Source organism: Paracoccaceae bacterium, assembly GCA_012103375.1.
Lineage (GTDB): Bacteria > Pseudomonadota > Alphaproteobacteria > Rhodobacterales > Rhodobacteraceae > WLWX01.
Genome location: WLWX01000001.1, coordinates 2,274,992 through 2,502,185, shown reverse-complemented (window position 1 = coordinate 2,502,185; position 227,194 = coordinate 2,274,992). Strand labels below are relative to the sequence as shown.

The 227,194-nt window shown below is 60.7% G+C and carries 226 protein-coding genes, 5 tRNA genes and 12 pseudogenes (2 of these 243 cut by a window edge); 112 read left to right on the top strand and 131 right to left on the bottom strand.

The genetic code is table 11. The features are described 5' to 3' along the window. The 3 genes from GKR99_12795 to dusA all read left to right on the top strand — a co-directional run. On the top strand, positions 1-1,052 hold the 3' portion of the coding sequence (locus GKR99_12795; protein ID NKB28377.1) for an ABC transporter permease subunit. 13 nt of this gene lie to the left of the window's left edge; 1,052 of the gene's 1,065 nt are visible here — the last part of the coding sequence; the start codon falls outside the window, past its left edge; it ends in the stop codon at positions 1,050-1,052. An 11-nt stretch (positions 1,053-1,063) separates the two neighbouring features. After that, the gene (locus GKR99_12790; protein NKB28376.1) at positions 1,064-2,128 is read left to right on the top strand and encodes an ATP-binding cassette domain-containing protein; all 1,065 of its coding nucleotides are present in this window, start codon (positions 1,064-1,066) and stop codon (positions 2,126-2,128) included. 227 nt (positions 2,129-2,355) lie between these two features. Continuing rightward, a complete protein-coding gene (gene dusA, locus GKR99_12785) occupies positions 2,356-3,369 on the top strand; it encodes a tRNA dihydrouridine(20/20a) synthase DusA (protein NKB28375.1) in 1,014 nt (337 codons plus the stop codon). 27 nt (positions 3,370-3,396) lie between these two features. On the opposite strand, the gene GKR99_12780 is transcribed toward dusA, so the two are convergent. The 6 genes from GKR99_12780 to GKR99_12755 form a co-directional block, all read right to left on the bottom strand. Further along, a complete protein-coding gene (locus GKR99_12780; protein NKB28374.1) occupies positions 3,397-4,557 on the bottom strand; it encodes an MFS transporter in 1,161 nt (386 codons plus the stop codon). 38 nt (positions 4,558-4,595) lie between these two features. Beyond that, positions 4,596-5,159 carry a hypothetical protein gene (locus GKR99_12775; GenBank protein ID NKB28373.1) on the bottom strand — a complete coding sequence of 188 codons (564 nt, stop codon included), beginning with the start codon at positions 5,157-5,159 and terminating at the stop codon, positions 4,596-4,598. After that, a complete protein-coding gene (locus GKR99_12770; protein NKB28372.1) occupies positions 5,156-5,647 on the bottom strand; it encodes a metal-dependent hydrolase in 492 nt (163 codons plus the stop codon). The genes GKR99_12775 and GKR99_12770 overlap by 4 nt, the downstream gene beginning before the upstream one ends. Before the next feature lie 165 nt (positions 5,648-5,812). Continuing rightward, complete coding sequence (locus GKR99_12765) at positions 5,813-6,475, bottom strand: thioredoxin domain-containing protein (GenBank protein NKB28371.1); 663 nt, start codon at positions 6,473-6,475, stop codon at positions 5,813-5,815. Then, on the bottom strand, positions 6,468-7,958 hold the full coding sequence (locus tag GKR99_12760; protein NKB28370.1) for an AMP-binding protein: 1,491 nt from the start codon (positions 7,956-7,958) through the stop codon (positions 6,468-6,470). Before GKR99_12760 ends, GKR99_12765 begins: the two co-directional genes overlap by 8 nt. 201 nt (positions 7,959-8,159) lie before the next feature. Next, the gene (locus tag GKR99_12755; protein NKB28369.1) at positions 8,160-9,971 is read right to left on the bottom strand and encodes an ABC transporter substrate-binding protein; all 1,812 of its coding nucleotides are present in this window, start codon (positions 9,969-9,971) and stop codon (positions 8,160-8,162) included. 292 nt (positions 9,972-10,263) lie between these two features. Here GKR99_12755 and GKR99_12750 point away from each other — a divergent pair, with 292 nt between their 5' ends. After that, the gene (locus GKR99_12750; protein NKB28368.1) at positions 10,264-11,037 is read left to right on the top strand and encodes a 3-hydroxybutyrate dehydrogenase; all 774 of its coding nucleotides are present in this window, start codon (positions 10,264-10,266) and stop codon (positions 11,035-11,037) included. Positions 11,038-11,422: 385 nt separating this feature from the next. On the opposite strand, the gene GKR99_12745 is transcribed toward GKR99_12750, so the two are convergent. Both GKR99_12745 and GKR99_12740 read right to left on the bottom strand, forming a co-directional pair. Next, the gene (locus tag GKR99_12745) at positions 11,423-12,115 is read right to left on the bottom strand and encodes a DUF502 domain-containing protein (GenBank protein ID NKB28367.1); all 693 of its coding nucleotides are present in this window, start codon (positions 12,113-12,115) and stop codon (positions 11,423-11,425) included. A 118-nt stretch (positions 12,116-12,233) separates the two neighbouring features. Beyond that, complete coding sequence (locus GKR99_12740) at positions 12,234-13,052, bottom strand: hypothetical protein (protein ID NKB28366.1); 819 nt, start codon at positions 13,050-13,052, stop codon at positions 12,234-12,236. Between the two features lie 186 nt (positions 13,053-13,238). Here GKR99_12740 and GKR99_12735 point away from each other — a divergent pair. Then, a pseudogene (locus GKR99_12735) lies at positions 13,239-14,197 on the top strand (IS630 family transposase). 12 nt (positions 14,198-14,209) lie between these two features. On the opposite strand, the gene GKR99_12730 reads toward GKR99_12735, so the two are convergent. The 5 genes from GKR99_12730 to GKR99_12710 all read right to left on the bottom strand — a co-directional run bounded on the left by GKR99_12730 (position 14,210) and on the right by GKR99_12710 (position 18,597). Further along, entirely contained in the window at positions 14,210-14,950 is a 741-nt protein-coding gene (locus GKR99_12730) for a hypothetical protein (GenBank protein NKB28365.1), read from the bottom strand. Positions 14,951-15,150: 200 nt separating this feature from the next. Then, positions 15,151-16,062 (bottom strand): pseudouridine-5-phosphate glycosidase, encoded by a 912-nt coding sequence (locus GKR99_12725; protein ID NKB28364.1) that lies wholly within the window; start codon positions 16,060-16,062, stop codon positions 15,151-15,153. Continuing rightward, positions 16,059-16,970: a kinase gene (locus GKR99_12720; GenBank protein ID NKB28363.1), complete on the bottom strand. Its 912-nt coding sequence runs from the start codon at positions 16,968-16,970 to the stop codon at positions 16,059-16,061. The genes GKR99_12725 and GKR99_12720 overlap by 4 nt, the downstream gene beginning before the upstream one ends. 669 nt (positions 16,971-17,639) lie before the next feature. Next, positions 17,640-18,047: a TetR family transcriptional regulator gene (locus GKR99_12715; GenBank protein NKB28362.1), complete on the bottom strand. Its 408-nt coding sequence runs from the start codon at positions 18,045-18,047 to the stop codon at positions 17,640-17,642. Beyond that, positions 17,980-18,597 (bottom strand): TetR family transcriptional regulator, encoded by a 618-nt coding sequence (locus tag GKR99_12710; GenBank protein NKB28361.1) that lies wholly within the window; start codon positions 18,595-18,597, stop codon positions 17,980-17,982. The genes GKR99_12715 and GKR99_12710 overlap by 68 nt, the downstream gene beginning before the upstream one ends. A 188-nt stretch (positions 18,598-18,785) precedes the next feature. Between GKR99_12710 and GKR99_12705 the strand changes: the two genes are divergently transcribed. After that, positions 18,786-19,118, top strand: coding sequence for a hypothetical protein (locus GKR99_12705; GenBank protein NKB28360.1), 333 nt, complete (start codon positions 18,786-18,788; stop codon positions 19,116-19,118). Between the two features lie 31 nt (positions 19,119-19,149). Here the strand turns inward: GKR99_12705 and GKR99_12700 are convergent, their stop codons facing one another. Further along, a complete protein-coding gene (locus tag GKR99_12700; GenBank protein ID NKB28359.1) occupies positions 19,150-20,535 on the bottom strand; it encodes an IS1182 family transposase in 1,386 nt (461 codons plus the stop codon). A gap of 50 nt (positions 20,536-20,585) precedes the next feature. On the opposite strand from GKR99_12700, the gene GKR99_12695 reads away from it, so the two are divergent. The 7 genes from GKR99_12695 (at position 20,586) to GKR99_12665 (ending at position 26,208) form a co-directional block, all read left to right on the top strand. Further along, complete coding sequence (locus GKR99_12695) at positions 20,586-21,281, top strand: homocysteine S-methyltransferase (protein NKB28358.1); 696 nt, start codon at positions 20,586-20,588, stop codon at positions 21,279-21,281. A gap of 152 nt (positions 21,282-21,433) precedes the next feature. Continuing rightward, positions 21,434-22,000 (top strand): hypothetical protein, encoded by a 567-nt coding sequence (locus tag GKR99_12690; GenBank protein ID NKB28357.1) that lies wholly within the window; start codon positions 21,434-21,436, stop codon positions 21,998-22,000. A 57-nt stretch (positions 22,001-22,057) separates the two neighbouring features. Further along, the gene (locus GKR99_12685; protein ID NKB28356.1) at positions 22,058-22,618 is read left to right on the top strand and encodes a GNAT family N-acetyltransferase; all 561 of its coding nucleotides are present in this window, start codon (positions 22,058-22,060) and stop codon (positions 22,616-22,618) included. An 86-nt stretch (positions 22,619-22,704) separates the two neighbouring features. Then, on the top strand, positions 22,705-23,379 hold the full coding sequence (locus tag GKR99_12680) for a TIGR02453 family protein (protein ID NKB28355.1): 675 nt from the start codon (positions 22,705-22,707) through the stop codon (positions 23,377-23,379). Between the two features lie 303 nt (positions 23,380-23,682). After that, positions 23,683-24,564 (top strand): 30S ribosomal protein S2, encoded by an 882-nt coding sequence (gene rpsB, locus GKR99_12675; protein ID NKB28354.1) that lies wholly within the window; start codon positions 23,683-23,685, stop codon positions 24,562-24,564. A gap of 82 nt (positions 24,565-24,646) precedes the next feature. Beyond that, complete coding sequence (locus GKR99_12670; GenBank protein NKB28353.1) at positions 24,647-25,525, top strand: elongation factor Ts; 879 nt, start codon at positions 24,647-24,649, stop codon at positions 25,523-25,525. 245 nt (positions 25,526-25,770) lie between these two features. After that, complete coding sequence (locus GKR99_12665) at positions 25,771-26,208, top strand: hypothetical protein (protein ID NKB28352.1); 438 nt, start codon at positions 25,771-25,773, stop codon at positions 26,206-26,208. A 114-nt stretch (positions 26,209-26,322) separates the two neighbouring features. Here GKR99_12665 and maiA read toward each other — a convergent pair whose 3' ends face one another. The 5 genes from maiA to GKR99_12640 are packed head-to-tail and all read right to left on the bottom strand — an operon-like array spanning position 26,323 to position 31,297. Further along, positions 26,323-26,958, bottom strand: coding sequence for a maleylacetoacetate isomerase (maiA, locus tag GKR99_12660; protein NKB28351.1), 636 nt, complete (start codon positions 26,956-26,958; stop codon positions 26,323-26,325). Continuing rightward, positions 26,951-27,139, bottom strand: coding sequence for a DUF2783 domain-containing protein (locus GKR99_12655; GenBank protein ID NKB28350.1), 189 nt, complete (start codon positions 27,137-27,139; stop codon positions 26,951-26,953). Before GKR99_12655 ends, maiA begins: the two co-directional genes overlap by 8 nt. Then, the gene (locus GKR99_12650; protein ID NKB28349.1) at positions 27,136-28,686 is read right to left on the bottom strand and encodes an FAD-dependent oxidoreductase; all 1,551 of its coding nucleotides are present in this window, start codon (positions 28,684-28,686) and stop codon (positions 27,136-27,138) included. The genes GKR99_12655 and GKR99_12650 overlap by 4 nt, the downstream gene beginning before the upstream one ends. After that, positions 28,686-29,939 (bottom strand): fumarylacetoacetase, encoded by a 1,254-nt coding sequence (gene fahA, locus GKR99_12645; protein NKB28348.1) that lies wholly within the window; start codon positions 29,937-29,939, stop codon positions 28,686-28,688. The genes GKR99_12650 and fahA overlap by 1 nt, the downstream gene beginning before the upstream one ends. Continuing rightward, positions 29,936-31,297: a homogentisate 1,2-dioxygenase gene (locus GKR99_12640; GenBank protein NKB28347.1), complete on the bottom strand. Its 1,362-nt coding sequence runs from the start codon at positions 31,295-31,297 to the stop codon at positions 29,936-29,938. Before GKR99_12640 ends, fahA begins: the two co-directional genes overlap by 4 nt. 66 nt (positions 31,298-31,363) lie before the next feature. Here GKR99_12640 and GKR99_12635 point away from each other — a divergent pair, with 66 nt between their 5' ends. The 6 genes and pseudogenes from GKR99_12635 (at position 31,364) to GKR99_12610 (ending at position 35,487) form a co-directional block, all read left to right on the top strand. After that, positions 31,364-31,798, top strand: a complete 435-nt coding sequence (locus GKR99_12635; protein ID NKB28346.1) for a MarR family transcriptional regulator — start codon at positions 31,364-31,366, stop codon at positions 31,796-31,798. A 132-nt stretch (positions 31,799-31,930) separates the two neighbouring features. Further along, positions 31,931-32,311 carry a hypothetical protein gene (locus GKR99_12630; GenBank protein ID NKB28345.1) on the top strand — a complete coding sequence of 127 codons (381 nt, stop codon included), beginning with the start codon at positions 31,931-31,933 and terminating at the stop codon, positions 32,309-32,311. 198 nt (positions 32,312-32,509) lie between these two features. Next, entirely contained in the window at positions 32,510-32,854 is a 345-nt protein-coding gene (locus GKR99_12625) for a hypothetical protein (GenBank protein ID NKB28344.1), read from the top strand. A gap of 475 nt (positions 32,855-33,329) precedes the next feature. Further along, on the top strand, positions 33,330-33,971 hold the full coding sequence (locus tag GKR99_12620; GenBank protein NKB28343.1) for a hypothetical protein: 642 nt from the start codon (positions 33,330-33,332) through the stop codon (positions 33,969-33,971). A gap of 86 nt (positions 33,972-34,057) precedes the next feature. After that, positions 34,058-34,231: a hypothetical protein gene (locus GKR99_12615; GenBank protein ID NKB28342.1), complete on the top strand. Its 174-nt coding sequence runs from the start codon at positions 34,058-34,060 to the stop codon at positions 34,229-34,231. A 297-nt stretch (positions 34,232-34,528) separates the two neighbouring features. Continuing rightward, positions 34,529-35,487: pseudogene (locus tag GKR99_12610) on the top strand (IS630 family transposase). A 951-nt stretch (positions 35,488-36,438) separates the two neighbouring features. On the opposite strand, the gene GKR99_12605 reads toward GKR99_12610, so the two are convergent. The 3 genes from GKR99_12605 to GKR99_12595 are packed head-to-tail and all read right to left on the bottom strand — an operon-like array spanning position 36,439 to position 39,265. Further along, positions 36,439-37,467 carry an alginate lyase gene (locus GKR99_12605; GenBank protein NKB28341.1) on the bottom strand — a complete coding sequence of 343 codons (1,029 nt, stop codon included), beginning with the start codon at positions 37,465-37,467 and terminating at the stop codon, positions 36,439-36,441. Next, positions 37,464-38,402: a hypothetical protein gene (locus GKR99_12600; protein NKB28340.1), complete on the bottom strand. Its 939-nt coding sequence runs from the start codon at positions 38,400-38,402 to the stop codon at positions 37,464-37,466. The genes GKR99_12605 and GKR99_12600 overlap by 4 nt, the downstream gene beginning before the upstream one ends. Before the next feature lie 17 nt (positions 38,403-38,419). Further along, positions 38,420-39,265, bottom strand: coding sequence for an IS3 family transposase (locus tag GKR99_12595; protein NKB28339.1), 846 nt, complete (start codon positions 39,263-39,265; stop codon positions 38,420-38,422). Between GKR99_12595 and GKR99_12590 the strand changes: the two genes are divergently transcribed. Then, positions 39,248-39,535 (top strand): transposase, encoded by a 288-nt coding sequence (locus GKR99_12590; protein ID NKB28338.1) that lies wholly within the window; start codon positions 39,248-39,250, stop codon positions 39,533-39,535. The genes GKR99_12595 and GKR99_12590 overlap by 18 nt on opposite strands. Further along, positions 39,481-40,377 (top strand): IS3 family transposase, encoded by an 897-nt coding sequence (locus tag GKR99_12585; GenBank protein NKB28337.1) that lies wholly within the window; start codon positions 39,481-39,483, stop codon positions 40,375-40,377. The genes GKR99_12590 and GKR99_12585 overlap by 55 nt, the downstream gene beginning before the upstream one ends. Before the next feature lie 67 nt (positions 40,378-40,444). On the opposite strand, the gene GKR99_12580 is transcribed toward GKR99_12585, so the two are convergent. The 15 genes from GKR99_12580 to GKR99_12510 all read right to left on the bottom strand — a co-directional run bounded on the left by GKR99_12580 (position 40,445) and on the right by GKR99_12510 (position 56,976). Beyond that, positions 40,445-40,732 (bottom strand): transposase, encoded by a 288-nt coding sequence (locus GKR99_12580; GenBank protein NKB28336.1) that lies wholly within the window; start codon positions 40,730-40,732, stop codon positions 40,445-40,447. A gap of 39 nt (positions 40,733-40,771) precedes the next feature. Further along, complete coding sequence (locus tag GKR99_12575) at positions 40,772-42,583, bottom strand: hypothetical protein (protein NKB28335.1); 1,812 nt, start codon at positions 42,581-42,583, stop codon at positions 40,772-40,774. 12 nt (positions 42,584-42,595) lie between these two features. Continuing rightward, positions 42,596-43,258, bottom strand: coding sequence for a hypothetical protein (locus tag GKR99_12570; protein ID NKB28334.1), 663 nt, complete (start codon positions 43,256-43,258; stop codon positions 42,596-42,598). Continuing rightward, positions 43,255-43,503: a hypothetical protein gene (locus GKR99_12565; GenBank protein ID NKB28333.1), complete on the bottom strand. Its 249-nt coding sequence runs from the start codon at positions 43,501-43,503 to the stop codon at positions 43,255-43,257. The genes GKR99_12570 and GKR99_12565 overlap by 4 nt, the downstream gene beginning before the upstream one ends. A 270-nt stretch (positions 43,504-43,773) precedes the next feature. Then, positions 43,774-44,808, bottom strand: coding sequence for a hypothetical protein (locus GKR99_12560; protein ID NKB28332.1), 1,035 nt, complete (start codon positions 44,806-44,808; stop codon positions 43,774-43,776). After that, positions 44,805-45,560, bottom strand: coding sequence for a hypothetical protein (locus GKR99_12555; GenBank protein NKB28331.1), 756 nt, complete (start codon positions 45,558-45,560; stop codon positions 44,805-44,807). Before GKR99_12555 ends, GKR99_12560 begins: the two co-directional genes overlap by 4 nt. 1 nt (position 45,561) lies before the next feature. Beyond that, positions 45,562-46,629 carry a hypothetical protein gene (locus GKR99_12550; GenBank protein ID NKB28330.1) on the bottom strand — a complete coding sequence of 356 codons (1,068 nt, stop codon included), beginning with the start codon at positions 46,627-46,629 and terminating at the stop codon, positions 45,562-45,564. A 10-nt stretch (positions 46,630-46,639) separates the two neighbouring features. Next, on the bottom strand, positions 46,640-48,055 hold the full coding sequence (locus tag GKR99_12545; protein NKB28329.1) for a membrane-bound O-acyltransferase family protein: 1,416 nt from the start codon (positions 48,053-48,055) through the stop codon (positions 46,640-46,642). Beyond that, positions 48,055-49,563 carry a hypothetical protein gene (locus GKR99_12540; protein NKB28328.1) on the bottom strand — a complete coding sequence of 503 codons (1,509 nt, stop codon included), beginning with the start codon at positions 49,561-49,563 and terminating at the stop codon, positions 48,055-48,057. Before GKR99_12540 ends, GKR99_12545 begins: the two co-directional genes overlap by 1 nt. After that, complete coding sequence (locus GKR99_12535) at positions 49,523-51,028, bottom strand: mannose-1-phosphate guanylyltransferase/mannose-6-phosphate isomerase (protein NKB28327.1); 1,506 nt, start codon at positions 51,026-51,028, stop codon at positions 49,523-49,525. The genes GKR99_12540 and GKR99_12535 overlap by 41 nt, the downstream gene beginning before the upstream one ends. Then, a complete protein-coding gene (locus tag GKR99_12530; GenBank protein ID NKB28326.1) occupies positions 50,959-52,065 on the bottom strand; it encodes a hypothetical protein in 1,107 nt (368 codons plus the stop codon). Before GKR99_12530 ends, GKR99_12535 begins: the two co-directional genes overlap by 70 nt. Positions 52,066-52,087: 22 nt before the next feature. Continuing rightward, positions 52,088-53,518, bottom strand: a complete 1,431-nt coding sequence (locus tag GKR99_12525) for a glycosyltransferase (protein ID NKB28325.1) — start codon at positions 53,516-53,518, stop codon at positions 52,088-52,090. 41 nt (positions 53,519-53,559) lie between these two features. Next, positions 53,560-54,879: a nucleotide sugar dehydrogenase gene (locus GKR99_12520; protein ID NKB28324.1), complete on the bottom strand. Its 1,320-nt coding sequence runs from the start codon at positions 54,877-54,879 to the stop codon at positions 53,560-53,562. Positions 54,880-55,160: 281 nt separating this feature from the next. Continuing rightward, positions 55,161-56,119, bottom strand: a protein-coding gene (locus GKR99_12515) for an IS630 family transposase (protein ID NKB28323.1) whose coding sequence is annotated in 2 segments (ribosomal slippage) — positions 55,161-55,775 and positions 55,778-56,119 — 957 coding nt in all. Because the reading frame shifts where the segments join, the coding sequence is not laid out codon by codon here. A 338-nt stretch (positions 56,120-56,457) separates the two neighbouring features. Continuing rightward, positions 56,458-56,976, bottom strand: coding sequence for a hypothetical protein (locus GKR99_12510; GenBank protein NKB28322.1), 519 nt, complete (start codon positions 56,974-56,976; stop codon positions 56,458-56,460). Positions 56,977-57,165: 189 nt separating this feature from the next. Between GKR99_12510 and GKR99_12505 the strand changes: the two genes are divergently transcribed. After that, positions 57,166-57,468 carry a hypothetical protein gene (locus GKR99_12505; GenBank protein ID NKB28321.1) on the top strand — a complete coding sequence of 101 codons (303 nt, stop codon included), beginning with the start codon at positions 57,166-57,168 and terminating at the stop codon, positions 57,466-57,468. Here the strand turns inward: GKR99_12505 and GKR99_12500 are convergent. Both GKR99_12500 and GKR99_12495 read right to left on the bottom strand, forming a co-directional pair. Continuing rightward, complete coding sequence (locus tag GKR99_12500; GenBank protein ID NKB28320.1) at positions 57,423-57,905, bottom strand: low molecular weight phosphotyrosine protein phosphatase; 483 nt, start codon at positions 57,903-57,905, stop codon at positions 57,423-57,425. The genes GKR99_12505 and GKR99_12500 overlap by 46 nt on opposite strands. After that, positions 57,902-58,327 carry a hypothetical protein gene (locus tag GKR99_12495; GenBank protein NKB28319.1) on the bottom strand — a complete coding sequence of 142 codons (426 nt, stop codon included), beginning with the start codon at positions 58,325-58,327 and terminating at the stop codon, positions 57,902-57,904. Before GKR99_12495 ends, GKR99_12500 begins: the two co-directional genes overlap by 4 nt. Before the next feature lie 168 nt (positions 58,328-58,495). On the opposite strand from GKR99_12495, the gene GKR99_12490 reads away from it, so the two are divergent. From GKR99_12490 to GKR99_12455, 8 genes and pseudogenes are all read left to right on the top strand, one after another. Continuing rightward, entirely contained in the window at positions 58,496-59,404 is a 909-nt protein-coding gene (locus tag GKR99_12490; protein NKB28318.1) for a hypothetical protein, read from the top strand. 298 nt (positions 59,405-59,702) lie between these two features. After that, entirely contained in the window at positions 59,703-60,887 is a 1,185-nt protein-coding gene (locus GKR99_12485) for an acetylornithine/succinylornithine family transaminase (protein NKB28317.1), read from the top strand. Further along, a complete protein-coding gene (locus GKR99_12480) occupies positions 60,817-61,380 on the top strand; it encodes a GNAT family N-acetyltransferase (GenBank protein NKB28316.1) in 564 nt (187 codons plus the stop codon). Before GKR99_12485 ends, GKR99_12480 begins: the two co-directional genes overlap by 71 nt. Before the next feature lie 113 nt (positions 61,381-61,493). Continuing rightward, the gene (gene argF, locus GKR99_12475; GenBank protein NKB28315.1) at positions 61,494-62,420 is read left to right on the top strand and encodes an ornithine carbamoyltransferase; all 927 of its coding nucleotides are present in this window, start codon (positions 61,494-61,496) and stop codon (positions 62,418-62,420) included. 122 nt (positions 62,421-62,542) lie between these two features. Then, positions 62,543-63,133 (top strand): hypothetical protein, encoded by a 591-nt coding sequence (locus GKR99_12470; protein NKB28314.1) that lies wholly within the window; start codon positions 62,543-62,545, stop codon positions 63,131-63,133. Positions 63,134-63,251: 118 nt separating this feature from the next. Beyond that, complete coding sequence (locus tag GKR99_12465) at positions 63,252-63,539, top strand: transposase (protein NKB28313.1); 288 nt, start codon at positions 63,252-63,254, stop codon at positions 63,537-63,539. Continuing rightward, complete coding sequence (locus GKR99_12460; GenBank protein ID NKB28312.1) at positions 63,485-64,381, top strand: IS3 family transposase; 897 nt, start codon at positions 63,485-63,487, stop codon at positions 64,379-64,381. Before GKR99_12465 ends, GKR99_12460 begins: the two co-directional genes overlap by 55 nt. A gap of 125 nt (positions 64,382-64,506) precedes the next feature. Then, positions 64,507-65,465, top strand: a pseudogene (locus GKR99_12455) (IS630 family transposase). 12 nt (positions 65,466-65,477) lie between these two features. Here the strand turns inward: GKR99_12455 and GKR99_12450 are convergent. Then, positions 65,478-66,146 carry a hypothetical protein gene (locus tag GKR99_12450; GenBank protein ID NKB28311.1) on the bottom strand — a complete coding sequence of 223 codons (669 nt, stop codon included), beginning with the start codon at positions 66,144-66,146 and terminating at the stop codon, positions 65,478-65,480. 181 nt (positions 66,147-66,327) lie between these two features. Between GKR99_12450 and GKR99_12445 the strand changes: the two are divergent. Then, positions 66,328-67,286, top strand: a pseudogene (locus GKR99_12445) (IS630 family transposase). Between the two features lie 120 nt (positions 67,287-67,406). Here the strand turns inward: GKR99_12445 and phoB are convergent. The 7 genes from phoB to GKR99_12410 all read right to left on the bottom strand — a co-directional run bounded on the left by phoB (position 67,407) and on the right by GKR99_12410 (position 75,010). Next, positions 67,407-68,078 carry a phosphate regulon transcriptional regulatory protein PhoB gene (gene phoB, locus GKR99_12440; protein NKB28310.1) on the bottom strand — a complete coding sequence of 224 codons (672 nt, stop codon included), beginning with the start codon at positions 68,076-68,078 and terminating at the stop codon, positions 67,407-67,409. After that, positions 68,078-68,794: a phosphate signaling complex protein PhoU gene (gene phoU, locus GKR99_12435; GenBank protein NKB28309.1), complete on the bottom strand. Its 717-nt coding sequence runs from the start codon at positions 68,792-68,794 to the stop codon at positions 68,078-68,080. The genes phoB and phoU overlap by 1 nt, the downstream gene beginning before the upstream one ends. 9 nt (positions 68,795-68,803) lie before the next feature. Beyond that, entirely contained in the window at positions 68,804-69,616 is an 813-nt protein-coding gene (locus GKR99_12430) for a phosphate ABC transporter ATP-binding protein (GenBank protein NKB28308.1), read from the bottom strand. A gap of 12 nt (positions 69,617-69,628) precedes the next feature. Then, positions 69,629-71,392 (bottom strand): phosphate ABC transporter permease PstA, encoded by a 1,764-nt coding sequence (gene pstA / locus GKR99_12425; GenBank protein ID NKB28307.1) that lies wholly within the window; start codon positions 71,390-71,392, stop codon positions 69,629-69,631. Further along, complete coding sequence (gene pstC, locus GKR99_12420) at positions 71,385-72,761, bottom strand: phosphate ABC transporter permease subunit PstC (protein NKB28306.1); 1,377 nt, start codon at positions 72,759-72,761, stop codon at positions 71,385-71,387. Before pstC ends, pstA begins: the two co-directional genes overlap by 8 nt. A 61-nt stretch (positions 72,762-72,822) precedes the next feature. After that, positions 72,823-73,809 carry a phosphate ABC transporter substrate-binding protein gene (locus tag GKR99_12415; protein ID NKB28305.1) on the bottom strand — a complete coding sequence of 329 codons (987 nt, stop codon included), beginning with the start codon at positions 73,807-73,809 and terminating at the stop codon, positions 72,823-72,825. 133 nt (positions 73,810-73,942) lie between these two features. Then, complete coding sequence (locus tag GKR99_12410; GenBank protein ID NKB28304.1) at positions 73,943-75,010, bottom strand: two-component sensor histidine kinase; 1,068 nt, start codon at positions 75,008-75,010, stop codon at positions 73,943-73,945. A gap of 212 nt (positions 75,011-75,222) precedes the next feature. Between GKR99_12410 and GKR99_12405 the strand changes: the two genes are divergently transcribed. After that, positions 75,223-75,624 (top strand): hypothetical protein, encoded by a 402-nt coding sequence (locus GKR99_12405; GenBank protein NKB28303.1) that lies wholly within the window; start codon positions 75,223-75,225, stop codon positions 75,622-75,624. Between the two features lie 255 nt (positions 75,625-75,879). On the opposite strand, the pseudogene GKR99_12400 reads toward GKR99_12405, so the two are convergent. The 4 genes and pseudogenes from GKR99_12400 to GKR99_12385 form a co-directional block, all read right to left on the bottom strand. Beyond that, positions 75,880-76,744, bottom strand: a pseudogene (locus GKR99_12400) (hypothetical protein). A gap of 3 nt (positions 76,745-76,747) precedes the next feature. Continuing rightward, positions 76,748-77,266, bottom strand: a complete 519-nt coding sequence (locus GKR99_12395; GenBank protein NKB28302.1) for a gamma carbonic anhydrase family protein — start codon at positions 77,264-77,266, stop codon at positions 76,748-76,750. Continuing rightward, a complete protein-coding gene (locus tag GKR99_12390; GenBank protein NKB28301.1) occupies positions 77,263-77,901 on the bottom strand; it encodes a guanylate kinase in 639 nt (212 codons plus the stop codon). Before GKR99_12390 ends, GKR99_12395 begins: the two co-directional genes overlap by 4 nt. 4 nt (positions 77,902-77,905) lie before the next feature. After that, positions 77,906-78,799 carry a YicC family protein gene (locus GKR99_12385; protein NKB28300.1) on the bottom strand — a complete coding sequence of 298 codons (894 nt, stop codon included), beginning with the start codon at positions 78,797-78,799 and terminating at the stop codon, positions 77,906-77,908. 110 nt (positions 78,800-78,909) lie between these two features. Between GKR99_12385 and GKR99_12380 the strand changes: the two genes are divergently transcribed. Then, entirely contained in the window at positions 78,910-79,665 is a 756-nt protein-coding gene (locus GKR99_12380) for a PAS domain-containing protein (GenBank protein ID NKB28299.1), read from the top strand. A 91-nt stretch (positions 79,666-79,756) separates the two neighbouring features. Here the strand turns inward: GKR99_12380 and GKR99_12375 are convergent, their stop codons facing one another. Further along, positions 79,757-81,124: a 3-deoxy-7-phosphoheptulonate synthase class II gene (locus GKR99_12375; protein ID NKB28298.1), complete on the bottom strand. Its 1,368-nt coding sequence runs from the start codon at positions 81,122-81,124 to the stop codon at positions 79,757-79,759. Between the two features lie 77 nt (positions 81,125-81,201). Here GKR99_12375 and GKR99_12370 point away from each other — a divergent pair, with 77 nt between their 5' ends. Beyond that, positions 81,202-82,278, top strand: coding sequence for a helix-turn-helix domain-containing protein (locus GKR99_12370; protein NKB28297.1), 1,077 nt, complete (start codon positions 81,202-81,204; stop codon positions 82,276-82,278). 13 nt (positions 82,279-82,291) lie between these two features. Here GKR99_12370 and GKR99_12365 read toward each other — a convergent pair whose 3' ends face one another. Next, positions 82,292-82,792: a hypothetical protein gene (locus tag GKR99_12365; protein ID NKB28296.1), complete on the bottom strand. Its 501-nt coding sequence runs from the start codon at positions 82,790-82,792 to the stop codon at positions 82,292-82,294. A 234-nt stretch (positions 82,793-83,026) separates the two neighbouring features. Here GKR99_12365 and GKR99_12360 point away from each other — a divergent pair, with 234 nt between their 5' ends. From GKR99_12360 to GKR99_12330, 7 genes are all read left to right on the top strand, one after another. Continuing rightward, positions 83,027-83,806: an ATP-binding cassette domain-containing protein gene (locus tag GKR99_12360; protein ID NKB28295.1), complete on the top strand. Its 780-nt coding sequence runs from the start codon at positions 83,027-83,029 to the stop codon at positions 83,804-83,806. Next, positions 83,803-84,204, top strand: coding sequence for a hypothetical protein (locus tag GKR99_12355; protein NKB28294.1), 402 nt, complete (start codon positions 83,803-83,805; stop codon positions 84,202-84,204). The genes GKR99_12360 and GKR99_12355 overlap by 4 nt, the downstream gene beginning before the upstream one ends. Next, the gene (locus GKR99_12350) at positions 84,201-84,947 is read left to right on the top strand and encodes an ATP-binding cassette domain-containing protein (GenBank protein ID NKB28293.1); all 747 of its coding nucleotides are present in this window, start codon (positions 84,201-84,203) and stop codon (positions 84,945-84,947) included. Before GKR99_12355 ends, GKR99_12350 begins: the two co-directional genes overlap by 4 nt. Positions 84,948-85,030: 83 nt before the next feature. Next, on the top strand, positions 85,031-85,507 hold the full coding sequence (locus GKR99_12345) for a hypothetical protein (protein ID NKB28292.1): 477 nt from the start codon (positions 85,031-85,033) through the stop codon (positions 85,505-85,507). Beyond that, entirely contained in the window at positions 85,504-86,517 is a 1,014-nt protein-coding gene (locus GKR99_12340; GenBank protein NKB28291.1) for a branched-chain amino acid ABC transporter permease, read from the top strand. Before GKR99_12345 ends, GKR99_12340 begins: the two co-directional genes overlap by 4 nt. Beyond that, positions 86,514-87,821, top strand: a complete 1,308-nt coding sequence (locus GKR99_12335) for a branched-chain amino acid ABC transporter permease (GenBank protein NKB28290.1) — start codon at positions 86,514-86,516, stop codon at positions 87,819-87,821. The genes GKR99_12340 and GKR99_12335 overlap by 4 nt, the downstream gene beginning before the upstream one ends. Next, positions 87,818-88,447, top strand: a complete 630-nt coding sequence (locus GKR99_12330) for an NTP transferase domain-containing protein (GenBank protein ID NKB28289.1) — start codon at positions 87,818-87,820, stop codon at positions 88,445-88,447. The genes GKR99_12335 and GKR99_12330 overlap by 4 nt, the downstream gene beginning before the upstream one ends. A gap of 53 nt (positions 88,448-88,500) precedes the next feature. On the opposite strand, the gene GKR99_12325 is transcribed toward GKR99_12330, so the two are convergent. The 5 genes from GKR99_12325 to modA form a co-directional block, all read right to left on the bottom strand. Further along, on the bottom strand, positions 88,501-89,289 hold the full coding sequence (locus GKR99_12325; protein ID NKB28288.1) for a hypothetical protein: 789 nt from the start codon (positions 89,287-89,289) through the stop codon (positions 88,501-88,503). Positions 89,290-89,354: 65 nt separating this feature from the next. Next, the gene (locus tag GKR99_12320; GenBank protein ID NKB28287.1) at positions 89,355-89,525 is read right to left on the bottom strand and encodes a hypothetical protein; all 171 of its coding nucleotides are present in this window, start codon (positions 89,523-89,525) and stop codon (positions 89,355-89,357) included. A 60-nt stretch (positions 89,526-89,585) separates the two neighbouring features. Continuing rightward, positions 89,586-90,578: an ATP-binding cassette domain-containing protein gene (locus GKR99_12315; protein NKB28286.1), complete on the bottom strand. Its 993-nt coding sequence runs from the start codon at positions 90,576-90,578 to the stop codon at positions 89,586-89,588. Then, the gene (modB, locus tag GKR99_12310; protein NKB28285.1) at positions 90,571-91,236 is read right to left on the bottom strand and encodes a molybdate ABC transporter permease subunit; all 666 of its coding nucleotides are present in this window, start codon (positions 91,234-91,236) and stop codon (positions 90,571-90,573) included. The genes GKR99_12315 and modB overlap by 8 nt, the downstream gene beginning before the upstream one ends. Continuing rightward, the gene (gene modA / locus GKR99_12305) at positions 91,233-92,096 is read right to left on the bottom strand and encodes a molybdate ABC transporter substrate-binding protein (GenBank protein NKB28284.1); all 864 of its coding nucleotides are present in this window, start codon (positions 92,094-92,096) and stop codon (positions 91,233-91,235) included. The genes modB and modA overlap by 4 nt, the downstream gene beginning before the upstream one ends. Between modA and GKR99_12300 the strand changes: the two genes are divergently transcribed. Then, positions 92,095-92,883, top strand: a complete 789-nt coding sequence (locus tag GKR99_12300) for an inositol monophosphatase (GenBank protein NKB28283.1) — start codon at positions 92,095-92,097, stop codon at positions 92,881-92,883. The two genes, modA and GKR99_12300, sit on opposite strands and share 2 nt — an antisense overlap. A gap of 23 nt (positions 92,884-92,906) precedes the next feature. Here GKR99_12300 and GKR99_12295 read toward each other — a convergent pair whose 3' ends face one another. The 3 genes from GKR99_12295 to GKR99_12285 form a co-directional block, all read right to left on the bottom strand. Continuing rightward, positions 92,907-93,932, bottom strand: a complete 1,026-nt coding sequence (locus GKR99_12295) for a substrate-binding domain-containing protein (protein NKB28282.1) — start codon at positions 93,930-93,932, stop codon at positions 92,907-92,909. A gap of 214 nt (positions 93,933-94,146) precedes the next feature. Beyond that, positions 94,147-94,232, bottom strand: a tRNA-Leu gene (locus GKR99_12290). A 480-nt stretch (positions 94,233-94,712) separates the two neighbouring features. After that, positions 94,713-95,519, bottom strand: coding sequence for a hypothetical protein (locus GKR99_12285; GenBank protein ID NKB28281.1), 807 nt, complete (start codon positions 95,517-95,519; stop codon positions 94,713-94,715). 84 nt (positions 95,520-95,603) lie between these two features. Between GKR99_12285 and GKR99_12280 the strand changes: the two genes are divergently transcribed. The 7 genes from GKR99_12280 (at position 95,604) to GKR99_12250 (ending at position 103,883) form a co-directional block, all read left to right on the top strand. Next, on the top strand, positions 95,604-96,182 hold the full coding sequence (locus tag GKR99_12280) for a DedA family protein (GenBank protein ID NKB28280.1): 579 nt from the start codon (positions 95,604-95,606) through the stop codon (positions 96,180-96,182). Positions 96,183-96,189: 7 nt separating this feature from the next. Continuing rightward, a complete protein-coding gene (locus GKR99_12275) occupies positions 96,190-96,651 on the top strand; it encodes a disulfide bond formation protein B (protein NKB28279.1) in 462 nt (153 codons plus the stop codon). A gap of 205 nt (positions 96,652-96,856) precedes the next feature. After that, positions 96,857-99,595, top strand: coding sequence for a DNA gyrase subunit A (gene gyrA, locus GKR99_12270; GenBank protein ID NKB28278.1), 2,739 nt, complete (start codon positions 96,857-96,859; stop codon positions 99,593-99,595). A gap of 381 nt (positions 99,596-99,976) precedes the next feature. Beyond that, the gene (locus GKR99_12265) at positions 99,977-100,954 is read left to right on the top strand and encodes a hypothetical protein (GenBank protein ID NKB28277.1); all 978 of its coding nucleotides are present in this window, start codon (positions 99,977-99,979) and stop codon (positions 100,952-100,954) included. A gap of 88 nt (positions 100,955-101,042) precedes the next feature. Further along, positions 101,043-102,401 carry a methylenetetrahydrofolate--tRNA-(uracil(54)-C(5))-methyltransferase (FADH(2)-oxidizing) TrmFO gene (locus GKR99_12260; GenBank protein NKB28276.1) on the top strand — a complete coding sequence of 453 codons (1,359 nt, stop codon included), beginning with the start codon at positions 101,043-101,045 and terminating at the stop codon, positions 102,399-102,401. A gap of 20 nt (positions 102,402-102,421) precedes the next feature. Then, on the top strand, positions 102,422-103,033 hold the full coding sequence (locus tag GKR99_12255) for a methyltransferase domain-containing protein (protein NKB28275.1): 612 nt from the start codon (positions 102,422-102,424) through the stop codon (positions 103,031-103,033). Further along, positions 103,020-103,883 carry a tRNA glutamyl-Q(34) synthetase GluQRS gene (locus GKR99_12250; GenBank protein NKB28274.1) on the top strand — a complete coding sequence of 288 codons (864 nt, stop codon included), beginning with the start codon at positions 103,020-103,022 and terminating at the stop codon, positions 103,881-103,883. Before GKR99_12255 ends, GKR99_12250 begins: the two co-directional genes overlap by 14 nt. Here GKR99_12250 and hisI read toward each other — a convergent pair. Next, positions 103,880-104,224: a phosphoribosyl-AMP cyclohydrolase gene (hisI, locus tag GKR99_12245; protein NKB28273.1), complete on the bottom strand. Its 345-nt coding sequence runs from the start codon at positions 104,222-104,224 to the stop codon at positions 103,880-103,882. The two genes, GKR99_12250 and hisI, sit on opposite strands and share 4 nt — an antisense overlap. Before the next feature lie 68 nt (positions 104,225-104,292). Here hisI and GKR99_12240 point away from each other — a divergent pair, with 68 nt between their 5' ends. Continuing rightward, positions 104,293-104,745: an iron-sulfur cluster assembly scaffold protein gene (locus GKR99_12240; GenBank protein NKB28272.1), complete on the top strand. Its 453-nt coding sequence runs from the start codon at positions 104,293-104,295 to the stop codon at positions 104,743-104,745. 381 nt (positions 104,746-105,126) lie between these two features. Here GKR99_12240 and recG read toward each other — a convergent pair whose 3' ends face one another. The 5 genes from recG to GKR99_12215 form a co-directional block, all read right to left on the bottom strand. Continuing rightward, complete coding sequence (recG, locus tag GKR99_12235) at positions 105,127-107,217, bottom strand: ATP-dependent DNA helicase RecG (GenBank protein ID NKB28271.1); 2,091 nt, start codon at positions 107,215-107,217, stop codon at positions 105,127-105,129. Continuing rightward, a complete protein-coding gene (gene ligA, locus GKR99_12230; protein NKB28270.1) occupies positions 107,214-109,328 on the bottom strand; it encodes an NAD-dependent DNA ligase LigA in 2,115 nt (704 codons plus the stop codon). Before ligA ends, recG begins: the two co-directional genes overlap by 4 nt. A gap of 54 nt (positions 109,329-109,382) precedes the next feature. Further along, entirely contained in the window at positions 109,383-110,540 is a 1,158-nt protein-coding gene (rnd, locus tag GKR99_12225; GenBank protein NKB28269.1) for a ribonuclease D, read from the bottom strand. 61 nt (positions 110,541-110,601) lie between these two features. After that, positions 110,602-111,171: a phosphoribosylglycinamide formyltransferase gene (locus GKR99_12220; protein ID NKB28268.1), complete on the bottom strand. Its 570-nt coding sequence runs from the start codon at positions 111,169-111,171 to the stop codon at positions 110,602-110,604. Between the two features lie 14 nt (positions 111,172-111,185). Next, on the bottom strand, positions 111,186-112,226 hold the full coding sequence (locus GKR99_12215; GenBank protein ID NKB28267.1) for a phosphoribosylformylglycinamidine cyclo-ligase: 1,041 nt from the start codon (positions 112,224-112,226) through the stop codon (positions 111,186-111,188). A gap of 150 nt (positions 112,227-112,376) precedes the next feature. On the opposite strand from GKR99_12215, the gene GKR99_12210 reads away from it, so the two are divergent. Continuing rightward, the gene (locus GKR99_12210; GenBank protein ID NKB28266.1) at positions 112,377-112,829 is read left to right on the top strand and encodes an aldehyde-activating protein; all 453 of its coding nucleotides are present in this window, start codon (positions 112,377-112,379) and stop codon (positions 112,827-112,829) included. Positions 112,830-113,297: 468 nt separating this feature from the next. Beyond that, positions 113,298-113,374, top strand: a tRNA-Ile gene (locus GKR99_12205). A 136-nt stretch (positions 113,375-113,510) separates the two neighbouring features. On the opposite strand, the gene GKR99_12200 is transcribed toward GKR99_12205, so the two are convergent. Together GKR99_12200 and GKR99_12195 are read right to left on the bottom strand one after the other, a co-directional pair. Beyond that, complete coding sequence (locus GKR99_12200; GenBank protein ID NKB28265.1) at positions 113,511-114,053, bottom strand: hypothetical protein; 543 nt, start codon at positions 114,051-114,053, stop codon at positions 113,511-113,513. Next, entirely contained in the window at positions 114,050-114,301 is a 252-nt protein-coding gene (locus tag GKR99_12195) for a hypothetical protein (protein NKB28264.1), read from the bottom strand. Before GKR99_12195 ends, GKR99_12200 begins: the two co-directional genes overlap by 4 nt. Before the next feature lie 241 nt (positions 114,302-114,542). On the opposite strand from GKR99_12195, the gene GKR99_12190 reads away from it, so the two are divergent. Continuing rightward, positions 114,543-115,751 carry an osmotically inducible protein C gene (locus GKR99_12190; protein NKB28263.1) on the top strand — a complete coding sequence of 403 codons (1,209 nt, stop codon included), beginning with the start codon at positions 114,543-114,545 and terminating at the stop codon, positions 115,749-115,751. A 289-nt stretch (positions 115,752-116,040) separates the two neighbouring features. On the opposite strand, the gene GKR99_12185 is transcribed toward GKR99_12190, so the two are convergent. From GKR99_12185 to GKR99_12175, 3 genes are all read right to left on the bottom strand, one after another. Beyond that, complete coding sequence (locus GKR99_12185) at positions 116,041-116,628, bottom strand: biotin transporter BioY (protein NKB28262.1); 588 nt, start codon at positions 116,626-116,628, stop codon at positions 116,041-116,043. Positions 116,629-116,700: 72 nt separating this feature from the next. After that, positions 116,701-117,105 (bottom strand): trigger factor, encoded by a 405-nt coding sequence (locus GKR99_12180; GenBank protein ID NKB28261.1) that lies wholly within the window; start codon positions 117,103-117,105, stop codon positions 116,701-116,703. Next, positions 117,102-117,365 carry a hypothetical protein gene (locus tag GKR99_12175; GenBank protein ID NKB28260.1) on the bottom strand — a complete coding sequence of 88 codons (264 nt, stop codon included), beginning with the start codon at positions 117,363-117,365 and terminating at the stop codon, positions 117,102-117,104. The genes GKR99_12180 and GKR99_12175 overlap by 4 nt, the downstream gene beginning before the upstream one ends. A 141-nt stretch (positions 117,366-117,506) precedes the next feature. Between GKR99_12175 and GKR99_12170 the strand changes: the two genes are divergently transcribed. From GKR99_12170 to GKR99_12150, 5 genes are all read left to right on the top strand, one after another. Next, positions 117,507-118,823: an adenylosuccinate lyase gene (locus GKR99_12170; protein NKB28259.1), complete on the top strand. Its 1,317-nt coding sequence runs from the start codon at positions 117,507-117,509 to the stop codon at positions 118,821-118,823. A gap of 65 nt (positions 118,824-118,888) precedes the next feature. Beyond that, positions 118,889-119,059, top strand: a complete 171-nt coding sequence (locus tag GKR99_12165; GenBank protein ID NKB28258.1) for a hypothetical protein — start codon at positions 118,889-118,891, stop codon at positions 119,057-119,059. Positions 119,060-119,063: 4 nt separating this feature from the next. Beyond that, complete coding sequence (locus GKR99_12160) at positions 119,064-119,594, top strand: hypothetical protein (protein ID NKB28257.1); 531 nt, start codon at positions 119,064-119,066, stop codon at positions 119,592-119,594. Between the two features lie 48 nt (positions 119,595-119,642). Further along, complete coding sequence (hisF, locus tag GKR99_12155) at positions 119,643-120,404, top strand: imidazole glycerol phosphate synthase subunit HisF (GenBank protein ID NKB28256.1); 762 nt, start codon at positions 119,643-119,645, stop codon at positions 120,402-120,404. Beyond that, positions 120,401-120,712: a phosphoribosyl-ATP diphosphatase gene (locus tag GKR99_12150; protein ID NKB28255.1), complete on the top strand. Its 312-nt coding sequence runs from the start codon at positions 120,401-120,403 to the stop codon at positions 120,710-120,712. Before hisF ends, GKR99_12150 begins: the two co-directional genes overlap by 4 nt. 62 nt (positions 120,713-120,774) lie before the next feature. Here the strand turns inward: GKR99_12150 and GKR99_12145 are convergent, their stop codons facing one another. The 3 genes from GKR99_12145 to rlmB form a co-directional block, all read right to left on the bottom strand. Continuing rightward, positions 120,775-121,248: a CoA-binding protein gene (locus GKR99_12145; GenBank protein ID NKB28254.1), complete on the bottom strand. Its 474-nt coding sequence runs from the start codon at positions 121,246-121,248 to the stop codon at positions 120,775-120,777. Positions 121,249-121,433: 185 nt separating this feature from the next. Next, entirely contained in the window at positions 121,434-121,892 is a 459-nt protein-coding gene (locus GKR99_12140) for a YHS domain-containing protein (GenBank protein NKB28253.1), read from the bottom strand. Between the two features lie 402 nt (positions 121,893-122,294). Further along, positions 122,295-123,077 (bottom strand): 23S rRNA (guanosine(2251)-2'-O)-methyltransferase RlmB, encoded by a 783-nt coding sequence (rlmB, locus tag GKR99_12135; protein ID NKB28252.1) that lies wholly within the window; start codon positions 123,075-123,077, stop codon positions 122,295-122,297. 144 nt (positions 123,078-123,221) lie between these two features. Here rlmB and GKR99_12130 point away from each other — a divergent pair. Then, positions 123,222-123,305: transfer RNA gene (locus tag GKR99_12130), tRNA-Tyr, on the top strand. Positions 123,306-123,395: 90 nt separating this feature from the next. Here the strand turns inward: GKR99_12130 and GKR99_12125 are convergent. The 3 genes and pseudogenes from GKR99_12125 to GKR99_12115 form a co-directional block, all read right to left on the bottom strand. Next, positions 123,396-124,238: a helix-turn-helix domain-containing protein gene (locus GKR99_12125; protein ID NKB28251.1), complete on the bottom strand. Its 843-nt coding sequence runs from the start codon at positions 124,236-124,238 to the stop codon at positions 123,396-123,398. After that, positions 124,235-124,609 (bottom strand): transposase, encoded by a 375-nt coding sequence (locus GKR99_12120; GenBank protein NKB28250.1) that lies wholly within the window; start codon positions 124,607-124,609, stop codon positions 124,235-124,237. Before GKR99_12120 ends, GKR99_12125 begins: the two co-directional genes overlap by 4 nt. Positions 124,610-124,693: 84 nt before the next feature. After that, positions 124,694-124,876, bottom strand: a pseudogene (locus GKR99_12115) (relaxase). A gap of 154 nt (positions 124,877-125,030) precedes the next feature. Here GKR99_12115 and GKR99_12110 point away from each other — a divergent pair. Further along, positions 125,031-125,585: pseudogene (locus tag GKR99_12110) on the top strand (LysR family transcriptional regulator). Between the two features lie 13 nt (positions 125,586-125,598). Here the strand turns inward: GKR99_12110 and GKR99_12105 are convergent. Further along, a protein-coding gene (locus GKR99_12105) for an IS630 family transposase (GenBank protein NKB28249.1) occupies positions 125,599-126,557 on the bottom strand; the annotation gives its coding sequence in 2 pieces (ribosomal slippage) (positions 125,599-126,213 and positions 126,216-126,557; 957 coding nt in all). Between the two features lie 80 nt (positions 126,558-126,637). On the opposite strand from GKR99_12105, the pseudogene GKR99_12100 reads away from it, so the two are divergent. After that, positions 126,638-126,835: pseudogene (locus GKR99_12100) on the top strand (LysR family transcriptional regulator). Between the two features lie 192 nt (positions 126,836-127,027). Next, a pseudogene (locus GKR99_12095) lies at positions 127,028-127,360 on the top strand (resolvase). Here GKR99_12095 and GKR99_12090 read toward each other — a convergent pair. Then, positions 127,353-127,427: transfer RNA gene (locus GKR99_12090), tRNA-Thr, on the bottom strand. The pseudogene GKR99_12095 and the gene GKR99_12090 sit on opposite strands and share 8 nt — an antisense overlap. Before the next feature lie 89 nt (positions 127,428-127,516). Next, positions 127,517-128,380 (bottom strand): hypothetical protein, encoded by an 864-nt coding sequence (locus tag GKR99_12085; GenBank protein ID NKB28248.1) that lies wholly within the window; start codon positions 128,378-128,380, stop codon positions 127,517-127,519. 460 nt (positions 128,381-128,840) lie between these two features. Between GKR99_12085 and murA the strand changes: the two genes are divergently transcribed. The 12 genes from murA to GKR99_12025 all read left to right on the top strand — a co-directional run bounded on the left by murA (position 128,841) and on the right by GKR99_12025 (position 136,772). Beyond that, positions 128,841-130,106 carry a UDP-N-acetylglucosamine 1-carboxyvinyltransferase gene (gene murA, locus GKR99_12080; protein ID NKB28247.1) on the top strand — a complete coding sequence of 422 codons (1,266 nt, stop codon included), beginning with the start codon at positions 128,841-128,843 and terminating at the stop codon, positions 130,104-130,106. Continuing rightward, on the top strand, positions 130,103-130,564 hold the full coding sequence (locus GKR99_12075) for a DUF2948 family protein (GenBank protein NKB28246.1): 462 nt from the start codon (positions 130,103-130,105) through the stop codon (positions 130,562-130,564). The genes murA and GKR99_12075 overlap by 4 nt, the downstream gene beginning before the upstream one ends. 5 nt (positions 130,565-130,569) lie before the next feature. Further along, positions 130,570-131,880 (top strand): histidinol dehydrogenase, encoded by a 1,311-nt coding sequence (gene hisD, locus GKR99_12070; GenBank protein ID NKB28245.1) that lies wholly within the window; start codon positions 130,570-130,572, stop codon positions 131,878-131,880. Next, positions 131,877-132,350: a UPF0262 family protein gene (locus GKR99_12065; GenBank protein ID NKB28244.1), complete on the top strand. Its 474-nt coding sequence runs from the start codon at positions 131,877-131,879 to the stop codon at positions 132,348-132,350. The genes hisD and GKR99_12065 overlap by 4 nt, the downstream gene beginning before the upstream one ends. 79 nt (positions 132,351-132,429) lie before the next feature. Next, entirely contained in the window at positions 132,430-132,834 is a 405-nt protein-coding gene (locus GKR99_12060) for a low molecular weight phosphatase family protein (GenBank protein ID NKB28243.1), read from the top strand. A gap of 288 nt (positions 132,835-133,122) precedes the next feature. Beyond that, entirely contained in the window at positions 133,123-133,341 is a 219-nt protein-coding gene (gene infA, locus GKR99_12055) for a translation initiation factor IF-1 (protein NKB28242.1), read from the top strand. 10 nt (positions 133,342-133,351) lie between these two features. Beyond that, the gene (gene maf, locus GKR99_12050; protein NKB28241.1) at positions 133,352-133,924 is read left to right on the top strand and encodes a septum formation protein Maf; all 573 of its coding nucleotides are present in this window, start codon (positions 133,352-133,354) and stop codon (positions 133,922-133,924) included. Next, a complete protein-coding gene (locus tag GKR99_12045; GenBank protein ID NKB28240.1) occupies positions 133,921-134,964 on the top strand; it encodes a ribonuclease G in 1,044 nt (347 codons plus the stop codon). The genes maf and GKR99_12045 overlap by 4 nt, the downstream gene beginning before the upstream one ends. Beyond that, a complete protein-coding gene (gene yacG, locus GKR99_12040) occupies positions 134,961-135,155 on the top strand; it encodes a DNA gyrase inhibitor YacG (GenBank protein NKB28239.1) in 195 nt (64 codons plus the stop codon). Before GKR99_12045 ends, yacG begins: the two co-directional genes overlap by 4 nt. An 82-nt stretch (positions 135,156-135,237) precedes the next feature. Then, positions 135,238-135,312 (top strand) — tRNA-Phe (locus GKR99_12035). A gap of 196 nt (positions 135,313-135,508) precedes the next feature. Continuing rightward, the gene (locus tag GKR99_12030) at positions 135,509-135,688 is read left to right on the top strand and encodes a hypothetical protein (GenBank protein NKB28238.1); all 180 of its coding nucleotides are present in this window, start codon (positions 135,509-135,511) and stop codon (positions 135,686-135,688) included. 129 nt (positions 135,689-135,817) lie between these two features. Next, positions 135,818-136,772 (top strand): IS630 family transposase gene (locus GKR99_12025; protein ID NKB28237.1). Its coding sequence is split into 2 segments (ribosomal slippage): positions 135,818-136,168 and positions 136,170-136,772, totalling 954 coding nucleotides; the frame shifts between segments, so codons are not numbered across the junction. A 241-nt stretch (positions 136,773-137,013) separates the two neighbouring features. On the opposite strand, the pseudogene GKR99_12020 reads toward GKR99_12025, so the two are convergent. After that, positions 137,014-138,041: pseudogene (locus GKR99_12020) on the bottom strand (substrate-binding domain-containing protein). A 175-nt stretch (positions 138,042-138,216) separates the two neighbouring features. Here GKR99_12020 and GKR99_12015 point away from each other — a divergent pair. Continuing rightward, complete coding sequence (locus GKR99_12015; protein ID NKB28236.1) at positions 138,217-139,350, top strand: sterol desaturase family protein; 1,134 nt, start codon at positions 138,217-138,219, stop codon at positions 139,348-139,350. 360 nt (positions 139,351-139,710) lie between these two features. On the opposite strand, the gene GKR99_12010 is transcribed toward GKR99_12015, so the two are convergent. The 5 genes and pseudogenes from GKR99_12010 to GKR99_11990 all read right to left on the bottom strand — a co-directional run bounded on the left by GKR99_12010 (position 139,711) and on the right by GKR99_11990 (position 144,087). After that, positions 139,711-140,055 carry a hypothetical protein gene (locus GKR99_12010; protein NKB28235.1) on the bottom strand — a complete coding sequence of 115 codons (345 nt, stop codon included), beginning with the start codon at positions 140,053-140,055 and terminating at the stop codon, positions 139,711-139,713. Between the two features lie 183 nt (positions 140,056-140,238). Further along, on the bottom strand, positions 140,239-140,544 hold the full coding sequence (locus tag GKR99_12005) for a DNA-3-methyladenine glycosylase I (GenBank protein ID NKB28234.1): 306 nt from the start codon (positions 140,542-140,544) through the stop codon (positions 140,239-140,241). 3 nt (positions 140,545-140,547) lie between these two features. Then, the gene (locus GKR99_12000; protein NKB28233.1) at positions 140,548-140,835 is read right to left on the bottom strand and encodes a hypothetical protein; all 288 of its coding nucleotides are present in this window, start codon (positions 140,833-140,835) and stop codon (positions 140,548-140,550) included. Positions 140,836-140,840: 5 nt separating this feature from the next. Next, complete coding sequence (locus GKR99_11995) at positions 140,841-141,422, bottom strand: TetR family transcriptional regulator (protein NKB28232.1); 582 nt, start codon at positions 141,420-141,422, stop codon at positions 140,841-140,843. Between the two features lie 234 nt (positions 141,423-141,656). Then, positions 141,657-144,087: pseudogene (locus GKR99_11990) on the bottom strand (FAD-dependent oxidoreductase). Between the two features lie 185 nt (positions 144,088-144,272). On the opposite strand from GKR99_11990, the gene GKR99_11985 reads away from it, so the two are divergent. Next, the gene (locus GKR99_11985; protein ID NKB28231.1) at positions 144,273-145,784 is read left to right on the top strand and encodes a trimethylamine methyltransferase; all 1,512 of its coding nucleotides are present in this window, start codon (positions 144,273-144,275) and stop codon (positions 145,782-145,784) included. Between the two features lie 15 nt (positions 145,785-145,799). On the opposite strand, the gene GKR99_11980 is transcribed toward GKR99_11985, so the two are convergent. Continuing rightward, positions 145,800-146,585, bottom strand: a complete 786-nt coding sequence (locus tag GKR99_11980; GenBank protein NKB28230.1) for a LysR family transcriptional regulator — start codon at positions 146,583-146,585, stop codon at positions 145,800-145,802. Between the two features lie 153 nt (positions 146,586-146,738). On the opposite strand from GKR99_11980, the gene GKR99_11975 reads away from it, so the two are divergent. From GKR99_11975 to GKR99_11960, 4 genes are all read left to right on the top strand, one after another. After that, positions 146,739-147,689, top strand: coding sequence for an amino acid-binding protein (locus tag GKR99_11975; GenBank protein NKB28229.1), 951 nt, complete (start codon positions 146,739-146,741; stop codon positions 147,687-147,689). Positions 147,690-147,768: 79 nt separating this feature from the next. Then, positions 147,769-148,806 carry a betaine/proline/choline family ABC transporter ATP-binding protein gene (locus GKR99_11970; GenBank protein ID NKB28228.1) on the top strand — a complete coding sequence of 346 codons (1,038 nt, stop codon included), beginning with the start codon at positions 147,769-147,771 and terminating at the stop codon, positions 148,804-148,806. Continuing rightward, positions 148,799-150,388, top strand: coding sequence for an ABC transporter permease subunit (locus tag GKR99_11965; protein NKB28227.1), 1,590 nt, complete (start codon positions 148,799-148,801; stop codon positions 150,386-150,388). The genes GKR99_11970 and GKR99_11965 overlap by 8 nt, the downstream gene beginning before the upstream one ends. 48 nt (positions 150,389-150,436) lie before the next feature. Beyond that, positions 150,437-151,414, top strand: a complete 978-nt coding sequence (locus GKR99_11960) for an agmatinase (GenBank protein NKB28226.1) — start codon at positions 150,437-150,439, stop codon at positions 151,412-151,414. Between the two features lie 106 nt (positions 151,415-151,520). On the opposite strand, the gene GKR99_11955 is transcribed toward GKR99_11960, so the two are convergent. From GKR99_11955 to GKR99_11915, 9 genes are all read right to left on the bottom strand, one after another. Beyond that, positions 151,521-151,727, bottom strand: coding sequence for a hypothetical protein (locus GKR99_11955; GenBank protein ID NKB28225.1), 207 nt, complete (start codon positions 151,725-151,727; stop codon positions 151,521-151,523). Next, positions 151,718-152,116 (bottom strand): CBS domain-containing protein, encoded by a 399-nt coding sequence (locus GKR99_11950; GenBank protein NKB28224.1) that lies wholly within the window; start codon positions 152,114-152,116, stop codon positions 151,718-151,720. The genes GKR99_11955 and GKR99_11950 overlap by 10 nt, the downstream gene beginning before the upstream one ends. A gap of 176 nt (positions 152,117-152,292) precedes the next feature. After that, the gene (locus tag GKR99_11945; protein ID NKB28223.1) at positions 152,293-153,312 is read right to left on the bottom strand and encodes an FAD:protein FMN transferase; all 1,020 of its coding nucleotides are present in this window, start codon (positions 153,310-153,312) and stop codon (positions 152,293-152,295) included. Then, on the bottom strand, positions 153,260-154,480 hold the full coding sequence (locus tag GKR99_11940; GenBank protein ID NKB28222.1) for an NADH:ubiquinone reductase (Na(+)-transporting) subunit F: 1,221 nt from the start codon (positions 154,478-154,480) through the stop codon (positions 153,260-153,262). The genes GKR99_11945 and GKR99_11940 overlap by 53 nt, the downstream gene beginning before the upstream one ends. After that, positions 154,477-155,076, bottom strand: a complete 600-nt coding sequence (nqrE, locus tag GKR99_11935; protein NKB28221.1) for an NADH:ubiquinone reductase (Na(+)-transporting) subunit E — start codon at positions 155,074-155,076, stop codon at positions 154,477-154,479. The genes GKR99_11940 and nqrE overlap by 4 nt, the downstream gene beginning before the upstream one ends. Next, positions 155,073-155,726 carry an NADH:ubiquinone reductase (Na(+)-transporting) subunit D gene (locus tag GKR99_11930; GenBank protein NKB28220.1) on the bottom strand — a complete coding sequence of 218 codons (654 nt, stop codon included), beginning with the start codon at positions 155,724-155,726 and terminating at the stop codon, positions 155,073-155,075. The genes nqrE and GKR99_11930 overlap by 4 nt, the downstream gene beginning before the upstream one ends. 1 nt (position 155,727) lies before the next feature. Next, positions 155,728-156,528: an NADH:ubiquinone reductase (Na(+)-transporting) subunit C gene (nqrC, locus tag GKR99_11925; protein ID NKB28219.1), complete on the bottom strand. Its 801-nt coding sequence runs from the start codon at positions 156,526-156,528 to the stop codon at positions 155,728-155,730. After that, positions 156,521-157,450 (bottom strand): hypothetical protein, encoded by a 930-nt coding sequence (locus GKR99_11920; GenBank protein NKB28218.1) that lies wholly within the window; start codon positions 157,448-157,450, stop codon positions 156,521-156,523. The genes nqrC and GKR99_11920 overlap by 8 nt, the downstream gene beginning before the upstream one ends. Continuing rightward, positions 157,309-158,232: a hypothetical protein gene (locus tag GKR99_11915; protein ID NKB28217.1), complete on the bottom strand. Its 924-nt coding sequence runs from the start codon at positions 158,230-158,232 to the stop codon at positions 157,309-157,311. The genes GKR99_11920 and GKR99_11915 overlap by 142 nt, the downstream gene beginning before the upstream one ends. Before the next feature lie 495 nt (positions 158,233-158,727). Between GKR99_11915 and GKR99_11910 the strand changes: the two genes are divergently transcribed. Continuing rightward, on the top strand, positions 158,728-159,798 hold the full coding sequence (locus tag GKR99_11910) for a polyheme membrane-associated cytochrome C (GenBank protein ID NKB28216.1): 1,071 nt from the start codon (positions 158,728-158,730) through the stop codon (positions 159,796-159,798). A gap of 13 nt (positions 159,799-159,811) precedes the next feature. Here the strand turns inward: GKR99_11910 and GKR99_11905 are convergent, their stop codons facing one another. Continuing rightward, positions 159,812-160,984, bottom strand: a complete 1,173-nt coding sequence (locus GKR99_11905; protein NKB28215.1) for a cation:proton antiporter — start codon at positions 160,982-160,984, stop codon at positions 159,812-159,814. 184 nt (positions 160,985-161,168) lie between these two features. Here GKR99_11905 and GKR99_11900 point away from each other — a divergent pair, with 184 nt between their 5' ends. Next, a complete protein-coding gene (locus tag GKR99_11900) occupies positions 161,169-162,686 on the top strand; it encodes an AAA family ATPase (GenBank protein NKB28214.1) in 1,518 nt (505 codons plus the stop codon). Between the two features lie 34 nt (positions 162,687-162,720). Here the strand turns inward: GKR99_11900 and hflB are convergent, their stop codons facing one another. The 4 genes from hflB to GKR99_11880 form a co-directional block, all read right to left on the bottom strand. Continuing rightward, on the bottom strand, positions 162,721-164,607 hold the full coding sequence (gene hflB, locus GKR99_11895) for an ATP-dependent zinc metalloprotease FtsH (protein ID NKB28213.1): 1,887 nt from the start codon (positions 164,605-164,607) through the stop codon (positions 162,721-162,723). 142 nt (positions 164,608-164,749) lie between these two features. After that, entirely contained in the window at positions 164,750-165,187 is a 438-nt protein-coding gene (locus GKR99_11890) for a hypothetical protein (GenBank protein ID NKB28212.1), read from the bottom strand. 79 nt (positions 165,188-165,266) lie between these two features. Further along, on the bottom strand, positions 165,267-166,508 hold the full coding sequence (locus GKR99_11885; GenBank protein ID NKB28211.1) for an amino acid permease: 1,242 nt from the start codon (positions 166,506-166,508) through the stop codon (positions 165,267-165,269). Continuing rightward, positions 166,505-166,822, bottom strand: coding sequence for a TraR/DksA family transcriptional regulator (locus tag GKR99_11880; protein ID NKB28210.1), 318 nt, complete (start codon positions 166,820-166,822; stop codon positions 166,505-166,507). Before GKR99_11880 ends, GKR99_11885 begins: the two co-directional genes overlap by 4 nt. Before the next feature lie 170 nt (positions 166,823-166,992). On the opposite strand from GKR99_11880, the gene GKR99_11875 reads away from it, so the two are divergent. Beyond that, positions 166,993-169,338, top strand: coding sequence for a heavy metal translocating P-type ATPase (locus GKR99_11875; GenBank protein ID NKB28209.1), 2,346 nt, complete (start codon positions 166,993-166,995; stop codon positions 169,336-169,338). An 8-nt stretch (positions 169,339-169,346) separates the two neighbouring features. Here GKR99_11875 and GKR99_11870 read toward each other — a convergent pair whose 3' ends face one another. Continuing rightward, a complete protein-coding gene (locus GKR99_11870) occupies positions 169,347-170,324 on the bottom strand; it encodes a hexose kinase (protein ID NKB28208.1) in 978 nt (325 codons plus the stop codon). A gap of 96 nt (positions 170,325-170,420) precedes the next feature. Here GKR99_11870 and GKR99_11865 point away from each other — a divergent pair, with 96 nt between their 5' ends. Next, complete coding sequence (locus GKR99_11865; protein ID NKB28207.1) at positions 170,421-170,927, top strand: hypothetical protein; 507 nt, start codon at positions 170,421-170,423, stop codon at positions 170,925-170,927. A gap of 93 nt (positions 170,928-171,020) precedes the next feature. Here GKR99_11865 and GKR99_11860 read toward each other — a convergent pair. The 7 genes and pseudogenes from GKR99_11860 to GKR99_11830 form a co-directional block, all read right to left on the bottom strand. Next, positions 171,021-171,746, bottom strand: a pseudogene (locus GKR99_11860) (ZIP family metal transporter). A gap of 64 nt (positions 171,747-171,810) precedes the next feature. Beyond that, positions 171,811-173,076: an ABC transporter permease gene (locus tag GKR99_11855; protein NKB28206.1), complete on the bottom strand. Its 1,266-nt coding sequence runs from the start codon at positions 173,074-173,076 to the stop codon at positions 171,811-171,813. Beyond that, positions 172,713-174,077 (bottom strand): hypothetical protein, encoded by a 1,365-nt coding sequence (locus GKR99_11850; protein ID NKB28205.1) that lies wholly within the window; start codon positions 174,075-174,077, stop codon positions 172,713-172,715. The genes GKR99_11855 and GKR99_11850 overlap by 364 nt, the downstream gene beginning before the upstream one ends. Then, positions 174,074-175,600, bottom strand: coding sequence for an ATP-binding cassette domain-containing protein (locus GKR99_11845; protein NKB28204.1), 1,527 nt, complete (start codon positions 175,598-175,600; stop codon positions 174,074-174,076). The genes GKR99_11850 and GKR99_11845 overlap by 4 nt, the downstream gene beginning before the upstream one ends. Positions 175,601-175,622: 22 nt before the next feature. Beyond that, entirely contained in the window at positions 175,623-176,651 is a 1,029-nt protein-coding gene (locus GKR99_11840; GenBank protein ID NKB28203.1) for a BMP family ABC transporter substrate-binding protein, read from the bottom strand. A gap of 138 nt (positions 176,652-176,789) precedes the next feature. After that, positions 176,790-177,002 (bottom strand): DUF2892 domain-containing protein, encoded by a 213-nt coding sequence (locus tag GKR99_11835; GenBank protein ID NKB28202.1) that lies wholly within the window; start codon positions 177,000-177,002, stop codon positions 176,790-176,792. 15 nt (positions 177,003-177,017) lie between these two features. Continuing rightward, positions 177,018-177,509 carry a hypothetical protein gene (locus GKR99_11830; GenBank protein NKB28201.1) on the bottom strand — a complete coding sequence of 164 codons (492 nt, stop codon included), beginning with the start codon at positions 177,507-177,509 and terminating at the stop codon, positions 177,018-177,020. Between the two features lie 164 nt (positions 177,510-177,673). Here GKR99_11830 and GKR99_11825 point away from each other — a divergent pair, with 164 nt between their 5' ends. From GKR99_11825 to GKR99_11815, 3 genes are read left to right on the top strand one after another with little or no spacing between them, the layout of a single operon-like run. Beyond that, entirely contained in the window at positions 177,674-178,381 is a 708-nt protein-coding gene (locus GKR99_11825; protein NKB28200.1) for an ATP-binding cassette domain-containing protein, read from the top strand. A gap of 5 nt (positions 178,382-178,386) precedes the next feature. Then, the gene (locus GKR99_11820; protein ID NKB28199.1) at positions 178,387-180,750 is read left to right on the top strand and encodes an FtsX-like permease family protein; all 2,364 of its coding nucleotides are present in this window, start codon (positions 178,387-178,389) and stop codon (positions 180,748-180,750) included. 4 nt (positions 180,751-180,754) lie between these two features. Then, complete coding sequence (locus tag GKR99_11815) at positions 180,755-181,966, top strand: HlyD family efflux transporter periplasmic adaptor subunit (GenBank protein NKB28198.1); 1,212 nt, start codon at positions 180,755-180,757, stop codon at positions 181,964-181,966. A 19-nt stretch (positions 181,967-181,985) separates the two neighbouring features. Here the strand turns inward: GKR99_11815 and GKR99_11810 are convergent, their stop codons facing one another. Further along, the gene (locus GKR99_11810; protein ID NKB28197.1) at positions 181,986-182,327 is read right to left on the bottom strand and encodes a hypothetical protein; all 342 of its coding nucleotides are present in this window, start codon (positions 182,325-182,327) and stop codon (positions 181,986-181,988) included. Positions 182,328-182,452: 125 nt separating this feature from the next. Between GKR99_11810 and GKR99_11805 the strand changes: the two genes are divergently transcribed. After that, the gene (locus GKR99_11805) at positions 182,453-183,169 is read left to right on the top strand and encodes a hypothetical protein (protein NKB28196.1); all 717 of its coding nucleotides are present in this window, start codon (positions 182,453-182,455) and stop codon (positions 183,167-183,169) included. Positions 183,170-183,320: 151 nt separating this feature from the next. On the opposite strand, the gene GKR99_11800 is transcribed toward GKR99_11805, so the two are convergent. Genes GKR99_11800 through GKR99_11790 form a run of 3 tightly spaced genes read right to left on the bottom strand, consistent with a single transcriptional unit; the run spans position 183,321 to position 185,378 of the window. Then, positions 183,321-183,698, bottom strand: coding sequence for a DUF3775 domain-containing protein (locus GKR99_11800; protein NKB28195.1), 378 nt, complete (start codon positions 183,696-183,698; stop codon positions 183,321-183,323). A 43-nt stretch (positions 183,699-183,741) separates the two neighbouring features. Beyond that, positions 183,742-184,173, bottom strand: coding sequence for a DUF2267 domain-containing protein (locus tag GKR99_11795; GenBank protein NKB28194.1), 432 nt, complete (start codon positions 184,171-184,173; stop codon positions 183,742-183,744). 14 nt (positions 184,174-184,187) lie between these two features. Further along, on the bottom strand, positions 184,188-185,378 hold the full coding sequence (locus GKR99_11790; protein NKB28193.1) for a hypothetical protein: 1,191 nt from the start codon (positions 185,376-185,378) through the stop codon (positions 184,188-184,190). A 153-nt stretch (positions 185,379-185,531) separates the two neighbouring features. Here GKR99_11790 and GKR99_11785 point away from each other — a divergent pair, with 153 nt between their 5' ends. After that, a complete protein-coding gene (locus GKR99_11785; GenBank protein ID NKB28192.1) occupies positions 185,532-186,020 on the top strand; it encodes an Hsp20 family protein in 489 nt (162 codons plus the stop codon). A 284-nt stretch (positions 186,021-186,304) separates the two neighbouring features. On the opposite strand, the gene GKR99_11780 is transcribed toward GKR99_11785, so the two are convergent. Then, positions 186,305-186,685, bottom strand: a complete 381-nt coding sequence (locus GKR99_11780; protein NKB28191.1) for a hypothetical protein — start codon at positions 186,683-186,685, stop codon at positions 186,305-186,307. A gap of 140 nt (positions 186,686-186,825) precedes the next feature. On the opposite strand from GKR99_11780, the gene ppsA reads away from it, so the two are divergent. Then, on the top strand, positions 186,826-189,201 hold the full coding sequence (gene ppsA / locus GKR99_11775; GenBank protein ID NKB28190.1) for a phosphoenolpyruvate synthase: 2,376 nt from the start codon (positions 186,826-186,828) through the stop codon (positions 189,199-189,201). Between the two features lie 246 nt (positions 189,202-189,447). Next, complete coding sequence (locus GKR99_11770) at positions 189,448-191,499, top strand: hypothetical protein (protein NKB28189.1); 2,052 nt, start codon at positions 189,448-189,450, stop codon at positions 191,497-191,499. A gap of 126 nt (positions 191,500-191,625) precedes the next feature. Here the strand turns inward: GKR99_11770 and GKR99_11765 are convergent, their stop codons facing one another. Both GKR99_11765 and GKR99_11760 read right to left on the bottom strand, forming a co-directional pair. Further along, positions 191,626-192,066, bottom strand: coding sequence for a TrgA family protein (locus tag GKR99_11765; protein ID NKB28188.1), 441 nt, complete (start codon positions 192,064-192,066; stop codon positions 191,626-191,628). 164 nt (positions 192,067-192,230) lie between these two features. Further along, positions 192,231-192,950, bottom strand: a complete 720-nt coding sequence (locus tag GKR99_11760; protein NKB28187.1) for a thioredoxin domain-containing protein — start codon at positions 192,948-192,950, stop codon at positions 192,231-192,233. 479 nt (positions 192,951-193,429) lie between these two features. Here GKR99_11760 and GKR99_11755 point away from each other — a divergent pair, with 479 nt between their 5' ends. Next, entirely contained in the window at positions 193,430-193,996 is a 567-nt protein-coding gene (locus GKR99_11755) for a L,D-transpeptidase family protein (protein ID NKB28186.1), read from the top strand. A 163-nt stretch (positions 193,997-194,159) separates the two neighbouring features. On the opposite strand, the gene GKR99_11750 is transcribed toward GKR99_11755, so the two are convergent. Both GKR99_11750 and uraH read right to left on the bottom strand, forming a co-directional pair. Then, positions 194,160-195,401, bottom strand: a complete 1,242-nt coding sequence (locus GKR99_11750) for a cysteine desulfurase (protein ID NKB28185.1) — start codon at positions 195,399-195,401, stop codon at positions 194,160-194,162. 412 nt (positions 195,402-195,813) lie between these two features. Then, positions 195,814-196,167, bottom strand: coding sequence for a hydroxyisourate hydrolase (gene uraH / locus GKR99_11745; protein NKB28184.1), 354 nt, complete (start codon positions 196,165-196,167; stop codon positions 195,814-195,816). 58 nt (positions 196,168-196,225) lie between these two features. On the opposite strand from uraH, the gene puuE reads away from it, so the two are divergent. The 3 genes from puuE to GKR99_11730 all read left to right on the top strand — a co-directional run bounded on the left by puuE (position 196,226) and on the right by GKR99_11730 (position 199,564). Beyond that, on the top strand, positions 196,226-197,647 hold the full coding sequence (puuE, locus tag GKR99_11740; protein NKB28183.1) for an allantoinase PuuE: 1,422 nt from the start codon (positions 196,226-196,228) through the stop codon (positions 197,645-197,647). Beyond that, the gene (locus GKR99_11735; protein ID NKB28182.1) at positions 197,644-198,123 is read left to right on the top strand and encodes an ureidoglycolate lyase; all 480 of its coding nucleotides are present in this window, start codon (positions 197,644-197,646) and stop codon (positions 198,121-198,123) included. The genes puuE and GKR99_11735 overlap by 4 nt, the downstream gene beginning before the upstream one ends. A 91-nt stretch (positions 198,124-198,214) precedes the next feature. Continuing rightward, entirely contained in the window at positions 198,215-199,564 is a 1,350-nt protein-coding gene (locus GKR99_11730) for a purine permease (GenBank protein ID NKB28181.1), read from the top strand. Between the two features lie 207 nt (positions 199,565-199,771). On the opposite strand, the gene GKR99_11725 is transcribed toward GKR99_11730, so the two are convergent. From GKR99_11725 to GKR99_11715, 3 genes are all read right to left on the bottom strand, one after another. After that, positions 199,772-201,142 (bottom strand): transposase, encoded by a 1,371-nt coding sequence (locus tag GKR99_11725; protein ID NKB28180.1) that lies wholly within the window; start codon positions 201,140-201,142, stop codon positions 199,772-199,774. A gap of 289 nt (positions 201,143-201,431) precedes the next feature. After that, positions 201,432-202,013: a DUF924 family protein gene (locus GKR99_11720; protein ID NKB28179.1), complete on the bottom strand. Its 582-nt coding sequence runs from the start codon at positions 202,011-202,013 to the stop codon at positions 201,432-201,434. 63 nt (positions 202,014-202,076) lie between these two features. Next, the gene (locus tag GKR99_11715) at positions 202,077-203,363 is read right to left on the bottom strand and encodes an MFS transporter (protein NKB28178.1); all 1,287 of its coding nucleotides are present in this window, start codon (positions 203,361-203,363) and stop codon (positions 202,077-202,079) included. 20 nt (positions 203,364-203,383) lie between these two features. Between GKR99_11715 and GKR99_11710 the strand changes: the two genes are divergently transcribed. Further along, positions 203,384-203,599, top strand: a complete 216-nt coding sequence (locus GKR99_11710) for a hypothetical protein (GenBank protein ID NKB28177.1) — start codon at positions 203,384-203,386, stop codon at positions 203,597-203,599. 166 nt (positions 203,600-203,765) lie between these two features. Here the strand turns inward: GKR99_11710 and GKR99_11705 are convergent, their stop codons facing one another. After that, the gene (locus GKR99_11705) at positions 203,766-204,932 is read right to left on the bottom strand and encodes an amidohydrolase (GenBank protein NKB28176.1); all 1,167 of its coding nucleotides are present in this window, start codon (positions 204,930-204,932) and stop codon (positions 203,766-203,768) included. A 305-nt stretch (positions 204,933-205,237) separates the two neighbouring features. Continuing rightward, positions 205,238-206,401 carry an acetylornithine deacetylase gene (argE, locus tag GKR99_11700; GenBank protein ID NKB28175.1) on the bottom strand — a complete coding sequence of 388 codons (1,164 nt, stop codon included), beginning with the start codon at positions 206,399-206,401 and terminating at the stop codon, positions 205,238-205,240. Between the two features lie 195 nt (positions 206,402-206,596). Here argE and GKR99_11695 point away from each other — a divergent pair, with 195 nt between their 5' ends. The 8 genes from GKR99_11695 to GKR99_11660 all read left to right on the top strand — a co-directional run bounded on the left by GKR99_11695 (position 206,597) and on the right by GKR99_11660 (position 215,933). Continuing rightward, positions 206,597-207,601 (top strand): ATP-binding cassette domain-containing protein, encoded by a 1,005-nt coding sequence (locus tag GKR99_11695; protein NKB28174.1) that lies wholly within the window; start codon positions 206,597-206,599, stop codon positions 207,599-207,601. Next, entirely contained in the window at positions 207,594-208,661 is a 1,068-nt protein-coding gene (locus GKR99_11690; protein ID NKB28173.1) for an ATP-binding cassette domain-containing protein, read from the top strand. Before GKR99_11695 ends, GKR99_11690 begins: the two co-directional genes overlap by 8 nt. Continuing rightward, positions 208,658-210,373 carry a peptide ABC transporter substrate-binding protein gene (locus tag GKR99_11685; GenBank protein NKB28172.1) on the top strand — a complete coding sequence of 572 codons (1,716 nt, stop codon included), beginning with the start codon at positions 208,658-208,660 and terminating at the stop codon, positions 210,371-210,373. The genes GKR99_11690 and GKR99_11685 overlap by 4 nt, the downstream gene beginning before the upstream one ends. A gap of 81 nt (positions 210,374-210,454) precedes the next feature. Then, positions 210,455-211,462, top strand: a complete 1,008-nt coding sequence (locus GKR99_11680; protein ID NKB28171.1) for an ABC transporter permease subunit — start codon at positions 210,455-210,457, stop codon at positions 211,460-211,462. Continuing rightward, on the top strand, positions 211,455-212,489 hold the full coding sequence (locus tag GKR99_11675) for an ABC transporter permease subunit (protein NKB28170.1): 1,035 nt from the start codon (positions 211,455-211,457) through the stop codon (positions 212,487-212,489). Before GKR99_11680 ends, GKR99_11675 begins: the two co-directional genes overlap by 8 nt. Positions 212,490-212,647: 158 nt before the next feature. Continuing rightward, a complete protein-coding gene (gene guaA, locus GKR99_11670; protein NKB28169.1) occupies positions 212,648-214,210 on the top strand; it encodes a glutamine-hydrolyzing GMP synthase in 1,563 nt (520 codons plus the stop codon). 9 nt (positions 214,211-214,219) lie between these two features. Continuing rightward, positions 214,220-215,098 (top strand): EamA family transporter, encoded by an 879-nt coding sequence (locus tag GKR99_11665; protein ID NKB28168.1) that lies wholly within the window; start codon positions 214,220-214,222, stop codon positions 215,096-215,098. Positions 215,099-215,204: 106 nt separating this feature from the next. Continuing rightward, positions 215,205-215,933, top strand: coding sequence for a hypothetical protein (locus GKR99_11660; GenBank protein NKB28167.1), 729 nt, complete (start codon positions 215,205-215,207; stop codon positions 215,931-215,933). Here the strand turns inward: GKR99_11660 and GKR99_11655 are convergent. Next, positions 215,905-216,863 (bottom strand): IS630 family transposase gene (locus GKR99_11655; protein ID NKB28166.1). Its coding sequence is split into 2 segments (ribosomal slippage): positions 215,905-216,519 and positions 216,522-216,863, totalling 957 coding nucleotides; the frame shifts between segments, so codons are not numbered across the junction. The genes GKR99_11660 and GKR99_11655 overlap by 29 nt on opposite strands. On the opposite strand from GKR99_11655, the gene GKR99_11650 reads away from it, so the two are divergent. The 5 genes from GKR99_11650 to grxD all read left to right on the top strand — a co-directional run bounded on the left by GKR99_11650 (position 216,862) and on the right by grxD (position 220,932). Next, entirely contained in the window at positions 216,862-217,272 is a 411-nt protein-coding gene (locus GKR99_11650; protein NKB28165.1) for a hypothetical protein, read from the top strand. The two genes, GKR99_11655 and GKR99_11650, sit on opposite strands and share 2 nt — an antisense overlap. Positions 217,273-217,427: 155 nt before the next feature. Further along, on the top strand, positions 217,428-219,587 hold the full coding sequence (gene purL, locus GKR99_11645) for a phosphoribosylformylglycinamidine synthase subunit PurL (GenBank protein ID NKB28164.1): 2,160 nt from the start codon (positions 217,428-217,430) through the stop codon (positions 219,585-219,587). Further along, positions 219,587-220,081, top strand: a complete 495-nt coding sequence (locus tag GKR99_11640; protein ID NKB28163.1) for a GNAT family N-acetyltransferase — start codon at positions 219,587-219,589, stop codon at positions 220,079-220,081. Before purL ends, GKR99_11640 begins: the two co-directional genes overlap by 1 nt. A 26-nt stretch (positions 220,082-220,107) precedes the next feature. Next, positions 220,108-220,350, top strand: a complete 243-nt coding sequence (locus tag GKR99_11635) for a BolA/IbaG family iron-sulfur metabolism protein (GenBank protein NKB28162.1) — start codon at positions 220,108-220,110, stop codon at positions 220,348-220,350. A 222-nt stretch (positions 220,351-220,572) separates the two neighbouring features. Next, positions 220,573-220,932 carry a Grx4 family monothiol glutaredoxin gene (grxD, locus tag GKR99_11630; GenBank protein NKB28161.1) on the top strand — a complete coding sequence of 120 codons (360 nt, stop codon included), beginning with the start codon at positions 220,573-220,575 and terminating at the stop codon, positions 220,930-220,932. A gap of 241 nt (positions 220,933-221,173) precedes the next feature. Here the strand turns inward: grxD and zapA are convergent, their stop codons facing one another. Together zapA and GKR99_11620 are read right to left on the bottom strand one after the other, a co-directional pair. Then, the gene (gene zapA, locus GKR99_11625) at positions 221,174-221,569 is read right to left on the bottom strand and encodes a cell division protein ZapA (GenBank protein ID NKB28160.1); all 396 of its coding nucleotides are present in this window, start codon (positions 221,567-221,569) and stop codon (positions 221,174-221,176) included. Next, positions 221,569-222,609, bottom strand: coding sequence for a hypothetical protein (locus GKR99_11620; protein NKB28159.1), 1,041 nt, complete (start codon positions 222,607-222,609; stop codon positions 221,569-221,571). Before GKR99_11620 ends, zapA begins: the two co-directional genes overlap by 1 nt. Positions 222,610-222,810: 201 nt before the next feature. Here GKR99_11620 and tkt point away from each other — a divergent pair, with 201 nt between their 5' ends. Beyond that, the gene (gene tkt / locus GKR99_11615; protein NKB28158.1) at positions 222,811-224,826 is read left to right on the top strand and encodes a transketolase; all 2,016 of its coding nucleotides are present in this window, start codon (positions 222,811-222,813) and stop codon (positions 224,824-224,826) included. Between the two features lie 81 nt (positions 224,827-224,907). On the opposite strand, the gene GKR99_11610 is transcribed toward tkt, so the two are convergent. The 4 genes from GKR99_11610 to GKR99_11595 all read right to left on the bottom strand — a co-directional run bounded on the left by GKR99_11610 (position 224,908) and on the right by GKR99_11595 (position 226,572). Further along, positions 224,908-225,237 (bottom strand): hypothetical protein, encoded by a 330-nt coding sequence (locus GKR99_11610; GenBank protein NKB28157.1) that lies wholly within the window; start codon positions 225,235-225,237, stop codon positions 224,908-224,910. Positions 225,238-225,312: 75 nt separating this feature from the next. Beyond that, complete coding sequence (locus tag GKR99_11605; GenBank protein NKB28156.1) at positions 225,313-225,669, bottom strand: DoxX family membrane protein; 357 nt, start codon at positions 225,667-225,669, stop codon at positions 225,313-225,315. Positions 225,670-225,800: 131 nt separating this feature from the next. Next, on the bottom strand, positions 225,801-226,133 hold the full coding sequence (locus GKR99_11600) for a hypothetical protein (protein ID NKB28155.1): 333 nt from the start codon (positions 226,131-226,133) through the stop codon (positions 225,801-225,803). A 136-nt stretch (positions 226,134-226,269) separates the two neighbouring features. After that, entirely contained in the window at positions 226,270-226,572 is a 303-nt protein-coding gene (locus GKR99_11595) for a hypothetical protein (GenBank protein NKB28154.1), read from the bottom strand. 153 nt (positions 226,573-226,725) lie between these two features. On the opposite strand from GKR99_11595, the gene GKR99_11590 reads away from it, so the two are divergent. Together GKR99_11590 and gap are read left to right on the top strand one after the other, a co-directional pair. Then, positions 226,726-226,866 carry a glyceraldehyde-3-phosphate dehydrogenase gene (locus GKR99_11590; protein NKB28153.1) on the top strand — a complete coding sequence of 47 codons (141 nt, stop codon included), beginning with the start codon at positions 226,726-226,728 and terminating at the stop codon, positions 226,864-226,866. 66 nt (positions 226,867-226,932) lie between these two features. Then, positions 226,933-227,194: the beginning of a type I glyceraldehyde-3-phosphate dehydrogenase gene (gene gap, locus GKR99_11585; protein ID NKB28152.1), read on the top strand. Its footprint extends 740 nt past the window's final position; only the first 262 of its 1,002 coding nucleotides appear in the window; its start codon is at positions 226,933-226,935; its stop codon lies beyond the right edge, outside the window.

Here is a 227,194-nt window from a genome sequence, read left to right as displayed (position 1 = left end):
ATTTTATCTTTGATTGGCTGGGCCTGAGGGACTGGTGCGGTGCCCGCGACACCGGTAGCGCCCCCATGACCATGGCAGAGCTGCTGGCAGGGGGCAAAAAGACCACCGTTGATGCCGGTGCGGGCCTCAGCCTTGGTGATGTTTGGAATGTTCCGCCGCCCTCTTTGGACAATCTGAACGAGGCTTGCCCGGCCATAGCGCGCACCCGTGACATGACCGAAGCGGTGGAATACGGCTTTATCGCGGGCAAAGACCCGCTGAATGTCGTTTTGGACCCAATGACTCAGCCGCTAAGCTGGCTTCTTGATGGTGCGCTGGCCCTGGCCGAGGCGACGCCTTGGTGGGTCACAATCATAGTGCTGTCGCTGGTGGTGTTCTGGGCGTCTCGGTCCTGGCGTCTTGTGTCCCGTGTGGCTGCAATTCTGTTTTTTCTGACCATCATCGATCACTTCGATTTTGCCATGCAGACCTTGTCGATAATCTTTGTCTGCGCCGCGCTGTGCGTTCTGTTTGGTGTGCCGATTGGCATTGCCATGTCGCGCAATGACAGGTTGCAAAAGATCATCATCCCGATCCTGGATATGCTGCAAACGCTGCCGACATTTGTGTATCTGATCCCGCTGATTTTCCTGTTCTCGGTCACAGAATCCAAGCTCTATGGGATTGCGATCATTCTTTACGCAATCGTGCCCGTCATTCGCCTGACTGATTTGGGCATTCGATTGGTTGACCGCGAAGTGATCGAGGCCGCAGACGCCTTCGGCATGACAAAGCGGCAAAAACTCTTCGGGGTGCAGATCCCGCTTGCCCTGCCCAACATCATGGCAGGTGTGAACCAAACGATCATGATGGCCCTTGCATTGGTCGTCATCGCATCGCTCGTGTCTGCGCCGGGTCTTGGTGTTCTGGTCCTTCGCGGCATTCGGAATTTGGAACTTGGGGTTGGTCTGGTCGCCGGTATGGGCATCGTCCTGATTGCGATCATGCTGGATCGCGTCACCAAAGAAGCCCTGGCGCGTGTGAATGCAGCCAACTCCGTTCAGCGACACTAAAGGACCGGGCGATGACCAAAGAGGCGAGCATCTCCGTCCGGGAGCTTTACAAGATTTTCGGGGCAAACCCGCAGCAAGCACTGGACCATGTCCGCGCTGGCATGGGAAAGACCGAGCTTATGGCCAGGCACAAGCAGGTTCTTGGCCTCAGGAATATCAACGTCGATATGCAGGGCAGTGAAATCACCGTAATCATGGGGCTTTCCGGGTCCGGAAAGTCGACACTGATCCGCCATTTCAATCGCTTGATCGAACCGACCGCGGGCGAAATCATAATCGATGGCGAAAATGTACTGGCCTATGACGAAGACCGCCTTCGCAAGATGCGCCGAACCCGCATGTCGATGGTCTTCCAGCACTTCGCGCTATTGCCGCACCGCTCGGTTCTGGACAACGCCGGCATGGCTCAGGCTGTGCGTGGAGTTGGCAAAAGTGACTACGAAAAAGACGCGGCAACCTGGCTGGACCGCGTCGGTCTGGGCGGGCAAGGTCATCAGTTTCCACACCAGTTGTCGGGCGGAATGCAACAGCGTGTTGGTATCGCGCGGGCGCTGACGTCAAATGCGCCGATCATGTTGATGGATGAGGCGTTTTCCGCACTCGACCCGCTTATTCGCACGGATATGCAGAACCTTCTTCTGGAACTTCAGACAGAGCTGCACAAAACCATCGTCTTCATCAGTCACGATCTGGATGAGGCGATGAAACTGGCCGATCATCTTGTTATCTTGAAAGACGGGGCGGTGGTCCTGCAAGGGGAGCCTCAGGAAATCCTGCTGCATCCCAACGATCCCTACATCGTGGACTTCATCAGTGACATAAATCGCGCCCGCGTGCTGCGCGCCCGATCCGTCATGCGGACCGGCGATGCCGAAGACCTGGGCGAGGTCAGCGGGCAAGTTGACGCCGACGCAACGCTGGAATCCGTCCTGTCAAAGTCCGGGGGCAACACCAAAGCGGTGTATCAGGTGATGAAGGGGGACACGCAGATCGGCCATTTGACGATGTCTGACCTGGTGGTGGCCCTGGTGCCAACCGACGCCTCAAAAGACGGCATCAGAACCACCGCGACATAGGCCCAAGGTCTGACCTGATCCCCTCGGTTTGCGCGCATCCGGTTTAACTCCGCCAAAGTTAAGGCCCTCCGTTGAGCGGATTGCGTTTTCCCACACTGTCAGGCCAGCCCACTGCGGCCTGAACAGGGCGAATGAAACCCTCGGATGACTGGACTGCGCCAATTCCTGTGCAGTATGTGTGCAAAATGGTCCCGAAAACCGGATCGCGGACCGTCGGAGAATTAGTGATGCCCTACAACGCAGCCGCTGAGGCGTCCCGCTTATCCGTCGCCCCGATGATGGATTGGACCGACAGCCATTGCCGTCTGTTCCATCGCCAGATGACGAAGCAGGCGTTGCTATATACCGAGATGATCACCTCGGCAGCGCTGATCCGGGGTGGGGCGCGGCATCTGCTTGACCATGAACCGGCCGAACACCCGGTCGCAATCCAACTCGGCGGGTCCGATCCGGGGGAATTGGCCGAGGCGACGGCATTAGCCGCTGCGGCGGGGTATGGCGAGGTGAACGTGAACATCGGCTGCCCGTCGGACCGGGTGCAATCGGGTTGTTTTGGTGCCGTCCTGATGGAACAGCCCGCACTGGTTGTGCGCTGCGTGCGTGCCATGGCCGAGGCGTCAGATGCCGAGGTGACGGTCAAATGCCGCATCGGCGTGGATGATCAGGATCCGGGTCAGGTGCTTCCGGATTTCCTGATGCGCATGCGCGATGCGGGCGTGCGGCGGGTGGCCGTTCATGCGCGCAAGGCCTGGTTGCAGGGCCTGTCGCCCAAGCAGAACCGGGTTGTGCCGCCGCTGGACTATCCGCTGGTGCTGGCGATGGCCGCGCGGTTTTCAGATCTGGAATTGACGATCAACGGCGGCATCACCTCGCTGGCGCAGGCGCGGGCGTTCCTTGACCAAGGCATGGCGGGGGTCATGATCGGGCGCGCGGCATATCACACCCCTGCGGATGTCCTGCTGGACGCGGATCGCGCGATCTTTGGCAGTACGACGCCTTCCCCGACGCGGCTGACGGTTGCCAATGGGATGCGCCCGCATATCTCGGCCCATCTGGCCGCTGGCGGTCGCTTGCATTCGATCACGCGGCATATGTTGGGGCTGTTCCACGGGATCCCCGGCGCGCGCGGTTGGCGGCGCACCCTGTCCGAAGGCGCAGCCCGCCCGGATGCGGGGCTGGAGGTGTTGGATGAAGCGCTCGACAATATCGCGCGTGCAACAGCCGACACCGCTGCCGCCTAAGCATTTGGCGCACAGGCAGCCCTGCGATCAGGCGCGCTCCTTCGGAACGGCCCTCATCAGGACCAGCGCCGCAACGGCATAGGCAAGCACCCCGGCGGCCACCGGCATCGGCGACCCGCTGAACGCCAGGCCCAGCGGAACCGCCATCAGGCTGCCCACGATGGTCGAGGTCGCCGACACAACCGACGCAGCCATGCCCGCGATATGCCCCATCGGCTCCATCGCCAACGCGTTCAGATTGCCGATGGTCAGCCCGGCCTGAAAGAAAATCCCGGTAATCCACAACAGCGTCAGCCAGAAGTACAGCAAGTTATCCAGCGGCAAAAGGATCGTGGCCAGAACCATCACGGCGCTGACGGCGATCTGCCCCGCCAGCGTTGCGCGCACCAGCCAGCGCATGCCCAATCGCCCGACAAACCGCGCGTTCAGGAACGCACCGCTGCCCGCCAACAGTGCAATCGCGCCGAAATACAGCGGGAACTGCGCGTTCAGCCCGAAAGTAATGTCGAATATCGGCTGCGCGCTGACCAAAATCGCAAACAGCATAGCAAAACACAGCGCCTGAACCCCTGTGGTCGCCATGACCTGCCGGTTACGAAGAACCTCGACCAACGCATGCCTCAGACGACCAGGTCGAAACGGCACCCGGTTTTCCGGCAAACGGGTTTCGGCCTGGCGAAGCCCCAGCCAAATCGCCGATATTGACGAGAAGACAACGAAAGCGACGAAGATCCCGCGCCACCCGGTGAACGCGATGATGCCGGCACCAATTGTCGGTGCGATTGCCGGAACAAGCGTGAATACGATCATCACGAAACTGATCAGCCGCGCCATATCCCGCCCGGAATACAGGTCGCGCACCATCGCCATTGCCGCAACCCGTGGACCCGCCGCGCCAAGACCCTGCAAGGCGCGGGCGGCAAACATCATCTCTAACCCCTCGGCCCGCCACGCCAGCAACGCCGCCACGATATAGATCGCCGTCCCGGTCAGCATGACAGTCTTGCGCCCGAAGGCATCCGAAAGCGGCCCGGCCACCAGCGTCCCGGCCCCCAGGCCAATTACAAAACTGATGATGATGCCCTGCGCGACGTTCGGCGCGTGCGGCGTAAGCTCGACCGCAATCTCGGGCAGCGCGGGCAGCATCGAGTCGATCGAAAACGCCACCGTCGCGGCCAGCATCGCCATCAATGCGACGAATTCAGCATAGGGCAGGCGGTGGCGTGTCACGATTGCGGGCGTCCAGAAATCGGGGCCAGACCGACCCGCTTGGCGTAATTTGAAAATTCGGGATCGCGGCGCGCCCAGAAGCGGTCCTCGACCACAGCGGCATAGAGCAATGCGCCCGTGCCCACAACCACCACCACCCAGCCAAGCGCGCTGCCCGCGAACAAGGCGATCCCGATCAGCGTTGCGATCTGGCCCAGATACTGCGGATGCCGCCGCCGCGCATATGCGCCCCGGGTCACCAGCCCGACATTCCAACCGCTGGGGCCCTTCAGCCCCAGCGCGGCAATGCCCTGTGACTGGATCACCGATCCCCAGGTCGACAGGCCGCCGCCCAATGTCCAGCGGATCCACGTCGGCAAGGCCAGCACGTTCCAATCCGCCGCGCAGACCCGGATCAACCCGACATAGATCAAAGCCGTCAGCCCCCAGGCCCAGATCGCCGTGATCCAGCCACCGTGATGCGGCGGCCAAAGGCGGCGGTTTGGGTAACGTTCGGACCAGAACAGGATTGCCACCCAGATCAGCGACGCACCGATGCCAAGCGTCAACCCGCTGCTCATCCGCCTGACGCAGCCCTGGCACGACGCGCGCCCAGGATCAAAGCGATGGCCGCAAACCAAATGGCAAGCTCAATCGCAAAGGTCCAATGCAGAAGAAATGACAGAATCCAATGGGGGTACGCCGCCGGAACTGTCACGAATTGATAGAGTTGAGGATCGAATGGCCAGGCCCAGGCGACGGATCCGGCGATGGTATCAAGCACCAGATGCAGCAGGATACCGGCAAAAAACGCATAAGCCGCGGGCAACCAGTCAGGGCGCAACGTCCGAAGTATCGGCAGAACAACTGCCGCCACGATCAACCAGAACCCGGGAATATGCACCCAATAGTGGTGATGATGAAACGCGCGATCATCAACGAAATAGAACCAGATCAAGTCAAAATCCGGCAGGATCGACGCGAAGATAAGCGCCCGGAACGGACCGCGGGCCTCCACCCGGCCCAACCGCGCCGCCACATACCCCGCCGGAAGATGCGCCGTAATCATCTGCCCGCCCGCACTTCCGACACCCCGCCACCAACCCGACCCAAACCCCTCATCGCAAACACAAAACGCACCCCATCATTGACCCAAAAATATCCCGGGGAGGTCTGGAGGGGCTGGCCCCTCCAGCCTTTCCAATCATCCACCGACCAGCGGATCGAACGATACTCAAGCCGCAGGGTCATCACCCGACGCCTCGGATGCTTGCTTTGCAATATCCTCGATCACCCGCGCCCAAAGGTCCGGCGGCTGCGCGCCCGGCAACACGTGCTGATTGGCCACGATGAATGTTGGCACCCCGGTCACGCCCTTCTTGCGCGCATGCGCATCGCGGGCGCGGATGTCGTCAAGGTCCGCATCGCTGTCCAACAGGCGCTCGGTCATGGCGCGGTCCATGCCGATCGCCTCGGTGATATCCAACAGGATGGCGCGATCACCGATGTCCTTGCCTTCCGCAAAATAGGCGCGGAACAGCGCGGCGACAGCGGCCGTTTGCCGACCTTCCAGCCCCGACCAGTGGATCAGACGATGCGCATCGATGGTGTTGGGCGTGCGCTGCATCGCGGCAAAGTCAATCTCCAGGCCCGCCGCCTTCGCCGCCTCTTCGATCCGGGAATAGACCTTCACGGCATTCTCCTTGCCGCCGAACTTTGTCTCCAGATAGTCTCGCCGGTCCATGCCACCCTCGGGCATGTCCGGGTTCAGCTGGAAGGGATGCCATTCAATCGTGAAGGGGTGATCCGGGTGCGCCTGAATCGCGGCATCCAGATTGGCCTTGCCGATATAGCACCAGGGGCAGATCGGATCAGATAGGATGTCGAGCTTAACCATTCTCGGCCTCATATTGGTCGCGCAGCGCGCGGCGCAGCAGCTTGTTGTTGGCCCCGCGCGGCAGGGCATCCATATGCACCCAGATGCGCGGACATTTATAGCGCGCCAGACGTGCAGCGGCATGAGCGGTCAGAGTGGCCTCGTCCAGCGGCGAAGTCGAGACATAGAATGCCCCGATCAGCGTCGTGTCCGGCTTGGGCCGCAGGGCGACGGCGGCGGCCTCGGCAATCTCGGGGTGGGTGGTCAGGGCGGCCTCAACCTCCAGCGGGCTGACGCGGAAACCGCCGGCGTTCAGCATGTCGTCAGCGCGGCCCAGATAGGTCACCGCGCCGCAATCGTCCATCGCGCCCATGTCCCCGGTTTCGAACCAGTCGCCACTCAATGCATCGTCGCCAAGATATCCCAGCATCAGCCCCGGATCGTCGCGGTGAATGGCGATGGTCCCGGGGGTGTCGGGCGGGGCAGGCTGCCCATCCCTCAGGATAGCCACCCGCCGCCCGTGCTGCGCAAACCCCAACGTGCCGGGCGGGGCCGGATGCGTCGGGCTTCCCGAGATGAAGGTCGAACATTCGGACATGCCGAACGCCTCATGCACCGCGGTTCCCGTCGCGGTCTGCCACTGCGCGCGTGTCGCATCGGGCAGCTTTTCGCCCGCACTTAGCCCGTGACGCAGGGCGGGCAGGGGCGGGACAGCTGCGCGCAACATTTGGCGATAGACACCCGGTGCGGCAGCAAAGATCGTCGCGCGGTGGCTGGCCAGCAGATCAGGCAGCGCCGTGGCGGGGGTTCCGGGCGCCGGGATCAACGCGGTCGCCCCCGCCGCCCAGGGGTCCAGCAGACCGGTGCCCAGCGTATAGGTCCAGTTGAACGCGCCCGCATGCAACAGCCGGTCGTCACCGCGCAGCCCATACCAGCCATCCCACATCATCCGACGCGCCCAGATCGCGCGATGCGCATGCACCACACCCCGCGCCTGCCCGCCTGTGCCCGAGGTATAGACGATATAGGCCGGACGCTCCGGTTCGCCCGTCTCCGGGTCCAGCGGCTTAGAGGACGCCATGGCGCGCAGATCACCAAGCGGCAGAACCGGGCAAGGCAGCGGCTCCGGCAAGGCAACACCAGGCGCCGACAGGATCAGGGCCGGGCGCAGATCCTGCGCGATTTCGGAAACCTCGGGCACTGTCAGCGCGGCTGAGGTTGGCACCGGCACCAATCCCGCCGCAATCGCGGCCAGATAAGCCACCGGGAAATCCACCGTATTGTCCAGCCGCAACAACACCCGCGCCCCGCGCGGTGCGCCGAGCGAAGCGAGGCCCCCGGCAGATCCAAGAATCGTGCGCTGCAGTCTGCCGTAATCCCAGCGTTCCGTGGTATCGCCAAGCAGCTCCAACGCGATCCTGTCGTCGGGCGCACCCGATCCGGCAAGGACATAGGCGGCCAGGTTGAATGGTGCCGGGCAGGGAAAGGTTGGGTTCACGGCCATGTGGCTCGGCTAAGCCCGGGGTGGGTGAAATGCAAGTTCACGCCGGGGTTTGTTCCACAATCTAGCCGGACTCCGAACGGGCCTGTTGAAGTGCTATCCGGGCAAGCGCCTGCCCGGCGCCTTTCAGGCTTGATTCCGGGCAGAAGCGAACATTTCAATCGTCATTTCAGGCAACACGTGTGGTTAGTGGCCCGCCGGGTATTACTCCTCAAACCACCACACATCCGGCATGAAGCCGATCCAGTCGCCGTAGATCTGTGTGGTCTCGGGCTTTCTCAGCTCTTTCACATGGGCCAGCCGCGACACCGGCGAATGCCAGAACGGGATCACATAGCGTCCGCTGGTCAGCACCCGGTCCAGCGCGCGGGTTGCGGAGACGAAATCATCCTGGCTGGGCGCGGCGAGGATTGCATTGATCATCGCTTCCGCCGCCGGTGACTTCATTCCCATCCAGTTGCGCGACCCATCTTCATCCGCCGCCTTGGCCGACCAATAGAAATTCTGCTCGTTCCCCGGGCTCAGCGACAAGGATCGCCGGTAGACCGCCATGTCAAAATCGAACGCGTTGGTCCGCTCACGCAGTTGCGCCGCATCGATGGCCGTGACCGTCGGGGTAATCCCCAACCGCTCCAGGCCCGAGACATAAAGATCAGTGATCTGCTGGTGCGAGGTTGTGCCCTGGTTCAACAGGATGTCGAAGGTAAATGCCTCACCGTTGGCATTGGCCATGACGCCGTCCTGAACGGTCCAGCCAGCTTGCTCCATCAGATCAAGTGCGGCGCGGATGCCCGCCCGGTTACGCTCGGTACCGTCACCTTCGGGTGGGGCATAACCCTCCAGCGCGCCGGGAAGCAGTTCATCTGCGAAGGGTTCCAGCAATTCCCGCACGCGCCCCTCCGCTGGGCCGGTATCCATGCCCAACACCGAGTTTGAGAAGTATGAGGTGATGCGCGGCTGCTCGGCGCCGTTCAGCGTCTGGTTGATGAATTCGAAGTTGAATGCATGGGTCAGCGCCTGACGCACCCGCCAGTCGGCGAACACCGGGTTGCGGGTGTTCATTACGAAGCCCCAGATGCCGGTCGGGCGCTGGTGCGCAATCTCGGACTGGACAACATCGCCCGATTGCACCGCCGGGAAATTGTACTGTTCGGCCCATTTGGCGGCGCTGCCTTCGCGGAACATCGTGGTGACGCCGCCCTTGAACGCCTCAAACGCAACGTCGCCGTCACCGAAATACTCATAGCGGATTTCGTCGAGGTTATGTTGCCCGCGCTGGCCGGGAACATCGGCGCCCCAATAATCCGGGTTCCGCACCAGAGAGATGAAGCGCGTCGGTTCGAACTCTCCGATCATGTAGGGGCCGGACCCGACGGGGATCAGATCAACGCCGCTTTCTGTGAAATCGCGCCCTTCGAACTGCGCCTTTTGCAGGATCGGGCGCAGGCCCATGATCAGCGGCAGTTCCCGGTCATCAACATCGTCGTTGAAGGTGAACCGCACACCACGCTCGCCGACCTTTTCGGCGCTGGCGATCTTGGCCCAGGAATTCCGGTATCGCCCGCTGCCCTCGGTCCCGAGTTTCTCAAAACTCCAGATCACATCCTCGGCCGTCACCGGATTGCCATCCGAGAACACGGCTTCCGGGCGCAGGTGGAATTCGACCCAGGTGCGTTCGGGGTTCGTCTCGATCGTTTCGGCCAGCAACCCGTAAAGGGTGAAGGGTTCGTCCCAACTGCGCACCATCAGCGATTCGAAGGCATAGGCGCGGATGCCGTAGGGCGCGCGGCCTTTTTCGATATAGGGGTTCAGGGAATCAAACGCGCCGGATTCGCCCAACACGATTCGCCCGCCCTTGGGCGCGTCGGGGTTCACATATGGAAAGGCGGTGAAATCGGTACCCTGTGCCGGCTGGCCGTACATGGCGATACCGTGTTGTGGTTCGGCGCTGGCACCGCCGACAAGGCAGGCCGCGAGGAGACTGCCGACGAATGCGCGAATAAGGGGCGAGGTCATAGCGATGCGAATCCTGTTCATGGCGGGTTGGCTTGACCCACAGCCTAGGGGTGGCGCGCGGGTGATTCAAACTTTTCCCTTGGCCACGACCACACTTAGGCGTATAAGCACCTTACTGCTCGATAGGTTTCTTGCCTGTATGAAACCTGCCTCAATAACTTAGCGCCCGCCTTGTGCGGGCGTTTTTTTGTGCGTCGGTCTGGCGCGCAAGCGGGCCGAAATTCGCCGGTTTCATGCGCTGAGCAGCAGCGATAAAGTGCCGCCAAATTCACCATTGTTAAAGGGATCGGGCATGAGTCTGGCAGGCAAGACGGCGGTTATCACCGGATCGAATTCAGGGATCGGGCTGGGGATTGCGCATGAAATGGCGAAGGCCGGGGCGGATGTTGTCCTGAACTCGTTCACCGACCGGGATGAGGATCACGCGCTTGCCGAATCACTGTCGCGTGAGCATGGAATCACTGCGCGATATATCGCCGCCGACCTGTCGGACGGGGATGCCGCCCGGCGATTGATCGCCGATGCGGGCGTCTGTGACATCCTGGTGAACAATGCGGGCCTACAACATGTGGCCCCTGTGGCCGAGTTCCCCCCCGAGAAGTGGGATCAGATCATCTCGATCATGCTGAACGCCCCGTTTCACACAACAGCCGTTGCGCTGCCGATGATGCGCGAGGCGGGTTGGGGCAGGGTGATCAACATCGCCTCGGCCCACGGGCTTCGGGCGTCACCCTTCAAATCGGCCTATGTGACGGCAAAACATGGTGTGGTGGGGATGACCAAAGTGGTCGCGCTGGAAACCGCTGAGGAGGCGATTACCGCCAACGCCATCTGCCCCGGCTATGTGCTGACCCCACTGATCGAGGCGCAAATCCCCGAGACGATGAAAGAATACGGGATGGACCGCGAGACGGCGTTGCGCGACGTCATTCTGAAGCGCCAGCCCAGCCATGAATTCACCACCATCGAACAAGTTGGGGGAATCGCTGTCTTCCTGTGCACAGAATCGGCTGCCCAGATCACCGGCACGACCATCAGTTCCGATGGCGGCTGGACGGCGATGTAGCGGTTGTGGGGGTCATTTGGGCCGGGGCTGTGACCTATCTGCCACGGATGGCGGCACATAGGTTGGCGCGTGCCACGGGGCGACTGCGCCTTTTACGCACGCACGAAAGCGCCTGACCGAAACACCTGATCCGCCACCTCGTTCAGGCGGCCAGAGTTTCAGCTGATTGTGTTGAAAAACTCCGTTTTAGGGCCTGAACGATGATTTTTCTTTCCATGCAGCCCGATCCTAAATTTTTGGCGCGGGGGTCGGCCCAAATCGCCTACATGCGCTCACGCGCAGCCATGCGCTGTCTCGTGGTCAAAGCTTTCCGACTATTTCGCTTCATAGGTTTTCGCAAGAAATCCGCGACGCTCTGATTTCGGAGTTTTTCAACACAATCGGCTCAGCCCGTGCCCTCATCCGGCGGCACCGTCGGATCCTTGCCGTTGGGATAGACCAGCCCGGCCGAGATCACGAGTTTCGCCGCATCCTCGACCGACATCTCCAGCAAGATCACGTCGACTATCGGCACGAACAGCAGGAAACCGGACGTCGGGTTCGGCGTGGTCGGCAGGAAGACCGAAACGATATCGCCCTGATTGATGCCTGACCGGATCTCTCCCTTGCCAGAGGTTGACACGAAGGCAATCGCCCAGATGCCTTTCCTTGGGTATTCAACCAGACAGGCCTTGTCGAAACTGGTGTCGGTCTGCGCAAAAACCGTTTCGGCGATCTGCTTCAACCCGTTGTAGATCGAACGGACGACAGGCACCCCGTCAACCAGGCTTTCCGCCCAACGCAGAATCCCACGCCCGATGACGCCCTTGGCGATCCAGCCCACCAGTATCGTGAAAATCAGGAAGATGATCACGCCGATGCCGCGCAAATCGAAGCCGACGTATTGGTTCGGCTGCCACTGGCGCGGCACGAACGGAAGCACAACGCCGTCGATCCAGCCCACAACCGTCCAGATCAGCCAGAACGTCAGGCTGATCGGCGCGATGACCACCAGACCCGTCAGAAAGCTGGCGCGAAAGCCTGCGAACAGGCCGCGCCGCTTCCGCTCAGGCGGTTCGGGGGAAATGGGTGACGTCATCACGGCTCCGCAGTGGTATCATGCTTGATTTAGTATGAGACGGGGCAAACAACAACGCGCCATATTGAGAATTGGCGTTTCATCCGCTGTCGAGCGCACCGCCCGTGCGCCGGATACCTCAGTAAGAACAGTCCAGTTCCGCCCCCAGATTTTCCCAACCCAGCTGCCCCTCGACCCATTTGGACCCGGTCCAGCGCTTGCGGAATGCGCGCCGCGTCGTGCCGGTGCAGAACAGGTGGATTTCGGGGTCAGAGTTGATCTGCCCCGGTATCGCAAGCGCAGTTGGGCTGTCGATCGCTTCACCACCCAGGTTTTCCCATTCCGCCGTCCAGGTGCCGTTTTCCCGGATCTTTCGGAAGATCCGCCGGCTTGTCCCGCGAACAAACAGATGCAGGCGGCCATCAAACCCGTCGATCAGGCAGGGATCACCCAGAACCTCGCGCCCCAGTTCCTGCCAGTCCTGCTCCAGATTGCCGGTCTTCAGGTCGACAATCGCGTGGTACAATATCGCCAGATAGTCGTTGTTGAGGTAATTGGTGCGGATCACCAGATGCGCCTTGCCGTCCACTATCCGCACCACAGGCGGCGAAGACGTCGAATGCATACCAACGGTCATCCAGTCTGTGTTTCCAGGCTGCCAGACCGTGCCATCGTGATACTTCAACAGCGGCTCGCCTTTGGGGCTGGCGGCCGCGATTGCCACATAGTCTCCGGCGCTGTCGGCCGTGATGCGCCCGATGACCGGACCTCCCAGAAGATCCCAACCCGAAGCGGCGGTGTCCCAGCTTAGATCCGGATTCTGGATCTTGTAGAACGCGCGCCCGCTTGTGCCCCGCACAAAGGCCCAGATACGTCCCTGCCGCCAGATCACCGTTGGAGTCGTGGTGATTGTCCCGCCCAGGGACTGCCAATCAGACCACTTGCCATCCCGGAACAAGGCCGCAACTGGCGCGTGATCGTCTCGGCGGCGTGCGACGGTCGCAATTGTCCCGTTCGAGGCGCTGCGATAAGCAATCCCCGGCGCGCCCGAAATCGTGCCCTAAAGCGTTTCGTCTTGAACCTGAATCGCGAGGGATTCCCTTGAGACCTGATCTGTGATTCATCCTGTTTGGGAGGATGGATCATGTCAGCACCTTTGCCATCTGCGCTTCGGATACGGTTTCAGAGATACATTGAAGAAGGGTTGAGCGGGCGCGCGGCGGCGTTGCGGTTGAAGCTGTCGCCTGCCACAGGCGCGCGGTGGGCGCGTCAGGTGAGGATGAAGGGTCATGCGGAACCTGCCCGGCAGGGACCGCCGCGCGGCAAGGGAAAGCTGGCTCCGCATCGGGAATTCTTTGAGGAGTTGATCGCACAAGACCCTGACATCACGCTCTTTGAGTTGCGTAATGCGCTGGCCGATGCAGAGGGTGTGCGGGTGCATCACTCCTCCATCGCCAACCTTCTGTCCCGGCTCGGCTTCACGTACAAAAAAAGTCGCTGGTCGCAACCGAGCGCCGCCGCGCCAAGGTAAGGCAGCAACGGGCCGACTGGTTCAGATACCGCTCGCCAGCCATTGCGACCTTTCCTGAGCGCGTTGTCTTTATTGACGAAACCGCAGTGAAGACAAACCTCACGCGCCTACGCGGCAGAGCCAAGCGCGGTAAGCGCCTGACGATGGATGCGCCCTTCGGAAGCTGGGGAACCCAAACCTTGATCGCGGGCCTGACCCAAGGCGCGCTGATCGCACCTTGGGTCATCAAGGGAGCGATAGATGGCCCCGCCTTCGCGGCCTACATCCGCGAAGTGCTGGTCCCCGAGATCAACCCCGGCACTGTCGTCATTCTCGACAACCTGGCAACCCACCGGAATAAGGAGGCGACGCAGGCTTTACGCAATCACGGCTGCTGGTTCCTTTACCTGCCACCGTACTCGCCCGACCTGAATCCCATCGAGCAGGCCTTCTCTAAACTGAAAGCCCATTTGCGACGGATCGGGGCCAGGTCCTTTACCCAGGTCTTCGAAGCAATCGGAGCAATCTGCGATCTCTACGACCCAGTAGAATGCTGGAACTACTTTAAGGCCGCCGGATATGTCTCAGGTTAATGTCGAAACGCTTTAAAGCGCCGTGTCAAAATCATCTGCCACGTTCCAGGCGTTTCCGTCCCAGGTTTTCGACAGCATCTTTTGGTGCAGCCCGCGCGACAAAAGCGTATAGCGGCCATCGTTCCAATAAGTCGCCTGAACGGCGCCCTGATATGGATAGAAGTCGCCAATGTCGGACCGATCCCGCCATGACAACACCGGAGTGTTCCCGATCGAGAATCCGTCATTGGTCCAGTCCGCCGGAATTTCGTAGATCATGATCGAGTCGCGGTCGAACCGCCCGACTGACTTGCCACTCCAACCATGTCGGTCGAAAATATTTCGTTCGACATCGAAGCGTGACATGCCGAATTCGGCCTCGGCGAAGGCGTAAACAACTTCGCGATTCCAGTCGATCGTCAGGCCCGGGTGCTGGTGTTCGTGGTGCAGCCCAAGCGCATGCCCGAATTCATGCGCAATCACGTCCGGGCCTGGGCGGAACCCGCGATAATGCATCGAGGCAACCCCGAAGAAAGTCGGCAGGTCAGCGTCCGTGCCAATTACGGATGAATTCTTTTTGTGGTCGAATATGATCCTGATCTCTGAAGGCCCGTCTGACACCTTCTCGAAATGGATATTCGCATATTTCGACCATGCCCGGGCAGCGACCAGAACGCGATCCTGCTGGGCGGCGGTCCCATTCGTGAACGAGACCCGCAAGACACTGCCGACGCGCCAGAATTTGCCGTACTCACCGATCAGCGCCTGATGCAGAAAAACGGGTCGGTATCAGGCATATCAAATCTCGTGGTTTGCGTCGCTGAACCGCAGCGTAGCGAGCCGACTGTGCTGTGTCCCGCCGTTACGCGGTATTCATTTGCGCATTGGTGTAAAAAATACGTTCCGCAACAGACGCTTACCTGTCAACGGGGAGAGATCAGGTCTGGACTATGTTCTTTCGCCAGCTTAAGCGTCTAAATCGCCGCCAGTTCCTTGGCGATGCCAGCGGCCAGCCGGGCGTTGTTGAGGACCAGCGCGATATTCGCCGTCAGAGAGCGGCCTTGCGTCAGCGTAAAAATCCGGTCCAGCAGAAACGGCGTGACGGCTTTGGCGGCGATGCCTTCGGCGGCTGCATCGGCCAGCGCCTGTTCGATCACCGGCATGATCTGGTCGCGGGCGATCTCATCCGCCGGGGGTATCGGATTGGTGACCAGCTGCCCACCCGGCAGGCCCATGGCCGCTCGCATCCGGTGCGCGGCGGCAATCTGCGCGGCGCTGTCCATCCGCAGCGGCGCGGTCAGCCCCGCGTCCCGCGACCAGAAGGCCGGCAGGGCCGCCTGTTGATACGCAATGACCGGCACGCCGAGTGTCTCCAGAACCTCGAGCGTTTTTGGCAAATCCAGGATTGCCTTCGCACCTGCACAGACCACAGTCACCGGCGTCTCGGACAGCTCGCGCAGGTCTGCTGAGATATCGAACGACTGTTCAGCCCCGCGGTGCACCCCGCCGACACCGCCAGTCGCAAACACCTCGATCCCGGCCAGCCGGGCCGCGATCATCGTTGCGGCCACGGTGGTTGCCCCGGTGCCGCCAGTGGCAAGGCACGCGGCGAAATCGGCGCGGGACAGTTTCGCGACATCCTTGGCCTGCGCCAGCGCCACAAGCTGATCGTCGGTGATCCCGACATGCAATGCCCCGTCGATCACAGCCATCGTGGCAGGAACCGCACCATGGGCGCGCACTTCGGTCTCGACCGCGCGTGCAGTGTCAACGTTTTGCGGCCAGGGCATGCCGTGGGTGATGATCGTGCTTTCCAGCGCGACCAGCGGCGAACAGGCGGCGCGTGCAGCTTCGACCTCGGGGGAATAGCGGATGGTTGGGGTCACAGTGGGGTTTCTCCGGATACGTAATCAGCAGCGATGCGCAGTGCGCGGTCCAGGGCGTCTTGGGCGTTTGCGCCGCGACGTTCGGCAACGATATGGGCGGCCATGAAGGTATCGCCTGCGCCAGTAACACGCGTGACCATGACCTGCCGCGGGCGGGCGGTAGCACTTGCGCCATCGCTTTGGGCGAATGTCGCCGGATCGCCCCCGGCGGTGACCACGACACGCTGCGCACCGCGTGCGATCAGGGCCGCGGCGGCACCCTCGGACCCGTCAAAATCTGTGTGGCACAGCAACCCGGCCTCTTCCAGGTTCACGTAGAGTGTGGCGCGCGGGTGCTTCAGCAGCGGTTGCAGCCGTTCCACTTTCCCCGGAGAGGCAGGCGCAATGCGCAAATCAGCCGCGGCAAACAGCGGGCTTTCGGCAATCCGGGCCAGCAGATCCTCGGTCAGGTTTCCATCCAGCGCAATCGGGCCGGGGTAGGGGGCGTCTGCACCTCCCAACCGCCCGTCTGACAGGGGCCGCAGGATCTTGTCGCCCGCTGCCTCTAGCGAGTGTGCATCGGCGACCGCCGCAATCAGCCCGTTCGCGCCCTCAACCGCCATATAGCGATCCGTGGGCAGGTCGTCCGAGAGATAGGCAAATTCCGTCACCAGCCCCATGCGCTGACATTGCCCGATCAGCTCGGTCCCCTCAGCGTCGCGCCCCACGGCTGTCATCAGGACACGGCGCATCCCCTGTCGTGCCAGTTGCATCGCAATATTCAGCGCCACACCGCCCGGCAGCCGGGTAATTCGCCCCGGGCGATCTGCGCCCACGGTCATATGACTGGCCGAACGCCCGATGATGTCCCACAGGACAGAACCAATGCACAGAATGTCGGGCGGGTTTGTGATGGGGCTGTCTGTCATGTCCCCGCTTATCGGCTGGGGCAGGGCGAGGTGCAAGACGGGCGTTGCACCAATGGTCAGGGCGCGCGCCGGACCACTGATCCGGCATGTCTGGTTTGAATGATGGTCTGTCTGACAAGGATGGGGCTGTAAGAACAGTGAGACCGAAACGCTATAGGAATTGCCTGCGCCCGGTGCGCGCCAAAGGCGCAGGGCGCACGCCGGACCGGCCCCACCGGTCAGGCGTCGGTTTGAGGTGGTCACATCCCGGTTAGTTGACGGCTAACACCTCCCCATAAATCATGCCTATCCCCGTTGCAGCGCCAGTCCGCCGGTCCGGCGCGCGCCCGGCTAAAGTCGGGCGACGATGACAGGCTGCGTATCCGTCGAACCAGCTGTGCCGAATTATTCGGTCCCGACCTAACCACGCCCAGCCGCGAACATCAGCTTTATGACCGAGCGATACATCCCGATCTGTGCCGCGATCAACTCTGGCGCCTGATGCGCTTTGGACAGGATGATACCCCCGTCGATACATACGCCCAGCATATCGGCCAGATCGTCAAGATCGACCTGCGTGTTCGGCGGATAGACCTCTGCGATCTCATCGAGAATGTGGCGGAACCGGCGGCGCCAGCTTTCTGAGGATCGGCGCGTCAGGCTGTGAACCCGGGCTTCATACAGACGCTCCTAATAGACCGTCATCGCCACCAGACACCCCGGATGCACATCGGGCAGGTCGGTAAAGACATCCTGCAACATCTTCAGACCGATCAGAAACGCGTGCAACGGATCATCGCTGAGGTGACGCGCCTCTGCGAAAATACGGTCGAAGACGGCGTTATTCTCGTCCATGAACATATGCATCAGACCTTCGGCCAATGCGGTCTTGTCGGCGAAGTGATAAAAGACACCACTGCGCGAGACACCCGCCTGTTCGGCGACCCGGTTGATGGTGGTGCGGTCAAACCCCTCGCTCAGCACCATCTGCATGGCGTGCTTCAGGATCTCTATGCGGGTGTCCATCGCCTCAGTTCGCGCCGGGGCTGAACAGCAACTTAATATAGGAACGGAACAGCATGATCTGGCGCACCACATGGGTCGGATCGCCGAATATTTTGTTGAGGATGATCCCCCCCTCGGACACGCCGGTGACCATGTCTGCCAGATCGTCAAGGTCGACCGCATCGCGCGGCGGGTATTGTTCGACGATCTCCTCAAGATAGCCCTTGAAACGCGCGCGCCAGGCGGTTGCGCCATCCTTGTTGCGCTGTCGCACGCCGGCATCGAACAACCGATCCTGATACGCCGCCGTTGCCACCAGACAACCGGGATGGCCGCCGGGGATATCCTCCAACAGCTCGGCCAGCAGCTTCAGGCCGATCAGAAACACCTGCAACGGATCATCGCTAAGCTCGCGCGCGCGCCCGAACAGATTGTCGAACAGGCTGTCTTCCTCATCAATGTAGCGTTCGATCAACGCCTGCGCCAAAGCGTTCTTGTCGGGGAAATGATAAAAGAACCCACCTTTCGAGATCTCGGCCTCGGCCACAATCTCCTCGATCGAGGTGGCGTCGAATCCCTTGGCCAGAACCGCCGATTGGGCGATATCCAGAATCCGGGTGCGGGTGTTTGATATGCGCGCCATGTGGCTGATTTACTGTACCACGAGTCCAGTTTCCAGCCTGACAAGCCCGGGCGGCAAAGGCCCGCCGTCGTGAAACCCCAACAATTTATGAACGATACCGGCCGACCCCCGACTGTACCACAGGGCGACTGTTCCGGTCGGCCCGAATTCTGGCATGCATTGCCGCATCAATTCATCGGAGATACCTCATGAAAACCTCAACTACGATTGACGCGCTGAAATCCACCACCCGCCCCTGGCTGACAGACGGCGGCTTTGAAACCACGATGCTGTTCATCGAAGGGTTCGACCTGCCCAGCTTTGCGGCCATCGTCCTTCTGGACAATGCCCAGGCTCGGCTGAAAATGACCGCTTATTTCGACCGTTTTCTGACCATGGCTGCGGACGCCGGGACTGGCTTTGTGCTGGACACCAACACCTGGCGCGGGGCGCCGCATTGGGGCGCGGAACTGGGTCGCAGCGAAGCTGACATGCTGCGCCGATTCTGTGGAAAAACAACGTGTTGCGGGCGCAGAAAGTAGCGATTTGAACATAGCGCGAGCGCCTTTCTGATCAGGCTTTGCGCGTTTGCTGCGGTGCAGGAAAGATCTTTGCCAGTTTGCGAAGGTTTTGGGCAGTGGCGGCGAGCAGGAATTCGTCATTTGCGCCGCATGGTCCACGTAATCGGAGCCGTCCCAGGCCGAGAATGCGCTTGAGGTGGGCAAAGAGCATTTCGACCTTCTTCCGGAGCTTCACCGAGATCTTGTATTGCGGCGTTTTGGCGATTGCGCGGGCGATGTCGCGAGCGTCCTCATGTTCCTCACGGGTGATCTTACGGGCGTCGGCATTCGGGCAGCACTTCGGCTTGGAAGGACAGGATTGGCAGGTGTGCTTCAGCGCTTGGTACTTGGCCACGCCCTTGCCGGTTGGGCCGCGATTGGGGTCGGAGTAGTTTCGGCGGAACTGCTTCAGAGCCTCGCCTTCCGGGCAGATGTATTGATTGTTCTCGGCATCCCATTCGAAGTCAGCTCGGGACCAGGTGCCATCGGTGCGCCCGGCTTTGTCGAAGACCGGGATGTGCGGTGCGATCTTTTCACCCACCAGCCATCCGAGCATGGGTCCCGATCCGTAGGCGGTGTCGGCGATCAGCCGTTCGGGATGAAGATCGAAGCGCTCTTTGGCCCGCTTCAGCATCGTCTTGGTTGACCCCACCTCGGCTTGACGGATCGACCGTGTCGCTTCCACGTCGACGATGACACCATGATCGGTATCGATGAGATAGTTGTCGGAGTAGGCAAAAAATGCGGGACCCTTACGCGCCGCCGTCCACTGGCTGGCTGGGTCGGAATAGGACGTGAACTTTGGCTCGACCGGTGTCGCTGCTCCGAATGCGGCCTCATCCAGAGTGTCGAGATACTCGCGGACCGCGCGGGGTGCAGCGTCTGCATCGATCCGCGCAATGTCCCATTCTTCCTTTGGCGCAGAGTACTGCTTGTTGGCATCCGCCTCGATCAAGCTGGCATCGACGGCCAGGCGCTGACCGCTGACGAGACCTTCGGCGATGCATCGCGCGACCGTGGTCTCGAAGAGATGGCGCAGCAGCTCACTCTCGCGGAACCGACCATGCCGGTTCTTTGAAAAGGTCGAGTGATCCGGCACCCGATCGGCCAGGTCGAGCCGACAAAACCACCTGTACGCGAGGTTCAAGTGTACCTCTTCACAGAGCCGCCGCTCGGACCGGATGCCGAAGCAGTAACCGACGATCAGCATCCGGATCAGCAGTTCAGGATCGATCGAAGGACGACCGGTGTGGCTGTAGAAATCGGCAAGATGGGCGCGGATGCTGCTCAGATCGACGAAACGATCAATCGATCGCAGCAGGTGATCTTGCGGGACATGGTCTTCCAGCGAGAACTCATAGAACAGCGCCGCCTGTGCTTCCTGCCTCGGTCCCATCATGGCTGATCCTCCCGCTTGTTGAGAGGATTGAATCAGCGCCATAGCCCTCGATCAAGCAGGAGTTTTTCAACAAAATTCGCCTGAACCGGGACGCCGTGGCCTTTGCCGCGCAGACGCGCGACAAATGGGCCGCACGCGTGCCCAATATCGCCATCAACGGCTGCATTGGCCCGGCAGGCGACGGCTATGCACCCGACACCATGCTGACGCCCGAGGCGGCCCAGCTGATCCACGCTCCGCAAATCAACCAGCTTGCGAAATCGGGCGCGGACTTCATCGGCGCGCTGACCATCACCCACACCGGCGAAGGCATCGGTATTGTGCGTGCCGCACAGGCCGCCGGGATGCCGGTCGTGATCTCTTACACGGTGGAAACCGACGGGCGTTTACCCTCGGGTGAAAAACTGGCCGAGGCGATTGAACGCACGGATGATGAAACCGGCAATGCACCGATCTATTACATGATCAACTGTGCCCACCCGGATCACTTCCGCGACGCGCTGACCAAGGGCGAGGGCTGGGTGAACCGCATCGGCGGCCTGCGGGCCAATGCCTCGCGCCTGTCGCACGCAGAACTGGACGTCTGTGTGGAACTGGACGACGGCAACCCGACCGAGTTCGGGGACCTGCACGCCGAACTGGCGACCATGCTGCCCAACCTGCGGGTGATCGGCGGTTGCTGCGGATCGGATGCGCGTCACGTCGGATGCGTCAGCCACCACCTGCACAAGCGTCAGGCCGCCTGAGGTCGGCTGACCCACGACTGACGCGAAACCAGACGCGCGGCCCGAACCCCAGTCGGCCTTTGGCCGAACGGGCCGCACGAACCGGGCCGGGTGTCCCCAGACATCCGGCCCACCCCAAAACGACCAAACCCCTAAAACAAAACGGAAAACCCATGAAACTGTTGCAGCTTGCGGCGCCAATCCTGGCGACCGCCCTATCAACCGCTGCCTTCGCAGCCCCGGCCATCAGCACCTTCGAGGTGGCCGAGGATCACACCCGCTTTGCCTTTGCACCCGCCCCGGTGTTCGACGACGGCATGCCCGCCCACGGCAACCCGTTTGTCACGCAGGGCTATATCTATCCTGCAGGGACCCTGTCCGAAGGCGTCAGCGGCACGCTGGAAGATGGCAGCCCGGCGTTCCCCGACAAGGTGCTGGGCACCTGGACCTGCGATGGCTGGTTTGTCGGTGACGGCGCGCATGCCGAAACCGGCGCATGGCTTATCAGCCGTCAGGTCTATGACTTTGGCGACGGGGGGCTGTTCATCTCGCAAGGGCCGGAACTCGTCGATCAGGGCGTTGCCGTTGCCCGCGCAATCACCGGCGCAACCGGCAACTTCATGGACCATGACGGTGTGCTGCATCAGACTCTGATCGGGTTCAACGAGCATATGGGTGCGCAAGCAACGATGGAGATCGCCGTGATCGCCGGCACAGCCGCGGACTCGAAGGACTACTGAGCAATCGCCGGGCGCGCGCGCCGCGCCCGGCACTTACGCCGAACACAGGAGGCAATAATGCCGACAATACGCCCAGCCACCCGCGCCGACGCCCCGCATCTGGCCCAGCTTGTGAATATCGCGGGCGAGGGGATGCCCCTGACCATCTGGTCCGGCATGACCGGACCGGGCGGTGATGTCTGGAAAACCGGGGCCGCGCGCGCGGCCCGTGATGACGGCGGGTTCTCCTGGCGCAATGCGCTGATTGCCGAAGTAGATGGCCACGTGGCCGCAGCGCTGGTGGCTTATGTCACCCAACCCGAACCGTTGGACGACGATACCCCGGCGATGTTCCGCCCGCTGATCGAGTTAGAGAACCTCGCGCCCGGCACACTCTATATCAACGTTCTGGCGACCTACCCGGCGTTTCGCGGCATCGGGTTGGGCACAGCGCTGATGGCTGCTGCCGGGCAACGTTGTGCCGGGAAGGCCCAAAGCCTGATCGCCGCCAGCGGCAACACAAGGGAAAGGGCGCTTTATCAACGGCTGGGGTTTCATGACGTTGCGCGAAGGCCCGCCGTGGCCACGGACGGCTGGACCACCGCGCATGGTGCGTGGATTCTGATGCGGCGGGACTGACATCTGCTGACACATTCTGTCAGGAGGGGTCCTTTGCGAACCGCGGTGCGCGTGCGAAGATCGCCCCCTCAGTTCGGAGGCACCCCATGACCGGATTCACACCAGACACATTCGCCTTTCTGGCAGACCTGCAAGCCAACAACACCCGCGACTGGTTCGAAGATAACCGCGACAGGTATGAAGCGCACTGGCGCGCCCCTGCGCTGGATTTCATTGCCGCACAGGCGGACCCGATGTCGAAGCTGACGCCGAAATTGAAGGCAGAACCGAAGCTGAACGGTTCGCTAAGGCGCATCAACCGCGACACAAGGTTTTCAAAGGACAAGACCCCCTATAGCCCCAGCCTGCACATGATATTCTGGGCCGGGGATCACCCGGACCGGTCTGCGGGCATGCATTTTGTGTTGCACCCGGACTCGGTTGGATACGGGGCTGGGCGCTGGGGCTTCGATGGGGCCACTCTGACAAGCTATCGCAACCGCATCGTCAAAAAGGCCGATGGCGACGAGTTGATCGCCGCGTTGGATCAGGCGGCCACCGTTGGCTGCACGACGGATGATCCGGCATTGGCGCGGGTTCCGAAGGGGTTCGAAGCGGAAGGCCGCCGCGCCGAGCTGCTGCGCCACAAGGGCATGGTTGCCCGCACCATGGGCGACGGCGCGGACCCCTCCGTCATTCAGGGGGCAGGGGCCACCGACTGGGCGATGGATGTCACGCGCGCCCTGATGCCATTGATTGGCTGGGTACACGAGTTACCCTGATCCGGGGCAGGGCCACCCGATTGAATATCGGACGGTTCGTGGCCGCGGGCAATGGCCAGAGGTCGCTGCCACTCAGGACCTCGCCAAAAGAATATCTGTGATGATTATCTAGAAGCATAAGAAGGCGAATTCTGTGCCGTCATGCCCGTACCGCAAGGGCTTGCAATCCCCCGGGGGTCGGTCTAAACGCCGCCTCACATCACAGGCGGGGTTGGGCCGATGGGGGAGACATCCCCAAAGGTCCGCCGGTTGGGCGCAAGTCTCAAAACCCCCGCCGAGGTAGAAACCGGAAAGGATATTGGCATGGGCCTCCCTGATTTTTCCATGCGTCAGCTTCTTGAAGCTGGCGTTCACTTTGGACACCAGACGCAGCGCTGGAACCCCCGCATGGGCGAGTTCATTTACGGCGACCGCAACGGCATCCACATCCTCGACCTGACGCAAACCGTTCCGCTTCTGGACACCGCGCTGAACGTGGTACGTGACACGGTCGCCAAGGGCGGGCGCGTTCTGTTCGTCGGTACCAAGCGTCAGGCACAGCGCCCGGTCGCAGAAGCGGCTGAGAAATGCGCGCAATACTATATGAACCACCGCTGGCTGGGTGGCACGCTGACCAACTGGAAAACCGTTTCCCAGTCGATCGCGCGCCTCAAGTCCTATGACGAGCAAATGGCCGAAGGCGTTGAAGGCCTCACCAAGCGTGAGCGTCTGGGCATGGAGCGTGAGCAGGCGAAACTGCAAGCCTCGCTGGGTGGCATTCGCGAAATGGGCGGCGTGCCGGACCTGTTGTTCGTGATCGACGTGAACAAAGAAGACCTGGCCGTTCTGGAAGCCAAGAAGCTGGGCATCCCGGTGATTGCGGTGGTCGATACCAACTGTTCGCCCGATGGCGTGGATCACATCATTCCGGGCAACGACGACGCAGCCCGCGCTATCGCGCTTTACTGCGATCTGGTGGCCCGCGCCGCCCTTGACGGGATGAGCGCGCAATTGGGTGCCGCAGGCGTTGACGTTGGTGCGTTGGAAGACGCCGCCATGGAAGAAGCGGCTGCAGAAGACGCGGCGGCGGCTGACAATGCGGCGGCGGCTGAAGCCCCGGCAGAAGAAGCCCCCGCTGCGGAAGCTTCCGGCGAAGACGCCCCCAAGGCCGAAGACGCCCCCGCCGAGGCAGACGCCAAGGCCTGATCGGCCCAACGGCCCGGCTGACAATTTCGGGTGCGCAAACGCGCACCCGACCGCTTTTGATTTTTAACAGGAGGATGATCCCATGGCGATCACTGCTGCACAGGTAAAAGAACTCCGCGACAGCACAGGCGCGGGCATGATGGACGCCAAGAAGGCGCTGACCGAAAATGACGGGGACATGGACGCCGCCGTTGACTGGCTGCGCACCAAGGGCCTGGCCAAGGCGGCCAAGAAATCGGGCCGCACCGCAGCCGAAGGGCTGGTCGCGGTCAAAACCGACGGCGGCACCGGCGTCGCGGTCGAGGTGAACTCGGAAACCGACTTCGTGGCCAAGAACGCTGAGTTTCAGCAGATGGTCGGCACCATCGCTGGGCTGGCCATGAACGTGGACTCGGTCGAAGCGCTCTCCGGAACCGACGTCGGCAACGGCAAACCGGTGTCCGAGATGATCACCGACAAGATCGCCACCATCGGCGAAAACCTCAGCCTGCGTCGGATGCAGAAGATCGGCGGCGGCAAAGTCGTCAGCTATGTCCACAACGCGGCCACCGGCGGCATGGGCGGGATCGGTGTCCTTGTGGCCTTCGACGGCGACGACACCGGCGTGGCACGCCAGATCGCGATGCATGTTGCTGCCGCCAACCCGGCAGCCCTGGATGAGGCGGCACTGGACGCAGATTTCGTTGCCCGCGAACGCCAGGTCCTGACCGAGCAGGCCCGTGAAAGCGGCAAGCCCGAAGCAGTAATCGAAAAGATGATCGACGGGCGGATGAAGAAATTCTACGCCGAGAACACGCTTCTGGGGCAGGCGTTCGTTGTGAACCCTGACCTGACGGTCGAGGCTGCCGCCAAAGACGCCGGTATCACCGTCACCGGCTTCGTCCGCATGGTCGTTGGCGAAGGGATCGAGAAAGAAGCCGATGATTTCGCGGCCGAAGTTGCCGCTCTGAACAAGGGCTGAAGACGCGAAAAAATCTCAGAGGAAAGGCGCGGCCCGAAAGGTTCCGCGCCTTTTTTTTCGCACCCAACACCTCTTCTCGTTGAAAATATCCTCAGGGGTCTGGGGCAGAATGCCCCAGCCACCGCCCCCGGCAAGGATCCTTGGGATTTCATATCCCAAGGCCCCGGCCTGAAGTTTTTTGAACCATCCCGCCGCCCGCTCCGACGTACAGGCAATCGAAACCTGAAACTTACCGGAGCCACCCAATGTCCCGCATCCTCTCTCTCGTCGTTGCCGCTGCAATTTCATCAGCGACCGCCCCCACCGCACAGGCCGGGTTCGACCTGATCCCCGGCAATGGCGCCTCGAACTCCAAAGTCGTCTTCGTCAACACCGAACTGACGCCGGTTGCGACCGGTGACGGCACCTGCAAGGTGGTCGCCAAGACGGTTGTGCGCACCAGCAAGCCAAACACCTGGCTGAAATATGTCGTGGTCGACAGCTATGGCCATAAAAGCGCTGTGAAAACGGCCAAGACCGAAGGCAACAAGATCGCCATTCTGACCGACCATTGGGAGATTCCGAACGCCCCGGGCCTAGATGTCGGTTGGGTTCAGATCGCCGGCACCGCGCCGATCTTCATCTCGGACCGTGAAGTCTACAAGATGAACTGCATGACACCCATCGAGGGCATCAAAGGCTGAACGCGCATAAGCGGCAGGCAGGCGGCGCGCACCCATCGGGGGCCGCGTCGTTTGCTGTTTGCGTGATAAGGAAGAATGCCTCCGGCGGGGATATTTATGGGTCAATGATGGCTATCAGGGGCTCGCAGCCTCTGGCGCTGCAGCGGCGAAAGCCGGGTGTCGGGCGCAGGCGTTCCGCGCAGCCTGGATACGTGAGAGGGCGGTGGTATCGATGCCCCACCGGTCGGCGTTATATAGCTGTGGGATCAGGCAGATATCGGCCAATGTTGGTGTGTTGCCGCAACAATAGGGGGTTTGTTCGAAGGCACTTAACAGGCTTTCGAACGCGGCCAGTCCCGGCGTGATGCCCTCGGTCATCCAATGCCGTTTGGCAGCATCCTGATCATCCGCACCCCGACAGGCGCGGTTGGCCACGCTGAGGTTGCAGACCGGGTGAATATCGATCGCGATGATCATTGCCGCCGCGCGTATTCTGGCCCGGGTTTCTGCATCACCCGGAAGCGCCTTCAAGCCGCGTACCTCAGCAAGATATTCGATTGTCGCCAATGATTGAGTGAGGCGAATGCCGTCGATGTCCAGAACCGGCACCAGGCCTTGCGGATTGCGGCCAAGATGCTCGGGCGACTTGTGCTCGGCGCGGGTCAGATCCACCGGAATACGGCGATACGCGATGCCCGCAAGGTTCAGGGCAATGCGAACCCGGTACGCCGCCGAGCTGCGCGCGTAATCGTATAGGATGACATCACTCATCCATCGTCGCAGCTTCCGCGATCACCGAAATGACCCGATCCGCATTGCCCACCTCGTTTGCAAGCATCAGAACCAGACGCGCGTTCAGCGCCGCGCTTTCGGCATCGGATCGGTCGGTATGGGCATCCATCAGCGCCTGGTAAACATCGTCACTGCGCGCACCCAGGGGGGCATTGGTCATGTCATCGCTCCTTCAGCGCGGGCCAGGGCCTGGGTAATCTGCGCCGGTTTCGGGTCGCGAAAAGCGGCGGCAACATGCCCGTCGGGGCGCAGCAGATAGGTCAAGCCGTCGCCGTAACGCGTGATTGATGTCGGGTCGGTTGCGTGAATGCTGCGCAGGTTACCCAGCGTGACGGGGCGCGCGCCGCCGACGCTTAGCCGGGTGAATTCGCCCTGCGCCGCCTCGATCAGCCAGCCGCCTTGGTGGGGCGCATCAACCATCGCGGCACCCGGATGCACCGGGGCCTCGCCCGGTGTGGTCAGCGCGCTGTCGAGTGTGCACGGCAGCGACAAGCGGCCTGCGTTGATCAGGCGGCGCGCGAATGGATGGGATTTGGCAAGGCGCAAAACCTCGTTGCGGAAAGTGGCCTCGGTTGCGGATTTCGGGGTCATGAAGTTGGTCGTGCGGGCCGAGTTCAAGATATTCTCATCCGCGGCCTGCACCCGTTCGGTGTTGTAGCTTTCGATCAGCGCCGGATTGCCACCGTTCAGGACGGCCGCCAGCTTCCATCCCAGGTTGTCGACATCCTGAATGCCGCCATTGCCGCCACGCGCGCCGAACGGGCTGACCACATGGGCGCTGTCGCCGACGAATATCACGCGGCCATGGACGAACCGGTCCAGCCTGGCACAGCGGAACCGATAGATGCTTTTCCAGTCGAGCGTGAACGGCACATCACCGACCACGGCGCGGATGCGGGGCAAGACTTTGTCGTCGGCCAGTTCCGCCTTCACGTCGGCGTCCGGGCCCAGTTGCAGATCAATGCGATAGATGTTGTCGGGCTGCTTGTGCAGCAGCGCCGACTGACCGTTGTGGAAATCCGGTTCGAACCAGAACCAGCGTTCGGGCGCGTCGGTTTCAAACGGTGATTGCGCCATTTCGACGTCGACGATCAGGAAGTTCTCATCGAATTCCTGCCCGACAAAAGGCAGATCCACGCGCCGCCGCGTGGGTGAGGGCGCCCCGTCACATGCAAGGGCATAGGCAGCCTCAATTTCATATTCTCCATCAGGGGTTTCGATGCATAACTTTACGTGATCAGTCAGGTCTTGATGATCCGTCACCTTGTTCAGGAATCGCAGGTCGATCAGATCTGGAAATTCGCCCGCGCGTTCGACCAGATATTGTTCGACGTAATATTGCTGAAGATTGATGAAGGCGGGATATTTGTGCCCTGATTCCGGCAGCAAATCGAACTCATAAACCTGCCTGCGCCCATGAAACACGCGCCCCACCTGCCAGGTCACGCCCTTGGCCAGCATGCGTTCCCCCACGCCAAGGCGGTCGAAAATCTCGAGCGTGCGTTTGGCCCAGCAGATCGCGCGCGACCCGACCGAGATGACGTTGTTATCGTCCAGCACGACCGAGGGCACCCCCCGTGTCGCAAGATCAATCGCCATGGCCAGACCAATCGGTCCGGCCCCGATGATGGCGACCTGATGCCGGGGTTCGGGCCCCGACAATCCGGGCGGCAGCGTGAATTCAAATTCTGGGTAGTCGTAGCGCATCAGCCCTCAAACTCCACGGCGGGCAATATCGTGCCGGAGCAATCGCCAAAGCCAATGCGGAACCCATCGCCCTGCGCATGCCCGCGCAGCGACAGCGTGTCGCCGTCTTCGATGAAGGTACGGGTTTCGTCGCCCAGCGTGATCGGGTTTTGGCCGCCCCAGGTCACCTCCAGCAGCGATCCGAAACTGTCCGGGGTTGTCCCCGAAATCGTCCCGGACCCCAGCAGATCGCCCACGTTCATCGCACAGCCAGACGACGCGTGATGCGCCAGTTGCTGCGCGGCGGAATAATACATCGTGGCATAGTTCGTGCGGCTGATCACCTGCGGCTGGCCGCCTTCGGTCTGTATTGTGACAGATAAATCAATATCATACAGCATCGGCGCCGTTTCGCGCAGATGCGGCAGAAGTGGTGTTTCACGCTGGGGCGTGGGTGTGCGAAACGGTTCCAACGCGGCGGCGGTGACAATCCAGGGGCTGATCGAGGTTGCAAATGCCTTGGCCTGAAACGGGCCGAGCGGCTGATACTCCCACGCCTGAATATCGCGCGCCGACCAGTCGTTCAGCAGGACATAGCCAAAGATCATCGCAGCCGCCTGGGCCACGGTGACGGGCTGTCCCATGCGGTTGGGCGTGCCAACGATGGCACCCATTTCCAGTTCGATATCCAGGCGGCGGCTGGGGCCGAAAACCGGCATGTCTTCACCGGCCGGTTTCCTTTGCCCAAGCGGGCGGTGAATATCCGTTCCGCTGACCACCACTGTCGAGGCACGTCCGTTATACCCGATCGGGATATGCAGCCAGTTCGGGGGCAGGGCGTTTTCGGCACCCCGAAACATCGTGCCGACATTGGTGGCATGGTTCCGGCTGGCGTAGAAATCCGTGAACTCGCTAACCGCGAAGGGCATCGCCAGCCGGGCGCCATGGCACGGCACCAGATAGCTTTCCAATTCCGGCTGCATTGCAGAGCCGGTGGAAAGCGCAGCGATCAGAAATGCCCGGAAGTTCGCCCAGACATCCGGCCCTAACCCCATGAAATCATTCCATAATCCATCAACGAAGATCAGGACCTCGGGCAGTTCCAGAAGCCAATCCGCCTCCAGCGCGGAAACGTCCAGAATGCAATCGCCAATGGCCACGCCGCAGCGCAGGTCGCCCTGGGCGCTGACGAAGGACCCATAGGGCAGATTGTTCAGCGGAAACGGGCCGTCGGGATCATTCGCGCCGGGCACCCAACTTTCGATCAAACTCATTTGGGGTCCTTTGTGCCGTCAAATTTCTTGCCAAGCCCCGCCCAGCAATCCACATAATCGTCCTGCATGGGGGCACCTTTCGCTGCAAATTCAGTGAGATGTTGTGGAAACCTCGTCTCGAACATGAAGGACATGGTATTGGCCAGGAAGGCGGGTTCCATCGGCTCGTTCGAGGCTTTTTCAAATGCCGGTCCGTCCGGGCCGTGGGGCAGCATCATATTGTGCAACGACATGCCGCCCGGAACGAAGCCTTCGGGCTTGGCATCATAGATTCCGTGAATGTTTCCCATAAGTTCCGACATGATGTTCTTGTGATACCACGGCGGGCGGAACGTATCCTCGGCCACCATCCAGCGGTCGCGGAACAGCACGAAGTCGATGTTCGCGGTCCCCTCTACGCCAGAGGGTGCCGTCAGAACGGTGAAAATCGACGGATCCGGGTGATCGAACAGGATCGCCCCGACCGGGCTGAAGGTCTTCAGATCGTATTTGCAGGGCGCGTAGTTGCCATGCCACGCCACAACATCCAGCGGAGAATGCCCGATCTGTGTCTCGTGAAATTGCCCGCACCATTTGATGACCACGCGGGATGGGGCGTCGCAGTCCTCGAACGCGGCCACTGGCGTTTTGAAGTCGCGGGGATTTGCAAGGCAGTTAGCCCCAATCGGGCCACGGTTCGGCAGATCAAACTTCGCGCCATAGTTTTCGCAAACGAAGCCACGTGCCGGCCCGTCGACCAGTTCGACCCGAAACAGCATGCCACGGGGCAGCACTGCAATTTCCTGCGGGTCCAGATCGATGACACCCATTTCCGTGCAGAACCGTAAACGTCCTTCCTGAGGAACGATCAGTAACTCACTATCAGTGCTATAGAAATACTCATCCACCATCGACGCGTTGATCAGATAGATATGCGCCGCCATGCCGACCTGGGTGTTCACATCCCCCGCAGTGGTCATCGTGCGCATTCCGGTCAGGAACGTCAGCTTTTCGTCCGAATGAGGCACCGGATCCCAGCGATATTGGCCCAGCGAGGCTGCATCAGGGTCCACATGCGGCGCGGTCGCCCAATACGGCAGATCGATACGCGAAAACCGCCCCACATGACGCACCGATGGGCGGATGCGGTAACACCAGGTCCGCTCATTCTCGCCCCTTGGGGCGGTGAATGGCGTACCGGACAGTTGTTCTGCGTAAAGCCCATAGGCGCATTTTTGCGGCGAATTTCGTCCCTGCGGCAGGGCGCCCGGCAAAGCCTCGGTCTCGAAATCATTGCCGAAACCCGGCATATAACCGGGCAGGGTGCCTGCATGGTGCGGGGCAATTGTCAGGGCAGGGGCGTCAGGTTGATCTTTCATCGGATCCTCCGGGGTTTGCCCCGTCCTAATAGTTGCGTTTGTAACTAACAAGCGCTACCTGACCCTATGGACGATTTCGATTTACAGAATTTCCTGCCTTATCTGCTGAACCAGGCGGCCGAGGCGACAAGTCGCGAGTTTCAGCAATACTACCGCGACCGGTATGACCTGTTGCGCACGGATTGGCGGGTGCTGTTCCATCTGGGGCGTTACGGGGCGATGACGGCAAGCGACGTCGGCGCCCGCGCCAATGTTCACAAAACCAAAATCAGCCGCGCCGTTCAACGGTTGGAGGGTAAACGGATGCTGCTGCGCGCCCAGGACACGGCAGACCGGCGGCGCGAAACACTGACGTTGTCGCCGCTTGGGCAAAGGGCTTTTGCCGATCTGGAACGGCAGGCCCGGGATTACGATGCGCGGTTGCTTACCGGCCTAAGCGGCGAGGATGGCGAGAAGCTGCGCAGGCAGCTTCGTGCACTGGCAGCACAGAAAACAAGCTAATTTCCGCACAAATCATGCCCCTACGTCAGCGCGTTTTGCACAAAAACCTTTGAACCTTAACAATCGTTAACACGACTAATTTTCCGTGGGCGCGGGTCAACCGCGCATAGTTCAAGGAAAAGGAGAGTTCCCATGAATAAATTTGCAGCAGTCGCATTGGCCGCCATGATATCAACACCAGGCGCGTCCATTGCTCAATCTTTCGACGTCCCGTTCAACGGCAATTTCGGCCGATTCCACTATTGGTGTGCCGTCGGCCAGGAGGTGATCAGAAACGGGTTTCCCGTGACGACGATGATCTACCGGACGTCACCGATGCACAGGTCCGCCGGGCAGGGCATGTCCTTCACGCTCGACGGCGGCAGCACCGGTCCCTGGAACGCGTTCCCGGCATATGCTGCGGCGAACATGTGCCATGAGGGCAACGGACAGAACGACGAAGAGCGGCGCGAATATGGCGACGATTACGAAGGTGGAGGTTTCCTCAACACGATAATCTCTATCTTCGACTGATAAATACGCTTCGTCCAGTAACTTAATGAAATGGCTCGGGTAACTCCCCGGGCCATTTCTCGTTTGATTGGCGGTTTCATGCCCGGGTGGCGGCAATTCGCCGAATCTGAACCCTCGGTGAACCCAATCCGTTCATGGCCGACTTACAGGCAGGCAAGGCACAAACGCCTTTCGCCAAAACCCAAACGGAGAAGACCAATGACCCGACTTACTCTTGCTTTTCTGGCTGCATTGGCAGCAACGACCGGCACCGCAAGTGCTGCTACGCTGGTTGGCAACACAATTGACGTGGAGTTCAACCACAATTTCGCGCGCGTCGACTATTGGTGCGCCGCAGGCGCCGCCGTCATCAGCGCCGGCGAACCCGTTGACACAATGATCTATCGGACGTCACCCGCGCATCGCTCTGCCGGTGAAGGCATGTCGTTTTCGCTGGATGGCAATATTCAAGGCCCATGGAACAGTTTCACGGCACATCGGGCCGCAAACATGTGCGGTGGTACATCTGGTGCAGCGCCATTCCGTCGGCTTGTTGATTTCTGATTGGCTGCTCAGAAACCTCCTGCGTCTGAATGGGTGCAGGAGGTTCGTTTCTTAACGGATACACTTCACTATTGTTAACATAATACTGATTATGCGATAATGGAGCCATCAAGAGGAGCACACTACCCTTAAGTGCGACTTCTGATGTGCCGCAGATTGATAATCTCTCGGGAGTTATGGCGAATTTGATCACCCGGCTCATGGGTGGACGCCTGCGCAGATCGGCAACTGGACGATCATCGAAGGCGCCAAGCAGCGAGTCTGCCAGGAGACGAATTAGCACTACATCTACTCCACCCTGGCAGAAAGGCACCGTCGAAAACGCCAACGGTAGAGCGCGAAGATGGTTGCCGAGTTGCGCTCCGTCGGCGGTCTCTCTTCGAAGTGTAATTACCCTAGGGATTTCACCTATTCCCATCGTACCGTCTGTTTCTTAGGGCGTATAACCACTTTGTTCGGCCTATAGGAGCCTCCGATGTTCGAGATCGTTTCGCCAACCATTTTGTTTGGGTTTTGCACCATATGGCTGGCTGCCGCGATGACTCCTGGCGCCAATGTTGCCTTCACCGTCTCCATCTCAAGTCGGTATGGATTTCGTGCAGGGCTCGCCTGTGCAGCCGGTTTCGTGACTGGCATCGTTGTTTACGCCCTTATTGTAGCCTTCGGGCTGGGCTTAATATCACAGTGGTTTGGTCAATTTCTAGCGATCATGCGCTGGGTCGGCGTGGCCTACTTGATCTGGCTTGCACTCAGGATCTGGAACGCGCCGGGAGCAGGTTCAACCGCAAGGAATGTCCCAAAACCGAGTTTTTGGCGGATTTTGACTCAAGGTGTACTGATTTCTCTTACGAACCCCAAAGCGATGATCTTTGTTGCGGTGGTCGTTCCTCAAGCAGTGGATGTTTCGCGCCCAGCGATGCCGCAATTGTTGGTTCTGGTAATCGCCGCGTCCGCAATGTCGTTTATTGCGCACAGCATTTATTCGACGCTTGGCTACCTGCTTGGTCGCGCAGTTCCATCCGAAAAGGCCGGAGTTTGGGTCAACCGTTTGATCGCATCGATTCTGATCGTCGGCGCGGTAGGCTTGTCGGTTGCGACCTTGCCGCAGAACTTGTGAAGGCGCCCATTGACCGCTGCTTAACCACCAACGAGGCATGGCTGATCGTTTCATGCCTTTATTTAGGCGGTCCTATTCGAGGTTCCTTGACCTCGATTGCGACCTTTCTTTGCTCCGTTACTGGAAACCATATTCTGGCTGATTGTGTTGAAAAACTCCGAAATCAGAGCGTCGCGGATTTCTTGCGAAAACCTATGAAGCGAAATAGTCGGAAAGCTTTGACCACGAGACAGCGCATGGCTGCGCGTGAGCGCATGTAGGCGATTTGGGCCGACCCCCGCGCCAAAAATTTAGGATCGGGCTGCATGGAAAGAAAAATCATCGTTCAGGCCCTAAAACGGAGTTTTTCAACACAATCGGCTGCTTCCGGACCTCGGATGCATCGCCGCAACTTTGCTCTTCGCGCAATCCATCTGCGCTCACGACCCTGAATGGAGATCCAGATCTTTCCTTTGATGCCAAAAGGTGTTGGCCTAAAGCGTTTCGGCTTGAACCTGAATCGCGAGGGATTCCCTTGAGACCTGATCTGTGATTCATCCTGTTTGGGAGGATGGATCATGTCAGCACCTTTGCCATCTGCGCTTCGGATACGGTTTCAGAGATACATTGAAGAAGGGTTGAGCGGGCGCGCGGCGGCGTTGCGGTTGAAGCTGTCGCCTGCCACAGGCGCGCGGTGGGCGCGTCAGGTGAGGATGAAGGGTCATGCGGAACCTGCCCGGCAGGGACCGCCGCGCGGCAAGGGAAAGCTGGCTCCGCATCGGGAATTCTTTGAGGAGTTGATCGCACAAGACCCTGACATCACGCTCTTTGAGTTGCGTAATGCGCTGGCCGATGCAGAGGGTGTGCGGGTGCATCACTCCTCCATCGCCAACCTTCTGTCCCGGCTCGGCTTCACGTACAAAAAAAGTCGCTGGTCGCAACCGAGCGCCGCCGCGCCAAGGTAAGGCAGCAACGGGCCGACTGGTTCAGATACCGCTCGCCAGCCATTGCGACCTTTCCTGAGCGCGTTGTCTTTATTGACGAAACCGCAGTGAAGACAAACCTCACGCGCCTACGCGGCAGAGCCAAGCGCGGTAAGCGCCTGACGATGGATGCGCCCTTCGGAAGCTGGGGAACCCAAACCTTGATCGCGGGCCTGACCCAAGGCGCGCTGATCGCACCTTGGGTCATCAAGGGAGCGATAGATGGCCCCGCCTTCGCGGCCTACATCCGCGAAGTGCTGGTCCCCGAGATCAACCCCGGCACTGTCGTCATTCTCGACAACCTGGCAACCCACCGGAATAAGGAGGCGACGCAGGCTTTACGCAATCACGGCTGCTGGTTCCTTTACCTGCCACCGTACTCGCCCGACCTGAATCCCATCGAGCAGGCCTTCTCTAAACTGAAAGCCCATTTGCGACGGATCGGGGCCAGGTCCTTTACCCAGGTCTTCGAAGCAATCGGAGCAATCTGCGATCTCTACGACCCAGTAGAATGCTGGAACTACTTTAAGGCCGCCGGATATGTCTCAGGTTAATGTCGAAACGCTTTAGTTAATGTATTCTTCTTTGGGCGAACACGGAGTAGTTCTCCTTCTAATGCTCGGATTTCATCCCTGTAGTCTCCTAAAAGGAGCACATTTCCTATTGACGACATTCCTGTAGGTAGTGAAGCTTCAGCTTCGATGTCCCGGTCCGACTGCGCGACGCTTGCATAGGCGTAAAAGAAAAAAATCAAAGTAAGAAAATGGCGAAAAATACTACTCAAGGAAGCCCCCATCAATACACGAACAATTCAAATAGGTCATAAGCTCTTAACTATAAAGTGGTCTCGAAAACAGCCCGGACGAAATTTCTATTTCTTTGGACTCTTTAGTTAACAAGTAGAAGCCGCAAAGTCACGAGAAATGTTGTCAAGCCATGATGATCAGTAACACTATCTCAGATTTCGTGTAGCTCGAATAATTGCTACTGAGCCGATTGTGTTGAAAAACTCCGAAATCAGAGCGTCGCGGATTTCTTGCGAAAACCTATGAAGCGAAATAGTCGGAAAGCTTTGACCACGAGACAGCGCATGGCTGCGCGTGAGCGCATGTAGGCGATTTGGGCCGACCCCCGCGCCAAAAATTTAGGATCGGGCTGCATGGAAAGAAAAATCATCGTTCAGGCCCTAAAACGGAGTTTTTCAACACAATCGGCCAAAGGCATTCTGTCGCAGCTGGGTAACGAAACGACGTTAGAGCGGACCATCGCAAACCTCGCAACAATTGAAACATTGGGCTCTTTTGACACCTTCGCCGCCATTGGCCTAAAGGATCGCTTCCCCTGCCCCGCAAAGGCAGCCAAAGCTGCGATCAGTGAAATATTCGCCCTTGTCAGCTATCGTTACCGTCGACGCATTTGGCGACACTTCTGCTTTGCTCACCCAGTGGCATGTCTGGAAGATAACAACGACACCCCTCAATCCACAAACGCCGCCCCAGATGGCGTCACCCCTTTGCACCCCACAGCAGCGTTTGCAGGCCGCCGAGTTTTGAATGGCCGAGGGTGTCGAAATCTGACACCAGGCGGCGCAGGTCCGGGTTTTCGATGAACGACAAATAGGCCACCGCCCAGGCGACTTCGAAGGCGCGCAGAGTCTCGTCACCCGTGGAATAGCTTTGCAGCGCACCCGCGTGGGTCGTCACCAGATCCGGATTGTCGATGGCGGCTACGGTGAAATCCACGGCGCGTGGTATCGCGCGTTCGCAAGCCTCGAACAGTTCAAACCCCGCGTCGTGCAGCAAGGCGGCCGTCACCACCAGAGGGCCGATTGCATGCAACTGATAATGCAGCGCCAGCGGTCCGCGTTCCATTTCGCGCGGCAGGCTGCCGTCGGGTGCTGCATCGCAGGCCACGCGCAGCGCCGACCAGGCGGCCCAATGTTGCAGATCCTCGGCCCCCAGCGTCAGCCCGATCCGCGCAACGGCGACTGCGGCCCAGGCGCGCAGGTTGTTGCGGCTGGCCTTGGGCGGTGCATCGCGATCCCAATAAGCGATCATCTGGTCGGCCCGGCGCCGCAACCAGGCATCGATTGCGCCTCTCTGCGCATCATCGCTTAGCATCGAGCGGACCGAGGCATAGGCAAACGCCATCCCGGCGATGCGGCTGGGCGACGACATATGCGCATTGGGCGTTTCCAGCGCGCTAAGGGCATCCGCCTGCGCCCATTCCGCCAGCGCATCACCGACACAAGCCGCATGCGCAGACGCCTCAGCCGGTTCTTTCAACGCCATGTTAGAGGCTTTCGCCAGGGCCGAGATGAAGGCGTCGACAGGATTCAGCGCCGCATTGACGCCCGCGTTGCTGGCCGGGTCGATGTCTGATCGTGTGCGGCTGTCATCGGTATAGCGGCTGCCGTGGTCCAGCGACACGACCGGTTCGGGGATCACGAAACATTCGACCGACGCAATCGCCGGGCTGGCGCAGAGGCATGCGCCAAGGGCGGCGATGGTCAGGCCCCCTGCCCGCGTGTTCATTGCGTCACCTCGGGGCGCAGCGCCAGCGACTGCGTCAGCATCTGCGCGGTTTCGTCGCCAGCGTCGGCGGCGCGGGCCAGCCAGGTCTGGGCTTCTTCGCGCGACGGGTCGGTTCCGATCCCGAAGGCCAGCGCCTGCGCCAAATCCACCATCGCAGGCACATCGCCCAGCTCTGCGGCCCGTGCAAACCATTCGGTCGAAGCGGCCACATCGGTTGCCGATCCCGCATCCGTCCGCATGATCCACGCCAGTTCGCGCATCGCCACCGGATGCCCGGTAAGCGCCGACTTTTCATACAGCGCGCGCACGTCGATCTGTTCGGCGGCCAGCATCCTGATTTCCGGTTCTTCCAGCGCCAGCCGCGCCAATGCGTGCGGCACATCGGGCAGGTTTGATTTCACGATCAGCTCGACAAACAGGTCCGCTGCGCGGCCCGCGTCAAAGCCCGCGCCGCGTGAATTGGCATAGACATTCAGCAATCGGCTGATCGAGGTCAGGTTCCCGCCCGCATGCGCCGTTTCATAATGCGCCATCGCAGCCTCGGCATCGCCCGGTGCGCCGTGGCGGCGCAGATGGTCGCCGATCAGCACGTTGCGCCAGCCGTTGTCCTCTCCCAAAATCTTGGCGACCTCGATCCAGCGATAGAAATCGTCATTGTGCCCAATCTCGCCCAGTACCGAGGCATAGTGGATCGCCTGTTTGAAGTCGCAATCCATGACGGCGATGATCCGGCGCTTGTAGTCCTTAATCTTTGCTGCGTCCTCAAGGTGGCGCAATGCCAGGGTCAGCGCCCAGAAATCACCGCGCGCCTCGATTATCTCTCGGTGCAGTTCGAATACGTCCTTTGCGGTGCCAAGGCCGGTTGGGTCGGCGCGGTGGAGCAAGGCGATGGCTTCGCCCCTGCCCCGTCCGGCCAGCGGCATCAGCAGTTCCAATGCCTCGGCCCGGTTGTCTAGCCCCCAAGTTCTGGGCCATTTCTGATTAGAGTTTCTGGCATTGGTGGTCGCATGTTCAGAGCCTGGTGCGGACGTGTGTGGTTGTACTGCTTAAGCCAATGATTGATGACGATCTGTGCCTGTTTCGTTGTTGTGAACCATTCAGCGTTGAGGATCTCGTGCCGGAGAGTGCCGTTGAACCTCTCGTTGTATCCGTTTTCCCAAGGGGACCCCGGATAGATTCTAATTGGTCGAACACCAACGCGAACCAACCACTCCTGCATCGCCTTGGCTACGAACTCTGGGCCGTTGTCGGAGCGGATATACTCCGGCGTGCCATGGCAGAGGAGCAGCGGATATAGCGCCTCCAGAACATCTTCGGCGCCCATCCTGCTGCGAACTTCCACGGCCAGGGCCTGCCGGGTGTACTCATCCAGAACGGTCAGCATCTTGTAGCTCCGGCCATTGCTGAGCTTGTCGTGAACGAAGTCGATGCTCCAGATGTGGTTCGGATGCGTCGGCCTGAGGCGAATGATCGAGCTGTCCTTGTGATAAAGCCGTCTGCGCTTCCTGTGCCGCTGCGGGAGTTGCAGTCCTTCTTCCTGCCAGAGACGCTCAACCTTCTTATGATTGACCCGCCAGCCCTCGATGCGCAGGAGTTCCGAAACTTTACGATAGCCGTAGCGCCCATATTGCTTGGCCAGGCGGATCAAAGCGAGCCGTAGAGCATCATCGTCTTTTGGCGCGGGTCGATATTGCAGAGAGTTTCGCGCCAGACCGACGACCCGGCTGTCCTTCCCCCCTAAAACTGGGCCACTACATTGGTCTTGAGAGGGGAATATGTAATGGCACGGAAACGGCATTCGGACGAAGATGTATTGAAGCTGCTGCGTGAGATTGAGCTGAAGCTGACGGGAGGAAGTGACGTTGCATCGGCGTGTCGTAGCGTCGGCATCAGCGATGCGACATATTACAACTGGCGGAAACGGTTTGGTGGTATGGGACGGTCGCAGTTGTCGGAGATGCGCAGCCTGGAAAAGGAGAATGGGCGTCTCAAGAAGATCGTCGCTGAGCTTGAATTGGACAAGCTGATCCTCAAAGAAAGCCTGAACTACTTAAAGCCCAGGGCCTGACGACTGGGGAGCTCCGTCAGGCCGTTATTCATACGCGCCAAAAGCTCGCGACCTCGGAGCGGAGGACCTGCCGGGTCGTCGGTCTGGCGCGAAACTCTCTGCAATATCGACCCGCGCCAAAAGACGATGATGCTCTACGGCTCGCTTTGATCCGCCTGGCCAAGCAATATGGGCGCTACGGCTATCGTAAAGTTTCGGAACTCCTGCGCATCGAGGGCTGGCGGGTCAATCATAAGAAGGTTGAGCGTCTCTGGCAGGAAGAAGGACTGCAACTCCCGCAGCGGCACAGGAAGCGCAGACGGCTTTATCACAAGGACAGCTCGATCATTCGCCTCAGGCCGACGCATCCGAACCACATCTGGAGCATCGACTTCGTTCACGACAAGCTCAGCAATGGCCGGAGCTACAAGATGCTGACCGTTCTGGATGAGTACACCCGGCAGGCCCTGGCCGTGGAAGTTCGCAGCAGGATGGGCGCCGAAGATGTTCTGGAGGCGCTATATCCGCTGCTCCTCTGCCATGGCACGCCGGAGTATATCCGCTCCGACAACGGCCCAGAGTTCGTAGCCAAGGCGATGCAGGAGTGGTTGGTTCGCGTTGGTGTTCGACCAATTAGAATCTATCCGGGGTCCCCTTGGGAAAACGGATACAACGAGAGGTTCAACGGCACTCTCCGGCACGAGATCCTCAACGCTGAATGGTTCACAACAACGAAACAGGCACAGATCGTCATCAATCATTGGCTTAAGCAGTACAACCACACACGTCCGCACCAGGCTCTGAACATGCGACCACCAATGCCAGAAACTCTAATCAGAAATGGCCCAGAACTTGGGGGCTAGACACTCCGCTCCGAGGTCGCGAGCTTTTGGCGCGTATGAATAACGGCCTGACGGAGCTCCCCAGTCGTCAGGCCCTGGGCTTTAAGTAGTTCAGGCTTTCTTTGAGGATCAGCTTGTCCAATTCAAGCTCAGCGACGATCTTCTTGAGACGCCCATTCTCCTTTTCCAGGCTGCGCATCTCCGACAACTGCGACCGTCCCATACCACCAAACCGTTTCCGCCAGTTGTAATATGTCGCATCGCTGATGCCGACGCTACGACACGCCGATGCAACGTCACTTCCTCCCGTCAGCTTCAGCTCAATCTCACGCAGCAGCTTCAATACATCTTCGTCCGAATGCCGTTTCCGTGCCATTACATATTCCCCTCTCAAGACCAATGTAGTGGCCCAGTTTTAGGGGGGAAGGACACGGTCCTCCAGCGTGACATCGGGCCCGGACAGCAGAACATCGGCCAGGTACAGCCCCGCCTCGTGTTCGCCGCCCGCCAATGCGTCCCGGTAATACCGCACGGCGCGGGCGCGTTCTTCGGGCGATAGGGCCAGCTTAAGCAGCAGATTGCCACGTGACTGCAACACCCGGTCATAGCGGTCCGCGTAGGCATCCCAGAACGCAACCTGAGTTTCTTCGGCGCCATTGCGTTCTAGCAGCTCCATGAACGAAGCCAGCGCGGTCGGGCGACCATAAAGTGCCTGGGTCTGAAGGATTGCGAAAGTCAGTTCGTCGGTATCTTCGGCCAGATCGGCCATCTCCTCGGGCTTGAACGACAGGGTCTGGGTGCCTGTCGCGGCCTCGATCCCACGCCAGTATTCAGCCTCGACCAGGTTCGGACCGCTGGGGGCCTTGCAGATTGCAAAGCGGCGCAGATCGGCCATCGGGTCGATCATGCCCAGTTGGCTAATCGTATAGATCAGGTCGTCAACGATCCGATAGAAATCGGCGTCCGTTTCTGCGTGGCGCATGCGGATCGCGGACAGCGCCTGGATCGCCTCCCCCTCCTCCAGGGCGGCGGCGCGTTCCAGCAGACGCTCGGCCTCGGCCTCACCAGCCCAACGGCCATCACGTTCCAGCACATTCTGCGCCAGCTTGGTATAGGTCCAGCCCGGCGCGTCAGGCAGTTCGGCCAGCGCCTCAAGCGTTTCGATCAGTTGCGGATGCAGGGCGGGATCAATCTTGCTTTGCTGTTCCAGAAACAGCGACAAGCGGATCAGCCCGGCGCGTTCTGACCCGTCAGCCGCGCGTTGATACAGCGCCAGCGCATGATCCATATCCTGGTCGAGCAATGCGCCAACCTCGTACAAACGACCCAAGGCCAGTTCCGCATAAGGCAGGCCTCCGTCAGCGGCCAAACTCAGGTATTTCAGCAGAACGTCGTTGTCCTTGGCGACCTCTTCCGATCGCATGTGGTATTCGGCCACATTCCAGGCCGCATTCGCATCGCCCAGATCAGCGGCAAAGCGGAACCATTTTTCCGACAGGTCATAGTTCTGCGTGACAATGTCACCATTGCGGAATTCGCGCGCGATCCGCGTGACACGGTCGCAAATCATTGGGTTCAATTGCCCGACCAGCGCGCCAAAGGCCATTGTGATCGCCAGATCAGGCGGCAGATCCCAGCCATCCGGCGCGGCCCCCGCCAGGCTGCGGCGGGACAATTCCAGCAAAGCGTCGGCATTACCGCTGTAGCCTGCGGCGATCATCAATTCCAACCCGCGTTCTTCGTCGCGATCAATTCCGATGCCATCAATCAGATATCCCGCAACCAATGCCTGCAACCGAGGCGAGGTTGACAGATCCGCCTGCATCAATTGTTCGACAAGACGCTGATTGCGTATCTGGTCCAGCCGCCCGCTTGCCACCAGCAGATCAATCATGGCGACGATCTTCGTCGATTCCGAAAAATGCGGATCAATTGTCGGCAGCAATTCGATCATCTGTTCAATGGTGTCCGACCAGGCGCGTGCGTCGATCTCCCGCAATCGGCGAATATCCCGTTTGATCAATTCGGGCGCGCGATCCGGCAAGGATTTTCCATCCCACTTTGACCATTCCGCAATGATCATCTGATCGCCGGAGCGGGTCACGCAGATCGGATCGACATCCAGGATCGGCGGATCGAACACGATATCCGAAGTCGCCGCATTGCCGGATTGCGGCGCGGCCAATAACACCGACAACGCAAGTGCGGCTGCCGTAATCCTGTGCATGTGGTGGCTCATCTACTGTCTCCGAATATTCCGCCGCGCCATTGCGTCAATTGACGTAACGATTGTCCGTGACCGAGGCGGAATAACTCCCCCCGCCCCGCTGAAGATGATGGTGATCCCGGCGCGCCGCTTTAAATCGACGGCATCAACCTGTGCCAACATTTCGTCACCCGACTGCATCTGAAAATCGAGCGTCAATGGCGCCTTCAAGGCAACCGTTGCGGCAGAGTTCGTGGATACCGCGGGGATTGCGACGGCGTTCGCCTGGGGCACGAACAGATCCACAGCCTCCACATCTGAAAGGTTGTAAAACGTCACATCGGCCTGCGCGGGATTGCCGGTCAGATCATCCTCGATCAGCGATCCGGTCCCGTCCGGCCCGACAAGATAGGTATAGAATGTGGCGGGTTCGACCATCTCGGCGACTTCGGTTCCGGCGGCGACGATCTTGACCTCTCCGGGGTCGGTCACGACGTATGGGGTGATCCCGTCTTCGACATCGCGGAACGCCACCGATTGCACCACGGCGACGGTTTCACCCGTCGCAATCACGCGCACGAAGGCGGCGTTTGGGTCTGCCACATCCTCATAAAGACCGCCATCCTGGGTCAGACCGGGGGTCGCCAGAAACAGGAGTGCTGTGGCGCACGGCAGGGTGAATTTCGCAGATTTCATGACGGATCGTCCTTTGTTGTTCGACAGATAGACAGGCTGGCAACATCGCTGACGGGGCGGTCAAACGTGACCTGAACCTCGGCAATGTCATCAGACCAGAGCGACAGAAGTGGTTGATAGAAACGGCCCGTGGCGCGCAGCCGGTCGCCCCGCTGCATGACGGCGCGGCGCCGCACGCCCGAGGATTGGACGAAGCTGAATTCGGCCCGGCGCGCACCGTCCTGACCCAGATTGGCAAAGATCACATCCTCTGGACGAAGCCGGATATCCGCCAGTTCGGCCCGCAGTGTCGTGCCGCCGTCCGACGTCGTGACAAGCGGTTGGTCACACCGGCCCGAGGCTGCGGCAATCAGCTGATTGTGTTGAAAAACTCCGTTTTAGGGCCTGAACGATGATTTTTCTTTCCATGCAGCCCGATCCTAAATTTTTGGCGCGGGGGTCGGCCCAAATCGCCTACATGCGCTCACGCGCAGCCATGCGCTGTCTCGTGGTCAAAGCTTTCCGACTATTTCGCTTCATAGGTTTTCGCAAGAAATCCGCGACGCTCTGATTTCGGAGTTTTTCAACACAATCAGCTCTTCAATATGGCCCGGGCCGTATTGCGCGAGGTTATTATAGATCGGGTTTTCCCAGATCAGGAATTGCGGGCGGCTCTCGGCGAATTCGGTCGACGTCAGATAGGATGTAATGGCACCGAATTGATTACCGCCAGTGATTGCGTAGTTGACGATGTTCAGGCCCGAGTATTCCGAAAGGAAGCCAGCGAAATTATTGATATCGGAATCCGAAAAAGATGTCCCGACCAACACCGCCTGGGGCGCGGCTTGATCTGATCCGAATATATCCAGTGATTGCGAATCTCCATCCGTTTGCGCCGCCACTTCCCGGGTCAGGAAAGACATTGTCGCAACTGGCGGCAATTCATCGCGACAGAAAACCTGCAACGCACGCCGCATGCCGGAAAACGCAACCTCGCGCCCCCGTTCGATGGTCTCGAAATTCTTCGGGGTGGTGTTCGCGTAATTCGGATCGGCCACAATTGTTTTGGCAATTTCTTCTGCTGCCAGCCTTGCACCTTCGGGCGTCCAGTGGAAATCCGCACGAAAGAACGGAGGATTGTCGGCCCCTGCCCCCTGCAGGGCCGTTTGGATATCGGGCGCGGCGACGCCACGCGAGCGAAGGCGCGCGATGATATCCTGATAAACCGCACCGGCCGAATTAACGTCATAGCTGTATTCAGCCGACCGCGGCGGCAGGTAATCCGGCATCGCCTGACTTTTGGACGGGATGGTGACGTAAATTAATGTCGTCCCCCCCGCGGCCAATTCACGGGACAGACGTTGCAGCTGATCTGCAACCTGATCGGTCAGCGGATGCTGCATGCGCAGATCGGCGAAAGTGCGAAAGAAGAACCCGTCCCGCCCTTCGATCGACGGCATCGTGTTGGAAAACTCATGCCCGCTGCATGCAAAATTGCTGGCACTGGCCGCGCAGGCGCTTAGCGTCAGGCCGATAAGCGGGGCAATTGCCCGGGTGCAAAATCGGTTCATGCCTGCTCCTCCTCTTCTATCTTGGGTGTTGTCTGGGCGAGCGTGGCAGGCGCCGGTCCAAGGCTGCGCAACAGGTTTTCGGCAGTTACCCGGGCGGCCAAATCATCGCTGGCGACGGCAATTCCCAGATACTTTCGCGCCGCCGGGAACCCCTGTTCGCGATCCTCGCCGTCCAGCAGGAAATGCGTCGCCAGTTTCAGGGCCGCCCCGGCATTCTGATTGTTGGCGGCGATGGTCAGATAGCGCCGCGATTCCGCCGGATCTTGGCCAAACGGCTGGCCACCCTCATAGAATTCAGCCATAATCAGCGCCATCTGCGTGTCGCTTTGTGCGCGTGTATTCAATGCGTTACGGGCAATGGCCAAGGTCTGTTCCGAAAACGTGACGTCATCGCGGCGCAGGAACTTCGTTATGGGCAGATAGGCATAATCCAGCCCGTCATTCGCCGCCTGTACGAAGTATCGCAACGCCGCCTCATCACCTCGCCCGCTCAGCCTGCCGGCATAATTATAGGCCGCAAGCCCGTCGCCCGACCCTGCGAGTTTCACCAGATCCGCATCGCTCACATCCGCACGCGCGACCATGCGGGCGCGGATGTCTTTCAGTTCCAGTGCCAGCGCTTCTTCGGGTGTAACCACCTCCGCCACCGGGGCGGTTTCTATCTTCTGACCGGTGATCTGGCCGAATATATTCGTGCCCGCACAGCCCGGTAATGTCAGGGATAAAATTGTAAGCAACAGAATGCGCCGCATATCAGACATCCCTCTGCGCGTCGTGGGATTGCCAAAGATCCGGGTCGGACAAATAGCGTACCGGGAATTCCCAAATCACATAGCGTGGTGCGGATGCGGCCAATTCGGGGCTGTTCAAATAGGCGCGCATTGGCGCAACCGGCCCCTGCCCTTCGGTCGCCAGATTGAGCACATCACGCGACAACAACAGTTTCAAGGCCTCGGCAAAACTCCAATCCGTATTCGCGCTGTAGGAGGTTCCGATCAGGACTGTATCAATACTGTCCGCACCGAAAATGCTGATATTGGCATCCGGTTTGGACACCGCGTCAAACGGAATAATAACCTCGGGCCGCAATCCCACAATCGGGGCCAATACGTCCGAAGTCACGAATGAAACCAAATCGCCGGTCAAAGTTTTTTCGACTTGTGCGCGTCTGAAATAATCGGCGTCGCCCTGTGGGATCAGCTCGGCGTTCGCAATTGCCCTTGCAACTGCTGTGGCCCCGAACGGCGTCCAATGCGTGTCAGTAGAAAGGAAGGTCTGCTGAGTGGAATTCCCTTGAAGTAATACCGGACGGATATCGATGTGCGCAATGGCTTGACGATCCAACGCGGCCAGAAAGCCATCATAAACGCCGCGAATTTCCGGGGATAGATCGCCGCTGAACCTGCTGTACACGTCCAGCTTGCCCGGAACCGGCACCAGGATCAGCTGCGTGCCGTGTTGCCTAAGGCGCTGACCAATCGTGTTTATTTCTGCCGCTGCGGTGTCAAGATCGCCCCCGAAAGGCCCGGCTTCTTCTTGTGTGAACAACCAGCCATTGTCACCGGTGATGACGCCGCTGCGCCCCTCACCAATCAGCACATAGCGTGCCGCGCCAATTAACCCGACCGAGATTTCGCGGTGCGGCAGGCTATCCACATATGCGGTGTCAATTTCGCTGGCGACGCGCCCTTTCAGGAACGCCACCTGATCAAGATCGACCCGAAGATCTCCGGTTTGCAGGAAATTGATATTCGCAATCAGCGAATAGCCAAGGAATGTTGCGGGCAATAAAAACCGACAGAGTTTCAGAAACCTTTGCATCGCGCCGCCCCTAGAACTGGAAATACAGAAATGGCGAGAAATTCTGCTCGGCCAGTTTCATGATGGTGAATGTCGCAATCCCGGTTATTGCGACAGACGGCACCAACGTATTGGCAAGCGTCAGTGTGCCATCCGGCGCAATCTGGCTGCGTGCAGGTGGATGAACCCACGACTCTGCGATGACGACCAATATGCCGATGCCAACAAACAGCAGGCTTTCACGCGTTATCTGCATTGCGATTTCCACCGGAATGCCGCCGCCATTGAAACCCAGCATTCCGGAATAAACGCCGAACGCAATTCCAAGCGTTTCCGCACGGAACACAACCCAGCCGATCAGCACGACCAGCAAAGTCGAGATCAGCGCCATTGCACCGCTGCCCTTGTCGCGGCCCGTCGCACGCTCCAACGCCAGCCATCCACCGTGCCATGCACCCCAGACCAGAAACGTCCAATTCGCCCCGTGCCAGAACCCGCCCAGCAGCATCACGGTCATCAGGTTCACATAGGTCCGCGTGGTGCCCAGCCGGTTGCCGCCCAGCGGGATGTAAAGGTAGTCGCGCAGCCAGACTGACAGGCTGATATGCCAGCGCCGCCAGAACTCGGTGATCGAGCGGCTGATGTAGGGGCGGTTGAAGTTCTCGGTGAACCTGAACCCCATCATCATGCCAAGGCCGATGGCCATGTCGGAATAGCCCGAGAAATCGAAGTAAAGCTGTAGCATATAGGCAACCGCGCCAATCCAGGCCAAAGGCATAGACGGATCGGTGGTTGAGAATGCCAGGTCCGCCAAAGGTGCGACGGCATCCGCCAGGATCACTTTCTTGGCCAGCCCGATGGCAAAGCGCCTCGCCCCGTCAGTGAACATCTGCGCAGAATGGGTCCGCGCCTCGAACTGGTGGGCCAGATCCTTGAACCGCAGGATCGGCCCGGCGATCAGCTGCGGGAACAGCGCGATGAACGCAGCGAAATCAAGGAAGCTAACCGTCGCTTTGACGTCTTTTCGATAGACATCGACGAGATAGCTAATCGACTGAAAGACATAGAACGAAATGCCGATGGGCAGGATCAACCGCCAGTGGATGCCAAGGCCGCTCGCGTCGGTTCCAACCAGTGCGGCAAGGCTGTCGACAAAGAAATTGAGGTATTTGAAGACGCCCAGCACCGCCAGGCACCCGGCGACCCCGATCCCACAATAAAGCCGCGCCCGCGGCCCGTCCAGATTGCGGCGGATCAGCAGCCCGCAGCCATAAGTCCACAAAGTCGTCAGGATCAGCAGGCCCAGGAAATCCACGCGCCACCAGCCGTAGAAGGTGTAAGACCCCAGCAGGATCGTCGCCGATTTCCACCGCGTTGGCGTCAGGTAGTACAGCGCCAGGAACAGCGGCAGGAACAGGAACAGAAAGCTTTCAGAGGAAAAGACCATCAGACGCCCCCGCATTCCGGTTGCGCGGCAAAATCCGCCGGGGCGATAAGATAGCCATCCTGCCCGCCCTGCTGGCGCGCCGTCAGATAGCCGACCGTGTGAACGCCCAGATCGCCTGAGAACAGGCGCGGGTATTGCGCCTCCAGCCGGTTGCCGGTCATCTGCAACCGCCCGGCGGTGGCGCCGCGAACCCTTTCTCCGTTATCGGCGATCAGATTGCGGGTTACGTCTGTCTGCCAGCCGGCTTCCTGCCCGGCAATGCTCAGGCCGGCGGCGCGGTTGAAGGCGATGATATTGTCAACCAGCGTTGCGTTCACCACCCGGTCCAGCCCGATACCGGGGCCGCCGTTGGCGACGATCAGGTTGCCGGATATGGCAATGCAGGCACCGCGCTGAATGCGCATGGCCCCGGCGCCGTTCAACGCAATCGTATTGTCGGCAAAGGTCAGATCGGCGCTGTTTCGGTCGATCAGCGCGCCTGAATTTGCGCCTTGTGCCAACAGGTTACCAGCGACGAGCGCGCCGGTGGAATTCGCCGTGATCCGCAGCGCCTGAAGCCCGCGCGTCCCGGTGATCCGGTTGTCGGCAATCACCGGGCTCTGCGCCTCGGCCACGAACAACCCGACGCCACGACTGCCAAGGATACGGTTGCCGATCACCTGGCTGTTGCTGGTGCGGATCAGGCTGACCGGCCCGGAATCGCGGATCGTCGTATCGCGAATGGAGGAGGCACTCTGCGTGCGAAACAGCCCGCCGTTGACGACGCTCAACCCGCTGTAAGGCCCAGCATCTGCCGATCCAAGGCCGTGCATCTGGGCCCCCGTCACCTGCATACTGCCGGTTCCGGCGGTCAGGACGAAGGGGCGAAAGGCGTCCGGCGCATCCACCCACGGATCACTCGCCCAGATCCGGGCGGCGCCGATGCGCATCCGCCCGAAATTCAGCAAAAACGCACCACTTTCCGAGGTCATCTGAACCTCGGCCCCGTCGGGCAGGATCAGCTCGGCATCTTCCCAGACGATCAACGGGCGGGTCAGGGTGACGTGATTGCCATCTGCAAGGATACCCGGCGCACCCGCTGCATCGGCCATCGCGACAACCTGATCCAGTGTCGCCGACCCGGCGCGCAGGATCACCGCGTCAGTCTGGCCGTTTTGCGCCGCGATCACCGCCAATTGCTGGTTTGCGCCCGCATAGATCGCCAGTTTTGCCAGCGCGACCCGCAGGTTCAGGGATGAAACCTGGGGTGTTCCGGCAAGCGGCACCATTTTGGCCACACCCGCAGCCGGGCGTTTCGGCGCATCCAGGCCGAACACGGTGCGCATCTCGCCCAGCCGCTGCGCCAGCACCTCTGGCCTTTCGTCAGCCATCGCAACCAACCCGGCCCGCGCCGCGCCCAGATCAGGCCCGGCCACCGCCGCCGCGCCGGACAGCATCAGCGCCAGCGGCACCCAAAGGGCGCGCGCTTTACGCATGCGCCAACACCGGCCCGGTTGGAACCACGCCATTCAGAATCGTCAGCAGGATCGCCTGAAACGGCTGGGTCGAGGCGTTGCGCAATGGCAGGCACAGATCGGCGGCCACGCTGATCGTATCCCCGGATGAGATCGATTTTTCCGCCCCACCCTCTTGATACGCGCCCTGCCCCGAGATCACCGCCAGCAGGCTTGGCCCCTCTCCGGTGCCATTCAGCATCATCGTCGCGTCGGGGCGCACCGTGACCATCTTCATCCGATACTCATCGGCCGAGGACAGCGCCTCGATACTGCCCCAGCTTAGATCGCGCAGCTTGTGTGTGGTCACCTCGCAGCGATTTTGATCCTTCAGCCGGTCAACGATGGATTTCACCATCTGCGCGTTCTGCTGATTGGTCACCAGAACCGCATCCGGCGTGTCCACAACGATCACATCCTCCATCCCCACCACAGCCACCAGACGATCATCGCCATGGATCAGAGAGTTCTTCGTGTTGAGCGAAATCACATCGCCATTGGTGACATTCCCATCACCACATTTGTCCGAGATTGCATGGACCGAGGTCCAGGCCCCGACGTCGTTCCAGTCGATATGACAGACCGGCGCCAGCGCCACGGCGTCCGAGCGTTCAAAGACCAGCCGCTCGGTCGGTTCGGCGCGGGCTTGGGTGAATGTGGCTTCGTCCAGAAGAATGTGATCGTCGCACTGTTCAGCTGATGAAACCGCACGAGAGACGGCGACAAAGCTCTCAGGCTCAAGGCGCGCAAACTCTCCGATCAGGGTGTCGGCGCGGAACAGGCTGATGCCCGACGCCCAATATGCACCCCCGGCGGACAGCAGGGCCTCGGCCTCGGACAAGGGGGGTTTTTCGACGAATTGCAACACCCGGTGCAGACCGGGATAGACATCAAAACTGCCCCCGTCGGTGATATAGCCATAGCCGGTTTCGGCATAACGCGGCATGATCCCGAAGGTGATGATCCGCCCGTCGTCGGCTGCCTGCGACATCGCCGTGACCGTGCTGTTCAGATCGCCCTTGATGACGTGATCTGAAGGCAGCACCAGAAGTTGCGCTTCGGGATCATGCCTGATCACACTCAGCGCGGCGGCCAGAACCGCCGGGCCGGTATTGCGCCCCACGGGTTCGGCAATCACATGGCCGTCGATCTGAAGCTGCTCCAACTGGCGCCGCACAATCGTGACATGACGCGCGCTGGTCACCACGATGGGCGCACAGAACTGTGCCCCACGATGGCGCTGGATCGTCGCCTGAAAGTAACTCAGGCTGTCCTTGCCCGCCGTGGGCTGAAACTGCTTGGGCTGTTCGACCCGGCTGAGCGGCCACAGGCGCGACCCCATGCCGCCGCACAGTACCAGCGGATAGATCCGGGGCCGGTCATTGGCCGCGACCCGCGGCAGATCGCCGATCATGTGGCGGCCCCCGTGCGCATCCGGTGCACCAGACCTGCAACCGCCTGGAACGGCGCAAAAATCCATGGCGCCGGTTTATGGATCCGAAGCCGGACGACCTGCCCGACCTGATCGGGATCAAGGGTGGTGTCAGGCGTCAGCGTCACCGGGATCAGGGCTTTGTCGCCCTCGCCCGCCACATCATGCTGCTGGTTCGTGTCCAGCATTGCGCGCAGCGAGTCGCCGTTGGCCAACGTCAATTCGATATGATGCGCAGCGGCCAGATCATACAGCAGTTCCGGCGGGACATTGGCCCCGACCGCGATGTCTTCCACATCCTGCGCCAGATACAACACCGGCTCCCCCGCCAACACGGTCGAACCCTTTTCGACCCCCGCGAGGGTCGCCGCACAATCGCACGGCATCGCAATGCTCAGCGTCTCGCCCGAGGTTGCGCGGATCGCAAAAGCAATCTCTCCGGCGGCGGCGGCGGCGGCGAGGTTGAGGTAGTCGATCTGCCCGGAGCTGACTGCGCGCAACGTCTCGCCCGATTGCATCACATAGGCCGGGGTCGGCACCGCGATGGAATAGGCGCGTTGATACAGCAGGCTGGTCGCCCCGATGACCAGCGCGACGCTGGCCGCGATGGTGGCGGCGGTGCCCAGTTGCTTGTGCTTTCGCGCCGCCGCCGGGTTCGCGGCCGAGGCGGGCTTGTCACCGCTGCCCGCCGTCGACGCCACACCAATCGTGCCCCCAAGCGAGATCAGATCGCCCGCGACATAAGAATTCAGGATATGGCGCAGCTGCGGCAGATGCTCTCCCGTTGGGTCCGCGAACGCGATCCGCACCTTGCCCTGGCCCCCGTCCGCCTCGCTGACCGTGGCATTGACCAGAAGGCCGACGCTGAAGCCCGAAAACGCGAAAGCCAGTTTGACCAACCGGCTTTCCCCGGCAAGCTGGGGATCCAGCAGGCCGGTGGCAAAGGCCTCGACCAGTGATATCCCGGTGCCCTGAAACCTGCGCCCGTCAACATCCGCCGTGAATGGAATGTCGAACATCGGGTGGTCATTCGCGGCCCCCAGATCGGGCGGCTGCTGCGCGGCGGTTGATGTGGATTTGTCCATTCTTTTGTCCCTCGATTGGTCGTCACAGAATGCCGGTGAGAAAGAAGATCCCGAAGGTCAGCCAGCCAAGCGCCAGGCAATGCGCAAACAGCGACGATGCCCCGCGCATGCGCGCCCCGATCGCGGTCGCAAAGCCGCCGGAACGCCCGCCTGACTGGCGCGTCCAACGCTGGCGATCCAGGCGGAACAGCACATAGCTTTTGACGCTGGCCCCGACGATCTGACCGAAATACAGCAGGAACGGATAGGTGATCGGAAAGCCGCCGCCACGGAACAGCGACAGCACCGCGCAGAACACATAGCGGGTGAACATCACCCAGGCCGCATAGGCCGGCAGCACCCAGGGTTCGATGAACAGTGCCGTCAGCAGAACACCAATCGGCCCGGCCAGCGTGGTCCAGATCGCCAGTCGCTGATCCATCAGCGACCACCAGGTGAAATAGCCGATATCGCGCGCCGGAAGCGCCAATGCCCGCCCGTTGGTGCGCAGCATGTTGCCAAACCAGCGGATCATCAGGGTGACGGCGCTGTCCACGAACCCGGGCCGCGGCTGAGTCTCCATCGAGACCGAGGCGACATCGGGCAGGTACACCATCCGATAGCCCGCGCGCAGCAGCCAGAACCAGGTTGACTTGTCGTCTCCGGTCAGGAAATCGACGCGACCCAAACGCCAATGTTCGATGAAATCGTGCTGGATCAGGCGGATGAAGTCCGGCGTGGTCGCCAGATCGGCGCGGAAGACGGACATCCGGCCCGTCAGGGTCAAGACGCGCTCGGACAAGCCCATCGACAACATCATCATCTGCCGCTGGGTGAAGCGCAGCGCGAACCAGTCGCGGAACATCGGGGCGTTCGCAATCTCGACCCGCTCGTCCGTGGTCAGTGCGCCGACGCGCGGGTCGGTGAAGAACGGGGCAGTGCGCGCCACGATGTCCTCTGGCACACAGCTGTCGCCATCGACGAAAATCACCACGTCGCGGCGCGACGGCGATTGGCGCAAAATCAGGCGGAGCGAACGTGCCAGCGCATCGCGCTTACCCGTCCCCGGTATCTGATCCAGGATCAGCGTCACCCCCGACCCGTCCATCGGCATCGTGTCGAATATCCGCTGGATCAGCCGCGCATCTGCCGTTTCGACCACCGAGGCAACAATGGTCGCCCCACCGGGAGAGTTCAGCGCCGCCTGAAATATCGACCGATAGACGCGGCGCGTTGTTTCCGCCTCGATCTTATAACTGGTGGTCAGGAAATAGGCATGCGCCGGATGGGTCCGCGCGTTATATGCCCCCTCGGCCCGGGCGCGGCGGCGCGGATAGACCATGTTCAGAAACAACGCCGCGCGCAGAAAATTCGTCGCAGCCCAGCCATAGCGCCAGATACCAATCACCCCGACCACCACCAGCACACCCTGCGCATTGCCAAGTGCCGAATGCGGCAGGCTGAACGCCAGCATCGCACAGACCGCCAGATAGGCCGCATGTTGGGCGACTGTGATCACCAGCAGATCCCCTGGTACTGGCCATTGCTGGTCAGATTGGGGTCCAGCCGCGCCAGATCGATCAGCTTGCGACTGCCAATCGCGGCATTGAGGGGCGCCAGCGTTTCCGAGTATCTATTGCCGACCAACAGAATTTCAGAACGGTCAATCAGCCCTTCAATTGTCGGTTCCAACCGGCTTTGCAGATCGGGGACAAAATCGTTCCCACGCCCCGCCGCCGCCTGATCTTTGGCATAGGCGGAATTCACGAAGGGGTCATAAACCCGCACGTCAATTCCACGCCCAATCAGCCGCGATGCCAATTCCGCCAACGGACTTTCACGCAGGTCATCGGTGCCCGGTTTGAAACTGATCCCAACCATTCCGACAGTTGCGGCATCGGTCATTTCCACCATGGCCTCGGCACGTTCAATCTGGGCACGGTTTGCCTCGATCACGGCGTCCAGCATGGGCGATGCGACGTCCTTGGCCCGCGCCACCTGGCGCAATGCGCGCACGTCCTTGGGCAGGCATGAGCCGCCAAAGGCAAAGCCAGGGCGCATGAAATGGGATGAGATATTGACCTTCTGATCCGAACACAGAATACCCATGACCAATTGCCCATCCAACCCATTGGCCTTTGCGATATTTCCAATCTCATTGGCGAAAGTAACCTTGACCGCACGCCAGGAATTAGAGGTGTATTTCACCATTTCTGCCGTGCGCAGATCGACTTTGTGAATTTGGCACGGAAGATCGGAATTAAGGTCTGACAGCAGTTTTTGGGTACGTTCTTCCAATGCACCAAAAACAATCAGCCCCGGATCATAATAATCCGCGATTGCTGTGCTTTCGCGCAAAAACTCGGGGTAATAGCCGACACCGAAATCAAGACCCGCGATCAGATCAGATGCGGCCTCCAACGTTGGAATGCAGATCTGCTCCATCGTTCCCGGCACAATTGTGGACCGGACAATAACCGAATGATACTCGGATTTATCGCGAATGGCATTGCCGATATCGTCACAAACTGCGGTGACGTATTTCAATCCCACTGAACCATCCGGTTCACTGGGTGTTCCGACGCAAATAAACGAAGCCTCGGTGTCCATAACCGCCTGCTTCGCATCGGTGGTTGCCTTCAACCGACCGTTTTCAACCGTTTCCGAAATCAGTTCATCAAGCCCATTTTCCACAATCGGAGACAGGCAATTATTCAGCGCCTGAACCCGAAAGGGATCAATATCCACCGCAATAACGTCGTGCCCGTCACGCGCCAGGCATGCCGCTGAAACCACGCCGACGTAGCCAATTCCAAAAACCGATATTTTCGCCATCCCGCAAATGTCCCGCTTTTATTTTTCCGGATCACGAGTTGCGCCCGGTTGTTGCAGAACGGTAATGTTTTCGCGACCAGACTTGGAAGTCAGAATTACCCGCAGGCGGTGTAGGGGATCGGTACAGAGCTGTCAGCAAAACTGGCGATTACGTCGCATTTCAACTGAATTTCGGGATATGTTGTAGGGTTTTTCAGAGAAGTTGATCGCCCTATGCGGGTGTTTTACGCCGATTGGATTTGTGCAATTCGGCGAATTGTCGCCGCTAAAGCGTTTCGACATTAACCTGAGACATATCCGGCGGCCTTAAAGTAGTTCCAGCATTCTACTGGGTCGTAGAGATCGCAGATTGCTCCGATTGCTTCGAAGACCTGGGTAAAGGACCTGGCCCCGATCCGTCGCAAATGGGCTTTCAGTTTAGAGAAGGCCTGCTCGATGGGATTCAGGTCGGGCGAGTACGGTGGCAGGTAAAGGAACCAGCAGCCGTGATTGCGTAAAGCCTGCGTCGCCTCCTTATTCCGGTGGGTTGCCAGGTTGTCGAGAATGACGACAGTGCCGGGGTTGATCTCGGGGACCAGCACTTCGCGGATGTAGGCCGCGAAGGCGGGGCCATCTATCGCTCCCTTGATGACCCAAGGTGCGATCAGCGCGCCTTGGGTCAGGCCCGCGATCAAGGTTTGGGTTCCCCAGCTTCCGAAGGGCGCATCCATCGTCAGGCGCTTACCGCGCTTGGCTCTGCCGCGTAGGCGCGTGAGGTTTGTCTTCACTGCGGTTTCGTCAATAAAGACAACGCGCTCAGGAAAGGTCGCAATGGCTGGCGAGCGGTATCTGAACCAGTCGGCCCGTTGCTGCCTTACCTTGGCGCGGCGGCGCTCGGTTGCGACCAGCGACTTTTTTTGTACGTGAAGCCGAGCCGGGACAGAAGGTTGGCGATGGAGGAGTGATGCACCCGCACACCCTCTGCATCGGCCAGCGCATTACGCAACTCAAAGAGCGTGATGTCAGGGTCTTGTGCGATCAACTCCTCAAAGAATTCCCGATGCGGAGCCAGCTTTCCCTTGCCGCGCGGCGGTCCCTGCCGGGCAGGTTCCGCATGACCCTTCATCCTCACCTGACGCGCCCACCGCGCGCCTGTGGCAGGCGACAGCTTCAACCGCAACGCCGCCGCGCGCCCGCTCAACCCTTCTTCAATGTATCTCTGAAACCGTATCCGAAGCGCAGATGGCAAAGGTGCTGACATGATCCATCCTCCCAAACAGGATGAATCACAGATCAGGTCTCAAGGGAATCCCTCGCGATTCAGGTTCAAGCCGAAACGCTTTAGTCGTCAACTATCCCGGATCTGCCCACCTCGAACCGACGCCAGACCGGTGGGGCCGGTCCGGCGTGCGCCCTGCGCCTGCGGCGCGCTCCGGGCGCAACCCATCCCTGTAGCGATTCAGATAATCTGAATTGTGCTTTGATTTGGTTCCAATTCAAAAGGCGTCATGAATTTGAGCATCGCAACCACCTGCGTAGTATGAGGCTGCAAATCGTAAACGCCTTGCCATCGTAGGGCGGGGCTCACCCCACCACCCTCTACCCCCGCAGCACCGCCGTCACCGCGCCCAGCATTGCGCCGCCGATTGCGCCCAAACCCAGCCGCATGGCGATATGCGCGGTGCCCTCGGTCGGGCCGACCAGTGCCTCGCCCAGGTTCAGGGCCACCATGGCGAGGATCCAGCCGAGGGTGCTGCGCAGGATCCAGTCCGGCGCGTTGGGCTTTGCGCCCGGCCATTGCAGCACCCCGATTGCGGCGCCGATGGCGGCCCCGAAGATGGCGGCGTCACGGGCCTGGGACAGTAGCGTTGCAGTGCCGAGGATGTCTGTCGACCGCAGGGTCACCGTCCACAGCCAGCCCAGCGCCAGGACCAGCATCGTGGCCAGCACCCACAGCAAGCCTCGGCGTGGCCGCAGCGCCCACCACAGGCCGACCCAGATCGCGATCATCGTGTCGGCGGCCCCGGCCTGCCATGTCAGGCGGAAGATCGCGGGGACCGACGCGTTGGCGATGGCCAGTCCGGCGGCATTGGCGGCAATCCATCCTGGCGTATTCATCAGCGGTCCCTTTTCGTTGCGCGGCCAGTCAGGACGCAGCGGGGGGCGATTGTCCATGGGGGCGGCGGGGTGATCACCAAGCTATGATCGCTGCAACCGGGGATTGTTGTCGCAGCAAGGTGAATTGCGCGCGCCGATCAATCCTGCCATACAGCGCCCCGGATGTGCGCCGGTTTGGCTGAGAGTACGATGCGACCCCTTCTGATCCTGTCTTCTTTTCTGATCCTGGCCCCCACCCTCAGCACTGCTGAGGCTGTGCGCCGCGCCTGTCTTGCGTCCGAACGGCAGGCGGCCGCGCCACGTCTGTGCAAGTGCATCCAGATCGCCGCGGATGCCACCCTTGACCCATCAGGCCAAGCACTGGCCGCCAGTTTCTTTGCGGACCCGCATCGCGCGCAGGAAATCCGGCAATCGAAGCAGCGTGGCCATGGTGAATTCTGGGAGCGCTACAAGGAATTCTCGGCCCTGGCCAAGGCGTTCTGCGCCAGCTGATCCAGAAGTCCGGTGGCGGCGCCCTCGATCAGGTTCAGCGCCTGCTGATAATCGCCGGTGTAATAGGGGTCAGGCACGTCGACGCGGCCCGTTCCGGCCACGAAGTCCAGCATCAGGCAGACGGGTGTGGTGCAATCCGTCGGGCGCAGGGTTTCGATCCGCGCCGCATTGTCCCGATCCATGGCGATGATCAGGTCGAATTCGAAGAAATCACCGGCGGTGAACTGGCGGGCGCTGAGGGAACTCAGGTCAACGCCCCGCTGCGCCGCCGCAGCGACGGCGGGCGGATGGGGCGGCGCCCCGATATGCCAGTCACTGGTTCCGGCGCTGTCCACGTCGATCTTCTGGCCGCGCCGGGCCGCAAGCGCACGCGCAACTCCTTCGGCCGTGGGCGAGCGGCAGATATTGCCCAGGCAGACAAACAGGATCCGGTTCAGCGCAACACCCCGCGGACCGCCATGCGGCGGGCATAGACGGCCAGAAACGCACCGACCAGCAGGATCGCAGCCGAGAAGATGGCCGCTTCGGGACCCATTAGATCACTCATCGAGACATCGGCCAGCAAGAAATTGTGCACGGCAGTGGCGACGATGCAGAACAGCGAAATCCAGAACAGCAGCACGGCAAGGCGGGATCTGAATACCAACAACAGAGAGCCCGCAACAGCGAACCAGACCGCGATGGCCCAGCAGGCCACGACCCAGGTGGGGAAGGTATTGAAGTAGTCCAACTGCTCGGGCGTGAAATTGGACATATAGGGGGTCCAACGCAATTGTGTCGCGGAATAGTCGAACGCGCCCATGGCGTTCCAGAGCAGTGACAGGATTGCGATAAGCCAGAAATGCCAAGGGGTTTTCATGGGGGCTCCTTTTCAGCGGCAAGGTCTGATGGCTGGCAGTCTAACACGTGGCTGATTGTTGGCCAAACCACCGCTGTCCGTTGCACCGGCGCGCGCACCCTCAGGGCCTGTGGGCTTGACGTGGGGGCATCGGTCGTGCTCGGCTAATATTTTCACTCGGAGGATTTCATGAAGCGCCTGGCCATTGTTATGTCGCTGCTGATTGCCCTGGGAACCGGTGCGCCGGGCCGCGCCGATGCACAGATTTACGTGTTCACCAATGATTGCGACGGTTCGGTCCTGGCCGCGCGATTGGCCGCAATTTTTTCGGGGGAAATTCTGGGACGGCGTCAGGTAAATGATATTCTGTTCAGGCCGGTATCCTCGGCTCCCAACCGCGTCCTGGAAGCGGGCGAAGCGTCTCGCATGACCTTTGAAGTGCACCCGCTTTGCTCCAAAGAATCGCTCGGCGGTGATTTTTGCAGCGCCGTGCAGCCTTATGACATGAGCCTGCGTCACATGGTCGGCAATCGCTTCCCCGAGGCATTGCACAGCGGCACAGAACAGCGAAAAACCCGCGTCGGAGAACAGCTGTGCTCGGTTTCGCGGAACATAACATTCCAGTTTCGTGCGCCGGTCCTCGAAAAAGACCGGGCCAACCCGGGTCCGATAATGGTCACTGCCGGGCTGTGCCCGCCGAATGCAAAGCTGGATTGCGAGGTGCACCGCGTACGTGTCGCGCCTAGAGACCCGAATGCGGGCTGGGAAGTCGCGCGCCTTTGGCAGGTGACACAGCGCATCCGGGCCAAACAGGCATTTACGCTCAGCACCAGTGTCGTGAACAATTCCAGTACGGCGTCGTGGCCCGGTGCAGAGGTGACGATTTGGCTGTACCCGCCCGCAAGCAACACTCCTTCGAGGTTATCGCGCATTGCGCTGCCCCGCATTCAAAGCGGACAGGCGCATGGGATGCACGTGAACCTGCCAGGCAACAGATCCGGGCGACATCTCTATCAGGCCTGCTTCAGTGGCACGCCCAATGCGTCGCACGCAGACTCGCTTTGTGGTCCGCGCACCCGGATTGAAATCAAACCCTGATGCGTTCTTAGGCTTTCAATCAGCAAATTGCCAATTTCGAATACGATTTCTGATCCCCGGCCACTCAAACTCAACGCGAAGCGCAAATAGCCACGCCGGCCCCTCTTGCAATATTCGCCGGAGGTGATACCCAACTCCGCCATGACAACGCGCACCAAATACCGACGCCTCCGACGCTGAGGCCGAAGCGGACCAGACGCGTCCGATCCTGCGCATTTGCGCTTCTCCTATCTGTTGATTTGACTTCGCCCCTCTGCCGCTGGCACGATTTGAGGGCGTCCTGCCGAGGAATACTATCATGATCCCGTCAATCCTGCCGACCTACAACCGCGCCAACCTCAGCTTCGAAAAAGGCGAAGGCGCCTGGCTGATCGCGGCGGACGGGACGCGATATCTGGATCTTGGCGCCGGGATTGCGGTGACCGCGCTGGGCCATGCGCATCCGGCGCTGGTCAAGGCGCTGACGGATCAGGCGGGGGCGTTGTGGCATACCTCGAACCTCTATCAGATCCCCGAGCAGCAGAAGCTGGCGGATCAACTGGTCGAGGCGACCTTTGCCGACACGGCGTTCTTCACGAATTCAGGGACCGAGGCGGCAGAACTGGCCGTCAAGATGGCGCGGAAATACTGGGCGGCAAAGGGAGATCCGGACCGGGTTGAGATCATCGCTTTTGGCGGGGCGTTCCATGGGCGTTCAACGGCGGCGATATCTGCTGCCGGGTCGGCGAAGATGACCGATGGGTTCGGCCCGATGCTGCCCGGTTTCACGCATCTGCCGTTCGGGGACCACGACGCATTGCGCGCGGCGATCAGCGACCGCACGGCGGCGGTGATTGTGGAACCGGTGCTGGGCGAAGGCGGCATCAAGGTGCTGCCCGATGCCTGCCTGAAAGGCTTGCGTGACCTGTGTGACGAAACCGGCGCGCTGATGATCCTGGACGAAGTGCAATGCGGCATGGGCCGCACCGGGCGGCTGTTTGCCCATGAATGGGCGGGGGTCAGCCCTGATATCATGATGGTGGCCAAGGGCCTGGGTGGGGGGTTCCCGATCGGGGCCCTGCTGGCGACCGAAAACGCCGCACAGGGCATGGTCGCAGGCACCCACGGGTCGACCTATGGCGGCAACCCGCTTGGCTGTGCGGTCGCAAGTGCGGTGATGGACATCGTCGCGGATGAGGATTTCCTGGCCGAGGTGCGGCGCAAATCCGGCCTGCTGCGCCAGAAGCTGGAAGGGCTGGTCGCCGCCCACCCTTCGGTCTTTGCCGCTGTGCGCGGGACCGGCCTGATGCTGGGGCTGGAATGCGTCGCGCCGAACACGGACGTGGTTCAGGCCGGATACGGCGCGCATGTCCTGACGGTTCCGGCAGCCGAGAATGTGATCCGCCTGCTGCCCGCGCTGACGATCAGTGACGATGAAATCGCCGAGGCGGTCTTGCGCCTCGACTCCGCCGCGACAACACTGGCAGGTGCCGATGCTGCGTGAATACCGCTTTCAACGCGCCAAGCGCGACGATCTGGACATGCTGGAGCACTGGCTGAGTGAGCCGCATCTGGCCGGTTGGTGGGGTGACACGGATCGTGAGATCGTGCTGATCGATGAAGAGATTGACGGCGGCCCGACGGATATGCGGATTGTCTGGACGACGGGGCCGAATGCCGCGCCATTCGCCTTTGTGCAGGATTATCCGGTTCAGGCCTATGATGCGCCGCAATACGCCGATGCGCCCCACGCGGCGCGCGCACTCGACACCTTTCTGGGCGATCCGGCCTATCTGGGTCAGGGCCACGCCAAAGCCTATCTGCGCCAGCGCGCGCGCGAGTTGATTGCCGGCGGCGCGGGCGGCGTTTTCGTTGATCCTGATCCGCGCAATAAACGCGCCATCGCCGCCTATTCTGCCGCCGGGTTCCGACGTGTCAAAACCGTCCCTTGCGAAGACGGCGATCCGGTTCTGGTGATGGAATACTGCCCGCATTAGACGCGAACCCTCTTCCTGCATCTTCTTGTCCCAAATATCCTCGGGGGGGGATTTGGCCGTCAGGCCAAGGGGGGCAGACAGCCCCCGCCACCGAGCAACGAAAGAACACAGCCATGCCTGACTTCCTCGACATCCACAAAACCGCACCTGACGCGCTGCGGGGCATCATCGACCAGGCAGCGGCGATGAAAACCGCGCGCGCGGCCCGTCCCAAGGGCACCCTTGACGACGACCAGCCGCTGGCCGGGCAGATGGTCGCGCTGATCTTCGAAAAGCCTTCGACCAGAACACGGGTCAGTTTTGATGTCGGTGTGCGGCAGATGGGCGGGCAGGTGCTGGTGCTGAACGGCTCGGAAATCCAGCTTGGTCATGGCGAAAGCATCGCTGACACCGCGCGGGTTCTGTCCCGCTTTGTCGATCTGATCATGATCCGCACGTTTGAGGAATGCAAACTGCTGGAATTGGCCGAACACGCCACCGTGCCGGTCATCAACGGGCTGACGGATCGCACGCATCCCTGCCAGATCATGGCCGACATTCAAACGTTCGAGGAACATCGCGGCCCGATCCGGGGCAAGAAGGTGGTCTGGGCCGGGGATGGCAACAATGTCTGCGCCAGTTTCCTGCATGCCGCCGGGCGCTTCGGGTTCGACCTGACCTTCACCGGCCCGGAGACCCTGGATCCGGACCCCGCATTTGTCGAACAGGCCCGCGGCGAAGGCGCGACGGTGACCATCGAACGCAACGCGGCGCGTGCCGTCGCAGGGGCCGATCTGGTGGTGGCTGACACCTGGGTCTCAATGCATGACGCGCCCAATGTGGCCGAGCGGCGGCACAACCAGCTGTCGCCCTACCGTGTTGACGAAGCCTTGATGGCCGCCGCGGGGCCGCAGGCCCTGTTCATGCACTGTCTGCCCGCCCACCGCGGCGACGAGGTCACCGACGCGGTGATGGACGGCCCCCAATCGGTGATATTTGACGAGGCGGAAAACCGCCTGCATGCGCAGAAAGCGATTATGCGTTGGTGTCTGGGGGTTTGAGGTTTGCGACCGGCGCAGCCGCCAGGCGCGCCGTTTGCACCGGCCCGGATCAATGCGCTTTTTCTTGCCTTGTGGGCGCGCGCCGTTAATCATAGGGCGGGGCGGGATTTTCAGGTGAGCAGATGGCCGAAAGTGTAACGAGTGTTCCCGACAATACGGGTGCGTCAAGGGTAGCAATTCTGGCCGGGGTCATCTCGGGCGCAGTTGGCACGGCGCTGTTTCAGGCGCTTTTGCCGCTGACCGGTGCCAGCAGTATTCTTGAAATCCTGATCATGGTGATCCCGGTCGGCGTCGTCTTCGGGGTGACAATGGCCTGGCTGGGGCGGCGTTATGGCGGGTTCGGGCCGGTCTGGGCATCACTGATGATCCTGGCCGCTCCGCTGATTTATTACATGGCCGTGATGCTGGCCGCGCAGGTCTATAGCCTGGCGAATGATTTCGGGGTGCGCAACGCCTCGGTCGCGTTGGCGCTTGCGGGGGCCTGTGCCGGGGCTGCGGCGCTGTTGCTGGTAACGATGCTGCGCCGCAGGCGGGTGTTGGCCGGGGCCGCCATGGTGGTCGTGATCTCGGCCATTGCCGGTGCGCTGGCGCTGGTGTTCGGGTTCTCTGATCAAGGCGGCAGCGTGATCGGCTATTTCATCATCCACGTGGTCTGGCGGGCCGCGTTTCTAAGCACGTTCCTGTTCACCCTGACGTCAAGCGAGCAGCGTTGATGTAACTGTCACCGCCCGGAGGGTGCTCGCGGCAAGCCGCGTGATCTCTCGCACGCTCGCCCCTGTCCTTCCCCCCTAAAACTGGGCCACTACATTGGTCTTGAGAGGGGAATATGTAATGGCACGGAAACGGCATTCGGACGAAGATGTATTGAAGCTGCTGCGTGAGATTGAGCTGAAGCTGACGGGAGGAAGTGACGTTGCATCGGCGTGTCGTAGCGTCGGCATCAGCGATGCGACATATTACAACTGGCGGAAACGGTTTGGTGGTATGGGACGGTCGCAGTTGTCGGAGATGCGCAGCCTGGAAAAGGAGAATGGGCGTCTCAAGAAGATCGTCGCTGAGCTTGAATTGGACAAGCTGATCCTCAAAGAAAGCCTGAACTACTTAAAGCCCAGGGCCTGACGACTGGGGAGCTCCGTCAGGCCGTTATTCATACGCGCCAAAAGCTCGCGACCTCGGAGCGGAGGACCTGCCGGGTCGTCGGTCTGGCGCGAAACTCTCTGCAATATCGACCCGCGCCAAAAGACGATGATGCTCTACGGCTCGCTTTGATCCGCCTGGCCAAGCAATATGGGCGCTACGGCTATCGTAAAGTTTCGGAACTCCTGCGCATCGAGGGCTGGCGGGTCAATCATAAGAAGGTTGAGCGTCTCTGGCAGGAAGAAGGACTGCAACTCCCGCAGCGGCACAGGAAGCGCAGACGGCTTTATCACAAGGACAGCTCGATCATTCGCCTCAGGCCGACGCATCCGAACCACATCTGGAGCATCGACTTCGTTCACGACAAGCTCAGCAATGGCCGGAGCTACAAGATGCTGACCGTTCTGGATGAGTACACCCGGCAGGCCCTGGCCGTGGAAGTTCGCAGCAGGATGGGCGCCGAAGATGTTCTGGAGGCGCTATATCCGCTGCTCCTCTGCCATGGCACGCCGGAGTATATCCGCTCCGACAACGGCCCAGAGTTCGTAGCCAAGGCGATGCAGGAGTGGTTGGTTCGCGTTGGTGTTCGACCAATTAGAATCTATCCGGGGTCCCCTTGGGAAAACGGATACAACGAGAGGTTCAACGGCACTCTCCGGCACGAGATCCTCAACGCTGAATGGTTCACAACAACGAAACAGGCACAGATCGTCATCAATCATTGGCTTAAGCAGTACAACCACACACGTCCGCACCAGGCTCTGAACATGCGACCACCAATGCCAGAAACTCTAATCAGAAATGGCCCAGAACTTGGGGGCTAGACACCCCCCCTCAGACGTCATAGATTTGTCCAATTGCAGGCCTAAAGCGTTTCGGCTTGAACCTGAATCGCGAGGGATTCCCTTGAGACCTGATCTGTGATTCATCCTGTTTGGGAGGATGGATCATGTCAGCACCTTTGCCATCTGCGCTTCGGATACGGTTTCAGAGATACATTGAAGAAGGGTTGAGCGGGCGCGCGGCGGCGTTGCGGTTGAAGCTGTCGCCTGCCACAGGCGCGCGGTGGGCGCGTCAGGTGAGGATGAAGGGTCATGCGGAACCTGCCCGGCAGGGACCGCCGCGCGGCAAGGGAAAGCTGGCTCCGCATCGGGAATTCTTTGAGGAGTTGATCGCACAAGACCCTGACATCACGCTCTTTGAGTTGCGTAATGCGCTGGCCGATGCAGAGGGTGTGCGGGTGCATCACTCCTCCATCGCCAACCTTCTGTCCCGGCTCGGCTTCACGTACAAAAAAAGTCGCTGGTCGCCACCGAGCGCCGCCGCGCCAAGGTAAGGCAGCAACGGGCCGACTGGTTCAGATACCGCTCGCCAGCCATTGCGACCTTTCCTGAGCGCGTTGTCTTTATTGACGAAACCGCAGTGAAGACAAACCTCACGCGCCTACGCGGCAGAGCCAAGCGCGGTAAGCGCCTGACGATGGATGCGCCCTTCGGAAGCTGGGGAACCCAAACCTTGATCGCGGGCCTGACCCAAGGCGCGCTGATCGCACCTTGGGTCATCAAGGGAGCGATAGATGGCCCCGCCTTCGCGGCCTACATCCGCGAAGTGCTGGTCCCCGAGATCAACCCCGGCACTGTCGTCATTCTCGACAACCTGGCAACCCACCGGAATAAGGAGGCGACGCAGGCTTTACGCAATCACGGCTGCTGGTTCCTTTACCTGCCACCGTACTCGCCCGACCTGAATCCCATCGAGCAGGCCTTCTCTAAACTGAAAGCCCATTTGCGACGGATCGGGGCCAGGTCCTTTACCCAGGTCTTCGAAGCAATCGGAGCAATCTGCGATCTCTACGACCCAGTAGAATGCTGGAACTACTTTAAGGCCGCCGGATATGTCTCAGGTTAATGTCGAAACGCTTTAATGCTGCAACTGCATCCAACCGTGCTTGATTGCATATTGAACAATTTCCTGGCGGCTTCCCAAATTCAATTTTGACGCACCGCGCGATTTATAAGTATCGACAGTTTTCGCGCTAAGATTCATTTCGCTGGCAATTTCTTTCAGCGTTTTTCCATGCGCCACCAATTTCAAAACATATAATTCCCGATTGGACAACGTGCCGTCAGACTCGGTGCGTTTGGCGTCCTTCGCACCCGACATCGCAACCGCATATGCGTCATCCAGATAGACGCCGCCATTTGCAATAACCAGAATGGCCCGCCGCATGGTTTCGATATTTGTGGTCTTTGGCAGAAAGCCGCGAAATCCGGCCTTGAAACAGGCGCGGGCCAATTCGATGGATGTGCTGGCGGAATATCCGATCAGGGTCACGCCCTCATGACCAAATGTCAGGCGCGATACCAGATCACTGGCAAGCAATTCAACCTGTTCAGGGTCAATAACGATGACGTCCGGCCTCTCGGCGCGTTGCAGCCCAAGTTCGGCCGTCGTAATCGCACTACGTGACGTGGCCACAAGATCACTGTCCTCGGACAGCAACCTGCAAAGCCCAACGCCCAGAATCGGGTTCCGGTCCAGAACCAGAACTTCCAGCGGTTTTGAGCTGTCCCACCCCAGTATCACCATTTATGTCCCTCGCCGTGTTTTGACCGGCAAGTCAACAAAGCATGGTCCTGCCATGTTTTCCCTGATCCCGCCGCGACACACACTGTCAACGCAGTCCCTAAAGCGTTTCGTCTTGAACCTGAATCGCGAGGGATTCCCTTGAGACCTGATCTGTGATTCATCCTGTTTGGGAGGATGGATCATGTCAGCACCTTTGCCATCTGCGCTTCGGATACGGTTTCAGAGATACATTGAAGAAGGGTTGAGCGGGCGCGCGGCGGCGTTGCGGTTGAAGCTGTCGCCTGCCACAGGCGCGCGGTGGGCGCGTCAGGTGAGGATGAAGGGTCATGCGGAACCTGCCCGGCAGGGACCGCCGCGCGGCAAGGGAAAGCTGGCTCCGCATCGGGAATTCTTTGAGGAGTTGATCGCACAAGACCCTGACATCACGCTCTTTGAGTTGCGTAATGCGCTGGCCGATGCAGAGGGTGTGCGGGTGCATCACTCCTCCATCGCCAACCTTCTGTCCCGGCTCGGCTTCACGTACAAAAAAAGTCGCTGGTCGCAACCGAGCGCCGCCGCGCCAAGGTAAGGCAGCAACGGGCCGACTGGTTCAGATACCGCTCGCCAGCCATTGCGACCTTTCCTGAGCGCGTTGTCTTTATTGACGAAACCGCAGTGAAGACAAACCTCACGCGCCTACGCGGCAGAGCCAAGCGCGGTAAGCGCCTGACGATGGATGCGCCCTTCGGAAGCTGGGGAACCCAAACCTTGATCGCGGGCCTGACCCAAGGCGCGCTGATCGCACCTTGGGTCATCAAGGGAGCGATAGATGGCCCCGCCTTCGCGGCCTACATCCGCGAAGTGCTGGTCCCCGAGATCAACCCCGGCACTGTCGTCATTCTCGACAACCTGGCAACCCACCGGAATAAGGAGGCGACGCAGGCTTTACGCAATCACGGCTGCTGGTTCCTTTACCTGCCACCGTACTCGCCCGACCTGAATCCCATCGAGCAGGCCTTCTCTAAACTGAAAGCCCATTTGCGACGGATCGGGGCCAGGTCCTTTACCCAGGTCTTCGAAGCAATCGGAGCAATCTGCGATCTCTACGACCCAGTAGAATGCTGGAACTACTTTAAGGCCGCCGGATATGTCTCAGGTTAATGTCGAAACGCTTTAGCGGATCATGTGGCGGAACGTTTGATTGCTGGAAACGATCCCGGATGTTCGGCGGTATTTTGCGAGTTACGTGGAACAGGCTGTGCGATTATCGGCCAGATCGCACTAGCCCAACGCATACCCGGCACCGCGCACCGTGCGGATCAGATCGGGGCCACCAAGGGCTTTTCGCAATCGACCGACATGCACGTCAACGGTTCGCGTATCCAGATCCGTGTCGCGATCCCAGACCCGCGATAGCAAATGCTCACGGCTCCAGACTCGGCCGGGGCGTTCCAGAAAGGTGGCCAGCAGACGGAACTCGGTCGGGCCCAATTGAACGACGGTGCCTCCACGGGTCACGCGGTGGGTTTCGGAATCCATGACTACGTCTTCAAATTGCAGCCGTTCACCGACCGAGGCGGGTCGAACCCGGCGCAATTGCGTGCGCACCCGCGCCATCAATTCTAACACCGAATAGGGTTTGATGACATAATCATCCGCCCCGGTTTCCAACCCCCTGACGCGGTCAACCTCCTCAGCACGCGCCGACAGCATGATGATCGGGATCGCGCGGGTTTCGACACTTGATTTCAGGCGGCGGCAGATTTCGATCCCTGACACACCCGGCAGCATCCAATCCAGCACGATGATATCGGGCGCCCCCTCGGCAACCAGCAGCAGCGCCTCGTCCCCGTCGGGGGCCTGGTCCACCGCGTACCCCTCGGCCGCCAGGTTATAGGCCAGGACTTCGCGCTGCGCCGGTTCATCTTCAACCAGCAGAACGCGCGCCGCCATCAGCCCAGCTCACTTTCTGCGACATAGGGTGTTTTGTCGCTTTTGGGCCGGGACTCATCTGGCATCGAGCCGGTCACCAGATAAATCACCTGATCCGCGATCGAGGTTACGTGATCGCCCATCCTTTCGATGTTCTTGGCGATGAAATGCATGTGGATGCAGGCGGTGATCGTGCGCGGGTCTTCCATCATGTGGGTCAGAAACTCGCGGAACAGCCCGTTATACATGTTGTCCACGTCCTCATCGCGCTGCCGCACACTTTCGGCCAGCGCAATGTCGCGACGGACATAACTGTCGAGCGCATCTTTCAGCATCAACTCCACCTCGCGCGCCATCCGGCGCAGGCTGGCGGCGGAATCATCGACGGGGGGCATCTGCACCAGCACGCTGGTCCGCTTGGCCAGGTTCTTGGCATAGTCGCCGCAGCGTTCCAGATTGCCCGAGATCTTCATCACCGTCAGCACCGTGCGCAGATCGCTTGCCGCGGGTGCGCGCAGCGCAATCAGCCGCGCCGCTTCTGTGTTGATCTGTTCTTCCAGCGCATCAATCGCCTTGTCGGCAGCCTTGATGGTGGCAGCGCGATCCTCATCCCCGTCTTCCAACGCGCGGCTGGCGCCGTGAATCGCGGCCTCGACCAGGCCACCCATCTTCATAACCAGCGCCTGAATCCCCTCAAGGTCACGGTCAAAGGCATTCGATATATGCGTGTCATTCATGTCCGTCCCCTACCCGATCCGTCCGGTGATATAGTTTTCCGTCCGCGGGTCTTGCGGATTGGTGAAAATCCGGTCGGTGTCATCATACTCCACCAGATTGCCCAGATGGAAATAGGCCGTCTTCTGACTGACCCGCGCCGCCTGCTGCATCGAGTGCGTCACGATGATGACCGCGAAATTCGCTCGTAACTCACTGATCAGGTTCTCGATCATCTCGGTCGCGATCGGGTCCAGCGCGCTGCAGGGTTCATCCATCAACAGAACCTCAGGCTCGGTCGCAACGGCCCGTGCGATGCACAGTCGCTGCTGCTGACCGCCCGACAACCCGGTGCCCGGCGCATGCAGGCGGTCCTTGACCTCATCCCAGATCGCGCCACGGCGCAGAGATTTTTCCACGATCACATCCAGATCGGCCTTGGTCTTGGCCAGCCCGTGGATCCGGGGGCCATAGGCGACGTTGTCATAAATCGACTTCGGAAACGGGTTCGGCTTTTGAAACACCATCCCGACACGGGCGCGCAGCTGCACCGGATCGACATCGCGGGCATAGATGTCGTGACCGTCAATCAGGATCGTGCCTTCCATCCGGGCGATATCAATCGTGTCGTTCATCCGGTTGATACAGCGCAGGAACGTTGACTTGCCACAGCCTGACGGGCCGATGAAGGCCGTCACGGTGTGATCCTCGATCTCGACGTTCACATCCTTGATGGCGTGGTTGTCGCCATAATAGACCTGCACGTCGCTGGCCGAAATCTTCGGCGGTTTGGTCATTTCAGCAGCCTCAGTCACCGGGCGCTCCATCATCGTTACATCATTCATATCAGACCTTTCTTACCAGCGCCGCTCGAACCGTTTGCGCAGGAAAACCGCCAGAGCGTTCATCACGATCAGGAAGACCAGCAGCACGCAGATCGCCAGCGCGGTTCGGGATTCAAACGCACGTTCGGGGAAGTCGGCCCAGCGGAACACCTGCACCGGCAGAACGGTGGCGTTATCGGTGACGCCGTCGGGCACGTCGACGATGAAGGCCACCATGCCGATCATGATCAACGGCGCGGTTTCGCCAAGCGCGCGCGCCATGCCGATGATCGCGCCGGTCAGGATGCCGGGCATCGACAGCGGCAGCACATGGTGAAACGCCACCTGCAGGCGCGAGGCACCGACCCCCAGGGCCGCTTCGCGGATCGATGGCGGCACGGCAGCGATTGACACGCGCGAGGCGATGATGATCGTCGGCAGGGTCATCAGCGCCAGCACAATCCCCCCCGCCATCGGGGCCGAGCGTGGCACACCGAAAAAGCCAATGATGACCGCCAGCCCAAGCAGGCCGAAGATGATCGACGGCACGGCGGCCAGATTGTTGATGTTCACCTCGATCAAAGCCGTCAGGCGGTTCTTGGGGGCAAATTCCTCAAGATAGATCGCGCTGAGGACGCCAATCGGGAACGCCAGCGCAAAGGTCACCAGCATGGTCCAGAACGATCCGACCGCCGCGCCCCAGATGCCGGCAAGTTCCGGTTCGCGGCTGTCTGATGCCGTGAAAAAGCGCGTGTTGAACACTGTTTCCAGTTCACCAGCATCGCGCAGATCCTCGGCCCAGACGATCTGAGTGTCGGTCAGTTTGCGGTTCGCCTCGGGCGTTTCGTTGATCAGCAGTGACCAGTCCGAAACTTCCCCGGTCGGTGCGACCAGGATATCCGCGCTCACGCGGTCGCGCGCAACTTCGGTCAGTTTGAACCAGCCACCACCGGCCCGGATCAGGGCCGAGGCGTTGTTTTCACCCAACGGTTCAGAGCCTTCGGTGCTGTCCGCGCGCGCCAGCAAGGCGTCCGCTTCGGCCAGCAGCCCGTCCCGCTTGGCGGTCCGCGCTTCAACCTGCTTGAGCGCGCGCGTCTTCGCGCCCTCATTCTCGGCAGCTTCAGCACGGTGCGCAAATTCTTCGACGCCGTTGTTTTGCAGGTTGGCCTGATGGCGCAGTTCGTCGGATTGCGTCCGCAGCGATGATCGCGCCTGCGCCAGAAGGCTTGCAAAATCATCGGCGTCCGAGGTCAGGACCGCCGTGTCATCGTCAACCGCAAGGCTGAGAGTTCCGTCCACCTGCCGGCTGTCCAGCCCGCCGAACGCCCCTTTGAGGTACAGGTCCAACGTGTCCGACGCCAGCATCCGAACCGGCAAGGTCTGCCCGATCATCGACGGGTTTGCCGCTGCCTGATCGGCCAGTTCAAAACTCGCCCCGACCGAGAGCAATTCGTTCAATGCCCGGCGTTCGGTGCGGCCCGTTGCATTGGGAAAGCGCGTGCGCAGGGCATCACGGGTCAGGCCATTGAAATCGGCGCGCCGGATGATGTTGGGGTCGCCCGTGCCATCCGGATCAATAACCTCGGCCGACAATTCGACGGGCAGCGTGACATAGGTTTCGCGCAATGCCTCACTGGCGCTGAGGACGACCGAGCCCATCAGCGCGATCAGCGACAGCCCGGCGAACACCAGCGCCGCGATCCCATAGGCGCGCAGGCGCAACTCGGCGCGGTGGCGGCGTTTCAGGCGGGCGGGATCGGACCCGGCAAACCCGTTGGAAGCGACAGCGTCAGTCATATTGTTCCCGATATTTGCGCACCACACGCTGCGCGATGATGTTCATGCCCAGCGTCATGCAGAACAGTGAAAAGCCAAGCGCGAATGCGGGACCAGCGGCCACCGTCGCTTCGGTATCGCCGGTGATCAGCATGACGATCTGCACGGTTACTGTTGTAACCGCCTCTAACGGGTTCACCGTCAGGTTCGCGCCCTGCCCGGCGGCCATGACGACGATCATCGTCTCACCCACCGCGCGGCTGATCCCCAGCAGAACCGCCGACACAATGCCGGGCAGCGCTGCGGGCAGCACCACCTGGCGCACAGTCTCGGCCTTTGTCGCGCCAAGCGCATAGGATCCGTCGCGCAGCGACTGGGGCACCGCGTTGATCACGTCGTCCGACAACGAACTGATGAACGGAATAATCATAATCCCCATCACGATCCCCGCCGCCAGCGCACTTTCCGAAGCAATGTCGATCCCTGTCGCTTCCCCGATCCGCCGCAGCCACGGGGCAACGGTGATGGCGGCGAAGAAGCCATAGACCACCGTTGGAATCCCGGCGAGGATTTCCAGCATCGGTTTCGCCGTCGCCCGCAATCGCGGTTCGGCAAAATCCGACAGGTAGATTGCCGAGAACAGCCCAACAGGCACCGCCACCAGCATTGCAATCAACGTGATCAGCAGGGTTCCGATAAACAGCGGCAGCGCGCCGACACGATCCGGGTCGATGACGCCATCATGAATGCCGGACAGCGGGGTCCAGTTTGCCCCGAACAGAAACTTGTCGATCCGCCAATCGAGGTTGGCGAAGAAGCCCAGCGTCTCGGAAATCAGGCTCAGCACGATGCCGATTGTGGTCACGATGGCCACTGCGGCAGCGGCCATCAGGACATAGGTGATCAGCCGTTCAGACCGGTTGCGCGCCCGGAACGGCTTGGCGATCTGGCGATAGATGTTCCATCCTGCGAGCATCGACAGAACCAGCGCCAATACAACTGTCGTGCGCACCCGGAGGGTTTCCTGGGCGACAACGGCGGCCGCAACCTCGGTGCGCAAATCACCGCTGCGGCTGGTGATCCCGCCTGATGCCAGGGCACGGGCATCCGACAACACTAACTCTCGTTCGATGGCGTTCAGCTCTGGCGCGCGGTCGCTGATCAACCCGGCAAGGGTCGCATTTTCAACCGCAACCCACAGCGTGATCCCCAGGATCAGCACCCCCCATCCGGCGATCAACACCCACATCGCGGCCAACGATCCGTGCTGCGAGGGGCGCGAATGCAACTGCGCGGGCGTGTCGCCGCCAATCATCACGGCGCGGCGCCGACTGACCAGAAATGCCAGCGCTGCAATGGCGAACACGGCAAGGAACGTGGTGGCGATCATGGTTGGCTATCCAAACAAGGGTCAGCGGGGCCAGACGTGGCCCCGCCGGTTCATTCTGGTCTTACTTCAGATCATCAAGGCTCAGCGGGCTCAGCCCCTCGACTGCTGCCTTGATCGCGTCGTGCTGATCTTCCGGTGCCGGGATCAGGCCAAAATCGACCAGATACCCGTCCTCGCCGGTGGCGGCGTCCGAAAGAAACTCGGTCGCGTATTCCTGGATGCCCGGCACAACGTCCACATGGGCGTTCTTGATATAGAAGAACAGCGAACGCGACACCGGATAGGCCCCGTCGGCGATATTGTCGAACGTCGGCTCGACCCCGTCAACAATCGCCCCTTTCAGGGCGTCAGCGTTCTGATCAAGGAACGAAAAGCCGAAGACGCCAAGCGCACCGGGGTTCGCCTCCAGCTTGCTGACGATAAGGTTGTCATTCTCACCCGCATCAACCCAGACACCGTCCTGCCGGATCGAGATCCCCTCGCATTCAATGAACGCGCCTTCGCAGCCTTCGTGCATCACCAATTCTTCGAAGGCGTCGCGCGTGCCAGATGACGGTGGCGGACCCAGAACTTCGATCTTCACCGGCGGCAGGCCGGGATCAACCTCGTCCCAGGTCATCGGCTTGTCGCCCTGTTCGGCCAGCGCCAAAACCAGCATCTCGCGCGTCAGTTCGAAGGTTTCACCATCTTTCGCGTTTGCAACGACAATCCCGTCAAAGCCGATCATCGCCTCGGTGACTTCGGTGACGCCATTGTCCATGCACAGCTTCAGCTCGCTTTCCTTGATGCGGCGCGACGAATTGGTGATGTCGGGGTGTTGGGTGCCGACACCGGCACAAAACAGCTTGAGGCCCCCGCCCGACCCGGTGCTTTCCACAACCGGCGTCGCGAAATCGGTCGAGCGCCCGAATTGTTCGGCCACAGCGGTCGAGAACGGGAATACGGTCGATGATCCGACGATGCGGATTTCATCGCGTGACTGGGCAAAGGCACCCGTCGCTGCGACAGCAAGGCTCAGCGCGGTTACGGTCAGTTTGGTGAATGTCATCACAAGTCTCCTGAATTCGGTTCAGGTGCGAAGCAGTCCGCACCCTGCGGCCTGCCTATGCCCGGTTGGCAATGGTTTTGTGACGCTTGTGTAACAGCCGCATGACAGGCGACAACGGACGCGTGAAAATCCGCTAACGCGCTGGCAGTATTATGGAAAATCTGCTGCCTTCACCCGGCGTACTGGCAACCCCTAACCGGCCGCGATGGCGATTCACGATGTGTTTTGCGATGGCCAGCCCCAGCCCCGTGCCACCCACTGCGCGAGAGCGATGCGAATCGACGCGATAAAACCGCTCCGTCAATCGCGCCAGATGATGCGCCTCGATCCCCTCACCCTGATCGGTCACGTCGACCCGCTGAACCGGGCATTGCAAACGCGGGTCACTGTCACTGACAGACAAAGTGACCGAGATCACCCCGCCGTTCCGACCGTTCTTCGCCCCGTTTTTCGCCACGTCCTTGCGCCCGTATTTGATCGCGTTCTCGATCAGGTTCGACAGCACCTGCGCCAGTTGATCGGCGTCGCCGGGGATATCGTCCAACCCGCGCTGTTCTTGGATTTCGATTGTCACCCCATACCCGTCGGCCACCGGGGTCATGGCCTGCACGGATGTGGCAACCAAAGCCCCCAACGGGACCCGTCCGTCCGGGCGGCGACGTTCGTCCCGCTCAACCCGGCTAAGGGACAGCAGATCCTGCGTCAGCCGATCCATTCGCCCCGCCTCACGGGCCATGATCTCCAAGAACGTGTCGCGCGCCGTCGGATCGTTCCGCGCCGGTCCCTGCAGCGTTTCGATGAACCCCAGCAAAGCGGTCAGCGGTGTCTTTAATTCATGGCTGACATTGGCCACAAATTCCCGGCGCATGGTATCGGCATCAGCTTGCGAGGTTTCGTCAAGAAAGCTGACGATTACGACTTCGTCCGACAGCGCCGCCTTGCTGATCATTGCGCGCCATTGCATTTCGACGCCATGATCACTGCTGACGAAGGGGGCTTCTTGCCCGCCCGCGCCTGATTGCGCCGCCTCGATCGCCACGATGATTGCGGGCTGGCGCAGGGCCGTTGCAAAGTGCCGCCCCGTCATGTCATTGCCCAGAAGATCAGCGGCCCGCGTGTTCGCCGCACAGATCCGCCCCGACGGATCAATGGCCAGAACCGGGATCGGCAATGCCGCCAGAGTCGCCCTTAGATCATTCATCCTGCCGCTCTTCCCGTCCGGGGCTACCGCCGACCGCTGCGAAACTTTCATCACATATTGTGGCTATTGTTAACCAAATCCTTGCCACGTCGATGTCACAGTTCAAGCTTAGAACGGATTGCGAAACGGATCGCGCATCCTATTATTGCATTGGTCGGTAAGAGTTCGTGTCGGCGTTGTGTTTTACGCCCCCAGTTAAGGGACTGCTGCTAATGGCCGAAGGGCTGAACAATCGGGCACACCTTCGGGTAGTTGCGTCCACCGACCAGAAGCCGAATGTGCTGGCCGTCGGCGACGTCGACGCATGGCGCGAAGGCGGCAATGCTCTGCCCACCGGCAACCGTATGGCCTTTGTCGAGTTCGTCGAAATTTCGCGCGAACTGATTGAGACGATGGAGCCTGAATTGGTCGCTTCGCCCTTATTGGCAAAGGGATTCGACTGCATCGACCTGGCCCAGGCCCTGTACATGAGCGGGTTTCGCGGACAATTCCGGGCGATGGCACGCGTGCTTCCAGATCCGGCGATCGTGCGCAATGAAATCCGCACCATGTGTCCCGGACTGGACTTCGACATCCTTGAAATGCCGACAGAACAAAAGCTGCGCGCGATCTGAATTGCAACTGTGCCAAGGGGCTTTATATGCGCCAGCCCGTCGGCGTGCAGAGGTTCTGACATCAATGCTGCGCGAATCCCCCCGGATAGAGTGTGGTTAATGATTCGCTGCCGTTTGGCCTTTTTGCCGCTAACGTCACGCTGAATTATGGCGATATCGCCACATTTTCCGCCGATCGAACGGCGGTTTTCCGCTGAATTCTCAGATAGTTTCGCGGCATGGCTAAGACAAGGGATGACGCGGGCGGTCGGGCCATCATTCCCGAACCAAGGCCGCTGCCGCAACGGCATCGCGGAACCGCGCGATCAGCGCTTCAGCATCTTCGCACCCCACAGAAACGCGGAAGAACCCCTCGCCCATTCCCAGTGCCGCACGTTCCTCAGCCGTCATCTTGCGGTGTGAGGATGTGGCCGCATGGCTAAGCGTTGTGCCGATGTCCCCAAGGGTCGGGGCAAAATTGATCCCCTCGGCCGCACGCACCAAGGCATTCGCCGCCGCCCTGCCCCCGGCAACCTCGAAACTGACCATATACGACCCGCGCCCGCCCAACATCGCGATGGCCCGGTTGTGGTCCGGGTGGTCGCGCCGCGTCGGATAGAGCACCCGCGTCACGCCACGCATCCCGGTCAATTCATCGGCCAGCAGCGCCGCCGTCGCCTCGGCCCGGTCATATCGCAGCTCAAAGCTCATCAACCCGCGCTCGGCCAGCCAGCAATCAAACGGGCTGGGTGACAGGCCCCAGGTCGTCGCGGCGTCATACAGACGTTCGCGCAACGCCATCGCGCGCGGCGACATAACCCAGCATCGCATCCGAATGCCCGGCCAGCAGCTTGGTGACCGAGTGGATGACGATATCCGCGCCGTGATCAAACGGCCGAAACGCGCGCGGCGTGGGAAAGGTATTGTCGATGGCCAGAAGCAGCCCGTTTTCGCGGCACAGTGCCGCGATGCCGGCAATATCGGCCACGCGCAGCGTCGGGTTCGACACCGTCTCGACCAGGATCATCCGGGATTCAGGCCGGATCGCCATCGCGACCGAGGGTTGCAGCGGCGTCACGACCGGGCGGCTGGAGCTTTGTGGCCATGCGGGTCGACGTGTAAGTTCCGGTTTATCTGTCATGGGTTACCCGACCACCTTCATGCCATCCCTGAACCGCGCGGATTTGTCCTGATACCCTTTGGCAGACGACAGGTTCATCGCGGAGTAATCAAAGCTGCGCACCACCTTGCCCGGTGCGCCCAGCACCAGTGAATTTGGTGGAACCTCGGTCCCTTCGGTCACCAACGCCCCCGCCCCGATCAGAGAGCCCGCGCCAATCACCGCGCCATTCATCACCGTCGCGCCCATGCCGACCAGCACCAGATCGCCCAGCGTACAGCCATGCAGGATCACCCCGTGACCGACCGTGCAATTCGCCCCGATGGTCAGCGGAAATCCCGGGTCGGTGTGAAAGATGCACCCCTCCTGAACGTTCGATCCCGGCCCCACCACGATGGGTTCGTTGTCGCCGCGCAGGGTTGAACCGAACCATATGGATGCCCCGGCATGAACACGCACATTGCCGATGACATTCGCATCCGGCGCAATCCAGGTATTGCCTTCAATATGCGGTGTAACCCCTTCAAAAGAATAGAGTGTCACTGCCGATCCTCAAATTCCGCCTGCAACGCGCGGACATGATCGACCAGCCCCGGCTGCTGGCTGCGGCGCATGCGTTCGCTGGTGACAATGTTGATCAGGCGCGCCTCGGTCGCGGCCAGATCATCGTTCACCAACACATAATCATAGGCGTCCCAATGGCTGATCTCGTCCCAGCTTTTTAGCATCCGCCGTTCGATGGTTTCTGCGGTGTCCTGCCCGCGCGATTCCAGCCGGTTTTTCAGTTCCGAGATTGAGGGCGGCAGCAGAAAAATCGACAGCACGTGTTTGTTCAGATCCGAGCCGTTGATCTGCTGTGCACCCTGCCAGTCGATGTCGAACAACACGTCCTGCCCGTCATTGATCGCCGCTTCAACTGGCGCTTTAGGAGAGCCATAGAAGTTACCGAAAACATGAGCATATTCCAGCATCTCACCATCATTCACCATGCCTTTGAACGCAGATTCATCGACAAAGTGGTAATCTGTGCCGTCAACCTCACCCGCGCGCGCCGCGCGGGTCGTAGCACTTACGGAGAACCGGATCGTGGCATCCCAGTTGCGCAACCGCCGCGCCAGTGTGGATTTTCCCGCGCCAGAGGGCGAAGAAAGGATGATCAGAAGGCCGCGTCGGTCCATGGGGTCACTCCAGGTTCTGCACCTGCTCGCGCATCTGGTCTATGACCCACTTCAGGTCAAGCCCGGTGGCGGTTAGCGCGGCGGATTGTGCCTTGGAACACAGGGTGTTTGCCTCTCGATTGAACTCCTGAATCAGGAAGTCCAGCTTGCGCCCAACCGGCCCCTGCCCGCCCAGCAGATCGCGCCCGGCAGTAACATGGGCCCGAAGGCGGTCGATTTCTTCGGTGATGTCGGATTTTACGGCCAGAAGGGCGATTTCCTGCGTCAGACGGGCTTCATCCAGACCATCGGCGGCCTCCATCACCCGCGCCACATTGGCGCGCAGCCGGTCGGCCGCAGATTCGGTGCGTTCAGCCGCCTGCTTCGCGGCCTGTTTCACCAGTGTTTCAACCGAAGCCAACTGTCCGTCCAGCACCCCGACCAGGGCTGCACCTTCGCTGGCGCGGGCTGCGTTAAACGCCGACAGCAAGTCCGGCAGGGCCGCCAAAAGCGCGGATTTTAGTGCCGGCACATCGCCGTCACGTTCGCCGCCAACCTCCTGCACGCCGCGCAGCGCCAGAATATCGGCGGCGGTGGCGGGCTTCAGGGTCATGCCCCGGTCCATGGCGGCGGTTTCTACCGCCTCAATCTGGCGCAATGCACGGTCCAGCCCGTCGGGCGAAATCGCCGCATCGTCGCTGCCGACCTCTCTCGTGACCCGAAGGCTCAGGCTGACAGAGCCGCGCGCAATCGCCTTCTGCAACGTGCTACGCAGCGCCGGTTCCAGCCCTTCGATCCAGTCCGGAATGCGCAGCCGCAGATCAAGGCCGCGCCCGTTGACGGACCGCAGTTCCCAACTCCAATGCCAATCGTCCTGTTGCCCTGTTGCGGCGGCAAAACCGGTCATCGAATGCGTCATGCCATTAACCTTCGTTTCCTTTTTGGCGGACGCAGGGCGCCGGTCGTGGTATTAACGTTTGAGTAATCTTTCTGCGGCAATCGTTAACAGACCGTTTCCAGCGTCACAACGTGCCCCGGATGCAGTGGGTGAAGGTGTCGAATGGGCAACATGTTGCGGGAAGTTTTTGCCAGCGCGCGGGTGACGAGATGAGCGATCCACAGATGTCAGGGCGTGCGCCCATCAAGATGGTCGAGGCTTATTGGGAAGGTCTGCGCAATGGCCGCCTGATGCCCAACCGGGGCGAGGTTCTGGCCCGTGGTCTGGGTGCGGCCATGGACAACGCGTTCATTCTGGAACGTCTGATCAACGGGTTCGCCCGCCTGCGTGTTGCGGGCATGCGTCTGAATGATCTCAAAGGCATGGAAACCCGCAGCATGCCAATCTCGGCGTTTTTCGACAAACGCGATTACGTCAGCCTGTCAGAATCGCTCGAAGCGGTCTTCGCAGAACCCGCCATCGTACATCTGACATTGCACGCCCCGACCACGTCCGAGGCACCGGCCCTGCACGGCGCAATGGTACTGATGCCGCTGCGCAGTGATCTGGGGGATGTGACGCGGGCACTTGGCTGTCTGGTGTTTGACGGAATGATCGGCAAGCCGCCGCGTGATTTTCGCATTGTGGCCGAAGAACGCCGGACCCTTACCGGATTTGCCGATACATCCGCCGCACCAATTGCCGTGCCCCGCCGCGACACCCCGCCCGCCGTATCCGGATTTGCCGAAGACAGCGCGCCCTTCGCACCCAGATCGCCGACCCCGCCCCGCAGGGCCGGGCGGCCGCATCTGCGGCTTGTGGTATCGGACGATGACAAGGCCGACTGAAACGCCGGTGGGCCGCGCCAGACGGCGCAGGCCCGCTTTATTGCGACGCGCGCGTCGTCAGCCCGGACCGGAGTGCGACCACGAACCGACGTCAGACCGCTTCGGCACGGCGCGGCGTGCGGCGCTCTGACAGCGCTTCAGCCACCAGAAACGCCAGTTCCAGCGATTGCGAGGCGTTCAGACGCGGATCGCAGGCGGTGTGATAACGATCCGACAGATCTTCATCCGTCACAGCGCGCACGCCTCCGGTGCATTCGGTCACGTCCTGGCCCGTCATCTCGAAATGCACACCGCCGGGGATGCTGCCTTCGGCGTTGTGGATCTCGAAAAATTCGCGCACCTCGCGCAGGACCGACTCGAACGGGCGGGTCTTGTACCCAGTCGAGGATTTGATCGTGTTGCCGTGCATCGGATCGCAGGACCACAGGACGTTGAAGCCTTCTTCTTCGACCGCGCGGATCAGTTTGGGCAGGTGGTCGCCCACGCTGCCTGCGCCAAAGCGGTTGATCAGGGTGATCCGGCCCGCCTCATTCTCGGGGTTGAGGATCGAGATCAGCGATTTCAGGTCATCGGTGCTGATCGAGGGGCCGCATTTGAAGCCGATGGGGTTCTGCACACCGCGCGCGAATTCGACATGCGCACCGTCCGGCTGCCGCGTCCGATCGCCGATCCAGATCATGTGCCCGGACCCGGCCAGCCACTTGCCGGTGGTGGAATCCACGCGGGCCAGCGCCTCTTCGTATTCCAGCAACAGCGCTTCGTGGCTGGTGTAGAAATCGACGGTCGACAGTTCATGCGTGGTTTCCGCCGTCATGCCAGCAGCGGAAATGAAATCCAGCGTGTCCTGAATGCGGTTTGCGATGTCGCGGTATTTCTCGGCCTCGTCGCGGTCGGTAAACCCAAGCGTCCAGGAATGCACGTGATGCACATCCGCGTAACCGCCGGTCGAAAACGCCCGGATCAGGTTCAGCGAGGCGGCAGCCTGGGTATAGGCCTGCAACATTTTCGCCGGGTTCGGGATCCGCGCTTCGGCGGTGAAGGGCAGATCGTTGATGATGTCACCGCGGAACGAGGGCAGCTCCACACCATCCACAACCTCGGTCGGCGCACTTCGCGGCTTGGCGAATTGTCCGGCGACCCGGCCAACCTTCACCACGGGCACTTTGGCCCCGTAGGTCAGCACCATGGCCATTTGAAGCATGACTTTAAACGTGTCGCGTAAATTATCGGCCGAGAACTCGGAAAAGCTTTCGGCGCAATCGCCACCTTGCAGCAAAAACGCCTCGCCACGCGACGCTTTGGCCAGATCGGATTTCAGGCGGCGCGCCTCACCCGCGAAGACCAGCGGAGGGTATTTGCCAAGCTGCGCCTCGACCGCATTCAGGGCCGCGGCGTCGGTATACTCGGGCATCTGAACCCTGGGCTTGCTGCGCCATCCGGTTTTCTGCCACTCGGCCATATCGTCTCTCCGTGCTTCAGGGGTCAAAATCGACCGATGCGTTATAACGCCGGATGCTGCGGTTGCAAATGTGCAAAATGCGTCAGCATGCCTTGTTAAAGGTTCCGAATCCTGTTTCGGTTCCGTGCGGAAAATTGCGCAGCAGGTGCCCGGTGAACGACAAGCTGGAAACAACGGTCGAAGTTGACGAGGCCAAACAGCGCCGGTTTGTCTTTGTGTTGCTGGATAATTTCACCCTGCTTTGCTTTTCCGCCGCCATCGAAAGCCTGCGGATCGCCAATCGGATGTCCGGCCAACAATTGTATTCCTGGAGCATCATGGCCGAGGATGGCGATGTCGTGCGCTGCTCTGCCGGTACCGCGTTTCATCCCGACAGTGACCTGCTGGAAACCGGGCGCGATGACACGATCCTGATCTGCGGCGGCATTGATGTCGCCCGCGCGACGACAAAACGCGTGATCGGCTGGTTGCGCCGCGAAGCCCGGCGCGGCCCTGTGATTGGCGGCCTGTGCACCGCCGGGTTCACGCTGGCCAAGGCGGGGCTTCTGGATGGCAAGAAGGCGACCATTCACTGGGAAAATCAGGACAGTTTTGTCGAGGAATTCGAGGATGTTACCCTGACCAAATCGGTCTTCGTCGTCGACGGCAACCGGATCACCACGGCAGGCGGCACCAGTTCCATCGACCTGATGCTGAAGCTGATCGCCGATGACCACGGTGAGCCCCTGGCCGGGGCAGTGGCCGATCAGTTGATCTATTCCTCGATCCGAACCGATCAGGACACACAGCGGTTAAGCGTACCAACCCGCATCGGTGTGCGGCACCCAAAACTCAGCACCGTGATCCAGATCATGGAAAACAACATTGAAGAACCGATCAGCCCGTCGATACTGGCCAAAGACGTCTCGATGAGCACGCGCCAGCTGGAGCGTCTGTTCCGGCGTTACCTCAACCGGTCACCGAAGCGGTATTACATGGAGCTCAGGCTGCAAAAGGCGCGCAATCTGCTGATGCAGACGGATATGTCGGTGATCAATGTCGCGCTTGCCTGCGGTTTTGCCAGCCCTTCGCATTTCTCAAAATGCTACCGGGCGCATTACAACACGACCCCTTACCGCGAAAGAGGCGCGCAGGCTGCGCGCCTCTCGGTTTGAATAAAAGCGGCGTTTACGACCCGCTTTTCAGGTTCAGCCGACGCGGCGGCGTAACGCTGTTGGGCTTGACCCGCATCCGGTAGCGCTTGCAGTTGTCACGCTCATTGCTTTCAGCGACATGATCGCCCGCATCAACACAGACCGTGAAGATGTAGTTGCCCGAATCCCAGGTCAGCCCGGCGTAGAACGGGAAGGTGTGCGACTTCTTGCTGTTTCCCGGAACCGGTCCGAACTTGATGACCGCCTTGTTCGGATAGGCGGGGTTTTCGTAAGGCGCGATCTGGGCGGGCGTCGGATCGGCACAACCGCCGCCGCCGACTTTCTGACAATGAACCGTGGCAAGGGATCGCCCGGCATCGCCGCCACCGACGTTCTTGACCGTGACCTTGCCGGTCTTGGTGCTGAATGCGGGCTTCAGGTTGGGCTGCCCGGCGGCCTGGGCAAGGGGTGCCATGGCGGTCAGGGCCGTCGCGGCAATCGCCAGCGTCATTGTGATGGATTTCAGGGTCGTCATGATTGGTCGCTCCGATGTGTATCTGGTTTTGATGTGCATGCGTCGTGACACCAGCGGCCAGGGTTCAAAAAAAACGCCGGACTTCGCGCGATTGTGTCGCCAAGGGCGGGTGTTTTTCGCGATACCATGGCAACACAGCGTGCCGGATGGCTGTAAAATAGCACAAAACGCGCGCTCAGTCGTTGCGCCGCGCGCGGATATTTTGCACATGATGATAAAAGGGGGAGCGGCCGCATGATCGAAGTCCATGACATTCACAAGCACTTTGGCGGCTTTCACGCCGTCGATGGCGCGACGCTGACGATTGATCAGGGCTCGATCACCGGGCTGATCGGGCCCAATGGCGCAGGCAAGACCACCCTGTTCAACGTGATCGCCGGGAACCTGCCCCCCACGAGTGGGCGGGTGACGATGGATGGCGAAGATATCACCGGCCTGCCGCCACACACGCTGTTCCAAAAGGGCCTGCTGCGCACGTTCCAGATCGCGCATGAATTCGGCTCGATGACGGTGCGCGAAAACCTGATGATGGTGCCGGGTGATCAGTCGGGTGAGCATATTTTGAATTCGTGGCTGCGGCGCGGCCAGATTGCCGAAGAAGAACGCGCGCTGGCCAAAAAAGCGGACGAAGTGCTGGAGTTTCTGACCATCTCGCACCTCGCCGATGAACGCGCTGGTAACCTAAGCGGCGGGCAGAAGAAGCTGCTGGAACTGGGCCGCACCATGATGGTCGACGCCAAGATCGTGTTTCTGGATGAGGTTGGCGCGGGTGTGAACCGCACCCTGCTCAACACCATCGGCGACGCGATCATCCGGCTCAACAAGGAACGCGGCTATACCTTCGTTGTGATCGAGCATGACATGGATTTCATCGGCCGCCTGTGCGACCCGGTGATCTGCATGGCCGAGGGCAAGGTGCTGGCCGAAGGCACGCTGGACGAAATCAAGGCCAACGAACACGTGATCGAGGCCTATCTGGGCACCGGCCTGAAGAACAAGGAGGCAGTTGCATGAGGCTGGCCGCTGCCCCCCTCCTTCTGGCGCTTGCCGGGCCGGGGTTTGCGCAGGACGCGCCGCTGATGACCTGTCAGATGGTGGATGCACAACGCAACCTCGTAACGTTTGACGTAACCTCGACAGGTGGCCTGTCGCTGGTTCTGAAATTCCTCGAATCCGGCCAGGTTTTCACAGCCATGGTCGAAACCGGCCATGCCGAGATGCCCGGCGCCGTGGCGATCATCAGCAACCCCAGCCCCACCGGCGAAGTGCTGATCGGGCAGCTGCGCCTCGATGGGGCGCTGGGGATGATCTATGCCAATCCGACAGATGCCAACCGCACACGCTATCTGGGCAATTGCGATGGGTATCAGGCGGCGTTTGCGTTGTGGAATGAAACCTTGGGTGAAGAATGAATAACACGGCGCAACCGGTTGAGAATGCATCGACCGAGCCTTTTTTGATCGGGGATCAGATGACCGGCGGCTATGGCACCGGGGCGGATATCCTGCATGACTGCACGGTGGCCGTGAACCCCGGAGAGATTGCCGTGATCGTCGGCCCGAACGGGGCTGGCAAGTCGACCGCGATGAAGGCGGTGTTCGGGATGCTGAACCTGCGGCAAGGCGCGGTGCGGATCGGGGGTGAGGATATCACCCATCTGACCCCGCAGGCACGTGTCGCCAAGGGCATGGCCTTCGTGCCGCAGACCAGCAACATCTTCACCTCGCTGACGGTGGAAGAGAACCTGGAAATGGGCGCCTTCCTGCGCCGCGACGATATCCGCAAGACGATCGAGCAGGTCTATGACCTGTTCCCGATCCTGCGCGACAAACGCCGTCAGGCGGCTGGAGAGCTGTCCGGTGGGCAGCGCCAACAGGTCGCCGTGGGTCGCGCCCTGATGACCCAGCCGCAGGTTCTGATGCTGGACGAACCGACCGCCGGGGTCAGCCCGATTGTCATGGATGAGCTCTTTGACAGGATTATCGAGGTTGCGCGCACCGGAATCTCGATCCTGATGGTGGAACAGAACGCGCGCCAGGCGCTGGCAATTGCCGACAAAGGTTATGTGCTGGTGCAGGGTAGCAACGCGTTTACCGACACCGGCAAGGCGCTGCTGGCCAATGACGAAGTCCGGCGGAGTTTCCTAGGCGGATGAGGATCTCGCACGCTCTTTTCGCCCGGAATCAAGCCCGAAGGGCGCCGGGTGAGCGCCTGTCTGCCCCCCGGGCAGGCGCTTTCGTGAGCGGTCTCATCCTTGAGAGGTCAGAGTTATTGCTACTCTATAAATTGCCTGTCACCTATGTCCCGCTGCCTACCCCCGGTCGGGCGCTCGCCCGGCTCATGCTACTCCTCGCCCTTCTCCCCACCGCAACCCTCGCCGAGGGTCGCGACGATCCGTTCCTGCGCTGCGCTTTTGAGCAAGGCCGCCAGGTCATCCTGTCCGAGCGTGGCGATGATTTTGTCTGGACCGAAGACGGCAAGGGCACCGTTGCCGCCTTCCTGCGCCGTGCCGACGGCGACCCGCTGGCGACGCTTTATACCTATCTGCCTGATCGCGGGCCGCAGACCCTAACGCTCGACCTCGACGCGATGGCGGCTGCCGGTGGCAACCTGCCCCCGGTCGGCACCGCGATGATCGTAACCCCTGCCCTCGACAGTTCCGGGCGCCTGACACCAATCGTCCAGTACGGGCGCTGTGTGGAGTTCATTGGATGACAGACTTTCTGAATGCCCTGGTCGTGCTGGGGAATTTCGTGATCGTGCCGGGGATCGCTTATGGCAGCCAGCTGGCGCTGGGCGCGCTGGGGGTGACGCTGATCTATGGCATCCTCAGATTCTCGAACTTCGCGCATGGCGACACGATGGCCTTCGGGGCGATGTCGACAATCCTTGTGACCTGGGCGCTTCAGGGTGCGGGCGTGTCCTTCGGACCGCTGCCCACGGCCCTGCTGGCCCTGCCCTTCGGTATCGCGATGACGATGCTGCTACTGCTGTTCACCGACCGAACCATCTATCGCTTTTACCGCGCGCAGAAGGCCGCGCCAGTGATCCTTGTGATCGTCTCGATGGGTGTGATGTTCATAATGAACGGCCTCGTCCGCTTCGTGATCGGCCCCGATGATCAGAACTTCCTGGACGGCGAGCGCTTCATCATCAGCGCGCGCGAGTTCAAAGCGATGACGGGCCTGGCCGAGGGGTTGTCCATCAAAACCACCCAAGGCATCACGCTGGTCACCGCAGTGTTCGTAGTCATCGCCCTGTTCTGGTTCCTGAACCGCACCCGCACCGGCAAATCGATGCGGGCGTTTTCGGACAACGAAGATCTGGCCCTGTTGAGTGGTATCAACCCCGAACGGGTCGTGATGATCACCTGGATGCTTGTTGCGACACTGGCGACGATTGCGGGCGTGCTCTACGGCCTCGATAAATCTTTCAAGCCTTTCACCTATTTCCAGCTTCTGCTGCCGATCTTCGCCTCGGCTATTGTCGGCGGACTGGGCAACCCGTTGGGCGCGATTGCCGGGGGGTTCATCATCGCTTTTGCCGAAGTGACGGTGACCTATCCGCTGAAAAAGGTGCTTGGCTATCTGCTGCCGGACTCGCTGGCGCCCGACAGCCTGGTTCAGCTGCTGTCCACCGACTATAAATTCGCGGTCAGTTTCGTGCTGCTGATCATTGTGCTGCTGTTCCGGCCGACCGGACTGTTCAAGGGGCAAGCTGTATGAGCGGGCGTATTCATCCAGTCATCCTGTTCGGGATTGTCGCCGGTCTGATGATCGCCACCGGCTTTATCCAAAGCTGGAACACGGCCCTGCTGATCCTGAACTTCGGCCTGATCTCGGCAATCATGGCGCTGGGGGTGAATATCCAGTGGGGATACGCCGGGCTGTTCAACGTCGGGGTCATGGGGTTTGTGGCCCTTGGCGGGTTGGGCGCGGTGCTGGTGTCGATGCCCCCCACGAATGAGGCTTGGGCCGCAGGCGGTGTTCGCGTCATCATCGGTCTGCTGGCCGGGGCGGCAACCATTGCGCTGGCCGCGTTCACCCAGAAACGGCTGACAGGCCGCGCCCGCGTGTTTGCGATCCTTGCGGTGCTGGTCGGTGGTTTCATCGTCTATCGCGCCATCTTTGACCCCGCGGTCGAGGCGATCGAAGACGTCAACCCGGCGGCGACCGGATACCTCGGCGGGCTGGGCTTGCCGATTATCGTCGCCTGGCCCATCGGCGGGCTGCTGGCGGCAGGGGCCGCGTGGATCATCGGCAAGACGGCTTTGGGGCTACGCTCGGACTACCTCGCCATTGCGACGCTGGGCATTGCCGAGATCATCATCGCCGTACTGAAGAACGAAGATTGGCTGAGCCGGGGCGTCAAGAACGTCATCGGCATGCCGCGCCCCTATCCGGTGCCATATGAAGTTGATCTGCAAAAATCCGAAAGCTTCCTGGCCCTCGCGCAGGACTGGGGCCTTGATCCGATCACGGCCTCGTCGATCACCGTCAAGCTGGGGTATTCGCTGCTGTTCACGGTCGTTCTGCTGGCGCTGATCTGGCTGACGCAGGCGGCGCTGAACTCTCCCTGGGGGCGGATGATGCGGGCGATCCGCGATAATGAGGTTTCGGCCGAGGCGATGGGCAAGGACGTCACCGCGCGCCATTTGCAGGTATTTATCCTGGGCTCCGCGATTTGCGGGTTGGCGGGGGCGATGATGACCTCGCTCGATGGTCAGCTGACGCCGGGGGCCTATCAGCCGCTGCGATTTACCTTCCTGGTCTGGGTCATGGTGATTGTCGGCGGGTCCGGCAACAACTGGGGCGCGGTGCTGGGCGGTTTCCTGATCTGGTTCCTCTGGGTGCAGGTCGAACCCATCGGGCTGACCGTGATGAGCGGGATAACCAGCCTGTTGCCCGAAGGATCCGCGCTGGGCGAACGCCTTATCGAAAGTGCGGCGCATATGCGGCTGCTGACGATGGGTGTGATCCTGCTGGTCGTTCTGCGCTTCAGCCCGCGCGGTCTGATCCCCGAAAAATGACCGGCGCGCCGGGAAAGGTCTTTATCCTGATCCCGGCGGCGGGCGCCTCGACCCGAATGCGTGGGCGCGACAAGCTGCTTGAAGACATTGACGGAGCGGCGCTGTTGGCGCGTCAGGCGCGTGTCGCCTTGTCGGCGGGCGCATGCGTGGGCGTCACCTATGATCCAGCGGGTTCACCCAGGCGGATGGAGGTGCTGGCGAAACTGGCGGATCCGCGCCTGATGACCATTCCGGTCCCTGATGCCGCCAGCGGCATGTCCGCCTCGCTGGCGCGGGGAACTGCGGCGGCGATGACACTTGGAGATGGGGCCGCACTGACCGGGATCATGGTGCTGCCTGCGGATATGCCCCTGATTGACGGGGCGGATATCGGCGCAGTCATCCAGGCATTCTTGCGCGCGCCGGGCCGTATTGCGCGGGGCATGGGCGCAGATGGCAGCCCCGGACATCCGGTGATTTTCCCGCGCCTCTGCTTTGATGGCCTGAGAACCCTTGTCGGGGATACCGGCGCGCGCGCGTTGTTGCAGGGCGAAGACATAACCCCCGTCCCCTTGCCGGGCGCGCACGCAACGCTGGACCTCGACACGCCCGAGGCATGGGAGGCATGGCGCGCCGGTCGTGGCTGAGTGCGCGGCGTTGGTTGAGAAGCCGAGGCCTTGGACCCGCGCAGAGCGTCCGCTTACAGCAGCGTCGCAGCCTCTGACGCGTTGAGGGTTGGCAGCGACATGACAAATGCGGCCTGACCGGCTGCAAACTGCAGGCGCGGACAGGTCGCCAGCAAATCGCGGCGCTGGTCATCACACAGGCCGTTCAGCTGCGGATCTATGGGGCTAAAGCTGTCCACCCAGATGCCGCCGATGTTCAAAACCTCACGCGCGGCGCGCATCAGATGGACCATTGGCTGATCGGCAACAAGGGCGCGGTCCACGCCGTCCAGATGCAGCAGATTGCGCGCAGCAACCAGAATGCGCCGGTGGCCCAGCAGCGCTTCGCACTGCGGGCAATCTATCAGCAACTTCTGATCCGGTGCCACGACCACGGGCCGGGTTGGTCGGTCATTGCCAAGGGCATTGCCCACGATGCGAACCGGTGTTGCGTCGTCGCCCGGCTGTGTTGCGGGACTGGCGCGCATGCTGGTCCAGACCAGCGGCTGCAACCCATTGTCCAGCGTCTGCACCAGATCACCGGGCTTCAGTTCACGCGCCGGTCGCGCGCCTTTGTCTGTTTCGACAAGCGTGGCGTCCGCGACGCTGGAAAACTCCACAAAGCGGCGCAGGCCAAGCACGTTGACACCCGGAATGGCCCGGATCGGAACAACCTGAGTCTGTGGCGCCCCGACGGACCCGACGTTGCGCGCAATCGGTTCGAAGGATCGGTCAATTTCAGGATGTTCGGCAAGTGGCGCGCCAGACTGCGAAGACCCTTGCGGGTGTTCCAAATGGGCGTCGGCTTGGGCGTCGGCGGACATGCGTGAATTCCAATACTCGTTAAACCTGCAACTGCACGCACATCGCGCAACATCTTGTGGGTCTATTAGCCCACTGCGACCAAACCGTGAAATAAAAATGGACCAACCACGGCAAAAAGTGGAAAAATCGATAAAAATTCAATCCAAATTTGTACCAATTTGATGCGCATCGCCTTCGGGCGGGTAACAAATGCATCGGCAAGTGACGTGAACGTCACGCTGATTCGCGCGGGCATCTTGCGGCGCTGAAGGCGCTACAGCAAAATCATGACGCATTCGCGCGCCTCAACAGGGTATCAATCGCCCGCCCGAAGCCAGAATTTTCGCACCGACAGCCACCGGCGATCACCCGGCGCGGGTGGCGCTGTTTTCAGCATTCCTCTGACCGGTACGGTCACCATCTGCCCGCCTGCATGCAGCGTGATCTGGTCGGGGGAGACCTCGTCGACCGTAGCGCAAATGCTGAACTTGGCCGAGCTTCTGCCCGGATCACGCTCGGAAACGAACAGGTCGTCGGGCGCAACAGCCAGGGCGACAGGTGCGTTCGCATCCGTGCCCGGCGGGGCCGGGATTTCAACGTCGCCCAGTTGCAGAATGACCCGGTCATCGCGCGCCTTTGCCTGCGCTGTCAGCACCACGGGCGCGGCCTGCCAACCCGTGCTGCCGCCACCGGCAAACGCCAGGGTGCGATCGGCCAACGCCGACACTTCGGACCGGGAATGGCTGACGTAAATCGCAGGGATCGCCAGCGCGCGAACAGCCTCGGCAATTACCCGCAGGGTTGTGTCACGCAGATCGGCGTCCAACCCGCTGAGCGGTTCATCCAACAACAGCAGCCTTGGCGCCGCCGACAGGGCGCGCGCCACCGCGACCCGGCGCGCCTCTCCTCCCGACAGCCGGTCAATCCGGCGACCCAACAGCGGCGTGATCTGAAGTGCTTCGGCCACGCGGGCAACCTGATCAGAAGCAACACCGCGCCGCCGCGCCCCAAAGGCAAGGTTGCCCGCAACGTCCAGATGCGGAAACAGCCGCGCATCCTGAAAGACCACGCCGACCCGCCGGGCGTGGGCGGGACGATGGGTCGTCGCGTCCTGCCAGACCTCGCCCGCAAAACGCAGGGCTCCGGTGGCCCCCGGTTCAAGCCCGGCAAGGACGCGCAGGAAGGTGGTTTTGCCGCTTCCCGATGGCCCCATCACGGCAGTGATCCCCTGCAACGGCACCTGTTCGCGCAGGGCAAACCGGAAATCCGGCAGGTCCAACGCCACGTCGATGTCCAGCACCCTATCCAAGCCGCCCTGCCCCGCGCCGGTTCAGCGCATAGACCCCGATCAGCACGATCAGCGAGAATACCAGCAGCCCCAGCGACAACCGATGCGCCGTCGCCCAGTCCAAAGTCTCGACCGCGGTAAACACCTCGATTGAAACGGTGCGCGTGCGCCCCGGAATATTGCCGCCCACCATCAGAACGACGCCGAATTCGCCGATCGTGTGGGCAAAACTCAGCACAGCTGCCGTCAGCACGCCACGCCGCGACAGCGGTAAGACCACGTTTCGGAACACGTCACCGCGCGTTGCGCCCAGCGTCGCCGCAGCCTCGGTCATCTGCCGGTCAACGGATTGAAACGCCGCCTGCATCGGCTGCACGGCGAACGGCAGGGAATAGATCACAGACGCGACCACCAGCCCCGCGAAGGAAAATGCCAGCGTGCTGCCGGTCACCTGAACCCAGGCCGCCCCCAACGGAGTGTCCGGGGACATCAGCACCAGCAGATAGAACCCCAGCACGGTCGGCGGCAGCACCAGCGGCAACGCGGTCACCGCCTCGACAACCGGGCGCAGACGATTGCGGGTTGTGGCCAGCCACCAGGCCAGCGGCATCGACAGGATCAGCAGCAACACGGTCGTCACCGCGGCAAGTTGCAGCGTCAGGAAGATTGCGCCGCTCATCGCCCGTCCGCCGGTAGGTGATAGCCTGCGGCCTCGATAACTTTGGCGGCGTCAGGTCCGACGATCCAGTCAAAAAAGGCCCGCGCCCCAACCGTATCGCGCAGCAAGGCGGCCGATTGCAGCAGAACTGCGCCACTGTCCGGCGCCTCAACAAATGCAAATCGGGGGTCTTGGTCCAGCGCGTCGCGCACCTGCGCCAGCGCAAGAAGGCCGTATTCCACATTCCCGGTCGCCAGAAAGGCTGCCACCTGCCCGACGCTGTCACCGGTGATCAGCGCGGTCGGTGTCAGCGCCTGGGCCTGCAACGCCGCCATCGCCGCCGCGCCGTATGGGGCAAGATCGGGGTTCGCCAACGCCAGCGGGGCGTTGGACGCGTCGGCCAACGCTGCGGCCCAGGTGTCCGGCATGCCGACCGGCCCGGCCAGCACCAGCCGCCCGACGGCATAGGGGCCGACCTGGACCGCCCTGCCCGATGCCAGCAGCGCCTGAGGCCGCGCGGTATCTGCGGACAGGAACACGTCAAACGGCGCACCCGCGTCGATCTGCGCGGCCAGCCGCCCGGTCGAACCGCCGACCAACAGCAATCGGTGCGCCGAAGTGCCCTCGAACTGCTGCGCCAACGCCTTGGCCGTGGTCAGGAAATTGGCGGCAACGGCCACCGTAACCTCGGCCGCGTCGGCGGCGCGCAGCGGAAGGGCCAGCAGATGGCATAGAAGGATCAGGCGGCCTAGCATGGGCGCGTATCGAACGCTGCAACGCGGCGAATTGCAAGCCGTCCCAGGCATCTGGCAACGGGAATTTGACTGTCGGCAAAAAGGATGCGTCTGTGTCACGGAATACCGCCAGGAAAGATGCCACATGTCCGACCCAATCACCGAACGGCTGAACGTTGCCAAGGATATCTGCCAGCGCAGCGGCGAAACGGCACTCGCCTATTTTCGCGCCCTGGGTGAGCTTACGATAGAGCGCAAAGGCCATCAGGATCTGGTGTCCGAGGCGGATCGGAATGTCGAGCTGGAGATCCGCGCCGCCCTTGCCGCCGCCTTTCCAGGTGACACCATCGTGGGCGAAGAACACGCGCCGACGCCGGGCACGTCGGGATACACCTGGGTCATTGACCCGATTGACGGCACCGCCAACTTTGTGGCCGGAATTCCGGTCTGGACCGTGGTTCTTGCCTGCGTGCATCAGGGCCGAACTGAGGTTGGCGTTGTCCATGACCCTGTCCATGCCGAGATGTTCTGGGCAAAGCGCGGCGGCGGCGCCTTCTGCAACGCCGCACCCCTGCGGGTCGCCACATCCGAAGGGTTTCACGACGGGACCATTGGCGTGGGCTATTCAGGGCGGTCCAAACCCGGTGCCATCCACGCATTGATCCGCGAAATTGATGCGCGCGGCGGGTTGTTCTATCGCAACGCATCGGGGGCCGCATCCCTGGCCATGGTGGCCGCCGGGCGGCTGCTGGCCTATGCCGAAGATCACATGAACGCCTGGGATTACCTGGCAGGGCAACTTCTGGTGCACGAGGCGGGCGGCCGTGTCGAAGAACAGGACGCCGACGCTGCAATCGTCAACGGCGGACGCGTCATCGCCGCCACCCCGGTGATCTGGGACGAGTTGCTGGGTATCTGCGACGCCGCATTCTGAGCGCCCGTCAGGCGTCAGCCGCCCTACACGCCCGAACCTGGCTCCCCCGGCCCCGATATCGGGCGCAACGTGCCACGTTCAATCAGGCGGCACTGGAACAGTTGCGATTTGGGGGCCTGATCCGGGTCTTCAATCATTGCAACGATCAATTCGATACTGGTTTTGATAATCTGTTCGACCGGCTGAAAAATCGTTGTCAGGTTGATGTTTTCCCAGCCCGCCATTTCCATATCGTTCAGACCGATCAACCCGATGTCGCCCGGAACACTCAGCCCGGCACTTTCAATCGCACTCATCGCGCCGATGGCCAGCACATCGTCGCCGCAAAAATAAGCCTCGGCGGGGCCTTCCGCGACCAGGCGGGTCATCTCGGCGCGACCGGCGCGGAAGGAATAGGCCTCCGCATAGCTGATCGAGACGTCGACACCCGGCGCGTTGCGCAATACCTCCATGAACCCTTCGGCACGGTCTTGGGTCGAGGTTGCATCCTTCGGCCCCCCCATCAGGCCGATCCGCCGGTAACCGCGATCCAGAAGCGCCTGCGCGGCCAACTGCCCGCCCTGCCGGTTGTCGATCCCGACCACATGCACCTGCGGCGCATCCGTATAGCGACCGAACGAATGCACAATCGGCGCGTCGGACTTGCGAAACGCCTCGGCAAAGGCCGGTGGCAGGGTCGAGGACGCAAGCACCACCCCATCGACCGAATATTGCTGCAACATCTGTGCCGATTTTTCCGGTTCGGTTGAACTCGACAGGTTCACCAGCAGCGGCCGCAAACCGCGATCCTGCAACGACCGGGTGAACAGGTCGAAAACCTCCAGGAAGATCGGGTTGTGAAAGTTGTCACTGACCAATCCGATCAGCTTGGTGCGCCGGGTCGTCAGGCTGCTTGCCAGAAAGTTGGGCCGATACCCCAGGCTGCTTGCAGCACGCTCGACCTTGGAACGTGTCTTGGTGGAAACCGACGCGCCCTCGGTAAAGGTGCGTGACACTGCCGAGCGCGAAACGCCCGCCTTTTCGGCCACATCCTTCAACGTTACTGCCACCTGGCCCTACCCGTGATTGCCGGGGCGCCAATGATGCGCCGATGCGGTATGCTACGCGCTGCGCGGGCACAGGTGCAACCGGTTGCACAGGGTAAGGAGCTTTCCGCCCACAATGCCCGGCCCGGTTTTGCGTTGAATCGCCAGTTCGGCGGAGCGACGGCTGCCCATCGCAAGGCTTTGAGGGTCGTCGTCGCATTTCTTCGTTATACGACTTTGGTGCCCGAGGAGAGACTCGAACTCTCACGATGTTGCCATCGGGGGATTTTGAATCCCCTGCGTCTACCATTCCGCCACTCGGGCGCACCGGCGCCGGGTCTATCGCTGTGTTTCTGGCGCGTCAACGGCATCTGTTCGCAACCATTGCATGTGTGATCCGCAGCTCTTTCCCGTCTGAATATGTGCCAGTGGCGTGACACCGCGAAAAAGCTGGAAACGATACCTTGCGTGATGACCCAACGTCCGGTTAACAACCGTTAACGAATTGGAATGGAATATACATCATGAAGAAAACCTACACCAAACCCGCCGCGATCAAAGCGCAGAATCTTTCGGCATTGACGGCCGACAAAATCTCGATCCGCAGACGTATCCCGACCTGAACGGTCGGTCACACGGCATCTTTTTGATGCTGCGTTGCTGATACAGACCGAAGGTTCCGGCGCACCACAAAAGCCAACCACATGAAGAAAGCCCGCCTGACTCTAGGCGGGCCTTTTTTTGGCCAATCGGCCACCGACCTCAGCCCGCGAAGGTGTCGCAATCGCGCATCTGGCCGCTGACTTAGCCGGTCTTGAACCACCGCATACGCTGTTGCGAGGTTCCATGCGTAAACGTATGCGGCTGCACCGTGCGCCCGGCATTGCGCTGCAGCGTGTCGTCGCCAATCTGGCGGGCGGCATTCACCGCCTCTGCAATGTCGCCGGGTTCGATGGACCCGAAGGTGCGTTCTGCCTGGCGCGCCCAGATCCCGGCATAGCAATCGGCCTGCAACTCTACCCGGACCGAAATCGCATTGCTTTCGCGCTCGCTGACCTGCTGGCGCCGCGCATTCGCCTGCCCCAGCGTGCCGACAACATTCTGCACGTGGTGCGCAACCTCGTGGGCGACAACATAGGCGGCGGCGAAATCGCCCTTTGCGCCCAGCCGTTGTTCCATCGTGGTGAAAAAATCGGTATCCAAATAGATCTGATTATCGCCGGGGCAGTAAAACGGCCCTGACGCGGCCGAGGCCCCACCGCACGCACTTTGGGTCGCGCCTTTGAACAGAACCAGCTTTGGCTCCACATAGTCGCCATCGGCCTGCTGGCGAAAGACCTCGCGCCAGATCTCCTCCGTATCGGCCAGCGTGACCGAAACAAATTGGGCCGCGCGTTCGTCAGCTTCGGTCACCTCAACCGGCTGGCCGTTGCCCTGCCCACCACCGATCGCGCCGTCCTGCAACAAAGGCGTCACGTCGATGCCAAGGAAATACCCGACCGCAACGATGGCCAGAACGCCGATCACCGGCAACCCCGCCGCGCGCCCCGCGCCACCGGCACGCCGTCTGTCTACAATATTCCGGCTTCCACGCCGCCCTCGCCATTTCATCGCATTACACCCCTTACTGTTCGCCCGCGCCTTGACCTTGTCCCGGCACCTGCGCATTGAGGCATAAATCGAGGGGCAAGGGCAATGATCCGCAGGCTTTATGATCGCACAATGGCGCTGGCTGACGGCCCGCATGCACTGTGGGCGCTGGCGATTGTGGCGTTCGTGGAAAGCAGCGTCTTTCCGATTCCGCCAGACGTGCTGATGATCCCGATGATCCTGGCGCGGCCCTCACGGGCCTGGCTGATCGCGCTGGTGGCGCTGGTCGCCTCGGTTCTGGGGGGGCTGCTTGGCTATGCCATTGGCGCGCTGGCGTTCGAGGGGATTGGCCAGCCGATACTAGAGGCATTGGGCAAGGGCCACGCGGCCGAGGAATTCAACGCCACCTTCAACGAATGGGGCGCATGGGCGGTGCTGATCGCTGGTGTCACGCCGTTCCCCTATAAGGTCATCACCATCATGTCGGGCTGGACCGGCCTGTCGATCCCGGTGTTCATTGTCGCCAGCATCGTCGCCCGGGGGTTGCGCTTCTTCGTGGTCGCCGCCTTGCTGTGGAAATTCGGCGCACCCATTCGTGATCTGATCGAACGCCGCCTGGGCCTGTTCTTCACCGCCTTCGTGGCGCTATTATTGGGCGGATTTCTGGTGCTGAGGTTCCTCTGAGGTGTTCATGACACGGCGCAATCTGATTCTTCTGGCCACGCTCGGCTCCGCCGCACTTCTGGGCGGGGCATTTGTGTTTCAGGCAATGGGCTATGCGCCCTGCAAGATGTGCTATTGGCAGCGCTGGCCCCACGGTGTTGCCATCGGCGCAGGCGCGCTGGCCCTGCTGACCGGCTGGGCACTGTGGATCGCCGCAGGCGCGCTGGCCGCGCTGGTGACCGGTGCCATCGGCGTTTATCATGCCGGTGTCGAGCTGAAATTCTGGCCCGGCCCCAGCAGTTGCAGCGGTGGGGACACCGGCCTTGCAGGGCTGTCCGGCGCTGACCTGCTGAACACGGACGTCAACGACAAGGTCGTCATGTGTGATGAGGTCAGCTGGGCCTTCGTGGGCATTTCGATGGCAGGATGGAACGCGATCTTCAGCTTTGGACTGGTGGTCGTCTGGTTGATGGCCTTGCGGCGGAGTTAATACACAAGCCGGGCACGTGCCTGTCTGCCCCACGGACAGGCGCTTGCACGGTGCCCTTCAGGCTAAAGAACTGGCTGAAAAAACCCTGATTCGCCCAACCCGCGCCAAGCCAAAAATCCTGGCGCACACCGTTGCCCCCACATGCGCCCAGTGATAGGGTCGCACCAACAAGATATAGCGGCCAAAGGCCCAGCAGGCGCACAGCATGACCGACACTCCCGAACCCCCTGAAATGGACGAGGATTCCTCGGCTCCGGGGCCCAAGCACGACGGCCCGACCATCTCGATCTCTGACGAGATGACGACCTCTTTCCTCGATTATGCCATGTCGGTGATTATTTCCCGTGCAATCCCGGACTTGCGCGACGGACTTAAACCAGTACATCGCCGTATCCTGTTCGCGATGCACGAAACCGGCAATACGCACGACAAAAGCTATCGCAAATCGGCCCGGCCGGTGGGCGACACCATGGGCAAATACCACCCCCACGGGGATGGCGCGATCTATGACGCGCTGGTGCGGATGGCACAGCCATTTTCCATGTCGCTTCCACTACTGGACGGGCAAGGCAACTTCGGTTCGATGGACGGCGATAACCCGGCCGCCATGCGCTATACCGAAGTGCGGATGGACAAGCCTGCGGCCAGCCTGCTGGCGGACATCGAAAAAGACACCGTCGATTATCAGGACAACTACGACGGCAAAGACCGCGAACCCTCGGTCCTGCCGGCACGCTTTCCGAACATGCTGGTCAATGGCGCGGGCGGCATCGCCGTCGGCATGGCCACCAACATCCCGCCCCACAACCTGGGCGAGGTCATCGACGCCTGCCTGGCGCTGATCGAAGACGCGGACCTGACCAGCGAACAGCTGATGCAATACGTCCCGGCCCCCGATTTCCCGACCGGCGGCACCATTCTGGGCCGTGCAGGCGCGCGCAAAGCCTATATCGAAGGGCGCGGCAGCGTCATCATCCGCGCCAAAACCCGGATCGAGCAGATCCGCAAGGACCGCGAAGCGATCATCGTTGATGAGATCCCGTATCAGGTCAACAAAGCCACCATGATCGAGAAAATCGCCGAACTGGTGCGTGACAAAAAACTGGAAGGTATCAGCCACATACAGGACGAAAGTGATCGTGTGGGTGTGCGTGTTGTGATCGAGTTGAAGCGCGACGCCACTGCCGACGTGGTACTGAACCAGCTGTATCGGAACACCAACCTGCAAACCTCTTTCGGCTGCAACATGCTGGCCCTGAACGGCGGTCGGCCCGAACAGCTGACCCTGCGCGATTTCCTGACCTATTTCCTGGCTTTCCGGGAAGAGGTTGTCGCCCGCCGCACCGCGTTCGAATTGCGCAAAGCGCGCGAGCGTAGCCACATCCTGTGCGGTCTGGCGGTCGCCGTGTCGAATGTGGACGAGGTTGTCGCCACCATCCGCTCCAGCGCCGACGCGCCCGAGGCCCGCCAGCGTCTGATGGAACGCGCCTGGCCCGCCGCCGACATCGCCGACTACATCCGGCTGATCGACGATCCTAGCCACACGATGAACGACGACGGGACCTACAATCTGTCGGAAACGCAGGCGCGCGCCATCCTGGATTTGCGCCTGCAACGCCTGACCCAGATCGGCGTCAAGGAAGTTACGGACGAACTTGAACAACTGGCCGCAAGCATAAAGGATTATTTGGCAATCCTGCGATCCCGCGACCGGATTATGGAGATCATCGCGACCGAGCTGACCGAGGTTCGCGACGCCTTCGCCGTCCCCCGGCGGACCGAGATTGTGGATTGGTCCGGCGACGTGATGGACGAAGACCTGATCGAGCGTGAGGATATGGTCGTCACCGTCACCGCGGGCGGCTATATCAAGCGCACGGCATTGGCCGATTTCCGCGCGCAGCGTCGGGGCGGCAAGGGCCTCAGCTCGATGGCGACCAAGGACGATGACGTGGTCACCACCCTGTTCGTCGCCAACACCCATACGCCGCTGCTGTTCTTCACCACCGGCGGCATGGTTTACAAGCTGAAAACCTGGCAACTTCCAGTGGGTTCCAGGACGACACGTGGGCGTGACATCAAGAACGTCATCGAAGGCATTGCAAAAGAAACATCTATTGCCGCCATTATGCCGGTCGATCGACCCGAAGACGAATGGGACCAGCTGCAAATCGTCTTTGCCACCAGCGAAGGTGATGTACGCCGCAACGCGCTGAGCGATTTCACCAACGTTATGCGCAACGGCAAGATCGCCATGAAACTGCCCGAGGGCATCAGCCTGGTGAACGCCCGCATCGCGACCGAGGATGACGACGTGCTGCTGCTGACCGCGCTCGGCCGCGCGATCCGCTTCCCGACCACCGCTGTCCGCGTCTTCAAGGGCCGCGACAGTACCGGCGTGCGCGGCATCAAACTGGCCAAAGGCGACGAGGTTGTTTCGATGGCGGTCATCCGTCACTATGAGGCAACACCGGCCGACCGCGCCGCCAACCTCAAGATGCGCCGCGCCGTGGCGGGTGTAACCGAGGAACCCGAGGCCGACGACGAAGAAACTGTCGAGGCCGGGGACTTCACCCAGGAACAATATGCACGGATGTCGGCTGCGGAAGACCTGCTTTTAACCATCACCTCAAAAGGGTCCGGTAAACTATCGTCCAGCCACGATTATCCCGTGCGCGGTCGCGGCGGACAGGGCGTTATGGCGATGGACAAGGCCATGCGCGGCGGCCCGCTGGTCGCAGGCTTCCCGGTCGAAGCTGGCGACCAGATCATGCTGGCCACATCCACCGGCCAATCCATCCGCGTCCCGGTCGACGGCATCAGCTTCCGCTCGCGCAGCGCCGGGGGCGTCAAGGTCTTCGACACCGCCAAGGGTGAGCACGTCGTCTCGGTCGCATGGATCGCCGATCAGGGTGAGGATGAAGGTGAAGAAGGTGACGCCTGACCCCTAACAGCAGGTCACGCAAAATCTGCAATAGTGCGGGATTAAGGACCACCTGATCAAGTTCGCGGATCCGGGGGGCATCCGCATTCTGATAAATGGCGGTCCAGAACCGCGCCGATCTGGCCGTTTCGGGCCGGGCGCGACGGTCTGCGCTTTCTGGGTCGAACACGGCTATTCGGCCCACTGAATTAGCATTCTAAGCGTTGATGCGGGCGGCAATGGCGACCGAAGACACGCAAAGGTTGATAAATCGTTGCCTTCCGGCAACAGATGTCAGCCTTGTCACCAAAACCCGCCTTCGCGAAATTGACCCGTGGTAAATTCATGATAGTTTTTTGGGTAATTCGAAATCTCGCCGTGAATGCGGCACCAAAATAATCCATGAAGGAACCCAAATTGCGTTTCACCCACCGCACGCTTCTTGCCGCACCGTTCCTGGTCTCAGGCATTGCTGTTTCCGCGGCAGGTTTTGATGTCGTTGAACCCTATCAGGTCGAGCCTGACTATTTCCGGGCGACTCTGGGATACTACCTCGAACACAACTATGATGCCCCGATCTTCTATGATGCCCCGATCTTCTATGATGCCCCGATCTTCTATGATGCCCCGATCTTCGACAATGAACTCGTCAGGTTCTACGGTGACGTCGAAGCCGAACGGCAGTATGACAACATCCTGGCCTTTGGCGCCGTCGGATTTGAGCACAATGATTTCTTCGATGGCCAGTTCATCGAATTGGGTGCCGGGTACTATGTCACACCAAACGTGCTTGTCGGTGCACAGCTCAACTACTACCACTTCTCTGGGTCAGAGCTCGATTATTCGGCGTTTGCCCAGTATGAAGGTGCCAATGGCGCAGTTGCCCTTTCGTACAATATTCCTGAATTTGGCGACAATTACGTGATTGTCAGCGGTGAATACATGTTCAGCCCGCATACCAGCGTCTATGGGCAATGGTACCACGACGATGACGACGATTTCGTAACCGTGAACCTTGGCCACAGCTTTGGTGCGACGAAGGCTAACATCGTCATTGAAGCTGACGACGACGACTACGTCGGTGCATTGCTGTACCTGGATCATCATCTCAATGATCGCACACGCATCTTTGGCGCGGTTGGTGCCGCATCGGACAACGGCTTTGATTCCAGCATCGTCGCGATTGGCGGTGGCTACAAAGTTGCCGAGAATACCTGGCTGGAAGCTGCGTATGGCGTATACGACAACGATGCCACGGATGGTGACATCTTCACGCTCAACCTCACCTACCAAATCGGCAAATCCAAGCGGGTTGAACAGCGCGTAAACAACAGCTATCGCGACATCTATGACGCTGTCGGCTATGGCCTTGGCTTCTAAGGATTAACCCGGACAAATGCGGTCCGCTGCGGCGTTCTGGTTCATCACAGCACTTCCCTTCCTGCGCCCGGTCTTCTAGATCGGGCGCATGACATTTTCAGACCCCCTCAATATCATCGGCGGCGGCATGGCGGGTGCCGAAGCGGCCTGGCAGGCGGCCGAGGCTGGCGTGCCGGTCGTGATCCACGAAATGCGCCCCAAGGTTGGCACCTTCGCCCACAAGACCGGAAAACTGGCCGAGATGGTGTGTTCGAATTCCTTCCGCAGCGATGACGATGAACAGAACGCCGTCGGCCTGTTGCACTGGGAAATGCGCGCTGCCGGGGGGCTGATCATGGCCGCGGCGGATCAGCATTCCGTTCCCGCAGGTGGCGCGCTTGCCGTTGACCGCGAACCGTTCAGCCAGATGGTCACCGACCGCCTGGCCGAGCATCCGCTGATCACGATCCGGTCCGGAGAGGTCACCGCCCTGCCCGATGACGGCCACTGGATTATCGCAACCGGCCCGCTGACCTCGGGCAACCTGGCCGAGGCGATCCGTACTGAGACCGGGACCGATGCACTTGCCTTCTTCGACGCGATTGCCCCCATCGTCCATGCCGAGTCCATCGACATGTCGCAGGCCTGGATGCAGTCACGATACGACAAGGGCGAGACCGAGGCGCAGCGCACTGCCTATATCAACTGCCCGATGGATCGCGATACTTATGAGGCGTTCATCGATGCGCTGATCGCCTCTGACAAAACCGAATTTCACGAAGGCGAAACGGCGAAATACTTCGACGGCTGCTTGCCGATCGAGGTGATGGCCCAACGGGGCCGTGAGACGCTGCGCTTTGGCCCGATGAAGCCGGTCGGGCTGACCAATCCGCATGCGCCCGAGGTGAAACCCTATGCGGTGGTGCAGCTGCGTCGCGACAATGCGTTGGGGACGCTGTTCAACATCGTCGGCTTCCAGACAAAGATGAAGTACGGCGCGCAAGGTGATGTTTTGCGGATGATTCCCGGGCTTCAGGATGCGCGTTTTGCGCGGCTGGGTGGTATCCACCGCAATACATTCCTGAACTCTCCGACATTGCTGGACGATCAGATGCGGCTGAAATCGCGGCCCAACATTCGCTTTGCCGGGCAGATCACCGGGGTTGAGGGCTACGTCGAAAGTGCGGCGATGGGGCTGTTGGCGGCGCGGCTGGCGGTGGCCGAAATGGCGGGCCGTGCCCTGCCGGCGGTACCGGCGACAACCGCAACCGGTGCGCTGGTGACGCATATCACCGGCGGCGCGGATGCGAAGACGTTCCAGCCGATGAACGTGAACTTCGGGCTGTTCCCGCCGGTCGATCTGAAGGGCGGACGCAAAAACCGCCCGGCGCGATATCGCGCCTACACCGACCGCGCCAAGGCCGATTGGTTGGGCTGGCTGGGGAATGAAGGGCTGGACGCTGCCTGACGCTGCGTTAAGTTCAACCTATGGGCGAAAAATTCCTCGATAAAGTCTACGAAATCGAAGGCTCGGACGATGTGCGGCGGTTTTATGAAACCTGGGCAGACAGCTATGATGCCGAAGCTGCCGATAACGGCTATGCCACTCCGGCGCGTTGTGCGAAGACGCTGTCGCTGATTGCACAGCGGGATGTTGAGCTGCTTGATTTCGGTTGCGGAACCGGGCTGTCCGGGCAGGCATTTCATGACGCCGGGTTCACCAACATGCATGGGATGGACCTGTCGGCACAGATGTTGGAACAGGCGCGCGCCAAAGACATTTATCGAACCCTGACGGTCATCAATGCCGATGACGCGCCACCGATCCGGCGCGGTGCCTATCAGGTTATCGCAGCCGTCGGGGTTATCGGCGCAGGGGCCGCACCGGTGGAGGTCTTTGACCAGCTGTTCAACGCGCTTGGGCCCGGCGGGTTGTTCGTGTTTTCCTATAACGATCACACGCTCGAAGATCCGAGGTTCGAAGCACGCGTGAACGATGCTTTCCTTGCCGGACAGGTGAAAATCCGCCATCGTGAGTACGGGCCACATCTGCCCGCGCGCAACATGAAGTCGGTCGTCTATATCCTTGAAAAACAATAATTACCGGACAAGATTTGCGCCATCCCCCACGGGGCCGCTGCACCTGGGGCATGCGTATTCCGCACTGGTCGCCTGGGATCGGGCGCAGGCGGCGGGGGGTGAGTTTCTGCTGCGTATCGAAGACATCGACCAATCCCGCGCCCGGTCAGAGTGGGAGGCGGCGATATATGACGATCTGCGCTGGCTGGGACTGACTTGGCCAAAGCCGGTGATGCGCCAAAGCGATCGGCTGAACGCCTATCGCGCGGCCTTGCAACAGCTTTGGGATGCCGGGTTGCTCTATCCCTGCACCTGCACCCGCCGTGATATTGCCGAGGCGGCAAGCGCACCGCAGGAGGGCGCGCCAGTGTCGGGCCCGGATGGCGTGATTTATCCTGGCACGTGCCGGGGGAATGCACGAGGTGGGTCAATGCCTTCCGGCGTTGCCTTGAGGCTGGATATTAAGAAGGCTGCGCAACTAATTGATGTTGATACCGGTTTCGAGGAAGTCGGACCTGTCCACGGCCCTTCGTCACACCGTGTTGATGCAGCAGCGATGCAAACCACCGTCGGCGATGTGGTTCTGGCGCGGCGCGACATGGCGACCTCTTACCACCTGTCCGTCGTTGTTGATGACGCCGCCCAGGACATTACCGAGGTTGTGCGCGGCGCGGATCTGTTCGAGGCGACTCCGATCCATGTTCTTCTTCAAGCATTGCTGGAGATACCGACGCCAAGATATTACCATCACAACCTTATTCGGGATGATGATGGCAAAAGATTGGCCAAGCGGGACGACGCGCGCGCACTGTCGCTGTACCGCAGCCAGGGCCGCTCACCCAACGATATCCGCCGCATGGTGGGCCTTTAGTCGGCGACCTCGCCCCCGTCGCGCACTGCGGTGAAAAAACAGCTCCGCCGCCCGGTATGGCAGGCCGGACCGGTCTGACGCACGCTCAGCAGCAGGCAATCGCGGTCGCAATCCAGGCGCATGCCGACCAACTTCTGCGTATGACCGCTGGTCGCGCCCTTTTCCCAGAATTCGGCGCGCGAGCGGGACCAATAGGTCACCCGCCCGGTCACCAGTGTTCGCGCGACCGCCTCGGCATTCATCCAGGCCAGCATCAGAACCTCGCCCGTTTCGGCATCCTGCGCGATGGCGGGCAACAGGCCCCTGTCGTCATATTTCAAACTTGCGGGGTCAAACGGCATGGCGGGTTTCCTTGGTCGATCAGACTGCCTATCTAGGGGGTTGAGATGCAAAGCGAAAGACCGCCGCTATGGCTGAACAGGATCTGATCAAACTCTATTCCGGACGCATTCTGGAACTGGCCGCGACGATCCCGCTGACTGAACGGCTGAGCGCGCCGGACGCGACGGTCATGCGCCGTTCGCCGCTGTGCGGGTCGACAGTGACGGTGGATATCTGTGTCGAAAACGGCCGGATTTCTGCGTTCGGGCAGGATGTGAAGGCTTGCGCGCTTGGCCAGGCGTCGGCGTCTGTGCTGGCCGGGCATGTCGTGGGCATGACGCGGGCAGAAGTGGAATCGCTGCGCGATGAATTGACCGCAATGCTGAAGTCGGGCGGGCCGGTCCCTGCCCCGCCGTTCGATGATTTCAAGGTTCTGGAACCGGCGCGGGATTTCAAGAACCGCCATGCCTCGATCCTGTTGGCAGTGGAAGCCACTGCCGAAGCGCTGCGGCAAGCCGAAGACGGCACCGCCTGCGCGTAAAAAAACCGCCGCACATCCGGGTGGAAGGCGGCGGCAAGTGGCGCATCTGTTGGGCATGATCGACCCGGGGATTGGACCGTTTTGGGACAGGGTCACGAAGGCTGTGTTGGGGACAACAGCACGTGGCCGATCAGGTCAGAGCGCAGGCAGTTCGGTGTGAATTCAGTGCAATCCGGGCAGATAGAGGCAGCCCATCAGTATCACCACCAGCGCCAGCGCCCCGGCGGCGTCCTGCGCCAGCGTTCCCTGGCTGCGAAAGAAGGCGTCTTTGATATCCTGCATCAGTCTGCTCCGTTTCTTGTTGCTTATTTGTTCTCATGCTGGAAAGGATTCGTAAAGAACTTTTTGAGAACATTTGCGAACATTACACAAACGGGAGTGTTAACCAACTGACAACAAACGAATCGCCTGATCACGTTCCATAAGATACAGCAGCACCCGCGCGGCCAGTCCCCGGTCGGAATTCAGGTCGGGATCGGTCGTCAGCAAGGCGCGCGCGTCTTGGTGCGCGACCGCCATCAGCGCGGCCTGTCGTTCGGCATCGGCGACCTGAAACCGGGGCAGCCCGGACTGCGCGGTGCCGATCAGGTCGCCGGCACCGCGCATCTCCAGATCCGCCTCGGCGATCTTGAAGCCGTCGTCGGTTTCGCGCAGCGTTTCCAGCCGCCGCCGCCCGCCCTGGGACAGCGGCGCGGAGTACATCAGCAGGCAAGTAGAGGCGGCCGCCCCGCGCCCGACCCGGCCCCGCAGCTGGTGCAGCTGTGCCAGCCCGAACCGATCAGCGTGTTCGATCACCATGATCGAGGCATTGGGGACATCCACCCCAACCTCGATCACCGTGGTCGCGACCAGAACCTGCGTCTTACCGGCGACGAAATCCGCCATCGCGGCGTCCTTCTCGGCAGGCAGCATCTGGCCGTGGACCAGTCCGACGACACCTTCCCCCAGGGCCGCACGCAGGCGTTTGAAACGTTCGACGGCGGCGGTCATATCGCTGACCTCGCTCTCCTCAACCAGCGGGCAAACCCAATAGGCCTGCCGCTCCTCGGCCACGGCATTTCGCAGCCGGTCGACGACCTGATCCATCCGCCCGGCGCTGACCAGGGCCGTGGTGACCGGCGTTCGACCGGGCGGTTTTTCGTCGAGGATCGAGACCTCCATCTCGCCATACATCGTCAGTTCCAGGCTGCGCGGGATCGGCGTGGCGGTCATCACCAGCACGTCAACCGCGCGCCCCTTACCGCCCAGCTGCATCCGCTCTGCCACGCCAAACCGGTGTTGTTCGTCGATGATGGCCAGGCGAAGGTCCTGAAACTCAACGTCTTTTTGGAACAACGCATGAGTACCGACAAGAATATGAATCCTGCCCGACGCCAGCGCGGCCAATTTCGCGGCGCGTTCCTTGCCCTTGTCGCGCCCGGTCAGAATTTCCAGCACCACGCCCGCGCTTTCGGCCAGCGGTTGCAGGTTCGACAGATGCTGCCGCGCCAGAATTTCGGTCGGTGCCATCATCGCGCCCTGCCCGCCAGCCTCGACCGCGACCAGCAGCGCGGCCAGCGCGACCAGGGTTTTTCCGGACCCGACATCGCCTTGCAAAAGGCGGCTCATCCGGGTTGTCGACCCCATATCGGCGGCGATTTCGGCAATCGCGCGGGTCTGGGCGCCCGTTGGTGAGTATGGTAATGATGCGAAGATCTTGTCATGCAACGTTCCATCACCGCATGAGGATACGCCCTTTTTTGCCCGCCGTTCAGATCGCGCAATCGCCAGGGTCAATTGATGGGCCAGCAATTCGTCATAGGCCAAACGCCTTCTGGCCGGAGCCTCGGCCGATAAATCGCCAGCGCCGACCGGGCCATGCGCCGCCCGCAGGGCATCACGCCAACCCGGCCATTTTTCTTGCTTTTTCAGCGAGTTATCAATCCATTCCGGCAAATCCGGGGCTAGGGCCAGCGCGCCATCCACCGCCTTGGTCATCATCTTTGCGGTGATGCCAGCGGTCAGCGGATAGACCGGCTCAAACGGGGGGATCTGATCTGATTCTGCAGGCAGAAGGATGTGATCGGGGTGCGGCATCTGCGCCATTCCGTCGAACAATTCGACCTTCCCCGAGATGATGCGCCGCTGCCCTGTCGGCAGGTTTTTCTTCAGCCAGTCGGCATGGGCGTGAAAGAAAATCAGCGTGAATTCGGTCTTGGCGTCCCGCACGAACACCCTGTAGGGGCGGCCCCGAACGGCGGGCGGATGATGGCGACCGACTTCGATTTCAACGGTAACGACACATGGCGGCGTGACATCGCGGATGGATGTGACGGGTCGGCGATCAATCCCGCCCGAGGGCAGCGTGAAGATCAGATCGCGAGGTTTTTCGACATGCAGGTGTTTGAAATTGCTCGCTGATTTTGGGCCAACTCCGGGCAGCTTTTCCAGATCGCCAAACAGCGGCCAAAGGATTTCGGGGCGACCGCTCATCCGCCGATCAGCGCCAGCCAGCCATCTTCGTCCAGCGTTTCAATACCCAGATCGGCCGCCTTCTTCGCCTTTGATCCGGCCCCCGGACCGGCCACCAGAATATCGGTCTTGGCCGAGACCGAGCCCGAGACCTTGGCCCCCAACGCCTCGGCCCGGGCCTTGGCTTCGGCGCGGGTCATTTTTTCCAGCGTGCCGGTGAAGACGACGGTTTTGCCCGCGACCGGGCTGTCCGATGTTGGTTTTGCGGCGTCCTGGATCTGAAGATGCGCGGTCAGGCGGTCGATGGCGGCACGCTCTGCCGGGGCGGCAAATGCGGCCAGTAACGAGCGCGCCATAACTTCGCCCACGCCGTCGATCCCCATCAGGTCGTCCCAGGCGGGGCTATCTGGCGCTGCGGTATCTACAGCGGTGATGAAGGCGTTCCAACTGCCATAATGGCGCGCGATAAGGCGGGCGGCGGCCTCGCCCACGTGGCGGATGCCAAGGCCGAACAGCAGGCGGTCGAAGGGGATGGTTCTGCGTTCCCGAATGGCGGCGAACAGGTTGTTTGCGCTGGTCTCTCCCCAGCCTTCGCGGTTCTGTAACTGTTTGATACCGCTGCGGAAACGATCCTCCAACGTGAAGATGTCGGCGGGTTCCTGGACCCAGCCGTCGTTGTAGAACTCCTCGACCAGTTTTGCGCCCAATCCGTCGATATCAAAAGCGGCGCGGCTGACGAAATGCTTGAGCTTTTCAACCGCCTGTGCCGCACAAATCAGCCCGCCGGTGCAGCGGCGCACAGCGTCGCCCGGTTCGCGGATCGCCTCACTATCGCAAATCGGGCATTTCGTCGGAAATTCATAAGGTTCTGTCGCGTTCTTCGGGCGTTGACTTAAATCAACATCCGCCACTTTCGGGATCACATCGCCAGCGCGGTAAACCTGCACCCAGTCACCGACCCGGATATCCTTACCACCCCGAATCTCGCCCCCTTTGGAGTCTTTCCCGGCGATGTAATCCTCATTGTGCAGGGTCGCGTTGCTGACCGAAACACCGCCCACCGTCACCGGCGTCAGCCGTGCCACGGGCGACAGGGCGCCAGTGCGCCCGACCTGAATGTCGATCGCTTCCAGCCGGGTCCAGGCAAGTTCGGCCGCGAATTTATGCGCAATGGCCCAGCGGGGCGTGGTCGAGCGCATCCCAAGGCGCGCCTGAAGCGCCAGATCGTCGACTTTGTAGACCACTCCGTCGATGTCATACCCAAGGGTCGCGCGCTGTTGTTCGATCAGTGCATAATGTGTCAGCATGGCGTCCACATCGGCACAGCGTTCGGTTTGATCGTTTATGGAAAATCCAAGCTTTCCCAGTACTTTCAAGGCCCGACTTTGCGTATCGGATAAGGGTTCACTGACCTCACCCCAGGCATAGGCAAAGAACCGCAGCGGGCGCGCGCGGGTGATGCGGGTATCCAGCTGGCGCAGCGATCCGGCGGCGGCGTTGCGCGGGTTTGCGAAGGTCCTGCCGCCGGACGCCGATTGCCGTTCGTTCAGCGCTTCGAAATCCGCGTGGGCCATATAGACCTCTCCACGAACCTCCAACACATCGGGTGCGCCGGTCAGCACTTCGGGGATGTCCGTGATGGTGCGGGCGTTGGCGGTGACGTTTTCGCCCACCGCACCGTCGCCCCGCGTGGCGGCCTGAACCAGCTTGCCACACTCATATCGCAACGACAGCGACAGCCCGTCGATCTTCGGTTCGGCGGTATAGGCCACCGTTGCGTCGCCCAGCCCCAGAAATTTGCGGACCGAGGTGTCGAAGTCGCGCACATTTTCGTCCGAGAACGCATTCCCCAGCGACAACATCCGCTGCGCGTGGGTGACTTTTTCAAAGGCGTCAGACACCGGCGCGCCGACCTGATCTGTTGGGCTGTCGGCGCGTTTCAGGGCCGGAAACTGCGCCTCGATCGCCGAGTTGCGCCGTTTCAGCGCGTCGTAGGTGGCATCGTCGATATCAGGGGCGTCATTTGTGTGATAGGCCGCATTGGCACGCCCTAATACATCCGCCAGCCGGGCGAGTTCCGCCGCCGCCTGCGGTTCTGTCAGCTTGTCGATGCGGATCGTCTTGTCGGCCATTCTTCCCCCACGACCAAGTGATATGGGGCGCGCCGGGTTTGGTCCAGTGGGCGCTTACAACTCGACAATTTTGACGGCGCTGCCTTTTGCCGTCAACGCGATTTCCCCGTTGCACAACCGTAAAGCATCTTTCCCGAAAACCTTGCCACGCCAACCCTTTAACGACGGAAGTTCACGCTCTCCGGCGGCAATTGCGTCCAGTTCGGCAACATTTGCCAGCAGCTTTTGCGCCACGCCCGCCTGTTCGGATTTTGCCTTCAGCAAGACGCGAAGCAAATCGGCCAGTGCCGGATTCACCTGCAGGTTTTCGCGGCTGCGGTCGGGTTCGGGCCATTGTTCGCGCGGAACCTCTAGCCCGGCCTTGACTGCGGCAAGGATGCCTTCGGCGATGTCACCGCGCCGCGCGTCGCGCAGCAACAGGCGCGATCTTCCCAATTCTTTTTCATTCGAGGGCTTTGTGGATGCCAGTTCAAGCATCGCATCATCTTTATAGACCCGGTTGCGAGGCACGTTTTTCTTCTGGGCATACTCTTCGCGGAATTGCGCCAATTCGCGCACGATGGCGAGGAATTTGCCAGAATTTGTACGCGTTTTAACCCGTTTCCAGGCATCTTCAGGTTCAATCCGGTAGGTGGCGAAATCGGTCAGCACGCGCAGTTCTTCTTCGACCCAGTCACGGCGGTCGGTGCGGTCAAGTTCGACGGACAGAAATTCGTAAATGTCGCGCAGATGCGTCACGTCGCCGATGGCATAGGTTTGCTGGGCCTCGCTCAGCGGGCGGCGCGACCAGTCGGTAAAACGCGATGATTTATCGACCGAGGCTTTGGCAATCTTGCGCACCAGCGTTTCATACCCGGCCTGATCCCCGAAGCCTGCAACCATGGCGGCAACCTGGGTGTCAAACAGCGGCGTCGGAATGACGTCAGCCTCAACCGCGAAGATCTCCAGATCCTGGCGGGCGGCGTGGAACACTTTGACAACCGACGGGTCGCGGAACAGATCATAAAGCGGGTCCAGCGACAGCCCGTCGACCAGCGGGTCGACCAGAACAGCGTCATCCGTTCCATCGCCCCGGAACGCCAGCTGGATCAGGCACAGCTTGGCGTAATATGTCCGCTCTCGCAGGAATTCGGTATCGACGGTGACATAGTCATGCCGGGCGGCGCGGGTACAGAATTCGGCCAGCGCCTGGGTGGTGGTAATTGTGATCATACAGGGTCCGGAAATTTTGTTTCGCGGCGTGATAGGCGCAAATCGCGGCAATTGGAAGGCGTCAGAGGTCCAGCCGATCGGTTTGTCCGCAAAGGAACCGGCGCAGCACTGCGGGGTAAAGCTGATGTTCGATGCCAAGCACCCGGTCGGCAAGGGACTCGGGCGTGTCACCGCAATGCACGGGCACGCGCGCCTGTCCCAGAATGGGGCCTGCGTCGAGGTCCCCGGTCACCAGATGCACGCTGGCGCCCGCTTCGGTGTCGCCTGCCGCGATCGCGCGGGCGTGGGTGTTCAGGCCGGGGTATTTGGGCAGCAGCGAGGGGTGGATGTTCAGCACGCGCCCGGCCCAGCGGTCGGTGAAGTCCGGCGTCAGGATGCGCATGAACCCGGCCAGGCAGATGACATCGGGCGCGGCACTATCAAGGCGCGCGGTCAGGGCGGATTCGAAGGCGGCGCGGTCAGGAAATTTGCCGTGCGGTACGGTTGCTGTGTCGATCCCGCGCGCCTGTGCCTTAGTCAGCCCCCCTGCCCCCGGCACATTCGACAGCACCAGCACAGGCCGCCCCGGATGATCGCCGGTCATGCTGTCGGCCAGCGCCACCATGTTGGAACCGCTACCCGAAATCAGCATCGCGACGCGCTTGGTCACAACAGGTTCCCGAAAAACTCCACGCCGTCGCCTTCGATAACCTCGCCAAGGGCAGCGACGGTGTCGCCTTCGCGCTGAAGCAGCGCGATTACATCGCGCGCGCGATCTTTTGCAACGACCAGGACCATCCCGATACCCGAATTGAAGGTGCGCAACATTTCGGCCTGGTCGAGGCCGCCGACTTCAGCCATCCATCGGAAAACCGGCGGCAGGCTCCATGCCTCCAGGTCGATCCGTGCGCCAAGTCCGTCGGGCAGCACACGCGGCAGGTTTTCGGACAATCCGCCGCCGGTGATATGGGCCAGCGCGTGGACACCGCCGCCCCGGATCGCCGCCAGCGTCTGGCGCACGTAAAGGCGCGTCGGCGTCAGCAGCGCCTGCGCCACGCTGGATTGCGCAAAGGGCGCTGGATCGCCCCATGCCAGCCCGGCGTGTTCGACGACCTTGCGCACCAGCGAAAACCCGTTGGAATGCACCCCGTCCGAGGCGAGCCCAAGGATCATATCGCCAACGGCCACCCCTGCGGGCAGGTCTGTGCCGCGTTCCATCGCCCCCACGGCAAACCCGGCGAGGTCGAAATCCGCGCCCTCATACATGCCTGGCATCTCGGCCGTTTCACCGCCGATCAGGGCGCATCCGGCGCGCTCACAGCCCGTGGCAATCCCTTCGATCACCTGCGCGGCAGCGTCGACATCCAACGCGCCGGTGGCGAAATAATCGAGGAAAAACAGCGGCTCGGCCCCTTGGCAGACCAGATCGTTGACGCACATGGCGACCAGATCAATGCCGACGTTACCGACCTCTCCGGTGTCAATCGCGATCCGCAGTTTGGTGCCAACGCCGTCCGTGGCGGCCACCAGAACCGGATCATCGTAGCCTGCGGCCTTCAGATCGAACAGCGCCCCGAACCCGCCAAGGCCCGCCATGACACCGGGACGCGTCGTGCGCTTGGCGGCGGGCTTGATCCGCTCGACAAGTTCGTTTCCGGCGTCAATACTGACACCTGCGTTGGCGTAACTCAGCCCCGGTTTTGTCATCTGTCGTCCCCCGCTGGTCTGTGCGCGGGGTTACCGGGTTCGCCGCGGCGGTGCAACTGATCAGGCGATGCGGATGACCCTGCCCATTGGCCCGTTGCAAAACGCCCCTGTTATCCGTCCCAGAAACCTCAAAAGAACGAAAGATCCATGATGGAGCATCCTGACCCACCCATTACTGGTGCCTGCCTCTGCGGGGCCGTGCAGGTCACATTGACAGCGGCGCCGCTTTTGACTTTGGCGTGCCACTGTCGCGGCTGTCAGAAATTGACGGCGAGCGCGTTTTCACTGACCACGATGTTTCCGCGTGATGCGTTTTCTTGCACCGGAGCGGTGATCAAAGGCGGCCTTGGGACAGGCGGACGGGCGCACTATTTCTGCAAATCCTGCCTGAATTTTGTCTATTCGCAGATTGAGGGCGCCCCGCAGCGGATCAACCTGCGGACATCGGTACTGGACGATGCGGCATCGTTTGACCCCTTCGTCGAGGTGATGACCGATGAGAAGATCCCATGGGCCAATGTGCCCGCCGTGCACAGCTATGCAAGATACCCGGAGTCTTATGAAGCGCTTCAGACCCTCATGAACGCCTATGCCGCGCGATGAGATCAGGATCATTGATTGCTTGACTGCGGTGCGCGGAGTTGACCGTCAAGCGGCTGAATCCCCGCTCCGTGAACCTGCGCCCCTGACGCTTCGATCACGCCGCCATCACGGTTTCGTCAGACCCTTCACGCACACGTCAGGCGCTAAGCATTGACAAATATTGAGAAAAATCGACCATCGCCCTTGTCAACGAGGGAGATGTGACATGACACTGAAACTGATCGCCGCCGCCGCCATGGTTCTTGGCCTTGCTGCCTGTGAACCCCATGGCGACGATATGATGGATGATTCCATGATGATGGACGACTCCATGATGGAAGCGGAAAGCTAAGCAAACCTGCGGCCCTTTCGGGGGGCGGATTTGCACAAACACGCGCCCGGCAGCCCAGCTCTGCCGGGCGTTTTTGTCTTCGCCACGCACCACAGCACTTGACCACGCCCCCGCGTCTGGTAGCCCATCTGTCAGGCGGGCCTGTAGCTCAATTGGTTAGAGCAGAGCGCTCATAACGCTTTGGTTGGGGGTTCGAGTCCCTCCGGGCCTACCACCCCCCGGCATTCCGACTTGTATTTCATTGTTTTGCTGGGATCTTTGGCGAAATCCTCGGCGAGGACCGCCAAGGTTGGTTCCGGTCAGATGTCAGGTCGGGACCCTCGAAATCCAAATCTGTGGGATTCGTGTGGTCAGGGGGCGACCTCATCCACGCGGTTGCGCAATCCTTCGACCGCATCAAGAAGCTGTTGTTGGCGATCCGCCTCTAGCAGGCCGATGTCCTGGCCGACGCCGTCGTAGAACGGCACGATCGTTTCCAACCCCGACCAGGGCCCGCCATAGCAGCGGTAGACCACGTCAGAGTGTGAGTTGCGCAAAACCTGATCGGGCAGCATGCCCTGGACAACCATCCCGACCCAGCCGGTTTCGCCTTCGGATCTTATCTGCGGCGGATCGCGGAACTCCACAACCACAGGCACCCGCTGTTCACCGCGCCGCCCCAGCCACCAGCGGGTTTCGACCCAGTTGCAATTGCGCAGGCGGCGCGCCCGCCCGATGATCACGCTGCCCTCAGGTTCGGCAAGGATGCCGGTCACCTCCAGCCGCGTGATGACCGGGAAAAACCGTGCTTCGTACCAGCGGGTCCAGAATTCGGGCACCAGCACGAGTATCGCAAACGCCAGCACCCAAAGCTCGGTCCGGCGCGACACTTTCAGCAAATCGCGTATTTTCATGAGGCGATCCACCGTGTGATTTCACGCAGATAATCCTTCAGCACGATCAGGGCTGCGATAAAGCCGCCCAGAAAGATCACTGCCCGGCGCCAGGTTTGCAGCACCAGACGGCGCGCGGCGCGGTATTCCGCCTCGGCCTTCAGCTGGTCGATATGGGGGCGCAATTCGGCAATTACATTCAGCCCATCGCGATGCACCAGCAATTCCCGGAAGGGCGCAATCTCAGAATCGGTCAGTTGTTCGGACATCTCACCCCCGTTTCAGCCCGTACCCACGGCGTAAGGGGGCCCGGTCAACGGCGGCGGGTGATCTGCGGTATTGGTAAACCGAGTGTTGCGCCATCGCGCGCCTCCGGGTCGCGGGGTGGCGGTACGGGTGCACAGACCACCTCGCAGGGCGTCACCTTGCCGTGACCTGCCCGGTTCCGCCCTTGTCCGGGGGCGCTGGTGGGATCACTTTCGCCGCGGGGCAAGACATCAAGGGGACAGCATGCCAACCGAACGCATTACATTTACCGGCCATGGTGGCGACGAACTGGCCGCGCGGTTCGACCTGCCAGAGGGGCCGCATCTGGCAACAGCGCTGTTTGCGCATTGCTTCACCTGTTCCAAGAACATCCCCGCCGCACGCCGCATTTCGGCGCGCCTGGCCGGCATGGGCATTGCGGTGTTGCGGTTTGATTTCACCGGTCTAGGCCATTCGGGCGGCGAATTCGGCAACACCACATTCACCGGCAATGTTGGCGATCTGACCTCCGCTGCGCAGCATCTGAAATCCATGGGCCACGCGCCCGACCTGCTGATCGGTCATTCGCTGGGCGGTGCGGCGGTGCTGAAAGCTGCCGGACAGATCGACAGCGTCAAGGCCGTCGCCACCATCGGCGCACCGTTCGAACCGGCCCATGTCACCCACAACTTTGGCCACGCACTTGATCAAATCCGTCGCGATGGCAAGGCCGAGGTCAACCTGGGCGGGCGACCGGTGACCATTGGCCGCGACTTTGTTGAGGATGTCAGCGCCGAATCCCTCGGACCCGATATCGCGGCCCTGCACCGTGCGCTTCTGGTTTTGCATGCGCCCAAGGACCGCATCGTCGGGATCGAGAATGCCAGCGATATTTTCATGGCCGCCAAACATCCCAAAAGCTTTGTAACGCTGGACGAAGCCGATCATCTGATCACCCGACCCGAAGACGCCGAATACGCCGCCGAGGTGATTGCCGCCTGGGTCGGGCGGTATCTGAATCTGACACCGCCCGCGCCGCCGCCCGGCGCGCCCGAAGGCGTGGTCCGCGTCGCCGAGTCCGACCCGGCGGGGTTCCTGCAAGACGTGAACGCCGGTCCGGCGCACCACGTTCTGGCCGACGAGCCCGAAGCATATGGCGGCACCAATCGCGGCCTGACACCCTATGGGTTTCTTGCCGCCGGTCTTGGGGCCTGCACCTCGATGACGATTCGGATGTATGCCCGGCGCAAGAACTGGCCGCTGGACCACATCAGCGTTGATGTGACCCATGACAAGGTCCACGCGCAGGACGCCGAGACGGGCGATACCAAGGTCGACACGTTCACACGCAAAATCACGCTGAGCGGCGATCTGACGGGCGAACAGCGCAACAAGCTGCTGGAAATTGCCGACAAATGCCCGGTGCACCGGACATTGGAAAGAGCAAGCCATGTGAAGACGTCGTTGGCTTAGGGCGTGCGGTAAGAATTTTTGAGTTGTGCGTCGTTGGTGGCTTGGCGTGGACAATGGCGATACGGCGCTGCACCGTAGAGTTTGCATGATTTATGGCTCAGGTTTGGCCGTCAACGCGCTTGGAAGCGCCAAGATCAGACCAGCGCCTGACCGGCGGGACCGGTCCGGCGCGCGCCCTGCGCCTTACGGCGCGTACCGGGCGCAGGGGCAAACTGCAACATAGCTTGCCCAAAACGAAACGAGGCGCGCCAGTGGCGCGCCTCGCTAAGTTCAATCCGTTGCAGGCAGGTCAGGTACGGGCGTCGCCGACCAGTTTCCACAGCGCGGGCACCAGCAATGCTGCCAGCACCAGTTTCACCGCGTCGCCGATCAGGAACGGCCACAGACCCCAGGCCAGGATCGGCTGATCCCAGCCAAACAACTGGCCCAGCCACAGGATGCCCGGGACATAGATCAGCACATTGCCGATCAGCAGTGCGGCAGCCATCTTGCCGACCGAGCGATCCCATCCGGCCCGCGCCAGCGCACCAAGCGCGGCAACCGCCAGCACATATCCGACCAGATAGCCCCCGGTGCCGCCCATCATATAGGACAGACCAAATTTCTCGGCCGAGGAACCGGCGAAGACATCAAAGCCAAGCGCGCCGATCAGCATGTACCCAAGGATCGTCACAAGCCCCAGGCGCGCGCCATAGGTCGCGCCAACCGTCAGCACCGCGAAGGTGCCCATGGTGATTGGCACCGGCCACATCGGCACCCGGATTTTTGCGGCAATCGCCAGCGCAGCGATGCCAAGCACCACCAGAACCACCTGTTTGATCCGCAACTGTGTGCCGCTTGCCGGGCCGATCGCCTCGGCCAAAACTCTGTCGTTCATGCCCTTTGCCTTTCACTGTCAGTAATTTTGCACGGTTGTGCCGCAGCGCGCGAGGGGGCGCAAGTGCCAGCCTCAGCCCGGGCGGCGATGCCGGGTGGACATCAAATAGTCCTTGCGCGGACCGCGGACCCGCCAGATGGCCTGCCAGACCGGCCAGTCGGCAAACTCATACGTCACATCATAGGTATCGGGCGCGCAATCATGGCGGGCCGTGTCCAGAATGCGGTGAAACGGCCTGCCGTCCGCAAAACTGACCTCAATCCGGCCGGGTTCCGGTTCGGCCCAGCGATACCGCCGCACGGCCGATACCGGCGCGCGTCCGGCCATGGAAAGCTGCCCATGCTCGGCCCAGATCCAGCAGTCCGGCGTTTCATTAAGCGTCGCTGTTCCGGTGAAGGCGCCGGTTTCGCCTGCGCGATGATCCTCGATCCGACGCTCTAACAGCCAGTCGCCGGCAAAATCTGCCAGATGCCTCACTTGTCGTAGCGCCCTTCGGTGATATTGCCATAGGCGTCCAGAAACCGCACCGCGCCGGTCGCGCTTTCCATGTCATAACATTCCCACTGGTCGTTCGGGGGCCATTGGCTGCAATACTGATCTGCCCGCACCGCCCAACTGCCCAGGCTGGGACGACCCGCGACATAGGTTGTCTGGCCCGAGGCATGAAATTCCTGTTCGGCGCCGTCGTAATACAGTTTGCGATCCTCCAACGCTGCCTGAATCTGATCACCGGTCATCGGCGCCCACTCCTGCGCCACTGCCGGTGCTGCCATCAGTATCACGAGTATTGCTGCCCGCATCGCCCTGCCCCAACTTGTAGACTGTCGCGCCCCAGTCTATGACCGCGCCAAACAGCCCTCAATTCAAAAGGCCGCGACATGATCCCGCGTTATTCCCGCCCCGACATGGTGGCGATCTGGTCCCCCGAAACCAAATTCCGCATCTGGTACGAGATCGAGGCCCACGCCTGCGACGCCCAGGCCGACCTTGGGGTGATTCCGCGCGAAAATGCCGCAGCGGTATGGAAGGCCAAGGACGTGGACTTCGACGTGGCCCGGATTGACGAGATTGAGGCCGTCACCAAACATGACGTCATCGCATTCCTGACCCACCTGGCCGAACACGTCGGTGCGGATGAGGCGCGTTTTGTCCACCAGGGCATGACCAGTTCGGACGTTCTGGACACCTGCTTCAACGTCCAACTGGTGCGCGCCGCCGACCTGCTGCTGGCCGATATGGATACGCTGCTGGACGCTTTAAAGCGCCGCGCGCTGGAACACAAAATGGACGTCTGCATCGGGCGCAGCCACGGCATCCACGCCGAACCCGTCACCATGGGTCTGAAATTCGCGCGGTTCTATGCCGAGATGGATCGCGGACGCACCCGCCTGCGGACGGCCCGGGAAGAAATCGCCACCGGAGCGGTGTCCGGCGCGGTCGGCACCTTCGCCAATATCGCCCCGGCGGTCGAGGCGCATGTCTGCGAAAAACTGGGCCTGACGCCCGAGCCGATCTCCACTCAGGTCATCCCGCGCGACCGCCACGCCGCCTTCTTCGCCACCCTTGGCGTCATCGCCAGTTCCATCGAGAATATTGCAACCGAGGTCCGCCACCTGCAACGTACCGAAGTGCTTGAAGCGGAGGAGTTTTTCTCCAAAGGGCAAAAGGGATCCTCCGCGATGCCCCACAAACGCAACCCGGTGCTGAGCGAGAATCTGACCGGCCTGGCCCGTTTGGTCCGCATGGTCGTGGTGCCCGCGATGGAAAACGTGGCGCTGTGGCACGAACGCGATATTTCGCATTCGTCCGTGGAAAGGAACATCGGCCCCGACGCAACGATCACGCTGGATTTTGCACTGGGGCGTTTGACCGGGCTGATCGATAAGTTGGTGATCTATCCAGAAAATATGATGCGCAATCTCAACCAGTTCCGGGGCCTTGTTCATTCACAACGTGTATTGCTGGCACTGACCCAGGCCGGTGTCAGCCGCGAAGACAGCTATAAGCTGGTTCAGCGCAACGCGATGAAGGTCTGGGAACAGGGCGCAGACTTCATGGAAGAATTGCAATGCGACCAGGAAGTTGTTGCTGTACTTGGAAAAGATGGCATCGCGGAACACTTCGATCTTGGGTATCACACCAAACATGTCGAAACGATCTTCGCGCGGGTCTTCGGCGACCTCACGTATGCGTGACAACGGCGGTCGCTGATTCCATGCTAGGGTTCTCGTGTTCTTGGCAAGCAGGAGGGCGAAGCCCAATGAAGCGCGCGAGTATTCTGGCAGTCATCTCGATCATCATGGCCCCATCCATGGCCGCAGCCATGGGGTGCAGCGGTTATGGTCACAAGACCGAAACCGCATCGAATTGCATGGATGGCACACAGTGGGACAGCGCTCTGGAAGCCTGCGTTCCTGTCGTAACCGGCTGATCTGATGCGCCTTTTCGTGATTGCCGCCGCACTGGCAATGCCCGGTGCGGTGTTTGCTGTGGGCAGTGACAGCAGCGAACCGCCCACCCCGACGCCAACCACCACAGATTGCACTGACGGCCAGGTCTGGGATGAAGAGGCTGAAGTTTGCGTCGATCCCGAAGGTGACACCGAAGATTCCCGCCTGTCGCCAGACACGCTTTATAGTGCCGTGCGCGAACTCGCCTACGCCGGGCGCTATGACGAGGCGTTGCGCGTTGTCGCGGCGATGCCCCAGGACGACCGCGCCTTCACCTATCTGGGATTCATTCATCGCAAATCCGGCGATGTAGAACAGGGCATGACCTTCTACGCAAAAGCGCTGGACATGAACCCCGGCAACATCCTGGCGCGCAGCTATCGCGGACAGGCCCATGTCGAGGCTGGCAATCTGGATCTTGCGCGCGCGGACCGTGCGGCCATCACCGATCAGGACAGCTGGGTCTGGAAAACGCTGGACCGGGCGATCCGAACCGGCGAAACCTCGGACTACTGAGGTTTCTGAGGCTTGCCTTCCGCGCGCCCGGCGCGCTACAGCGCTGGCATGCTGAAGACCCGCATCATCCCGTGTCTGGACGTGGCCGATGGCCGTGTCGTGAAAGGCGTGAACTTCGTCGATCTGATCGACGCGGGCGATCCGGTTGAGGCGGCGATCGCCTATGACGCCGCCGGCGCGGACGAGCTGTGCTTCCTCGACATCAATGCAACCCACGAAAATCGCGGCACTTTGTTCGATCTGGCGCGCCGGACGGCGGAACATTGCTTCATGCCACTGACCGTGGGTGGCGGTGTGCGCACGCCCGATGATGTGCGCGCGCTGCTGCTGGCCGGGGCTGACAAGGTCAGCTTCAATTCCGCCGCCGTCGCCGATCCCGATGTGATCGCAAGGTCCGCCGAACGCTTCGGCAGCCAATGCATCGTCGTGGCCATCGACGCCAAAACCGTGGCCCCCGGCAAATGGGAGATCTTCACTCATGGCGGCCGCCGCGAAACCGGCATCGACGCGGTTGATTTTGCCCGCACCGTCACCGCCAAAGGGGCCGGGGAAATCCTGCTGACCAGCATGGACCGTGACGGCACCCGCAGCGGTTTCAACCTGCCCCTAACCCGCGCGATTTCCGACGCGGTCGGCGTGCCGGTCATCGCCTCGGGCGGGGTCGGAACGCTGGATCATCTGGTCGAAGGCGTGACCCAAGGCGGGGCGAGCGCGGTTCTGGCGGCCTCGATTTTTCACTTCGGCGAATTCACCATTGGGCAGGCCAAGGCCCATATGGCCGCCGCCGGAATCGCGATGAGGATGGCATGAGTATTCTGGAAACCCTCGCCGCCACAATCGAGGCCCGCAAATCCGCCGACCCGGAATCCAGCTGGACCGCCGCCTTGCTGGCCAAAGGCCCGGAAAAATGCGCCGAAAAATTCGGTGAGGAAGCCGTTGAGGCGATCATCGAAGCCGTCAAAGGCGACCGCGCCGCGCTGATGGCCGAAGCTGCCGACGTCCTCTATCACCTGCTGGTCATGCTGGCTGCGCGGGATGTGCCGTTGTCCGATGTACTGGCAGAACTCGACCGTCGTCAGAATACTTCAGGCATCACAGAAAAAAATTCTCGTAAGTAACTGACAAAACCAAATCTTCTTGTTCCAAATATCCCCGCCGGAGGCTCCGGCACTGCCCACGCTCACCGAAGCCTGGAGGAGATCACCCCGGTCGCAAACCCGCCTTTGCGCAGCTCTCCGAACAGGCGCTGGTGTTCGAGTTTGGGGCAGCGGTTCTGAATCACGGTGACGCCGCGCGCCTCGGCTTTCGCCGCCGCTTCGGCGTGTTCCACGCCGATCTGCATCCAGATGACGTCCAGATCCGGGAACAGCTTCAGCGCATCATCTACGATGGCAGGTACGGCGTCTGACTTTCGGAATATATCCACCATATCAACCGGTTCCGGCACGTCGCTCAGCCTTTCCAATACGGTGCGCCCGAACAGCATTTTACCCGCATGCCCCGGATTGACCGGGTAAACGCGATAGCCACGCAGCGACATATACCGTGCCACATAATGGCTGGGCCGCACCGGATTGGGCGACACGCCGACCATGGCGATGGAGCTTACCCGCGCCAGAATGCTGCGCAGCGAAATATCGGAATACTCTGACATCAAACGAAAAAAGCGCCCGGAGCGGACTCCGGGCGCCAGTGTCGGAACGAGGGACAGTGAAGGGAGGCTGCAGAGTTCCGGTCTACGGCCTCACCATTCATATCTAGGCGGGCAACCGCCGGGTTAAAGGGACGCTCAAACATATGTGATCGGTGCCACGGGCGGGCACCGGCGTCCAGCCCCGATCAGCTGCCCAGTACGGATGGCCAGTTGGCATCGCCCGAGGCAATATGCCCCGGTACATCCCGCAGCCAGCGGCGGCGCACGGATTGCGAGAAGTTCAGGTACAGTTTGCCACCCTCGATGCTCCAGGCATCCGGGTCGGTCGACGCCGTATACCCCTGGCTGACGGCATAGGCGCAGTAGCCACCGTATTGCGGTGCATATTTCGCCGGATCGGCATCAAACATCGCTTTGTTTTCTGCACTGGCGAAATGCCAGGTCGCGCCGTCGTGCTGGCTGGAGAATTCGGCGCTGCCCTCTACAGCCTCACCTTGGGTGAAATAGGCGACCGGGTCAGTGCCGCGGATTGCGGCGCCATCGTCCGAAAACACCATCGGTTCAGCCGCATGGGCGGCCTGCATGGTCAGGGCGACGGCGGGAAGGGTTGCAAACAGGGCCAGTACGGCGCGGCGGGTTGTCATTGGGGATCCTCCTACGGGTCAAGATCGGGGTGTTACGGGCAGAACATGCGCAAATGGGCATCGGCGCGAAAGGGGGCTGGCGCGTCCGTGAACGGATGTGTGGGAATAGCGTGATTTGTGTCAGGAATGGCGGGCCAGAGGTATTGGAATTGGTTCGAATGTTTCAGGGGACGACCAGATTAATGCTTATCTGACGTGTCGCGAATTGGTCTGAAGCGGACATTTGCAGTTTGTCCCCGCGCCCGGTGCGCGCCGCAAGGCGCTGGTTTGAACGTGGCGCGTCCAAGCGAGTTGACGGCCAAACCAGAGCCAAAAATCATGCAAACTCAACGGCGCAGCGCCAGCCCACCGGTCCGGTGCGCGCCCTGCTTGTGGTGCATTGCCAACGTCCGCCCAAGGCCACTACCCCCGGCGCGCGACCTCATACAGCGCCACGGCGGCGGCGTTTGAGACATTCAGCGACCCGAACTCGGCCGCGAACGGGATCCGGGCGATCACGTCGCAGGTTTCGCGGGTCTTTTCCCGCAGCCCAGGACCTTCGGCCCCAAGGACCAATGCGACAGGTCGATTGCCCAGCTTGTCCAATGCCTCGGCCAGTGTCACGTCGCCTTCACCTGCCAGGCCGATACAAGCGATCCCGGCATTCTGCACCTCGCGCATTGCATTGCTGAGGTTGCCGATCCGCAAGTACGGCTGGCGTTCCAGTGCGCCGGAGGCCGCTTTCGCCAGCGCCCCGGTTTCGGGGGCGGAATGGCGCGCCGGGGCGACCACGGCCCGCGCACCGAAAACCTCGGCACTGCGCAGGATCGCGCCAACGTTGTGCGGGTCACTGACCCTGTCCAGCATCACGAACGGCCCCTGCCCCGCATCCGGGCCAGCGATGTGATCAGCCACCGCACCCCAGGCCAGCGGCCGAACCTCGACAGCGGCCCCCTGATGGACCGAGCCTGGGTCCAGCGGCACCGGAAACTTACGCGGATCGGCAACTTCGGGCGTCATGGCGCTGGCAGCGATCGCATCACCCAGCCGGTCACGCGCATTCTGCGTGACCACCAGCCGCTGTTTCACACGTGCCGGATTCATCAACGCGTCAGCAACCGCGTGAATGCCGAACAGCCAGAACGTTACAGACGCCGCTGCGCGGCGCGCACGTTCCTTGTCGATCACCCAGGTTGGTTTCTTCATGGCCTTGCCCCCTGCTGTGCCAAGCTACTGCGCTGCCTGCCCGCCGCGATCAACCCCGCGAAGCGATGAATTTCCGGTTGACGGGTCAAAGGTGTAAGATTATCCCGGCGCGACGTCACGACGGGCTTGCCCCGACATGGCAGTGGGCGACAGGCCGCAAGGTGTGGCAGGGGACTGTAACTCCCTCGCGGAGACGCACGCCTGGTTCGATTCCAGGGTCGCCCACCATTTTCTCTTTCTCGAACCGTCGGCCATACACACTCGTGAAATAGCGCCGATTTTTTCCGTGGGTTACGAGAAGATCACCCTCCAGAGACCTTATGAATGGTCACTGATCTCAGCGATATCGAAGCCGTTTGTGGGAATATCTCGGCGGGGCATTTTCTTGCAAGGTCTTGAACTACTCGACGCGAGCCAGGGTGCGGAGGGAAGCAAGAACCTGGCGCTGCCGCACCCGATCCAGCGGCAGATCGGGAAGATCGCGAAGGGAGCTGAGTATAAGATGTGGCGGCTGACGACCTTCAAGGATCGACATCGAGATATCCGGCGCAAGCAAGGCAAGCGGGCGGATGCGGCTGACCATCCCATCGCGCAAACATTGTCATTCAGTAAATTGCCGAATGGAGGGCGCTTTTCCCTACACGCAGATCTTGGACCCATCGTTTGAACCAACTGCCATATTGCGTCGTCAACGATCCGCACGTGAAGCCCTTCATGCATATTTTCCTGTGACGTGTTTTGCCACAGTTCGTTCGGTCGGACTGTCTTGTCCCTGAACTCATCCGCGGCCCGGATTACCACATGGGCTGGTGCCGTGATCAGATCCTCCGCGCTGAGGATGCGATAGACAGACGACTCAGACACAAAGTAGCGCTTCTCATCGGTGTATTTGACCGCCAACTCGCGCGGTGTCAGGTCTTCGTGCTCCAGGGCAAAGTCGACGACATCGTCGCGAACCGTGTCCGGGATGCGGTTCCAGACCGACGCAGGTTTGGGAGAACGATCGGCTAGGCCATCGAGGCCGCCATCGCTCCAACGCGCGTACCAGTCGTAATAGGTGCTGCTGGGAATGCCGAGCATCTTCAGGGTTTGACGCGTAGGCAGATGGGATGCCTCCACCGTGCGGATGATTTCAAACTTCTCGGATGCGGGATACCTCATGCGTCGGCCTCCCCATCCCCGAGCATGCTTTTTTTGAGCAGGCGGTTCTCCAGCGTCAGTTCGGCGACTACCTCCTTCAGGGCGGCAGATTCCGACCGTAGCTCTTTGACTTCGGGAGACGTCGCTTGGAGTGCCGTGTCGCCCGCCAAGCGGTTCTTTCCCGCTTCCAGGAACTCCTTCGACCACGAATAGTATAGGCTCTCAGCGATGCCCTCGCGGCGGCACAATGCGGCAATGCTCTCCTCGCCGCGCAGGCCGGCCAGCACGACCCTGATCTTCTCTTCTGCTGAATAGTGTTTGCGGGTCTTCCGCTTGATACCCCTGACCAACTTGTCAGCGGCGTCTTTCGATGTTCCGGATTTCTGTTTCATCTTCGCTCCATAATGGCTTCGATGAACCAGAAATCCTCCGTTGATCAAACACCTAAATCTGTCCGGTAGGCGCTGACGTCAGACAAACAGATTGTTCTTGCAGCGCGTTCCTCTGGCGATGGCATCGGCCTCGTGAAAGGCCTCAATCAACTCGTCACTCATGAAGCCCGAGACTTCATGAAGTTCGACATGCTCGTTGTCACGCGTTGCCAACAAGTATCGCGCAAGCTGACCAGCATCACCGCGTTCTTTGGCTTTCAGGATCATGGCGATGCTCCCGGCAGTTTGCCGAGCGCCCTCGGGCAGCATGGGAGTCCCAATGAACTTTCGAAATGTCCGTCATTGTGTGTCCTTTCGCTTTGACGCTTGGATTTACACCGACGTACCGCCCATGCGAATTGACCAATTTTCTATTTTTGATATGCATTTTTGCATGGATTGGCGTGCCGTGAAATTTGACTGGAACAAAGCCCGCGCCTTTTTGGTGACGGCTGAGGAAGGCTCGCTTTCTGCCGCTGCACGCGCCTTGGGCATGGCGCAGCCGACGCTTGGCCGTCAGGTTGACGGTTTGGAACAGGAACTAGGAGTTGTCCTATTTGAACGCGTTGGCCGGGGTCTGACCCTGACCCCAAGCGGCATGGAATTGCTAGAGCATGTGCGGGGCATGGGCGAAGCCGCAGGGCGGGTTTCACTTGCCGCGGCTGGCCAAAGCCAAGCGCTGGAAGGTAGCATCAGCATTTCCGCTAGTGAAATCTATGCCGCTGTCTTGCTGCCGCCCATCGTCACGAAACTGCGCGTCGAAGAACCCGGCATCCATGTCGAAATCGTGGTCTCAAACCGCGCCAGTGATCTTTTGCGGCGTGAGGCCGACATCGCGATCCGCAATTTCCGCCCCACGGAACCCGACTTGATTGCCAAAAAGATCGGTACGGCCGATGCGATCCTTTATGCAGCACCTAGCTACGTTGAAAAGCTAAAGCGTTTCGACATTAACCTGAGACATATCCGGCGGCCTTAAAGTAGTTCCAGCATTCTACTGGGTCGTAGAGATCGCAGATTGCTCCGATTGCTTCGAAGACCTGGGTAAAGGACCTGACCCCGATCCGTCGCAAATGGGCTTTCAGTTTAGAGAAGGCCTGCTCGATGGGATTCAGGTCGGGCGAGTACGGTGGCAGGTAAAGGAACCAGCAGCCGTGATTGCGTAAAGCCTGCGTCGCCTCCTTATTCCGGTGGGTTGCCAGGTTGTCGAGAATGACGACAGTGCCGGGGTTGATCTCGGGGACCAGCACTTCGCGGATGTAGGCCGCGAAGGCGGGGCCATCTATCGCTCCCTTGATGACCCAAGGTGCGATCAGCGCGCCTTGGGTCAGGCCCGCGATCAAGGTTTGGGTTCCCCAGCTTCCGAAGGGCGCATCCATCGTCAGGCGCTTACCGCGCTTGGCTCTGCCGCGTAGGCGCGTGAGGTTTGTCTTCACTGCGGTTTCGTCAATAAAGACAACGCGCTCAGGAAAGGTCGCAATGGCTGGCGAGCGGTATCTGAACCAGTCGGCCCGTTGCTGCCTTACCTTGGCGCGGCGGCGCTCGGTTGCGACCAGCGACTTTTTTTGTACGTGAAGCCGAGCCGGGACAGAAGGTTGGCGATGGAGGAGTGATGCACCCGCACACCCTCTGCATCGGCCAGCGCATTACGCAACTCAAAGAGCGTGATGTCAGGGTCTTGTGCGATCAACTCCTCAAAGAATTCCCGATGCGGAGCCAGCTTTCCCTTGCCGCGCGGCGGTCCCTGCCGGGCAGGTTCCGCATGACCCTTCATCCTCACCTGACGCGCCCACCGCGCGCCTGTGGCAGGCGACAGCTTCAACCGCAACGCCGCCGCGCGCCCGCTCAACCCTTCTTCAATGTATCTCTGAAACCGTATCCGAAGCGCAGATGGCAAAGGTGCTGACATGATCCATCCTCCCAAACAGGATGAATCACAGATCAGGTCTCAAGGGAATCCCTCGCGATTCAGGTTCAAGCCGAAACGCTTTAGGGCACCCCAAAACACCCTATGACCTGCGACACGCTGATTTCGTCAGCATCGACCACTCCGGCGGCATGATCAAACCGCTCAATAGCCTTGGGCTGGGCTTGACCGAAGCCAATTTTCCGCTGTTGACCGAAAGCTATCTGGTGATGTGGGAGCTTGTGAAACAGGGCGCTGCCATTGGCATTCTGGATGCCCATACCTGACACCCGCCGACGTCTATCACGGCCGAGGCGCGAAGATCCTAAAGATGAGAGAGGAGATCAAGAAGAAGACAATCCGAAAACGTCGGTTGCAGCACCAAACTGCCGCCGCCTAAACTCAAACAGAAACCGAACCAGAGCCTCCGTTACGAAACGGCCCGCGAAGTCCGAAAAACCCTGACGACAGACATTGTCGAAGCAAGCAACGCGTCTGTCGTCAGCGCCTATGAAGCGCGCATCGACAAGCTCGAACGCGATAAGATCCTTCTTCAAGAAAAGATTGATACCGCCGTGCCCGACAAGGGACGGCTGGAGGAATGTATGGAACTCTCACTGCGTTTCCTATCAAGTCCTTGGAATATTTATAAAAATGGTGATTACGCCATGCGCCAAACTGTGCTCAGATTGGCATTTGCAGAGCCATTAAGGTACGGCTTAAATGGTGTGTATGGAACTCCCGAATTATCATTCCCTTTCAAATATTTAGGGGGAATTTCGGAATCAAAAAGCGGGATGGTGCTGTGAGAGAGGATTGAACTCTCGACCTCACCCTTACCAAGGGTGTGCTCTACCACTGAGCTACCACAGCATCCGACCGGGCGGCTAAATGGCTTGCCCGGGCGCGGCGTGATTAGACGGATACGCGCGCCCGCGCAAGGGGCAAGGCGGGCGAATTTCTCAGTTGATCACGACCGAGTAGCGCACAATGCGATTGTTGTCGCTGTCGGATATCCAGAACCGGCTGCCACGGACCACGACGCCCTCAGGGTCGTCGAATTTATTCGCGCCGATTCCCGGTGATCCGTCGCCGATAACCCCCAGCAGAGTGCCACCCTCGGGGCCGGCGGGGTCGATCAGCAGCACGCGGTGCGCATCCTGATCGGCAACGACCAAATACCCGAAATCCGTCACATCCAGATAGCGCGGCCCGACGAAGCCATATTTCGCCGCATCCAGATCCTGCAGCCGTTCCAGTGTCGGCGAATACCGTACCAGACGGCGCGCCGCATTGTCGGCTACCCAGATATCGCCGTTCAGATCGACGGCCACGTCATGCGCCCCGAAATGGCCGCCCTGGGCGACCGATGGTTCCTCTCCCGCAGCAAAGGCCGCCAATGCGCCGACCCCGCCGGCCATGGCCAGAATGCGCCCATCGGGGTGGATCGCCGCCCCTTCGGTGCGCGGCGCGGGATACAGCGCGTCAGGCGGGCCGTTCAGGCCGGTCACATCGTCGAACACGGCGACAACGCTTGTCCCGGTGACGGCGATGGCGACCCGGCCGTCAGGACCGAAAGCAATGTCGTGGATGCCGGGAAAGGCACCCTCGCCCAGAACCTCGACCAGTTCCAGCGTTTCGGGATCGAACACGGCGACCCGGCTGGCGAATTTATCGGCCACGTAAAGCCGCCCGTCCGGGCCGAAGGCCAGGTCGTGCGGGTCGTTCAGAACCGCCTCACTTGCCAGATCGAATGCGGCGAAGGGCGGCGCTTCCTGCGCGGCGGCAGGCAGGGCAAGAAGGCAGAACAGGGCGATGCGCAACATGGATGAACTCCGAAGCAGTGTCGCGCGAGGATAGCGTAATCGCGGCGCAGGCCAAAACACGTTGTCGGCAGGCGCTTGGCGGGGCGACTATATGCGCCCGGAATCAAGCCCGAAGGGCGCCGGGTGAGCGCCTGTCTGCCCCCCCGGGCAGGCGCTTCTGCGACGTTGCGATCACCACCGGGGTCAGAGTTAACGCGGCACCATAAAGTGCCCGCATCCACGTTGCTGCGCCTCCCCGCAGACACGCGCCCGCCCAGCTTGCGCGCCATTGCCCCCCATCAACCAATCTGGACCCGCCGCCCCACCTGCGGTAACAAGCCCGCGATGAATGACCAACCCCGCGCCAAACCGAAGAAACCGGCGAAAGACCGGTCCGCCAAGCTGAAGGCGGCGCTGCGCGAGAATCTGAAACGACGCAAAGCCCAGGCAAGGGCGCGCGACAAGACCGAGGGCAGCTGACATGGATTCGATTCTGGTGCGTGGCGGGCAACCGCTGAACGGTGAAATCCCGATTGCAGGGGCCAAGAACGCCTGTCTGACGCTGATGCCTGCGACCCTGCTCAGCGAAGAACCGCTGACCCTGACGAACGCGCCCCGCCTGTCCGACATCGCCACGATGAGCGATCTTCTGCGATCCCTGGGGGCCGAGGCGACGGCCATGCAGGACGGCAAGGTTCTGGCCCTGTCCAGCCACGCCCTGACCAGCCAACACGCGGATTACGAGATTGTGCGCAAGATGCGCGCCTCGATCCTGGTGCTTGGCCCGTTGTTGGCCCGATTTGGCGAGGCTGAGGTCTCGCTTCCCGGCGGATGCGCGATCGGCGCGCGCCCGGTTGACCTGCATCTGAAAGCGTTGGAGGCGATGGGCGCCAAGCTGGACCTGCGCGATGGCTATGTCCATGCGACGGCCCCGCAGGGGCTGCGCGGTGCGCAGTTCCGCTTTGCCTTCGCGTCGGTCGGGGCCACGGAAAACGCCCTGATGGCGGCAACGCTGGCCAAGGGGACGACCGTATTGGACAATGCCGCGCGCGAGCCCGAGATTGTCGATCTGGCCCGATGCCTGCGCGCGATGGGTGCGCAGATCGAAGGCGAGGGAACATCCACAATCACGATCCAGGGCGTCGACCGCCTGGGCGGTGCGACCCACCGCGTGGTCACCGACCGGATCGAACTTGGCACCTATATGCTGGCCCCCGCGATCACCGGCGGAGAAGTGGAATGCCTGGGCGGGTCGCTGGACCTGGTCGGGGCCTTCGCCGAAAAGCTGAACGACGCGGGGATCGAGGTCACGGAAACCAAACGCGGGCTGAAAGTGGCGCGCAGGAATGGCCGGGTGCGGGCCGTGGACGTCGCGACCGAACCCTTTCCGGGCTTCCCCACCGACCTTCAGGCACAGATGATGGCCCTGATGTGTACTGCCGACGGAACCTCGGTTCTGGAAGAAAACATCTTTGAAAACCGCTTTATGCACGCGCCCGAACTGATGCGCATGGGGGCCGATATCGACGTCCACGGCGGCACCGCGACGGTAACCGGGGTCAAGCGCCTGAAAGGTGCGCCGGTGATGGCGACGGACCTGCGTGCCTCGGTCTCGCTGATCCTTGCCGGACTGGCAGCCGAAGGGGAAACCGTGGTCAGCCGGGTCTATCATCTGGATCGCGGATACGAACATGTTGAAAAGAAACTCTCTGCCTGCGGTGCACAGATCGAACGGATCGCTGCATGAGCGATGCGCGTTTCGAAGACGCGGGCCCGCCACCGCTGCGGCTGAGGGCGTTTGACGCCGATGATCTGCAAGTGATCTCGGCACTGGTTCAGGATGCGGTTTTTCCAGCCTCCGAAATGCGGTTCGACAAGACAAAGCGGCGTTTCGCGATGTTGATCAACCGGTTCCGCTGGGAGGAAAAAACCGACCGCCCCGCCGAGCGCGTGCAATCCGTGCTGAGTGTCGAGGATGTGCAGAACGCCCGCACCCAGGGCCCGGATATGCGCGACACCGATACGGTCCTGTCGCTGCTGGCGCTGGAGTTCGAACCGGGCGCGGATGGCACCGGGCAACTGGTCCTGACGCTGGCGGGTGACGGTGCGGTCGCGCTGGACGTCGAAGCGTTGGAGGTCACCCTGTCGGACGTCACCCGCGCCTATGCCGCCAACACGGGCGCGCGCCCGTCGCACCCGGATTAACGCCGATGGTTCGCCGACTAAGCACTGAAGATGCGGATTTCGAGGGTGAATTCCGCGCCCTGCTGGCCGCCAAACGCGAAGACGCGGTCGATGTGGATGACGCGGTCGCCGCGATCATCGCTGACGTGCGCGACCGCGGCGATGCAGCTGTGTTTGAGTTAACGGAACGCTTCGACAATATCTCGCTAACATCTGATAACGTGGCATTTTCTGAAAGTGAGGTTGAGGCCGCATGCGCGCAGGTCTCGGACGAAGATCGCGCCGCACTGAACCTGGCCGCCGCGCGCATTCGCGCCTATCACGAACGCCAGTTGCCGGAAGACGCAAGCTGGAAGGACGAGGCTGGCGCGCGCCTTGGCTGGCGCTGGACGGCTGTGGATGCGGCGGGCCTGTATGTGCCGGGCGGGCTGGCCACCTACCCCTCGTCGGTATTGATGAACGCGATTCCGGCCCAGGTCGCCGGGGTCAGGCGGCTGGTTATCGCGGTGCCAACACCCAATGGTCAGGTGAACCCGCTGGTCCTGCTGGCGGCGCGGCTGGCCGGGGTCGACACGATCTATCGCATCGGCGGCGCGCAGGCGATTGCCGCGCTGGCCTATGGCACTGAAACGATCCGCCCCGTCGATACGATCACCGGCCCCGGCAACGCTTATGTCGCCGCCGCCAAACGCCGCGTCTTTGGGCGCGTTGGCATCGACATGATCGCTGGCCCGTCCGAGATTTTGGTGATCGCCGACAAGCACAACAACCCGGACTGGATCGCGCTGGATTTGCTCAGCCAGGCCGAACATGATGCAAGCGCTCAATCCATTTTGATAACGAATAACAAACGGTTATCGGGCGAAGCTGGTGGGGCTGTTGAGCACCTTCTGACCACGCTGGAACGCCGCGACATCGCCGCGGCCAGTTGGGCTGACAACGGCGCGATCATCACGGTGCGTGACTGGGGCGAGGCTGCCGCGCTCAGCGACCGGATCGCGCCGGAACACCTGCAACTGTGCGTCGAAGAACCGCGCGCGCTGGCCGCCAACATCCGGCACGCGGGTGCGATCTTCCTGGGCAAATGGACGCCCGAGGCGATTGGCGACTATATCGCCGGTCCGAACCACGTATTGCCCACGGCCCGTTCGGCGCGGTTCTCATCCGGGCTTGGGGTTCTAGACTTCATGAAGCGCACCACAATGACCGAACTGACCCCCGAAGCGATGCGCGTCATCGGACCCGCGGCCGAACGGCTGGCCCGCTCGGAAAGCCTGGAGGCACACGGCCTCAGCGTCGGCGCGCGGCTGGAACGGCTGAACAGGCCCCCGGAATGACGGCACGCCTGTCCCATATCGAGATCGACGATTCCGCGCTGGCCCCGCCTACGCCCGAGATTGAACAGGAACGCAAGGTCGCCGTCTTCGATCTGTTGGAAGACAACAGCTTTGCCCTGCCGCGTGACGATGCACCGGATGGACCTTATCACCTGATCCTTTCAATCAAGGATCGCCGCCTGGTCTTTGATCTGAAACAGGAAAATGAAACACCTGCGGCGGAATTCCACCTGTCGCTGGGTCCGTTCCGGCAGGTCGTGAAAGATTATTTCCAGATCTGCGAAAGCTATTTCGAAGCGGTGAAGACCATGCCGCCCAGCCAGATCGAAACCATCGACATGGCCCGGCGCGGCATCCACAACGAAGGCGCGCGGGTGCTGATGGAGCGGCTGGACGGCAAGGCCGAGGTTGACATCGACACGGCGCGCCGCCTGTTCACCCTGGTCTGCGTGCTGCATTTTGGTGGCTGAGGGCCCTGCAAAACCGGGGCCAACTTCCCTGCCCCAGTCGGTTCTGTTCTGCTGCGACCACAATGCAGTCCGATCCCCAATGGCCGAAGGAATGATGAAGCATTTCTATGGGCAAACAACCTATGTTCAATCCGCCGGTGTCTATAACGACATGGAAATAGACGGATTTTCCGTCGCCGTCTGCGCCGAACTGGGGATCGAGCTTCATCGCCACCGGTCCCGTAGCTTCGATGAAATGCAGGAATGGGGCGATGATCTGGGCGGATTCGAACTGATCGTCGCCCTGTTGCCGGCCAGCCAGCGCCGCGCGCTTGATCTGACGCGGTATTACCACCTCGACGTTGAATACTGGCCGATTCTGGACCCGACCGGCCTGGGCGAGGGCCGCGACCAACAACTCGTCAGCTACCGTCAGGCCCGTGACCAGATCCGCGACCGGATTCTGGCGCGCTTTGGCGCACCAACGACAGACGATGCAGGTTAATCCGCCGTTAACCCCCCGTTTATCCCCCGTCGCCCTGAATTTTGCCGGGGGACTCCGCGACAACCGACACCTCGGCACATCAGATAACCAAAACCCTTGAATTATCAGTCCAAATATTCTTCGGGGCGGGACTGGGGGCCGCCCCCCAGTCATCGCCACAGGCCCGGAACCGGCGGAATTTCGATCCAACGGACTGCAACCGCACCAGCAACGATAACCCCTTGTAAATCACCCGGAACGCCTCCATTTAGGGCCAGCCCACACAGGGCGGATAATGATGGAGAGAACATGGCCAAGGAAGAACTGCTCGAATTTCCCGGCGTCGTGAAGGAACTCCTGCCGAACGCGACATTCCGGGTCGAGCTGGAAAACGGCCATGAGATCATCGCGCACACGGCAGGCAAGATGCGCAAGAACCGCATCCGCGTTCTGGCTGGCGACAAGGTGCAAGTGGAAATGACGCCCTATGATCTGACCAAGGGTCGGATCAACTATCGCTTCAAATAGCGCGTAACCAGTGGTTTTGCGCCGACTAACGCTCGCCTCGGCCAGTCCGCGGCGGCTGGAACTGTTGGCGCAGATCGGTGTGACGCCGGACGCGGTACGCCCGGCGGATATTGACGAAACCCCCGACAAGGCCGAACTGCCCCGCCACTATTGCCTGCGGATGGCGCGCGAAAAGGCGCTGATCGGCGATTGCGCGGCGGATGAGGCGATCCTGGCCGCCGGCACGACAGTCGCCGTCGGACGCCGCATTCTGGGCAAGCCGACGGATCGGGCCGAGGCCGAGGCGTTCCTGCGCCTGTTGTCGGGGCGCCGCCACAAGGTCATCACCGCCGTTGCCCTGCGCACCGCCGACCACCTGGCGTTGAAAGACAGCGTCACAACGCTCAGGTTCAAGCGGCTGGAACCCTCCGAGATCGAAGGCTACCTGAACAGCGGCGACTGGCAGGGCAAGGCCGGCGGCTATGGCATTCAGGGGCCAGCGGGTGCCTTTGTTCCCTGGCTGCAAGGCAGCTTCACCGGCGTCGTCGGATTGCCGGTGCATGAGGCTGCGATCATGCTGCGCACCGCCGGGGTGATCCGATGAAGGGCAGCGTCGTTGCACTTGGCCAGGTCGGCGGGCGCAATCTGGCTGCGCGGATGATCGACGGCCAGCTGGACGATCTGCTGTTTGATCCGGGCGACGACGCGCCGCACGGTATTGGCGCGATTTATCGCGGCATCGCCGAACGCCCGATAAAGGGCCAAGGCGGGCTGACCTTGCGCCTGCCGGACGGGCGCGGCTGGCTGCGCGGCAGCAAGGGCATCGCGCCGGGTCAGGCGCTGTTGGTGCAGGTCAGCGGCCAGGCCGAGGATGGCAAGGCCGTGCCGGTCACCACACGGGTGCTGTTCAAAAGCCGCTTTGCGATTGTCACGCCCGACGCGCCGGGGCTGAATATCTCTCGGGCGATCCGGGACGAGGAAGCGCGCGGTGCGCTGCGCATTCTGGCGGCCGAGGCGATGGAAGGGTCCGACTTCGGGTTGATCGTACGCTCGAATAGCGAAGGTGCCGTTTCGGAAGAGGTTCTGGACGACATCGCCGCGATGCGCGATCTGGCAACGGCTGTGATGGGCGATGCCAGTGGCGATGCGCCCGAATTGCTGGTCGATGCGCCCGATGCACACAGGTTGGCCTGGCGCGACTGGGCGGCACCCGATGTGCTTGCCGATGGCCCGGATGCGTTGGAAGATCATGGTGTTCTGGATGCGATCGAAGGTTTGCGCAGTCCGCGACTGCCCCTGCCCGGTGGCGCGTCAGCGTTTGTGGAGCCGACCCGCGCGCTGGTCGCGGTGGATGTGAATACCGGCAGCGACAGCTCGCTCGCCGCGGGTCTGAAAGCCAACATCGCGCTGGCCCGCGCCCTGCCCCGCGCGCTGCGTTGCCGGGGCCTGGGGGGGCAGATCACGCTGGATCTTGCGCCGATGCCGAAACGCGATCGCGCCGTTTTCGAACAAAGCCTGCGCGCCGCACTGCGCGCCGATCCGGTGGAAACGGCCCTGGCCGGATGGACCCCACTGGGCCATTATGAGCTGCAGCGCAAACGCGAACGCCAACCCGTAACCGACCTGCTGAAAGCCCTGCGATGAGTTGCCCGATCTGCGACAAGGCCCACCACGACACCTACCGCCCGTTCTGCTCGCGCCGCTGCGCTGATGTGGATCTTGGGCGCTGGCTGACAGGCGGTTATGCAGTCCCATCGGACGACCCGGACGACCTCGACGAAGCACAGCGGCAGGCGGCCGGAATGCCCGCCCATAGCCCGCCAAAAACCCATTGAAAAAATGCCCGTCTGGCCACTGGACACCGCCCGGACGCGCGACTAGAACACCGCGACCCGAACGGCCCGCCCGTTCACCCGTGCCCGGGTAGCTCAGGGGTAGAGCAGTGGATTGAAAATCCTCGTGTCGGTGGTTCGATTCCGCCCCCGGGCACCACTTCTATTAAATAAAAACAAAGACTTACGTGCTTTCAGGTGGCTCGTCGTGCTGCGCGTTTTGCTGTGGGTATCATTTGGGTAGCGTTTGGCTGGTTGGTAGTCCGTGCGCCAGGAAAAACTACGAACCACTGTGGACCTGTCGCGGTTTGATGCCGCTCCTTTGATAGCATTTACTGCAACAAAGGAGACTGGCTATGGGACTGAAACGGACGGAGGAATTCCGCCAAGATTCGGTGCGTATTGCGCTGACCAGTGGGCTAGGGTCAGGACCCATTAATCCGACACCGCTGGCGCCAAATCCGCGAAATATCAGTGGTTTGGGACGCGCAGGGAAGTGTGGTTCACTTTTGAAGCGGCCTGAACCGCTGAGATGAAGTGGATTTGACGTCCTTCGGATTTGACGGATTTCCAGCCTGACATCGCTAGAGCGCCGTCCTTGAAATCTGAATCGATGGGATTCCCAGAGGTCTGATTTTGTGATTCACCGAATGTGGAGGTGGATCATGGGGAAATCACTGTCTTTGGACATTCGAGAGCGCGTCGTCGCGCTGGTAGATGAAGGACTTTCCTGCCATGAGGCGGCCCGGCGTTTGCGGATATCGGTCGCGAGCGCGGTGCGGATCATGCAGCGCAAAAGGCGAACCGGCGGCGTGAAAGCTGCGCCTCAAGGACGGCCTCGACGCAGCAAGTTGGACGCGGCGTCCGAGTGGTTGAAATTACGCGTGCAAGCTGAACCGGACATCACCATGCCGGAGCTGGCCGAAGCGTTGAAGCAGGAGCATGACCTAATCGCCACACCGGCGATGCTCTCGCGTCACTTGCTTCATCGCCTTGGGTTCACATATAAAAAAATAGCTGATCGCAACGGAAAGGCTGCGCAAACGGGTTCGCGCCGCGCGATACGAGTGGCGGCGTCGGATGCCGAGGATGCGCCGTGAGCCGCATAGGCTGGTGTTTATCGACGAAACCGCCGTCACCACCAAGATGACACGCCTGCGGGGCCGATCCCTCCGGGGGACTCGGCTTGAGGCGGACGCGCCCTTCGGCCACTGGCGCACGCAAACCTTCATCGCCGGGCTGCGGATGGATGAACTCAGCGCACCCTGGGTTCTGGACGGCCCCATGAACCGCGCCGCCTTCGACATATACATTGAAACCCAATTGGTTCCGACCTTGCAGCCAGGTGACGTCGTGATCGCTGACAACCTGTCGTCCCACAAATCCGCAAAGGCACAGGCCATCCTGAAAGCGCAGGGAAGCTGGCTCCTCTTCCTGCCGCCCTACAGCCCCGACCTGAACCCTATCGAAATGGCATACGCCAAGCTCAAAGCACATCTGCGACGGCTGAAAGCACGTACCTTCGACGCGCTGTTCCAATCCGTCGCACAAACCTGCGACCTCTTTCCACCAGAAGAATGCAGAAACCTCTTCAAGGCTGCCGGATATGTTGCAGATTAAATGGACCATGCTCTAAATCAATGGGTTCGCGGCTGATCTGTCGAGTGTGAGACAAAGTGCGACACTCGCCTTATGATGCTGTCATCTTATCTAACCAAAAAAAGCCAGATGTGGCTTGCGATAAAGGCTTGAGAAACACGGCCCCGCAAAAGTGAAGTTCTACTGGATAGGTGGCAATTTCGGCAGTCGAAATGCCACGCTGGCCAGGTGCGTTTTGTCCAGGCACGATCCAATCGTTCATTCAGACATTTTCCGAAGTATATATTTCAAAGTCGAGCGCTACGCGCTGTGCGCCAGCGTCTGGTCCGGCCTTTTTGCCCGTATCATTGCGTCAATGGTTTGCCGCGCGAAGGATTCCATCGGGTGTGAAATTACCATGGTCAGCGTCCCGTCAATCAAGGCGGAACGTGTTGCATCGAAAAGCTCGTATCCGACAGCCACGAAATCATCGCGCTTTGGTGTGTCACGCAGCGCAGAAATTGCGCCGCTGGTCCCGCCGCCGGAAACGAAAAGACCGCAGAGATCAGGGTGCTCGGTCAGCAGGTTCTCAACCAGATCCCGTGCGGCAGCGGCGGATTCGTATGTTGGCTGTGGCTCAAGAAGCGTGAAGTCACTGTTGTGTTCACGAAAGTACGAACGGAATCCACTCTCGTTCAATTCCTGGTTCCTGTAGCGCGGGTTTCCAAGCAGAACTCCGATCTTCCCGGGCTCACGCACCATCCTGTCAAACGCCCAGGCAGCGGTGCGCCCAACCTTCCAACTGTCGAGGCCTACGAAGCTGACATTGCCGCGCGCTGATAGCGGCGCGATAAGCCCGGCCACAGGAACGCCGTTTCCGATGACCGTGTCGATTGCATCGGCAACCACCGGGTGCTGGGCGGCCACGACGGCGACAGACTCGCACCGCTCGCCCAGGGCGACCAATCGTGCCGCGACCTGCTCGGGCGACAGATCGTCAAGGTATTCCAGCGTCAAATCGACCGTGCCATCGTGACGGCGTCGCGCCTCGCGCTCAAGAAACTCGCCCAGATTGCGGTAAAACGGGCGACCGCCTTGCTGGAGCAGGATGCCAAGATGATGGACCTCTCGCGTTTTGCGCCCCGAGTGCTGGATCGTGCCCAGCGCGTAGAACCCAATCTCTTCCGCAACAGCCTGCACGCGGTCGCGGGTGAGTTGGCGAACAGAGCTGGCGTTGTTCAGAACCCGGTTCACTGTCGAGACTGAGACGCCCGCAGCTTCTGCCAAATCGGGGATCGTCGGGCGCTTCATTGCGCCTCAGTCGTTTCAATTCGTTTCATTTTGCCCGCTTTCTGAGGTGTTTTGGCATGAAAATGCGTGATCGCTTCATGCCATCTTGATTTGTTTTATGTCAATCCGTCAACAGTTGGCGCGACATTGGGGCGGCCCGGCAGGGCGCGCGGCAGCAAAGGGGGGAGGCTGGGCGATGGATGATCTGAAGTTCGGCTTTCGCGACAAGCGCGGTAACTGGTCGCCCGACGCGGTGCTGGACATTGCCCCCTTCTGGTCAGGGCGTTGGTCAAAGATGGGCGCCTTCCTGATCGAATACCTCTGGCCATGGAATGCGTTCCATATGGCGACGGCACTGCTCTACTGGGTTTTCCTGATCCCCGACATTGAGACGATGCAAACCCTTGGCTGGGGCTGGGCGTTGCGGCTGTTCGCAGCCAACGCCATCGGCATCTTCGTGTTATTCGGCGCGGTCGAGTTCTTCTATTACGTCAAGCGCAAGCAGGACACGCGGTTCAAGTACAACGCGAAGTTTCCGTCTGAACATCCATCCGATGTGTTCTGGTTCAAGCGGCAAAACCTCGACAACTTCCTGCGCACCTATCTGTCGTCGATCCCACTGTGGACGCTGTGTCAGGTGCTGGTGCTCTGGGCCTGGGCGAACAGTTGGGGCAACTGGGTGGAGTGGGACACTCACTGGCCCTGGCTGATCTTGGTGACGCTTCTGGTTCCGGCAATTCACGAGGTGCACTTCTTCTTCATTCACCGGCTCATTCATACGCCGTGGCTTTATAAACGGGTGCATTCGGTCCACCACAATTCGATCAATCCCAGCCCGTGGTCGTCGCTGTCCATGCACCCGGTTGAGGGTGCGCTCTATTTCGCCGAGGTATTCTGGCATGTGCTGATCCCTTCCAACCCAGTCGTGATGATGTTCCAGCTGAACAGCACGGGCTTTGGCGCGATCAACGGCCACATCGGGTTCGACAAGCTGGAGATCACGGACGAAGCGGCGCTCGATAGCCACGCCTACGCCCATTATCTGCACCATAAGTATTTCGAGGTGAACTACGGCGCCGAAGGGCTTGTGCCACTCGATAAGTGGTTCGGCTATGGCAAGAACCATAAACCGCGCCACGGCAAGGTTTATCGCAATTTCGCACCTGAACTGGCGCGACTGCAAAACGAACGCATTGCCGCGTTCAGGGAATTCAAAGCCGATGTCGACGCAGGAGGCTATCCTGAACCCGAGCATTGCGTGCCAATCGCCGACGGTGAGTTCAGCGCGTTTTTGGCCAAGGCGCATCCTGATGGCGAAGACCATGGTTGATGAGGGACGTCTGAACCAGACGCACGCGCAAAAGTCGGGATGTCCCGATTGTGTTGAAAAACTCCGTTTTAGGGCCTGAACGATGATTTTTCTTTCCATGCAGCCCGATCCTAAATTTTTGGCGCGGGGGTCGGCCCAAATCGCCTACATGCGCTCACGCGCAGCCATGCGCTGTCTCGTGGTCAAAGCTTTCCGACTATTTCGCTTCATAGGTTTTCGCAAGAAATCCGCGACGCTCTGATTTCGGAGTTTTTCAACACAATCTCCCCAAAGCAGTTATCGGCTGTGGCGTGCTCGGGCGCCACAAAAACGGGCGGGTTGCCATTCGCTGCGGCTGCGCGAAGGCCAGCTTTGTAGTTGCTAACGGCCCGGTCGCGCGAACCCTGACCTCGCCCGCTCGACGCTTTCTCTGACGGTACACCCATTGGCATGGTCATTGATCAGGCCCATCGCCTGCATGAAGGCAAATACCGTTGTCGGCCCAAGGAATTTCCAACCGCGTTTCTTCAACTCTTTCGAAAGCGCCAGCGACGCGTTCGAAGTGGAGACCGTCTGCGGCTCGGCCAGCGCGTCGGGTGTCGGCTCAAAGCTCCAGACAAAATTGGCGAGCGACCCTTCAGCCTCGACCAATTCCACCATGCGTTGCGCGTTGTTGATCGTGGCCTCGATCTTGGCTTTGTTTCGGACGATCCCGGTGTCCGCCATCAGCCGATTGTGTTGAAAAACTCCGAAATCAGAGCGTCGCGGATTTCTTGCGAAAACCTATGAAGCGAAATAGTCGGAAAGCTTTGACCACGAGACAGCGCATGGCTGCGCGTGAGCGCATGTAGGCGATTTGGGCCGACCCCCGCGCCAAAAATTTAGGATCGGGCTGCATGGAAAGAAAAATCATCGTTCAGGCCCTAAAACGGAGTTTTTCAACACAATCGGCCGCGCGCGGTCCGCGTCACCGAATTCGGCGATCTTGGTATAGTCGAACCCGTAGAACGCGTTTCTGAAATTTTCCCGCTTGGCCAGAATCGTGCGCCAACTCAACCCGGATTGAAAGCTTTCAAGGCACAGCTTCTCGAACAGGCGGATATCGTCGACAACCGGATTGCCCCATTCCTTGTCGTGATAGTCGAGGAATTCTGGCGCGGCGCCAGACCACAGGCAGCGGGGCTTACCATCGGGTCCGGTGAAGAGTTTTTCCATCGCTCAGGATTTCAATACGTCAAGCGCAGGCGCAGTTCGCTTAACCTCAACTTCGGTAACTTCCGCGACCACGACATCGTGTTCCACGAATGGGTCCAGGTTGACCCGGCTCATGATCTCCTCGCGGCTTTCTCCGATGGCTAGGATCGCCCCGCCACCTTCGGGTTTCAGCGAACCCACGCATTGAAAGATGCCATCGCTGAAACCCTGCGCGATCCATTCGTTATGCGCGGCCATCAGATCGGAGGCAGCGGACTTGTTGGCCGAAAACCTGAGATAGACGATGAACACGGTCCCTATCCCTTCACTGGCGATTGGTTGCAAAGCCGGTCGAGCCATGCTTCCAATTCAGCAACTTCCGACCTCAAAAACGTTTCATCCTTGAGCGCCGAGGCCATCACTGCGATGCCTTGCGAGCGCCCCAGAAGATGCAGCGCCAGAGGTTCGGCATCGTCGCAACGCCCAAGCGCCCTGAACTGCTGGGCAAGCCAATCACGAAATAGCCCGAAAACCTCTGCGGCGCGGTCTTGTGCGGCATGATCCAGCTTCGCCATTTCCGTCGTGAGCGTCCCCACCGGGCACCCGAAGGCCATTATCCTGGTCCGGTTGGTGATAAGGATGCGGATGAAGGACAGGATGCGATCTTTGGGCGTAGCATCGACTTCCCAGGTCGCAAGCATGCGCCGGGTCGCAGTCAAACGTCGGTTGATCACGGCGTCAAGAATGTCGTCCTTGGATTTGAAATGGTGGTAGAAGTTGCCGCGAGAGATGCCAACAGCATCAGCAATATCTGCAAAGGATGTCGCCTCGAATCCAGCCTCATAGAACAACGCATCGGCCTTTTCTTCGATGCGTTCGCGGGTCGCTGATTGTGACACAGGGGGCCTCCGGACAGTTGCCAAAGCCAAAAATAGGACGCTTGTCCTAATCTGTCAAATTTAGTTGGCGAAGGCAGTCGTCAAAGCATCGCAAAACAGCGGGCACATTGGTTGTTTGAACAGGTAGTTCATGCGCACGCGCCGCTGGTAGTAGCCGCACGTACCTGGTCAGCCGCGTTGCCACGCGGCGATAGAACCGGTCCAGATGTGCGTCTTGCGCAGATGCCGCCTATTTCAAGACCGCATGTTCTGAAGCATTGGATCATAGGGTGCCGGGACAATGACCTCGACGGGTACAAGATCACCGCAGAGATCGACGTGCAGGGCCGTACCGGCATCCGACAGCGCCGGATCGACGAAGGCATAGGCCAGGTTCAAGCCGGTGCGGTGGCCCCAGTCGCCTGATGTGACGGTGCCGACCACCGCGTCACCCTGCATCACCGAAGCGCCGCCGTGGGCAGGCGCGTGGGTGCATTCCAGTTTGAGCGTCACCAGTTTCTTCCGCAGCCCTTCCGATATCCGACCCATCAGGGCCGCCTTGCCGATGAAGTCGGGTTTTTCGGGCTTCACGAACCGGTCCAATCCAGTTTCAAGCGGATCGAACTCGGTCAGGATATCGGCCTTCCAGTGCAGGAACCCCATTTCCATCCGCATCGACTCCACCGCGCGCGCGCCGAACAGCTGTAAGCCATGGGCCTGGCCCGCCGCACGCAGCGCCAGATAGACAGCATAGAGCGAGGCATTGGGAACGTGGATCTCATAGGCCAATTCGCCCGAGAAACTGATGCCCAGCACCGTGGCGGGTGCGAATCCGACGATACATTCGCGCACCGAAAGCCATGGGAAAGCCTCTTTCGACCAGTCGCCGCGCGCGCAGGCCGACAGCACGTCGCGGGCCTTGGGTCCGGCCAGAACCAGAATGGTCTGGTCGTTGGTCAGGCTGCGGATTTGCACGTCTTCATCGGCCTTCAGGTGGGCGTTCAGCCAATCCATGTCGTGGTATTCCGCCGCCGCCGCCGAGCCGTACCAGACCCGCTGAGGCCCGCGATCCGACGCGGGCAGATTTGCCACCGTCGCTTCGCCCTTGACCATGCCCTGATGGTTCAGAAGATAGCCCGACCCGTCCGTCGCGCTTGGTGACAGCACCGCAGAACATCCGGTCGAGGAAACTGTGACGGTCTGCTCCGGTAATCTCGAACCGGTTGAAACCGTTGACTTCGCAAAGGCCGACATTGTTCTGAACGTTTCGGACCTCGGTCGCGACGACATCGAAAGCCTCGTCAAACATGAAGCTGTGCGTCGGATGAAAGTCGGGCGCGGGCTTGAGGTATTCCATCCGCTCCCACCCGTTGACGACCGTGAGCTCGGCCCCCTCGGCAGCCAGTACCGGCGTCAGAGGCGTGGTCTTCGCCGGGCGCGCTGCGGGGCGGTGTTCGTGCGGGAAATGGAAGCGGAATTCGTTCTGATAATCCTCGATGGCCTTCAGCGCCGTCAATTCCACATTGGCGTGGCCCGTGAAGCGGCGCGGATCAATCACCCAGCTGTCATAGCATGCCTCGCCATGAACGATCTGCTGCGCCAACAGCCAACCGTGGCCGCCACCTTCGCCGATGCCAGCGCGCAGACCTATGATACAAAACGCATTCCGCTTGCCCGGGATCGGCCCAACCAGTGGCGCGCCGTCAATCGTATAGGTGATCGGCCCGTTGACGATCCGCTTGATGCCCACGTCGGCCAATACAGGCATCCGTTCAAACGCGCCTTCCAGCACATCCATCACACGTTCCAGATCGTCGGGGCAAAGATCGTTGGCAAAGCTTGGGCTGATCCCGTCCAGCCCCCAGGTCTTGCAACCCTGTTCATAGAAACCGACCAGCAGGCCGTCCTTTTCCTGGCGCGAGTAATAATCGCTGATCGGGCAGCGCAGCAGCGGCATCCGGTGCCCCGCCTCGGCAATTGCGGGGATATCCTCGGTGACGAAATACTGATGCTCCATCGAGGCGACGGGATGCTGCACGCCCATCATCGCACCAACCTCATTCACCCGGTAGCCACCGGCGTTCACCACGATATCGGCGTCGATGTTGCCCTTGTCGGTCTCGACCGTCCAGGTATCATCCTTGTGCTGGGTCAGTCCGGTGACGGCTGTATGGCGGTATACCTCGGCACCAGCCTTTCGCGCATGAAAGGCCAGCGCCTGGCACAGTTGCGCCGGGTCAATGTCACCATCCTCGCCGTCCCAAAGCCCGCCCAGCAGGTTTTCTGTCGAAATCAGCGGGTGACGGCGCGCGCATTCTTCGGCGTCGATCACCTCGAACGTCACCCCCATGCCGCGCGCCATAGAAGCAAAGTGGCGATAGCCCTGCATCTGCGCTTCGGTGTTCGCCAGACGAATACCGCCGTCGCCATGGTGATAGCCGACGGGATACTCGGGATCATCGCGCAGCTTCTTGTAAAGATTGATGGAATTGGTCTTCAGCCCGACCATCGTCTGGTTCATTCCAAAATTTGTCACCTGCGCGGCCGAGTGCCATGTCGTACCACTGGTCAACTCGTCCCGTTCGATCAGAACCACGTCGGTCCAACCCTCTTCAACAAGATGGTACAACGTCGAACATCCGGCGATCCCGCCCCCGATCACAGCGACTTTGGTTCTGGATTTCATTCACGACACCTCGGAAGGGATTTGGGCGCATCAAGGGTCAAACCGGCCAGCTTTCGCAAACGGTTCTTTGTATTTCTCAATGTATCGAAATCTATAATCGATTAATTGATAATAACGATGCATCCGTTGCGATCAGCCCTTCCTGACCGGATCAATACAAAGGCAGCGAGCAGGTGAGCACATCAATGCAGCGCGGAAAGCGAACAGGCCGACGGGGAAAGCTTGCGAAACGTGCTGCAAGACCCGAGGTTGATCCCTGCCCCCCTGGCCAGATTGGCGGCAGCTATAAGCCCTTGTCCGAGTCCGACTTGCGCCGCATCCACGACACGGCGCTGGACCTTCTTGAGCAGTTGGGCATGGGCGAAGTCCCGTCCCGCCTGCATACTGACCTGCTGGCCGCGGGCGCAATCGACAATGGGTCCGGTCGAGTTCTGTTTCCGCCGGTTCTGGTTCAAAACGCGGTGGATCAGGCGGCCAAGACCTTTGTGTTGCACGGGCGCGACCCGAACCGGTCAATCGAGGTTGGTGGCAACACCGTTCATTTTGGCACCGGCGGCGCTGCGGTGCAGACGCTTGATATCGAAAGTGGCGCATATCGCCCGTCTACCCTGGCCGACTTGCATGACTTTACCAGGCTGCAAGATACGCTTGCCAATATCAGCTGGTTCACCCGCTGCTGCGTGGCGACGGATGTCGCTGACAGTTTCGATCTGGATGTGAACACCGCCTATGCGCTTTTGAAGAATACCACCAAACCGACCGCAACGTCCTTCACACTGGCGGAACATGTGACGCCCATTGTCGAGATGTTGGACATCGCAGCAGGCGGACCGGGGGCGTTTTCAAAGCGGCCTTTCATGAAGGCACATATCAGCCCGGTGATCTCTCCTATGCGGTTCGGCGACAACGCGGTCGCGGTTGTATACGAGTGCATCCGCCACAACATCCCGATGTCCTGCATCACGGCTGCACAGGCTGGAGCAACCGCGCCTGCAACACTGGCGGGATTTTTGGCGCAATCGCTTGCCGAAACTCTGGCCAGTCTGGTCATGGTCCACGCCATTCAACCAGGGTTTCCGATGGTGTTTTCGAACTGGCCGCTGGTGATCGATTTGCGAACCGGGGCCTTTTCCGGCGGCAGCGGCGAAACCGCCGTGTTGAATGCCGCTTCTGCCCAGCTTTCAAACTGGTTGGGTCTGCCGTCCGGGGTTGCGTGCTCGATGACGGATGCCAAGGCGATTGATGCGCAATACGGGATGGAGAAAGGCCTGACATCGATGGCTGCCGCGCTTGCCGGTGGCAATCTGATCTACGAAAGCTCGGGCATGACGGCGTCGCTGCTGGGCGTCAGCTTTGAGGCGTTCATTCTGGATGACGAAATGCATTCGAACACCTATCGCGCCTTACGCGGTATCGAGGTGACCCAAGACAATCTGGCATTTGACGCCATTCGCGACAGTGTTTTGGGCGCGGGCCATTTTCTGGGGTCCGAGCATACTTTTGCCGCGATGGAGCGGGATTATTTCTATCCATCGCTTGCTGACCGAGATGAACCTCGGACCTGGGCCGAAAAGGGAGCGCAGGATTCCTGGAGCCGCGCCCGGCAGAGTGCCCAGGCAATCCTGCGCGACCATCAACCCAACTATCTGTCGGATGCACAGGACAAGGAAATCCGCAGGCGTTTCAATATCATCTGAACCAGCGGAGCAAACTCAGGCAAGCAGTTTGAAACTGTCCGCAAGCCAGGGATGATTTTGACCTATGGGTACGATCGCGTGTTCGTGGATCAGGCTGCGAACTCTGGTGTCGACCAGTTCGATCACTGAGCGCGAACAATCGGGCGTTGCAACAATGGCCAGCGTGCGGGCAAAACTCTTGCCCGGAAACGGGTGCATCTTCAGCTTGGGCTGGAAACGCTTGGCACGCGAAAACAGCAGCGGCGTCGTGATCGTCCAGTCCGCGCCCGCCGAAACCATCGCCATCAGCGTCTGATTGTTGCTGCATTCGAAAGTGCGGGTCGATTTGATCCCGATGCGGCGCAATTGGGATTCGATCTGGCGCGCAATCATCAGGTTGCTGGAAAAGTGTAAGAACGGCAGTTTTGTTCGGTTCCCGACAACATCAGACAGTGACAATTCGCTGAGGCGGGGCAACACGACCACGAAAGGGTCAAGCAGCAAAGGGCGGTCCTGAAGATCGCCAAGCCTGCCTTCCGGCGCGGCCGTAATGCCCAGATCCAATTGGCGATTGCGGAGCATCTCCAGGACCGTATGACTGGAATCGGTCAAGTATAGGAATTCGCAGGACGGCATGGCTTCCGACAGGAAAACTGCCAGCTCGGGCGTGATATCGCTGTCGAAATCCTCAATCGTGCCCAACCGAAGATAACTCGCCTCTGAGATATTCCCGGCCGAGGCTTCGGCTTTTGCCTTTCGAATGGAAAGCAGCGCGTCGTCGATGTTGCGCAAGAACACCCGCCCCTTCGGTGTCAGGACCATCGGTCGACGGGAATGGTTGAACAGCTCGACGCCCAGATGTTCTTCGAGAAGCTGCAGCCTTTGCCTCGAAGGATGAACGGTGCGAAAACATCGTCCAAAATAGAATCAAGAACGGGCAAGGAATTGCCTTTGTAAGTCAACAAGGAGAGAGAAATGGGAAAAATCACATCTATTGCCGCTGGGTCGGCAATGTTGATGGCCGGACCAGTAATGGCCGCCGATGTTGTAATCGGCGTTCCGAACTGGCCGTCCGTCAATGCGACCGCACATATCATGAAGGTGGCAATCGAACAGAACCTTGGCCTTGAGGTCGAACTTCAGAACGGTTCGAACCCAATCGTATTCGAGGCGATGGATTCGGGCGCGATGCATGTTCATCCCGAAGTCTGGCTGCCGAACCAGCAAAACCTGCACGACACGTTCGTGAAAGACAAAGGCACCGTTGTCATAAACACGAACGGCGCCGAGGCCTTTCAGGGCATGTGTGTCGACAAGGCTTCTGCCGACGCAAACGGCATCGTCTCGATTGATGATCTGACGAACCCTGACATCGCCAATCTGTTTGACTCAAACGGCGATGGCCGCGGTGAGGTCTGGATCGGTGCGCCAGGTTGGGCTTCGACAAATGTCGAGAAGATTCGCGCAAAATCATACGGATACGACGCGACACTTGATCTGACCGAAATTGACGAGACTGTGGCCTATGCCAGCCTTGCCAATGCCATCGAAGCAGGCGACCCATGGGTCGGTTTCTGCTATGCGCCGCACTATCTTTTCGCGCTGCATGATGTCGTGATCCTTGAAGAACCGGCCCATGACCCGGCAAAATGGACGGTCATTCAGCCGACGGACGATCCGGATTGGCTTGCCAAGTCGGACGCAGCCGTGGCCTGGGACAGTGCCTACCTCCACGTGCATTTCGCCAAAGAGCTTGAAACCACGCACCCCGAGGTTGCGGCGATGCTGGCCAACATGGCGCTGACCGCTGATGAGATATCGGCGATGACCTTCGCACTTGTCATCGACGAACAAGAACCGCTTGCCTATGCCGAAGCGTGGGTGGCGAGCAACGAAGACAAGGTGCTAGGCTGGCTCAGCAATTGAGCGTGGCTGGAATGGCTTGAAACTTTTAAGGGTCGCCGGGTTGCCGGCGGCCTTTTCTTTTTGGATTGGGGGGCGGTGAATGACGGAAGCTGTCGTTAAGCTGACGGACGTTTGGAAAATCTTTGGCGTGCGCGCCGAAGAAGCAATGTCCGCCGTAAAAAGCGAGGGGATCGGGAAGCCCGAAGTTCTTGCCAGATATCAATGCGTGGTCGGGGTGCAAGGCGCGAGTTTTGAAGTACCGAAGGGAGAGATCTTCTGCATCATGGGGCTGTCGGGGTCCGGCAAGTCAACCCTGGTCCGCCATATCAACCGGCTGATCGAACCGACGGCGGGCCGCATCGAAATCCTTGGGCAGGATGTCTCATCAATCAGCGAAAAAGAGCTGCGGCGCATCCGGGCACAGCAGATCGGAATGGTGTTTCAGCACATGGCGCTGATGCCGCACCGGTCCGTGCGCGACAATGTCGCCTATCCGCTCGAGATCCGAAAAATCTCAAAATCCAAACGTTGGGCTGTCTCGGACCATGCGCTTGGGCTTGTTGATCTTACGGGCTATGAAGACCGGCTGCCAAAGGAACTGTCGGGCGGTATGCAGCAACGGGTTGGGATCGCGCGCGCGCTGGCATCCGATCCGGAAATCCTGTTGATGGACGAACCGTTCTCGGCGCTTGACCCGTTGATCCGGCTGCAATTGCAGGATCAGTTTAAAGCGCTGGTCGCGCAGCTTCAAAAGACAACGCTATTCATCACCCACGACCTTGATGAGGCTATTCGCATCGGGCACCGCATCGCCATCATGAAGGACGGAGTGATTGTGCAGATCGGAACGCCGGAAGATATCGTCATGAACCCCGCCGACGATTATGTCCGCGAATTTGTCCAGGGCATTTCCAAGCTGAAACTGGTGAAGGCCCATTCCATTATGGAGCCGATTGAGAGCTATCAAAAATCGCTCGACGGTGCGCCACGTGCTGATCATGGCGCCGACCTGGATCAACTGATCGACATCGCGGTCGGAACGGACCATCCGGTGGTCATCACCGACGGTGGTGCCGACATCGGGGTTGTAACCAAGCCAACATTGTTGCGCGGAATTCAGGGGGGCAAAGATGACTGATGCAACCACAGAAGTGAAAGTCACGGCCGCCTCGGACATCGAGGTTGATCGCGACGCGCTGGATGCCTCGATCAAGGAATTCGCCGGAGAGAACGGCGATTACTATGTCCAGAGCTTCCATAAAATTCACGATACAACGAACGCAATGCCCAGCACGTTCAACATCCGGGCCGCCGTTCTTGGCCCGCTTTGGACAGCGTCGCGCGCGATTTGGGGGATGTTCTGGACGTTCCTCATCCTGGAAATCATCGCCTGGGTTCAGATCGGCCGGGGCGCCTGGGGCAATCCCGGTGCCGAGATCGCCGAACGTGCCGAACGGCAGTTGGCGCGCGCCAATGAGCTGCTTCAGCGTGCGGCGGATGCGACCGAACAGGCCGACATAGATCGCTTCACAAAACTTGCCGCCAACATTCAGAAAGCCGCCGACACAAGTCTTGAAAATGCGGCAGCGGCCCAGGCCGAAGCCGGCAGTATCTTGTTCATGGGTCTTGCACTGTTGCTTGTTTTCAAACTGATCCAGGGTTTCTATGCAAACCAGGTCTATGAGCGGCAATATACCCGCTGGCGCGTAGACCCTGACAACACAGAAAACGGGCGCAAGACACCGAACGCCGTTCTTGGCGCGGTTCTGGCCGCAGCGATTGGACCATTGATCGTCTATAAATTCACGGTCGCGTCCTCGCTTCCCCTGTTGGACGAGTTCCCGGAAGACAGAGTCTCAGAGGTGTTTCTGGGCGAAGGCGGCGGCACGCTGTTTTCGGCGATCGCCTCGTGGCTTGAGGACAAGATCGACGGGGCCGCCGCAGCCGGTGGTGACGTCTTTGATGGGATCGTCAGCGGGGTACGGACGGTTCTTGATGCGCTGACACTGGCGCTCAACGGGTCACCCTGGCCCGTGGTCATGCTTGTGATCGTCGTGACGGCGTGGCGGGCGGCGGGGCCGCGCGTGGCGATCTTCACGATCGCCTCGCTGGCTTATGTCGCGATGCTCGGCTATTGGGCGGTCGCGATGGAGACCGTCGCCCTTGTGGGCGCGGCGGTGATCCTTTGCGTGGTCTTCGGCATTCCGCTTGGCATCTGGTTCGGCAAGTCGCGCCGCGCCTATAACTTCGCCGAGCCGGTGTTGGACCTGATGCAAACCTTGCCAGCCTTCGTCTATCTGATCCCGATCATCGCCTTTTTTGGCACCGGCAATCCGCCGGGCATTCTGGCAACGATCATCTTTGGCATGCCCCCCGTGATCCGCCTGACCGCACTGGGCATGCGTGGTGTGCCTGAAAGCATCAAGGAAGCGGCGGTGGCGTTTGGTGCGTCGCGGTGGCAACTTCTGAAGGACGTGGAAATACCGCTTGCCCTGCCCTCGATCATGACCGGTGTGAACCAGACGATCCTGATGTGTCTGTCGATGGTTGTCATCATCTCGCTGATTGGCGGTGGCGGTCTTGGCAAGGAGATTCTTGAGGCACTGCAATACGCCGCCAAGGGACCGGGCCTTCTGGGCGGCTTTGCTATCCTCTTCGTGGCAATGGTGTTGGACCGGATCGTTCAGGGCGCCTTTCGCCGCGAAGACGAGAAAATCTGATGTGAAAGGAAACCCGGTGATCTTCACCGGGTTTCGCCGAGGTTTTTGATGAGCGACCCCTACGAAACTTCCATGATGGAAAACCTCTATTGGTGGGGTATTCCGACGCTATTCCGGTGCCCGAACGAAGGACCGGAGGGCAAGGACATCGCCCTTGTCGGTGTGCCGCACTCCGCCGGGAACGGGACGACCGAGCGGGACCAACACTTAGGCCCGCGCGCGTTGCGCAATGTCTCGGCTGTGTCGCGGCGGATGCACGGCGGCTTTCAGTTGAACCCCTGGGAAGCGGCCAAAATCGTGGATGTGGGCGATGTCCCCTTCCCGCGCGCCAATGACAACGAACATTGCATCGACCAGATCACCCGCTTTTTTACAGAAATCGACGCCGCCGGGGCGCGCCCGATTTCTGTTGGCGGCGATCACTCTATAACCGGCGGGATCGTCCAGGCCCTTGGCCGAGGGCAAATCGCGGGTGGAGAGCCGGTGTGTTTCCTGCATCTGGATGCGCATACGGACGTGTTCACCAAGGTGGATCATTTCCTCGGGGCCAAGAAATCCGCGGCGCATTGGGGGGCTTATCTGGCGGATCAGGGCCATGTGGACCCAAGCCATTCCATGCAGATCGGCCTGCGCGGGCATGCGCGCACATTGGATTGGCTGCAACCGTCTTATGACTACGGCTATAATGTCGTTACCATGAAAGAATTTCGCAAACGCGGGGTTGCGGATGTGGTCGCTCAGGCGCGCGAGGTTCTTTCGGGCAAGCCGGTCTACATCACCTTCGATCTGGACTGTCTTGACCCCACGATTGCGCCTGGGGTGTCGAACATCGAAGCCGGTGAAAAGGGCTTCGACATCGACGAGGCGGTGTCGATCCTGCACGCGGTCCGGGGCCTGAACATTGTCGGCGGCGATATCGTCTGCATGATGCCCACCAAGGACAGCCCCAACCAGATCACCGCACTGACCGCAGCAGCGGTGATGTTCGAAATGATCTCAATGATCGCCGAGAATACCGCAGGTTGACCGAACGCGTGACTGATCGGCCTTTGCTGATCGCGTAAGGCATCGATTTGCCGCAGTTTCATGTGGACAGACCAAAAAATGACGCACCCGGCGGGAACTATCGGGGTCATCTGCGCGGAACTGGATGATTGATCTGATCCGGGTTCATAGCGATGGCCATGGGGACCGCGAAGGCCAGATCGTGCAGCGTGTCGTTCTGGATGGCCGTACAAGCGACTTGAACCGTGGCATGCGGGAATTCACCGATTGGGCCGTGGCAAATGCCGGGGTTGTGGTCTTTCTGCGCATTGTCCTTCGACCCGACTATCCCCAATTGTCCAGCATCGCCTTCAACGCGTCAGCGCGGCTGATCTGACCGACAAGCTGCCCATCCAGCAGAACCGGAAACCTGCGAAAGGGGCTGCTCAGGAAGCTGTTCGCCGCCGCCAGAATATCTGTCCCTGCGTCCAGGGTTTGTACGTCCTTGGTCATATGGGTTGCGACCATTGCCCCCCAATCACGGTAATAGCTCGCGTCAATCGCCGCCTTCAGGCAATCTTTCTTGGACAGCACGCCAACCAACTGTCCGGCCGCGTCCACCACCGGCGCGCCCGAAATCCGATTGTCGAGAAGAAGTTTCATGGCGCGATTGATCTCCATATCTGGTGACAGGCGGATCAGATCGCGGGTCATATAGTCGGCGACGGTCGCGATCCGCGTCATGATGAACCCCGTTCCCGCTTTGCCTTGCAAGCGCCACAGTCGAGGTTCTTCACACAGGCCAGCCTGCCACAAGAGCCCTTGATCGGGCCGCGTCCCAATAGCGTGCCGGTGGCAAGGCCGATGACGGCCAGAAGAATGATGATAAACGCGAGTATGAGGGTTTGCATGGTGCGACCTCAGATCAGGATGTGGCGGGCAAATGCCCCGGTGATGATTTCGCGCGGCGCGTCTGTTTCGGCGAAGATGAACAGGGCCGCAACATCCAGCCGCCGCGCAAGCTCTGGCCCGCGGACGGGCCCGGCGGCGCAGAATGCTGTGGCCAGGGCGTCGGCCTCTGTCGCGCTGTTTGCCAGAACCGAAACCGAGGCAAGCGATGATTGCGCGGGTCGGTTGCGGTGCGGATCAATGATGTGGCTTGTGCTGATTGGTGCGCGCAATCCATTTGCGGCATGGCCCGAGGTCGCCAGGGCGAATTGCCCCGGTGATACGACGTGAAATGCACGAAAATCGGTCGCAGTCGGATCCGAAACGGCGACCTGCCAAACGCGGCCTTCGGGATGAACGCCAAGGGCACGCACCTCTCCGCCGATTTCGACCAGCGCGTCTGCGACATCCATCTGATTTAGCGCTGCGGCGATGTCCCCCAATGCGAAACCCTTGGCGATCCCGCAGAGGTCGAGCGTCAGCTGCGGATCAGCCTTGCGGATGGCGTCTTTGCCGACGGTGATGTCCGAATACTGACCCGACCCACCCCGGATCGGGCCATATCCGAATTTTGCGACAACAGGTCCGACGGTCGGGTCGAAGGCGCCATGCGTCAACCGGGCGATGTGCAAGGCCTCTGCCGCGACTTTGCACAATGGCGCTGGCATGGGCTGCCAATCGTCGCTGTCCGAACGGTTAAAGCGCGACAGATCCGAAGACGCTAGATACGGCGACATCTGGCGATTGATCTTTGCAACAATCTTGTCGACCTCGGCCCTGATCTCCGCAGTATTGGCGTCGACGGGCAAAACGATCCGCCAGCTTGACCCGAAGGCCTGCCCGGCGATGGATTGCGCTCCGGCGATGGCCTTACCAGCATAGCTGACGCCGATTGCCGCCAGTCCTGCGATCATGCTGCGCCTGTTGATGTGCATTGCCCTATACTCCGAAATCATCGTTAAAAATCGCCGTGTTATCGACACCCAGATCATCCAGCATCGCCAGTACGGCGCGGATCATCAGGGGCGGACCGCACAGGTAATATTCGCAGTCTTCCGGCGCAGGATGCGTCGCAAGATATCGTTCAAATGCAACCGCATGCACAAACCCGGTTGCGCCGGACCAGCCGCCAGCAGCGTCAGGATCGGACAAGGCGACCGTCCAGTCGAAATTGTCGTGCCGCGCGGCCAGCGCGTCGAGTTCTTCATCGTAAAGCAGATCGTCCATGTTGCGCGCGCCGTACCAGAAACTGATCTTGCGCGACGTGCCAACCCGCTCCAACTGATCAAATATCATGGCCCGCAGCGGCGCAATACCGACACCGCCACCGATGAACACCATCTCTCGCCCGGTTTTCTGCACGCGGAAAGCACCGAATGGCCCCGAGGTCTGCACCGGGTCGCCGTCGCGCAGTGAGAACAGCCAGGAAGACACGATGCCCGGCGGGGCGTCCTCGACCGTGGGCGGTGGCAGGGCAAGGCGGATGTTCAGAACCAATCGGCCAGCCGCGGTATCCTCTGGGCGGTTGGAGACAGAATAGGCGCGGGTAACCTCGGCATCGCTGCGCACGGACAGGGCGCGCAAGGATTGCCAGTGCGCTGCAAACGCGGGCGGCACATCAATATCGCTGTAATCCAGTGAAAACGGCGGCGCCGTCAGTTGCACAAAGGACCCGGCCTCGACCTCCGGGCGCAGGCGCTCAGGCAGTTGAAGGGTGACCTCGCGGATCAGCGGGGTGAGTTGGCGGGTTGATCGGACCTCACAGGTGAAAGATTCCGCGCCCAGCAGATCTTCCGGAACTTCAACCGACATATCGCCGCGCAGGACGACCTGACAGGCCAGGTGCAATCCGTCGCGCAACTCGGCCGGTGTGAAACGCGCCGCTTCGATCGGCAAGCTCTGCGGGCCTCCGCTGACCACCTTGACGCGACACAGCCCGCAGGTGCCCGCCCCGGCGCAAGCCGATGGGATCAGAACGCCATTGTCGTTCAACGTCGCAAGCAGTTTGCGCCCCGTGACAGCCGCAACCTCAGTCTGGCCGTTTATTGTCAGGCGGGCTGGCTGTTCAGGCATCAAAAGCGCACGGGCAATGACAACCATACCCGTCAAAAGCAGCAGTAGAAGCACCAGAAACAGGGTTCCGACGGCGATCTGGATCATTGGCCGACCCCTGCGAAGGCCGAGAAACCCAGCGACATCAGCCCGGTCACCAGAAAAGCGCTGCCAAGCCCCCGCAAGCCAGCCGGAATGTCGCTGTACCTGAGGCGTTCGCGGATTGCGGCGAATGTCACGATCGCCAACGCCCAGCCTGCGCCGCTGCCAAAGCCGTAGACCAAAGCCTCCGCCGCGTCATAGCGGCGTTCGACCATGAACAGGCTGCCACCCAGAACGGCGCAATTCACCGTGATAAGCGGCAGAAAAATCCCCAGGGCGCGATACAGAACCGGGGCGTATCGGTCGAGTGTCATTTCAAGGATCTGCACCATCGCCGCGATCACCCCGATGAAGGCGATCAGCTTCAGAAACGTCAAATCAACCTCGGGCAGACCCAGCCATGCCCAGGCGCCTTCAAGTAAAAACCCGCTGTAGATCAGATTGTTGACCGGAACGGTGACCGTCTGCACCACTGTGATTGCCAGCCCAAGGCCAACAGCGGTTTCGAACCGTTCGGACACCGCCAGGAAGGTGCAGATTCCCAGGAACGAGGTCAGCGCCAGATTCTGTGAAAAGATGGCATTGATCAAAAGCTCGATCATTGGCCCAACCGCCGGGTTCTAAGCGCAAATTTCGCCGGCTCGACCTGCCCGGTCCAGCGGCTGCGGATTGCCCAGATCAGCAGGCCGATGATGAAGAACGCAGCCGGGGCCAGCTGCATCAGGCCAATTGGTTGGAACCAGCCACCCTCGGACACAGGCAAAAGCACCGTTTGCCCCAGCAGCGCACCGGTTCCCAGAAGCTCGCGGATCGCGCCGACAATGATCAGGATCAGACTATAGCCCAACCCATTGCCCAACCCGTCGAGCACGCTTGGAAGAACCGGATTGCGCATGGCGAAGGTTTCTGCGCGACCCAGCACAAGGCAGTTGGTCACGATCAGGCCGACAAAGATCGACTGTTGGCGGCTGACCTCAAAGGCGAAGGCCTTCAGGAACTCGTCGATGACGATGACCAGCGAGGCGATGATCACGATCTGCACGATCAGTCGGATTACAGTTGGAATATGGTGGCGGATCAGGCTGATGCTGGCCGATGCCAGGCACAGCACCACCGTCAGGGCCGCCGACATCACCAGCGCCGTCGTCAGGGTGGTCGTCACCGCCAAAGCCGAGCAAATGCCAAGAATTTGCAGCGTGATCGGGTTGTTGCCGATCAACGGCGCGGTGATATGGCGCAGCGCCGACGGCATCCTACACGCCCTCCGCACGCAGCCGCGCAAGGAACGGGCCAAATCCGTGGTCGCCCAGCCAATACCGCAGCATGCTGGTCACCCCGTTGCCGGTGATGGTCGCGCCGGTGATCCCGTCAACCTCGTAAGGCTGCGTGGCCTGCCCCCGCACGACCGAGATCACGATCCGCCCCGACGCATCGGCGACCTGCTTGCCCGCCCAAAGATCCTGCCAGTCCGCATCTTCGATCCGCGCACCCAATCCCGGGGTTTCGCCTTGTTCGGTGATGGTCAGTGCGGCAATTGTGGTCAGATCAGGTTCCAGCGCCAGCATCGCGCGGATCGTGGATTGATACGCGACACCACTGACCGGCAGCAAAACCAGCAGCAAATCCCCATCCCGTTCCAGCAGATGTACCGGCACCAGCCGGGGGCGTCGCCCTAATCGGGCAAGATCATCATCCGCAGGGATTTCAACGCTCTGATCCGGGTCAGTCGCGGCGGCGATGACGTCATAACCCGCTAGGTCGCCACCAAGCGCGAACACCCCGGCGTCCAGATCAACCAGTCGGGTTTCAAGGGCGTCGACACCGGCGTCCTCCATCAGGTCGCGCATGCCGGGCAAGGTGTCGAGCATGCGGTCCATGCGGGCGGCGCGTTCGGCTTCAAGATGGGCCATTTGCAAGGGTTTCAGGCTGACCGATGCGATCGACACCACCACGGCGCTGAACAGCGCCACCAGCAGCGCAACACCGAATGTCTTGATCCGGTCATCATTGGGCCTTGCCAAAAAGTTGTGCCAAAGGGTCAGCAGGTTAGCCATGGTGCACAGCGCGTCGCCTTGCATGGGCAAGCACCACCAAATGGTCGATCAGCGGCGCAAAAATGGTGGCCAAAAGGGCGGCAAAGACCACGGCCTCGGTCGTGACAACCGCCCCGCCGGTCAGAACCACGCAAAGTGCTCCGGCCAGCGCGCCATAGATCAGGCGACCAAGGTTGGTTGCGGCGGCGGCCAACGGATCGGCCACCAGAAAGGTCGGCCCGAAGGCCAACGCCGTGACTGCACCCACCGGGTCAACAGCCTGCCCCAGCGCGGCAACCGCCGCCGCGAAACCCAGCGCGGTTCCAAGAAGTACCCGCCACGAAATCAGCCCAAGCGCGACAAGCAGGACCATACCCGGGATCGACGCCTGGGCGAGTGTCTGTTGCGGTGACATGAGATCGAGTTGCGGAAAGGAAAATGCGACCAGTGCCAGCGTCACAGTCGCCGGGCTGAGGAACCCAAAACCGCGCCCGCCAAAAACCAGATCTGCCAGCAAAACCCCCAGCGAAAGCATCAAAACCAGCTGCCAGATCGCAATATCAGCCGGAGACAGAATAACGACGATCAGGCCCGTCGCGATCCCGTGCAGGCCTGGCGGTCGGTTACGAAGCGCGGAAAACGCAAACTCCCAGGCCAGCGCGGTGGCGGCAGCAATTGCAATCAAAATGATCAACCGGGCCGATCCCACTTCGGCCATCACGACGACCGGCAACGCCAGGGCCGCCCAGGTTGCCAGACAGACTCCGGCCATGCTGCGTGGCAGGAAATACCACGGCATGTTCACGCCGCCTGTTCCTTCAAGCTGTCGAGCACTTGACGCAGCAACGCACCATAATCCGCACCGCTGGTGCAGTTTCGCGACAACATCGCGACATCTTCTTCCACCAGCGCCAGGCATCCCGAACGCTCGGCAGCTTCGCAATCACCGATGCTGAGTGCGCGCATCAGCGGCACCGGCAAGATGTCTGGCGCCAGCGCGTTTTCCAACGCCGCGCTCGGGACCAATGCGCCCTGGGTGCCGAGCATCCTTGCCAGCCAGGTTACAGGGACTGTTGATTGGGCCGGGTCGTTCAAAGTCACCTGATCGTGGAAACGACCAAGAAATCGAGCGTCCCGACCGCTGAGGTGATCGCCCGACAAGCACCGCACAGGCGCATTTTCGCAAAGGCTTGCAAGGTCGGCGCCCAGTACGCTGCGCACCAGCCGTGGGTTTACGGCCGCAGAGCCGGTGACAGATACCACGCGGTCGGCATCGTACCGACCGGATAGGAAAAGATGGCCGATGGCGATGACGTCCTGATAGCCAATCGTCCAGACCTGTCGATCCGCGCCAACCCTGTGCAACCTGTCGATATGGGTGCCTGACAGCCCAGCCGCATGTGAGCCGCTGAATATCGCCACCTCGACCCGATCGCTTTGCGCACCAAAGGCCGGCCCCCGGCTTTGGCAGATATGGACCACGCCTTGCGTCAATTCAGTGAGAGTGTTCACACCACGCTGGAAATCGTCCTGCCGCCCTTCCAGAACCAGCGCCGGATCTGCCGCGTGGGATGAGGGCTGGGTGGCATTGACGAAAATCGCACTTGGGGTGGCTGTGGGGGCCGGTGTCAGCCCAAAGGGACGGGTCCGAAATGCGGGCCAGAAGCCGCGTTTCAACAGCGTCGCGCGGATTGCGCCATCGTCTGCTTCGTCTGGTTTTGGCATTGCGGGGTGATCGGAACCCTGCTTGCCAACCTCAACAATGCAGGCCGACAAGGTTCTGCGCGGCCCGTACGACAGATCTGTCACCGTGCCATTGACCGGCGACACAAAGGCAATATCCGGGTGTCTGCGGTCATGAAAAAGCGCTTGCCCGGTTGTGACCGCATCGCCGGGTTGCACTGCAAACCTGGGTCGCAGGTTCGGAAAATCAGTGCCCAACAGCGCAACGGATCGCGGTCTGATCGCCTCGGCAATCTGCTGTACCGGCGGGTGGCCGTTTGTTGGCCACGCTCCTTTTTTTATGTCGAAATGCTTCACTGAGCTTGGCCTGTTGATGATCCGCGTACCGAGGTGGCGCGCACAAAGACTTAGGTGTGCGCGACGTCAGGGTGATTGATCTTGGTCAATTGGCCTGCCCGCCGTTTAGGCAAAACTGGGGCAATCAGCACCAAACGGGAAATTGGCATGGCACATCTCGCAAAGCGCCGCTTGGGCGCGATGATATTGATTTCGAGTGCACTGATCGGCGTTCAGGCTGGTGCGCAAAGTGACGCGGAAACCAAGCCAACGATTGCCGAAATCACCGAGGCATGGCTCGCCTCGCCCCATGCAAATGGCACCTCGGAATCCTTCACCCATTGGGACGAAGATGGTGAGATTCCCGGCACCTGCGCGGTATGCCATTCCAGCACCGGGGTCATTGATTACCTGAGCGGACCCATGTCCCTGCCCGGCGTGATCGAGCATTCGGTCGGCATCGGAACATCGGTGGATTGCGCAGCCTGCCACAATCCCGCCGCCACAGCGCTTGGCGCGGTGCCGTTCCCGTCCGGCACCTCGGTCGGGTCACTGGGGTCTTCGGCGATCTGTACCGTCTGCCATCAGGGCCGGGCCTCGACCGTCAGGGTCGAAACGGCAACTGCGGGTTTGGATGACGACGTCATCGCTGGCGATCTTGGATTCATCAACGTGCATTATGCACCATCGGCCGCGTCGCTGATGGGCGGCGTTGCCCGCGGCGGCTTTGAATACCCGGGCAAGGATTACAAAGGGCAGTTCACCCATGTGCCCAACCTCAGCACCTGCACCGACTGCCACAACCCGCACTCGCTGGAAGTCGAGATCGCTTCCTGCACGACTTGCCACAGCGGTGCGGAAACCTTTGCCGACATCCGTACCTCGCCCACGGATTTTGATGGCGATGGCGACACGGGTGAGGGGATCTCGGACCCGATACAAAGGCTGCACGCCCGGCTGGAAGCCGCGATCATGCAATACGCGGCCGAGGTATCCAGCGCGCCAGTGGTCTATTCAGCCCATGCGTTTCCTTATTTCTTTGCCGACAGTGACGGTGACGGAACGGCCTCAGCAAGCGAGGCGATATTCCCCAACCGGTATCAAAGCTGGACACCTCGGCTGTTGAAGGCGGCCTATAACTATCAATTGATTGCCAAAGAACCTGCGATATACGCCCACAACCCGCACTATGCCTTGCAGCTGCTTTACGACAGCCTTGAGGATCTGGGCCAGAGCACCGAAATTGACATCTCGGACCTGACACGCCCCTAAGCGACGAGTGCCGCTAGGTCGCCGGGTCTTTTAGGGTGGATCTGCGGATCGCATAGGCGCAGACCACCGGGCCGAGCAATTCAAAGATCACGGTGCTGCCCACCGTCAGCGCCATGATCTGCGCGGACCACAGTGGAAATTGCTGCGCGGCCACAAGCGCCATGCCGATGGCCACTCCGGCTTGCGGCAACAATGCTGCGCCGTACATGGCACGGTCGGCCAGCGGTACTTTTGCCAGCGTTCCGCCCAGCCAGCCGCCGATGATCCGCGACACAAACCGCAATCCAACAAATGCAAGGCCGACGCCGCCCAACTCGATGGCGGTTGCCATTTCAAGTGATGCCCCGGCCAGGATGAAGAAAATCACCATGAAAGGCCATTGAATGTGCTCGATCTCGTGAAAGGCCCGGACGTGGTGGGAGGCGAAATTGACGATGATGGCTCCGGCAACCATCCCGGCAATCAGAAAGGACACTTCTGACCAGATCGCCAGGCCAGCGGTCAGGAAGACCAGGCCCAAAGCCTCGACCTGCAACGGTTCACCACCGCTAAGGCGGCCCGTCAGATAGGCAGCCGGGCAGCCGATGATCAGCCCCAGAACAAGGGCGCCGCCGATCTCCCATCCGGCGTTCAACACCTCTACCTCAGCCGAGGGGCCAGGCAGTTGCGCAACGATAGTGACCACCAGGCTGAAGGCGATCAGACCCCAGGCGTCATCAATGGCGACAATACCACTCAGCGCGCGGGTAAAATCGTTGTCCACCCCCGACTGGCGTATCACATCATTCGTCGCCGCCGGGGCCGTTGCCGTCGCAATCGACGCCAGCAACATTGCCAGGCCGATTGGCAGCCCGACAAGGGACAGCCCAACCGTGACGATCAACAGCGTCGCCAACACAATCGCGACCGAGATCAGCAGGATGGTCGCCCCCTGCGCGCGCAACGTTGCCGCCTTCAGTGCCCCACCCAACAGGAAGGCAACCATGGTCAGGGCGATGACCGAAAGGATCGGATAAAGCGCGGTCACTTGCATCGGGACGACATCCAGTCCGGACCCCCCGACCAACAGCCCGCACAGCAGCAGCAGCGTGACACGCGGAATTGCCGAGCGTCGGCCGATCTGGTCGGCCAATAGGCCCGCAAGGAACAACAATCCCAATGTGATCAAAAGGCCGTGGTCAATCATCATCGCGGGACCCTTGTTCTAGGCAGCTGCGATTGTGTGAGTGCTTCGAAGGTGTTTGATCAGCTTACGAAGAACGCGACGGACCCGGATTGATCACGCTCAATATTGCTGGCCGCGCCACCTAATAGGATAGCTGCAAGATGCTTGGTCACCGTATCCGATCCACTGTTGAGGGTCCGCCACCATGCAGGACAAGGTCATCTCTTTCCTCAGCTCTGCCGCCGGGCATCCGGGCGGCGACCAGGTAGAAGTGGTGCAGACCCATGGCGCGCTGGTCTTTCTGGCTGGTGAGGTCGCGTTGAAGATCAAACGCGCGGTACACTATGATTATATGGATCTGAGGACGCTGACACAGCGCGAGGCGATGCTGCGGCGCGAGCTGGAGTTAAACCAGCCTGTCGCGCCGCAAATCTATCGGGACGTGGTCCCCGTGACCGCGCAGCCGGGCGGCAAGCTGGAATTAAACGGTACCGGCAGGCCGGTCGAATGGGTGCTGCGCATGAAGCGTTTCCCGGCCGCGCATGAGCTTTCGGTGATCGCGAAATCGAACGGCATCAGCGACGCGTTGGCGGACGATCTGGGCCGAGAGGTGCACGCCTTTCACGCGCAAACCCCCATGCGAGCGTGCGATGGTGCCAAGCTGATCGCGGATATTCTGGATGAACTGGCCCGGGTCTTCGCCGATATGAGGGCCGAGTTGGGGCCAGATCGGATTGCGCGGTTCGAACGCTACAGCCGCGCCACACTGGAAACCATCGCACCCTTGCTACGGCAGCGGGGCAAGGCTGGTCACGTTCGGCGCGGCCATGGTGATCTGCACCTGCGCAATCTGGTTCTGATCGACGGCAGACCAGTGCCTTTCGACGCGCTGGAATTCGACGAAATTCTGGGCACCTGCGATGTCCTTTATGATCTGGCCTTTCTGCTGATGGACCTGCGCCACCATGGTCTGGACCGGGCTGCGAACATCACGCTCAATGCCTATCTTCTGGCCGCTGCGGGCGACGAGGATTCCGGTCTGGCCGCACTGCCGCTGTTCCTGTCGGTACGCGCGGCCATCCGGGCCATGGTCACGGTACAAACCGCCGCCGCGACGGGCGCGCCGGCTGATGGCGAAGCGGTCGGGTTCCTTGACGATGCGGTTTCGTTCCTGCGGCCAGCAGCCCCGGTCCTGGTGCTGCTTGGCGGCCTGTCGGGGGCCGGCAAGACGACCGTTTCGCGCGCGCTTGCGCCGCTGATTGGAACCTGCCCCGGCGCGGTGCATCTGCGCAGCGATCTGGAACGCAAATCCATGCGCGACACGGCACCCGAACAACGCCTTGATGGCGAAGCCTACGCGCCGGACGCGCGGCATGCCGTCTATGACCGGCTGTTTTCCCGGGCAGGCCGCATTCTTGCAGCGGGTCATTCGGTTCTGATCGATGCCACCTTTCTTGATGAACCGATGCGCGCCGCAGCGAAGAAGCTTGAATTGAAATCCGGCGTCGCGTCTCGATCGCTCTGGCTGGACGCGCCTTTGCCGACGCTGATTGAGCGCGTTCAGGCACGTATTGGCGATGCATCGGATGCAGATGGTGCGATTGTCAGGCAGCAGTATGCGCATGCAGACATTCCCTTTGGCTGGGTTGCGGTCTGCGCGACGGGCACAATCGAGGCGACGGTGAACCTCGCAATGCAGGCGATCGATCTACGATCGGAATGACACTCGACATCTTTATGCAGAAAACAGGTTCAGGTCAGGAATGCGCGACATCTGCGCACCGATCATCACCCCCAAGACAGCGTTGAATCGCGGCCAGATCCAGCGTCTCGGCGCGCTCCAATTCGGCCACCAGTTGCGCAACGGCTTTGCGGTGTTGTTTCAGAATTCTGGTGGCATCGGCGCTGGCGATATTCAAAAGCTCCATCACGGCTTCGTCCACCCGGACGGCCGTGCCTTCGGCAAAGCTGCGCGGCTTTGCGATGGATTGGCCAAGGAACGGGTGATCCTCACTCTCACGCAGGTCCATTGGTCCGATATCATCGTCCATCCCCCAGCGCGCCACCATGGATCGCGCCAGTACCGTGGCTCGCTTGATATCATCGTCAGCGCCCGAACTGACCGTGCCGATCAGCAGTTTCTCGGCGGCGCGTCCGGCCAGCAGGGTGACCAACTGACCGCGAAGGTATTCTTCCGATAGGGTATGGCGTTCATGCGCGGGCAGCATATGGGTGCCGCCCAGACTGCGCCCGCGCGGTATGATCGTGACTTTGTAGATGGGATCGGCCCCAGGCGCATAGTACGCCGCCGCCGTGTGGCCAGCTTCGTGAACCGCCAATCGGTGTTTTTCGTCTGGCTGGATTGCCAGCGTTCGCACAGTGCCCATCATCACCTTGTCGCGCGCCTCCTCCAGATCACCACGCAGGATGGTGGCAGCGCTACGCCGCGCAGCACCGATGGCCGCCTCATTCAACAGGTTTTCCAGATCTGCCCCGGAAAACCCCGGCGTACCTGCGGCGATAAGGTCCAGGTCAGCCGGATCAGCCAGTGGCAGATTGCGGGCATGGATATCCAGGATCGCGCGGCGGTCATCCTTGTCGGGCAGGTTCAGCGTCACATGACGGTCGAACCGCCCAGGCCGCAACAATGCCGGATCCAGCACGTCGGGACGATTTGTTGCAGCCAGCACAACCACCGCTTCTTGCCCATCAAACCCGTCGAGTTCGGCCAGGATCTGGTTCAGCGTCTGCTCGCGCTCATCATGGCCGCCGCCCAGCCCGGTGCCCCGCGTGCGGCCGATACTGTCCAATTCGTCAATGAAGACGATGGCAGGTGCGACTTTGCGTGCGGCCTCGAACATCTTGCGCACCCGGCCCGCACCGACCCCTACGAAGACCTCGATGAATTCGGACCCCGAGGTGGAAAAGAACGGCACGTCGGCCTCACCCGCCAATGCCCTGGCCAGCAGCGTTTTGCCGGTTCCGGGCGGTCCCATCAGAAGAACCCCATGGGGTACTTCGGCACCAACACGCGAAAACCTATCGGGATCGCGCAGGAACTCGACCAGTTCGGACACTTCTTTTTTCGCCTGATCCTGCCCGGCGACGTCGTCGAAGGTAATGCGCTGCTTGGGCTGGACAGGTTTGGCGAACCGACCACTGAAGATACCGCCAAGCCCCCCTGCCCCCAGCCCGCCCGACATTCTGCCCATCATCCGGCGCTGCAACCAAAGATAGAACCCAAGGATCAATATCCAGGGCAATACATAGCTGAGCATGGACACCCCCTGTGGGGCACGGGCCGAAACAGTCACGCCATGGGCTTCGAGCATCGGCAACAGATCAGGATCGCCCTGGGTCGGCCCCTGGGTCGGCGTTGTGGCACGAAACCGCTCGACAGTTCCCAGTTCGGCATCGCCAATCGTCAGGGTCACCGAGTGCTCTTCCAGCAGGGCCGAAGCAACTTCGCCTTCGCGGATCATCGCTTTCAGGTCGCTATAGGCGACGGTCTGAACCGCAGATCCGCCAGATTCGGACAGAACTGCCACTACGGAGTAGGTGCCCATGACAATCGCCGCCATCAGCATCAGAGTGCTCGGCTGGATCGAAGGTTGTTTCTTCGGACCGGTCGGTTGCTCGGGCATGCCTGCGCCTTCGGTTCATACCACGCCAAAAGACCACAAGGGCGGATTGTGTTGAAAAACTCCGTTTTAGGGCCTGAACGATGATTTTTCTTTCCATGCAGCCCGATCCTAAATTTTTGGCGCGGGGGTCGGCCCAAATCGCCTACATGCGCTCACGCGCAGCCATGCGCTGTCTCGTGGTCAAAGCTTTCCGACTATTTCGCTTCATAGGTTTTCGCAAGAAATCCGCGACGCTCTGATTTCGGAGTTTTTCAACACAATCGGCGCAGGTCTGACCTTGCGCCAGATCAATTCGCTGCGACGCCTGTCCTTGCAGCAACTGCCGATCCTGATCCTGACAACGCAAGCCCAGCGCGGCATGCGTAAAACGGTAGTTGCAATCGGGCCGATAAGCCTTTCGCAACCGGCGTTGGCGGCAGATGCCGCGCGTGGGCAGCTGCTGGCAAAAACCGGGTGCGCGGAATGCGATATCGTCGCCCCGGGCGCGGATGGCAGCGATGCGGCCCCGGCTTTTAGAACCGTCGCGAAGGATGTTGAACCGGGCGATATATCCCCGCGTCAGTGGCTGCCTACCCCCCATGTTCCGATGCCGTTCCACGACCTCGCCGCGCCGAAAGATAAGACTCACGAGGCGGTGGCCCGAGTTTGGCTTCCTAACGTCAGATAACCACCGGGCCTGCCAGCAGGCCAAGGCACGTCACCACGCCCAGAACCGGCACCCAGATCGGCGCGACGAAGACGCCCTCTGGCGCCGGATCGCCACGCAGTTTGATCCGCACCAGCGACAGGTTCACCAGAACAAACACGACAAGGATGATCTGCGTCGTGGTCTCGGCCAGCCGTTCGATAGGCAGAAACAACGCCAGCACCAGCACCGACACGATCACGGTCGAAATCAAAGGCGTGTGCGTCACCGGATTCACCCGCGCAAACACACCCGGGATCCGCCCCGCATTGCCCAACCCATAGAGGACCCGGGACGCCATGATGATCTGTATCACGACACCGTTCAGCGTCGCGGCGATGGCGATCAGGGTTATGGCCAGCGGCGACAGTCCGGTCAGCCGTTCAAACAACACGCTTATTGGTGCGTCTGTGCCGGTCAATTGCTCGTGCGGCACGGTCAGCACCGCGACCGAGACGACCAGGAAATAAATCAGCGTGGCCGCCAGCAGTGTCCAGATAATCGCCCGCGGCATGTCCCTTTTGGGTGACTTGGTTTCCTCGACCAGATTGACCACATCATCAAAGCCGATGAAGGCAAAAAAAGCGATCAGGCTGGTGGTGAAAACAGCGCTCAGCGCCACGGTGTCGGACAACGGCGGCAAAACCTCTGGCAGGCGCAGAACAATGTCCGGGTGCGTCCATAATCCGGCAATGACGATGATCATAAGGCCGACAATTTCAAGCACCGTGAAGATCGCGGCGAAGGTGACGGATTCCAACACTCCCCAGGCCGCGACTGTGCCCATGATCACCACGATGCCAGCGACAACCCACGGCTTTGGCAGGTCGATGATCGACACGACATACCCCGCCCCACCCAACGTAATCGCCGCCGCGGCGACGATGGCCGACAGAATGATGAAGCCGCCGGTCGCGCGGGTCAGCCAGGGCCAGGCAAAACCGGCATCGACATAGATCGCCTCGCCCGCGCTTTTGGGAAACCGTCCGGTCAGTTCGGCAAAACTGCCCGCGGTGAAGCCCATGACGATGGCCGCCAGCAGGAATGAACTGGGCGCAAAGCTTCCGGCCTGCGCAACGGCCGAGCCGATCAGCACATAGAGGCCCGCGCCGATGGTCACACCAAGCCCGTAGAGCACCAGCAACGGCAACGAGATTGCGCGGATCAACGCGGGTCGTGGTTCATCCGCTGCCAAAGATGTGCCCGCATCATTCATATTGCGCAGTTGCGGCAGAATGGTGTGGAGGGCATCAGATCAAGCCGATCTTCACGGATCTGCGCGCCGCACTGCGTGCAATACCCGTAGGTGCCCGCTTCGATCCTGGCCAGCGCCGCCGATATCATCTGCAGTTCTTTCTGGCCCGACAGGCCCACCTGTTCGAGGACCTCGTCGTCTTCACGCTCGCTCGCGCGATCTTCCCAGTCTTTGCTGGGCATCTCATCTAGACTGTCGTCGATTTCGTGCAACCGCGCATCCAATTCGGACTGACGTTTCACAAGCTGGCGTTTTCGCGCACTTACATCGGTCATTTGCCAGCAACTCCTTCGATGTGAATCTGACGCCGCCAACATGATCACGGCACGGCCCACAGGTGTTGATCTGCATCAATGATACACCGTTGGCCCGGCCCCTATGATCTGCCCGAGCTGGCCCGGAACGCCTGACCTGTTGCCAGGCGAAACCCACAGGGATGCAGCAAATGCCCGATACACCGCGCCACGAACCCGACAACCCGGCCGGATCACCGGATCTTCAGGCGGAAACGGCCGTTGATCCGGTTTGCGGCATGGACCTGCGGATAGCCCAGGGAACACCTGCATCGACGTTCAGCGATCAGAGCCACTTTTTCTGTTCTGACCGCTGCCAGCAGAAATTTGATCTGGATCCCTGGTTCTACCTGTCTGGCAATTCCGCGCGGGCACAGCCTGTTGCGGCCGCCCTCGCAGTCTATTCCTGCCCGATGCACCCCGACGTCCAGCAAGATACGCCAGGCGCCTGCCCGATCTGCGGCATGGCCCTGGAACCTGCCGAACCGACCGGCGAAACCCCGCACGAATTGGTCGATTTCACCCGTCGTCTTTGGGTTAGCATCGCCGCCGCAATCCCTCTGATGGTCCTGACCATGTCCGGCATGGTTGGCATCCCGCTGCGCGATTGGGTCGGTCATCAGAACGCCGTCTATCTTGAATTCCTGCTGGCGACCCCAATCGTTTTTTGGATTGCGCTGCCGTTTTTCCACCGCGGCTGGTCTTCGATCCTCAATCGCAGCCCCAACATGTGGACGCTGATATCGCTGGGCGTCGGGGCGGCCTATGGATACTCGGTCGTGGCGACATTCCTGCCCGGCGTGTTTCCTGACGCCTACAAGACACACGGTGTTGTGGGGACATATTTTGAATCTGCCGTTGTCATTGTCGCGCTGATCTTCTTTGGGCAGGTGCTGGAGCTAAATGCCCGCGAGCGCACAGGTGACGCAATCCGCGCGCTGCTTGACCTGGCCCCGAAAACCGCCCGCCGGATCCTTCCAGACGGGACGGAATACGACGCACCTCTGGAAAACCTGTTGCCCGGCGACCGCTTGCGGGTGCGCCCGGGTGAAGCTGTTCCGGTGGATGGAATCGTGCGTGAAGGCCACACGTCCATCGACGAAAGCCTGCTGACAGGTGAACTGCTGCCTGTCGAAAAATCGCGCGATGACAGGGTAACCGGCGGGACGATCAACAAGAACGGCACCATCGCGATAGAGGCCCAAAACGTCGGCGCCGACATGGTACTGTCCCAGATTGTCGACATGGTTTCCCAGGCGCGGCGGTCGCGGGCGCCGATTCAGGGGCTGGCCGACAAGGTTTCGGCATTGTTCGTGCCGGCTGTGGTGCTGGTCGCCGTTGCCGCGTTTGTTGGGTGGTTGGTTTGGGGTCCGGATCCGGCGTTTGTCTTCTCGACCGCGGCGGCGGTGTCCGTGCTGATCATTGCTTGTCCATGCGCCCTTGGCCTGGCGACTCCCATCTCGATCACAACCGCTGCCGGACGCGGCGCGCAGATGGGTGTCCTGATCAAGGATGCGGAAGCGCTGGAGCGGATGGCCGCGGTCGATACGCTGATTGTCGACAAAACAGGCACTCTGACCGAGGGCAGACCCGCCCTGACAGACCTGCACGCGGCGGATGGCATGGATGAGCGTGAGGTTCTGGCCCGCGCCGCAGCGCTGGAAAAGCCAAGCGAGCACCCACTGGCCGAAGCGATCCTGGCCGAGGCGCGCTATCGCAACATCGCCCTGCCCTGCGCAACTGACTTCGAAGCCGTCATCGGCAAAGGCGTGCGCGGCTGCGTTGGCGACACAGAGACCGTCTTGGGCAATGACGCAATGATGCGCGACATTGGGGCAGATACATCAGCCTTTGGGGCGACAGCGGACCAGTTCCGCGCCGAAGGCAAAACGGTGATGTATCTGGCCACTGACGGGGCGATAATCGGGCTGCTTGCTGTCGCCGATCCGATCAAGCGCGACAGCGCTGTCGCGATTTCAGAGTTGCGACGGCAGGGCCTCAACGTGATCATGGCAACCGGTGACAACGAACGCACGGCGTCAGCCGTTGCCCGCAAGCTTGGGATCGCGGACGTCCGCGCCGGGGTTTTGCCCGGCGACAAAAAGAAACTGGTTGATGCCTTGCGTGCCGAAGGACGGGTTGTCGCCATGGCGGGCGATGGCGTGAACGACGCCCCGGCACTGGTTGCGGCGGATGTGGGCATCGCCATGGGTTCCGGGGCCGACGTAGCGATGGAAAGCGCCGGAATCACGCTGTTGAGTGGCGACCTGATGGGAATCCTTCGGGCCCGGAAACTGGCAAAGGCGACCCTGCTCAACATTAAACAGAACCTGTTTTTCGCGTTTGGCTACAACGGAATTGGCGTTCCGATTGCCGCAGGGGTTCTCTATCCGGTCTTTGGCGTGCTGCTGTCACCGATGCTCGCAGCAGCAGCGATGAGCCTGTCATCCGTGTCCGTTATTACCAACGCATTACGTCTGCGCCATCTGAAGCTTTAATTGCGTGCTCAGATCGCGGCGACCTCGCATTGTTCCAGCAAATCGGCTACCGCGCCGGACTCGCACAGCTCGGTTCCGTGGGTCATGACGGCAGCACTCGCCGCCGCGACACCCCAGCGAAGTGCCTGCTCCGGGGCCTCACCCCGGGCCAGCGCCAGCACCAATGCGCCCATGAAACTGTCGCCCGCACCCGTGGTGCTGACAACTGGAACTTTTGCGGCACGGCACAGGTACCGCGCATCCGCCGTCGCCATGACTGACCCATCGGCACCGCAGCCCAGCACCACAACTTCGGCCACGCCGCGTCGGACCAGTTCCGCCGCATAGTCCGCCGTTTCCGCCACACCACTCAGGGTGGTCCCACGCAATTGCTCGGCCTCTTGCTGGTCCATCCGCAACAGATATGGCGGGTCGGTCGGGTGCCCGACCAGGTGACGCAGCGCATCGCCTGACGTATCCAGACACAGGCGATGGCCTTGCGGATGCAGGCGCGTCACACATTGCGCGACAAAATCCGGGGCCAATCCGGGCGGAAAACTACCGCTCAGCACAACGAAACAGGCTGGCCCGAGGTCCGACGCCCGGTCTGCGATTTCTGCCAGGATGCGATCACCCTCGACATCGTCAACCACCGGCCCCGGCAGGATGAAGCGGTATTGCTGGCCGGTGTCGGATTCGGTCACGGCGAAATTCTGACGTGTTTGCTGCGCGATCCGGAAAGGGATTGCGGCGACCCCCTCGGCCGCCATCAGCGAAAGCAATTGCTCACCCATCGCTCCACCGGCAACGACCAGCGCACGGCAGCGCCCGCCCAGCCGCGTGACGACCCGCGCGACGTTGACACCGCCACCACCGGGGTCGGTTTGCGCCGTGTCGCAGCGCAGTTTGACGCCAGGCAGAAGTCGCGGAACCGAGGTCGCGACGTCAACCGCCGGGTTCATGGTCACGGTCAGGATCGCTGCATCGGTTTCGCTGGCCAGCTTCATGACCCGTCATTACAGCCGTGACCCGCTGATCTGTTGAGCCAGATCAATGTGCCAGCCGGTTTCCATGACTACTCTGCGCCCGAAGGGAGCCAGCCGATGAAAACCAATGAAACCCCGATCTATGATCAAAGCCACAACACCACCGGGTGCTGCCCCAAATTCAACCCGGAAGGCTGGGACGATCAGAAACTGCATTTCGAAGACAAAAAGTTCCTGCGCGCCGTAACCAAAAGCGCCATGCACATACCGCTGAACATGAGCCATGTTTTTGGCCGTGTCGCCGAACACATGGAAGACAGCGCGGCGATGACGACTGATGACACGTTCATCCTCAGCCGGGACATGTCGCCGTGGAAAGCCGAGCATTTCTTCGCGGTCAGCAAAGATGTTGAGGGCGAAGAAATGGTCACATTATCGGGCGATTTTATCACCCGCGTCTTCGAAGGCCCCTACCAGAAGGCCAAGGACTGGGAGCGTGAGATGCGCGACGCCGCAAAGGCACAAGGCAAGGAAGCCAAAGAGGTCTACTTCATGTACACGACGTGCCCCAGCTGTTCGAAGGCCTACGGTGAAAACTACCTGGTCGGGGTGGCGCATATCTGACCGATGCGGCGACGTGCACACGTTGACGGGTCGCGCCGCCGACCTGGCAGGGCCTTGTTGACGGGCCGAAGCCACTTCCCTCAGCCGCCGATCTCAGCCCAGCGACACATCCAGAAACAGCATCACCACAAGCCCGATCATCAGGCCCGCCGTCGCACCGTCCTGATGGCCGTGGCGGTGGGTTTCGGGAATGATCTCGTGGCTGATGACATAGATCATTGCCCCGGCCGCCAGCACCAGACCCCAAGGCAGCGCCATCGCCGAGATACCAACCGCCGCTGCACCGATCAGACCGGCAACAGGCTCGATCAGGCCGGTCGCCGCGGCGATCAGAAATGCGGTGGATTTGCTATAGGCTTCACCCCGAAGGGCGACCGCAACGGCCAGTCCTTCGGGCAGGTTCTGCAACCCGATGCCAATGGCCAGTGAAGTTCCGGCGGCCACATCGCCGCCGCTAAAGCCGATCCCGACCGCCAGCCCCTCGGGTGCGTTGTGAATGGTGATCGCGATCACGAACAACCAGATCTTTTGCAACCGTTCGCTTGCCGGACCCTCCTTACCGGACACGAAATGCTGGTGCGGCAGCACCCGGTCGATGGAATAGATCAACGCCGCTCCGATCAGAAGGCCCAGTACGGCGATTGCCGCAGGCATCTAACCAGGACCAAAGAGTGCCTCGGACGCGGCCAGGCTCGGCAGGATCAGCGAAAAGAACGAGGCCGCCAGCATCACGCCGGCAGCAAAGCCCAACAGGACGTCATTCGTGCGGGCCGAAACCGATTGTCCGAACAATATCGGCAGCGCCCCGATGGTCGTCATCAACCCGGCCCCAAGGCTGCCAAGGATCCCCATCATCAGCGGTGTCATGCGCCTGCCCTGCCGGTCATTCCTTGACGTATGGCTGGCCGTCCGCCGCAGGCGCGCGCGCCCGGCCCACCAATCCGGCCACCACGATGATCGTCGCGATATAAGGCGACATCGCCAGGAATTCAGACGGGATCGGCGTGTTCAACAGCGCCAGCTTTTGCTGCAACGAGTCGGCAAAGCCGAACACCAGTGCGGCGGCCAGTGCCCCAACCGGATGCCAGCGCCCAAAGATCATCGCCGCCAGCCCGATATAACCGCGCCCGCCAGTCATGCCTTCGTCAAAGCGCCCGACCGAACCGAGCGTGAACCAGGCCCCGCCAAACCCCGCGACCATGCCCGCAAGTGTCACATTGATATACCGTGTGCGATAGACCTTGATGCCCAGCGTATCGGCGGCACGTGGGTGTTCGCCAACGGCGCGGGCGCGCAGGCCCATGCGGGTGTGAAACAGGTAATAGGTCGCAACACCCACCATGATCAGCGCGCCATAGACGAACAGGTTCTGGTGAAAGAACATCGGCCCGATCACCGGGATATCCCCCAGCAACGGAACCTTATAGGCGCGGAACACCGGCGCATTGTTGAGGTATCGATGCTCGGCAAAGACCTGGGAACTGACATAGCTGGTCAGCCCAAGCACAAACAGGTTAATCACGACACCGGCGATGATCTGATCCACCCGATACGTAACGACCAAGGCCGCCAGGATGAACCCGAACAGCCCGCCAATCGCGACCGCTGCGAACAAGCCGCCAAACCCACCGAGCAATGATCCAACCAGGGCCCCGGTGAATGCCCCGGCCAGCAGCATCCCTTCGATGGCGATAATGACCACCGCGACCCGCTCGGACAGCACACCTGCAAGACCGCCAAGCGCAATCGGCACGGCGCGGACCATGGTCGCCTGCAACATCCCGGTTAGGGAAAATGCCTTGCCCGCCGTCGCCCAGACCAGAAACGCCGCGACCAGGATCGCCAGCCCGACGCCCAGCGAAAGGGATGTCCAGCTTGTGCCGCCGCGCAAGAACTGACGTGCGCCCAGGAACGCCAGAATTGCTGTGGCAGCATAGAGGAATGGCCCGCCCGGAACGACAAGGTTTCCAATCGCAAACCGATCGGTCGGGCGCGATAGTCGGAAGGTCGCATCGCCGGTGGTCTCGGGCAGGAAGACCAGCGCCACCAGAACCGCACAACCCAGCAGAACAATCCCGGTGATCCGGGCCTGCCGCTTTTTGCCGCTGTCGACCCGGACTGGTGCAGTGGTGTCGGCGATTGCAGGCATGGCGGGGGTCCTTCGCGGTTTCGGCGCGCAAAGCCCCACGGGAAGATCGCGCGGACCAGCAGGGGTGCGGCGATAAAGACGATTATCAACGCCTGAATGATCCCGATCAGGTCAATGCTGACACCTGCGTCGACCTGCATCTGTCGCCCGCCAGCCTCCAGCGCGCCAAACAGCAGCCCGGCGAACAGCACGCCGACAGGGTGTGACCGACCCAGCAGCGCCACAGCAATCGCGGTAAAACCGATCCCGGCGGAAAACCCCGGTGTGGCGCGCCCCAGCACACCCAAGACCTGATTGGCGCCTGCAAGGCCCGCCAATGCGCCAGCCGTCGCCATTGCCGCAACGATGATCACGCCCGAGTGGATGCCCGCAAACCGCGCGGCTTCGGCATTGGCGCCGCTGGCACGAAACTCGAACCCGATCTTCGATTTGAACAGGATCCAATAGACGACGGCGACCGCAGCGATGGCCAGAAATATGCCCGCGTGCACCCGCAAATTCACATCAATGAAGGTCAGCAAACGCGGCAATTCCGCCGCCTCGGGCACGGATTTTGAGATTGGGTCGGCGCGCCCCTCTTTCTGCACGAATGGCATCCGCAGCATGAAGTCCAGCAACCTGTACGAGATCAGGTTCAGCATGATGGTCGAGATTACTTCATGCGCACCGGTTACGGCCTTCAGCCACCCCGCGAGCGAGGCGTAGAAAGCGCCCGCCAGAGCACCCGCCAGCAATGACATTGGCAACAGGATCACCGCGGGAAGATCGGAAAAACTGAAGCCGACCACGACCGCGGCCATACCACCCATCAGAACCTGACCCTCGGCCCCGATGTTGAACAGTCCGATGGTGGCCAGTTCGACATTCGTGGCCAGCATTGTCAGCGCACCCAGAACCAAAGCGGCAAAGACCGCGAAAATCGGCACGACGATCAGATCTTCCAATTCACTCCGCCCAAGCAGGCGGCGCTGCATCAGGTCCTGAATGCTGGTGTCGCTCATGCCGCCACCTCGCCTACGGCCCCCTCGGGCATCGCCAACCCGACGGCGGACTTGTCGACCAGCCCGGCATTGGCGTCGAATTCGGCCACGAAACGGCCATTGAACATCACCAGAATGCGGTCGGACAGCGCAAGGATCTCGTCCAGCTCGGACGAGATGATCAGCACGCCGTCGCCGCTGTCGCGCGCCTCGATCAGGCGCTTGTGGATATACTCGATGGACCCGACATCCAGCCCGCGCGTCGGTTGTCCGGCAACAACCAGACGTATTTCGCGCGAGAGTTCGCGTGCGACCACAAGCTTCTGCTGGTTACCGCCTGACAAGTGCCCGGCAGCCTTCTGGACTGAGGGCGTTCGCACATCGAAATCGGCGACAAACTGCGCCGCCTGTCGGTTTACCGCGCTCCAGTTGATCTGGGGGCCACGCGAATAGCGGTCATCGTAATAGGTATCGAGCACCATGTTCTCGGCTACCGTGAACGCGCCGATCAAACCGGCGGTCTGGCGATCTTCCGGGATATGCGCCACGCCCAGGCGATGACGAGCACGGGCCGAGGCACGGGTGATATCCGCGCCCTCAAGCGTGATCGTTCCGCTGGCAACCCGGCGCAACCCGGTCAGCGCCTCGATCAGCGCAGATTGGCCGTTGCCCTGCACCCCGGCGATGCCAACAACCTCGCCCGAGCGGACTTGCAGATCGACACTGTCCACCGCCAGTTCATCATTGTCGCGCAACACCGTCACGCCCCGAACGTCGAGCAACACCTCACCCGGTTCAAATGGCTGCTTGACCACGTCGAAATTGACCGGGCGGCCGACCATCATCTCGGCAAGACCCTTGCGGGTCATTTCCTTCGGCATGCCTTCGCCAGCTATTTTTCCGCCCCGGATCACGCTGATCCGATCCGCGATGTCGAGGATTTCGTTCAGCTTGTGGGTGATGAAAACGATGGCCTTGCCGTCATCGCGCAAGGCATTAACGATGCGAAAGAAATCCTTCACTTCTTGCGGGGTCAGAACGGCCGTGGGTTCGTCCAGGATCAGTATATCGGCGGATCGGAACAAGACCTTGATGATCTCGACCCGCTGTTGCACGCCGACCGGCAGGGTTTCGATTTTCTCGTCAGGATCAACAGCCAGCCCATAGATTTCGCTGATCCGACGGACCTCGGCTCGCGCGCGATCCAGGTCGAGGTGATCCAGACGTCCGGTCGGTTCAACGCCCAACACAACATTCTCGGCGACTGTAAACACCGGGACCAGCATGAAATGCTGATGCACCATCCCGATCCCTGCGCGGATCGCGTCGCCGGGCCCGTCAAAAACGGTCGGAACACCGTCGATCAGAATCTCACCTTCGTCGGCGCCGTACAAACCGCAGAGCACGTTCATCAGCGTCGATTTTCCGGCACCATTCTCGCCCAGCAGGCCCAGAACCTCACCCGCGCGGATGGTCAGATCGACACCTTCGTTGGCGACGACCTGACCGAACCGCTTGGTGATGCCGCGAAGCTGGACTTCCATGATGCGCGCCCTGCCCTGCCGCCTACATGCTGACGTCGACAGAACCGTCGATGATCGCAGCGCGCAGGGCGTCAAGCTCGGCCTTCAACGCGTCAGGAACCACATCTTCCATGTCATGAAACGGGGCCAGATCGACGCCGCCGTTTTCCAATGTGCCGACAATCAGGCCGCCTTCGAACGTGTCGTTCATCGCCGCCTCAATCACCGCCAGAACAGTTGCATCCATCCGCTTGGTGATCGACGTCAGATAGACGTGCTGCTTTTCGGGATCAGTAAAATACAGATCCGCATCCACCCCGATGATCTTTAGCGCATCGGTGCCCAACTCATCGGCAAGGGCTGCGGAACCCAGGCCAACCGGCCCGGCGACCGGCAAAACGATGTCGGCGCCCTCGTCAAACAGGTTCTGTGCAAAAGCACGCCCATCATCGAGGCTGTCGAAGTTGTTGGTGAACAGCCCCTCGCGGTTCTCAACGTCCCAACCCAGGACGCTGACCGATGTGCCTTTCTGGGCATTGTGATGGTTCACGCCGCGCACGAACCCATCCATGAAGATCGTCACGGGCGGGATGTTGATGCCGCCGAACGTGCCGACGATATCAGTCTTGGTCATTCCGGCAGCCAGATAGCCGGCCAGGAACGCCGCCTGATCAGTTGCATACACTTGCCCCAGCACGTTCGGAACCACAGGATCATAGGCGAAGTCGACGATCGAGAATTTCTGGTCCGGATTTGCTTCGGCGGCTTCTTTGGTTGCATCGCCCAGCAGGAACCCGACCGTTATGATGACATCGCAGTCACCACCAACCAGTGAATTCAGGTTGGCTTCATAGTCTGTTTCGGCCTGGGATTCGAGGAACCGACCATTGATCCCCAAGGTGGCCTGGGCATCCTGCACGCCTTTCCAGGCGGTCTGGTTGAAGCTGTTGTCGTCAATGCCGCCGGTATCGGTGACCTGACAGGCGGTAAAGGCTGCGGCCACAGTGGTCGCCGCCATTGTGGTCAGTGCTGCGGCTGCAAGAACTGGCAGGCATTTGGCAAATATCGGCATCGTGTATCCTTTCATTGCGCAGGGGTGAAAGCCTTTCTGGGGTGCAGGCAAAGGCCTGCTGTTCACGGCCCCAGGGGCTGCGTTTTGCGACGTGCTTAGGGTGGCCCGGCAGATGCCCGCCGGACCGCCAGTGCCGGTTCAGACTTCGATGTCGTGCTTGCCGAACAGCCGATAGACCGGACAAAATGAGAAGGCTGCGGTCAGGATCAGGATAACGCCAACAGCCATTGTGCCATAGCTAAGCCACGAGCTTGACCAGACCTGCATGAAGTTGATCAGCGGCGCAGTGATCAGCGCGATGCCCAGCAGCGCCCGGATTGCGCGGTCGATATTTCCAACATTCGGTGACATGATCTCTCTCCTCTCTCAGATGAGATTTTTCAGTGTTTGCGTCCGACGTTCGGAATAGTTTTTTAATTGGAGCTCGCTGCCGCGTTGCCTCAGATCCGCAAGACGTTGCCTGCAAGAGCAATGCAGCAGGGCACGAAAATCGGCCGAACTTTCGACCAGTTGTTCGAATGTGTCCCGCGCTATCGTGGTGGCCTCAATGTCCGTATCGGCAAAGATGCGCGCGGTTTTTGGCGATTGCCCGATCAGGCAGCCATTGGTCAACATGGTCGAAACCTCGGCTTGCGCGCCGTAGTATCGGATCCGCGGGCCGACATGGGCCGCTTCATGGACACGCACGCGCCCTGATCTAAGCAACAACAGCATCGCGCCCTCTGCGCCGAAACCAGTCAATTCCGAATTTGCGCGCGCCCAGATTTGCCCGGCTGTCGCCTCCAGCCTTTGCACGATGCTTGCCGATAACCCATGGATGGCCGGATGACCGCGGCCCCACTGATGACGCTTATCCATGTCGAGCCTTTCCCCTTCGAACCAACGCCAGAATGCACATACAGGGCTGGCAGACCTTGATCCTGATCAAATTTTGAAATCGGCCAATTCGGTCTGGTTGAGGAAAATCAATCCCGCGCCGCGCCGAAAATGGCATCCCGTTGGCGCAAAAAGGGAGCGCGCGTTTGCCCGAAACCGTTTTCAGAACCAAGGGCGTCACAAAGGTCTATGACACTGGCGAGGTGAAGGTCTTTGCCCTGGCCGGGGTCGATCTGTCGCTGTTCAGTGGCGAACTGACGGTGCTTCTGGGTCCATCGGGCAGCGGAAAGTCGACGCTTCTGAACATTCTGGGCGGTCTGGATCACGTGACTGACGGTCAGGTCTGGTTTCGCGATCTGGATTTAACAGATATGTCCGACCGCCAGCTGACCCGCTATCGGCGTGATCATGTCGGTTTCGTTTTTCAGTACTACAACCTGGTACCCAGCCTGACCGCGCGCGAGAATGTCCAGCTTGTCACCGATGTCGCCCCCGACCCGATGCCTGCCGCCGAAGCGTTGGAACTGGTCGGATTGAGCACACGGATGGACCATTTCCCGTCCGAATTGTCGGGCGGGGAACAACAGCGCGGGGCCATTGCCCGCGCCATCGCCAAACGCCCCGAGATCCTTTTGTGCGACGAACCGACCGGCGCGCTGGACAGCACAACAGGCGTCCAGGTGCTTGAGGCGCTGCGCGACATCAACGACCGTTTCGGCACCACAACCGTCGTGATTACCCACAACGCCGAGATTCGCCGGATGGCGCATCGGGTGATCTATTTTCAGGATGGCAAAATCAGCCGAATTGAGGAAAACGACACCCTTCTGGCCCCGTCCGAGATCGTGTGGTGATGGCGATGCAGGCGCTGGATAAGAAACTGTTACGCGATTTCAGGCGTCTTTGGGTGCAGGCCCTGGCGATTGCGCTGGTGCTGGCCTGCGGCGTTGCGATCTTGCTGACCGCCTTTGGCATGTACCGCGCCCTGGACGAAACCCGGCGCGCCTATTACGAGCGTAACCGCTTCGCCGACGTCTTCGTTCAGGCCCGCCGCGTGCCCGACAGCCTGCTGCCCGAGCTGCGCGCGATACCCGGTATCATGTCGCTGGAACCCGGCATCGTCGGCGATGCGATCCTTGATTTGCCTGACCGGGTTGTGACTGCCGTTGGGCACATCATTGCGCTGCCTGATGACAACGCGCACCTGCTGAACGTTCCGATCCTTCAGACGGGCCAGTATCCAGATGCCACCGCCCGTTTCGACGTTCTGGTGAATGAACCCTTCGCGCGCGCCCATGCCTACCGGCCCGGTGACAGCTTTGCGATCAATCTGAACGGCCAGAAACGGCAGTTGCGCATTGTCGGCACGGTGCAATCGCCCGAGTTCATCTATACCATCGGTCCCGGTGCACTGCTGCCCGACAACGCCGGCTATGCGATCATCTGGATGCCGCGACGGGCCGCTGCTGCGGCGTTTGATATGGCCGGGGCGTTCAATTCTCTGTCCGTCAAACTGACAAGCGGCGTACAGCCGCAACCCGTGATCGACGCGATCGACACGCTGCTGGAACCCTACGGCGGGCTGGGCGCGCATGATCGCTCGCAGCACCCGTCTGACGCGTTCCTCAGCGCCGAGATCACCCAGCTGCGCAGCATGGCGTCGATATTGCCGCCGATTTTCTTCGGCATCTCTGCCTTCCTTGTCAGCATGGTCATGGGACGGGTGATCGCGCTGGAACGCAGCGAGATTGGCCTGTTGAAGGCGCTCGGCTATTCCAACGTCGAGGTCTGCCTGCACTACCTGATGCTGGCCGGGTTGATTGCCGTGGTTGGCATTCTCATCGGTTGGGGCACCGGTGCCTGGCTGGCCCGAAATCTGGCACGCCAATTCGCCGAGTTCTACGAATTTCCCTTTCTGATCTACAACATCTCGCCCTGGATCTATGCCATGGCGGGTCTGGCCGCCCTGTTGGCTACCGTGCTGGGGGCAACCCGCGCTGCCCTCGCTGCTGCCCGACTGGCACCGGCCATTGCCATGCAGCCCCCCGCCCCGCCCAACTTCAAACGCTCGGCAATCGACGTGGCGATGGCTTCGGCCCGCCTGTCGCAGCCCACGATCATGATCCTGCGCAGTTTTCTTCGTTGGCCACTGCGCAGTTTGATGACGGCGTTGGGGCTGGCCATGGCGGTCGCGGCAGTCGTGGCATCAACCTTCTTCAATGACGCATTGGACTCCATCGTCGACAACGCGTTCTACGCCTCGAACCGGCAGGACGTGATGCTGCTGTTTGCCCAGGACATGCCGCTTGCCACGCTGGAAGATGTGCGGCGCCTGCCAGGTGCGCTTCAGGTCGAAGGCCAGCAACTCCACTCGGCCGTTCTGCACCACGGATCACACCAAAAGAACGTTGCGATCGAGGCCCGCCTGCCAAACCCCGATCTCAGCCGCGTGGTCGACGCCAAGGGCCGGATCGTAAACGCCCCACCAGGCGGAATTGTCCTGTCCGAGCGGCTGGCAGACCAATTGCGGGTCACCGCTGGCGACGTGATCGAGGCAGAATTCCTGACGGGGCGGCGCGAAACCTTTGCCTTGACGGTCACAGGCACCGTCAATCAATACTTCGGCCTCGGCGCCTATATGGATCTGGAATACCTCAACGCGCTGTTCCGGCAAGCCCCGCGCATCTCGGTTGCGAATGTTGCGCTCGACGAAACCCGCACTGACGCGTTGCATCGCGCCTTGAAAGATATCCCCAAACTGGCCGGGCTGGTGATGCTGTCCGACACCAGACGGTCATTCAACGAGACCATCGAAGAGAACATCGTGATCATGAACACGATATATATCACCATCGCGGTCCTGATCACTGTCGGCGTTGCCTATAACGGCGCGCGGATACAGCTGTCGGAACGCGCGCGGGAACTCGCCAGTCTGCGCATCCTCGGGTTCACACGCGGCGAGGTCTCTTACATCCTGATGGGAGAGACGCTATTGCTGGCCCTTTTGGCACAACCGCTTGGCTGGCTGTTCGGCGCCTGGATATCCAAGGCGATGGCCGATGGCTTCACCAGCGATCTGTATTCCATTCCGCTGGTGCTGAAACCGGCGACATACTCTAACGCAAGCCTGGTTGTGCTGGCCGCAACGGTCGCTTCTGTCCTGATCGTGCGGCGGCGTCTGGACCGGCTGGATCTGGTGGCCGTCATGAAAACAAGGGAGTGATGCCATGTCATTGAAACCACGAACCATTGGTTTGGCCGGGGTTGGCGCAGCGGTTCTGCTTGGGTTGGCCTACACTTCCTTTCAGACCGACCCGGTCCCGGTTGACCTGGCCGAAGTTACCCGGGGCCCGATGCAGGTCACCATCGATGCTGATGGCAAAACCCGCATTCGCGAAATCTTCGAAGTTGCCGCCCCATTCACCGGGACGGCAATGCGGTCGCCGGTGGCGGTCGGCGATCCGGTTGTGGCCGGTGAAACCATTGTTGCCATTGTTGAACCCACCGCGCCGGGCCTGCTGGATACACGAAGCCGCGTGCAAGCCGAAGCCGCCACACATGAGGCGGAAGCGGCCTTGAACGTTGCCCAGACGGAACTGCGCAAAGCAACGGACGATGCGGCCTATGCGCTGAACCAGCACGAACGCACCAAGAAGCTGGTCGAAAGGGCGGTTGCCGCGTTCACACAGTTAGAAGCGACGGCCCTGCAACTGAATGCGGCAGACGCGGGCGTTGCAGCGGCACAGGCGCGGGTGGCGATGGCCGAGGGCACGTTAGAACGCGCGCGCGCAGCGCTGATCGAACCAAATGGCTCTGGCGAGGTCGGGCAAAGCTGTTGCGTCCAGTTGCTGGCCCCGGCCGACGGTCTGGTTCTGTCGATTGCGATGATCAGTGAACGCCCTGTGACGGCCGGTGCAAACCTGCTGCGCATCGGCGACCCGGCCGATCTCGAACTGACCGTTGATCTTCTATCCAGCGACGCGGTGCGCATCGCCCCCAATGCGAACGCCAAAGTCAAACGCTGGGGCGGGAACACCCCGCTTGCGGCCCGGCTGAAGCGGATCGAACCGACCGCACACACAAAAATCTCGGCTTTGGGAATTGAAGAACAGCGCGTTGATGCGGTCTTCGCATTGACAACGCCAGTCGAAGAACGCCCCGGTCTGGGGGCGGGCTTCTCGGTCTTTCTTCGCATAATCGAATGGCAAGCTGATGACGCGCTGCGCCTGCCGGTCAGTGCGCTGTTCAAGAATGATACCGGCTGGGCAGTCTATGTCGCCCAAGACGGCATCGCGGCGATGCGCGCAGTCGAAATCGGCCAGCGCAACAATCAAGTGGCTGAGGTTTTGTCGGGCCTGTCGGTCGGTGAACAGGTCGTTCTGCACCCAAGTGACCGGATGCTGCCCGGCATCGAGATCATTGATCGCCGGGAATTGTGATCAGCCGCTAACCCAAGTGTCAGTTGGTCGGCGTCTTCTGCGCCCGCGCGATCGCATCCTGACCCATCTCGACAAGCTTACCGGTTTCCGCGGTGTATTGGTCGATGGCTGTTTGCAGAAACTCGGCCTGAAGATGGCGCATATCTTCGGGGTCTTTGCTGTGCAGGATCGCATGTTGGGTCTTAACGTCCTCCCTGACCCTTTCCGCCAGAAAGCTCAAAACCTCACTGTTGAAATCACTCAGGAATTCCAGCCAGGCCAGTGGCCCAAGACCCGCCTCTTCAACGCTGGCGATTGTCTGTGACACGGCGTCCGGATCGCGGTCTTCGCCGGTTTGGGATGATGTCTGTTGGTCAGCCATGATTATAGCCCCCTTTTGCGGTTTGGCATGCAAGCATCATCGCCAATTCGTTTTGTGCCTTGATCTGCATCAACCAAAAGGCGGGCCCTGGGACCAAAATCACCTCTGAGCTTTCGGAGGCACCCATGACCCATGGCCATTCCCCTGCCGAGGTCGCGGACCGCCTGTCGGTTCCGCAACGCCCCGGCCATCTGCGCGACATGATCTACGGCGCAATCGACGGGGCCGTCACGACTTTTGCGCTGGTTTCGGGCGTGCAGGGCGCCGGGCTTTCGCCGACAATCATCGTCACGCTTGGTCTGGCCAATGTGCTTGCTGACGGATTTTCCATGGCGGCGGCGAATTATTCAGGCACCAAGGCCGATTCAGATGATCGACGCCGTTTGCGGCAGATCGAAGCGCAGCAGATCGCCGACAACCCCGAAGGAGAATTGGCCGAGCTGCGCCATATTCTGGCCCTCAAAGGGCTGAGCGGTCCGGTGCTGGACGCCGCTGCCACGGCCATTGCCAGGGATCACGACAATTGGATCGACCTGATGCTGGTGGATGAATACGGCCTGCCTCCGGCCAGTCCGCGCCCGCTTCCCGCAGCCCTGGCCACCTTCATCGCATTCCTGCTGGCCGGTCTTGTGCCGCTGGTGCCCTATCTGTTTGAGTTGACGCAGGCATTCCCGATCTCAATCGCGGTCACCGGGTTGGTGTTTTTTGCCATCGGCACCGCAAAAAGCCGCTGGTCGCTGGCGCCTTGGTGGCGCTCGGGACTTGAAACCGCCGGAATCGGAACCATCGCGGCAACCATCGCCTACGCAACAGGTGCCGCCGTTCAATCGTTCGTCGGCTGAGGATCTTTTCAGCTTCAGCCACCGCAGGGCTTTGCACTTTTCATCCCGCACGGCCTTCACTTCGTCCAGCATAGGCGCTGACGCTGCTCTGAATATCTGTCCGGTGGCCTCAACAACCTGCCGACCAGCGCACGGAACGACGCTTGATCGCTCAGTACAGGCCATCCTGCAGGATATGATCGTGGCCCAGATCCTCCAGCCCGCTGGCGATCTGATCGGCAACCCGGGGATGAGACATCAGGTAGTCCGAGGTTGGCCGATCATGGCGTTCTTCGGCCAGGGCCAACGCTTCGGGCCATTCCGCGGCGCTAAAGTCGCCCCGCCCCACCCACATCAGCGCGACCAGCTCGTGGCGTTCATCGACGTCGAGCGCTTCAATCTCATCGCGCAACTCATCCAACAGCAGATCTCCGGGCGTTTCCTGCAATGTCGCGGGAACCTCATCATCGCTTTCGTTGCCGCCCAGGTTCGGCGTAACCTCTGCCTCGCGCCCCATCACGGCCCGCAATTTCTCGATCAGCCGTCGCATGTATTCTGAACTGATGTTCAGCTCAATATCATCGCGCTCCATATCAAGCCTCCGGCCACATTGCGCGGATTTCACCCGGCAGACTCGCCCGCACGTCCGCCACTTCACCGCGCGAGATTTTGGCGTTCAATAATTTGAAAACCGTGGCGATGTCTTCGGCACCACGATAATCCAATACGTCACCCACCTGAGATTCAATTGCCGCTACGAAATCCACCGCATGGCGCTGTTTGACCGGCGTATTCTTTGGCACCCAGCCTTCAAAAAACATCCCCCGGATCAATAACGGCAGCTGTGCTGCGAATTGCGCGGTTTCATCCAGTTTCAGATGATCGCGAATTCCATGCAGCGTCACCCGCAACAAACGCAATGCGTCCCGGTGACTGATCCAGTCCAACCGCTCGATCAGCTCATTTACCCATTCGTGGGTTTGCTGCACGGTGTGGTCGATCACTTCCAATCCCTTGGCAGACATGGCTTTGCCCTTCCTCACTCGTCTTCGATCGGTTTCATATCGACGTCACGGGCCAATCCCGGTTTGCCCAGTATTCGATTGAACAAAACCGTCGTCATACCACCCAGCCCCAGCAGGACGACCGTGTAATTGACCACCCACCCGACAAACGGAATGAAATTGAGAATGGTAATTACGACAATCGCGACGGCCAAAGCGGCCAGTCGGGCGATGTTCGACAGATCCGTCTTTTGCCCAAATACGTGCAATGCCTTTATTGCAATCGCATAAATTCCCAGCAGATACCCCAGCATCCACGCAAGGATGATTGCCAGAATTAGAATAGGCACCAATGGCAATCCTACAATCGTAAGCGCCGTGATCGGCACCAGACCAAACAGCATGGACAAACCGATAATGCCGATCAGAAACGCGCGCCCGGGGCTTTGCGCAATTGGGGCGCGCGTACGCTCAACCAGTTTCGGCGCGAATGACAGAAGGATCGCGCCAATGACAACCATCAAAAGCAACGTGATCAAAAACCCCGAGAAAAGCGAAATGAACGAAGGCAAGATCGGAAATTCGGGCCGTGCCCAGCCGCCGTGAATATCGCTGACCAGATCCAGCTTTTTCAATTGCGTGAATTGGACCCGGTCCGGTGCGGCGACGTCCCCAGGCACGTCAATCTGCGCGTCCGAAGAATATCGTAGCTGTCCCAGGACTTCCGCATCAGGGCCAAATCGAATGGTATCCGCGACCAACCAGGCATCGCCCGCTATGCGCGCGTTCAGGATCACCTCGCCGCCCATCGCGGTCAGCGCCCCTTCGACGGGTCCGTCAATCGTCAGCGTGCCGCCAAATAGCCTGGCATTTCCGCTGGTTACAGCGCCTTCTGCAGTTCGGACCGAGAACCCGCTGACGGTCAGATCTTCGCCCACTGTACCGCGCACAGTCACCGCACCACCTGCTGCGTACAGGTCTGCTCCGGTCGTTGCATCGATATCCACATCGAAGCCGACGACATGCGCATCGCTGCCGGATGTCCCTTTTACGGCAACCGAATTTCCGGCCGCAAAAATATCCCGACTGCCCTGAAATGTCTCATTGATTCCACTGCCTGCGACGTAGTCGTCACCGCCATGGCTATTGGAAACGCTATCGGCGACCGCGGCGGTCGCGGTAAGCCAAAGCGCCACCAAACCGAATAAAACGCATTTGCCCGTCATGTCCCCCTCCTGCGAGTTCACTCGGCACAGAATTATCGCAAGTTGGTCGAAAAATTTTGATGCGGATCAATCACGGTGCAATCGCAACAGCTATTTTCGTGATAAGATCAACCGCGCCGCCCAAACCGGCGCCCTTTCATTCCGGAGGCACAAATGGCACGCAATTCAATTCGCACAACACCAACGACCGAACCGTCGCGGTATTCCATCTTTCAGACACTTCAGAATGAATTCGACAACGTCTTCGATCGCCTTCGCCATCACTCAACCGACGGCGACGAAGCTTATGGCTGGCCGTCGAACATGCCGCTCATGCCTGCGCTGGACGTCGCTGAATCTGACGAGATGGTGGAGATGACGGCCGAAATTCCAGGCGCGAAAGAATCCGATCTGGACGTCTCGGTGACGGGCGGCGTCCTGACGATCAAAGGCGAAAAAAGCAGCGACCGTCGGGAAGACGAAAAAGATTACCACCTGGTCGAACGGCGCTACGGCAGTTTCAGTCGCCGGGTCAACCTTGGCTTTGACCCCGAGGGCGACGCAATCGACGCGAAATTCGCCGACGGCGTTCTGCGAATTAAAATTGGAAAACCCGCAGAAGCGAAATCGACGACTCAGAAAATCGAAATCAAGTCGAAATAGCCGCCCGTGGGTCTGTTTCGATCCGCCGCTCCGGCGACAGACCTTGCGCATCGACATAGGCAATAATCGTCTCGGCGCCCGCGTGAGTGGTGCGACCCGCTGCATAGTTGATGCGCATCACAGAATTGCGCAGATCCACGGCACTGGGTCGCGCACCAGATATCTGGTCGTATTCGTCAGCGGGCGATGAACTGTCTGCCCCGTGCACCTTCAGACGTATGACCTGGTTTGGCCAATGCCGTCACTCATTGAAGTCACGCATTGCCCAACAACCACTTCGTGGATCAAATTGAGGTTGCTGCCTTTGCCTTGCGCGCCAGGGATTTCAGCAACGCCCCGATCAATGCGTTTGAAAGCTTCGGTCCCTTGCCGATGCCGATGAAGGCGTCGTTGTCGCGTGTCGTCGATCTGCGTAGCGTGCAATGCCAGTGGCCATTCCTTTCGTTGGCAATGCCATCCATGCGCAGCGACCAGCCAGGGAATTCATGGTCGATCAGCAAGACCACCGCATCGACGGTTCCCAAAGCATCGGCTTCGATCAATTGCCGATCAACCTGCGGCATGGCGATCTCGACCAGATCAAACGCGCGTCGGGTCAGGGCTGGGTCATACTCGGGCAAGCGTTCGATTTCTTCTGCCAGAGCTTCAAGGTCACTTTTGGTCATTGTCAGCTCTCCGTTCATCGGGTGTCTCGGGTCGTGGTGAAGATCACCCAAGTCACCGCGCAAAAGATGATCCGGATCAATCCGCCGCTGTTTTTCGCCACCTACTCTGCCCTCGTGATGAGGATTTTCGGAGTGGGGCGATGGGAAAGAACGTCTTGTGGTTTGAATCGCTCGGGAAGGGCGATGTTGCGCTGGTCGGCGGCAAAAACGCCTCGTTAGGTGAAATGGTGGCCAATCTGGAGCCCAAGGGCATCAGCGTCCCGGCGGGATTTGCCACCACGGCCGGGGCCTACCGCCAGTTTATTGCCCAGAATGCCCTGTTCGACCGGATCAAAGCGGCGCTGGACGACCACGACACCGGAAACCAGACGCTTCAGGATACAGGTGCACGCATCCGAAAGATGATCATCGGTGCTGCCTGGCCGAAAGAGCTTGAGGATGACATCCGCGCTGCATACGCCGAGTTGGGCCAGCGTATCCGCAGCAAGGCTCCGTCGGTGGCCGTGCGCTCGTCCGCGACAGCCGAAGACCTGCCTGACGCCAGCTTCGCCGGCCAGCAGGAAACCTTTCTGAACGTCGTCGGTGCGGCTGATCTGCTTGCCGCCTGCAAGCGTTGCTATGCCTCACTTTTCACCGACCGGGCCATCACCTATCGCACGCTGCACGGCTTTGACCACCAGAAGGTGGCACTGTCGGTCGGCATCCAACAGATGGTGCGCGCCGATACTGGCGGGTCAGGGGTGATGTTTTCCATCGATACCGAATCCGGCTTTGACAAGGTGGTACTGATCAACGCCGCCTGGGGACTTGGCGAGAACGTCGTACAGGGCGCGGTCAGCCCTGATGAATACATGGTCTACAAGCCCTTCCTCGATGATCCGAACCTGGTGCCGATCATTGAACGAAGCATGGGCGCCAAGAAAATCAAGATGATCTATGGGCGCGGTACGCAGCAAACCAAGAACGTCCCGACATCGAAGTCCGAGCGCGCCGCTTTTGTACTGAGCGAGGATGAGATCCTGGCGCTGGCCCGTCAGGCAAAAACGATCGAGGACCACTACGGTCGGCCCATGGACATGGAATGGGCGCGCGACGGCGACACCGGCAAGCTTTTCATCGTACAGGCCCGTCCGGAAACTGTGCAGTCACGCGCTGACGTGTCGGCCCTGAAATCCTATACGCTGACTTCCACCGGCAAGCGCTTGCTGACCGGGCTCAGCGTTGGCAGTGCAGTGTCCACCGGACAGGTCTGCATGTTGGAATCGCCGCGTGACATCGACCAGTTTATCGATGGATCAGTCTTGGTGACTGCCATCACCGATCCCGACTGGGTTCCGATCATGAAGCGCGCCTCGGCGATCATCACTGACCACGGCGGGCGCACCTCGCATGCTGCAATCGTCAGTCGCGAACTCGGCCTGACGGCCATCGTCGGAACCGGCGATGCAACGCATGTGCTGCATGACCAGCAAGACGTCACCGTTTCCTGCGCTGAGGGTGAAGAAGGCCATGTTTACGCTGGCATCGCCGAGGTCGAGGTTGCAGACATCGACCTCGGCCAGATGCCCGACACGCGCACAGCGATCATGCTCAACATGGCCAATCCGGCAGCGGCGGCGCGGTGGTGGCGACTGCCCGCCGATGGCGTCGGCTTGGCGCGGATGGAGTTCGTGATCGGCAACACAATCCGGGTGCATCCGCTGGCCCTGACGCGTTTCGATCAGTTGACAGACCCGGCCGAGCGTCAACAGATTGATGATCTGACCAAAGGGTACGGCAACCGCGCCGATTACTTCGTCGAGACATTGGCCATGGGCCTGTCGCGGATCGCCGCCGTACAGTTCCCCAAGCCTGTCATCGTCCGGATGAGCGACTTTAAGTCCAACGAGTATGCTGACCTTCTGGGCGGGCGCGCATTCGAACCGGACGAAGAAAACCCGATGATCGGTTTTCGCGGTGCCTCCCGTTATTACTCAGACGCTTACAAGGATGGCTTCGCATTGGAATGCCGCGCCATTCAACGCCTCCGGGGGCGGCTGGGCTTTACCAACGTGGTGGTGATGATCCCCTTCTGCCGCACCGTAGAAGAAGCCGACAATGTGCTGGAGGTCATGGCCGAAAACGGATTGGAGCGGGGCAAAGACGGGCTGGAGGTCTACGTCATGTGCGAAGTGCCCTCGAACGTCATTCTGGCCAAACAATTTGCCGAACGCTTCGACGGGTTTTCGATCGGCTCTAACGATCTGACGCAGCTGACCCTGGGCGTGGACCGGGATTCCGAGCAACTGGCCCAACTGTTTCAGGAACGTGACCCGGCCGTGCAATGGATGATCCGCGAAGTGATCACGCGGGCGCACGCAGCTGGCGCAAAAGTCGGCCTCTGCGGTCAGGCACCAAGCAACGATCCTGAGTTTGCCAAACTGCTGGTCGACTACGGAATTGATTCCATCTCGGTCACTCCCGATGTCTTTGCAGCCGTTAAGGCCAACGTCGCGCGTGCTGAAAAACAGGCATGATGCATCCTCTGTAACCTGTCGTAAGGCTTCATTTTTCCACGCTTTTCTTTGTGTCGCCAAGAAACCGCAAGCGCGACGTCATCTGCGGGTAATGTCGGCCGCACTGTCCCAGTTACCGGGCCAACCTCCCACAAAATCTAAGCCAAAACTCGCCTGCGGGGATTCCTGCAGATAGGGATTTATCTGACTCGGGCTGCCTCGGGGGATTTGATACAACTTAGGGTAGATTTCCCGACCGAGGCGGACATGCAGGACGTTTTTGTAGACCCGAACACAGACGCGGCGACGTTGCAGGGCATCATCGACGCGGCGGTCGGTGAAACCACGATCCATCTGGCAGCGGGCACCTTTGTCTTCAACAGAACCGTGGTCATTGATCGCGACGATATCTCGCTGGTCGGGGCCGGCAGCGCGCAGACGACGATCATCGCCCACCCCACGCTCGGCAACGCGCCCGCGATCCAGCTTGGCCACGCCCTGCATCACCCGCAAATCGGCGACACCTATGAACTGGCAGCCCCTGCAAGGGCCGGTGCGACTGCGGCGGTGTTGGGTCAGGGCCACGGGGCGCAGGTGGGCGATTACCTCTATTTCACCCAGGAAAACACCGCCGCCTTCTTTGCCGAAATCGGCGATCAGGTCTGGCAGCAGGACAAGAACCTGCGCACCACATTGACCAAAGTAACAGTCGTTCAGGGCAACCGGGTCGAGTTTGAAACCCCGCTGGCCTTCGATTTCGACCCCGCCTATACGACGGTTGAAGATCGCCAAATCATCGACGGCAACACGCTCAGCGGGATTACAATCCGCGGCGGCTGGGGCACCGCCGAGGCTTCGGATTTTTCCAACACCGCGCCACAGGCGATGGGCAGTACGATGATCATGATCGGCGGAACGGCAAACGCAACGCTGTTCGATATCTCGATCCAGGATGCCGCCTCACACGGGATCACGGTGGCGGACAGCACTGGGCTGACAGCGCGCGACATCACCATCGACGGGGCCGTGAACAAGGGCATTGGCGGCAACGGCTATGGCCTGTGGATCCGCGATGTTCAGGACAGCAGCTTTCGCGACCTTACGATCATGGACATGCGCCATGCGGTCACCTTTGCCAGCTATACCTCGGCCACCGGCAACGACCTCCACGTCGCCAAAACCAACCGGGATATCAACTTCCACGGCGGGCGGGACCAGCACAATACCGTGGTCGTCGACAGCTCAATCCGTTCGGGCCCTGAGGAGGGCTACCTCGCCCCAACACTCTTCGTGAACGAGGGCACCAACTATGGCGCCCCGACCGAGGCCGCCGCCAACCTCGTCACCTTTCGCATTGTGGACGGCACCATTCGGGCGGAAACGGTCACCGCCCATGAATACGGCGCGACCCTGCACCTCAAAGGCGGCCCTGACACGGCGATCACCGGGCCTGGAAATGATTATGTCGATCTGGGCGCTGGCGATGATACCGCGCGAACCTCGGTCGGCTACGACAGCCTGATCGGCGGGCCGGGCGAGGGTACCGCGATTTTCGCAGCCAGCCTCAACGCCTATGCCACCCGGTGGGAGGGCGCGACGCTGATCGTGGAAACCGGGTCGGCCCGAACCCGCCTTAGCGAGTTTGAATGGGTCGTCTTCGACGACAAGACATTCGGCTTCGCCAGCGTTGAAACCAGATCGGCACATGCGCTGGAAAGCTGGGTCGACACCGGCGGAGCCGGGCTGGCACACGTCACCGGCGGCAATGGCTGGGAACGGATCTGGGTCGGCACATCTTCGCAGATGGGTGACAAACTGAATGCAATCGCCCTGCTGGGTGGGGATGATCTGGACATTTTCGGCAACGACCTGCGTAACCACGCCCTCGGGAATTCCGGCGCAAACCGGATCGAGGGCGCGGGCGGAAATGATCGTCTGGTCGGGCTGATGGGTGATGATGTTCTGTTGGGCGGCGATGGCAACGATTCACTGGTTGGTGGCCCTGGCGATGACGTCCTGGTCGGCGGGAATGGCCAGGACGATCTGATCGGCGGCACGGGTGCCGATACATTCGTGGCCACGCAAGGCCGCAATATCGTTCGCGATTTCAACCTAGACGAAGGGGACGAGTTCATCTTCAACAGCGACAGAACCAACAGCCTTGCCCCCGCGCTTGCGGCACATCTGGCCGGCACCAACACCGGATCGGCATTTTCGTTTGAGACGGTTTGGATCGACGGGACACAAAGTGTCCAGATCACCGCCCTGAACGCCGAGGCGCTGATCCTGTTCGACACCACATGGGACGATTTCTTCTAAAGCGCTATTCGGAACACCTGATCCGCTATCGAAATCGCCTGCGCCCGGTGCGCGCCAAAAGCGCGCGCAAGACCGGCCCCGCTGGTCTGGCGATCCATTCATGCTCTGCCCACGTCCGACGCCCCATCAGGACCAGCGCTTCGCTGCCATTTCGGCCAGGAAACCACAGAACATTCCGCCCAAGAGAATGGCGCCAATGATCGGCGCGGTCGCAATCATGAACAGATATTCCACCATCAAAGCAACCATATCCTGCAAGGCCTCGACCGGGCCGCCATACCGCATTCGCGTCGAATTCAGGGTCATCTGATAGCCACCCCAGGCCAGCAGGCACCAGAACAGCGTCGCCAGCACCGTGCTGAGGCCGACGCCAACGGCCCGCACCACCCCGTCACCGGAACGCGGCCCCATGATACGCCAACCCATCAGAAATCCGAACGCAGTGTTAACCTCGTGCAGCCACTTGGCCGGTGTCCCTTCCGGCAGCACGCCCATGACCATATCGGACACAAGCCACGCCAGCACTGCAAATGCGGCGGCCCCGATAAGCTTTGCGGCGGTTGGCATTGTGCGAAAACCCCTGCACCCCTGTTTCGCAGTGACTTTCCGTCAGGAACGCCGGTCGCGCAAGCCCCGCTGAAAACTCCGGTTAACTAATCCCGGCCCCACCGCAACAGCGCGGCGACACGAGCGGCAATCGAACGCCGCTGGATTTGCAGGGTCCGCGCCTATCAGTTTTCACGTTCCTGCGCGATGATCTGCTGCAATTGCTCCAGCGGCACCGCGCCCGGAACCAGCGTGTTGCCGACAACGAAACTGGGCGTACCGCTGATGCCAAGCGCCGCCGCAAGCGCACGCGAATTTTCGATGTGCTCATCTATTTCGGGCGCATTCATGTCCACGCGCAGCTGATCAACGTCCAGGCCGTTATCGCGGGCCAGCTTTAAGACGCTGGCCAGTTGCGCCTGCCCCTTCATCGACATCAGCGCCCAGTGAAACGCCTCGTACCCGTCCTGATTGCGCGCCGCCAGCGCCACGCGCGCGGCCTCGACCGACCCTTCGCTGAGGATCGGAAACTCGCGCATGACCAACCGAACGTTCGGGTCGCTTTCAAGCAAGCTGGCGACCGCCTCGCTGGATTCACGGCAGAAGTGACAATTGTAGTCGAAGAATTCGACAACCGTGACGTCTCCGTCCGGGTTTCCAAGAACCTCTGCCTGCGGATCATTGAACAACAGCTCTTCATTCTCGACCAGCGCGGCCGCGGCACTTGCGGCCTGTTCGGCCTGTTCGCGCTGTTGCAGGATCGCCACCGCTTCCATCACGATTTCCGGATTTTCGAGTATTGTTTCCAGAACCAACCGCTTCACATCTTCCGTGGTCAGCGATTGTGCATGCACCGGCGCAATTGCAAGAATCGTTACGAATAAAGCGGCAAACAGTCGATACATCAGGTTTCCAACTCTCTTATGTGGCGCCCCCTATGGGTCGCCGTGATGGCGTTCCGGTTCACTCTATCCCCTATTATCGCGGCGTGCAGAAGCCTCTGACACGGCTTGGCGGCAATTTTCCCGCCAACATGCGCAAAACAGGCACCGCAGGGTGGCCATCGCGATGCAGTGACACCCGCAGAAGACCCCATAGCGCGTTGAAATAGAAGGTAAATTCAGCAGTTCGGTGATGATTGTCCCCGAACCGGAAACAATGTTTTGCCTGCCGCCCTACCCCGATCAAGCGCCGCGCACTGCGCATCAACACTGCGTGAAGACTTTGGCAACTGCGCAACACAGGCATGTTTTTGCGCATTTAGACGCTGCATAAGTTCGGGAAATCAGTAAAAGCGGTGTGGGGATACCCGAAACGGATGCGCAGCGCCGCCGGCCAAGACAGCAGTTGTGACAGCAAACCTGCGAAACAGGAGACGTAGAAGATGTTTACACGTAGAGAGGCGCTTGTCGCGTCAGGGGCGGCCGGGCTTGTTGCCGCCACGGCTGGATCAGCCACTGCCCAGTCAGCTTTCAAACTGCCCGAGAAGTTCAATCCGCGCGAAGTGCGCGTCGACAAGGATATCGCGACCAACACGATCATCATCGTGACAGGTAAGCATTTCCTTTATCACGTCGGCGAAAAGCCGGGCAAAGCCGTACGCTATGGCGTCGGTGTTGGACGCGCCGGACTTGAATTCAAAGGGACGGCCGTGATCGGCGCCAAGAAAGAATGGCCCAGCTGGACCCCGACCCAGGACATGATCCGACGTGAGCCTGAGAATTACGCCCAATGGGCCGATGGCATGCCCGGTGGCCCGAAGAACCCGCTGGGCGCGCGCGCGCTGTACCTGTTCCAGAACGGCGCCGACACCTTCTTCCGCATCCACGGCACGACCGTGCCACGCTCGATCGGAACTTCCGTGTCAAACGGCTGCATCCGCATGATCAACGAGCATGTGACGCATCTGTATGACCGGACCGCGATCGGCACCAAGGTTATCGTCGTCTGACACCGGGACGACTGATCAGAACAGGGGCCGCCCGATTGGGTGGCCCTTTTTTGTTGCGCGCACCGCGTCCTTTACTGGCGACATTACGCGAACGCCTGCCCAAAACAGGGCGCGCACCGGGCGTAAGCTTTTCCGATAACGTTCAGTCGGTCACGATGGCGCCTCAGCCCCCCAGCGCAAGCTGTTTGCCCCAAACGCCCGCACCATCGCGATACCACTGCCGCAACAGCGCCCGTTCCTCGGGTTCGATGAACGACAGGTTGGCGGGCGGCATCGCATGGGTGACGGCAGCCTGCAGATAGATCTCTTTCGCAGCCGCCGCGATCTGCAAATCAGTTTCTAGATGCACAGCCTTCGGGGCACGGTGCAGCCCGTCCCAGGACGGTTCGGCCGCGTGACACATCGAACAGCGCCCCTGCACGATATTGCGCGCATCCTCCCAGCTGTCGACCTGCATAAACGCTGTTTCCGAGGCTGTTGGCGCGCGATCCTCCTCCTCTGCCATCGGCGCGGTCGATAACCACATGATTGCAAGGAACAAAGCTGCCGTCACGAACCACGTCCAATGCGGGTTCCCCTTCTTTGCGTGATGCGTGTTGAACCAGTGCCGGATCGTCACACCCATCAGAAACACCAGACTGGCGATGATCCAGTTGAAGTCGGTCGCAAAGGCCAGCGGGTAATGCGTGGACAGCATCAGGAAGATGACCGGCAGCGTCAGATAGTTGTTGTGGGTCGAACGTAGCTTGGCGATCTTGCCGTATTTGGCATCCGGTTCCCGCCCCGCCTGCAGGTCCGCCACGACGATCCTCTGGTTCGGCATTATGATGAAAAAGACGTTTGCGGACATGATCGTCGCGGTGAAGGCACCCAGGTGCAACAGCGCCGCGCGCCCGGTGAAGACCTGCGTGTAACCCCATGACATCACGGTCAAAAGAACGAACAGCAGAACCATCAGAGTTGTCGGGCTTTCACCCAGCGGCGACTTGCAAAGGAAATCATAGATGATCCAGCCGACAGCCAAAGAGCCTGCGGAAATCAGGATCGCCTGCCACAGTGCCAGATCGGCAACCGCAGGGTCGATCAGGAACATCTCGGCACCGACCCAGTACACCACCGCCAGCATCGCCGCCCCGGATAACCAGGTGGCATAGCTTTCCCATTTGAACCAGGTCAGATGCTCGGGCATGGCTTCGGGCGCGACGAGGTATTTCTGGATGTGGTAGAACCCACCCCCGTGAACCTGCCATTCCTCGCCATCTGCCGGGCCGGGGATGGACCGGTTCAGGCCAAGATCCAATGCGATGAAATAGAACGACGACCCGATCCAGGCGATCGCCGTGATGACGTGGATCCAGCGAACCGCAAAGGCCAGCCATTCCCACATGATTGCAAGGTCCTGCATTTTTTGTCCCAGCCTCCCGCGCTTGTCTAAGTCCGTTTGCCGAACGATCTCAAAAACTTCCAAACAGACCCGATCGCAGCCAATCCTCCTGCGACTGAACCAATTATCACTAGCAGAGCGTACATTCTGCCGAAACGCGCTTCTGTCCCGTGAACAAACCGATGCGACATCAGCTTGACCCACGGATATTCCACGCAGCGCCTCGTTCGTTCCGTGGTTGGTGTGGCTCCGGTCACTTCACGCACACGCCAACCGTCGCAAAACCCGTCATCAACATAGATCACTTGACCAAAGTTCAGCGTCTGAGGCGCCGGCTCCTCAGACCGCAAATTCTCATCATCCATGAGAAATAGAATGGCCAGTATTACGGTAACCAGAACGATCGTAGCGGCACCGAAACGAGCCAAACGCATCAGCTGCCCCGATACGTCGAATAACCGAACGGCGAAAGCAGCAGCGGCACGTGGTAGTGGTCGGCCTCGGACATGCCGAAACGGATCGGGATCTCGGACAGGAAACGGGGATCTTCGGGCGGTGTTCCAACCTTGTTGAGGTAGTCAGCGCAGTTGAAGAACAGCTCGTAAGTGCCTGTCTCAAATTTATCTTCCGGCAGAATCGGCACGTCCGTCCGGCCATCGGCATTTGTCACCGCTTCACCGATCTTCCGGTGGCTGTTGCCCGTGACCCGGTAGAGCGTGATCGTAATCCCCTCGGCTGGGCAGCCGTTCGCCGTGTCCAGCACGTGGGTGGTAAGATAACCGGTCATGGACGCCTCCGCTTTGCACATCTAAGAAAGGGCTATCACCCCATGGGGGCGCGTCAAGATGGATAGATACATGCGTTACGACAGAGATTTTCGCGGCCACGGGCCAAATTCAACCGATCCGAAGTGGCCAAATGGCGCGAAGATCGCCGTGCAATTCGTTGTAAATTATGAAGAAGGTGGCGAAAACTCCATTGCCCATGGCGATGCTGCGTCCGAGGCTTTTTTGTCCGAAATCGTCGGCGCCGCCGCCTGGCCCGGTCAGCGCCACTGGAACATGGAGACGATCTATGACTTCGGCGCGCGCGCCGGTTTCTGGCGTTTGCACCGGATGTTCACCACTGCCGGGATTCGCCCGACGGTCTTTGCCGTCGCGACGGCGCTGGCGCGCGGGCCGGAACAGGTTGCCGCGATGAAGGCAGCAGAGTGGGAGATTGCGACCCACGGGCTTAAGTGGATCGAATACAAGGATTTTTCCGAAGCGGACGAACGCGACCACATTGCGAAAGCCATCGCGCTGCACACCGAAGTCGTCGGGGAACGCCCGCGCGGGTTCTACCAAGGCCGTGCCTCGACGAACACCGTCCGCCTGGGGGCCGAGGCGGGGTTTGATTACCTGGCAGACAGTTACGCGGATGAGCTTCCGTATTGGATTAACTTTGGCGATCAACCCGCTCTGATCGTTCCCTATACGCTGGACGCCAACGATATGCGCTTTGCCACGCCGCAGGGGTTCAACTCGGGCGATCAGTTCTATGCCTACCTCAAGGACAGCTTTGATGTGCTCTATGCCGAAGGACAGGCCGGATCGGCCAAGATGATGTCCATCGGCCTGCATTGCCGCCTGGCCGGGCGACCAGGTCGGGCTGCGGCGGTGCAACGGTTCATCGACTATGCGCTGGGCCACGCCGACGTCTGGTTCCCGACCCGGCTTGAGGTTGCGGACCACTGGCGCGCAACCCACCCCTATCAGCCCCAATCCAGCCCGTCCCAAATGGATAAGGATGCCTTCGTCGCTGCCTATGGCGGCATCTTCGAACACTCGCCCTGGGTTGCCGAACGGGCCCATGCGCTAGAACTCGGCCCGGCCCATGACAGCGCGACGGGCCTGCACAACGTCCTCTGCCGGGCATTCCGAACCGCGAATCAGGGCGAACGTCTGGGCGTCCTGACCGCCCATCCGGATCTTGCTGGCAAACTGGCGGCGGCAAAAAGGCTGACGGATGAATCCACCTCGGAACAGGCCAGCGCCGGCCTTGATGCGCTGACGGCGGACGAACACGCCACCTTTACCCGCCTCAACACCGCCTACACAGAAAAGTTCGGCTTCCCCTTCATCATTGCCGTGCGCGACCACGACAAGGCGGGCATCCTCGCCGCATTCGAGCGCCGTATCAACAACACCCGCGACACCGAATTCGCCGAGGCTTGCCGACAGGTCGAACGCATTGCCGAGTTCCGTCTGATGGACCTGCTGCCGTGACGAAGATCGCCATCGAGCCGCTGACGTCAAAGGCGTTCGCGCCCTTTGGCGACATCCTGCAAGCCACTGGCGAGCCTACGAAAATCATCAATCAGGGCAAATGTGGGCGCTGGCATGATCTGGCAACGCTCGACTTTGCGGAAGGGCGCGCCGGGATCAGTCTGTTCCGGGCAGTTGCGCGCGCCGTGCCCTTTGCGCAGGACCTGGTCGAGCGGCATCCGGAAGGCTCTCAGGCGTTCGTGCCCATGTCGGAACATCCCTGGCTGGTGATCGTCGCCGAAGACATCGGCGGACAGCCCGGTCGCCCCAGCGCGTTCGAGGTTCCGCCCCACACCGGGATCAATTTCCACCGGGGCACCTGGCACGGCGTCCTGACCCCGCTGCATGCGCCGGGCCTGTTTGCGGTTATCGACCGGATCGGTACAGGCGACAATCTGGAAGAATTTTACTTCCCAAAGCCCTATATAGTCGGCTAGTTTTCGCCGACAACGAGATGTTGGCACGCGACCTATTCGTGTAGCCGCACAAAAACCTGGCCGCTTTGCGGGCACAACCAAAGGGACAGACATGGCCGACGCATCGATCGGAACGCCAGAGCAGCTGCGCGATCCAAACTATACACCTCCAATGGGACAGGCGATCCCGCTGGGCATCCAGCATGTGCTGGCAATGTTCGTTTCCAACGTTACACCGGCGATCATCATCGCGGGTGTCGCGGGCTTTGGATTTGGTTCACCCGATGTCGGCACGCTGATCTACATGATCCAGATGTCGATGTTCTTTGCGGGCATCGCCACATTGATCCAGACCATCGGCATCGGCCCGGTCGGGGCCAAGCTGCCCATCGTTCAGGGCACGTCCTTCGCTTTCCTGCCGGTGATGATCCCGGCCATGGTGGGGGCTGGCACCGCCGGGCTTGCCGGGCTGATGGGCGGCGTCATCATTGGCGGCATCTTCCACTTCATCATCGGCTTGTTCATCAAGCGTATCCGCTTTGCGCTGCCGCCGCTGATCACCGGGCTGATCGTGCTGATGATCGGTCTGGCGCTGATCAAGGTCGGTATTGAATACGCCGCAGGCGGTGCCGGAGACTTCAACCGCAGCAAGGAAACATGGGGCGGCATCGGAAACTGGACGCAGGCGCTGGTGGTGATCGTGGTGACCCTTGGCATCAAGTTCTATGCCAAAGGCTTCCTCTCTGTCGCAGCCGTCCTGATCGGTCTGATCGCCGGTTACATCCTGGCCTTCGTGATGGGCGATGTCAGCTTTGGCAGCATCGGCAACGCTTCGTGGTTTGCCCTGCCCCAGCCCTTCGCCTTCGGCTTCGAAATCAACGGAGCCATCGTCATCGGTATGTGCCTGATGGCCTTCATCTCGGCCATTGAAACGGTCGGCGACACCTCGGGCATCACCAAGGGTGGCGCGGACCGTGAAGCAACGGATGAAGAGGTTCAGGGTGCAACCTTCGCAGACGGCGTCGGAACAGCCGTCGCCGGCATCTTCGGCGGCCTGCCCAACACCTCGTTCAGCCAGAACGTCGGTCTGATCGCCATGACCGGCGTGATGAGCCGTCATGTGGTCACCATTGGGGCGTTGTTCCTGATCGGGGCCGGGCTGGTTCCCAAAGTCGGGGCGATCGTCAATACGATCCCGATCCAGGTTCTGGGCGGCGGCGTCATCGTCATGTTCGGCATGGTCGCAGCGGCAGGCATCAACATGCTGTCGGACGTGAACTGGAACCGGCGCAACATGATCATCTTCGCGATCTCGCTGTCGATCGGCCTTGGGCTGCAACAGGTGCCGGACGCGATGGCCTTCCTTGGGACCACGATGAAGATCCTGCTGACCTCGGGCCTGCTGCCCGCAGCGGTCATCGCGATCGTGCTGAACCTGATCCTGCCGGAGGAGCTTGACTGACAAAACGTCAAAGCACTGAAAACACCAAAGGCCCCCGGACACCGGGGGTTTTTTTTCATGCGCCAACTTGTGCAGGGCCAAGCCCGTCTGACGCAGTCAGGCGCCAGCCCCCCATTGTGCACGGAACCAAAGCGGGGATACTGTTGAAGAAGTCGATGTTTTGGTCGGCGCGTTGTTGAGCGAGAGGCGGCCGCGCGCCGTTTTCTTTCACGTTGGCACTGTTGCTGGCACCAACTTCGCCAGTTTCCGGAGGTTTTGAGCTGTTGCTGCGAGTTGGAACTGTTCGGTTGCGCCTTTGGGTCCTCGAAGCCGCATCATCTGCACGCCGATGTATCGTTTCAGGTGGGCAAAGAGCATTTCAACCTTCCGCCTTTGGATGAACGACGTCATGTAGGCATCTGTTTTTCGGATATCGCGAGCGACGTCTCGGGCGGCTTCGTGAACGGACCGCATAAGGCGTCTGCCGTCGTCCTTCGGACAGCATTGCGACTTCAGAGGGCATGCGTCGCAATCGTGCTTTGAGGCTCGGTATCTGATGAACCCGTCTTTGCTGCCATTGGGCTTTCGCGGTTTTGAGAAGTTCCGCCGATATGTTTGCAAGGCTTTGCCGGTCGGGCAAGTATAGCTGTCGGTCGCCGGGTCGTAGACAAAGTCTTCGCGTGAGAATGTGCCGTCAGTTCGTTTTGACTTATCCCAGACCGGAATGTGGGGTTCGATTTGACGTTCGTCCACAAGCCAGCCCAACATCTCGGCTGATCCGTAACCCGTATCACCCACAAGCTTGTCAGGTTTGATGCCAAACCGCTCATGTACACGATCGATCATCTCCCTTGCTGCCCGCGCCTCTGCAGGCCGGATCGGAGCCGTCGGCTCGACGTCCACGATGACTGCATTATCCAAATCGACCATATAGTTAGTGGAATAGGCAAAGTAGGCGGCTCCCCCGTCAGCCCCAGTCCAACGCGCTGCTGGATCAGCCGGTGAGATGTATTTGGGGACGACCTTGGTCGCAGCACCGAAGGCCACATCATCCAGCGTCTCGAGATATTCGTCGACGGCACGGGACGTCAGATCTGCTGGCAGTCCGTCTTTGCTTTCAACGCCGCGCGTCTGGTTTGCATTCGCGGGGATCAGACTGGCATCAACACCAAAGCTGTGGCCGCCAACCAGCCCCTCATCCATGCAGCGCTGCAAAACGACCTCGAACAAATGTCGGAACAAACCGCTCTCGCGGAAACGGCCATGCCGGTTCTTAGAGAATGTCGAATGGTCGGGCACTGGATCAGCCAAATCAAGCTTACAAAACCAACGATACGCCAGATTGACATGAACCTCTTCGCAAAGCCGTCGCTCGGAACGGATGCCCTGACAATAGCCCAACAACAGCATGCGGATCATCAGTTCAGGATCAATCGAAGGGCGGCCATTGGCACTGTAGTATGAAGCGAGCAAGGGGCGCACACCTGTCAGATCAAGGAAGCGATCAATTCCCCGGACGGGATGATCCTTCGGCACAAAACTCTCGATCGAGAACTCATAGAACAGCGCGCCTTGCGCAACTTGCCTTGGACCCATCATCGCCGAACCCTCCACCCTCAAAACAAGTGAATCAGAGCGTGCGCGGCCAATCAACGGACTTTTTCAACAGTATCCGGGGCCGCCGAGAATTCGTCAGCCCGCGCCGCGCCAAAGGCGGCCCGTCCTAAATCTCTGAATCGCCACAGGAATTACCTGCGCCAGCCCGCCGGTCCGCCGCGCGCCCTGCTAAGGACGGGCGTTCATCTTCGGGCATCGTTGCGGATCAAATGGATGATGCTTCAGCCCTGCCAAACGCACGGCTGCAGTGGCGTCGTCCTACGTGACCGCCCTAAGCTGCCTTCTTTTGCAGCTTGTCCATGATCCCGCGATAGCCACCTTCGGACATGAAGGCGTCCTCTTCCGGGCTGGAGTTGCGGCCCAAAGCGGCGTTCCGGAACGGAAAACGCCCGAACATGCGAATGATCTCACGGTGGGCGCGGGCGTGATCAATGTTGTCGGCCCCGGTTTTTGGCATGCGCGTCTTCACCAGACGCACGGCACGGTCCTGATCGGACAGGCATTCGGAATGCATCAGCGGCATATAGAAAAACTGGCGCGCCGGTTCGTCGATCCGCATATCCCATTCCCGCTTGATCGCCATCTTCGCCGCCGAACGCGCGGCCCGGTCGGTCGCGAACGACAACCCAGACCCGCGATGCATGTTGCGCGAAAACTGATCGGTTATGATGATATATGCCAGCGTCCCCGCCGCATGCGTCAGCCAAAGCGACAAACCGCCATCAGCAGCACGCTGCCAGGTGTCCAAAAATTTGTCGCGGATATCAGCGTCCAGATCGTCCCCGCCTGCATACCACGCCGGGGGGCCTTTCTCGTCCAGCCAATAAGCCAGAACCTCGTCAGGGGTAGTCATACGACATGCTCCGTCGTTGTCAGTTACGTTTCCCGCCAGACGAGTCGAAGCGTTGCAAATCCGCTAAGACTTGGCAACAGGGTCTGGTTCGATTTCGTCAATTCTTTCTTCCTCTAGCGCGGTCTCGATATCAAATTCCTGTGCCAGCTCAACCGCAAGTGGAGTCGCACTTGGCAGAACCGGCGTATAGCTTGCGGTCTCATCAATCGGGGTGGAGGGGCGCTGTGTCATCCGCCACAGCGAATACGCCGCAAGCGCAGCCATCAGGATGCCAAGGAACACCCAGAAGCCGACCGGCCCCACCTGCCCCATCATCCAGCCGACGATCAACGGGCCCGAAATCGCGCCGACCCCGTTGATGAACACCATCCCGCCCGAGGCCGCGGCCATGTCTTCGTGTTCCAGATAATCGTTGGTATAGGCGATCAGCAGCGCATACAGCGGATTGGCCAGCCCGCCGATAAAGAATGCCGCAACCAGCAGCACCGGGAAGAACCCGCCCAAAAATGCACCCAGGATCGACACGACGATCCCCGCAACCGCCGTCAGCGCAATCAGCTGCCTGCGATCCATCCGGTCCGACATCCAGCCGATCGGATATTGCAACACCAGCCCGCCGATGTAAATCGCCGCCACAAAGGTCGAAATCTGCGTGACGCTCAGACCCGCAAGCGAGCCATAGACCGCAGACATCCCGAACTGCGTTGAAAACACACCGCCCATCAGGAACATGCCGACACACCCGGTCGGAGAGACCTGCCAAAGCTGCCGCAATGTCATCGGCTTGGTGGTGTCGAACGCGGGCGTCGGATTGATGCTCAGCAGGATCGGCATGAAGCTGAGTGACACCAGGATCGACGGGATGATGAACAGCTCATACCCCGATGGATCGCCCAGCGTGATGATCGCCTGCGCGATGGTGATCCCGGCCATCTGCACGATCATATAAGCCGACAGCGCCTTGCCGCGATTGTCATTGGTCGTCGCATTGTTCAGCCAGCTTTCCGCCGTCACATAGACGCCCGAAAAGCAGAAACCGAAGATGATGCGCAGAAAGCTCCATGCGGCCGGATCGGCCAGCATCGGATACAGCACCAGAATCGCCGAGATGGTCGAGCCGAGCGCCGCAAAAACCCGCACATGCCCGACACGGCGGATCATCAGCGGGGCAACCCGCGATCCGCCAAGGAACCCGACGAAATAGGACGACATTATGACCGACAGCTCGATCGTCGTGAACCCTTCGATCGCGCCGCGCAAGCCCAGCAATGTGCCTTGCAGGCCGTTGCCCATCATCAGCAAAAGCATGCCAAGCAAAAGTGCCCAAGCGCTGCCGAGTACCTGAAACATGGCCCGAATTCCTTAGTCGAATGCTTACGCGCCTAACGCGAAAAACGACTCAGCGCTCGGTCAGACGCGACGCCTTTGGTCGCATTTGGAAGCCGGGGCAAGGGGCATTTTGGGCTGATTGTGTTGAAAAACTCCGAAATCAGAGCGTCGCGGATTTCTTGCGAAAACCTATGAAGCGAAATAGTCGGAAAGCTTTGACCACGAGACAGCGCATGGCTGCGCGTGAGCGCATGTAGGCGATTTGGGCCGACCCCCGCGCCAAAAATTTAGGATCGGGCTGCATGGAAAGAAAAATCATCGTTCAGGCCCTAAAACGGAGTTTTTCAACACAATCGGCTGATCCGGGTCCGGCCATATCCGATAATTTTTATGGCAACGATCCCCGGGGGTTACCCGACAAAATCAGGCGGCAGGAAGTCGCTGTTCCACCAGGGTCGCCCAATAGGAACAGCCGTGCGGGATCGCCTCGTCGTTAAAGTTGTATTCCGGGTGGTGCACGCCGGCGCCCGGGCCGTTGCCAACCTCGATATAGGCACCGGGTCGAACCTCCAGCATGCAGGCGAAATCCTCCCCGCCCATGGTGATTTTTGCATCTGTATCGCAATCCCCGGAAACCGCGCGCGCAGCAGCAGCGGCATAATCGGTTTCGGTTTCAGAATTGACCATCGCTGGGTATTTTCGCGTATAGGCAACCTCGGCAGTTGCACCAAAGGCCTGCGCCGTTGACCGCGCGATCTGACCCAGCCGCGCCTCGGCCAGATCGCGGGTTGCGGGCGTCATGGTACGAACGGTTCCCCGCAACGTGACGGTCTGCGCGATGACGTTGTAAGCGTCGTTGTCGGGTTCGAACGCGGTGATCGACACGACACATTTGTCGTCGGGGTGGAGGTTGCGCGCAACAATGCTCTGCAAGGCAACCACAATATGCGAGGCGACAAGGATCGGGTCGATCACCTCATGCGGTTTCGCGGCATGACCGCCCTGCCCCGTGACCGTAATGTCGAAGATATCAGCCGAGGCATAGAACGCGCCGGGGCGAATGCGGAACGCGCCGATGTCCAGGTTTGGCTGGTTATGCATGCCATAGACCTCGTCGATGGCGAAACGGTCGAACACCCCCTCGTCCACCATCAACTGCCCACCACCGCCGCCTTCTTCGGCGGGCTGGAAGATCACCGCGACGGTGCCGTCGAAGTTGCCCGTCTCGGCCAGGTATTTCGCCGCCCCCAGCAACATCGCGGTATGACCGTCATGGCCGCAGGCATGCATCGCGCCGGGGGTTTTGCTGGCATAGGGCACGCCCGTTGCCTCTTCTATCGGCAGCGCGTCCATATCCGCACGCAGGCCCACTGTGCGGCCCGAAGTGTCGGCCTTGCCCCGGATGATCCCCACAACCCCGGTGCGCGCGATGCCGGTCACCACCTCGTCACACCCAAATTCACGCAGCTTGTCTGCGACGATGGCTGCGGTGCGGTGCGTTTCGAACAGGATCTCAGGATGTTCGTGCAGATCGCGCCGCCATTCGGTGATTTCGGGCAGCAGGTCAGCGAAGCGGTTTTTGATGGGCATGGCGGGTCCTGAGAATATGTGAATTCGGCATCGCGGTCGACGATTATTGCGCTGCCAAACTGCCTTCGCCGCCTCCAATGTACAAGCCGTGCACTTGCCAGCCCGTGGGTTGGCGAACCAACAGTCGTGCGGGGCACTTGGATGGCTGCGTGATCCCGTCAAATCTGAAGGAAGCGCTTACCTCACCCATCGCCAACCCGCCCGGACGGGCTGGCGAGTGCACGGCGGCTGCGCCTTGATTCCGTGCACATGACTGTAAATCACAACTGTAGTTATATTCCGTCTAATCAGTTGTGCGCTCAGCCCTATTCACACAAATACTCCACAACTTTCGCCGCAAACCTCTGCCCCGCTTCGAATTCAGCGACCTCGATGAACTCATCCGCCTGATGCGCCTGGGCGATGTCGCCGGGGCCACAGACCACGGCGGAATACCCGCGTTCCTGAAATTGCCCGGCCTCGGTCCCATAGCTGACCACATGCGTCCCGTTATCCCCGGTCAGACGCCGCGCAAGGCGTTCGGCAGCCCCGTCATCCTCGGGCACGAGGGCCGGGATCTGAAAGCGTTTCCTCGCCGTGATCGACGCCTCCGGGCGGACCGCTTTCATGCCTGCCTCCACCTCGGCGACCTTGTCGAGCAATGCGGCTTTCCAAGCCTCAAGATCCTCGCCCGGCACACAGCGGAAATCGAACCCGAAATGGCAATCGCCAGCGGTGATGTTATGCGCGGTGCCGCCGGAAATCTGGCCGGTGTGCAGCGTGGTCCAGGGTGGGTCGAATATTGCATCCATGGGCGCCGCTGTCTTGGCCCGGTTCGCCGCGTTTTGCTGGTTGCCCCAATCAATGATCTTGGCGGCCTCCATGATCGCGTTGACGCCTGTGTTCATAAGCGACGAATGCACTTCGAACCCTTTGATATGCACCAGAAACCCGGCCCCACCCTTGTGGCCAGTGACGACCTGCATGGTCGAAGGCTCACCAATAATGGCGCATTCGGCACGCGGCAGGTGCTTGACCATCTCGTCGATCATCGGCGGCGCGCCGGTGCAGCCGACCTCCTCATCATAGCTGAGTGCGATCTGAAGCGGGCGCTTCACGCCGCGTTCCAGTGCCAGCGGCACAGCGGCCAGTGCGATGGCATCGAAGCCCTTCATGTCACAGGTGCCGCGACCATAAAGCTTGCCGTCTTTTTCAGTCACAACAAAGGGATCGGTGCTCCAATCCTGCCCGTCGACAGGCACAACATCAGTATGGCCGGAAAAGACGACCCCCCCGTCAACCACCGGCCCGACATTGGCATAAAGCGCCGCTTTGGTGCCTTCCGGATTATACACCCGCGTCGCCTGGACCCCGAATCCCATCAGGTACGATTCCACCCAGTCGATCAGATCCAGGTTGCTGTCGCGGCTGACCGTCGGAAAACTCACCAGTTTTTCGAGAATCTCGCGCGCAGATAGTTGCTGACCCATCGGTCCCCCTGCCAATTTAATTGCGCGAAACCTGAGCCTTCGGACCGATATGGTCAAGGCCGTGCAAATCACGCTCAAGTTTCGTCACGTCAACGAGTTAGATGTTGCCGGAACTTTTTAATTTGCTACGGTGCCTGCCAACCGAAGCCGCAGACGCATCGGAAAAAGACAATAATCGCCTGGGGAGGCACCCGTATGCCCGATGGGGCAACGCCCGTTCTGGACGTTCACAATTTGAAAACCGTGTTCCGCACCCGCGGGGGTGAGGTTCATGCCGTAAACTCGGTCAGTTTCGAACTCAGCCCCGGAGAATTGCTGGGCGTCGTCGGCGAAAGCGGGTCGGGAAAATCCGTCACCATGATGTCGCTGATCGGCCTGCTGCCCTCGCCCCCGGCCGAGGTGCGCAATGGCACCGTGACGTTCAACGGTCAGGATCTGCTGAAAACGGACGCCGAGACGTTGCGCGACATCCGTGGCGGCGATATCGGCTTCATCTTTCAGGACCCGATGACCAGCCTCAACCCGGTCTTCACCGTCGGTTTCCAGATCATGGAGCCGCTGAAAAAGCACATGGGCCTGAAGAAGGCAGCGGCGCGCAAACGGGCGGCCGAATTGCTGGACCTGGTCGGCATCCCGGATGCGACACGCCGCCTGAAGGATTATCCGCACCAGTTTTCCGGCGGCATGCGTCAGCGGGTAATGATTGCCATCGCGCTGGCCTGCGACCCCAAAGTGCTGATCGCGGATGAGCCGACGACCGCGCTGGACGTGACCATTCAGGCGCAGATCCTCGAACTGGTGAAAGAGCTTCGCCAGAAACTTGGCATGGCGATCGTCTGGATCACCCATGATCTGGGCGTGATCGCGGGCATCGCTGACCGCGTGTTGGTGATGTACGGCGGTCAGGTGGTCGAACACGCCCCGGTGAAAGAGCTGTTTGGCAATCCGCAACACCCCTACACCCGAATGCTGCTGGAAACCGTGCCAAGCGTGCGCGGCGAACGCGCCAGCCGCCTTCAGGTCATCCAGGGCCAGCCGCCGATCCTTGGCGCCGCGCCCGTGGCCTGCCCCTTCCGCGACCGCTGCCCGCAACGGTTCGACCGTTGCAACAGCGAAAATCCGCTGCGACGCGATGTTGGTCAGCGCCACGATGTCGCCTGTCACTGGGATTTCTCGACAGGAGCACCGCTGAATGCTTGACGCCGTGCCCGCCCGCAAACTGGTCGAGGTTGATAACCTCAAAATGCATTTCCCGATCCATGGCGGGATTTTGCGGCGGCAGGTCGGGGCGGTCAAAGCGGTCGACGGGGTGACCTTCGACATATTCGAGGGCGAAACGCTGGGCCTTGTGGGCGAATCCGGCTGCGGCAAGTCGACCTGCGGGCGCGCGATCCTGCGCCTTTATGAACTGACCGATGGGGTGGTGAAGATCGACGGCGCAAATATCGCCGACGCGTCGAACGAAGAACTGCGCCGCCTGCGTCCGACCATGCAGATGGTGTTCCAGGACCCGCAAGCCAGCCTCAACCCGCGCATGACCGTGGCCGCCATCATTGGTGAGCCGCTGATGGAGCATTCGGGCAAGTCCAAGGCGGATCGACTGGAACGTGTCTATGACCTGATGGACGCTGTCGGATTGAACCGTGATTTCGCCGACCGCTATCCGCATGAGTTTTCCGGTGGTCAGCGTCAGCGCATCGGGATCGCCCGCGCGCTGGCCCTGAACCCCAAGTTCATCGTCTGCGACGAACCGATTGCGGCACTCGACGTGTCCATTCAAGCGCAAGTGGTGAACCTGCTGGAGGACTTGCAGGAAAAACTGGGCCTGACCTATCTGTTCATCAGCCACGACCTGTCGATGGTGCGCCATATCGCCGACCGTGTGGCGGTGATGTACCTGGGCAAAGTGGTCGAGCTTGCGCCGCGTGACGCGCTCTACTCCGACCCCCTGCACCCCTATACCGAGGCGCTGCTGTCCGCCGTCCCCGAACCCGATCCCAGCCTTGAGGCGAAGGTTGAGCGGATTATTCTGCAAGGCGACGTGCCCAGCCCGGCAAACCCGCCAAAAGGCTGCAATTTTTCGACGCGATGCCCCAAGGTCATGGACATCTGCCGCCAGATCGACCCCGATTTTCGCGAAATCCATCCGGGCCGCTATGCGGCATGCCATCTGTACAACCAGACAACCAACAAGACCGCCCCCGAAACGGCGGCTGCGACTGAGGCAACCCAGAGCGACCAACTAGGAGAACCAAAATGAAACTCAAATATGCCCTTCTGGGCGCAGCCGCGATGACCGCCATCGCACCTGCTGCGTTCGCGGCGTCCCACGCGGGCGAACGCGGACGTGACGGTGAGTTGAAGATTATCTACTGGCAAGCGCCGTCAATCATGAACCCGTATCTGTCGGGCGGCACCAAAGAGCTGGAAGCAGCCTCGCTGGTGATTGAGCCTTTGGCGCGCTACGACCAAGACGGCAATATCGTGCCATGGCTGGTCGACGAAGTGCCAACCGTCGCAAACGGTGGCGTATCGGAAGACCTGAAAACCATCACCTGGAAGCTGAGCGAAGGCCTGTTGTGGTCTGACGGCACTGCGGTCACTTCGGCTGATGTCAAATTCAGCTGGGAATACTGCACCACCGAGGGTGGCGGCTGCGCGCAGTCTGAAAAATACCTCGACGTTGTGTCGGTTGACACGCCGGACGATCTGACCGCTGTGGTGACCTTCGGCATCGCCAAGCCGTTCCCATACGGTCCGTTCGTCGGTGCCCAGGCCCCGATCATTCAGGCGGCGCAGTTTGCCGATTGCCTGGGTGCCAAAGCGCCGGAATGCACCGAGGAGAACTTCAATCCGATCGGCACCGGTCCTTTCACCGTGACCGAATTCCGTCCCAATGACGTGATCACGCTGGCCGCGAATGAAAACTACCGCGATCCCAGCAAGCCGGCATTTGCGACGGTGACCTTCAAAGGGGGTGGCGACGCTGCTGCTGCTGGTCGTGCGGTTCTGGAAACTGGCGAGTTTGACTATGCCTGGAACCTGCAGCTTGCACCGGAAGTTCTGACCCAGATGGAAGCTGCCGGTAAGGGCAAGAACATCGTCTCGTTCGGCACCTCGGTTGAACGGATCATGGTCAACCTGACGGACGTGAACCCGGATCTGGGTGATGAGCGTGGCACTGCCGCACATCCGCATCCATTCCTGACCGACAAGAGCGTCCGCCAGGCACTGTCGATGGCAATCGACCGTGAGTTGCTGGTCGAGGTTGGTTATGGTGACTTTGGCCGACTAACCTGTAACGTTCTGCCAGCCCCGGCTGTCTTTGCCTCTGCTGCCAACGATGCCTGCCTCACTCAGGACATCGAAGGTGCCAAGGCATTGCTGGAAAGCAATGGCTGGGTCGCAGGTTCTGACGGGATCCGCGAAAAAGACGGCGTTCGTCTGTCGGTCCTGTACCAGACGTCGACCAATGCCGTGCGCCAGGATTTCCAGGCGCTGATCAAGCAGTGGTGGAGCGAGATCGGTGTTGAAACCGAATTGCGCAACATCGACGCATCGGTGTTCTTCGGCTCGGACCCCGGTTCGCCGGATACGTTCCAGAAGTTCTTTGCCGACATCGAAATGTACACCAACAACTTCGATGGCACGGATCCAGAGGCCTATATGGCCAACTGGTCCTGTGATCAGGCACCACGGCCGGAAACCCAGTGGCAGGGCAACAACATGCCGCGCTTCTGTTCGGCCGAATATGACGCCCTGGTTGCCGAGATGGCGACCACCGGCGACATCGCAGAACGGGCACGCCTGGCAAAAGCAATGAACGACATGCTGATGCAGGAATACGTGATTATTCCGCTGGTGCACCGTGGTCGTAACGCCGCCCACGGAAACACCCTTGGCGGCGTCATCATGAACGTCTGGGATTCCGAGATCTGGAACGCTGCCGATTGGCACCGGGTCGAAATGTAATCCGATAAACTGAACCTCTGCGGCCCCTGCCATTCCCGGCGGGGGCCGCTTCCCTGAAACCGGACCATAAACGAGGCGTCGATGCTGAATTTCACGATCAGACGACTTCTGCTTTCTGTCCCGGTGCTGATTTTCATCTCGCTGGTCATCTTCATGCTGCTGGAACTGGCCCCCGGTGACCCGATGGCCAACGTCCCGCTGACCGTACCGCCCGAAGTGAAAGAGCGGATGCGCGAGGCGCTTGGCCTGGGCGAACCCTGGCACATCCGCTTCGTGAAATGGATGATCCAGTTTTTCTGGGTCGAGCCGCAGAACCTGATCGACCACATGTTCGGCACGACCTTCGCCGAGGGCAAGCTGCGTGTGATCAGCTGGCAGACCCGCAGCCCGGTGATGGACATCGTCGTGCAGCGCATTCCCCAGACGCTGTGGGTTGTCGGCATGTCCTATGTGATCGGGGTTCTTATTGCGCTGCCGATCGGCGTCATCTCGGCCTACAAGCAATATTCGATCTTCGACCAGATCGGCACCTTCGTCAGCATGATCGGCTTTTCGGTCCCGACCTTCTTTACTGGCGTGCTGCTGATCGTCATATTCTCGGTCAATCTGGGCTGGTTCCCGTCGATCTATGACACGACGCATGTGGTCAACGACTGGGGCAGCTTCGTGTTCCAGATGAAGCAGATGATCATGCCGGTCTTGGTGCTGGCGCTGTTCAACGCCGCACAAATCAGCCGTTTCATGCGCGCCAGCATGCTGGACAACCTCAACCAGGATTATGTGCGCACCGCGCGCGCCAAGGGCATGACCGAAAAGGTCGTGGTGCTGATGCATGTGCTCAGAAACTCGATGATCCCGGTCGTCACCGTCATCGCGCTGGGCGTGCCGCAGGTCTTCGGCGGGGCCATCATTACCGAGCAGGTGTTCAAGGTGAACGGCCTTGGCCAACTGCTGATCACCGCCATTCAGGCCAACGACCTGCCGATGGTGCAAACACTGACCTTCATCTTCGCCGTGCTGATCGTACTGTTCAATCTGATTGCCGATGTCCTCTACGGCGTTCTCGACCCGAGGATCCGCTATGACTGATCCGGCCATCGACATCCCCCCCACCACGCCCGAAACACTGGCCGAGGCCCCGGTCCAGGCCCGCCGAACGGCCCGCAACCAATGGTGGGACGTCTGGGATCAATTCCGCACACATCGCGGCGCTCTGCTGGGCCTCGCCTGCTTTCTGCTGATTGTCGCACTTGTGGTGCTGGGGCCGTTCCTGTGGTCGCTGGATGCGACATTCATCGACATTCGCGCCAAGAACACACGCCACATTGTCGCCTGTTTTGGCCAGGATTGGAGTGCGATCCTGAGCTGTTTTGCGAACCCGTCCGAGGCTGAGGGGCTCAAGGTCAGCTGGGCACATCCACTGGGCACCGATCAACTGGGCCGCGATATCCTGGCGCGCATGATCTCTGGCGGGCAGGTCAGTCTGGCGGTGGGGATGACGGCCATGGCGCTGGCGCTGATCGTGGGCACCGGAATCGGTGTCATGGCGGGATACTTCAAACGCCTCGACGGGCTGCTGATGCGGTTCACCGACCTGTTCCTGGCCCTGCCGCTGCTGCCGCTGCTGCTGGTCATCATCATGCTGTTTCGCGACCCGCTGCGCGCCGCCTTTGGCCCGGCCGAGGGGATATTCATCCTGATCGTCTTCGTCATCGGCATCACCAGCTGGATGCAAACCGCCCGCATCGTGCGCGGCGACGTGCTGGCGCTGAAAGAGCGCGAGTTCGTTTTGGCCGCCCGCTCCATCGGCACCCCAAGCCGCCGCATGGTGACCCGCCACATCCTGCCCAACGTGATGAGCCCGATCATGGTCTCGGCCACCCTCGGGATCGCCAACGCGATCATCACCGAAAGCGCGCTCAGTTTCCTTGGCCTTGGTTTCCCAAGCGATTTCCCGACCTGGGGTCGCCTGCTGTTCGACGGCACCGACTACCTACAGCAGTATCCCGAACGTGTCGTCTGGCCGGGCGTGTTCATCTCGCTCGCCGTGCTCAGCGTGAATTACATCGGCGACGGATTGCGCGACGCGCTGGATCCCAGGATCCGGGGGCGGTAACGCGCAAGCGTCCAGCCGGGGATCTGACCGCCTGAATACTCCGCACCAGTTGGGAAGTGGCACGCCACGAAAGACCGACACCCCACCCCGTGCACGGAATCAGAACTGCAACCGCATTCCCCCTTGCCGCCCCTTGCCCGCGCGCATATCCCAACCTCATGACCCAACATGACCGCCTGCTTATCATCGACTTCGGCAGCCAGGTAACGCAGCTGATCGCGCGCCGCCTGCGAGAGTTGAATGTCTATTGCGAAATCCATCCCTACCAGGCTGTGACCGACGCCTTCCTGTCTGACTTCGCGCCCAAGGCCGTTATCCTGTCAGGCGGTCCGTGCAGCGTGATTGACGAAGGCTCCCCGCGTCCACCCGAAAGCGTCTTCGCCCTTGGCGTTCCGGTCCTTGGCATATGCTATGGCCAGCAGGTGATGATGCAGATGCTGGGCGGCCAGGTCGAACGCGGCGCCGGAACTGCCGAGTTTGGCCGCGCCTATGTCGCGCCCTCGGTCAACCACCTGGGCCTTCTGGAAGGTTGGTTCGCCGACGACACCGACCGCGAACAAGTCTGGATGAGCCACGGCGACCACGTCTCAAAAATCGCCCCGGGGTTCGAGGTTTTCGCCACCTCCCCCAACGCGCCCTATGCTGTCGTCGCCGACCCAGCCCGCAATTTCTTTGCTGTCCAGTTCCACCCCGAGGTGCACCACACCCCGAACGGTGCGAAACTCTATGAGAATTTCATCCGCCTTGCAGGCTTCACCGGCGACTGGACCATGGGCGCCTACCGGGCCGAGGCTATCGCGAAAATCCGCGAACAGGTCGGTGACGCCAAGGTGATCTGCGGGCTGTCGGGCGGTGTGGATTCCTCGGTCGCCGCCGTCCTGATCCACGAAGCCATCGGCGATCAGTTGACCTGCGTGTTCGTTGACCACGGGCTGCTCAGACAGGGTGAGGTGGACGAGGTCGTCGGCATGTTCCGCGACACCTACAACATCCCGTTGATCCACGCGGACGAGCAGGAGTTGTTTCTGTCAGAACTCGACGGCCAATCCGACCCCGAAACCAAACGCAAGATCATTGGCCGCCTGTTCATCGACGTGTTCCAGAAACACGCAGGCGAAGTGGGCGGCGCAAAGTTCCTCGCCCAGGGCACGCTCTACCCCGACGTGATCGAAAGCGTCAGCTTTTCCGGCGGGCCATCCGTCACGATCAAAAGCCACCACAACGTCGGCGGCCTGCCCGAAAAGATGGGTCTGAAGCTGGTCGAACCCCTGCGAGAGCTGTTCAAGGACGAGGTGCGCGCCCTGGGCCGCGAACTGGGCCTGCCCGCCAGCTTTATCGGCCGCCACCCTTTCCCCGGCCCCGGCCTTGCCATCCGCTGCCCCGGAGAGATCACGCGCGAGAAACTCAACATCCTGCGCCGCGCCGATGCCGTCTATATCGACCAGATCCGCAAACACGGTCTATATGACGAGATCTGGCAAGCCTTCGTCGCCATCCTGCCGGTCCGCACCGTTGGCGTCATGGGCGACGGGCGCACCTATGATTTCGCCTGCGCCCTGCGCGCCGTCACCTCGGTCGACGGGATGACGGCGGATGTCTATCCGTTCACGCACGACTTCCTGATGGAAACCTCAACCCGCATCGTGGCCGAGGTTCCGGGCATCAACCGCGTGACCTATGACATCACGTCAAAACCGCCGGGCACGATCGAATGGGAATGACGCGCGCGGATGCCCACTGACCAAAACCCCGTTCGGGCGGCGTTCTGGATGATCGGGGCGATTGTCTCGTTTTCGTCCATGGCCGTCGCCGGGCGGGCGATTGCGCCGGAACTCGATACGTTCGAGCTGATGATGTACCGATCCTTCATCGGGCTGGCGATCGTGCTTGCGGTGGGCGGCTGGGTCGGGACGCTAGGGCAGATTTCGACCCGGCATTTCGGGCTTCACCTGATCCGCAACATCGGCCATTTCACAGGCCAGAACCTGTGGTTCTTTGCGATCACACTTATCCCGCTGGCGCAGGTTTTTGCGCTGGAATTCACCGGCCCGCTTTGGGCAACGCTTCTGGCCGTGTTCATTCTGGGCGAGCGGATCACCGGCTTTCGCGCCGCCACTCTGATTGCCGGATTTGTCGGTATTCTGATCGTGACCCGTCCCTGGATTAACCCCATCGGCTGGGGTGTCATCGCCGGCGCGCTGGCCGCGGTGGGTTTCGCGATCTCTATGGTGCTTACCCGGCTGCTGGCGCGCAGCATCAGCATCACCACGATCCTGTTCTGGCTGACCGCAATGCAGGCCACCTTTGGCGTGATCACGGCAGGCTTTGATGGCGATATTGCCTGGCCATCGGCCCTGATATGGCCCTGGGTGGTGCTGGTCGCGCTTGGCGGATTGCTGGCGCATTTCTGCCTGACGCGCGCCCTGTCACTGGCCCCTGCCGCCGTTGTCATGCCGGTCGATTTCGCCCGCTTGCCGGTCATCGCGCTGATCGGCGTGTGGCTTTACAACGAATCGCTCGACCCGATGGTGCTAATTGGCGCGGCCATCATATTCGGCGCGAACTACCTAAATATCTGGCGCGAGGCCCGATCTGTGCCAAATAAGTGACGGTCCGGCCCCGATCTGCCCCCGTGACGTGAAGGTTACATTTGTGCAAGTCGCGCAGCGCCGTAACCTGATGTCTTAAACGAGCGGTTTCACAGGATATCGAGTAATGAACATGTTCAGAACTGCAGCGACAGTGTTTGTTGCAACTGCAACCGTTGCCAATGCGGGCGGATTGGACCGCAGCGGGCAAAGCCTGGCGGTGCTGTTCGAACAGGGTCGATATGCGAAACTTTCGTTCGGCGGTGTTGACCCGAACGTCTCGGGCGTTGCCGGTCCGCTGCTTGGGCCGGGTGCCGGGTTTGAATCCGGTTCAGTCTCACCCCATTTTGCGAATTTCGGCGCTGCCTATAAGGCGGACCTGAACGAAACGCTGTCCTATGCGCTGATCTATGATCAGCCTTTCGGCGCAGCGGTGGATTATTCAGATGCCTCGCCCTTCTATTTTGCGGCCGACGCCGTGGCCGAGTTTTCGTCGCAGGCCCTGACCGGGGTGCTGCAATACAATCTGCCATCCAACATCAGCGTCTTCGGCGGCCTGCGCCTGCAAGAGGTCGAGGCAACGGCCAACATTCCGTTTATAGACCCGGTGTTCGGTTATGATGTCGTCGGCTCACCGGACTGGGGCGTCGGTTATGTCGTCGGCGCGGCCTATGAAAAGCCCGAGATCGCGCTGCGTGTCGCGCTGACCTATAATTCCGAGGTCGAGCATTCGCTGGACACGGTCGAAATGTCGCCGCTTGATGCCGGGGCGCCGCGGTCGTCGCAGACCGAAATCATCACGCCACGCTCGCTAAAGCGTTTCGACATTAACCTGAGACATATCCGGCGGCCTTAAAGTAGTTCCAGCATTCTACTGGGTCGTAGAGATCGCAGATTGCTCCGATTGCTTCGAAGACCTGGGTAAAGGACCTGGCCCCGATCCGTCGCAAATGGGCTTTCAGTTTAGAGAAGGCCTGCTCGATGGGATTCAGGTCGGGCGAGTACGGTGGCAGGTAAAGGAACCAGCAGCCGTGATTGCGTAAAGCCTGCGTCGCCTCCTTATTCCGGTGGGTTGCCAGGTTGTCGAGAATGACGACAGTGCCGGGGTTGATCTCGGGGACCAGCACTTCGCGGATGTAGGCCGCGAAGGCGGGGCCATCTATCGCTCCCTTGATGACCCAAGGTGCGATCAGCGCGCCTTGGGTCAGGCCCGCGATCAAGGTTTGGGTTCCCCAGCTTCCGAAGGGCGCATCCATCGTCAGGCGCTTACCGCGCTTGGCTCTGCCGCGTAGGCGCGTGAGGTTTGTCTTCACTGCGGTTTCGTCAATAAAGACAACGCGCTCAGGAAAGGTCGCAATGGCTGGCGAGCGGTATCTGAACCAGTCGGCCCGTTGCTGCCTTACCTTGGCGCGGCGGCGCTCGGTTGCGACCAGCGACTTTTTTTGTACGTGAAGCCGAGCCGGGACAGAAGGTTGGCGATGGAGGAGTGATGCACCCGCACACCCTCTGCATCGGCCAGCGCATTACGCAACTCAAAGAGCGTGATGTCAGGGTCTTGTGCGATCAACTCCTCAAAGAATTCCCGATGCGGAGCCAGCTTTCCCTTGCCGCGCGGCGGTCCCTGCCGGGCAGGTTCCGCATGACCCTTCATCCTCACCTGACGCGCCCACCGCGCGCCTGTGGCAGGCGACAGCTTCAACCGCAACGCCGCCGCGCGCCCGCTCAACCCTTCTTCAATGTATCTCTGAAACCGTATCCGAAGCGCAGATGGCAAAGGTGCTGACATGATCCATCCTCCCAAACAGGATGAATCACAGATCAGGTCTCAAGGGAATCCCTCGCGATTCAGGTTCAAGCCGAAACGCTTTAGCGCTTCGGCCAATGCCGAGGGCGGCAATGTCGCCAGCGCCGCAGGTGCGGCTGCCAACGCCGCCGACGCCGCAGTCAGTGACGCGCAGGCACTTGTGGGCGAAACCATTGCGACGGCGGATGCCGCTGTTGCAGGCACCATCCGCTCGGTGAGCGCCGCACCAAACGGCATGATTGATGTGCGCCTCAGCGTGAACGGCGGGCTGGGCGTTGACCCGCGCACCGTGACCCTGCGGATGTCGGCGGATGCCGCGGCCTCAGGCTCAATCACGCTGCCGATGACGGCGGCGGAATTCGTCTCGCGACTGGAAGCCTCGGCCGGCTGACGCCACCGCAGTAGTCGTGACGCCGCGCGCCCCACCCCCAGGGGCGCGCGGAACCTGTATGTTCGCCTGGTACGCAGGCAGGTGCCTGCGGCAATGGCACCCTTTTCCAGCGCGACGCCTTCGCCTAGAAGACGCACGACGGGCGGGGGGACGCGATGCAGGAACCAGAAATCACTGACGAGCTGATTGCCGCACATGGGCTGAAGCACGACGAATACGCCGAGATCATTCGGCTGCTGAACCGGGAACCGACGTTCACGGAGCTCGGCATTTTTTCGGCCATGTGGAACGAGCATTGTTCCTATAAATCCTCGAAAAAATGGCTGCGAACGCTGCCGACCGAAGGGCCGCAGGTGATTTGCGGACCCGGCGAAAACGCCGGCGTCGTCGACATCGGAGACGGGCAAGCCGTTGTTTTCAAAATGGAAAGCCACAACCACCCGAGCTATATCGAACCCTATCAGGGCGCGGCCACAGGTGTTGGCGGCATTCTGCGCGATGTCTTCACGATGGGCGCGCGCCCCATTGCGGCGATCAACTCGCTGTCGTTCGGGCGGCCCGAGCATCCCAAGACCCGGTCTCTGGTGGCGGGTGTCGTGGAAGGCGTCGGCGGGTATGGCAATGCCTTCGGGGTGCCGACGGTTGGCGGAGAGGTTCGGTTTGATGCCTCTTATGACGGCAATTGTCTGGTCAACGCCTTTGCCGCCGGATTGGCCGATGCAGATGCGATCTTCTATTCCGCCGCTTCTGGCGTGGGCCGTCCCGTCGTCTATCTGGGCGCAAAGACAGGGCGCGACGGGGTCGGCGGTGCCACAATGGCCAGTGCGGAATTCGACGACACCATCGAGGACAAGCGCCCAACCGTTCAGGTCGGCGACCCGTTCACCGAAAAGCGCCTGCTGGAGGCTTGTCTGGAGCTGATGCAGACCGGCGCGGTCGTTTCAATTCAGGACATGGGGGCGGCGGGGCTGACCTGTTCTGCGGTCGAAATGGGCGACAAGGGCGGCTTGGGCGTGCGGCTGACCCTCGACGCGGTGCCGGTGCGTGAAGAGAATATGACCGCCTATGAAATGATGCTGTCGGAATCCCAGGAACGGATGCTGATGGTGCTGGACCCCGACAAGGAAGACATCGCGCGGGCAGTGTTCGACAAATGGGACCTCGATTTCGCGGTCGTTGGCGAAACCATTGCCGAGGATCGCTTTCTGATCGTCCACGGCGACACCGTCATGGCCGATCTGCCGCTGTCAAAACTCGCCTCGACCGCGCCGGAATATGACCGCAAATGGGTCGAAACCCCGGCCCCGGCAGCGTTGGGGGATGTGCCCGCGATTGACCCGGTTGATGCGCTGCGCACGCTGGTCGGATCGCCGAATTACGCCGCCAAGCAGTGGGTCTGGGACCAATACGACAGTCAGGTGATGGCCGACACGCTGCGCACCCCCGGTCAGGGCGCCGGGATCGTGCGGGTGCATGGCACCGACAAGGCGCTGGCCTTCACCTCGGACGTGACGCCGCGCTATGTGGTGGCGAATCCCGAGGTTGGCGGCGCGCAGGCCGTGGTCGAGGCTTATCGCAACCTCTCAGCAGTGGGTGCCAAGCCTCTGGCATCGACGGATAATCTGAACTTCGGAAATCCGGAAAAACCACAGATCATGGGCCAGTTGGTCGGCGCGATCAAAGGCATCGGTGCGGGTTGCGCGGCGCTGGATATGCCGATCGTGTCGGGCAATGTCAGCCTTTATAACGAAACCGACGGCACCGGCATTCTGCCGACCCCGACGATCGGGGCCGTGGGCCTGATCGGGGCTGGTGAAGCGCCGATTGGCGGCACGGCGCAGGCCGGGCAGATGGTGCTGCTGGTTGGAGAAACCGTCGGCCACCTGGGCTGTTCCGCACTGCTGGCCGAAGCCTGGGGGCGGCGCGACGGTGCGCCACCGCCGGTTGATCTGACGGCCGAGCGACGCAACGGAGAGTTTGTGCGCAACAATCGAGGCTGGATTGGCGGCGCGACCGACCTGTCCGATGGCGGATTGGCATTGGCCGCTTTCGAAATGGCCGAAGCCTCAGGGATCGGCGTCGCCCTGGACGCCGCCGACATCCCGACCTTGTTTGGCGAAGATCAGGCGCGTTACCTGCTGGCCTGTGATTTCGACGCGGCCGAGGCGCTGATGGCGGCTGCCGCGCAGGCCAGGGTGCCGATCGCTTGCGTTGGCAGGTTCGGCGGTGACGCCGTCACCTTTGGACGCAGCAGCGCGCCGCTGTCCGAACTGGCGGCCCTGTACCGAAGCGCGTTTGCCGACGCTGTGGCCTGATGCTGCGGCACGCAACCTCGGGCGACATCCCTGCCCTGATGGAATTGCAGAGTGCGCCGGGCATGCTGGACGGTTTCAACCCCGTCAGCGCCGACAGCTATGACAAGATGATCGCCCATGCGGAACGCGCCCTGTTGGTCTGGGACATCGGCGGCGCCATCTGCGGCATGGCGATGCTGGCATTGGAAACGCGCCGCCACTTCTTTGCCGAGTTGCGCAAATTCGGAACCTTCCCCACCGGCCAGGGCCTGGGATCGGCGTTCGCACAGTCCGTTCTTGACGAGATGTTCAACAAATTCGGGATGTTCCGGGTCGAAACTGAAGTCTACTCCGGCAACGCGCGCGCAATTGCGTTTTACCGCCGACTTGGCTTCGTCGAAGAAGGCTGCCTGCGTCAGGCCGTGCGCAGCCATGCGGGCGAACGGGTCGATCTGATCCGAATGGCCTGCCTGTTCAGCGAACGGAACCTTGCCGAAGACGGCCAACGCCCCTAAATCTGAACCATTGAGGAGACCCGCCCATGGCCATGGCCGCCCGCGATATCGAAGACCTGCTGCGCGAAACCTTCCCGGACGCACAGATCACCATCACCGACCTGGCGGGTGACGGCAACCACTATGCCGCCGAGGTGGTCGACGAAAGCTTTCGCGGCCAGAACCGGGTCCAGCAACAGCGCGCCGTCTATGCCGCGATGAAAGGCAAGATGGATGGCTCCAACGGAGAGCTTCACGCGCTGGCGCTGACAACAAAGGTGCCTGAGTGATCTGGGGGTTATTGATACTCTCTCGACTAGGGGGCAGCGATAAGCGGGGATGATTGACGATCTGCCAACCTCGGCGCTGCTGCGATTGTGGAACCTTTTCGGGCATGCAATCGAAACGCTGCGAATTGTGTTTTGCACATCGCCGCAATTGTTGAAATACGGACCCAGATACTGGCGGATTGAACGCTCAATGCGCCGCCGCGACTGGAAACGGAGACAGACATGACAACCGAAGCACAGATCAAAGAGACCGTGACCAGCAACGACGTTGTGTTGTTCATGAAGGGCACCAAGGAAATGCCGCAATGCGGGTTCTCGTCCCGCGTGGCGGGTGTTCTGAACTACATGGACGTTCAGTTTGCCGATGTGAATGTTCTGGCGGATGAGGCGTTGCGCCAGGGCATCAAGGATTATTCAGACTGGCCCACCGTCCCACAGCTTTACGTCAAGGGCGAATTCATCGGCGGCTGCGACATCATCACCGAGATGACCCTGTCGGGTGAACTGGACCAGATGTTCGACGACAAGGGTGTCGCCTATAACAAGGACGCCGCCGACAAGATCCGCGAAAGCAACAGCTGAGCGTCACCCCGTACCAGCACAACAAAGCGTCGCAACCAATCCGGGCCGGTCGTCGTCTCAGCTGCGCTTTTGCCCGTCTTTTCGCCGAAAATACTCCGGGGTGGTCTGGAGGGGCTGGCCCCTCCAGCTATCGCTCGCAGCCACGTACCGCGCGATTTTACATCGCGCGCGCCGACCGTTTTCGACGTGAAATGCAGCGTCCGCGTTACACAGGGATCGGAAGCAGCCTTCCTGAAGGTTGCTATTGTGCGGCGCGTGCCTCGATCGCTTCGGCAAGCTCTTCGGTCCGCGCCGCAATCTGCGACAGGCCAGAGACGACTTCGGGCGGCACCACGGGCACTTCCACTTGTTCGGGCTCTTGCTCGGCCAGGCCGCGCAGGTTTTCAAGCTCGGCCTCCTGCTCGCCCAGGCGCGCTTCGGCCTGGCGCAGCTGTTCGTCCATGCCGGCGGTTTTGTCAGCCAGCATCAGCCCGGCCATCAGCAACATGCGGCTTTCAGGCATCCGGCCGATCTGGCTGGCCAGAACCGAGGCTTCGCCGTCCAGCAACTGGGCGGCGGATTCCAGATAGTGTTCTTCACCTTCCTGGCAGGCGACTTCGAATTCGCGGCCGCCGATGATGATCTGAATTTCGGGCATCAGGCGGTATCTCCGATCAGGGATGAAAGTTCTTCCATGACCGCGTCCATTTCGGCGCGGTCTGCTTCGCGGGCTTTCTTAAGCTCGGCAATCTCGGCGTCGCGCGCCTCCAGCGCGGCCCGCAGTTCGGCATCGTCGTCTGCTGACCCGGCGCCGTCGCTCAGCCGGCCGATCTGCGCATCACGCGCTCCGATCACCGCGCGCAGGCGTTCCTGTTCGCCGTCCAGCGCAATAAGCGCTTCCCGCATCTGACCGCTTTCACGTTCATGCGCTGCCAGTTTGCCCTTCAGTTCGCCAAGTTCATCGCTGCGTTCCGAACTTTCGGTCCGAAGATGCTCTAACTCGGCCTCACGAGATGCAAGAATTGTCTGCAATTCCCCGCCCTTACCATCCTTATCTTCGATCTCTGCGGTAAGGCGCGACAATTCCCCGTCGCGTGTGGCCAGACGTTCGGTCAACGATACAACGCTGGCTTCGCGGGATTCGAGGTCTTGGGCCATGCGGACCATTTTCTCTTCGCGCGCCTGGATTTCATCATGCGCCTGGATCAGCTTTTCATCGCGCGTGTCGATGCGCTTTTGCAGCTTGGCCAGCTGATTGTCGCGGTTGTCGATCTCGGCGCGAAGCTCTCCGGCGATGTTTTCCTGCTGCTGAAGCTCTTTCTGCATGGTCACGAGTTCTTCACGCAGCGCGCCGGACCCGGCATCCTGTTGCGCCGCCGAATCGCGCAGCGCCGACATGTCGCCTTTCACGGCATCAATCGCATCTTCCCGCTTGGCGATGACGCCTTTCAGGCGCTCCACCTCGGTATCGAACATCTTTTTCTGACGTTCCAATTCTTCCTGCAGGTCATCGACACGGCTGTCTTGCGACCCGCGCATGTCACGCAGGCGGTTCTCAAGCTCTTCCTTGGCGGCGCGTTCACCTTCCAGCGCCGCCTCCAGCTGACGCATGGCAGAACCATCGACTGTGTGAAGTCCTTGCTTGATCCGGTCCAGTGCCGCCGTGATGCGGCCCTCGAGCGCCAGGATATCGTCCATCTGTGCTGTCCCCACAATTTTGCCCCCCGCTTTTGCACCGAGTTGCGAATCGTGTGCAACCGGGGTTTTGGCGATTTTATCGCAGTACGCCGGGATTGCAGCCCCTGTTGGCGAACAAAGGCTTATGAGGCGCGCTTGATCTCACCCATTGGCCTGCTATCAAGCCCCAAAAGCCACCCCGACCAAAGGAAGTGCCCCGCAATGGACATAGAGACCCTCAGAAAGACGCACCCGGACCACTGGATGCGCGCAGCGGCGATTCGTGCGCTGACCCTCGACGCGGTCGCGGTCGCGAATTCCGGGCATTCCGGGATGCCGATGGGCATGGCCGATGTGGCTACGGTGCTGTTCGAAAAACATCTGAAATTTGACGCCGCCGGACCGGACTGGCCCGACCGGGATCGGTTTATTCTGAGTGCGGGGCACGGCTCGATGCTGCTCTATTCGCTGCTGCATCTGACGGGCTATGGCGAAATGCCGATCCAGCAGATCCGGGATTTCCGCCAATGGGGCGCGCGCACTGCCGGGCACCCGGAATTTGGCCATGCGTCGGGGATCGAAACCACCACCGGGCCGCTGGGTCAGGGCATCGCGAACGCCGTCGGTTTCGCCATGGCGGAAGAGGTTTTGCGCGCCCGATATGGCAAGAAAGTCGTGGATCACCACACATATTGCATCGCCGGTGATGGCTGCCTGATGGAAGGCATCAGCCACGAGGCCATCGCCCTGGCGGGCATGCAGAAACTGGGCAAGCTGATCGTTCTGTTCGACGACAATGGCATCACGATTGACGGTAACGTCGCACTCTCTGACATCACCGATCAGCAGAAACGTTTTGCCGCCGCGGGCTGGCATGTCGAAGCCTGCGACGGCCACGATCCGGAAGATATCGACCGGGCCATTACCGCGGCCAAGGGTGCTGGAAAACCATCGATGATTGCGTGCAAGACGCATATCGCGCTGGGGTCTGCGGCGCAGGATACCGGCAAGGGCCACGGCGCGCTGACCGACCCCAAGGTCGTGCAGGATACCAAGGACGCCTATGGCTGGACGGCAGGCCCCTACGAGGTGCCGGATGACATCAAATCCTGGTGGGAAACCATCGGCGCGCGCGGTGCCGAGGCACGCGCCGCGTGGCAGGACCGCCACGATGCCCTGTCGCCGGGCCGTCAGCGGGAATTCGCCAGAACCCTGTCGGGGGAAGCGCCAAAGCGCCTGTCGGGCACGATCCGGGCACTGAAAAAGCAGGCCAGTGAGAATCGCCCGAAGGTCGCAACGCGCAAATCCAGCGAAATGGTGCTGGAGGTTGTGAACCCGATCATGCCCGAAACCGTCGGCGGCTCGGCCGATCTGACGGGGTCAAACAATACCAAGACCTCGGATCTGGGCGTGTTTGACCCGAACAACCGCAAGGGGCGCTATCTGCATTACGGTGTGCGCGAACATGGCATGGCAGCAGCGAAGAACGGGATGGCGCTGCACGGCCAGATCCGCGCCTATGGCGGTACGTTCATGTGCTTCACGGATTATGCGCGCGGGGCGATGCGGCTGTCATCGCTGATGGGCGTGCCGGTGGTCTATGTGATGACGCATGATTCCATTGGCCTGGGCGAGGATGGGCCGACGCACCAGCCGGTCGAACATCTGGCAATGCTGCGCGCAACACCGAACATGAACGTCTTCCGCCCCGCCGACACCGTGGAAACGGCCGAGGCATGGGAGCTGGCGCTGACCGCGCAGGACACGCCTTCGGTTCTGGCCCTGTCGCGCCAAAGCCTGCCGACCGTTCGCGTCGCCCACAAGACCCGCAACCTGACGGCGCAGGGCGCCTATGTGCTGGCGGAATCCGAAGGCAAGCGGCAGGCCATTCTGATGGCGACCGGGTCCGAGGTTTCGGTCGCGCTGGAGGCGCGGGACATGTTGCAGGCACAAGGCATCGGCACCCGCGTCGTGTCTGTTCCCTGCATGGAGCTGTTCGCCCAGCAGGATGAGACCATTCGCCGCCGGGTTCTGCCCGCAGGCGCTGTGCGGGTCGCGATCGAGGCTGGCGTTCAGCAAGGCTGGGATCGCTGGCTGCTGGGTGAGCGCGGGCGCGAGGCCAAGGCCGGTTTTGTCGGGATGGAAGGCTTCGGCGCTTCGGCCCCGTCAGACGTGCTGTTCGAGAAGTTCGGGATCACCGCCGAAGCGGTAACGCAGAAGGTGACCGGGTTGCTGTAAGCCCCGGTCACGCCAGGGTTTTCTGTGATCCAGAAGGCCGCGCCGGTTTCATCGCGGCGCGGCCTTTCGCGTTTTGGCAGCTCAGTTGCCGAAAGTCGCTCGGGTGCGGTACTTGCGCACCAGCTTGCGTTTCAGTTGCAGCGCCACCATGCGCGGCAAGCCAGTGCCGTTGGTATAGGCAACGCCGGGGCGCGGCGGGGCCTTGTCGATGCTGCCGGCGTCGACCAACGCATCGCAGTCGTCCAGAAAGCCCTCGTATTCATCGGGCGTGCAATGGGGCTTGGTCAGGTAACAGCCGTCGTGCACATCAGAGTAGCATTCGATCTGCGTCCCGCCGCTAGGGACGGCGGTGGCGGGCCCGGCCAGCGTGGCACCAAGGCCGAGGCAAAGAATGGCGGTAAGCGGTTTCATCTGAAGTCCTCCGGTTCGCATTGTGGCAATGGGGTCTTGCAATCGTTGGTCGCGCGGCGCGGCGCGACGGTTCAATCAGCGCAACTGCCACCTGCCCCCGCCCTGCGCGGCCAGCACCAGCAGGCCGCCGGAAATGGCCCAGTTCTTGACGAAGATCGTCATCTGCCAGGGATCGTCCGGAATGAAATGAAACAGGCTGGTCACTGCGCAGTAAGCCGCCAGCGCGGCGGCGGGTCTGAGGGCGACACCCAGGATCAACGCCAGCGCGCCCGCCGCGTTGAAAAGTAGCGCGGGCCAGATCAGCCAGACGGGCCAGCCCTGCATCGCCAGCAAGTCCTGTGCCGGGATGGGGTCGAGCGCTTTCTGCACCGCCCCACCGATAAACAGGGCGGCCAACAGAAAACGCCCCACGAAGGTGATGAAATCGGTCATGGGAACGGATTTAGCCCGCTGCGCTGAAAAGAACAGCGGATTGCGCGGGGGGGTGCACGGGGGGTTCGCAGGGGCAAGGCGCAGGCCCGCACCCCGGCGGGCTTGCGCGAATGTGTCGTTCTCTGTCGGTTCTACCTTTGGGTTTTGAAATGCCCCTTGCGCATCATGAACTGTTTGACCTTGGCAAATTTGCTGCGCTGGTCAGGCGACAATCCGCGCGGGGTGCTAAGCCCGAAGCCTTTGACGGCGGCGGATTTCGCCTCTTCCGCCTCGGCGTCGCAGCCATCGAGGAACGCCTCATATGTTTCCTGGGAGCACGGCGGTTCGCCGTCCTGCGCGTTGAAGCAGCCTTCGTGAACGACGACATAGCATTCGAACTGGGAATCAGGTGCTGCGCGGGTCGGTGCGGTTGCCAAGACGGTCAGGCCAAGGGTTAAGGCGGTGGTCAGAGACAGAAGTTTCATGGGAACGGTCCTTTTCAATCAATCGTTACAGGCACTCTCAGTATGAAATTGGTCGCGTCGGCCGCCCGCTGCGTTCAATCTGACACTGGCCCCATGATGCTGGGGGGCGGATTTTCGCCCGCCCCCGACCCCGCCCTTACTTCGCGTGCTTCTTCAGCAGGAAGTTCTTGGTGGCGACAATGCGCTTTGTTGCCGGTGTGCGCCCACCGGGCATCGCCTTGGCGTCGATGCCACGGCCTGTGTTTTCCACACCGGGGTTGTCGCACCATGCGAGGAAGTCATTGTATTCCTCGGGCGTGCAATTGGGTTCCTGAAGGTAACACTGATCGTGAATGTCGGCGTAACAGCCGAATGTGTCGAAGGCCGCAGCCTGAGTTGGCGCAAGCTGCGATGCCACAAGACCGATTGCTGATACTGCGGGGAGGGTAAACGTCTTCACTGGTAAGTCTCCTTGACTGGTTAAGGCGCCCGCAAAGCTGCGTGCGTGACTGCTTGTCGTGATGACGGTGCGAATGGTTCAAAACTTTCGTTTCGTCCGCTGGCGCAGGCCCGGCGGTCATGGCAAACTTGCCCGAAATCGAAAGGCAGACCCCTGACCAACCGCGTCGCCATATGGCTTGCACTTCTGATCCTGCTTGCGCTGATCCTTGACTATGTCATGGGCTATGGCGCGACCCTGTTTCTGGCCCGCCAATTCCTGGCTTTGATCGAATGGGTCGCCTTCTGGCGATAGCGGCGGTTGCCTTTCCCCCCGGCGTGGCGGTATCGCATTGCCAAGCATCAACGAAGGAGTCTTCCCATGGCCGTCAAAGTCGCCATCAACGGATTTGGCCGTATTGGCCGCAATGTGCTGCGTGCCATCATCGAAAACGGTCGCAAGGATATCGAGGTGGTCGCGATCAACGACCTTGGCCCGGTGGAAACCAATGCGCATCTTCTGCGTTACGACTCGGTTCACGGGCGGTTCCCCGCAACCGTCACCACGACCGAGACGACAATCGACGTGGGCCGTGGCCCGATGGAGGTCTCCGCGATCCGCAACCCCACCGAGCTGCCCTGGG

Bases quoted from the DNA above. Each gene is read 5' to 3' on its own strand.
- GKR99_11850 (NKB28205.1), bottom strand. From the start codon at position 174,077: ATGAGCGACACCAGCATTCAGGACCTGATGCAGCGCCGCCTGCTTGGG.
- grxD (NKB28161.1), top strand. From the start codon at position 220,573: ATGACAACCGAAGCACAGATCAAAGAGACCGTGACCAGCAACGACGTT.
- GKR99_12755 (NKB28369.1), bottom strand. From the start codon at position 9,971: ATGACCTCGCCCCTTATTCGCGCATTCGTCGGCAGTCTCCTCGCGGCC.
- GKR99_12760 (NKB28370.1), bottom strand. From the start codon at position 7,958: ATGGCCGTGAACCCAACCTTTCCCTGCCCGGCACCATTCAACCTGGCC.
- GKR99_12490 (NKB28318.1), top strand. From the start codon at position 58,496: ATGAAGCGCCTGGCCATTGTTATGTCGCTGCTGATTGCCCTGGGAACC.
- GKR99_12330 (NKB28289.1), top strand. From the start codon at position 87,818: ATGACCGGCGCGCCGGGAAAGGTCTTTATCCTGATCCCGGCGGCGGGC.
- GKR99_12710 (NKB28361.1), bottom strand. From the start codon at position 18,597: ATGGCGCGCATATCAAACACCCGCACCCGGATTCTGGATATCGCCCAA.
- GKR99_12005 (NKB28234.1), bottom strand. From the start codon at position 140,544: ATGGAAAAACTCTTCACCGGACCCGATGGTAAGCCCCGCTGCCTGTGG.
- GKR99_12510 (NKB28322.1), bottom strand. From the start codon at position 56,976: ATGAATACGCCAGGATGGATTGCCGCCAATGCCGCCGGACTGGCCATC.
- GKR99_11890 (NKB28212.1), bottom strand. From the start codon at position 165,187: ATGGGGGGTAGGCAGCCACTGACGCGGGGATATATCGCCCGGTTCAAC.
- GKR99_12220 (NKB28268.1), bottom strand. From the start codon at position 111,171: ATGCTGATTTCGGGTAGCGGTTCCAACATGGTGGCGCTGGCCGACAGC.
- GKR99_11710 (NKB28177.1), top strand. From the start codon at position 203,384: ATGCTTACGCGCCTAACGCGAAAAACGACTCAGCGCTCGGTCAGACGC.
- GKR99_12635 (NKB28346.1), top strand. From the start codon at position 31,364: ATGGACGATTTCGATTTACAGAATTTCCTGCCTTATCTGCTGAACCAG.
- GKR99_12045 (NKB28240.1), top strand. From the start codon at position 133,921: ATGAAGGGCAGCGTCGTTGCACTTGGCCAGGTCGGCGGGCGCAATCTG.
- phoU (NKB28309.1), bottom strand. From the start codon at position 68,794: ATGAATGACACGCATATATCGAATGCCTTTGACCGTGACCTTGAGGGG.
- GKR99_11795 (NKB28194.1), bottom strand. From the start codon at position 184,173: ATGTCTGCCAAGGGATTGGAAGTGATCGACCACACCGTGCAGCAAACC.
- GKR99_12775 (NKB28373.1), bottom strand. From the start codon at position 5,159: ATGAGCAGCGGGTTGACGCTTGGCATCGGTGCGTCGCTGATCTGGGTG.
- GKR99_12325 (NKB28288.1), bottom strand. From the start codon at position 89,289: ATGTCCGCCGACGCCCAAGCCGACGCCCATTTGGAACACCCGCAAGGG.
- GKR99_12335 (NKB28290.1), top strand. From the start codon at position 86,514: ATGAGCGGGCGTATTCATCCAGTCATCCTGTTCGGGATTGTCGCCGGT.
- GKR99_12765 (NKB28371.1), bottom strand. From the start codon at position 6,475: ATGGTTAAGCTCGACATCCTATCTGATCCGATCTGCCCCTGGTGCTAT.
- GKR99_12120 (NKB28250.1), bottom strand. From the start codon at position 124,609: ATGAAACAGAAATCCGGAACATCGAAAGACGCCGCTGACAAGTTGGTC.
- GKR99_12595 (NKB28339.1), bottom strand. From the start codon at position 39,265: ATGCCGTTTCCGTGCCATTACATATTCCCCTCTCAAGACCAATGTAGT.
- GKR99_11980 (NKB28230.1), bottom strand. From the start codon at position 146,585: ATGGTCCTGACACCGAAGGGGCGGGTGTTCTTGCGCAACATCGACGAC.
- GKR99_12745 (NKB28367.1), bottom strand. From the start codon at position 12,115: ATGACGTCACCCATTTCCCCCGAACCGCCTGAGCGGAAGCGGCGCGGC.
- GKR99_12170 (NKB28259.1), top strand. From the start codon at position 117,507: ATGATCCCGCGTTATTCCCGCCCCGACATGGTGGCGATCTGGTCCCCC.
- yacG (NKB28239.1), top strand. From the start codon at position 134,961: ATGAGTTGCCCGATCTGCGACAAGGCCCACCACGACACCTACCGCCCG.
- GKR99_11620 (NKB28159.1), bottom strand. From the start codon at position 222,609: ATGGACGATATCCTGGCGCTCGAGGGCCGCATCACGGCGGCACTGGAC.
- GKR99_12685 (NKB28356.1), top strand. From the start codon at position 22,058: ATGCCGACAATACGCCCAGCCACCCGCGCCGACGCCCCGCATCTGGCC.
- infA (NKB28242.1), top strand. From the start codon at position 133,123: ATGGCCAAGGAAGAACTGCTCGAATTTCCCGGCGTCGTGAAGGAACTC.
- GKR99_12680 (NKB28355.1), top strand. From the start codon at position 22,705: ATGACCGGATTCACACCAGACACATTCGCCTTTCTGGCAGACCTGCAA.
- GKR99_11970 (NKB28228.1), top strand. From the start codon at position 147,769: ATGACGGAAGCTGTCGTTAAGCTGACGGACGTTTGGAAAATCTTTGGC.
- GKR99_12465 (NKB28313.1), top strand. From the start codon at position 63,252: ATGGCACGGAAACGGCATTCGGACGAAGATGTATTGAAGCTGCTGCGT.
- GKR99_11965 (NKB28227.1), top strand. From the start codon at position 148,799: ATGACTGATGCAACCACAGAAGTGAAAGTCACGGCCGCCTCGGACATC.
- GKR99_11690 (NKB28173.1), top strand. From the start codon at position 207,594: ATGCTTGACGCCGTGCCCGCCCGCAAACTGGTCGAGGTTGATAACCTC.
- GKR99_12320 (NKB28287.1), bottom strand. From the start codon at position 89,525: ATGCCCGCGCGAATCAGCGTGACGTTCACGTCACTTGCCGATGCATTT.
- recG (NKB28271.1), bottom strand. From the start codon at position 107,217: ATGAGCGGTCGCCCCGAAATCCTTTGGCCGCTGTTTGGCGATCTGGAA.
- GKR99_11880 (NKB28210.1), bottom strand. From the start codon at position 166,822: ATGACCGATGTAAGTGCGCGAAAACGCCAGCTTGTGAAACGTCAGTCC.
- GKR99_12285 (NKB28281.1), bottom strand. From the start codon at position 95,519: ATGAAATGGCGAGGGCGGCGTGGAAGCCGGAATATTGTAGACAGACGG.
- GKR99_12185 (NKB28262.1), bottom strand. From the start codon at position 116,628: ATGAACGACAGAGTTTTGGCCGAGGCGATCGGCCCGGCAAGCGGCACA.
- pstA (NKB28307.1), bottom strand. From the start codon at position 71,392: ATGACTGACGCTGTCGCTTCCAACGGGTTTGCCGGGTCCGATCCCGCC.
- GKR99_11900 (NKB28214.1), top strand. From the start codon at position 161,169: ATGCAGGACAAGGTCATCTCTTTCCTCAGCTCTGCCGCCGGGCATCCG.
- GKR99_11865 (NKB28207.1), top strand. From the start codon at position 170,421: ATGAAAACCAATGAAACCCCGATCTATGATCAAAGCCACAACACCACC.
- GKR99_11930 (NKB28220.1), bottom strand. From the start codon at position 155,726: ATGCCGTCGGCGCTGCGCCATATCACCGCGCCGTTGATCGGCAACAAC.
- GKR99_12075 (NKB28246.1), top strand. From the start codon at position 130,103: ATGAGCGATGCGCGTTTCGAAGACGCGGGCCCGCCACCGCTGCGGCTG.
- GKR99_11765 (NKB28188.1), bottom strand. From the start codon at position 192,066: ATGCCAACCGCCGCAAAGCTTATCGGGGCCGCCGCATTTGCAGTGCTG.
- GKR99_12240 (NKB28272.1), top strand. From the start codon at position 104,293: ATGGCTGAACAGGATCTGATCAAACTCTATTCCGGACGCATTCTGGAA.
- guaA (NKB28169.1), top strand. From the start codon at position 212,648: ATGACCCAACATGACCGCCTGCTTATCATCGACTTCGGCAGCCAGGTA.
- GKR99_11905 (NKB28215.1), bottom strand. From the start codon at position 160,984: ATGATTGACCACGGCCTTTTGATCACATTGGGATTGTTGTTCCTTGCG.
- argF (NKB28315.1), top strand. From the start codon at position 61,494: ATGCCTGACTTCCTCGACATCCACAAAACCGCACCTGACGCGCTGCGG.
- GKR99_11870 (NKB28208.1), bottom strand. From the start codon at position 170,324: ATGAAGCTGGCCAGCGAAACCGATGCAGCGATCCTGACCGTGACCATG.
- GKR99_11960 (NKB28226.1), top strand. From the start codon at position 150,437: ATGAGCGACCCCTACGAAACTTCCATGATGGAAAACCTCTATTGGTGG.
- rlmB (NKB28252.1), bottom strand. From the start codon at position 123,077: ATGAAGAAACCAACCTGGGTGATCGACAAGGAACGTGCGCGCCGCGCA.
- GKR99_12195 (NKB28264.1), bottom strand. From the start codon at position 114,301: ATGTCCGAACAACTGACCGATTCTGAGATTGCGCCCTTCCGGGAATTG.
- GKR99_12470 (NKB28314.1), top strand. From the start codon at position 62,543: ATGGCCGAAAGTGTAACGAGTGTTCCCGACAATACGGGTGCGTCAAGG.
- GKR99_12555 (NKB28331.1), bottom strand. From the start codon at position 45,560: ATGCGGCGCATTCTGTTGCTTACAATTTTATCCCTGACATTACCGGGC.
- ppsA (NKB28190.1), top strand. From the start codon at position 186,826: ATGGGAAAGAACGTCTTGTGGTTTGAATCGCTCGGGAAGGGCGATGTT.
- GKR99_12625 (NKB28344.1), top strand. From the start codon at position 32,510: ATGACCCGACTTACTCTTGCTTTTCTGGCTGCATTGGCAGCAACGACC.
- GKR99_11785 (NKB28192.1), top strand. From the start codon at position 185,532: ATGGCACGCAATTCAATTCGCACAACACCAACGACCGAACCGTCGCGG.
- GKR99_12485 (NKB28317.1), top strand. From the start codon at position 59,703: ATGATCCCGTCAATCCTGCCGACCTACAACCGCGCCAACCTCAGCTTC.
- GKR99_12750 (NKB28368.1), top strand. From the start codon at position 10,264: ATGAGTCTGGCAGGCAAGACGGCGGTTATCACCGGATCGAATTCAGGG.
- GKR99_12720 (NKB28363.1), bottom strand. From the start codon at position 16,970: ATGACAGACAGCCCCATCACAAACCCGCCCGACATTCTGTGCATTGGT.
- tkt (NKB28158.1), top strand. From the start codon at position 222,811: ATGGACATAGAGACCCTCAGAAAGACGCACCCGGACCACTGGATGCGC.
- GKR99_12200 (NKB28265.1), bottom strand. From the start codon at position 114,053: ATGAAAATACGCGATTTGCTGAAAGTGTCGCGCCGGACCGAGCTTTGG.
- modA (NKB28284.1), bottom strand. From the start codon at position 92,096: ATGTGGCATCTTTCCTGGCGGTATTCCGTGACACAGACGCATCCTTTT.
- GKR99_11685 (NKB28172.1), top strand. From the start codon at position 208,658: ATGAAACTCAAATATGCCCTTCTGGGCGCAGCCGCGATGACCGCCATC.
- hisI (NKB28273.1), bottom strand. From the start codon at position 104,224: ATGCCGTTTGACCCCGCAAGTTTGAAATATGACGACAGGGGCCTGTTG.
- GKR99_12705 (NKB28360.1), top strand. From the start codon at position 18,786: ATGAAAACCTCAACTACGATTGACGCGCTGAAATCCACCACCCGCCCC.
- GKR99_12350 (NKB28293.1), top strand. From the start codon at position 84,201: ATGAATAACACGGCGCAACCGGTTGAGAATGCATCGACCGAGCCTTTT.
- GKR99_12700 (NKB28359.1), bottom strand. From the start codon at position 20,535: ATGATGGGACCGAGGCAGGAAGCACAGGCGGCGCTGTTCTATGAGTTC.
- dusA (NKB28375.1), top strand. From the start codon at position 2,356: ATGCCCTACAACGCAGCCGCTGAGGCGTCCCGCTTATCCGTCGCCCCG.
- GKR99_12480 (NKB28316.1), top strand. From the start codon at position 60,817: ATGAAATCGCCGAGGCGGTCTTGCGCCTCGACTCCGCCGCGACAACAC.
- GKR99_11945 (NKB28223.1), bottom strand. From the start codon at position 153,312: ATGATCTGGGTGTCGATAACACGGCGATTTTTAACGATGATTTCGGAG.
- phoB (NKB28310.1), bottom strand. From the start codon at position 68,078: ATGGCGGCGCGCGTTCTGCTGGTTGAAGATGAACCGGCGCAGCGCGAA.
- GKR99_11985 (NKB28231.1), top strand. From the start codon at position 144,273: ATGCAGCGCGGAAAGCGAACAGGCCGACGGGGAAAGCTTGCGAAACGT.
- GKR99_12060 (NKB28243.1), top strand. From the start codon at position 132,430: ATGGCCGAAGGAATGATGAAGCATTTCTATGGGCAAACAACCTATGTT.
- GKR99_12550 (NKB28330.1), bottom strand. From the start codon at position 46,629: ATGCAAAGGTTTCTGAAACTCTGTCGGTTTTTATTGCCCGCAACATTC.
- GKR99_12360 (NKB28295.1), top strand. From the start codon at position 83,027: ATGATCGAAGTCCATGACATTCACAAGCACTTTGGCGGCTTTCACGCC.
- GKR99_12255 (NKB28275.1), top strand. From the start codon at position 102,422: ATGGGCGAAAAATTCCTCGATAAAGTCTACGAAATCGAAGGCTCGGAC.
- fahA (NKB28348.1), bottom strand. From the start codon at position 29,939: ATGAGTTTGATCGAAAGTTGGGTGCCCGGCGCGAATGATCCCGACGGC.
- GKR99_11975 (NKB28229.1), top strand. From the start codon at position 146,739: ATGGGAAAAATCACATCTATTGCCGCTGGGTCGGCAATGTTGATGGCC.
- modB (NKB28285.1), bottom strand. From the start codon at position 91,236: ATGAGCGGCGCAATCTTCCTGACGCTGCAACTTGCCGCGGTGACGACC.
- GKR99_11835 (NKB28202.1), bottom strand. From the start codon at position 177,002: ATGTCACCGAATGTTGGAAATATCGACCGCGCAATCCGGGCGCTGCTG.
- GKR99_12575 (NKB28335.1), bottom strand. From the start codon at position 42,583: ATGCACAGGATTACGGCAGCCGCACTTGCGTTGTCGGTGTTATTGGCC.
- GKR99_12520 (NKB28324.1), bottom strand. From the start codon at position 54,879: ATGGCGAAAATATCGGTTTTTGGAATTGGCTACGTCGGCGTGGTTTCA.
- GKR99_12665 (NKB28352.1), top strand. From the start codon at position 25,771: ATGTCCCGCATCCTCTCTCTCGTCGTTGCCGCTGCAATTTCATCAGCG.
- GKR99_11885 (NKB28211.1), bottom strand. From the start codon at position 166,508: ATGAATGATGCGGGCACATCTTTGGCAGCGGATGAACCACGACCCGCG.
- GKR99_11750 (NKB28185.1), bottom strand. From the start codon at position 195,401: ATGCAGGACCTTGCAATCATGTGGGAATGGCTGGCCTTTGCGGTTCGC.
- GKR99_12580 (NKB28336.1), bottom strand. From the start codon at position 40,732: ATGGCACGGAAACGGCATTCGGACGAAGATGTATTGAAGCTGCTGCGT.
- GKR99_11660 (NKB28167.1), top strand. From the start codon at position 215,205: ATGAACATGTTCAGAACTGCAGCGACAGTGTTTGTTGCAACTGCAACC.
- pstC (NKB28306.1), bottom strand. From the start codon at position 72,761: ATGATCGCCACCACGTTCCTTGCCGTGTTCGCCATTGCAGCGCTGGCA.
- GKR99_12370 (NKB28297.1), top strand. From the start codon at position 81,202: ATGCGTCAGCATGCCTTGTTAAAGGTTCCGAATCCTGTTTCGGTTCCG.
- GKR99_12375 (NKB28298.1), bottom strand. From the start codon at position 81,124: ATGGCCGAGTGGCAGAAAACCGGATGGCGCAGCAAGCCCAGGGTTCAG.
- GKR99_11910 (NKB28216.1), top strand. From the start codon at position 158,728: ATGATATTGATTTCGAGTGCACTGATCGGCGTTCAGGCTGGTGCGCAA.
- GKR99_12390 (NKB28301.1), bottom strand. From the start codon at position 77,901: ATGGACCGACGCGGCCTTCTGATCATCCTTTCTTCGCCCTCTGGCGCG.
- GKR99_11940 (NKB28222.1), bottom strand. From the start codon at position 154,480: ATGATCCAGATCGCCGTCGGAACCCTGTTTCTGGTGCTTCTACTGCTG.
- argE (NKB28175.1), bottom strand. From the start codon at position 206,401: ATGGGTCAGCAACTATCTGCGCGCGAGATTCTCGAAAAACTGGTGAGT.
- GKR99_11855 (NKB28206.1), bottom strand. From the start codon at position 173,076: ATGCCTGCAATCGCCGACACCACTGCACCAGTCCGGGTCGACAGCGGC.
- GKR99_12560 (NKB28332.1), bottom strand. From the start codon at position 44,808: ATGAACCGATTTTGCACCCGGGCAATTGCCCCGCTTATCGGCCTGACG.
- GKR99_12670 (NKB28353.1), top strand. From the start codon at position 24,647: ATGGCGATCACTGCTGCACAGGTAAAAGAACTCCGCGACAGCACAGGC.
- GKR99_12210 (NKB28266.1), top strand. From the start codon at position 112,377: ATGGAGCATCCTGACCCACCCATTACTGGTGCCTGCCTCTGCGGGGCC.
- GKR99_12770 (NKB28372.1), bottom strand. From the start codon at position 5,647: ATGATTACGGCGCATCTTCCGGCGGGGTATGTGGCGGCGCGGTTGGGC.
- GKR99_12405 (NKB28303.1), top strand. From the start codon at position 75,223: ATGGCCGAAGGGCTGAACAATCGGGCACACCTTCGGGTAGTTGCGTCC.
- GKR99_11830 (NKB28201.1), bottom strand. From the start codon at position 177,509: ATGGATAAGCGTCATCAGTGGGGCCGCGGTCATCCGGCCATCCATGGG.
- nqrE (NKB28221.1), bottom strand. From the start codon at position 155,076: ATGATCGAGCTTTTGATCAATGCCATCTTTTCACAGAATCTGGCGCTG.
- GKR99_11800 (NKB28195.1), bottom strand. From the start codon at position 183,698: ATGCGACGGCTGATCGAGAAATTGCGGGCCGTGATGGGGCGCGAGGCA.
- GKR99_11805 (NKB28196.1), top strand. From the start codon at position 182,453: ATGACCCATGGCCATTCCCCTGCCGAGGTCGCGGACCGCCTGTCGGTT.
- ligA (NKB28270.1), bottom strand. From the start codon at position 109,328: ATGGCCGACAAGACGATCCGCATCGACAAGCTGACAGAACCGCAGGCG.
- GKR99_11610 (NKB28157.1), bottom strand. From the start codon at position 225,237: ATGAAACCGCTTACCGCCATTCTTTGCCTCGGCCTTGGTGCCACGCTG.
- GKR99_12065 (NKB28244.1), top strand. From the start codon at position 131,877: ATGACGGCACGCCTGTCCCATATCGAGATCGACGATTCCGCGCTGGCC.
- GKR99_11840 (NKB28203.1), bottom strand. From the start codon at position 176,651: ATGCCGATATTTGCCAAATGCCTGCCAGTTCTTGCAGCCGCAGCACTG.
- GKR99_12530 (NKB28326.1), bottom strand. From the start codon at position 52,065: ATGGACAAATCCACATCAACCGCCGCGCAGCAGCCGCCCGATCTGGGG.
- GKR99_12715 (NKB28362.1), bottom strand. From the start codon at position 18,047: ATGTGGTGCGCCAGATCATGCTGTTCCGTTCCTATATTAAGTTGCTGT.
- GKR99_12640 (NKB28347.1), bottom strand. From the start codon at position 31,297: ATGAAAGATCAACCTGACGCCCCTGCCCTGACAATTGCCCCGCACCAT.
- GKR99_12415 (NKB28305.1), bottom strand. From the start codon at position 73,809: ATGACATTCACCAAACTGACCGTAACCGCGCTGAGCCTTGCTGTCGCA.
- GKR99_12140 (NKB28253.1), bottom strand. From the start codon at position 121,892: ATGACAACCCGCCGCGCCGTACTGGCCCTGTTTGCAACCCTTCCCGCC.
- GKR99_12450 (NKB28311.1), bottom strand. From the start codon at position 66,146: ATGGTGATACTGGGGTGGGACAGCTCAAAACCGCTGGAAGTTCTGGTT.
- GKR99_12355 (NKB28294.1), top strand. From the start codon at position 83,803: ATGAGGCTGGCCGCTGCCCCCCTCCTTCTGGCGCTTGCCGGGCCGGGG.
- GKR99_11675 (NKB28170.1), top strand. From the start codon at position 211,455: ATGACTGATCCGGCCATCGACATCCCCCCCACCACGCCCGAAACACTG.
- rpsB (NKB28354.1), top strand. From the start codon at position 23,683: ATGGGCCTCCCTGATTTTTCCATGCGTCAGCTTCTTGAAGCTGGCGTT.
- GKR99_12690 (NKB28357.1), top strand. From the start codon at position 21,434: ATGAAACTGTTGCAGCTTGCGGCGCCAATCCTGGCGACCGCCCTATCA.
- puuE (NKB28183.1), top strand. From the start codon at position 196,226: ATGGATAGATACATGCGTTACGACAGAGATTTTCGCGGCCACGGGCCA.
- hflB (NKB28213.1), bottom strand. From the start codon at position 164,607: ATGCCCGAGCAACCGACCGGTCCGAAGAAACAACCTTCGATCCAGCCG.
- GKR99_12015 (NKB28236.1), top strand. From the start codon at position 138,217: ATGGATGATCTGAAGTTCGGCTTTCGCGACAAGCGCGGTAACTGGTCG.
- GKR99_12535 (NKB28327.1), bottom strand. From the start codon at position 51,028: ATGGATTTTTGCGCCGTTCCAGGCGGTTGCAGGTCTGGTGCACCGGAT.
- GKR99_11810 (NKB28197.1), bottom strand. From the start codon at position 182,327: ATGGCTGACCAACAGACATCATCCCAAACCGGCGAAGACCGCGATCCG.
- GKR99_12650 (NKB28349.1), bottom strand. From the start codon at position 28,686: ATGCGCTACGACTACCCAGAATTTGAATTCACGCTGCCGCCCGGATTG.
- GKR99_11875 (NKB28209.1), top strand. From the start codon at position 166,993: ATGCCCGATACACCGCGCCACGAACCCGACAACCCGGCCGGATCACCG.
- GKR99_12260 (NKB28276.1), top strand. From the start codon at position 101,043: ATGACATTTTCAGACCCCCTCAATATCATCGGCGGCGGCATGGCGGGT.
- GKR99_12145 (NKB28254.1), bottom strand. From the start codon at position 121,248: ATGTCAGAGTATTCCGATATTTCGCTGCGCAGCATTCTGGCGCGGGTA.
- GKR99_11715 (NKB28178.1), bottom strand. From the start codon at position 203,363: ATGTTTCAGGTACTCGGCAGCGCTTGGGCACTTTTGCTTGGCATGCTT.
- GKR99_12085 (NKB28248.1), bottom strand. From the start codon at position 128,380: ATGTTGCGCATCGCCCTGTTCTGCCTTCTTGCCCTGCCTGCCGCCGCG.
- GKR99_12165 (NKB28258.1), top strand. From the start codon at position 118,889: ATGAAGCGCGCGAGTATTCTGGCAGTCATCTCGATCATCATGGCCCCA.
- GKR99_12655 (NKB28350.1), bottom strand. From the start codon at position 27,139: ATGACCAATGCCCCCCTGGGTGCGCGCAGTGACGATGTTTACCAGGCG.
- GKR99_12160 (NKB28257.1), top strand. From the start codon at position 119,064: ATGCGCCTTTTCGTGATTGCCGCCGCACTGGCAATGCCCGGTGCGGTG.
- GKR99_11730 (NKB28181.1), top strand. From the start codon at position 198,215: ATGGCCGACGCATCGATCGGAACGCCAGAGCAGCTGCGCGATCCAAAC.
- GKR99_12790 (NKB28376.1), top strand. From the start codon at position 1,064: ATGACCAAAGAGGCGAGCATCTCCGTCCGGGAGCTTTACAAGATTTTC.
- GKR99_11820 (NKB28199.1), top strand. From the start codon at position 178,387: ATGCAGGCGCTGGATAAGAAACTGTTACGCGATTTCAGGCGTCTTTGG.
- GKR99_12545 (NKB28329.1), bottom strand. From the start codon at position 48,055: ATGGTCTTTTCCTCTGAAAGCTTTCTGTTCCTGTTCCTGCCGCTGTTC.
- GKR99_11600 (NKB28155.1), bottom strand. From the start codon at position 226,133: ATGAAACTTCTGTCTCTGACCACCGCCTTAACCCTTGGCCTGACCGTC.
- GKR99_12265 (NKB28277.1), top strand. From the start codon at position 99,977: ATGAAGGAACCCAAATTGCGTTTCACCCACCGCACGCTTCTTGCCGCA.
- GKR99_11665 (NKB28168.1), top strand. From the start codon at position 214,220: ATGCCCACTGACCAAAACCCCGTTCGGGCGGCGTTCTGGATGATCGGG.
- GKR99_11915 (NKB28217.1), bottom strand. From the start codon at position 158,232: ATGCCAAAACCAGACGAAGCAGACGATGGCGCAATCCGCGCGACGCTG.
- zapA (NKB28160.1), bottom strand. From the start codon at position 221,569: ATGCCCGAAATTCAGATCATCATCGGCGGCCGCGAATTCGAAGTCGCC.
- GKR99_12150 (NKB28255.1), top strand. From the start codon at position 120,401: ATGAGTATTCTGGAAACCCTCGCCGCCACAATCGAGGCCCGCAAATCC.
- GKR99_12505 (NKB28321.1), top strand. From the start codon at position 57,166: ATGCGACCCCTTCTGATCCTGTCTTCTTTTCTGATCCTGGCCCCCACC.
- GKR99_12570 (NKB28334.1), bottom strand. From the start codon at position 43,258: ATGAAATCTGCGAAATTCACCCTGCCGTGCGCCACAGCACTCCTGTTT.
- GKR99_11605 (NKB28156.1), bottom strand. From the start codon at position 225,669: ATGACCGATTTCATCACCTTCGTGGGGCGTTTTCTGTTGGCCGCCCTG.
- GKR99_12125 (NKB28251.1), bottom strand. From the start codon at position 124,238: ATGAGGTATCCCGCATCCGAGAAGTTTGAAATCATCCGCACGGTGGAG.
- hisD (NKB28245.1), top strand. From the start codon at position 130,570: ATGGTTCGCCGACTAAGCACTGAAGATGCGGATTTCGAGGGTGAATTC.
- GKR99_11695 (NKB28174.1), top strand. From the start codon at position 206,597: ATGCCCGATGGGGCAACGCCCGTTCTGGACGTTCACAATTTGAAAACC.
- GKR99_11815 (NKB28198.1), top strand. From the start codon at position 180,755: ATGTCATTGAAACCACGAACCATTGGTTTGGCCGGGGTTGGCGCAGCG.
- GKR99_12495 (NKB28319.1), bottom strand. From the start codon at position 58,327: ATGAAAACCCCTTGGCATTTCTGGCTTATCGCAATCCTGTCACTGCTC.
- GKR99_12280 (NKB28280.1), top strand. From the start codon at position 95,604: ATGATCCGCAGGCTTTATGATCGCACAATGGCGCTGGCTGACGGCCCG.
- uraH (NKB28184.1), bottom strand. From the start codon at position 196,167: ATGACCGGTTATCTTACCACCCACGTGCTGGACACGGCGAACGGCTGC.
- GKR99_12030 (NKB28238.1), top strand. From the start codon at position 135,509: ATGGGACTGAAACGGACGGAGGAATTCCGCCAAGATTCGGTGCGTATT.
- rnd (NKB28269.1), bottom strand. From the start codon at position 110,540: ATGATCACAATTACCACCACCCAGGCGCTGGCCGAATTCTGTACCCGC.
- GKR99_11725 (NKB28180.1), bottom strand. From the start codon at position 201,142: ATGATGGGTCCAAGGCAAGTTGCGCAAGGCGCGCTGTTCTATGAGTTC.
- GKR99_11755 (NKB28186.1), top strand. From the start codon at position 193,430: ATGTTTACACGTAGAGAGGCGCTTGTCGCGTCAGGGGCGGCCGGGCTT.
- GKR99_12365 (NKB28296.1), bottom strand. From the start codon at position 82,792: ATGACGACCCTGAAATCCATCACAATGACGCTGGCGATTGCCGCGACG.
- GKR99_11635 (NKB28162.1), top strand. From the start codon at position 220,108: ATGGCCATGGCCGCCCGCGATATCGAAGACCTGCTGCGCGAAACCTTC.
- purL (NKB28164.1), top strand. From the start codon at position 217,428: ATGCAGGAACCAGAAATCACTGACGAGCTGATTGCCGCACATGGGCTG.
- GKR99_12525 (NKB28325.1), bottom strand. From the start codon at position 53,518: ATGCTGGCGTTCAGCCTGCCGCATTCGGCACTTGGCAATGCGCAGGGT.
- GKR99_12215 (NKB28267.1), bottom strand. From the start codon at position 112,226: ATGACAAAACCGGGGCTGAGTTACGCCAACGCAGGTGTCAGTATTGAC.
- GKR99_12430 (NKB28308.1), bottom strand. From the start codon at position 69,616: ATGAATGATGTAACGATGATGGAGCGCCCGGTGACTGAGGCTGCTGAA.
- GKR99_11760 (NKB28187.1), bottom strand. From the start codon at position 192,950: ATGTATCGACTGTTTGCCGCTTTATTCGTAACGATTCTTGCAATTGCG.
- GKR99_12620 (NKB28343.1), top strand. From the start codon at position 33,330: ATGTTCGAGATCGTTTCGCCAACCATTTTGTTTGGGTTTTGCACCATA.
- GKR99_12010 (NKB28235.1), bottom strand. From the start codon at position 140,055: ATGGCGGACACCGGGATCGTCCGAAACAAAGCCAAGATCGAGGCCACG.
- GKR99_12630 (NKB28345.1), top strand. From the start codon at position 31,931: ATGAATAAATTTGCAGCAGTCGCATTGGCCGCCATGATATCAACACCA.
- GKR99_12590 (NKB28338.1), top strand. From the start codon at position 39,248: ATGGCACGGAAACGGCATTCGGACGAAGATGTATTGAAGCTGCTGCGT.
- GKR99_11845 (NKB28204.1), bottom strand. From the start codon at position 175,600: ATGGAAGTCCAGCTTCGCGGCATCACCAAGCGGTTCGGTCAGGTCGTC.
- nqrC (NKB28219.1), bottom strand. From the start codon at position 156,528: ATGGCTAACCTGCTGACCCTTTGGCACAACTTTTTGGCAAGGCCCAAT.
- GKR99_12780 (NKB28374.1), bottom strand. From the start codon at position 4,557: ATGGCGATGCTGGCCGCGACGGTGGCGTTTTCGATCGACTCGATGCTG.
- GKR99_11650 (NKB28165.1), top strand. From the start codon at position 216,862: ATGATCCATCCTCCCAAACAGGATGAATCACAGATCAGGTCTCAAGGG.
- GKR99_11705 (NKB28176.1), bottom strand. From the start codon at position 204,932: ATGCCCATCAAAAACCGCTTCGCTGACCTGCTGCCCGAAATCACCGAA.
- GKR99_12410 (NKB28304.1), bottom strand. From the start codon at position 75,010: ATGAATGATCTAAGGGCGACTCTGGCGGCATTGCCGATCCCGGTTCTG.
- GKR99_11680 (NKB28171.1), top strand. From the start codon at position 210,455: ATGCTGAATTTCACGATCAGACGACTTCTGCTTTCTGTCCCGGTGCTG.
- GKR99_11770 (NKB28189.1), top strand. From the start codon at position 189,448: ATGCAGGACGTTTTTGTAGACCCGAACACAGACGCGGCGACGTTGCAG.
- GKR99_11950 (NKB28224.1), bottom strand. From the start codon at position 152,116: ATGACGCGGATCGCGACCGTCGCCGACTATATGACCCGCGATCTGATC.
- GKR99_12540 (NKB28328.1), bottom strand. From the start codon at position 49,563: ATGGCGTGGTTCCAACCGGGCCGGTGTTGGCGCATGCGTAAAGCGCGC.
- GKR99_12190 (NKB28263.1), top strand. From the start codon at position 114,543: ATGCCAACCGAACGCATTACATTTACCGGCCATGGTGGCGACGAACTG.
- murA (NKB28247.1), top strand. From the start codon at position 128,841: ATGGATTCGATTCTGGTGCGTGGCGGGCAACCGCTGAACGGTGAAATC.
- GKR99_12385 (NKB28300.1), bottom strand. From the start codon at position 78,799: ATGACGCATTCGATGACCGGTTTTGCCGCCGCAACAGGGCAACAGGAC.
- GKR99_11790 (NKB28193.1), bottom strand. From the start codon at position 185,378: ATGACGGGCAAATGCGTTTTATTCGGTTTGGTGGCGCTTTGGCTTACC.
- GKR99_11720 (NKB28179.1), bottom strand. From the start codon at position 202,013: ATGACTACCCCTGACGAGGTTCTGGCTTATTGGCTGGACGAGAAAGGC.
- GKR99_12605 (NKB28341.1), bottom strand. From the start codon at position 37,467: ATGAACACGCGGGCAGGGGGCCTGACCATCGCCGCCCTTGGCGCATGC.
- maiA (NKB28351.1), bottom strand. From the start codon at position 26,958: ATGAGTGATGTCATCCTATACGATTACGCGCGCAGCTCGGCGGCGTAC.
- GKR99_11780 (NKB28191.1), bottom strand. From the start codon at position 186,685: ATGACCAAAAGTGACCTTGAAGCTCTGGCAGAAGAAATCGAACGCTTG.
- GKR99_12175 (NKB28260.1), bottom strand. From the start codon at position 117,365: ATGACCGGTGATCAGATTCAGGCAGCGTTGGAGGATCGCAAACTGTAT.
- hisF (NKB28256.1), top strand. From the start codon at position 119,643: ATGCTGAAGACCCGCATCATCCCGTGTCTGGACGTGGCCGATGGCCGT.
- GKR99_12340 (NKB28291.1), top strand. From the start codon at position 85,504: ATGACAGACTTTCTGAATGCCCTGGTCGTGCTGGGGAATTTCGTGATC.
- gyrA (NKB28278.1), top strand. From the start codon at position 96,857: ATGACCGACACTCCCGAACCCCCTGAAATGGACGAGGATTCCTCGGCT.
- GKR99_12300 (NKB28283.1), top strand. From the start codon at position 92,095: ATGTCCGACCCAATCACCGAACGGCTGAACGTTGCCAAGGATATCTGC.
- GKR99_11640 (NKB28163.1), top strand. From the start codon at position 219,587: ATGCTGCGGCACGCAACCTCGGGCGACATCCCTGCCCTGATGGAATTG.
- GKR99_12275 (NKB28279.1), top strand. From the start codon at position 96,190: ATGACACGGCGCAATCTGATTCTTCTGGCCACGCTCGGCTCCGCCGCA.